Here is a 167,600-nt window from a genome sequence, read left to right as displayed (position 1 = left end):
GTTGGTCGAGGGCGGTGTTGACGCCCTTGACGTAGGTGGCGTGGTGTTTGTCGTGGTGGAGTTCCATGATCGTGCCGGAGATGTGGGGTTCCAGCGCGGCGTAGTCATAGGGAAGATCAGGAAGCTCATAAGCAGGCACAGCGCATTCCTTTCGCAGGTTCAACGAACTCGGTTCGTCATATTACGCTGGCCCGTTCGGGCCCGATCAAGGGCCAAGGGCGCGCGGCGCGCCGCCCGGTTCACCGCCGGCACAGGTTGGTGCAGCACACTGGCTTCATGATCTCGGCCATGTCGCTGCGTGGGTTGCGCAAGAACTTCGGCCAGAAGCGGGCCGTCGACGATCTCAATCTCGAGGTACGGCAGGGCTGCCTGTTCGGGCTGGTCGGGCCGAACGGCGCCGGCAAGACGACGACGCTCTCGATGGCGACCGGACTGCTCCGGCCCGACGCCGGTACGGCCTCCGTGCTCGACCACGACGTGTGGTCCGACCCGGTCCGGGCCAAGGAACTGATGGGGGTGCTGCCGGACGGGCTGCGGCTGTTCGACCGGCTCAGCGGCGGCGAACTGCTCCGCTACGTCGGGCTGATCCGCCGGGTGCCGCTGCCCGACATCGAGGCCCGCAGCGCGGAGCTGCTCAGTGCGCTCGGACTGGCCGACGACCGCGACACCCTGGTGGTCGAGTACTCCGCCGGGATGACCAAGAAGATCGGCCTCGCCTGCGCCCTGATCCACGCGCCGCGGCTGTTGATCTTGGACGAGCCCTTCGAAGCGGTCGATCCGGTGTCCGGTGAGACGATCCGGTCGATCCTGCGCGACTTCGTCCGCGGCGGCGGCACGGTGGTGCTGTCCAGCCACGTGATGGAACTGGTGGAGAGCCTCTGCGACGAGCTGGCCGTGGTGGCGCAGGGCCGGGTGCTCGCCGCCGGGACCCTGGACGACGTCCGGGCCGGATCCACGCTGCAGCAGCGATTCCTCGAACTCGTCGGGTTCCAGGCCGGCGCGGAGGGAGGGCTGGCGTGGTTGCAATCGTCGTCCGACTCAAACTGACCCTGCTGAAGAACAGCCTGCGGCGCAGCCTCTGGCGCACCATCGGCTTGATCATCGGCGGCCTGTACGGACTCGGGGTGGTGGCCGCGGCGATCTTCGGCATCGTGGCCCTCCGCCTCTGGGCGCCGGCCGACATCGCCGCGGACGTCCTGGTGCTCGCCTTCGCCCTGCTGACCGGCGGCTGGCTGTTCTTCTCGTTGCTGGTCTTCGGCGTGGACGAGACCGTCGACCCGGCCAAGTTCGCCCTGCTGCCGGTGCGAGCCAGGGAACTGCAGCCGGGCCTGCTGGTCGCCGGGCTGATCGGGATCCCCGGCATCGCCACCGCCCTGATCGCGCTGGCCATGATCATCGGCTACACCCGGGACCCGGTCTCGACCCTGGCGGCCGTGGTCGTGGTGCCGTTCGGCGTCGCCAGCTGCTTCCTGCTGGCCCGGACCGCGACCACCGTGTTCGCCCGGGTGCTGTCGTCGCGCCGGTTCCGGGATCTCGCCTTCGTGCTGCTGGCCGTCTTCGGTGCCGGCACCGCGGTGCTGGGCAACCTGTCCGGCGGGCTGGCCGGGGCCGGCCTTGATCAACTGCGGACCGTGCTGGGCGACAGCGCCGAGGTGGCCGGCTGGCTTCCGGTGGGCTGGCTCTGGTCGGTGCCGGCGGAGCTCGGCCGTGGCGGTTACGCCGTCGCGGTGATCAAACTGGTGCTGGGCCTGGCCATGATCATCGGGCTCTGGCTGGTCTGGCGGCACTTCCTGGCGCAACGGCTGGTGGAACCGATCGAGGGCGGCGGCGAGGCGCGCAAGGTGAAGCAGGGCCGGCTGGTCGAACGGCTCTATCCGGCGACCCCGGCCGGCGGGGTCGGCTTCCGTACCCTGATCTACTGGCGCCGCGATCCCCGTTACATCGCCGGGATCGCCGGCTTCCTGATCCTGCCGCTGGCCCTGATCGCGACCCAGATCGCGAACCCGAGCGCCGGCGGCCTGACCTCGCCGATCATCGCGTTCGCGCCGGTGCTGCTCGGCCTGTTCGTCTCGGTCAGCGTGGCCCAGGACCTCTCCTACGACGGCTCGGCGATCTGGCTGCACATCAGCACCGGCCTGTCCGGCGCCGACGACCGGGCCGGCCGGGTCTATTCGGGCCTCACCCTGCTCGGCCCGCTGCTGATCGTGGTCACGGTGATCTCGCTGGCGATCAGCGGGCAGTGGCACCTGACCACGCAGATCCTGGCGCTGGTCGTCGGGCTGACCTTGATCGGGTTCGGCGTCGGTTCGTTCGTCGGCGCGTTGTGGCAGTGGCCGGCGCCGCCGCCCGGCAGCAGCCCGTTCCAGAAGGGCAACAACGGCGGGCTGCCGGGGCTGCTGTCGTTCCTCGTCTCGTCCGGCCTCACGGTCGGGCTCGGGCTGCCGTTGATCGCCCTGGTGATCGGCTCGTTCTGGGTCGGCTGGCTGGCCGCGGTCGCCCTGGTCGTCGGCATCGTCGGCGGGCTCGTCGTGCTCCGGTACGGGATCCGGCTCGGCGGCCGGACCCTGGAGCGTCGCTGGCCCGAGGTGATGGCGGCGGTCAGCGAGCGGGCCGGGTGACCGCGAAGACGCGGAACCCCTTCGCGCTGGCCATCCGGTCGCACCGGTAGCCCTGCTCGACCAGCCAGCGCTGCAGCGAGTCGGCGCCGAGGTTCTTGCCGACCACCAGCCGGGCCACGCCGTCCGGCGCCAGCCGGGGCAGCCAGGTCGACAGCAGCGCGTGTACGGCCTCCTTGCCGATCCGGATCGGCGGATTGGACCACAGCTCGTCGTACCGGACGGACGGGTCCGCCTGGTCCGGCCGCAGGGTGGTGACCCGGTCGGCTACGCCGTGCTCGGCCGCGTTGTCCCGGCACAGCCGCAGCGCCCGGTCGTTGCTGTCCACCGCGTCGATCCTGGCCTCCGGCACCGCGAGCGCCAGGGCGATCGCGATCGGGCCCCAGCCGCAGCCGAGATCGAGCAGCCGGCGGGCCCCGGTCGGCGGCTCGCAGGTCCGCAGCAGCAGTGCCGTCGCATGATCGAGTCCGTCGGTGGAGAACACGCCGTTCGCCGTGCTGAAGCTCAGCTCCCGGTCGCCGATCCGGGCCGTGATCCGGCGCCGCTTCTCCGGCGTGGCCGGCTCCCGTTCGAAATAATGATCTTGGGTCATGGCAGAGACCTGGTGTTCCGCGCCTCGGTGACCCGATCTGCGAGTTGATCATCGGGCGGGTAGTGCACCTGTTCCAGGGTCAGCCCTTGGGCCGGCATCACCTGGACCGAGGAGTCCCGTACCGGAGTGTCCGCGATCCCTTGCAGCCAAGCAAGATCACGCCGTCCGGTGCCCACCGCGACGACCGCGCCGACCAGCGAGCGGACCATCGAGTGACAGAAGGCGTCGGCCCGCACGGTGAGCTCGATCAGGCCGTCCTCGTGACGCCGTCCGGAGAAGTCGAGCAGGGTCCGGATCGTCGTGGCTCCCTCGCGCCGGCGGCAGAAGGCGCCGAAGTCGCGCAGCCCGAGCAGGGTGGCGGCCGCGGCGTTGAGCCGGTCCAGGTCGATCGGCTCGCGGACGTGCGCGACGACGTCCCGGATCAGCGGATCGGGCCGGATCGGCCCGTCGACGAGCCGATAGCTGTAGCGCCGCCAGTCCGCCGCGAACCGGGCGTCGAAGCCCGGCGGCGCCGGCCGGACCGTACGGACGACAAGATCATCGGGCAGCGCCCGGTTGAGTCGGCGGAGCAGCGTCGAGCCGTCGCCGGCGACCTCGGCCGCAAGATCGACATGGACCACCTGACCGCGGGCGTGCACGCCGGCGTCGGTCCGGCCGGCGCAGACCACCCGGGCCGGTTCGGGCAACCGCAGCACGGCCGCGATCCAGCGTTCCAGCTCGCCCTGCACCGTCCGCAGGCCGGGCTGGTCAGCCCAGCCGGCGAAGCCCGCGCCGTGGTAGGCGAGGTCGAGCCGAAGCCGTACCGGATCGGGGTCGGACATGATCAACGACGGCGGTAGGAGAGGTCGAAGATGTGCCGGCCGGCGGCGATCCCGCGCTCCTCGAACCGGGTCATCGGCCGCTGCACCCAGCGCGGAGCCCAACCCTCGCGGAACTCGTTGACGAACCGCGGATGATCATCGAGGACCTCCCGCATCTGCCCGGCGTAGTCCTCCCAGTCGGTGGCCAGCCGCCAGACCCCGTGCCGCTTCATCCGGCTGGCGACCAGGTCGGCGAACGGCCGGCTGACCAGCCGCCGCTTGTGGTGCTTCTTCTTCGGCCACGGATCGGGGAAGAAGGTCCACAGCCGGTCGATCGAATCGGGCGGCAGCAGCCGGCGGAGACCCTCCGCGGCATCCGTCTCGGCAACCCGCAGATTCTCGATCCCGGCCTCGGCGATCTTGCCGAGGATCGAGCCGACCGACGGGGTGTACACCTCGAAGGCGAGCACGTTCGCCTCCGGCCGGGCAGTGGCCATCGGGACCAGCGATTCGCCCATTCCGGGCCCGATCTCGATGATCAACGGAGCCTCGCGGCCGAACAGTTTGACGAGGTCGAGCGGCGGCTCGGCCTCCGGATTCTCCGGCACCGGAGGCGGGGGTACGTCGATCACCCAGCGCTCCCGATACCGGTCCAGATTCCGCTGCTGGGCCACGGTGATTCGTCCCCCGCGGCGGACGAAGGACACGATCCCGCGACGAACCGTCCCTGAGCGCTGGCCTACCATGATCACGCAATGTACCAACCGCTCAGTAGATCGGCAGGGGAGGAGCTCCATGGCGCCGAAGGCCGTTTTCGCGATGAACCCGGGGCTGGAGCGACGGTTTTTCGACACTGAACGACTGGGTCGGCTGACCGAACTGCTCGACCTGGACCCCGACCTGGTGATCCGCGACTGGCAGGACGCGCCGGCGGACGTCGACCTTGCGATCACCGGCTGGGGCGCGCCCGCCCTGAACACTGCCGCGCTGGAGCGGTTGCCGCGGCTGCGCGGCGTGATCCACGCGGCCGGCTCGGTCCGGTCGATGCTCCCCGACGAGGCCTGGCAACGCGACCTGCAGGTGTCCAGCGCGGCCCACGCCAATGCCGTGCCGGTCGCCGAGTTCACCCTGGCCGCGATCCTGTTCGCCGGCAAGGATGTGATCGGGATCTCGCGGGCGTACACCGCCGATCAGGTGCGGACCGAGCGCGGCCCGGAGATCGGCAACTTCGGCCGGACCGTCGGGATCGTCGGCGCCTCGCTGGTCGGGGCGCGGGTGATCGAGTTGCTGCGGCCCTTCGAGCTGAACGTTCTGGTGTACGACCCGTACCTGAGCGCCGAGCGGGCCGAGGCCCTCGGCGCGACCAAGATCGACGAGCTGGTCGAGCTGGCCCGGCGCAGTGACGTGTTCAGCCTGCACGCGCCGTCCATTCCGGCGACCGCCAACATGATCTCCGCCGAGGTGCTGGCCGCCTTGCCGGACGGCGCGACCCTGATCAACACCGCGCGGCCCTCGATCATCGAGACCACCGCCCTGGAAGCGGAACTCGTCTCCGGGCGGTTGCGCGCCATGCTCGACGTCAGCGATCCGGAGCCGCTGCCGGCCGGTCATGTGCTGTACGGGCTGCCGAATGTGTTCCTGACTCCGCACCTGGCGGGGTCGGCAGGGAATGAGCTCGGCCGGATGGGGGCCTCTGCTGTGGCCGAGGTGGAGCGGTTCGTGGCTGGCGCGCCCTTGGAGCACGCGGTGACAGCTGCTGACTTGGCTCGCGTCGCCTGAGGGGCTCTTTGGTCTCGCCCTTTGGCTGGGGTGGGCTTGGTCTTGTGTTGGGCTGGGGTGGGCTTGGACTCGCGGCGCGGTTCGGGGGTCTGTGCGCGGACAACCATCCGCCCGCGGTGATCTGGGTTGCGCTGCCGCTGTTTGGGTGTCGCGGGCTCCCGCCAGGCCCGTCCACGTCCGCGCACAGACCCCCGAACCGCGCCGCTTCCTTGGGCCGAGCACCCTGGTGGGGTGGACCTGAGCCGAGCGTTGGAGTGGTGTTCTGGCGGGTGGTGACCGGGCGCTGAGGTGGTGCCGAGGGTGGGCGTCAGCGCAACGCGCCCTGAGCTTGTCGAAGGGCCAGCCCAGCCCCTACTCACTGCCGACAACCGGAGTGAATTTCGGCCGGTCAGTTACGGCGGAAATCCACTTCGGTCGTTGCGTCTCGCGCGGCCGCCGACAAATCCCGTGCTTCGGGGCGGACCCAGCATCTAGGGTGACCGCATGGGACACGTCGAGTTGGCACGCGTGTCGTATCACCTCCCGGATGGGCGGGTGCTGCTCGACGAGATCTCGTTCCGGGTCGGGGACGGTGCCGTGGTTGCGCTGGTCGGGCCGAACGGGGCCGGTAAGACGACGCTGATGCGGATCATCACCGGGGATCTTGCTCCGACGTCGGGGACGGTGACGCGGAGCGGGACGCTCGGTGTGATGCGGCAGTTCATCGGGAGCATTCGCGATGCGAGTACGGTGCGCGACCTGTTGTTCTCGCTGACCGGGGATCGGCTGCGGGCCGCGGTGGCGGAGGTGGACCGGCTCGAACTGGCGCTGATGGACGACGACTCCGAGGCCGTACAGCTGGAATATGCGCAGGCCTTGTCCGACTACGGCGACGCGGGCGGTTACGAGGCCGAGGTGATGTTCGACGCCTGCTGCACGTCGGCGCTCGGCGTCCCGTACGACCGGGCCCGGTGGCGCGAGGTCAGGACCTTGTCGGGTGGCGAGCAGAAGCGGCTCGCCCTGGAGGCCCTGCTGCGCGGCTCGGACGACGTGCTGATGCTCGACGAGCCGGACAACTATCTCGACGTGCCGGGCAAACGGTGGCTCGAAGATCAACTTCGGAACAGCCAGAAGACGATCTTGCTGATCAGTCACGACCGGGAGCTGCTGGCCCAGGCGGCGACGGCGATCGCCGCGGTCGAGTTGGGCGCGGCCGGGAACACGCTCTGGGTGCATCCGGGCGGCTTCGGGACCTTCGCCGAGGCGCGGCAGGCCAGGTTCGACCGGCTCGAGGAGCTGCGCCGGCGCTGGGACGAAGATCATCAGAAGCTGAAGGACCTGGTCCAGCTGTACAAGATCAAGGCCGCGTACAACTCCGACATGGCGGCCCGCTACCAGGCGGCGAAGACGCGGCTGGCCAAGTTCGAGGAGGCCGGGCCGCCGGAGGCGATCCCGCTGACCCAGCACGTCAACATGCGGCTGCGTGGTGGGCGTACCGGCAAGCGGGCGGTGATCGTCGAGAACCTCGAGCTGACCGGGCTGATGAAGCCGTTCGACCACGAGATCTGGTACGGGGACCGGGTCGCCGTGCTCGGCTCCAACGGGTCCGGCAAGTCGCACTTCCTGCGCCTGCTAGCCCTGGGCGGCAGCGATCCCGACATCGAGCACCGTCCGGTCGCGTCGCTGGACATCGCGTCGGTGGCGCACACCGGCAAGGCCCGGCTCGGCGCGCGGGTGCGGCCCGGCTGGTTCGCCCAGACCCATCACCATCCCGAGTACCTCGGCCGGACCCTGCTCGAGATCCTGCACCGCGGCGATGATCATCGCGCCGGGATGGGGCAGGAGGAGGCGGCGCGGAAGCTGGACCGCTACGAGCTGGCCCGGTCGGCCGAGCAGCGGTTCGAGACCCTGTCGGGCGGACAGCAGGCCCGGTTCCAGATCCTGATCTTGGAACTGTCCGGGGCCACCCTGCTGCTGCTGGACGAGCCGACCGACAACCTGGACATCTCGTCGGCTGAGGCCCTGGAGCACGGTCTCGAGGTGTTCGACGGTACGGTGATCGCGGTCACCCACGATCGATGGTTCGCTCGGGCGTTCGACCGGTTCCTGATCTTCGGTGCCGACGGAAGCGTGTACGAGTCCGACCAGCCGGTCTGGGACGAAGGACGGGTCGCCCGAGCGCGGTGACGCGGGAAGGGAGATCCGATGCAACTCGACGACATCACCCGGTTGGCCTGGGAGGTCCGCCACTACGGCGCCGTCGGTGACGGGATCGTCGACGACACGGCGGCCCTGCAACTGGCGATCGACCGGTCCAACGCGGGCGGCGGCGGCCGGGTCCTGGTGTCGGCCGGCACGTACCGCTGCGGAACGATCGAACTGCGGACGAACGTCGAGCTGCACCTGGCGCCCGGCAGCCGGCTGATCGCCGATCCCGAACACGCGGCGGACCTGGTCGTGATGCGCGGCCAGCACAACGTCGCGATCACCGGATCCGGCCTGATCGACGGCGGCGACGCGGCGCGGGCCGCCGTGGTGATCACGGACTGCGACGATGTCGATCTTCGCGGGCCGACCCTGGCCGGCGGGCTCGCCGACGGCATCGGCGTCGAGATCGCCGGGTCCCGCGGCGTCACGATCGACGGGTGCCGGCTCCGGGTCGCCGGAACCGGCCTGGAGTTGCGCGCCGGCTCCGAGGCCGGTGAGTGTCGCGACCTGATCATCGCCAACAGCCATCTCGGGTCGTCCCGGGTCGCGATCCGGGTCGGTGGCCCGGTGCGCCGGAGCGTGTTCAACGGACTGGTGATCGGCAACTGCGGCGTCGGGGTCGAGTTCGGCGCCGGGCCGGCCGAGCAGCTGCGGTTCGCGGAGTTGATCATCGGCGCTGACGTACCGCTGCTGTGGACCGGTGACGCTCCGAACGGTTCGATCACCTTCGCCGGGCTGTCCGTCGCGGGTCGGTGATCCTGCGATGAATCCGACGGCTCCGTTGGCCTTCCAGCTTGACGTGAGCTCCATGCTCCTCGACTATCACCTGGCCGGCCTGTCGGCCGAGGACCTGACCTGGGCGCCGGCCCCGACGCACTGGACGATGCACCAGGGCGAGTCGGGAACCTGGGAGCCGGACTGGGCCGACGTCGAGCCCGACCCGGTACCCGTGCCGAACGTCGCCTGGGTCAGCTGGCATCTGATCTGGTGGTGGTCCTGCACCCTCGCCGACGTCCGCGGACAGTCGGCGCCCGGCCGTACCGAACTCGGCTGGCAACCCGACCCGGACTGGATCCGGTCCAAGCTCGCCGAGCTCCGTACCGCCTGGTCGGCGGTGCTGACCGACCTCACCGAAGCCGACCTCGCCGAACCGAGCGCCTTCCCCTGGCCCGCCGACGCCGGCCGTACCCGCCTTGATCAACTCGCCTGGGTCACCGTCGAACACACGAAGAACGTCGCCGAACTCGGCCAGCTGATGATGCTCCGCCGAGCCGGCGGCGACGTCCGAGCCGGGATCCGGTAGCTGTGGCGCACCTGGGTCGCGCAGGCTGACGTCGCGCGGCTGGCCCGAGCCATCCAAGGCATGGTCGCCTACGTGATTAACAACGGTTCGCGCCGGGGATCATGATCGACTGACCCGAGCCGCCGATTCCGGGTACCGAGCGTGGCTCAAGATCAGCAACGGCGGCGGGACCCGCCAGGCCGCGACGATCCTGTGCACGGCGGGAACCGGCTACCTCTCCGACCTCGCGCCCGTCGAGGTGTTCGAGGTCGGCCCACCAGGCCGATCCCGCGTCGTCACCCTTGGCCTCCCATCAGCCCTCCGGTACGTCGTGGAGTCGTCCGATCCCGCCCCCGCCACGGCAGTTCGCGCTCGTAGTCGCAGGCGGCCACGGCAGGAATGCCAGCCTCCCACAGCGCCGTGATGATCCCCGAGACGAGGCCGACCACGGCCGCTCGGTCGGCGCGCTCCTCGGCCTCGATCTCGAGGATGTGAGCCAGCTGCGAAACGACTCCGCAGCGCCCGCGTCAGGGTTGCGCCGGACTTCGACCTCGGCGACGGGGCAGGGTCATGAGCTTGTCCTGGAACCGCCCGTCCAGTGCGTGCTGCAACAGCGCGGTCGTCGGACCCGAGTCCGCCCGGATGAAGATCTTGCAGAAGTCGCGGTCCACGTCAGTCATGCTGTCAGGGGCCGAACCAGCGCAGGTCGTAACCCGCCGGGATGTCCCGAGTCCTGTGGTAGGCGAGGAACAGCTCGGCGGCTTCGTCGGCCTCGAACACTTCGGTGGGGTAGACGTACAGCGTCAACTCGCCGTGATGAGAGGTGATGGGAACGGACGGTTCGCCCTGCTTCGGGCCGGGGTGGCCGATGGTGAACAGCTTCTGGACCCGTCGATGACCTTGCTGATCTCGCAGGTCATCGCGTCGGCCGACCCGGCGCATTGGAGATAACTCCGACCCATTTCCTCGATCTCGGAGCGGGTGAGGCCCTCCGGCCACTTCGGCGTCGGCAGATGCATGAGGTTCAGCGAGAAATTGTCGATGCCGTTCAGGACGGCAAGCGGAGATCGGAATTCGTCGAGGTCGCCGTCGGATCCGATATAGGACTCCAGGTCACCGCTGTACGTCAGAACCTGAGACGTGATCATTGATCCGTTGCACTCCCCACATACTGCGCAGTTGGTGTCATGCGTCGAAGTCAAGTTCGAGGAACTGATTCCAGTCGTCAGCCAGGCGGACCATGATCGACTCGCTCGGACCTTCCCAGCTTCCGTCGTCTTCCGCCTTGTCGAAGTCTGCCCACCAGACGGACGCGTAGCCATCGCCCTGAACTTTGATGGTCAGACATCCACCGCTTGATCCCTGACTGACGACCAGATACGCGGCCGGCACAACCTGCATCCGGCCGAACTTTCCGATGCGGGGCATCCACTCGATACCGTCCAACTCAGAAATCAGGCCAGGCCCCGCCGTCCGGGTATCACCGTATCCTCCGGCACCAGCCCTCCGTCGGTGGCCTTGAGCCAAGAGCGGTACGGCTCCGGCGATCTCAACCCGAGCGTCTTCTCAGCCGAAGCGATCTGCTCCTCGGAAACGGTTTCGCGCGGCTCGATGTCAAGCACGATGATCTCCTTCCCGAGCATCCCTGACCCGGATCACTCCGCGCCGGACAGACCCTGCTGGCGTCGCCAAATAGTCGAGGACCATCCTGGCTTCCGGCCGGTCGATCGATTCCAGGACTGGGGCGGCGAGCTCTTCGTGGCCTCGGTTCAGCAGCACGGAGGCACAGCTATAGCGAACCCAGTCGGCTTCGCCCACCTCAAGCAAAGGGGTCAGCAGCTCGACGAGCCGGCCGCGAGCGTTCCAGCGGTCGGCGATCTCGACGGCGGTGTCGATCAGCCGGTTGGTGCGCACCGCTTGGGGATCGTCCGGCGCGGGTTCATCGACCAACTGAAAGGGCCGCCGAATCTCGTCGCGGTCACGTCGCACAGCGCCGTCCTCAACGTGCACTCGTGAAAGCCTGTCACTCCTCGAGATCAAGCGCAAGGAGACCGCGCCTGCATCGAGTGGACGCAAATGGCGCGAGATTCCGACTCAAGCTGCCCTTTCCGTCCACTCGGCGAAGAATCACCCGGGGGTATCGCCGGCGTGGTGGATCCGGCCGGGTGAGGTCAGGCAATCGAAGCCTAGTGAACGGAACGGAAGATGTGCCCCCATGTCATCGCCGCACGCCTGATCGCGGCGGCTCCGCCATCGCGATATCGAGCGCCACATGATCTCTCGGGATGATGTTGGTTCCCGCCTGCAATCGGAGCATGATAAAGCGCTCCGCTGGCTCGAATTGGAGATCAAGCCACTTCCACCGGTTCCTGGGATCGGAGTGTTCTGATGGGACTTCAGCGCCGTTGGTCGTCTCCAGCCAACTGCGGTGGGGCTCGGGTAACTCGAGGCCCAGCGCGGACGCAACCTCGGCGATCTGCGACTCCGGCGCTGCTTGACGTGCATCAGCCGTAATCATTATTTCGATCTTGCAGGTATATTGAGGCCCTGATCCCTCACTGGTAAGGATGCGGGTCCTGGTGACTGTTCCCCATGACTCGACGTCATTTTGGTCCCTGGATTGTGTCGCCGTCGCCAGAAGATCAGCTATTTCGCGGCGTCACTCCTTGAAGTCAAGGGACAGGAACTCATTCCAGATGCCGAGGACCTCAGCTTTGTCCAGATCGGCCCACCATACGGAGCCGATGTCGTCGTGCATAGACTTGACGGCGATAGAGCCACCGTCTCCGATGTTCAGGACCAAGTAGTCTCTCGGGATTACGTGCATTCCCTCAAATGGCCTGATGATCGGCAGGCGCTCGACCGGCTCGAGCTCAAGGAAAAGGCCGTTCCCATCTGTGCCGGGAACTGTTGCGCCCTGGCTTATGCTGGCGCCGTTCGGCGTCAGGAGCCAGTTCCGATAGCCGTCCGCTATTCTGAAGCCGAGTTCGGCTTCTGCGGTCGCAATCTGCTCCTGGGTCGCTGGGTCAAGTGCCTGGTATTCCAGCGCCATCATTTCCTCCCGCGGTCCTGGACTCGGTCCTTCTGATTCCACCCCAATGACCGACAGTTGCGTGCAGATCGTCGGGCAAGAGAAGTATGGTCTTACGATCCTCGTTATGGTGCCACACTGTTCCTTCCGGCTGCACCTCGAAGCCAGCGAGTTGGTTGGCCCGCTTCCGGTCCGACTTGCGGCCCTTGAATCCATCCTCGAGGACAACCGTGGCGAGGGCGTAGCGCTCGAACTGTGGGAATCCTTCGTGGGAAAACGGGGCGCCGTCAGGGTCCGGTCCATCGCAGGTCGTAACCCGCCGGGATGTCCCGAGTCCTGTCCTGTCGTAGGCGAGGAACAGTTCGGCAGCGTCGTCGGCCTCGAACACTTCGGTGGGGTAGATATACAGCGTCAACTCGCCGTGGTGATAGGTCCTCCGGCCACTTCGGCGTCGGCACAGCGAACTCAGTCGGCTTCGCCCACCTCAAGCGATCTGCTCCTCGAAACGGTTCCTCGCGGCTCGATGTCAAGCACGATGGCGATTTTGACGGCACTGTTGATCAGCTGGTGGTGCGTTCGGCATCGGGGTCGTCCGGCGCGGGGCTCACCGACCAGTTGAAAGAGTCGTCGAGTCTCCTCGCAGTCAATCTGAATTGCCTTTGCGCTCATTGTGCGTACTCTCGCGCTGCAGTTCCCGCGGAGTTCCGTTGAGTGTGTCGGACATCCTGTCCCGGTGCCCGTGGGCGAGAGATTCATACACCTCTCGCCTAATCGAGGAAATGCAGATCTGGCGCGTGTCGGCGGGCACCTGGTCTACGAACCAGTGTGCGAACTTGGCAGTCGGACACGTACTCGGCATCCCTGCACCTCTCCACGGCTCGATGATTGTTTGGGCCGGCGAATGGCAAGTTGCCGAAGCGTCGAGCCGCTCCGATCACCTATCGGCCGTGTAGGGTTCGATATCGCAGTTGTCAACTGCAGCAGTCTGCAAGACTTGGAGGGCTCGCTCGGATACGACAAGCTGTCCTTTGGATGTTACTCCGAGATCATCTTGTCCGGCGATTCCTGTGACTCGAAGCCATTGAAATCGGGGGATCTCTTTTCCCTCGTGCTCCTCCTGCGCTTCAGGGGTCAGTGACACTTCGGCTTCGTCCAACTCAAAGCGACCCAGGCCTGAGGTTGCAAGGCTGCTGGCGAGGTTCTGGGTGACGATGTAGCAGGGATAGGACTCCAACAACTCGTCGCCGAGCCACCCATAGTCGATTTCATAGTGCAGTTGTTCTACCCGAGGTGGATGGACAGATGTATCCATGATGGTGTTGTCGCCGAGCCCGCCAGCAACCTCGGGTTCGAGGATGAAGTAGTCCATGATCATTTCCACCTTACCTGCGGGTCGAAGTGGCTACCGTACTTCTCGTCCAGTTTCGTGGCATAGTCGAGCAATTGCTGCTGAGTAGCTTCCGGATTGTCACGGTAGAAGCGGTTCCAATCCTTCCGTAGACCGCTGAGGTGCACCTTGTTGTTGACGTCGCCCTTCGGGATGCCGCGCAGGTTCTCCAGGGAGTGCATCTGATTCGGCGTGATGCCGGCACTTGGGTACTTGCGCATGGCTTGCTGCTCGACGGCATGGTGCACGACCACCGAGTCGGCGATGTCCGGGTGTGCTTCGCGGAAAGTCTGGCGGTAGTTAGTGTTCTCGGCCGATCCGAATTTGGCAGGTGGAACGGTCCGCCGAAGGGATTCAGCGGCGGATGCGTTCGATGCCGCTCCTGATGGTTCCCCCGCTGGCCCTACCTCCGGAGAAGGTAGCCGGATCGAGTTCTGGGACATCCGGCGGCGTTGTGCTGTTCGGATGTCCTGTTCCGAGGCGTCGGGGTCGTTGAGGATCTCGTCGGGGGTGGGGCCGACGGGGCCGCCGGGTGCGGCCTTGGGGCGGAGGCCCTGTTCGGTGTTCAGCTCGGAGTTGCGTTTGCCGAGCTTCCCGGCGGATCCCTTGCTGGTCGCTTCCTCGTCGTCGCCTCGGCCTCGGCGGCGCAGGAGTCCCTGGCCGCGTTCGACGAGCTGCTGGGTGCCGGTGCCGATGGCGCTCAGGCCGGCGCCGCCGGAGAGGGCGCCGCCCCAGGCCATGGCGCCCTTGACGGTCATGGGGGAGGGCATGCCTGCCTTGTGGAAGGCGAAGTGCAGGGCGATGGCGGCCATCACCGGGGCCAGTCCGCCGAGGATCAGGGTCATGTCCGAGTTCGGTCCGGTGAAGCCCTTGATCACGTTCAAGATCACGTTGGTGAGCAGCGTGATCAGGCTCAGGATGAAGATCGCGAAGGCGGCGGTGAGGGAGAGGCCGACGTACACCTTGACGAACTGGATCATCCGGTTGTTGTCGGCGTTCGGGAGCAGGCAGATGATCGCGACGAAGATCGCCGACAACAGCATGAACGCAGCGACGGCCTTGACGATCATGATGGTCACGCCGATGGTGCCGAACACGGCGGCCACGCCGAGGGCCGACAGGACGTAGCCGATCAGGGCGGAGTTGCTGGCGCCCTGGTTGGTGCCGTGCAGGGCGGAGATGAAGTCGTAGATCGAGTGCGGCATGTCGCCGGCGACCTTCTTGAGTTCGCCGTCCCCGTCGCCCCAGTCGAAGATCGAGGCGACCGAGTCGCCCTCGGTGTTGAAGAACGCGAAGCAGGCCTTGTCGAAGTCCTCCGACTTGCCCTCCTCGGCCTGCGCCCGCTCGTCCTCGTCCTTCAGCAGCCAGCTCTGCCCGCGCGGGGTGTGCCAGCCGGTCGGTGCCTTCAAATTGGCCAGCTTGTCGCCGCTCGGTACGCACGAGGCCCAGGCGATCCAGGCCTTGTCCTGCTCCACCCGGTTCAGCGGCCGCCAGGCCGGCGCGCGGGGGTTGACGACGAGCTCGCTCGGGTTGTCCGAGGCCAACCGCAGCACGGCGGTACGGGTAGCGGCCGACCGGTGCTGCGCGTCGTCCTGGCCTTCGGTCGGGAAGGCTTCCAGGCCGGCCGGGATCCCGGCGTTGGCGTCGAGCATCCGGCAGGCGACCCGGTTCTGGCCGTTCAGGTTGTCGCGGCCGAACTGCCCGACCGACCAGGCCCGGTAGCCGGAGAGCTGCCACAGGTTCGACACCGTCTGGGCCGGGATCGACTTCGCCTTGATCACGGCGCCCTTGGCGAGCGCGGACGACTCGTACCCCCGCTTCAGGGCGTCGACGTAGTCGCCGCAGCTCAGCTCGTCCTGGTCGACCCCGACGGTGCCGTACGCGGACGGGCCTTCCAGGGCCGCGGCCGGGGCGGCGGCGATCTCGGTGATCGCCTCGTCGATCATGGTCGCGAACCAGCCCGGGGATCCCTGGCCCGGTTTGTAGCGGCCGGAGGCGTCCTTCGTGCTGCTGCCGGCGCCGACGACCATGATCACCAGGATCGCGACGATGATCATCTTCACGACCAGGCGCATGAGCCAGCCCGGATCCTGTTTCAGCCCGCGGATCAGCAGACCGATCGCGGCGAGCCCGACGATGCCCGCCAGCAGCGGCGACTGCAGGACGGCGTCGCCGAAGCGGGCGACCGTCTGGTCGATGGTCAGGCCGATCGACTGCAGCGGGCAGAACTCGGTCGACCAGGTGACGAACTTCGTGGTCACCGAGTAGAAGAAGTCGCCGACGGCGAAGGCGCCGCCCTGGAACTCGCGCTGGAACGGTGCGAAGTCGAACGGACCGCCGCCGCCGGACCGGATGTGCATCTTCTGGGTCGCCCCGGACCACCGTTCGACCGGCAGGTACTGGTAGTCGGCCGTCCCGTCTGTCGCGCAGACGCTCTGGATCGGTGCCTCGGGGTCGTCCGGCAGAGCCCAGGCCGGAGCCGCGCTCGACAGCATTACCACTGCGAGCGCCGCCAGAAGTGCGCCCAGGTAGCGACTCCACCGCAGGCTGACTGCCGCCCTCACCCCACCTCCCAACGTCCCCGCAACCATAGAACCAGACGCTCCCCAGGGCCGCCAGACCGTGCCCAGTACGGTCGAACCATGGCAGAGGACGGACTGATCGGCCGCAGGGCCGTGGTGACCGGCGGCGGTACGGGAATCGGGGCGGCCGTGGCGCACCGCCTGGCCGCCGAGGGCGCCGACGTGACCATCGTCGGCCGGCGGGCCGAGGTGCTGACCGAGGCGGCGGACCGGATCAACGCAGACGTGGGCTCCGAGCGGGTGTTCACCGCGTCGGCGGACCTGGCCGATCCGGACCAGGTGGCCGTCGTGGCCGAGGAGCTCGGCACCGGCGCGACCATCGACGTCCTGGTGCTCAACGCCGGCGGCGGCGCGACCTACGGCGACTCGACGAGCCTGCACGGGGTCGCCGACGCCTGGCGGACCATCTTCGACCTGAACGTGCTCACCTCGGTGCTGCTCACCGAGGCGCTGCGGGATCGGCTGACCCGTCCCGGCGCCCGGATCATCGCGATGAGCTCGATCGCCGGGCTCCGCGGTCCGGGGGCGTACGGCGCCGCGAAGGGAGCCGTGAACGCCTGGGTGATGGGCCTGGCCACCGAACTCGCGGCGGACCGGATCACCGTGAACGCGATCGCCCCGGGCTTCGTCCCGGAGACGGAGTTCTGGGCCGGCCGGCTGACCGAGCAGGTCGTCTCGTCCCGCCTGGCCCAGATCCCGCTCGGCCGTCCCGGCACGCCCGATGAGGTGGCCGCGACGGTGAGCTATCTGGCCGGCCCGGGCGGCGGCTGGACCACCGGCCAGATCATCCAGGTCAACGGCGGAGCGTTGCAGGGCCGCGGCTGACCCGTCCGCGCCCCCGCGCGTGATTGAGTGATGCCGTGTTGGAACGGGAGCGGCACCGCGAGGTGATGCGGTTACTCAGGCTGCATGGCGTGGTCCGGCTCACCGACCTGATGACACGGTTGGGCTGCTCGGAGTCGACGGCGCGGCGGGATCTGGCCGTGCTGGAGGGGCTGGGCCAGCTGCGCCGGGTCCACGGCGGCGCGACCACGGTGGAGGAGAGGCAGCCGAACGGGCCGATCGTCGACGAGTTGCGTACGGTCGCGTTGGGGCTGCGGACCAGCCGCGGGCACGGGCCCGGCAGCACCGGCACCGTCGGGCTGCTGATCCCGCAGCGCGGCTACTACTGGGCCAAGGTGCTCGCCGGGGCGCAGCGGGCGGCGGAGCTGGCCGGGCTGCGGCTGGTGCTGGGTGAGGCTCCGGATCCGCAACTGGAGGAGGCCGTACGCGTCCGTACCCTCCTGCAGATCGAGGTGGACGCCCTGCTCGTCGCGCCCAACCTGCACCGGCTCGGTGACAACCGGGTGCTGGAGTCGCTGCAGGGCGTCGAGCAGCCGGTGGTCCTGCTGGAGCGCAGCGTTCCGGAGGCGTTCTCGACCCGCGCCGTCGACTCGGTGGTTTCCGATCATGTTCATGGCGGACGGCTGGCCGGGCAGCATCTGCTCGACCGGAACCATCGCCACCTCGCGATGCTCGGCTGGCCGGCCTCGCCCACCTTCGAACCGGCGCTGGCCGGGCTGCGCGCGGTCGCGGCCGACGCCGGGGCGACGCTGGTCGAGCACCGGCTGCCCTGGCTCGGCCGGATCGACCATCCTGATCATCCGGGCCTGGTCGACGAGGCCCTGGCCGCGCTGCGGGCGCAGGGGGTCACCGCGGTGGTCTGTCAGCCCGACGAGGCGGCGCTGTACCTGCTCGAGGCGGCGCGGGCCACCGGCGTGCGGATCCCGGACGACCTGGCGGTGATCACGTACGACGACGAATTGGCGAGCGAGGAGCTGCCGCTGACCGCAGTCGCCCCGGCCAAGGAGGATCTCGGCTTCACGGCGGTGATGTTGTGCCTGCGCCGGATCGCCCGGCTCGGCCCCTCGCCGCACGCGACCCAGCAGATCGAACTTCATCCCCGGCTGGTGGTCCGATCGTCCGCGTGACGGTTTTTGACCGGTTTCGGTCCGGTCATTGGTCGGCGGCGTCGGGCCGGTGCAGGCTCGCCTCACCAGTGCCGTCTCCACGGCAGAAACTCGGAGGAATCGATGATGAAGTCCTCGCCCGCCGCGACGCTGCGCTCGAACCGGGTCGCGACCGCGGTGTTGTGCCTGATGATCTCGGTCATGTTGATCTTGTCGGCGGCCCCGTACGCGGCTGCGGACACCCAGTCCGGCCAGCGGCCGGTGATCTTCACGACCGAGGCGGAGATCGAGCGGGCGATCCGCCGGGTCGCCGAACGCCAGGAACCCTTCTACGGTTCGTGGTTGAAGACGAAGGCGGTGGCCGACGCGGCGCTGACGAAGACGTACGTGCCGGAGCAGTCGTACCACCACGAGACCTACTTCGGGAAGGCCCGGCCGCAGGCGCAGGACGCCCGGAGCCTCGCGCTGGCCGCCCGGATCACCGGCGACGCCCGCTACGCCGACAAAGCCCGGGAGATCCTCCGGCTCTGGGCCCGGGACGCGATCGACGGGGAGTATCCGGGCTGGGGCAGCCCGCACCAGATGGGCCTGGTGATCGGCCGGGTGATCCCGATCTTCGGCGACACGTACGCGATGCTGTGGAGCCAGCTGCCGGCCGCGGAGCGGACCCTGATGGAGCAGTGGTTCCGGAAGATGGCCGAAGCGACCATGATCAGCCGGAACATCTTCCGGTACGAGACGCACACCTGCGATTACGGCACCTGTCGCTATCGCGGTGAGCCCGGGACCTACCTGGGCGGGAACTACTTCAGCAACCACCTGTCTGCGCACAACCTGGGGCTGCTGGCCATCGGGGCGATGCTCCGCGACAGCGCGATGATCCAGGAGCAGCTGGACTCGGGGAAGAACGACAAAGATCTCCGGGAGTTGATCAACGGCGCGATCGTGATGCCCGATGATCTTGGTGGCGGCGTGGCGAACGGCGATCTCTACAAGGGGGATCCCACCTACACCGCGGGCGCGCCGATGCCGGAGCCGGGTGAGATCTGGGACCGGAGCCGGACCACCCAGGGACACGGGCTGCACTACACCTTCCTGCACCTGCAACTGCTCGTCCTGCAGGCCGACATCGCCAAGAACAACGGATCCCGCGACTGGTTCACCTACGTCGGTCCGCGCGGGGAGAACCTCGAACTGCCGTTCAAGCTCTACGACGACTTCCTGATGACGGCGGACCCGGGTGCCCGGACCGGCTACTACGTCGCCAGCAACATCGACTACAACCTGGTGACGCTGTACGAACTCGCCCACCGCGAGTACCGCAGGAACCGGGACGCGCGGCAGGTCCTCGAGTCCTTCGACCGGGCCCGGTTCATCAATGATCACCAGACCTTCGGCTGGACCCTGCCGCTGACCGACGGGCTGGACGACCTGGCCGTGTCCGAGCATCTCTATCCCGCGTCCGGGAAGTCGAGCTGGACGTTCGACCAGGACGGCGACTTCGAGGCCGTGACCGTACGGAAGGCGCCGGCCACCGTGGCCGGCGGCGCGCTGAACCTGACCGTGAACCAGGACGACCCCGGCGTAGTGACCCCGGACCTGCTCGGGCTCCCGACCGCCGACTACGGGCAGGTCGAGGTACGGATGCGGAACCAGACCGCGGACACGCAACTGGTGATCTACTTCAGCACCGACGACGATCCCGTCATCGACGGCGTCAAGCGGGCCACGATCACCGTGACCGCGAACGACGCCGAGTACCAGACGTATCTGATCGATCTGAAGCAGAACCCCAAGTGGACCGGCCGGATCCGGCAGCTCCGGATCGACCCGGTCCAGGGCACCTCGACCGGCACCGTGTCGATCGACTCGATCAAGGTGGTCGGCTGATCAGTCGCCGGCCCGCTCATGATCAACTCCGGTCGGTCGCCGGGTCTCGGCCAGGGAACGCAGCGTCGCGGCGGTCCGGTCGTCGGCCGGATAGTAGGACTCGACGGAGATCTCGTCGAGGGTGATGTCCTGGGGCGTGCCGAACGTCGTGATCGTCGAGAACAGCTGCAGCTCGTGACCGGCGTACCGGATGATCATCGGGATGACGACGTCGAACTCGGCCGCTGGGAGGTCCTCCGCCGCGGACTCGGCGAAGAACTCCTGGTAAAGCGCCTCGATGGCCGGGTCGCCGGTGCGGGCCAGCTGCCGGGACAGCCGGGACCGGAAGAACGCCCGAACCTCCGGGAAGTTGACGATCCGCGACCGCAGCTCACCAGGGGTGAGGGCGAGCCGCACCATGTTGGCCGGGGCAGCCGCCGACGGGTCGACCGCGGCCGCGAGGACGGCGGCCGCGGTCTCGTTGGTCGTCACGATGTTCCAGTGCCGGTCGAAGACGATCGCCGGATAGGGCTCGTGGGCCGTCAGCACCCGCGTCACGGCGTCCCGCGCGGCCGCCAGCGCGGGCCCCGCCAGCGGGCGCTGGCGATAGCGCGGCGCGTAGCCGGCGGCGACCAGGAGGCGGTTGCGGTCGCGGAGCGGCACCTCGAGCTCGGCCGCCAGCCGCAGCACCATGTCGGCGCTCGGATTCGACCGGCCGGTCTCGACGAGACTCACGTGCCGCGCGGAGACGTCGGCCGCGAGAGCAAGATCGAGTTGGCTGAGCCCGCGACGGTGCCGCCACTCCCGCAGCAGCCAACCGACCGTCTGCGTCATCCGCGCGCCGGTACGGATCCGAGCGTCGCCAGCGGATTCGGGTCATCGTCGCCGAGCGGCTGGACGACCTCCCAGTGCTCGGCGACCAGCTCGCCGGCGAACCGGAAGACGTCGGCGACTGCGATCACGTCGCCGCCGGGCAGCCAACGGCGGGAGAACATGGTCACGTAGTCCCCCTCGGCGACCAGCTGTTGGATGTCGATCTTCATCTCCCGCAACGGAAAGTCGCGGAAGTTGTCCAGCCAGGCCGCCCGGGACGTCGTGGCCACCTGAGGGTTGTGGTCGACGAAGTCGGCCCGGAGCAGCGGTTCGACGGCGGCCAGGTTTCCCTTGCCGATCAGCTCCGTCATCGCGGTCATCACGATCTGCTTCTTCTCGCTCATGTCGCCGAGTGTGTCAGCGGCGCCGGGAGTCGTCCATGAACCGGGATTTCATGATCATCAGGTGCCGGTCTGCAGCCAGGTGAGCGGGGACAGGTCGAGGGCGGCGTCGGCGACGCGGGCGGCGAGGGGGTGCGCAGCGAGCGGCGCGACGTGTCGATCCAGTTCTGCACGTTCTGATGCCCGGCGTGCCGGTATTCGACGGCCTGGATCAGGCATTCGAGCTTGTCGGCGTCCCGGGCGCAGATCGCCTCCCGGGTCTCGGCCGCCTCGTATTCGATCGCCGCGTCCAAGATCGACTTCGACAACCTGTCCGGGATCGCCGCGAGTTGATCACGGGTGATCTGCTCGTGGTCCGGCATCGCCGCGAGGTACTTCCGGGTCCCGGACGCCGACCTGCCACCAGCCGGCCCGGCGCAGCCGCTTCAACACTCCGAGCTCGTACGCGAAGCTCGCCACCGCCGCAGCCGGGTCGTTGATCATGGTCCTCCGTCGCTCGCACACCTGTCTCGTCACGATATCCGCGACCGCGGCCGGATCGCCTGCCGGTATCGTCGTGCCGTGGTGATGGGGGCGAAGCAGCTTGAAGTCGGCCGGGGCTACCTCACGTTCGGTCACGTCAACCCATGACACCGACCGACCTGGGCGAGGCCCAGGAGCTGTCGGCGGAGGAGCGCCCGTCACCGCTTCGCCGCTGGACGATCAGGGTGCTCGTCGTCCTGGTGGCGTTGGCGCTCGTCATGATCGTTCCGGGCCCGGTCTTCCGGGCCGTCCATGCCGACGCCGCGCGGAAGCTCGTCGACCAGGTCGCGACCGGGCGCCCGGAATTGCTCGCCAAACAGGACGAGTTCCGATCTCCGTTGGCGGACCTGGGCGCCCCGGTTCGTTCGTGGACGCAGGTCTCCTGCTGGCTCTCGCCGCGCTACAGCGATGGTGACGGTGAGCAGGACGTGGTGATGTTCTACTGGCAGCGGTGCTCGCTGCTGGCGTACGAGATCTACCCATCGCCGTCGGGCGCCAGCGGCGCGGAAGACGTTGCCGACCTCCTCGGCGGGGACACCGCGGGGTCACCCAGCTGCTCGGAGATCCTCCACGACGTCCTGACGCCCGACTACGGTGCCGGCCGACCCGCCGAGTACGGGACGGCGCTGTGGTGGGTGAACCCCGACGGAGACCCACCGGCCGAACACCCGGACAGCTGCGCGGTTCCCACCCCCGACGACCCGGCAGCCGCGCGGGTGACCCCGGGCGTCGGCGGACCGATGGCGGCGGAGACCTACGTGGTCTACCGGGTCAGTTCACCGGAGAGCTCCGTCGATGTGGGCTGCGAGCGCCGGCTGCCTTGGGTGCTCAGCTGTGCGGGAGAGCCCCCGGGCTTTCCGGTGCTCTGAGCGAACGTGGTCAGGTGGCCGGCCCGGACGGCCAGGAGGTACGGACGTGGCGCACCACCAGGACGACGATCACGGCCAGGGCCGCGGCGGCGGTGATCACGCCGAGGATGACGGCGACCGCGAGCGCGGCGCCGGCGGTGTCGGCGATCAGGCCGATCATGGCGCCGACCAGGACGGCGATGATCACGCTGACCAGGAGGGCGATGCTGGACAGGTACTGGATGGCGGGGATCCGGGTCCGCCGGCCGCCGTACGTCTGCATGAGGCCGGCCAGGTCCTCCCGGTGCCCGGTGACGAAGTACGGCTCGAGTTCCGGGGCGATGTCGAGGTAGCCGCGGCGCAGCCGGTTCATCCCGGCGACCAGCCCGACGTCGACGGCGTCCAGTTGCACCAGCCGGACCACCGTGGCGATGCCGATGATCACCAGCAGCGGGATGATCAGCAGGGCGAAGACGCGGAAGCCGGTGCCGAAGTCGGTGCTGTCCGCGACCAGGGCGATCGCCACGACCGCGGCCGACACCACGGTCATGAACCAGCTGGCCCGGCTGAAGCTCTCGTTCCAGGACAGCCCGCGGGTGGCGAGCAGGCTCCAGTGTTCGGTGGACAGCAGCTGGGCCCGCACGCCGGGCGGGACCGGCTCCGGCAGCTCGGTGTCGGGGGTGGCGTCGGGCAAGGCGTCCTCCTCGGCTGCGCCGGCCCGAGGTGGCTCAGGCCGGGGTGGGGGTGACGGGCTCCATCCTGCCAGCGTCGGCCGCCGCTGTCGCCCGATGCGACCGGCAGTCCGGCCGGGTGCCGCGGGCGTACCGGATGGTCAGCAGGCACAGGCCGAGACCCCAGACCGCGAAGCTGCCGTACACCACGACGTACGCCCAGCCGGCGATCTCCGCGTCCCCGATCTGCCGCAGCCCCAGCGCCGCGGGGATCAGTCCGGTGATCGCTCCGATCACTCCGACCGGGACCAGCATGAACGAGCCGACCGTGCCGACGAAGATCAACGCGAGCCGGATCAGGCGCCGGCGCAGCCGCAGTCCCATCAGCACCGAGGCGATGATCGACAGCCCGGTCAGCAGCGCGGTGTCGCCGAAACCCGGTGAGCCGAAGGACACGCTGTCGAACCCGTGCCCGGGCAGCCCGATCTTGAAGCCGAGTCCCCAGGCCAGCTTGAGCAGTCCGTACGGCAGCGCGCCGGCGACGGCCATGGCGGCCAGCGCCGGCACCCAGCGCGAACGGACCGGCGGTACGACAGCCTCGACCCGGCCGCAGGACGGGCAGACCCCGCGCAGCGCGCGCCAGCGGCCGAGCAGCCACGCCCCGCCGAGGAAGGCGGCCGTGGCGGTGATCAGGTGCGTGATCATGGTCAACACGGGCGGATCGATGACGAACGGGCCGCTCACCTGAGTGACCAGGCCGATCGTCATGATGATCAACATCAGGGCGGTGTGCGGGATCGCGGCGGCGCTCCCGGCGGCCATGATCAGCAGGGCGGCCAGGGCGGTGATCAACAGCACCGGCCGGGTCCGGTCCCGGATCAGGATGATCGCCACCGCAGCGGCAGCCGCCCCCAGTGCGGCGATCGGTCGCGGCGCGAGCGGCATCCCCGGCGCGGTCTCGCCGAGGCCGGTGATGATCAGGACCAGGAAGCCTGCGGCCGAGAGGGCACAGCCGGCGGCGGCGCTGCGGGCGAGGCCGATCCGGGCGGGCAGTGAGCGTTCCATGCCCCCAGCCTCGCCCGGACCCGTCGCGGCCGGATTCCCCCGCGGGGGTGATCGGCCCGGTCCGGCGGGTGAAGGCTCAGCCGGTGAAGTCTCCGTCGCCCAGGGGCACCGGCGCCGGCCGCTCCACCCGGGACTGGATCTCGACCCGCTGCCCCGACTGCGCCGAGGCCAGCAGGGACTCCATCACCTCGAGCACGTGGAACGCGAGCTTGCCACCGGCCCGGGGCTCGGTGCCGGCGGGCGTGGCGACCAGGTCGGCGAGACCGTACCCGCGGCTGGCGTTGCGGTAGCCGGCCGAGACGTCGAGCGTCCGCCAGCCCTTGTCGGCAAGGCCGTGCAGCTCCACGTCGCCGTCGAACCGGTTCGGATCCGGTACGTTCAGCGACCCCAGCTCGCCGTGCACCTCGATCCGCGCGGCGTGGCTGGCCACCGAGTCGAAGCTCATCACCAGCGTCGAGAGGGCGCCGGAGGAATGCGTCAGCACGCCCGTCACGTGCGAGTCGACGGACACCCCGATCGTCTCGCCGGCCCGCGGCCCGCTCCCGATCACTCGGCTGTCCCGGGTCCGGCTGCCGGCCCCGATCACCGACTCGACGTCGCCGAGCAGCGTGACCAGCGAGCTCAGGTAGTACGGACCCATGTCCAGCAGCGGACCGCCGCCCGGCTGGTAGTAGAAGTCCGGGTTCGGGTGCCAGCGCTCGTGACCCGGCGTCACCATGGTCGCGGTCGCGGCGATCGGTGCCCCGATCAGGCCGGAGTCGATCGCGGCCCGAGCGGTCTGGGTGCCGGTGCCGAGCACGGTGTCCGGGGCGCTGCCGACCCGTACCCCGGCGGCGTCGGCGGCGGCCAGCACCCGGCGGGCCTCCTCGACCGTCGCGGTCAGCGGCTTCTCGCCGTACACGCTCTTGCCGGCGGCGATCGCGGCCTCGGCGATCTCGACGTGTGCGGCCGGGATGGTCAGGTTGAGCACCAGGTCGACCTCGGGCGCCGCGAGCAGCTCGTCGACGCCCATCGGACGGGCTCCCGGGTAGGCGGTGGCAGCGGCCTTGGCCCGTTCCGGATCAAGATCGGCAACGGCGACCAGCTCGAGATTCCGCAACCGGGGCAGGGTTCCGAGATAGGCGCCGCTGATCGCGCCGCAGCCGATCAGGCCGACCCGCGCCCTTCCGCCGGCGCTCATCGGGACGCCCACAGCAGGCCGCGCTCGACGATCGTCTTCACCGACGGATTCTGCAGCACGTCGACGCTGTGCCCGGGCGTCGCGACGAAGATCTTGCCCTCGCCCCAGGTCCGGGTCCAGATCGCCGGCGAGGTCACCTCGCGGTTCCACGGGTCGCCGTCGCGGACCTTCTGCGTCGTGGTGGCCAGCACGTCGACGTAGTCGTCCGACAGCACCCAGTACTGCTCGGTGACCAGTTCGAAGTCCTCGATCCCGGCCACGATCGGGTGGGTCGCGGCCTCGGGCCGGATGTTGATCACGTACGGCACGAAGTTGTTGGCCGGATCGCCCGGCACGTGCTCGGCGGCGGGCTTGCCGGGATGGCAGGCGAACTGGCCGCCGACCAGGTGCAGGTAGTCGCTGCTGTTGCGGTACGAGTCCGCGATGCCGCCGTGCCAGCCGGCGAACCCGGTGCCGGCCGCGATCGCGCCGCGCAGCCCCGCGAGCTGATCATGTTCGATCGTGCTCATCGTCATGCACTGCATGATCAGATCGACGCTCGCGAGGTAGTCGGTGTCGGCGTAGATCGCCGGCGAGTCCTCGACCCGGACCGCGAAGCCGTTGTCGACCAGATGCGGAATGAAGAGGTCGGTCGCCTGAACCGGCGCATGCCCGTCCCAGCCGCCTCGGACCACCAGCGCGGTCCGTTTCCCTGTCGTAGTCATCGTCCCCCTTCACCTCCAAAGCTTCGTACTGCAGCCTGAATCCTTTCAGACCGTACCCCGTGGTGGCAGCGCAGGTCCGGCTCACGGGACGGGTCCCGTCGGCCCAGGTCGCGAAGGTCCCTCGCTGTGGCCGTTCCGGCCCTTTTCGGGGCCGTACCGCCCACCTGGAGGGACTTTCGCGACAACGCGACGCGAGAATGACCGGGTCGCCGCGAGTCAGGAGGAGCCCTTGTTCACGAAGTCGCTGGGAACCGACGCCGAGCTGAGCCCGCTGGAGCCGTGGCAGGCCGAGGAGTTGCTGGCCCACCTGGACCGGGGCCGGGAATTCATCGGCCGCTACATCGGGCTCGCCCACGCCGTCCACGACCTCGAGTCGGCCCGCTCCTTCCTCCGTTCGTACGCCGACAAGGCCCGCGACGACGCCGGGCGGATCTACGGCATCCGGGTCGACGGGACCCTGGTCGGCGGGGTGCTGTTCCGGGTGATGGACGTCCAGCAGGGAACGGCCGAGGCGGGCTGCTGGCTGGAGCCGTCGGCGGTCGGCCGCGGCCTGGTCACCCGGGCGTCCCGGATGATCATCGACTGGGCGATCAGGGAACGCGGCATCCACCGGGTGGAGTGGATGGCCGCCACCGGCAACACGGCCAGCATCGCGGTCGCCCAGCGGCTCGGCATGGTGCGCGAGGGCGTACTGCGGCAGGTCTATCGGCATCCGGACGGCGAGCGGCTCGACCTGGAGGTCTGGTCGGTGCTGGCTCCGGAATGGCTCAGTCGCGGGTCGGCCGACCGGTGAGCGCGGCGGCCAGGTCGAACAGGGTCTGGTCGGCGGTGTGGATCGCGGCTCCGTCGGCGTCGGTGAGCCAGCGGAGTTCGCCCAGCACGCCCAGCCGGGCGAAGGGCAGCAGCAGATCCTCGTCGGCCGCCTCGAGCGGTCCGCCGGCCTCGAGGTAGTCACGCCAGACCCGGCCTGGATCCACGTCGAGGTCGGTGTAGGCGAGGTTGGCGACCTCCCAGACCAGGGGATCGACGCGGAGGTCGTCGGTGTCGATGATCGCGACCAGGCTGTCCTCGAGGTAGAGCTGGTTGCGCGGATTCAGGTCGCCGTGGATCGGTGCCCGAGCGGCGAGCCGGCCGGACCGGGTCCAGTCGTCCAGCTGTCGATCAAGCTCCTCGATCGCCCGGTCGATCACGGTCACCGGTCCGAGGATCTCGGCACCGCTGCCGAACCGGTCGATCACCGCCGGACGGGCCACGGTCCAGTCGGGCCAGCGCGGCTGTTCGTCGATCGAGGTGAAGCCCGGCCGTTGGGCGAGGTCGAGCCCGAGGGATACGCGGTGCATCGCGGCGACCACCGGGATCAGTTCCCGGGTCCGGTCGGGGCTGGCCATCGAGAGGCCGGAGAAGCCTTCCACGTAAGGGAAGAGCGTCAGCACCCGACCGTCGACGACCGGCACGTCCTGGTGTTCGGCCGCGACCACCACCGGAACGGCCTCGGCCCAGGCCCGGACCACCGGGAGTTCGTACGCCACCTGCTCGGGAGTCCGCTCGGACCGCCCGACCCGGAGCACCCGATCATGATCGGAACACTCGATCTTCCAGGACTGGTTGAGCAGGCCCTCGGCCAGCAGCCCGACCTGCGTCGCGGGCAGGCCCCGATCCTCGGTACAGAAGGCGAAGACCTGGTCCGCGGTCAGCCAGAGATCCTGCCAGCCCCAGTCGGGGCCGTCGTAGTACTGCGTGCCGTCGGCCGAGAGTTCCGCGCGACGGGGGTGCTCGGTCAGCGCTGCCCGATCGGCACGAACTCGCGGGTCCGGTGCCCGGTGTAGATCTGCTTCGGCCGGGCGATCTTCTGCTCCGGATCGGTGATCAACTCCGACCACTGGGCCAGCCAGCCCGAGGTGCGCGGGATCGCGAACAGCACGGTGAACATCTCCGGCGGGAACTGCAGTGCCTCGTAGATCAGCCCCGAGTAGAAGTCGACGTTGGGGTAGAGCTTGCGGGAGACGAAGTACTCGTCCTCCAGCGCGATCTTCTCCAGCTCGCGGGCGATCTTGAGCAGCGGGTTGACCCCGGTCACCTCGAAGACGTCGTCGCAGGCCTTCTTGATGATCTTGGCCCGCGGGTCGTAGTTCTTGTAGACCCGGTGGCCGAAGCCCATCAGCCGTTCCTTGCCGGCCTTCACACCCTCGATGAAGCCGGGGATGTTGTCGGTGGAGCCGATCCGGCGCAGCATCCGCAGCACCGCCTCGTTGGCGCCGCCGTGCAGCGGGCCGTACAGCGCGGCGATGCCGGCGGCGACGGCGGAGTAGGGGTCGACCTCGGTCGAACCGACTGCACGCACCGCGTTGGCGGAGGCGTTCTGCTCGTGATCGGCGTGCAGGATGAACAGCACCTCGAGGGCCTGGACCAGTCGCGGGTCCGCCTTGTACTCCGGCTCGCTCATCTTGAACAGCATGGCCAGGAAGTTCGCCGTATAGGAGAGGCCGTTGTCCGGGTAGATGTACGGCTTGCCCTGCTGGTGCCGGAACGCGAACGCACCGAGGGTCGGCATCTTGGCGATCATCCGGGTGATCTGCAGCTGCCGGTTCTCGGCGTCGTCGATCTGGACGGCCTCGGGGTAGAACGTGGACAGCGCGCTCACGCCGGCCATCAGCATCGCCATCGGATGCGCGTCGTAGCGGAAGCCCTGGATGAACTGCTTCAGGTTCTCGTGCACGAACGTGTGGTACGTGACCTCGTGCGTCCATTCGGCCAGCTGATCGGTCGTCGGCAACTCACCGTTCAGCAGCAGGTAGGCCACCTCGAGGTAGGTCGAGGACTCGGCCAGCTGCTCGATCGGGTAGCCGCGGTATTCCAGGATGCCGGCCTCACCGTCGATGTAGGTGATGGCGCTGCGGCAGGAAGAAGTGTTGACGAATCCGGGGTCGTACGTCGCCAGTCCGGGCTGTCCGTCGACGGCGATCTGTTTCAGGTCGGCGGCGCGGATGGTGCCGTCCGTGATCTCCAGCTCATAATCCTTGCCGGTGCGGTTGTCCCGTACGGTGAGCGACTCGGTCATGGCGACAACCTACGCGGGCGTAGCGGCGAGTGGCCAGCGGGGGATGGCGATGTGCGCTGGCTCACGCAGCAGTCTACGGGCCACCGAAATCGGCCGTTTTGACCGGCATCCGAGGGGCCGGTAACCTTGACCGCTGTTGCGCCAATGCGCACTCACTTCCTTGCATCATGCACCGTCCGGGAGTCCGGGGGTGCCCGCAGGGGATCCTTCAGCAGCAACACCAGAGAGAGATTGGCAGGGCGAGGAGTGTCCACGTACAGTCCCAAACCGGGTGAGGTCACCCGTGAATGGCACGTCATCGACGCCGATGACCTCGTGCTGGGCAAGCTCGCCGTGACTGCGGCCACGCTGCTCCGGGGTAAGCACAAGTCGACGTTTGCGCCGCATGTCGACGGAGGTGACTTCGTCGTGGTCGTGAACGCGTCGAAGATCGCGCTCACCGGCAACAAGCGCGAGGACAAGATCAGCTACCGGCATTCCGGCCGGCCCGGTGGGCTCAAGTCCATCGCGTACGGAAAGCTGCTCGACACCGACCCGCGCAAGGCGGTGGAGCAGGCCGTCTGGGGCATGTTGCCGAAGAATCGGCTGTCCCGGAAGCTGATCAAGAAGCTCAAGGTCTACTCGGGTCCGGAGCATCCGCACACGGCCCAGAAGCCGCAGCCGTTCCAGATCACCAAGATCAGCCAGTAAAGACAGGAAGCTCTTCGACCGTGTCCGAAACAGTGACCGAGAACCTGGACGACGAGGTTCGCCCGTTTACCGAGGGCGACCGCGAGATCGCCTACCGCTCCGAGGCCAACCCGCAGGCCACCGGCCCGACCAGCCGTCCGGCCGTCGTGGCCGCCGCTGCGGCGACCGGTCGCCGCAAGGAGGCCATCGCCCGGATCCGGATCGTCCCGGGCACCGGCACCTGGAAGATCAACGGGCGCACCCTTGAGGAGTACTTCCCCAACAAGGTGCACCAGCAGATCGCGTCGGAGCCGTTCGGCACCGCCGGGGTCGAGGGCTCCTACGACGTGATCGCCCGGGTCCACGGTGGCGGCATCACCGGACAGGCCGGCGCGGTTCGCCTCGGCATTGCCCGCTCGCTGAACGCCGTCGACGCCGAGGCCAGCCGGTCCGCGCTGAAGAAGGCCGGCATGCTGACCCGGGACGCCCGGATCAAGGAACGCAAGAAGGCCGGCCTGAAGAAGGCCCGTAAGGCTCCTCAGTACAGCAAGCGCTGACGTCGTCCTCGCGATGGGGCGACTGTTCGGGACCGATGGAGTCCGTGGCCGGGCCAACGAGTTGCTGACCGCCGAACTGGCGCTCGACCTCTCGGTGGCCGCGGCCCATGTTCTCGCGGAGAGCGGTGCCTTTGGTGGGCACCGCCCGTCCGCGGTCGTGGGCCGCGATCCGCGGGCGTCCGGGGAGTTCCTCGAAGCTGCGGTGGTGGCCGGTCTGGCCAGCGCCGGGGTCAACGTGCACCGACTCGGCGTCCTGCCGACGCCCGGTGTGGCGTACCTGACCCGATCCACCAAGGCCGACTTCGGCGTCATGCTGTCGGCCAGTCACAACCCGATGCCGGACAACGGCATCAAGTTCTTCGCGCGCGGCGGCGAGAAGTTGGACGACGCCGTCGAGGATCTGATCGAGGCCAGGCTGCGGGCGCCGTGGCCGCGACCGACCGGGGCCGATGTCGGCCGGGTCTGGAACGACACCGCGCTGACCGATTCGTACGTCCGGCACCTGGTCCGGACCGTCGCACCGACCAGGTTCGACGGCATCACCGTGGTGCTCGACTGTGCCAACGGCGCCGCCCACCGGGCCGGGCCGGAGGCCTTCGAGGCGCTCGGCGCGAAGGTGATCCGGCTGCACTCCGAGCCGGACGGCATCAACATCAACGAGGCCTGCGGCTCCACCCATCCGGAGGACCTGCAGGCCGCCGTGATCGAGCACGGCGCCGATCTCGGGCTGGCCGTCGACGGTGACGCCGACCGCTGTCTGGCCGTGGATGCCGCGGGCGAGGTCGTCGACGGCGACCAGATCCTGGCCGTCCTCGCGGTGGCGCTCTCCGAACAGGGCCGCCTGGTCGGCAACACCCTGGTCGCGACCGTGATGAGCAATCTCGGTCTGGTCCAGGCCATGCACTCGGCCGACATCGCGGTGCAGCAGACCAAGGTCGGCGACCGCTACGTGCTGGAGGCGATGAAGGCCGGCGGGTACGTCCTCGGCGGCGAACAGTCCGGGCACGTGGTGCTGTCCGAGCACGCGACGACCGGCGACGGCATCCTGACCGGCCTGCACCTGGTCCGCCGGATGGCCACCTCCGGCCAGCCGCTGGCCAAGCTGGCCTCGGTGATGACCCGACTGCCCCAGGTCCTGATCAACGTCCCCGGCGTGGACAAGACCCGCGCCAACTCCGACCCGATCCTGACCCGGGCCGTCGCCGACGCCACCGCCGAGCTCGGCACCACCGGCCGCGTCCTGCTCCGCCCCTCCGGCACCGAGTCCCTGGTCCGCGTGATGGTCGAAGCCGAGACCGCCGACCGCGCCACCGCCGTGGCCGAACACCTGGCCTCCGTGGTCCGCACCACCCTGACCCTCACCTGAGCCTCCCCCAAGCCCGCTGACCGGGCACAAAAGCAGGCGTCCTGACGGCGTGTCGCTGCGGAAGTGCCCAGTCGCTGCACGCCCCGGCACCCCGTGGTTCGGTCAGGCTGCGATCCCGTAGAGCTTCCGGAACTCGGCGGCGGCACCGGCGGCGAGCCAGTCGTCGTAGGTCTTCAGGCCGGGATGGATCGCACGCAGGGCGGGGAGGTCGGCGTTCCAGCCGGCGAACGAGCCGGTCCGGGACAGTGCGGCGATGTCCAGCCGGACCGCGGGATCCGGCTCGGTCGGCGGATCCAGATCGGGGACGATGCCGGTGGCCGCGCTGAGCTTGGTCCGGAAGTCGGCCTTGGTCAGCTCGTCGCCGGCGAGCTCGTACACCTGGCCGAGGTGCCGGCCCGGATCGGCGAACATCAGAGCCGCGAAGGCGCCGATGTCGTCGACGGCGATGACCTGGATCCGTACGCCCTCCGGCGGGAGCCGCAGCACGCTGCGGTCGCTGCGGATTCCGTACCCGGGATGCAGGTGGTTCTCCATGAACATCACCGGCCGCAGCACGGTGGCCGGTACGCCGAGCTCGGCGATCCGCTGCTCGATCTCCAGCTTGGACTGCCAGCCGGTACCGGCCGCGTTCAGGTCGACCCCGGCGACCGAGGTGTAGACCAGTTGATCAACGCCGGCCGCCGCCGCGGCTTCGGCGACGTCGGTGCCCATCCGTACCTCCGCCTCGATGGGCTCACCCGGACGGGTCGCCGGCTGGATGCTGAAGGCGCCCGCGGTTCCGGCCATCGCGGCGTCCAGTGACGCCCGGTCGGTCAGGTCGCCGCGCACCAGCTCGGCGCCGAGCTTGGCCAGGGCGGTGGCCTGGTCGGCGCTCGGATCGCGGACCAGGGCCCGGACCCGGCGCCCGGCGGCGAGCAGGTGGCGGGCGGTCGCGCCGCCCTGCTGTCCGGTGGCTCCGGTGACCAGGATCGGTCGGCCGTCGTTCATGATCAAGATCTCCCTCGAGTCGGCTTGGTAGAGTCGTAGCGGAGCAGTGCTCCGATACCGATTCAGCGTAACGGAGCAGTGCTCCGGTATCAAGAAGGGAGTGCCCGATGCCCGACCCCGCCCTCCGGGCCAACGCGCGCCGGAACCGCGAGCGGCTGCTCGCCGCGGCCGAGGAAGTGGTGACCGAACGGGGTACCAGCGCGTCGCTGCGGGACATCGCCCGGCGCGCCGAGGTCGGGATCGGCACCCTCTACCGGCACTTCCCGACCCGCGAGGCGCTGCTCGAGGCGTTGATGCAGGAACGGTTCGAACGGCTACAGGCCCGGGCCGACGAACTCCTCGGCGAGCCGCCCTACCGGGCGGTCGTGACCTGGTTGCGCGACCTCGCGGCCGCGTCGGCGACGGTCCACGGCCTGCCGGACGCGGTCCTGTCTGCGCTGCGGGACCGGGACTCGGCCCTGCACGCCGCCTGCGACGGGATGCGGACGGCCGGCGCCCGGCTGCTGGAGCGCGCCCAGTCGGCCGGCGCGATCCGGGCCGACCTCACGCCGAGCGACCTGCTCGCCCTCACCGCCGGGCTCGCCTGGGCCAGCGACTACGCCGAGGACAAGGAGGCTCGCTTGGAGCGCCTGTTCGCCGTCATGGAGACCGGCCTCGCGAGCTGATCTTGTCCGGCCGGCTGTCGCGGGGTCAGTCGGCCGGGTTGGTGAGGCCGTAGGCGAGTTCGATGCCGGTCGGGGTTCCGGTCTCGTCGGTGATCCCGAGCTGGCGGAGCAGGCCGAGGTTCAGGTCGAGATCGCGGCGCTCGACCTCTTCGACCAGGGCGATCGCAGCCGGGTGCATGGCGCCCTCGGCCGGGTCGGAGCCGTCGAAGGTCCAGCTGGCGACGATCTCCTCACGCGCGGGCAGGGTGCCGACCTCGACCCGGTGGCCGGGCACGGCGAAGCCGGGATCCGGCTCGCGGGCCACCGGCCAGCTCAGCACGAGCTGGACCTGCTCCGGGTTCCGGGCGGAGCGGATGGTCGACCAGAAGTCGCCGGTCGGCTGGTTCCCGGCGGCGGCCAGGGCCTGCCAGAGGGCGCCGAACGCCTGGTTCGCCGGCTCGTCGTCGTTCCACTCCCGGGCGTCGTCGTCGGCACTCATCTCCACCAGCACGCCCGCGTACGGCTGCGGTGGCGCGGACCGGTGCTCGACGGCGACCTCCGTGTCGAGGTCGGTCAGCACCCGCCGGGCCTGCTCGGCGGCCAGGTCCTCGGCCCGCCGCGCCGCCGCGACCCGCTCCCGATGGTGGTCCAGCAGCTCGGCCGCCCGGTCCGGTGCCGCGGTGGCCACCTCGGCCAGCGGCACGCCGGCGTCCCGCAGCGCCTTGATCATGATCGCGTCCCGGAGCTGCCCGGCGGCGTAGCGCCGGTAGCCCGAGGGGGAGGGTCAATCGTCAGTGCGGCAGGGCATGATGCTGGATATGACAACGCCAGAGAGCGCGACCGGGTCCCATCGTCAGGATCTGGTGCAGCGCTACTTCGAGGGATTCCGCCGCAGTGATCATGAGGCGATCCTGGCCCTGCTCACCGACGACGTGATCTGGGACCTGCCCGGATTCCGCCACCTGCAAGGGAAAGCGGCGTTCGACGGCGAGATCGAGAACGAGGCCTTCAGCGGCAGTCCGACCTTGATCGTCGACCGGCTGATCGAAGGCGCCGACGCGGTGGTCGCGCTGGGCACCGGGCAGGGCACGTTCGTCGACGGCCGGGTGCACCGGTTCGCGTTCAATGACGTCTTCACCTTCGCGGGCGACAAGATCAGCCGGGTCGAGTCCTACCTGGTTCCGCTGGCCGCCGCATGAACGAGCCCGACCGGGCCGACCTGCTGCACTACCTGCAGGCTCAGCGCGACAGCGTCGTGGCGATCGTGGACGGGCTCGACGACGCCGCGCTGAACCGGACGGTGGTGCCGAGCGGCTGGACGCCGGCGTCCATGATCATGCACCTGACCGGTGCCGAGCGCTACTGGTGTCACGGCCTGCTCGCGGGCGCGGAGGTCGGGCCGGACCCGGTCGGGATCGGCCCGGTGCAGGCCTATCGCGAGCAGTGGGTGCGGTCGGACCGGGTGCTGGCCGGGCTGGCGCTGACCGACCGGCCGCGCGGTCCGGTGCCGCCCGAGCACGTACCGCTCTCTGATTCGGTACGGACCGTGCTGCTGCACCTGATCGAGGAGACCGCACGGCACGCCGGGCATCTCGACGTGGCCCGCGAACTGATCGACGGCGCCACCGGCCTCGGTCCCCGCTGACCGGCACCGGTTGCGCCCAAAGGGGTCAGCGCGGGAACGGTAACGGGGTCTGGACGCCGAAGATCATCACGAGGAGGGCGCTGATCAGCAGCATGATCACGGAGATGATCAGCGAGAACAGCACCACCCCGAACGCGGCGAAGAAGCCGAACTTGATGGCGGTGCCGGCACCGATGATCACCTTGGTCTCGGACGGCTGCTGATACGGGTTGCTCATGCCTTCGTACGCTAGCGGTCCGGGATCAGACTTTCCGGATTCGTACCCACTTCACTCGGTGGTCGGAATCCTTGCGCAGGATTGCCGTCGCGCGGCCCCGGGTCGGGCGGATGTTGGTCCACAGGTTCGGCCCGTTGATCGAGTCCCAGATCCGGCCGGCCTCCGCGACCGCCTCCTCCTCGGTGAGCCGGCCGTATTTGGTGAAGTACGAGCGCGGGTCCTGGAACGCGGTGTCGCGGAGGGACAGGAAGCGCTGGATGTACCAGTCCCGGACGTCGACCGGGTCGGCGTCGACGTACACGGAGAAGTCGAAGAAGTCGCTCACCGCGAGACCGGTGGTGCCGTCGGCGCGGACGCGGGCCGGCTGCAGCACGTTGAGGCCTTCGATGATCATGATGTCCGGCCGCCGGACCACGGCCTGCTCATCCGGCACGATGTCGTACGACAGGTGTGAGTAGACCGGCGCGGTGACCTCCTCCTTGCCGGACTTCACGTCGATCACGAACCGGAGCAGCGCCCGGCGGTCGTACGACTCGGGGAAGCCCTTCCGGTGCATCAGGCCGCGGCGTTCCAGCTCGGCGTTCGGCAGCAGGAAGCCGTCGGTGGTGATCAGGGTGACCCGCGGATGCTCCGGCCAGCCGGCCAGCAACTCGCGGAGCAGCCGGGCCATCGTCGACTTGCCGACCGCGACCGACCCGGCGACCCCGATCACGAACGGCGTCCGATCCACCGAGAGCCGGAGGAACTCGTTGGTCGAGCGATACAGGTTGCCGGTGTGCCGGACGTACTCGCTGAGCAGTCTGGTCAGCGGCAGGTAGACCTCACTGACATCGATCAGCCGAGTCGGGTCGCGCAGGCCGCGCAGCTTCTCCAGGGTCGCTGCATCGAGGGTGAGTGGCGTGGACGCCGCCAACTCAGCCCAATCGGCCCGGTCGCGCTCCACATAGGGGCCGAGGCCGTTGCCGTTGCCGTTTCCGGTGAACCGCTGAACCACAAGGAAGCATTCTGCCGAATCGGCGCCGTCGGTACGAAACCAGGATCATCCGCGGGCCAGGGTGACGACGCCGTTGACCAGGCCGAAGAGGAGGATCGTCACCCCCATCAGTGGTCCGACCCACCGGCTGGTCGGGTGTTCCTGCCCCTTGATCCGGTACGCCAGCCAGGCCAGCCCGGCGACCTGGACCAGGCCGAGCAGCACCAGCCCCCAGCCGCCGAAGATCCAGGCCAGGCTGAGGAAGTGCAGCGCCACCACGACCGCCACCCACCAGGCCATCCAGCGGCGCGCGCCCAACCGGGCGAACACCAGGCAGCCGATCCCGGCCGCCGCCACCTCGATGCCGACGACGATCCCGAAGCGCATCCGGCCCGTCTCGTTCAGCGCCGTCGGATCGCCCCAGTGCAAGCCGGTGTAGACGCCGAAGCCGGCGGCCAGCAGGACGCCGAGCACCGAGCCGGCGATCAGCAGCGGCTTGGTCCGCGGCGGCGGCGCCTCCTGGGCCCAGCCGAACCAGACCATCGCCATCAGCCCGAACCAGGCCGACGTGAACGCGGAGTCCCGCAGCATTTCCAGCATGCCGTTTCCCCTTACGTGGAGCGGCCCGAATTCTTCCACTGACCGGCGGACGGAGCATCACCGCGCAAGGGTTCGGAGTCCACTAGCCTGTCGGGCATGTGTGGAATCGTCGGATACGTCGGAACCAAGCCCGCCGGCTCGGTCGTGGTCGAGGGACTGCGACGGCTCGAATATCGCGGGTACGACTCCGCCGGGGTAGCCGTGGTGGACGAGGGGGACACCCGGACGCTCCGCTGTGTCAAGAAGGCCGGCAAGATCGCCAACCTGGACAAGGAACTCGCCGATCAGCCGCTGCCGCTGACCGGCCAGGGCATCGGGCACACCCGGTGGGCGACCCACGGCGCACCGAACGACACCAACGCGCACCCGCACCTGTCCGCCGACGGCCGGGTCGCCGTGGTGCACAACGGCATCATCGAGAACTTCGCGGCGCTGCGGGCCGAACTGGTCGCCGCCGGGATCCCGCTCAGCTCCGACACCGACACCGAGACCGTCGCCCACCTGATCGGCCGGCTGCTGAACGAGGGGGTCGACCTGGCCACCGCGATGCGCCGGGTCTGCGTCCGGCTGGACGGCGCGTTCACGCTGGTCGCCGTCGACCGGGACACCCCGGACCTGGTGGTCGGCGCCCGCCGCAACTCGCCGCTGGTGGTCGGCGTCGGGGAGGGCGAGAACTTCCTCGCCTCAGACGTGGCCGCCTTCATCGAGCACACCCGGGACGCGATCGAGCTGGGCCAGGACCAGGTCGTCCAGATCACGTCGGCCGGGGTGACGGTGACCGACTTCGAGGGCCGGCCGGCCGACGTGCGGCCGTACCACGTCGACTGGGACCTGACCGCCGCCCAGAAGGACGGCTACGACTGGTTCATGCGCAAGGAGATCTACGAGCAGCCGGACGCGGTCGCGAACACGCTGCTCGGCCGGCACTCCAAGGAGGGCAAGCTGGTCCTGGACGAGCTGCGGATGTCCGAGGACGACCTGCGCAAGATCGACAAGATCATCATCATCGCCTGCGGTACGGCGTTCTATGCGGGCCTGGTCGCGAAGTACGCGATCGAGCACTGGACCCGGCTGCCCTGCGAGGTCGAGCTGGCCCACGAGTTCCGCTACCGGGACCCGATCGTCGGGCCGAACACGCTGGTCGTCTGCATCTCGCAGTCCGGTGAGACGGCCGACTCGCTGATGGCGGTCCGGCACGCCCGGGAGCAGAAGGCGCGGGTGCTGGCGATCTGCAACACCAACGGCTCCACCATCCCGCGGGAGTCCGACGCGGTGATCTACACCCATGCCGGGCCCGAGATCGGGGTCGCGTCGACCAAGGGCTTCATGACCCAGCTGGTTGCCTGCTACGTGCTGGGGCTCTACCTGGCCCAGGTGCGCGGCACCAAGTTCGACGACGAGATCGCCGCCACCGTGGCCGAGCTGCAGGGGATGCCGGCCGCGATCCAGTCCGTACTGGACGACATCGAACCGGTGATCAAGCTCGCCGAGGAGTTCGCCGACGAGCCGTCGGTGCTGTTCCTCGGCCGGCACGTCGGCTACCCGGTCGCCCTCGAGGGTGCGCTGAAGCTCAAGGAGCTCGCGTACATCCATGCCGAGGGCTTCGCGGCCGGCGAGCTGAAGCACGGCCCGATCGCCCTGATCGATGATCAACTTCCGGTGTTCGTGGTGGTGCCGCCGCGCGGCCGTGATCAACTGCACGACAAGGTGGTCTCCAACATCCAGGAGATCCGGGCCCGCGGCGCGCGGACCATCGTGCTCGCCGAGTTCGATGACGAGGCCGTCGAGCCATACGCGGATCTCATGATCAAACTCCCCAAGGTGTCCACCCTGCTGCAACCGATGCTCGCCGTGGTGCCGCTGCAGGTGTTCGCCTGCGAGCTGGCCACCCGGAAGGGTCACGACGTCGACCAGCCGCGCAACCTGGCCAAGTCGGTCACGGTCGAGTGAAACCACCCCACGACGTTCTTCTCCTCCGCTGCGCTCCCCCGAACAACGCCGCGGGGACCCCGGGATGATCATCGGGGTCGGGATCGACGTCTGCGACGTGTCCCGGTTTGCCGAGACGATCGAGCGCCGGCCGGGCTTGATCCATCGGCTGTTCACGCCGGCCGAGGCGAAGAAGTCGACCGCCTCGCTGGCCGCGCGGTTCGCCGCCAAGGAGGCGCTGGCCAAGGCGCTCGGTGCACCGAGCGGCATGATCTGGACCGATGCCGAGGTGATCACCGACGCCGAGGGGCGACCGTCCTTCAAGATCATCGGTACGGTCGCCGCCCGGGCCGAACAGCTCGGTGTCGGCACCATCCACCTCTCCATCTCGCACGACGCCGGGATCGCCTCGGCCATGGTCGTCTGCGAGGGCTGACCGGGCCCGGATCCCGTCAGCCGGCGGTCACGGTTCCCGCATGACCTGGAAGGTGGCACGCTCTCGCCAGCTGATGGCGGCGACCGCCCTGGACACCTCGGATCTGGCCTCGTGGCACCACGTGATCGGGATCCGCGGCCAGTAGCCCTGCCCGGCGGCGTCGACCAGCAGCAGCCGGATCGGAATCTCCGCTCGGGCCGGGCAGACCTCGTGCCAGCCGGATTGTCCGTCGTCCGGCAGGGACAGCGCCTGCGACAGGTCGTCCGACGGTGTGCCGACGAGTTCCTCGACCGTGTAGCCGAGCCGTCCGTCCTTGCGAGTCTCCGGCCCGTCGACCACGCACCGGATCACCTGGGTCGGCACGAAGTCCGCCGGAGGCAGTCCGCCGGCGTACTGGTCGTCCGGCACCTGCGGGTGGATCAGCCCGTCGCCGTCGCGCGGACACTCGCCCTTCACCAGCGGCGCCGGCGTCGGTGCCGGCCGTGGGCTCCAGCCGGTGTCCGTGCCACAGCCGTACGTGATCATGAGGAGCGCCACCAACCAGCATCCCCGCAGCCGTCGAGCCATGCCTCGACGGTAGATCTCCGGCGAGCCTGCCGGGGTGTCCCGGTCAGGATCGCTGCTTGATCGTGAACTTCGCCGTGACCCGCCAGGGCAAGGCCTCGATCGCGCGGCGGACCTCCGCCAGCGGCCGGTGGCACGGCGTGACCGGGATGCGTGGCCGGTACCCGCGCCCGGTCGCGTCGACCAGCAGGAGGTGGAGCGTCGGCTCCAGGTTCTCCGGGCAGCCGAAGTCGGCCCGCTCGGGCACCTCGTCGGGGAGGGCGAGCGCCGTCAGCAGCTCGGGGGTGACCGCGGCGGACGACTCGGTGACGTCGATGAGCTCGTACCCGTTCTGGTGTCGGCCCGGGCTGACGGTGCAGCGGACCACGGTGTCCGGGCGGAAGCCCTCGGGCGGCAACGAGCCGAGGTACGGATCGCCCTCATCAATGGGCCTCATCGGTTCGATCCCGTCGCGCGGACAGCGGCCGTCGACGAGCGGACGCTGGATCGGTACCGGCCGCGGCTCGGGCCGGGGCGGCACGGTGCAGCCGGCGATCGACAGGATGATGATCAACAGCACCCACCACAGCGACGTCCGGGCCATGGATCGAGCGTAGATACGCCGCGCCTCAGGGCCCCGGTTCGTGATCCGATCGAGTCGCACTCGTCACCTGCACGTCGGCACGGTCGAGCCGATTAGGCTCCCTGCTGTGGTGATGACCGACCGGCTCGGGGCGCTGAGCGAGGGCCGGCTCCAGGACGGGCTGGACCGGTTCGGGCTCGGCCGGCTGCTGCGCGCCGAGGTTGCGGCGACCGGCAACTTCGGGCAGAACGTCTTCCTCGACACCGATCGCGGCCGGTACGTGCTCCGCGGCAACCCGCTGACCCCGGGACAGTTCGCCCAGGAGTCCTTCTTCGCCCGCGTCTTTCATGATCATGGTGCGGTGCCGGCACCGTGGCCGTACCACCACGAATCGTCGGCCGATCTGTTCGGCTGGCCGTACGTGATCATGGGCAGGCTGGCCGGGTGGCAGGTCGCGGACGAGCAGGTCTATGCCGCGCTGCCGCCCGCCGGGCGGACCGAACTGGCGCGATCCCTGGGTGCGACGGCGGCCATGATCAGCGCGGTGACCGGCGAGCTCGCCGGTCACTGGAACCCGGAGACCGGTGCGGTCGAGCCGCTCGAACCGGACTGGGCGGGCTGGGTCACCGCGACCGTGCTGGAGACCCTGGACCGGGCGCTCGCCGTCAGTGCCGAGGACCGGGCCTGGGTGGTCGCGCTCCTCGACGACGCCGCCGACGCGCTGGCCGAGCCCTTCGCTCCCGTACTGCTGCACGGCGACTACAGCCGGCAGAACGTGACGGCCGCTCCCGTCGACGGCTGCTGGACCGTCACCGGGATCTATGACCTCGCCAGCGCCCACTACGGCCATCCGGACGAGGAGCTGACCCGCCAGTTCTGTTCCTATCTTGATCATGAACCCGGCTTGGCCCTGCCGTTCCTGGAGGCCGGGCTGTCGGGCCGGCCGAGTTTCGATCGCCGGCGGTTCCGGGTCCTGGTGGTGTTGGAACGGATCATGATCTGGGAGTGGGCGAAGCGGGCCGGCGCGGGCTGGTGGCCGCGGCAGCTTCCCTTCCGGCCCTGGCTCGAGCGCTATCTCGACGCCGTGCCCGAAGGGCGTTGAGCCCGGCCGACGACCGATGGTTGCCATGTACTCATATGTATATGTATAGTTCTGCGTATGCCGAACAAGACGATCTATGTCTCCGACAGCGACCAGGAGCTCTTCGCCCGGGCTCAGGAGCTGGCCGGAGGCAGCCTGTCCCAGGCGATCACGACCGCCCTCCGGAGGTATGTCGAGCTGGAGGAAGGCAAGCTGGAGGGCTTCGAGGAGATCGTCGTCAAGGTCGGCCTCGGCGTCGGCCGTAAGGTTCGGTTCTCCGGGCAGTTGCTGGCCGAATGGATGGACAGCACGGCGACGTCGGTGGCGACGATCAAGGTCTACCGGAGCCGTACCGGCAAGTTCGTGGTGCACACCGAACGGTCGCCGGAATGGAAGGACCAGTCCGAGAACGCCGAGAAATGGACCCAGGGCTGGCGGGCCTGGATCGGCAACCTGAGCGCCAACCAGAGCTGGAGCTTCACCGAGGGCGAATCGACCCTCGACGTGGTCGACACCGTCGAGGAACTGAAATCCAAGATCCCGGCCAAGCTGTACGACCTCGTGTCGTCGGCCCAAGATCATCCGCTGATCGAAGACCTGGACATCTGACCTAGGTCCACCCAGCCACACCACTCCACCGAGGGAACTGAGTCCGATCAAGGACGGGGCGCCCTCCGGTCTTCCGAGCCTGCCCACCTCGCACCCACACCTTGAAAGGCAGAGCCATGCCCACAGCCATCGAAGCCGTCGGCCTCCGCCGCAGCTATGGCGACCTGACCGTGCTCGAAGGAGTCGACCTCACCGTCGCCACCGGCACGATCTTCGCCCTGCTCGGCCCCAACGGCGCTGGCAAGACGACCACCGTCAACATCCTGTCCACCTTGATCACGCCGGACGAGGGCCGGGCCCGGGTCGCCGGGCACGACCTGGCCACCGAACCCGACGCGGTCCGTGCCGCGATCGGCGTCACCGGCCAGTTCTCCGCGGTCGACGGGCTGCTCACCGGGGCCGAGAACCTGCGGCTGATGGCCAGGCTGCACCACCTGGACCGGGCCGAGAGCGAGACGACGGTGGCCCGGCTGCTGGAGCAGTTCGATTTGGTCGATGCGGCCAAGAAGGCGGCCGTGACCTACTCCGGCGGCATGCGGCGCCGGCTCGACCTGGCGATGACCCTGGTCGGCAATCCCAAGATCATCTTCCTGGACGAACCGACCACCGGTCTCGACCCGCGCAGCCGGCGGACCATGTGGCAGATCATCCGGGAGCTGGTCGCCGGCGGCGTGACGATCTTCCTGACCACCCAGTACCTGGAGGAGGCCGACGAGTTGGCCGACCGGATCGCCGTCCTTGATCACGGCCGGCTGATCGCCGAGGGTACGGCGGCCGAGCTGAAGGGCCGGATCGCCGGCGGGCACCTGCTGCTCCGGTTCGGCGACGCCGAGGCGCTCGGCGCGGCAACGGTGGCGCTGGAGGGGTCGGTGCCGAATCTGGAGGCCCTCACCCTGCAGGTGCCCAGCGACGGCGGCGTCGGTTCGCTGCGCACGGTGCTGGACCGGCTGGACCGGTCCGGGGTGGAGATCGCCGAGCTCTCCGTACACACGCCTGATCTTGATGACGTCTTCCTGGCCCTCACCGGGCAGCCCAAAGAGTCCATGATCACGACCGAGAAGGAATCAGTCCGATGAGTACGCTCACGTACGCGGCCGCCGACACGATGGCGATGGCCCGCCGCAAGCTCCTGCACATCGTCCGCTATCCGAGCATGACCCTGCTGCTGATCGGGATGCCGATCATCTTCATGCTGCTCTTCGTGTACGTCTTCGGCGGCACCCTCGGGGCCGGCATCGGCGGCAGCCGCGGCGACTACCTCAACTATGTGGTGCCCGGGATCCTCGTGATGGGGGTCGCGGCCAGTGCCCAGGGGGTCGCGGTGTCCGCCGCGATGGACATGACCGAGGGGATCATCGCCCGGTTCCGGACGATGGCGATCTTCCGTCCGTCGGTGCTCGCCTCGCACGTGATCGGCGGCGTCGTCCAGACGTTGTTGATCTCCGCGGTGGTGATCGGCGTCGCCCTGCTGATCGGCTTCCGGTCGCCGGCCGGGCCGCTCCAGTGGCTCGGCGTGATCGGTGTGATCACCATGATCGGCTTCGCGCTGACCTGGCTCTGCGTCGCCCTCGGCCTGGCCGCGAAGACGGTCGAGTCGGCCAGCAACACGCCGATGCCGCTGACCCTGCTTCCCTTCCTGGGCAGCGGATTCGTGCCGACCGAATCGATGCCGGTCGGGCTCCGCTGGTTCGCCGAGTACCAGCCGTTCACGCCGATCATGGAGACCCTGCGCGGCCTGCTCTTCGGAACCCCGATCGGGTACAGCTGGATCCTGGCCATCGGCTGGTGCCTGGTGATCTCGGTCGGCGGCTTCCTCTGGTCCCGGCACCTGTACCGCCGCGACCCCAGCCGCTGACGGATCGGGTCAGGCCGGCAGGAACAGGTCGAGCAGGCGGCGGCAGCGGGGCGGGTCCTCGGTGAGGCCGTGCCTCAGACCCCAGAAGAGGTAGTCGGCGGCGCGGAAGATCACCCAGCAGCGGGCCCGCTCCGGCCGCAGCTCCGCCACCTCGACCACGGTCCGAAGATGATCATGCACCGCCTGGTCGGTCATCTCGTCCAGCCGGCTCCACAGGATCCGGGCGAGGTCGTACTCGATGTCGCCGCGGATCAGCAGCGGATCGACCACCAGCCAGGGCTCCCGCTCGCCGGCCAGCACCTGGTCGTAGTGCAGGTCGCCGTTCACCGCCCGGTCCTCGCCGGGCTCGGTGATCAACCGGTCGGTCGCCTCCCGGACGCCGTCGAGCAGGCGGTCCGGGAACGGCCGGCCGAGGTCCGCCCACTCCCGGCCGAACCGCTCGGCCCCGTTGCGCAGCCAGGAGTCCGTCGTCGGTACGTCCTCGGGCGGGTCGACCGCCAGCCGCCGCATCACCCCGGCGATAATCGGCACCGCCTCCGCCAGCGGCAGCGCGGACAGCGAACGCGCGCCGTCCAATCGCTCCAGCAGCATCGCCCCGGCGGCCGGATCCGTCTCGTGCAACAGGACCGTGCCGCGACCGGCCCAGAACTCCAGCGCCGCGACCTGCGCCGGCAGCTCCTGATCATCGGGCGGGTTCAGCCGGAGGGCGTACGGCCGCCCGTCCCGCCGGACCGGCAGCACCAGCGCGTTCGAGCCGTGCCGGGCCGGCCCGTCGACGGTGAGCCGCAGTCGATCGCAGGTCTCGGTGATCAACTCCGGCAGCCGGTCCAGCCAGGCGGTGCCGTCGTGCCACCACCGCGGCATGGCGCGAAAGCTCTCCGGAATCTCCACCATGGGCGACCACTCTAGGAGAACCCTCCGGGCAGTCCTGAGTGAATATCCGCCGCGAGGAACCGGCGACCACTCACTCCGCATCGCACGGGCCGTCCTAACCTGGGCCGCATGGAACAGCGCGCCTATTCGACGGCCACGGTCCGCGAGGTGGAGCAGGTCGAGATCGACCGCAGCGGTTCTGCGCTGATGCTTCGGGCCTCGGCCGGAGTCGCGGCAGTCGTCCGGCGGGAGTTGGCCATGACCCGGGGTCGGGTCTACGGGGCACAGGTGTTGATCTTGGTCGGTGGTGGCAACAACGGCGGCGACGCCCTGTACGCCGGTGCGATGCTGGCCCGCCGCGGTGCCCGGGTGCTGGCCGTCCGCTGCCTCGGCACGCCCCATTCCGGCGGCCTGGCCGCGTTCGAGCAGGCCGGCGGACGGCTGGTCGCGCTGCCGGAGGTCCCGGACCAGCCCTGGGATCTCGCGATCGACGGGATCCTCGGCATCGGCGGCCGGCCGGGGCTGCCGGCGCCGGTGGCCGAACTGGCCGGAAGCCTGGCCGGGAAGGGGATTCCGGTGATCGCGGTCGATCTGCCGTCGGGCGTCGACAGCGACTCCGGGGCCGTCGGTGATCACTGGATCCGGGCCCGCCGGACGGTGACCTTCGGCGCCCGCAAGCCGTGTCACCTGGTCGAGCCCGGCCGGTCGGCCACCGGTGAGTTGACCATGATCGACATCGGCCTCGACTTCGCCGCGGCCCGGCCCGAGCTGATCGCGCTCGACGTCGCCGGACTGGCCGCCCTGTGGCCGTACCCGGGACGACACGTCGACAAGTACGCGCGCGGGGTGGTCGGCCTGGACACCGGCTCGGACAGCTATCCGGGCGCCGGACTGCTGTCGACGCTCGGCGCCGTGTACTCGGGCGCCGGGATGGTCCGGTTCCTCGGCGCCGATCACCCGACGTCGCTGGTCGGCGCTGAACTCCCGAACGTCGTGTTCGCCCCGGGCCGGGTGCAGGCGCACGTGTTCGGTTCCGGCTGGGGCGACCGGCCGGACGGTGCGCGATTGATCAAGGACGCGCTGGACGCCGGCACCCCAGCCGTGGTCGACGCGGACGGGCTGCGCCTGCTGCCGGACCGGCTGCCGTCGAGCTGGCTGCTCACGCCGCACGCCGGCGAACTGGCCCGGCTGCTGGGCTGGGAACGGTCGGCGGTCGAGGCGGCACCGATCCGGGCGGTCCGGGCCGGCGCCGAGCAGACCGGCGCGACGGTGCTGCTCAAGGGCGCCACCCAACTCGTCGCCTCGCCCGACACGGCACCGGTCTGGGTCGCCCTGCCCGGACCCTCCTGGACCGCGCAGGCCGGCTCCGGCGATGTGCTGGCCGGGATCTGCGGCACCCTGCTCGCGGCCGGGCAGCCCGCGTTCCGGGCCGGCCAGCTGGCCGCCTCGCTGCAGGCCTACGCCGCGACCCGGCACCCGGGGCCCCGGCCGCCGCAGGACCTGGCCCGGCTGCTTCCGGAGACGATCGCCCAGCTGGCCGAGACGGCACGCATCGGGACCGGACGGTCCGACTGACCCGCCCACGGCTGCGGTAGAAAGGACCTCGTGGATCATCAGACCGCGAGCGCCGAGATCGATCTCGCCGCGATCCGGCGCAATGTCGGCACGCTGCGGGACCTGGTCGCGCCGGCGGCCGTGATGGTCGTGGTCAAGGCGGACGGGTACGGGCACGGCATGGTGCGGGCCGCCGAGGCCGCCCGAGCGGCGGGCGCCGACTGGCTCGGGGCGGCGATCCCGGACGAGGCCCTCGGGCTGCGCGCGGCGGGCGACACCGGCCGGGTGCTCTGCTGGCTGTACGGGCCCGACGAGGACCTGACCCCGCTGGTCGCCGCCGACGTCGACGTGTCGATCCAGTCCGTCGACCAGCTGGCCCGAGTGGCCGCGGCCGCGGAGAGCACCGGCCACCTCGCGCGGGTCCATCTCAAGATCGACACCGGCCTGACCCGGAACGGCTGCGACGCCGCCGACTGGCCCGCGCTCTGCGCCGCGGCCCGCACGACCCAGGAACGGGGCGGGGTCGAGGTGGTCGCGGTCTGGTCCCACCTGGCCGCCGCCGACGAGCCCGGCCATCCCTCGGTCCCGCTCCAGCAGCAGGCCTTCGACGCCGCGTACCAGCAGGCGCGCGCGGCCGGCCTCGACCCGCAGCGGCACCTGGCCAACTCGGCCGGCGCGATGATCCTGCCGGACGCCCGCTTCGACCTAGTCCGGATCGGCATCGCCGCGTACGGCATCGAACCGGCCCCCGGCCTGGCGAAGCTGGCCGGCATCACGCTCACACCGGCGATGACGCTGCGGGCCCAGCTGGCGAACGTGCACGCGATCGGACCCGGCGTCTCGATCTCGTACGGCTGCCGCTGGACCTCCACCGAGGACACCGTGGTCGGCCTGGTGCCGCTCGGCTACGGCGACGGCGTGCCACGGCACGGCACCAACCGGATCGAGGTCGAGGTGGCCGGCCGCCGGGCGCCGAACCGGGGCACGGTCTGCATGGACCAGTTCGTCGTCGATCTCGGACCCGACGGCGGCAAGCTCGGCGACGAGGCGGTCCTGTTCGGGCCCGGCACGGCCGGCGAACCGACCGCCGAGGACTGGGCCGATTGGTGCGGCACGATCGCGTACGAGATCGTCACGCGGATCGGCGCCCGGGTGCCGCGGCGCTACCGGAACGGTACGGACTGATGGCCAAGCCACGCCCGCAACCGACGCCTCGCCCGCGCCCGACGCCGCGCCGGCCACCGACACCGAGCGCCGACCCGGCCCGCCGCGCGGCGACCCCGCCGGCCCGGTCGGGGATCGGGGTCGGCGAGGGCCTCGGGCTGCTGGCCGGATTCGCCGCCCTGGCCGCCGGTGGGATCGCGGCCGGCCTGGAACTGGAACGCCGGTTCGTCAGCAAGCGGATCCACCGCCGCTCCGACCGCGCCGACGAGGAATTCTTCGGGCTGCGGTCCGACGGCCCGATCCTCACCACGGCCGACGGGGTGCTGCTGCACACCGAGATCGACGAGCCGGACACGGACGACCCGGACCGGCCGACGCTGGTCTTCGTCCACGGCTACGCCCTGAGCCTGGACTGCTGGCACTTCCAGCGGAAGTACTTCCGCGGCCGCTACCGGCAGATCTTCTACGACCAGCGCTCGCACGGCCGGTCCGGCCGGTCCGACCCGGAACGCTGCCGGATCCCGCAGCTCGCCGATGATCTTGCCGCCGTGCTCGACGAACTGGCCGGCGACCGCCCGGTGATCTTGATCGGCCACTCGATGGGCGGCATGACGATCATGCACCTGGCCCAGACCCGGCCGGAGTGGTTCGGCAGCCGGGTCCGCGGGGTGGCGCTGTTCGCCACGTCGGCGGGGGAGATGGCTGATCATTCGCCGATCCGAGCCCTGCCGGGCCGGGCCTTCTCCCGGATCGCGCAGCCGCTGATGGCGACACTGAACCGGATCCCGGAGCTGGTCGAGAAGGGGCGGCAGGCGGGCTCCGACATCGGCTACGTGGTGACCCGCCGGATGGCCTTCGGCTCGGCCGATCCGCCGGTCGCCTGGATCGAGTTCGTCAGCGAGATGCTCGGCCGGACCCCGCTCGAGGTTGTCGCCGATTTCTATCCGGCGTTCGCCGAACTCGACGAGTACGAGGCGCTCCGGGTGCTCCGGGGGATTCCGACCGCGGTCGTCGGCGGACTGGACGACGTGATCACGCCGATCGAGCACACCGACAAGATCATCGCGCTGCTCCCGGACGCCGAGTCGCACCGGCTGGAGCGCTGCGGCCATCTCGGCATCATCGACCGGCACAGCGAGATCAACCCGGTCCTGGACCGGCTGATCGCGCGGGCCCAGCAGGAGCCGGTGATCGATCAGGGGCGGGCTCTTGATCAGGATCGGGCCGGTGATCAGGAACCGGGACGCTGAGCCGCACCGCCCCGTGCGGCCGACCGGATGAGCGCGGCCGAGGACCGGCGGGCCGGATTGCTCCGCAGCGTCGGCCGGACCGGTACCGCCCGGTTGGCCGAGCTGGCCGACGAGTTCGGCGTCTCGAGCGCGACGATCCGGCGCGACGTCGAGGAACTCCGCCGGCGCGGCCGGCTGCTCCGCCGGCACGGTTCGGTCGAACTGGTGCCGCGCTCGGGCGGTCGTCGGGCGCCGCGGGCGGCCACGATCGGGATGATGCACTCCGACAACCGCTACCTGGCCCTGATCGCGCAGGCCGCCCGGCGCGAGGCGGAACGCCGTGATCACCGGTTCCTGATCGAGCCGGTGGAGACCCAGGCCGAGGCGGACCGGGCGGCCCGCCGGTTGATCAAGGCCGGCTGTCTCGGGCTGATCTACGCGCCGCAGTGGCGCAGCGAGGCCGAGCTGGCCGAACCGACGCCCTGGCTGGACCGGCTGACGGTGCCGGTGGTGCTCGGCGGCCGGGACGTCGATCCCGAACATCCGCTGTTCCGGCTCGACTCGGTGATCGCCGACCACGCGCACGGGATGCGGCTCGGCCTTGATCATCTTCAGCAGCTGGGCCACCGCAGGGTGGTGGCGACGATCCACGACGAGTCGCCGCCCGGCCGGCTGCTCCGGCGCTACTTCGTCGATCAGCTCGACCGGCGCGGGATGCCGCAGTTGCTGCCGCCGATGCTGACCCCGCCGCGGCCCAGCCCGGCGGCGCTGGCCCCGATCGTCGAGTCCGTGATCAAGGTCCGCGCCTCGGCGATCGTCGTGCACACAGATTCCACCGCGCAGGCCCTGGTGCCGCTGCTCCGGAAGGCCGGCGCGCGGGTGCCGGAGGACGTGTCGGTGCTGGCGTACGACGACATCGTGACGCCGGGCCCCGATCTCGCCCTGACCTCGATCTCGCCGCCGAAGCACGAGCTAGGCATCGAGGCCGTCTCGCTGCTGCTGCGCCGGCACCGGGTCCGCAGTGCCGGGCTCGACCCGCCACCGGTAGCTCACGTACGGCTGCTGCCGGTCCTGGTGGTCCGGACCTCGACCGGCCCCGCTGCCCGTACTCGCTGAGCGATTTGAGCGATTCGGCTCCCGCCGCCCGGCTCGGCGTCCTTAGCGTCGGTGCGTGGTGATCACCCGATTCATGATCACCGGTTCGATCCGACGGCGAGGAGGCCGCAGATGACACCCGCACCCGAGATCACCCGGCGCATGCTGCTCGGCGGCGCGGCCGGACTGGCCACGGCATCGCTGGCCGGTTGCGGCGGCAGCGGTGACGCCCCGGACACGGCGTCCGGCCCGGTCACGTTGCCGGTCAACCAGCCCTACGCCGGCGCCGTACCCGACCTGAAGGGCACCGCCGCCGGCATCCCGGACGGCTACCTCGGCTATCCGGCCGACCCGGCGGCCTCGGTGTCGGCGCCGCCCGGGGCCGGTGGTCCGGTGGTCGCGCTGCTGAGCAGCTACGCGGTCACGCCGACGACGGCCCCGGCGAACACGTACCTGGCCGGGCTCAACACCAAGCTCAACGCCGAACTGCAGCTGCAGGTGGTGCCGGCGCCCGACTACGAGGCGAAACTCGCGACGACGGTCAGCGGCAACGAACTGCCGGATCTGCTGGAGATGCTGCCGACCCAGCCCCAGCTGCCGCAGCTGCTCAAGGCCGTTGCGGCAGACCTGACCGGCCACCTGTCCGGCGAGTCGATCAAGGACTACCCGAACCTCGCCACGTTCGCGCCGGACATGTGGCGGACGACGATCTTCGACGGCCGGATCTACGGGCTGCCGGTGCCGCGGCCGATCCAGTCCGGGGTGCCGTTCATCCGGACCGACCTGTTCCAGCAACGCGGGCTGAACCCCGATCCCGGGAGCTGGGAGGAGTTTCGTGAGCTCTGTGCGGCGTTCACCGCGCCCAAGGAGTCCCGGTACGCGCTCAGCCTGCCGCCGATGGCGTACCTCAACGGGGCGCTCGGCGGGATCAACGAGTGGGGCGAGGTGGACGGCGGCCTGGTCCGCTGGCAGGAGACCGAGCAGTACCGGCAGGCGCTGAGCTGGGCGGCCGAGCTGGCCAAGGCCGGCTATCTGCATCCGGACGCGTTCGCCGCCAACGCCACCGTGCTCGGCAAACAGCGGCTGGTCGGCGGCCAGATCGGGATCCATCCGGACGGCTACTCGGCCTGGGGATCGCTGGCGCGGTTCCTGCCCGAGGGCCGGCAGGAGGTGATCGGCGGGCTCACCGTCCGCGGCTTCGCGGGCGCGACGCCGACGTACGCCATCGGGGCCGGGTCGACCAACTTCACCATCCTGACCAAGGCCGACGACGACCGGATCGTGGAACTGCTCAAGATCATGAACTTCCTCGCGGCACCGTTCGGATCGGCGGAATTCCTCTATCGCAAGTACGGCAACGCCGGTGATCAGCACACCGTCGAGGGCGACAACCCGGTGCTGACCCGACGCGGCACCGACGAGATCACGCCGGTCACCGAGGCGCTCGACTATCACCTTGCGGACGGTGTCAAGGTCGCCTACGAAGGGTCGCTGACCAAGATCACCAAGGCCAAGTACGACTTCGCGCGGCAGGCCGAGCCGGGCTATCGGCGCAGCGCCGTGATCGGGCTGTACTCGGAGACGCAGGCCCGCACCGGCAACACGTTCGGCAAGACCCTGACCGACCTGCAGAACGGCGTGATCACCGGACGGAAGACGCTCGATGATCTTGCCGACGCTCTGCGTACCTGGAACTCCGGCGACGGCCAGAAGATCAAGGCCGAGTTCGCCGCGGCCCGGGACGCCCAGTAGTTCATGATCACGATGAGAGGGAATCTTCGCGCATGCCCCGGTATCGCCACGACCTGACCGAGTTCGTCGACTTCCTGCGGGGGTGGCTGGTCGGCTACAACCTGGGCGAGCCGGGCCGCTACACCCGGCACCTCCGCCGGGAGGGGTACGACAGCGGCGCCCCGGACGCCTACGGCTGCGCCGACGCGGCGAACCTGCTGGCCATGATCGGCGAGCTGCCGTACGACGCCGAGGAACGGGCCGCCTGGGTGGCCGGCCTGCAGAGCTTCCAGAAGCCGGACGGCGAGTTCGTCGACGGCAGCCATTCGCGCTACCACACCACAGCGCACGTGACGGCGGCGCTGGAACTGTTCGACGCCCGGCCGCGCCACCGGCTCGCGTTCCTGGCCGAGCTGGCCGACCATGATCGACTTCGCCGGTTCCTGGACGGGCTGGACTGGGACCGGCCCTGGCCGGCCTCCCACGACGCGGCCGGCGCGGCCTCGGCGCTGGCGATCACGGGCGAGGTCGGGCCGGACTGGTTCGACGCCTACTTCGACTGGTTCGACGCCGAGGTCGACCCGGCGACCGGACTCTGGCGGCGCGGCCGGATGCTGCCGGCCGACGAGTGGCCCGGGTTCTTCTCGAACCTGGGCGGCTCGTTCCACTACCACTTCGTCTACGACTACCTGCGCCAGCCGTGGCCGGCCGTGGACCGGCTGATCGACAGCTGTCTGATCTTGTTGCACGAGTCGGCCGGCCGGTTCGCGCTGGACACGGTGGGCTTCGCCGAGATCGATCTGATCTTCTGCCTGAGCCGGGCCCGGCGGCAGACCGCGCACCGGTTCGACGAGGTGGGCGCCGCGCTGGACCTGCTGGTGGAACGGGTCGTCGCGTTGCTGAACGATCAGTCCTACCGGGAGTCGGCCGCGTTCGACGACGTCCACTCGACCTTCGGCGCCGTCTGCGCCCTGGCCGAGTTGCAGCGGGCCGTGCCCGGGTCGATCCGGACGCCGGTGCCGCTGCGCCTGGTGCTGGACCGGCGGCCGTTCATCTGACCGCCGTCCATGATCAGGAACCGGGCCGGTAGTAGGCGCCGACCAGGCCGCTGAGCTCACGCCAGCCGAGGCTGCGATAGAGCTCCCGACCGTCGGTCGTCGCCGACAGCACTGCGGTCCGCGCCCCGCTGTCGTACGCGAGCCGCTGCAGTTCGCCCATCACCAGCCGGCCGAGGCCACGGCGACGATGCGCCTCCTCGGTGACGATGATGTCCGGGACCGCGTAGGGCAGGACCAGGCCGCACTGGCCCGAGGCGGCGAGCTCACCGGACCCGTCGAGCACCCGTACCATGATCAACTCCGGCTCCGCCGACACCTCGATCCGGTAGCCGTCAGGCACCGAGGGAGCGTCGGCCGGCCCGAGTTCGCGGGTCATGAACCAACCGGGGTCGGCCTCGACCCAACCGGAACCGAACCGCGGCAGCCAGACCGCCGGATCGCCGGCGAACTTCACGCACGCGGCCTCCGGCACCGGACCGGCCACGATCTCGGCCAGCCGCTCCGGATCCGGCCCGGTGAGCACCCAGCGACACGACTCGAAGTCGGTGTCCCGCTGGATGAACCAGCCCCCGTCGACCGGCTCCGCGAGCGGCGGCCGCCGCGACTTGATCCACCCGGTCACCCAGGCCTCGACGAACCACATGCGCCGGACCCTAACCCCGCCCGCCGACACCACCGAGTGTGAGGTCCCGACCCGCTGAAAACGATGCCAACCGGGCGTTTCCTCACACTCGACGCATCGATGGGGGCTCCACGGCCTTCGCCGATTCGTGGCGAGGCGGGTCTGGTTGCTAGAGTGAAGGCCTCCCCGGGACGATTTCCGCTCCTGGGCCATGCGTCCGCCGAGCGCGGACCACCGGTTCTCTCTTCTTCGCACCCGTGTGGGTCGATCGATCGTGTGAGCGAACCGAGCGATCGCCCGCCTATGGGCAGAGAAGTGAGCAGCATCAAGATGTCGAGCACTGCCGCGGGTTCCCGCGCGCGCCCGAAGTCAACCAAGAACCCCAAGTCCAAGAAGGACCGCTGGACCGCCAAGGAGCGGGCCGACCGCGGCCGGCGGCCGAGCCGCCGCCCGGAGCAGGGATTCCGCAGCGAGCGGACCCGGGACGACCGGCCCAGCACCGACGAGCGGTACAGCCGCGACGACAACACCCGCCCGGATCGCTACCGGGACGACCGCAAGAGCACGGACCGCTCCCGCGACGACCGCTCCCAGGGCAGCTGGTCCCGGGAAGATCGCAGCGACCGCTTCGGGAACAGCCGTTCCCGTGACGATCGTCCCCGCGACGACCGCGGCCGCCGGGACGACCGGTCCGGTGGCGGGTTCCGTCGCGACGACCGCTCCGGCGGCGACCGGTTCCGTACCGACGACCGTCCCCGCAACGACCGCCCCCGCAACGACTGGGGCCGCGATGACCGTCCCCGCAACGACCGGGGCCGCGATGACCGTCCCCGCAACGACCGGGGCCGCGACGACCGTCGCCCCTTCGACCGTCAGCGCGACGAACGCCCCCGCGACAACCGGTACGGCGACGACCGCGCCCGTGATGATCGCTCCCGTAACGACCGTCCCCGGAACGACCGCTTCGGTGACGACCGTCCCCGGAGCGACCGCTTCGGCGATGACCGCCGCCGGGACGACCGGCCGCGTGGCGACCGTCCCCGCGACGATCGCTTCCGGGACAGCCGGCCGCGCCGCGACGACGCCCCGGGTGACCGCTTCGGCAACACCCGCGGTCCGCGTCACGACCGCTTCGGCGACCGGGACCGCCCGGCTCGCCCCGCAGCGGACGAGGCCGATCAGGACCTGATGACCTGGTCCGGTCCCGAGGAGACGGCCGAGGCCGACGCCAGCGGTTCGGGCTTCGCCGACTTCGGGCTTCCGGAGCCGCTGCTCGGCGTTCTGGCCGGCAACGGGATCAAGGACCCGTTCCCGATCCAGGCCGCGACCATTCCCGACGCGCTGGCCGGCCGGGACGTGCTCGGCCGCGCCCAGACCGGCTCCGGCAAGACGCTCGGCTTCGGCCTGCCGCTGCTGGCCCGCCTCGCCGGCAAGTCCTCGCGGCTGCCCCGCGGCCTGATCCTGGTCCCGACCCGTGAGCTCGCGCTGCAGGTCGCGGACGCGGTCGCGCCGCTGGCCAAGGCGGTCGGGCTCTCGGTCACGCTGATCGCCGGCGGCATGCCGTACGGACCTCAGCGGCGCGCCTTCGAGCAGGGCGTCGACGTCGTCGTCGCCACGCCGGGACGCCTGATCGACCTGCTCGACCAGTCCATCTGCGACCTCAGCGCGATCGAGGTCACGGTCCTCGACGAGGCCGACCACATGGCCGACCTGGGCTTCCTGCCCGCGGTGACCACGCTGCTCGACACGGTGCCGGCGGGCGGCCAGCGGCTGCTCTTCTCCGCCACCCTGGACTCGGGCATCAACCGGCTGGTCCGCACCTACCTGTCCGATCCGGTCACCCACCAGGTCGACTCCGACCGGGCCAGCGTTTCGACGATGAGCCATCACGTCGTGCACGTGCAGCCGAAGGACAAGACGGTGCTCACCGCGGAACTCGCGGCTCGCGACGGCCGTACGGTGATCTTCGTCCGGACCCAGCGGGCGGCCGACCGGATCGCCGGTCAGCTGCGCGAGGCCGGCGTGACCGCCGGTGCGTTGCACGGCGGCCTCACCCAGGGCGCCCGGACCCGGATCCTGGCCGCGTTCAAGGAGGGCCGGATCCCCGCGCTGGTGGCGACCGATGTCGCCGCCCGCGGCATCCACGTCGACGACGTCGGCCTGGTGCTCCAGGTCGATCCGCCGAACGGGCCGAAGGAATACCTGCACCGGGCCGGGCGGACCGCCCGCGCCGGTGGTAGCGGCGTCGTGGTCACCCTGGCCCTGCCGCACCAGCGCCGCGAGCTGGACCGGCTGACCCGGCAGGCCGGCGTCACGGCCACGCCGGTGATCGGCGAGTCCGGCGACCCGGGTCTGGCCGACGCGACCGGCGCCCGCAGCCCGTCCGGCGAGGCGATCAGCGACGCCGACTACCAGCGCCTGATCAGCCCGCCGAAGCCGCCGCGCGGCTCGGGCCGTTCGGGTCCGCGACCGTTCCGTGGCCGCCAGGGATCCGGGGGCCGCAAGGGCTTCGGGGACCGTCGGGGGTCCGGGGATCGGCGCCGCCCGCGCCGGGACGATTCGGCCGCACTACGATGACCGCTGGTGAACGCATCCGTACCTGAACTCGAGCTCCGGCTGGCCGATCCCGAGGACGCCGCCGGAATGGTCGAGGTCATCCACGCCGCCTTCGGGGCCCGGCCTCCGCTGGACCCGCCGTCGACGGCGATCGACGAGACGCCGGCCACGGTCGCTGAGACCCTGGGCCGCGGTGTCGGCGTGTACGCCACCGTGGCCCAGAAGCCGGCCGGCGTGATCTTGATCGGCGGTAGCGCCGGGCACCGAGCCAGCCTGCAGCGGGTCTCGGTGCATCCGGCGTTCCAGCGCCACGGCGTCGCGTCGGCCATGGTGCGCGCGGCCGAGGAACTGGCTGCGGCCGAAGGCCATACCGAGGTGGAGCTGTTCGCCCGCGCCGAGTTCCCGGAACTGATCGAGTTCTGGCAGCACCGCGGCTACCGGGTCGACCGGGAGGCGCCGCACGGCGTCTACCTGGTCAAGCTGCTGCCGGTCGTGATCATGGTTCCCGACGCGGACGCCATGCACGCGCTCGGCCGCCGGCTGGCCGAACTGCTGGAGCCCGGCGACGTGATCATCGCCACCGGCGAACTGGGCGCCGGCAAGACCACGCTGACCCAGGGCATCGGCCAGGGCCTGGACAGCCAGGGGCCGATCATCTCGCCGACGTTCGTGATCTCCCGGATCCATCCGTCCGGCTCCGGCCGGCCCGACCTGGTCCACGTCGACGCGTACCGGATCGGTGGCGAGGACGAGCTCGATGATCTTGATCTCGACTCCCGGGTGGCCGAGTCGGTCACCCTGGTCGAATGGGGCGAGGGCCTGGCCGAGCGGCTGTCCACCGACCGGCTGGAGATCGGCATCCACCGGCCGCCCGGCACCGACACCCGAACCGTTGTGCTGCGCGGCGTCGGGCCGCGCTGGGACGCAGCCGACCTGACGGCGCTGCGGGAAGGGGCGACCGATGCCCACTGACGCGTACGTCCTTGGGCTCGACACCTCGACCGTCGCGACGGTCGGCCTGGCCCGCGGCGGTACGGTGCTCGGCCGGGCCACCGCGCCGGACCGGATGCGGCACGCCGAACAACTGATCGTCCTGGTCGACCAGGTCTGCGCCGAAGCAGGGATCGACCTGCGGGACAAGACACTGGACCGGCGGCTCGTGGTCGGCGTCGGTCCCGGCCCGTTCACCGGGCTGCGGGTCGGCATCGTCACCGCTCGTACGCTCGGGCTGACGCTGGGCGTCGACGTCCGCGGCGTCTGCAGCCTGGACGTGCTCGCCGCCCAGGCCGTCGCCGCGGCCGCACCGGCCGGCGAGTTCGTGATCGCCACCGACGCGCGGCGCCGCGAGGTCTACTGGGCCCGCTACGACGCCGCGGGCCGGCGGCTGGCCGGACCGGACGTCGGGTCGCCCGACAGCGTGCCCGACCTGCCCTGCTACGGCCCGGCGACCGCGGTCTATCCGGAGCGGCTGACCGGTGCCGGACCGGAGTTGATCTTGGACGGCGGGGCCGTGGCCGCGGCCGGTCCCGAACTGCCCGACGTCGGCCTGGAACCCTTGTATCTCAGGCGTCCCGACGCGGTTGAGCCGTCCCGGCCGAAGTCGGTACTGGCGACCAACCGGAGGCGCTCGTGATGATCACGATCACCGCCGCCACGCCGGCCGACCTGTCCGCGATCATGGACCTGGAGCGGGCCGGCTTCGACGCCGACGAGCAGTGGAGCGAGACCGGCTGGCGGGACGAGCTGACCGGTGACGGCCGGACCGTGCTGGTCGCCGCCGACGGTGAGCGGAAACTGCTCGGCGTGATCACGCTGCGGACGACCGGTGAGGTGGCCGACCTGCACCGGATCGTGGTCGTCGATGATCATCGCCGGCAGGGGCTCGGCCGCAGGCTGCTGGAGGCCGGCCTGGCCGCGGTCCGTACCCTTGGGGTACGGGCGGTGCTGGCCGAGGTCCGTTTCGACAACGAGGCGGCGATCGAGCTGTACCAGCGCAACGGCTTCGAGCAGCTCGGCGCTCGGACCGACTACTACGGCCCCGGCCGGCACGCGTTGATCTTGAAGCGGTACGACCTCGACCTAGAGCCTGGAGCGGCGACATGAGCGGCCCGTTGATCTTGGGCATCGAGACCTCCTGCGACGAGACCGGGGTCGGGATCGTGCGCGGCCACGACCTGCTGGCCAACGAGGTCGCGTCGAGCGTGGAGGAGCACGTACGGTTCGGCGGCGTGGTGCCGGAGGTGGCCAGCCGGGCCCACCTGGAGGCCATGCTGCCGACCCTGGAACGGGCCTGTGCCACCGCCGACATCGACCTCACCGAGGTGGACGCGATCGCGGTCACCGCCGGGCCCGGCCTGGTCGGCGCACTGGTCGTCGGCCTGTCGTCGGCGAAGGCGCTGGCGTACGCGCTGAACAAGCCGCTCTACGGCGTCAACCACCTGGCCGGCCACGTCGCCGTCGATCTTCTCGATCATGGTGCGCTGCCCAGCCCGTGCGCGGCGCTGCTGGTGTCCGGCGGCCACACCTCGCTGCTCACCGTCGAGGACATGGCCAGCAAGATCACCGAGCTCGGCTCGACCATCGACGACGCGGCGGGGGAGGCGTACGACAAGGTGGCCCGGCTGATCGGGCTGCCGTACCCCGGCGGGCCGCACATCGACCGCGCGGCGGCGGACGGCGATCCGACCGCGATCGCCTTCCCGCGTGGGCTCAGCACCTCCCGCGACCTGATCAAGCACCGGTTCGATTTCTCCTTCTCCGGCCTGAAGACCGCGGTCGCCCGCTGGGTCGAGGAGCGCCGGCTGGATGGCCGGGACGTACCGGTCGCCGACGTCGCTGCGAGCTTCCAGGAGGCGGTCTGCGACGTGCTGTCGGCGAAGGCGATGGACGCCTGCCGGGCGACCGGCGCCACCGACCTGCTGATCGGCGGCGGAGTCGCGGCCAACGGCCGGCTGCGGGCGCTGCTCGCCGAGCGGGCCGCCGAGAACAAGATCACGTTACGTACCCCGCGGCCTGCCCTGTGCACCGACAACGGCGCGATGATCGCCGCGCTCGGTGCCGAGGTGGTGAGCCGCGGACTGCGGCCGTCCGGGTTCGATCTCGGTGCCGACCCCGGTCTTCCGGTGTCGACGATCGTCGTCTGATCATGGACGCGGCGACGGCGACGGCGCTGACCACCATCGAGGGCGCTGCCGCGATCGAACTGGCGATGGAGCAGGACGACCCGGACAGTCTGGCGGCCGCGACCACCCTGCGGCGGGAGTTCCGGCCGGAGCTGGCCGCGGCGGCACTGACCCAGGCCGCGTTGTGGCGAGCCGCCCGGCCGAAGCTGGGCGAGCTGCTGGATCTGCTGCCCGGCGGGCTGTTGCTGTCGCCGGACGGGTTGCAGCAGGCGTCCCGGGTCGACGTGTCCGGGCACCATGCCGACCGGTTCACGGCGGCCGGTTCGCTGCGCGTGTTCGATCTCGGCTGCGGCATCGGGGCGGACGCGATCGCCTTCCTGCTGGCCGGGATCTCGGTCGTCGCGGTGGAACGGGATCCGGCCACGGCGATCCTGGCCCGGCACAATCTTGATCTTGCCCGCCGGGTCGCCGATGCCGACGACCTGACCGCCGAAGTGATCATCGCCGACGTCACCGAGGGTGCCGTCCGGCCCGGTCCGGAGGACGGGGTGTTCCTCGACCCGGCCCGCCGCAACGCCGGCCGGAGGGTCTGGAATCCGGACGACTTCAGCCCGCCGTGGGACTTCGCCGCCGAACTGCTGCGAAGGCCCGGACCGACCGGGATCAAGCTCGGCCCCGGCCTGCCGCACGACCGGATCGACGACTCGGTCGAGGCCGAGTGGCTGAGCTCCGGCGGCGAGACGGTCGAACTCGCCCTGTGGAGCGGCCCTGGGGTCGCCCCCGGCCGCTGGTCGGCCCTGATCCTGCCGGAGACCCGGATCGTCCGCGGGCCGGTGCAGCTGCCGGTGTCCGGCCCGCTCCGGTACGTCTACGAACCCATCGGCGCCGTGATCAGGTCCCGGGCGATCGGCACCGTCGGCGCGATGCTCGACGCGTCCCTGCTCGATCCGCAGGGCGCTTACCTGACCTCGGACGAACTCGTCGTCACCCCGACCGCGGCCGCCTTCGAGGTGATCAAGGAACTCCCGTACACCGAGAAGGTGCTCCGGGCCTGGGTCCGCGACAACGGCATCGGCACCCTGGAGATCAAACAGCGCGGGATCAGCCTCGACCCCGCACTGCTCCGGCTCCGCCTGAAGCCCCGCGGCCCGGCCTCCGCCACCCTCCTGATCACCCGAACCCCCTCCGGCGCCCGAGCCCTGCACGTCCGCCGAGTCTGACCCGCCTCCCGCACCCCGTCCGGCACCCGGCACCCGGACTCCGCACCCGGCACCCGGCACCCGGACTCCGCACCCGGCACCCGGCACCCGGACTCCGCACCCCGCACCCGGCACCCGGCACCCGGACTCCGCACCCCGCACCCGGCACCCGGACTCCGCACCCCGCACCGGCACCCCCGCACCCCGCTCCGGCACCCCGCACCCCGGCCCCGCCCGCATCCCGCACCCCCGGCCCCGCTCTCACTTCGCGCCCTGGCCCCGCACGCCGCACCCCCGGCCCCCGCGCCCCCGCCGTCACCCGCGACCGCTCCTCGCGTCCGCGACTGTTGCATCGGTCGCGGCTGGGAGAAGTAGTCGCGGCTGCGGGTCAGCACGGGTGTCCGTGGGTGGCGTTGGGGACTGGTGGTGGGTCGCGGCGGCCGCTATCGTCTCTGCCACGTGGCAGACCCTAGGGAGATGATCATGGATCGACGTCGATCATGGAAGCGGGCCTGGTTCGCCGGGCTCTTGGCGGTAGTCGGGCTGCTGCTCGGGCCGGCGGTGCCGTCCGGAGCCGGGACGCTGGACCCGCCCGAGCCGGTGTTCGCCGAGACGGTGGCGGCCGACCCGGGCGTGATCTTCGCCGACGGCGAGTACTACGCCTTCACCACCGGCGCCGGGGCGCCGTTCCTCAAGGCCCCGAGTCCCGCCGGGCCGTGGCAGGTCATGGGGCCCGCGCTGACCGGGACCGGCGGCTGGGCGCTGGATGCGCCGATCTGGGCCCCGGATGCGGTGCACGTCGGCGGTGACCGGTACGTGCTCTACTACTCGGCCCGGGTCGACGGCCTGGCCGCGAATCAGCGCTGCATCGGCGTTGCGGTCTCCGAGGTGGGACCGGCCGGCCCGTACCAGCCGACCGACCGGCCGGTCAGCTGCCCGGCCGGCGCGATCCGACACGACAACGGCGAGTTGATCAACGCCAGTGATCAACCGCCGACGCCCAACCCCGGCGACGGGCTGATCGACGCGGCGCCGATCCTGACCGAGGACGGCCGCAGATTCGTGCTGTACAAGACACAGCGGCCGAATCCGCTCACCACGCTGCGGATCGTCGAGGTGAACGCGGACTGGACCACGGCGATCGCGCCGAGCGTCGAACTGCAGCGGTACCAGGGTCAGATCGAGAATCCCGCGATGGTGCAGCGGGGCGGCAAGTTCGTCCTGTTCGCGTCGAAGTTCAACTACCTCAGCTGTGACTACGCGACCGTCTGGTGGCGCTCCAACTCGCCGACCGCCGGCTTCACCGCAGGACCCGAACGGAGCCTGCTGACCACGAAGAAGACCGGCGTCTGCGGTCCCGGCGGGGCCGACCCGACGCCGACCGCGACCCCCGGCGAGTGGCGGCTGGTGCTGCACGGCTGGGTCTGCCCGGCCCTCTCCACCACCGCGTGCGCCGACGTGTTCCCGCTGCCGGCGGACAAGAAGCGGGTGCTCTATGCGACCACCCTCGGCTGGGGCGACGACGGTGCGACCCCGGAGGTCAAGAGCTTCCTCGACCCGGCATGATCATCGGCCGTCCCGGGTGGTCCGTCCGCTGATCACCGGGCCCACCCGGGCCGGAAGTTGATCATCGACCGCGGCGGCCGCAGAGGCGAGGCCGGGCCAAGCGCCCGGTCTCGCCGTTCGGCGTGATCATCGTCCCGGCTTGTTGTCGCGCTGACCTGGGGATACCCTGGCCCGGTAGCGGATCGGCGCGTGTGCGCACGCCGAGGTGGAGGAGGTGAGGACGATGAGTCCTGGTCAAAGTACCCAGCTCCGTCCTCAGACCGCCTCGGATCCGGCCACCACATCGGGCGATTGATCATCTCGCCACGATGCTGGGAGTTCGGGTCTGCCGACGCAGCGGGAGTTCCCGATGTCGATCCTTCGGCTTTTCCGGGTTTCCAAGACCCTCACACACCATGACGGCGCACTGATGCCCGACGACCTCGAACCGACGACCGACCGGCGCGGCGGCGTCGTCGACAACGCGATCTACGTGAACGGCGTCCGGACCAGCAGTCCGGCCAGCCTCGACGAGACGTACGAACTCCTCCGGGAGCGCCGCGGCCTGGCCTGGATCGGCCTGTACCGGCCGACCGACGAGGAGATCCACTCGGTCGCGAACGAGTTCGGTCTGCACGATCTTGCGGTCGAAGACGCGATCACCGCCCACCAGCGGCCGAAGCTGGAACGCTACGGACACACGCTGTTCGCCGTGTTGCGGCCGGCCCGCTACCTGGATGACGTGGAGCGGGTCGAGTTCGGCGAGCTGCACGTGTTCATCGGTCCCGAGTTCGTGGTCACCGTGCGGCACGCGGAGTCGCCGAACCTCGCTCACGTACGGCGTCGGCTGGAGGAGCACCCGGAGCTGCTGTGCCGCGGGCCGGAGGCGATCCTGTACGCGATCTTGGACCAGGTGGTCGACGAGTACGAGCCCGTCGTGGCCGGCCTGGAGAACGACATCGACGAGATCGAAGATCAACTTTTCAACACCGGCGACGAGACGGTGTCCCGGCGGATCTACGAACTCTCCCGCGAGGTGATGGAGTTCCAGCGCGCCACCCGCCCCCTGCTGGGCATCCTGAACGCGCTGGAACGCGGCTTCGAGAAGTATCGCGTCGACGTCGAACTGCAGCGCAACCTGCGCGACGTCCAAGATCACGTGATCAGGATCGTCGAGCGCGCGGACGCCTACCGGGCCCTGCTGCAGAACGCGCTGACCGTGCACGCGACCCTGGTCGGGCAGCGACAGAACGCCGAGATGCAGCATCTGACCGAGTCCAGCCTGGCGCAGAACGAAGAGGTCAAGAAGATCTCCGCCTGGGCTGCGATCCTGTTCGCGCCCACGCTCGTCGGCACCATCTACGGGATGAACTTCGACTACCTGCCGGGATCGGACTGGATCTTCGGCTTCCCGGTCGCGATCCTCGCCACCCTGGCCACGGCGATCGTGCTCTACCTCGTCTTCAAACGCCGCCGCTGGCTCTGACCGGAGCCGCGATTGGTACGGATTCGGCACCGTGGATTGGATCGGGCGGGCAGGCCGTTTCGCTCCTAGATTCGAACCCGTGAAGACGCGATACCTGCACAGCGCAGACACCAGACTCGAAGTGAGCGCCCTCTGCCTGGGCGTCATGTTCCTCGGCGTCCGGGAGGACGAACGAACCTCGTACGAGATCCTGGACCGGTTCTACGAACAGGGCGGCCGGTTCTTCGACACCTCGAACAACTACGGCGGCTGGACGGAGGACACTCTCGGCACCCGTTCCGGCGACAGCGAACGGCTGCTGGGCCGGTGGATCGCCAGCCGGAAGGTGGCCGACGAGGTGGTCGTGTCCACCAAGTGCGGCGCCGGCAAGCGCGACCCGGGCCGCCCGCTGTCGATCGAACCGCCGACCAACTACGAAGGCCTCGGCCCGGAGGTCGTCCGAACCCAGCTGACCGGGAGCCTGCAGCGGCTCGGCCTGGACCGGGTCGGGGTCTACCTCGGCCACGTCGACGACCGGGACCGGGACATCACCGAGATCGCCGACACCTTCTCCGCCCTGGTGGACGAGGGCCTGGTCGCAATCCCCGGCCTGTCCAACACGGCGACCTGGCGACTGGCCGTCGCTCGCCAGCACAGCCGCGCCGCAGGTCGGGCCGGGTTCGGCGCCTGGCAACAGAAGCACTCGGTCTACTGGCCGACCCCCGGCACGGACGAGGCGACCGTGATCACCCCGGAGGCGGTCGATTACGCCGCCGACCAGCCGGACCTGACCATCCTGAGCTACTCGCCCCAACAGGGCGGCCAGCTGGTCCGGCCCTGGATGCCGATCTACGAGCCCTACGACCATCCGGACAGCGAGCGCCGGCTGCGGCTGGCGCACCGGATCGCCCACGAGCTGGGCGCGACCGCGAACCAGGTCGTGCTGGCCTGGCACCTGGCCGGAGTCCGGAGCACGCTGCACTACGTACCCGGCAGCAGCCAGGACGCGAAGGCCGACCTGCCGGCCCGGCGGGCCGCAATGATCCCGGTGTTCAGCGCCAGTTCCGTGGCCCAGCTGGACGAGGCGCTCGGCGCCGTCGACCTGAAGCTCGGCGACGAACACCTGGCCGCGCTGGACACGCCCTGATCCCGACCGGCCGGCGCGGCTATCCTTTCGGCCGGAGGTGGGGCCGTGTCGCCGCTCAATGTGCTGCTGGTCGTGCTGTACGTCGCGGCCGGCGTCGCCGCGGCGTGGGAGGCCCGCCGGAAGGGCTACCACGACCTGATCTTCACCGTGCTCGGCGTGCTGCTCGGCCCGATCCTGTTGTTGATCATGCTGTTCCTGCCGCCCCGCCCGCTCAAGATCGGCCAGGCGGTCCGGCCGGCGGCGCCGATCGCGCTCGAGGACGGGCGCCGGATTCGGACCAATCACGTGACCGTGGTCCGGGCGGTCAAGGAGGTCGACGGCGAGCTGGTCTGCCTGATCACCTCGCCCGAAGGGTCCCGGCACTGGGTCGCCCAGGAGGCCCTCTCCCGGGTCGGCGGCTCGCCGAAGCGCTGACCGTACGGCCCGCTGGCACTCACTGAGGGGGAGTGCTAATCTCGGGTTGGCACTCTCCAACCGAGTGTGCCAACTCGACCGGGACGGCACCGCGACGACGCCTCGGCTGAGCTATCCCATGCACATACATTTCACCTGTGAAAGGGGTTTGAACGTGGCAGTCACGATCAAGCCGCTCGAGGACCGCATCCTCATCGAGCCGCTCGAGGCCGAGCAGACCACGGCGTCCGGGCTGGTCATCCCGGACACCGCCAAGGAGAAGCCGCAGGAAGGCAAGGTCGTCTCCACCGGACCGGGCCGGATCGACGACAACGGCAACCGGGTTCCGCTGGACGTCGCCGAGGGCGACGTCGTGATCTTCAGCAAGTACGGCGGCACCGAGGTCAAGTACGACGGCAAGGACCTCCTGCTGCTCAACGCGCGGGACATCCTCGCCGTCGTCACCAAGTGATCTGAGGGGACCCATCAATGCCTAAGATCCTTCAATTTGACGAGGACGCCCGCCGCTCTCTCGAGCGCGGCGTCGACATCCTCGCCAATACCGTGAAGGTGACGCTCGGCCCCAAGGGACGCTACGTCGTCCTGGACAAGAAGTGGGGCGCTCCGACGATCACCAACGACGGCGTCACCGTGGCTCGCGATGTCGAGCTCGAGGACCCGTACGAGAATCTCGGTGCTCAGCTGGCCAAGGAAGTGGCGACGAAGACCAACGACGTCGCCGGTGACGGCACCACCACGGCCACCGTGCTGGCGCAGGCCCTGGTCCACGAGGGCCTCAAGGCCGTCGCGTCGGGTGCCAACCCGATCGGCCTCAAGCGTGGGATCGACGCCGCCGTGTCCGCCGTGGCGGAGCGTCTCCGGGAGAACTCCCGTGAGGTGCAGACCACTCAGGACATGGCCCACGTCGCGACCATCTCGGCCCGGGACCCGCAGATCGGCGAGCTGATCGCCGAGGCGTTCGACAAGGTCGGCAAGGACGGTGTGATCACCGTCGACGAGTCGCAGACTCTGGGCACCGAGCTCGAGTTCACCGAGGGCATGCAGTTCGACAAGGGCTACCTGTCCCAGTACTTCGTCACCGACGCGGAGCGGATGGAGGCGGTTCTCGACGATCCGTACATCCTGATCCACTCCGGCAAGATCAGCTCGATGAACGAGCTCCTTCCCCTTCTGGAGAAGGTCATCGGTGCCTCCGGCACCCTGTTCATCGTGGCCGAGGACGTCGAGGGCGAGGCGCTGTCCACCCTGGTCGTGAACAAGATCAAGGGCACCTTCACCTCGGCCGCCGTCAAGGCTCCGGCCTTCGGTGACCGGCGCAAGGCCATGCTCGAGGACATCGCGACCCTGACCGGCGGTCAGGTCGTCACCCCGGACGTCGGCCTCAAGCTGGACCAGGCCGGCCTCGAGGTGCTCGGTCGGGCCCGTCGCGTGGTGATCAGCAAGGACAACACCACGATCGTCGACGGCGCCGGCTCGAGCGACGAGGTCCAGGCCCGGGTGAAGCAGTTGCAGGCCGAGATCGAGCGCACCGATTCCGACTGGGATCGGGAGAAGCTGCAGGAGCGGGTGGCCAAGCTGGCCGGCGGCGTCTGCGTGATCAAGGTCGGCGCTGCCACCGAGGTCGAGCTCAAGGAGAAGAAGCACCGGATCGAGGACGCCGTGTCCGCGACCCGGGCCGCGATCGAGGAGGGCATCGTCGCCGGCGGCGGCTCCGCTCTCGTCCACGCGGCGCAGGCTCTCGAGGGCGGTCTGGACCTGACCGGTGACGAGAAGGTCGGTGTCTCGATCGTCAAGAAGTCGCTGATCGAGCCGCTGCGCTGGATCGCCGAGAACGGTGGCGAGCAGGGCTACGTCATCGCGTACAAGGTCGCCGAGCTGCCCGTCGGGCAGGGCTACAACGCCGCGACCGGCGAGTACGGCGACCTGGTGGGCACCGGCGTGATCGACCCGGTCAAGGTGACCCGGTCCGCGCTGGCGAACGCCGCGTCGATCGCCTCGCTGCTGCTCACCACGGAGACGCTCATCGTGGACAAGCCGGAGGAAGAGGACGCACCGGCTGCTGCCGGGCACTCCCACTGACCTTCGGTCACACAGCAGGACACAAAGGGCCTCGGGCCCTCCCCGACGATCACGTCCGGGAGGCCCCCGAGGCCCTTTCCCTTCCCCACCCCCACCCCCTCGCCGACTCGGCACAAACGCAGCCGTTTCTGCGGCGTGTCGCTGCGCAGGTGCCGAGTCGGGGGAGGGCGCGGTCCGCGGGGCGACGGCAGAATTCGCAATCTTGGGGCTCGGTCGCGCCCCGTAGGTAGGTCGCCCGGCGTGGACGGATGGCGGGCGCCGATGGTCCGATCCCGGCCGGGAATCCGCGGTCAGTCTCCGGCGGCCCGCGCCAACTCCAGGTCGGCAGCGTTCGCCAGCGCCTCGGCCAGGCTCTCCCTCTGCTCGCCGGTGAGCTCCGCGGCCGCGACTTCCGCCAGCAGTGCGCCGGCCCGCGCCCGGTCGTCGAGCCGCAACGCGAGCTCGGCGCGGTAGACCAGCGCCTCCACCAGGTCGGTGACCGGCGCCGCCTCGCGGTGTCTGGTCAGCGTGCCGTCCAGGATCCGGGCGGCCTGCCGGAGATCGCCCTTGGAGTCGCCCAGGACGACCGCGTTCGCCAGGGTCTTCGCGAGCTGGCCGGCCGGTTCGGCGGTGCCGTCCTGCGCCGGGAGAGTGTTGTGGAAGATCCGGATCCAGTTGCCGCCGGGGTCGACGATCGAGAAGCCGGAGGCGTTGCCGACGTTCTTCCGCTTGCGTGGTCTGGTCATCCGCGGAAGGCCGGAGACCAGCACCTTGCCGTGGGTCGCGCGCATGCCGGCGGCGAAGGCCTCGTAGAGCGCCATGGTGTCCTCGACCAGGACCACGCAGGACCCGTACGAAGTCTCCGGGTCGAAGCCGTCCAGCCCGAAGAACTGCAGCTGGAGGTCCTCGCGCTGGAGGCCGACGCACGGGTACGGCTTCGCCTGCCGGTAGGTGCGCTCGAAGCCGAGCATCCGGTAGAAGTCCTCGATCTCGTCGATGGAGCGGCAGGGCAGCAGGGGGATAGCGATCTCGCCGGCCATGGCTTCTTCCTCACGCGTACGGAGTCATAACTCTGTACAGCGTACGGCAAAAAGCGCCGGGCTGGGTGTCGTAGCGCTGTGAGACCGTGGAGCGGTGGATGAAGCCGTCGAGTGGCTGCTGGGATCGGACGAGCCCGGCATCCGCCTTCAGGCACGGCGCGACCTGCTCGACCAGCCAGGGTCCGAGTCGCCCGCCGACATCCTGGCTGGCCCGAAAGTGGCTGCGCTGCTGGAGGGCCAGCGGCCGGACGGGAGCTTCGCCAAGCGCGTCACGATCCGCCGGTATGCCGGCACCTCCAGGTCGCCCGAGGACCTGATCGGGGTCGACCACGTCGACCTGACGCCGGACGTCGGCGGGACGATGTGGCGGACGCTGTCGCTGACCGAGCTCGCCGTACCGCCCGATCCCCGGGTTCTCGCGTCGGCCGACTTCCTGCTCGACGCCACCGTGCCGGCCAAGCCGTCGCGCGTCGTCGACGGGCTGGCCCGGGTCTACGGCTTCGGGCCGGGCGGGGTGCTCCTGATCGCCTCCCGGCTCGGGCTCGCGAGCGATCCGCGCACCGCGACGATCGCAGAACGGCTGATCGAGTGGCAGTGGCCCGACGGCGGATGGAACTGCCACGTCAAGGCCTCCGGGCGGCGGTCGTCGTTCCACCAGTCGCTGCTGCCCGCTCGTGGCCTGAGGGAGTACGCCATCGCCACCAAGGACCCGGCGGCGGCGAAGGCGGCGGACCGGGCGGCCGAGCTGTTCCTGCAGCACCAGGTCTACTTCAGTACCGGGACCGGGGTACCGAGCCGGAGCCGCCCCAATCCGCGGCCGGCCGGTGCGATCATCGATCAGCGCTGGACCAAGCTCGGCTATCCGTCGTACTGGCATTACGACGTGCTGGCCGCGTTGACCTTCCTGGCGATCGACCGCAGCGTCACCGACTCCCGCGCCGACCCCGCCCTGAGCCTGCTCGAGCGCAAGCGCCGTCCCGACGGGCGCTGGGCCGCGGACCGGCAGTGGTGGGTGCCCAAGGGGCACCGGTTCGAACACCAGGTGGAGGTCGTCGACTGGGGCGTCGCCGGGGTGCCCAGTGAGATGATCACGCTCCACGCGCTGCGCATCCTGCGGGCGGCCGGGCGATGGCGGCCGTGACGGGGCGCGCCGCAGTAGGCTGCCGCCGTGATCGAGGAGCGGGTACGGCGCAGCGCCCGGGTGCTGCTGGTCGACCCCGCGGAGCGGATCCTGCTCTTCTCGGTCACCGACGACGGCGCGACCCGCTGGTTCGCACCCGGCGGCGGGCTGGTCGACGGCGAGACGTACGCCGAGGCGGCGGCCCGCGAGCTGTGGGAGGAGACCGGGCTGACGGTCGACCCGGCCGAACTCGGCGCGGAGGTGTGGCACGGCCGCCCCTGGGAGTCGGTCCGGGAGGGCATCCCGTACCGGAACTTCCAGCACTACTTCCTGCTCCGGGTGCCGGCCTTCGAGATCGACACGTCGAGGTTCGAGGCGCTGGAGCGGGCCGCGATCGACGGACATCGGTGGTGGACCGTCCCGCAGCTCCGGTCCACCACCGACTGTCTCCGCCCGGCCGGGCTGCCCGACCTGCTCGGCGACCTGCTGAGCCAGGGGGCGCCGGCCGAGCCGGTACTCGTCTCCGGCTAAGTAGGAGGGTGGTGTCAAACGCTGGCGGCAGCGTTTGACACCACCCTCCTAGACCCGCTCGAGCTCCGGGGTGGGCTCGGGATCCGGCTCGGCCACCGCGACCGTGCGCCGCGGCAGCAGGGCGATCACCAGGCCGGCCGCCGCCACCGCGACGGCCAGGAACAGCCCGGGCCGGAACTGGGCCAGCATCTCCTCCGCCGAGCGTGCTGCCGGGGCAGCCGCTCCGTGTCCGCCGCCCACCACCAGGGCGGTCGTCACGGCCAGCACCAGCGCCGCGCCGACCTGGGTGCTGGTCTGCAGCAGCCCGGCGGCCAGACCCTGCTCGGAGTCCTTGATCCCCGAGGTCGCCTGCACGCTGATCGACGGGAAGCCGAGCGCGAAGCCGACGCCGAGCAGGATCACCGACGGCAGGATGTCGACCAGGTAGTTCGGGCTGGTGCCGACCCGCAGGAACAGCACGTAGCCCAGGGCCAGTGCGCCCAACCCGACCATGATCAACTTCCGGCTGCCGACCCGGTTGATCAACCGGTCCGCGAACGGTGCCGTGAACGCCACCAACAGCCCGGCGGGCAGCAGGGCGAGCGCCATCGACAACGGTTGCCAGCCGAGCACCGACTGCAGGTAGAGGGTGACGATGAACTGGAAACTCAGGTACGACCCGAACAGGGCCACGATGCTCAGATTGGCCCGGGCGACCCAGCCCTGACGCAGGATGCCGAACCTGATCAACGGGTGCCGGACCCTGGTCTCGATCACGCCGAAGGCGACCAGGATTGCTGCAGCCAGGGCGAATCCGCCGATGGTGCGCGGCGCCGTCCAGCCGACGTCGGGTGCCGAGACGAGGGTATAGACCAAGATCAACATTCCGGCGGGAAGGGTGATCGCTCCGGCAAGATCATGGCCACCGCCCGGCTCCGGCCGATCCTTCGGTACGAAGATCGCGCCCATGATCACCGCGATCAGGGCGAACGGAACCGAGAACAGGAAGGTCCAGCGCCAGCTGACGGTCGTCATCAGACCGCCGACGATCAGGCCCAGCGAATAGCCGGAGGCGCCGAAGGTGGAGAAGATCGAAATCGCCTTGTTGCGGGCCGGGCCCTCGGCGAAGTTGGTGGTGATGATCGAGAAGCCGGTCGGCGCGGTGAACGCGGCGGCCACGCCCTTGACGAAGCGCATCCCGATCACCAGCAGCGGATCGGAGACCAGGCCGCCGATCAGCGACGCCAGGGCGAACACGGCCAGGGCGATCAGGAAGATCCGGCGCCGGCCGAGCAGGTCGGCCAGCCGGCCGCCGAGCAGCAGCAGGCTGCCGTACCCGAGCACGTAGCCCGAGACGATCCACTGCAGGGCCGCCGTGTCGAGTCCGAGTTCCTGGCCGATCGAGGGGAGTGCGACGCCGACCATCGAGACGTCCAGCCCGTCCAGGGCCAGCACGACGCTGACCACCAGAAGGAGGATCCAGCGGCTGCGGGGCCACCGGGCGGGTTCCGCGGCGACGGCCGCGGAGGAAGCAGATGAAGTCACGATTCGAGAAGATATATGCGTAAGCATCCAATGCGCAAGCATCTTATGAAGTTGCATGTTATTCCGTTGCGTGGTAGGAATGGGGTTCATGAACGGTGCGGTTGCCGACACGGGGTTGGTCGAGCGTTGGCGCGAGTTGCAGGGCACCTATCTGCGGACATCGATGGCGATCGACCGCGCGCTGACCGCCGAGTACGGCATCGGGCTGAGCGAGTTCGAGGTACTGGACCTGGTGTGGGAGGCGCAGGACCCGAACCAGCCGTGCCGGATGAAGGACCTCAGCCAGCTCACCTCGATGACCCAGAGCGCGTTGTCGCGCGTGGTCGACCGGCTCTACAAGGCCGGGCTGGTGGATCGAATGACCTGTGATGACGACCGGCGGGCGCTGCTGGTCGGTCTGACAGTGGCGGGAAAGAAGCTCCACACCAAGGCGGTCGTGTCACATCGTAGTCTGCTCGCCGAGTATCTGGGCTGACCGGGTCAGTCGGCCGCGGCCCAGAAGTCGATCATGAACTCGGCGGCCTGCCGGGCGGTCGAGGTCACCCGTTCGCGGATCGTCGCGCCGGAGCCCGAGATCTGCCCGACCACCCACCCTCGTTGATCACCGCGACGGCGGAGCGCGCTCAGCGTCGCCGGGTCGAGGGAGGCGTGCCGGCGGTCGTCGGCGAGCACCAGGACGGCCGCCCGGTCGGCACCGGAGCGAGCGACGGCGCGGGCGATCTGTGGCTGGAGCCCGCCCTGGTTCTTGATCATCGTGACGGCCTCCGCGGGCCGGTGCCGGCGGATCAGTTCCCGGACCGCGAGCTCGGCGGCGCGGGCGGCCTGCCCGGAGTCCGTCACCAGGACGACCGCCGCATGATCCTCCGGTACGGACCCGGCGAGCGACCCGAGCCGTCGGCGCAGGGACGGGGTCAGCGCCCGGCGCAGCGCGGCGGCCGGAAGTCGTCGCCGGACCACGGCTGCCGTGTCGTCGTTCACCGGGACCCGGCGGGCGAACGTGTTCAGGTCGGCCAGCCGGCGCCCGGCGGCGTCGCCGAGCAGCCGGCCCACCGCCTCGGCGTCGACGTCGTCCAGACTCGATCCCGGGTAGTCCTGCGCCAGCGCCCGGTCGAGCAGGTCGAGGTCGGCGGACTCGGCGATCGGATCGAGCGCCTCGGTGAACAGGTAGAGGGCCAGCCGGTCGTCGGGGCGGTCCGGATCGAGCCCGCTCCGGAGCACGGACAGCCGCCGGTGGAAGGCGGCGATCGAGGCGAGCCAGTCCGGGCGCCGGGCGGTGAGGCCGGTCCAGGCGGCGGCGAGCCGGCGCCGGTCGGGCTCCTCGAGTACGGCGAGCCACCGGTGCTGGGCCGACCGGCGCCAGGCGAGATCGTCGGTCAGCCCGTCCAGGTCGGGCGTGGCCGGGTCGGTCCGGGAACGGAGCGGTTGCAGCCGGGCCTGGTCCTGCTCCGTGCCCGGGCGGTGGAGGCCGTCGTCGGCCAGGGCGCCGAAGTGTCCCAGGGCCATGATCACCGCTTCGACCTCGGTGGTGGCGAGGGCGCCGAGCTCGCGTACCGCACGGTCGACCAAGGCGGCGAACACCGACCGGTGGACGGTGTCGGCGGCGTCGGCGAAGATCGCCTCGGCCGCCGCCGAATGCCAGCGCCGGCCCGCCAGCAGCTGGTACGCCGCGGCGGCCGATTCGGGTAGCTGGCGGAGTTCCGCCTCCTCGAGCCGGGCCAGATCATCCGGGTCGGCGAACAGGGTCCGCAGCTCGACCCGTACCGCATCGTCGACGACCGGCGCGACCGAGGCGAGGACAGGATCGACGGCCAGCACCCGGCCGATCACGGCCCGCCGGGCGGCGACCTGCGGCCGCAGCGCGTCCAGGCCGGTGATCGCGGGCGGATCCCCGTACTTGATCATGGTGCGGACGGCCTGCTCGACGGACACTCCGTCCAGGGCCAGCTCGGCGACCAGGTCGATCGCCGGCCGGGAGGTCACGGCGTGCCGGCCTGGCTGGCCGCGCGATAGTTGATCATGATCCCGGTGCGGTGCCGGACCAGCTGGTGCCGGGCGGCCAGGCCCTCCAGGGCGAACTCGACGGCTCCGGCCGCGAGCCCCGGCGTCTCGGCACCGTCGTTGACCCCGAGCTGCTTGAGCAGCTGGGAGAACCGCGGCACCGTACCGAGTTGATCAAGAAGGTCCCGGGAGCCGGTGTCCGGCCCCGACTCGATGCTCACCCCGGCGTCGATCCGGGCCCCGATGATCGTCAGGTCGGCGTCGGTGAGCCGGGCCCGGCAGGTCTGCGCGATGGCGTCGTCCAGCAGTTCGTCCAGCAGGGACCGCTCCTGCTCCAGATCGCCGTCCGGGGCGTGCAACCGGAGGCTCGCGCCGGTCAGCAGGGTGGCCAGGTCCGAGGGCCGGGCGATGGCGTCCTCCTGGCACAGCGAGGCCCGGCGGGCCGCCGAACCGCCGAGCAACTCCAGGGCGGCGAGGCCGAACCGGACACTGCCGGCGTGCTCCGGGTCGAGGGCCGTACTGGCGCGGACCGCCCGGGCGAACCGGGCCACGATCTCCACCAGGTAGTCGGGGATCCGCGGAATGAAGAGGTTGGAGTCGAGCGGACCGATCACCGCCCGCCGGCGCAGCACCTCGACCTCGTCCTCGAGGGTGGGCGGATAGTGGGTGGTCACCGCGCCCGCGAACCGGTCCCGCAGCGGGGCGATCAGCCGGCCGTCCTCCTGGTAGTCGATCCTGTCCATGGTCGCCACGACGAGGACGTCCAGCGGCAGTCGGCTCGCGTCCGCGGCCACGGCGAGCTCGCGGTCGGACAGGACGCCGGTCAGGGTGGACTGCACCCGCGGTGCCAGTGCACCAAGATCATCGATGATGATCACGCCACGGTTCATCGCGGCCAGCAGCCCGTGGCCGGCCGCCGGATCATGATCACCGAGAAGGTCGGTGATCGTGGTCGCCGCCGTGGCGCGCAGTTCGGCCAGCCGGGAGTCCCGGTTGACCCAGTCGACCGGGGTGTCGTCGCCGTGCTCGGCGATCAGCTCCCTGGCCCACCGGCTCTGCGGATTCATCGGGTGTTCGTGCAGGACGCTGCCCTCGATCACCGGCGCCCACACGTCGAGCAGTTCGCGCAGGCCGCGCACCAGGGTCGACTTCCCCTGGCCCCGGTCGCCGATCACGATCACGTCGTGCAGCGCGAACAGCGAGCGTTCCAGCTCCGGCAGCACGGTCGTCTCGAAGCCGATCAGATCGGGAACGGTGGGCCGCCCCATGCTGAGCTTCGCGACCAGGTTGTGCCGGATCTCGGTCTTGACGCTGTGGTACCGGTAGCCGGCGCCACGCAGTGCGCCGAGCGTCGTCCGGCCCGGTGGGGCGTCAGGGCCGCCCGGCGTGCCGTACTCGTCGAATCCCCCGGACATGTCCATGCCGCTGCAGGTTACCCGTCGGAGCCTTCCGGGGCGACGGCCGAGGCCGTCCGGCCGCCGAGCGGGGCCCGCCGGACCAGGACCTTGCGGTGCGTGATCAACCACCGTCCGTCGATCCGGCGCAGGTCGTCCAGGTAGGTGACGGTGCCCAGGCTGCCGTCGGTGTTCACCCCGAGACCCTTGGACCGGGCCGTCGCCTCGTCGCCGTCGATCGAGTCGATGACGATGTTGGTCACCAGGTGGGCGAGCGGGTTCCCGGCGCCCAGGGCGAGCGAGGCCTCGATGATCGCCGGCAGTCCCTCGAGGATGCCGCCGCCGAGGTCGGAGACGTCGTAGCTCACGTCCTCGGTGAACAGTTCGCCGAGCCGTTCCAGCTCGCCGTCGTCGACGAGGTGCCCGTGCCGGGCGATCACCGTCGTGATCGCCAGTTGATCTTCGGTCGTCGTCATGGCTCCTCCGTCGGTGCGGAACTGATCATGGCCTCAATCCTGTGGGGCCTCGGTTGACCGGCGACGTCCCTGAGTGAGGTTGGTGATGCCGAGAGTGCCGACGGCGACGAGCCCGGCCAGGACGGCGCCGGCGATCCGCCCGGTGACGCGTTCGTGGCACTCTGCGCCGATCAGCAGCGCGGTCTCGCCCGGGACATCCTGCCGGCGCGCTTCCCGGGAGGCGTCGTCCTCGTTGAAGAGCAACGGCACGCCGCAGGAGAGGTCGACGCGATTCACGTCGGAGGAGTAGATCGGCGGAATGATCAACAGGAGCAGTCCGATCAGGACCGCGGCCAGGACGACGAATCCGGCCCAGTTTCCTCGCGCGCTGCCCACCGCCGGAGGCTAGCAGTTCCCGCCCGGCGGGAGCCGGAATGGACAGCCCGTTGTGCCCCGGCCTCTCAATGCGCACAATTACTGCTACACCAAATCTGGTTTCTGGTCGTGTCCAAAGGAGGGTCCATGGCCATCGAGGTTGTCGGACGGCGTAGCTTTCTGGGCGGCTCACTCGCCGCGGGTGCCGGGGTGATCGGATCGGGCCTCGCGGCGCCGACCCGGGCCCTGGCGGCGCCGGGACAGGAATATCTGGGCACCCCGATCACCGGGGTCACCACGGCGGGAATGGGCTTCACCCAGGACGGTCGCGGGCGGCCGCTGGCGGTCATGATCGCCGGCGGAACCCCGTCGATCTTCAGCGTCGTGGACGCGGTCAGCGGCGAGTTGATCAAGTCCGAACCCGTGTCGTCGGTCAAGCAGGCGTGGACGTACAAGACGGCGCCGGACGGCCGGGTCTACATCGGCACCCAGTCCAGCGGGCAGGCGCTCCGATTCGACCCGGACGATCGCACGCTCACGGTGATCAAGGACCGGCCGTTCGGCCAGACCCACTTCTGGGCCACCACGATCACGGCCGACGGCCGGGTCCACTTCGGCACCTATCCGGACGGACGGGTGATCACCTACGACCCGGCGACCGACGCGTGGATCGACCAGGGCCAGGTCCTCCCCGGCGCCCAGTACGTCCGCAGCCTCGGCACCGACGGCACGATGCTGTACGCCGGCACCGGGGCCGTGGCCCGGGTGGTCCGGGTCGATCCGGCCACCGGACAGACCGCCGAGATCGCGCTGCCGGACGACGTCGCCGGCGAGTCCTTCGTGTACGACCTCGACGTGGCCGAGCACCTGCTGTTCGCCCGGATGAGCCCGTCCTCGGTGCTGCTGGTGTACGACCTGATCCGGGATCGCTGGGTGGACCGGATCGCCGACGTGGTCGGGCTGCACGTCTCGTCGGCCGCCGACCTGATGACCGCGGACGGGCGGCGCCGGGTCGCCTTCTACTCGCCGACCGGCGGGCCGGTGACCGGCTACGACCTGGACTCCGGCGAGCGGCATCCGACCGCGCTGACGACGACGTACGCCAATCGGGACTGGGCCTGGCTGCAGCTGCCCGGCCTGCCCCGGCAGACCCTGATGACCGGCAACAGCCTGGGTGATCTTGCCGCCTTCAACCCGATCACGCACGAGGTCCGGACGCTGGCCAGTCGGGCCGAGGGGACGCCGTACATCATCCGTTCGCTGGGCACCGGCCCGGCCGGCGACGTCTTCGCCGGCGGCTATCTGACCCCGCGCGGCGTGGCCCGGGTCGACCCGGAGACCGGTGCGACGACCCAGCTGGCCTGGGGTGCGCAGGTCGAGGGGATGACGGCGCACGGCACGGACCTGGTGCTCGGCGTCTATCCGCACGGCAAGCTCTATCGCTACGACACCACGCAGCCCTGGTCGTCCGGCGTCAATCCCGGTGCCCCGGTCGACCTCGGGTCGGCGCAGGACCGGCCGGTCGCGCTGACGCCGGCCGGCGAGCTGACCGCCGTCGGCTCGGTTCCGGAGTACGGCCAGCTCGGCGGCGCCCTGTCGCTCTACGACCGGGCCAGCGGTGCCGTCGACGTCTATCGCGACGTGGTGCCGGCGCAGTCCGTCGTGACGCTGATCCACCGGGACGGCGTGATCTACGGCGGTACGGCGATCTGGGGCGGCCTCGGCATCGCGCCGACCGCGACCGACGCGGTCCTGTTCGGCTTCGACCTGGCGACCCGGAAGGTGATCTTCTCGACGGTCCCGGTGCCGGGCGAGACGAGCATCGGCGGCCTCGCCTTCGACGACACCGGCGCGCTCTGGGGCACGGCGACCAACACCCTGTTCCGGTACGACCTCGGGACCGGCTCGGTGACCCAGCGGAAGACGTACTTCCAAGCCGATCCCACGGTCGAGTACTACACCGGGCACGGCCTGTTCTGGCACCAGGGCCGGCTGGTCGGCAGCACAGCCGGCACGATCTTCACCGTCGACCCGGCCACCCTCGACCTGACCACGATCGCGACGAACATGACCAATCTGGCGATCGACCGGCTCGGCAACCTCTACTACTCCAAGCGCGGCACGGGAGAACTCTACCGCTGGACCAGCGCCTGACCGGAGCTCAGTCGGGCAGGATCTTCAGGTTCGCCATGTCGACCACGGCGCGGTAGCCGATCGCCTCGTAGATCTTGTTCGAGATCGGATTGGCCTGGTCGGTGAACAGGCACATCCGGGTCCCCTCGGCGAGCCCGCGGGCGGTCAGCTCGGCGACCACGTGGGAGGCGATGCCGCGGCCGCGGTGCGACTTCGGGGTGTAGACCGGGCCGATCCGGCTCACCCCGAAGGCGGGCGGGTTGACGCCGGTCAGGTGCGCGGGCTCGCCGTCAGAGTCGAGGAACAGCCAGAACCGGCGGCCGGCGAGGATGCGCTGGCGGACCGCCTCCGGGTCGCGGGTGTTCCCGGGCTCGGGCTCCCGGCCGCCCTGCTCATCGGCGTCGCGGCCGAAGGCTTCGCACCACTCCACGACCAGGTCGTCATCGGCGGGCCCGGTCGGGCGCAAGGTCCCCGGCGGCACCTTCGGCGGGATCACCTCACGGCACTCGAACAGCCGGGAGTGCATGGCCACCGCCACGGTCCCGCCGCGAAGTCGTACGGTCTCGTCGGCGATGACCCGCGCCGCCGGCAGAGCACCGTTGCAGCCGCCCGGATGCTCGCCGCGCTCCAGCAGCGTCGTCACCAGCAGGAGGGCCGCCTCGTCCGGCATCGGCAGGACGAACATCGGGTGCGGCGGGTTCGGCATCGTACGCATGGCGGCGCCGATCACGTCCGCGCCGTCGGTCACCGTGGCCCACCAGAAGGGCCGGTCGGTCGGCTTCGGCACGCCGGCCGCCCGCTCCCGGACGATCCGCTGGCTGTTGGTGGCGATCACGCTGCCGACCACCGGATCCGCCGTGAGCACCGGCCCGGCGACGGCCAGGAACTCGGCCGGGTCGTCGTAGAACTGCACGTCCATAGCCGCCGACCCTAGGCCCGCAGACGTCGCCGCCCCAGTGATTTTCGTCCCGCCCTGGAAGCTCGGCGAGCGTGGCCGCGTTCCGCCCCGGCGCCCAACCCGCCGCCGACTGGGCACCTCTGCAGCGACACGCCGCCAGAACGCCTGCTTTTGTGCCCGGTCGGCGGGGTGGGGGTGGGTGCGGGCGAGGGGGTTAGAGGCGGAAGACGGTGGTGGGGATGGTGGTGACCAGGTCGTGGGCGATGGTGTGGGCCTCGGCCAGGTCCAGCTGGTGGGTGGCGACGAGCTCGGCCAGGTGGACGGCGTCGGTGCGGCGGGACATGTCGTGCCGGGCCGGGATGGACAGGAAGGCGCGGGTGTCGTCGATGAAGCCGGAAGTCTTGTAGAAGCCGGCGCTGTCGGTGACCGCGGCGCGGTAGCGGCCGATCGCGGCCGGGGTGTCCAGGAACCACCAGGGGGCGCCGGCGTACACGCTCGGATAGAAGCCGGCCAGCGGGGCGATCTCCCGGGAGAACGTGGTCTCGTCGACCGTGAACAACACCAGCCGGAAGTTCGGGTCGGTGCCGAAGTCGTTCAGGATCCGGCGCAGCGGCTCGGTGTAGCCGCCGACCGCGGGAAGATCATGACCGGCGTCGGTCCCGTAGCGGGCCAGCGACGGGGCGTGGTGGCTGCGGTGCACGCCCGGGTGCAGCTGCATCACCAGACCGTCGTCGACCGACATGGCGGCCAGCTGGTAGGTCAGGTTGCGCCGGTACGCGACGCCGTCGGCCGGGCTCGCCGTGCCGGCCAGACCGGCGGCGTGGATCCGCTCCGCCTCGGCGTCGGGCAGCGGGGTGCCCCAGGCGTCGAACGGGCCGTTGTCGGTGGCGGTGCCGCCGTTCTCGATGAAGTAGCGGCGGCGGGCCCGGAGGGCATCGATCAGTCCGCGGTACGAGTCCGTCGCCGACCCGGCGGCCTCGGCGAGCCGGGCCAGCCGGTCCGGCCAGCCGACGACGCTCGGGTCGAGGTAGCCGTCGGGCCGGAAGGTGGGCAGCACCCGGCCGGTGAACGTCGGGTCGGCGGCCAGCGCCCGGTGCGCGGCAAGATCATCGGCCGGGTCGTCGGTCGTCGCCAGGACTTTGATCTTGAACCGGTCGAACAGGGTGCGGGGCCGGAACGCGTCGCTCTGCAACAGCTCGGAAAGCTCGTCGTACAAGCGATCCGCGGACTCCTCGCTGGGCCGTACGTTGACGCCGAGGATCTCCGCCAGCTGCGACTCCAGCCAGTAGCGGACCGGCGTGCCGGCGAAGACGTACCAGTTCCGGCAGAGCAGCCGCCAGATCTCCCGGCCGTCCGGCCTCGGCCCGGTCCCGTCGGCTCCCCGACCAAGATCAGCAAGGGTCACCCCGGTGGCGTGCAGCAGGCGCAGCACGTAGTGATCGGGAGTGATCAACAACTCCGCCGGGTCGCCGAACGGGGCGTTGTCCAGCAGCAGAGCCGGATCGACGTGCCCGTGCGGCGAATAGATCGGCGCGTCGGCCACGGGCTCGTACAGCTCCCGGGCCAGGGCACGGATCGCGGGATCGGCGGGGAACAGCCGGTCCGGGTCCAGTTGCAGTAGCTGCGCGGCGGTCTCGGTCACACGAGGTCCTTGTCTCTTGGGCTTTCGGCAACAGCGGCAGGCACGGGGGCCGGTCCGGAGGAGGACCGGATGGTCAGGTGGGTGGGCACCAGGGTCAGGCTGCGCCGCGACTGGGCCCGGCCGACCAGCCCCGGATTGATCTGGGACAGCAGCATCGTGGTCGCCACCTGGCCGACCCGCTCGATCGGCGCCGTGCAGGTGGTCAGCGGCGGGTGGCAGAACGAGGCGCCGAAGATGTCGTCGCAGCCGACGATGCTCAGCTGGCCGGGCACGTCGATGCCCCGGCCGCGGCAGCGTTCCAGCATCCCGATCGCGATCAGGTCGTTGAAGACGATGCAGGCGGTCGCCTCGGCATTCAGTACGGCCTCGACGGCCGGGCCGCCCGACGTCATGGTCGGCGCGAACGGTCCGAGCCGGACGATCTCGAGCCCGGGCCGGGCCGAGAGCTCCTCGGACAGGGTCTTCCAGCGCAGCCCGTTGGAGAAGGAGTTGACCGGTCCGCCGAGGTACGCCAGCCGCCGATGTCCCAACGCCAGCAGGTGATCCAGCGCCTGCCGCAGGGCGGTCGGGGTGTCGATCACGACCGTCGGCACGGTGCCCGCGTTGCGGTTGATCGTGACCATCGGCCGGGTCCGGTGGGTCGCGATGATCTGCTCGTCGGTCAGCCGGGAGGCGGTCAGGATGACGCCGTCGGTCGCCGTCCGCAGCCGGTCCAGCGCCTCGGCCTCGACCTCGGCCGACTCCTCGGTGTCCACCAGCAGCTGCGTGTAGCCGGCCGCCTTCAGCTGATGCTGGGTGCCCCGGATCAGGTCGAAGTAGAACGGGTTCGTGATGTCGGGGACGAGCAGCGCGACGGTCCGGGTCCGGCCCGAGGACAGCGCCCGGGCCTGGGTGCTCGGCACGTAGTTGAGTTCGGCCGCGATCTTCTCGATCCGCTCCCGGGTGCGCGCGTTGACCCGGCCCGGGTTGTTCAACGCCCGGGAGACCGTGGACGCGGCCACGCCCGCCGCGGCGGCCACGTCGCCGATCGTGGCCGGTCGGTCAGCCCCGCCTGCTTCTGACAACGCCTCGATCCTCCTCGATCTGCTCGATCTCGGTGATGACCCCCGCAGCACTGCGCTCCGCTCGGTCCGCGGACACCACGGCACTGCGGTGGACCTGCACTGGCAGAAAAGCACACTCGGCAACCGGTGACAAACGATTGCCATGACTTGCCAGCGCGGTACCGGTTCGAGTGGCGATGGAAGGTGGCCCAGAGACCTGCGGCGGCGCAGTGATTCCGGGGAGCTGCGTCCCGTGGTTGCCGGGAATCCCGTTTCGACCCGGCAACCACGGGTTCCACCGATCGGTGGATCTCCCGGTCGGGCGCGAACGCAGGAAGCGCGCCCATCCGAGCTGGGTACGGTGACCCGGGCCACCGAAGCTCGGCCGAGAGGCAGGTCCCGGAGCGTGGAATCCCCCGATTTTCACCCTCGGTGGGTCCTGCTTTTCACGACGCTACGACCCGTCATTTCACACACCAGCCGTCGTGCGGTGTGAAATCCTCGGCGGAACCGAACGGGCGATGCAGCGCTGGAGGTTCCGATGGAGAGGACGGCCTTCGCGGATCGATTACGTGCCGCGATCACCGCGAGAGAGGTGACGCTCGCGTCCTTGCATGAGCGGCTGGCGGCGCGTGGCAACACGGTGTCGATCGCGACCCTGAGTTCTTGGCGGTCGGGCAGTCGGCATCCCGAAGGGGCTGCGTCACGGGCGGCGATCGCCGATCTCGAGGAGTTGCTCGGCCTCGAGCCGGGAGCGTTGACGGACCTGATCGGGCCGGCTCGGCGGACCGGCCCGGTCGCCGCCCCGCTGGTTCCGCCGAGCGCCGCCGAGGTCGCCGGAGCAGCCGAGGAGACCTTCGCCCGGCTGGCGGCCGGCAACCTGTCCAACCTGCGCTCGTTGATCATCCACATCGCCGTGGATGTCGATCAGCGCGGCGAACAGCGCCGGGTCACGGAGCGGCGCGTGCTGCAGGCCGTCTCCGGCCGGGTCACGGCCATTCCGCACCTGGTGGTGGCCGGGACGGTCCAGTTCCGGCCGCTGCGCTTCCGGGCCCTCAGCGGGTGCCGGTTGACGCACACGTACGCCCATCCCGGCGGTCGGGTGTTCGGTGCCGCCTTCGACCTGGACCGAAGCATCGTGACGGGCGAAACCGCCGTCGTCGACTTCGCCGTCGACGTGCCGGCCGGCTTCGCCGAGAAGAACGAGTTCGTGATGACTCTGGTGCGTCCGCTCCGCGAGTTCCTCCTGTGGATGAGATTCGATCCGGCCCGAACGCCGGTCTGGTACGAGAAGTTCGCCGTCGTCGACGGGAAGGAGTCCAGCCGGCGCGTGACAGCCGCGGAACTCGACCAGCCGATTACCTCGATCCACGTGATGGAGAACGGCTTCGGTCCCGGAACGATCGGGTTGCGCTGGGGCTTCGCCGCGCAGCGGCGGACGGCATCGGTCGATCCCCGGGGTCGTCCCGGCTGATCATGATTCGGCGGAAACGGCCTCGGCGCGGACCGGTCGCGATGGGGTCGGCGCCCGCGATTGGGGTCGGCGGGCGCAGGGCACTAGCATGACTAGCCTTACTGCGCGCGAAAGGTGTCTCGTGTCCCAGCCTCCCGGTGATCTGACGGCGGCCGGCGTTCCGAATCCGTTCAATACGCTCGGCCTGACCTTCGACGATGTGCTGCTGCAGCCCGGCCTCAGTGACGTGAATCCGTCCGAAGCCGATACGACCTCGCGGGTGTCCCGCCGGATCTCGATCAAGTTGCCGTTGCTGTCGTCGCCGATGGACACGGTCACCGAGTCGCGGATGGCGGTCGCGATCGCCCGGCAGGGTGGCCTCGGCGTCATCCACCGCAACCTGTCCATCGAGGAGCAGGCGCACCAGGTCGACGTGGTGAAACGCTCCGAGGCCGGCATGGTCGACGAGCCGATCACCATCTCGCCGGACGCCACGATCGGCGAGGCCGACGCGATGTGCGGCCGCTACCACATCTCCGGCGTCCCGGTCGTCGACGCCGACCTGAAGCTGCTCGGCATCGTCACCAACCGGGACATGCGGTTCGAGACCGACCCGACCCGGCTGGTCGGCGAGGTGATGACCAAGATGCCGCTGGTCACCGGCCATGTCGGGATCAAGGGCGACGAGGCGATGAAGCTGCTCGCCCAGAACAAGATCGAGAAGCTGCCGCTGGTCGACGACCAGGGCCGGCTGCGCGGCCTGATCACGCTGAAGGACTTCGTCAAGTCCGACCAGTTCCCGAACGCGTCCAAGGATGACCAGGGCCGGCTCCGGGTGGCCGCCGCGGTCGGCTTCTACGGCGACGCCTGGAAGCGGGCCATGGCGCTGATCGAAGAGGGCGTCGACCTGCTGATCGTCGACACCGCGCACGGGCACTCGCACGGCGTGATCGACATGGTGCGCCGGCTGAAGGCGGAGCGGGCCGCCGCCGGCGTCGACATCGTCGGCGGCAACGTCGCCTCCTACGAGGGGGCCAAGGCGCTGGTCGAGGCCGGGGCGGACGGGGTCAAGGTCGGCGTCGGGCCGGGCTCGATCTGCACCACCCGGGTCGTCTCCGGCGTCGGCGTGCCGCAGGTCAGCGCGATCTACAACGCCTCCCGGGCCTGCAAGCCGGCCGGGGTTCCGGTGATCGGCGACGGCGGCCTGCAGTACTCGGGCGACATCGCCAAGGCGCTCGTCGCCGGTGCCGACACGGTGATGCTCGGCTCGCTGCTGGCCGGTTGCGACGAGAGCCCGGGCGAGTTGATCTTCGTGAATGGCAAGCAGTACAAGGCGTATCGCGGGATGGGGTCGCTCGGCGCGATGGCCAGCCGCGGTCGCCGGACGCCGTCGTACTCCCGGGACCGGTACTTCCAGACCGATGCCGACTCCGATGATCATCTGATCGCCGAGGGCATCGAGGGACAGGTCCCGTATCGCGGCCCGCTGGCCGCGGTGGCCTACCAGCTGGTCGGCGGACTGCGGCAGTCGATGTGGTACGTCGGCGCGATGACGGTGCCCGAGCTGCAGCAGCGCGGCACGTTCGTCCGGATCACCTCGGCCGGGTTGCGCGAGTCGCACCCGCACGACATCCAGATGACCGTCGAGGCGCCGAACTACTCCGGCAAGTAACGCTGCGGCCGTACAGATTCGAGGAGTTCCATGATCGACATCGGTCGGAGCAAGCGCGCCGAACAGGCGTACGCGTTCGACGACATCGCCATCGTCCCGTCCCGGCGGACCCGGGGTGAGGAAGAGGTCTCGCTGTCCTGGCGGATCGACGCGTACACGTTCGACCACCCGCTGATCGCGGCCCCGATGGATTCGATCATGTCGCCCGCGACGGCGATCGCGGTCGGCCGGCTCGGCGGTCTCGGGGTGCTCAATCTGGAAGGCCTCTGGACCCGGTACGAGGATCCGGAGCCGCTGCTCGAGGAGATCGCGTCGATCACCGACCCGATCGAGGCGACCCGGCGGATGCAGCAGATCTACTCGGCCGAGATCAACCAGGAGTTGATCTTGAAGCGGGTGGCCGAGATCAAGGAGGCCGGGGTCCCGGCCGCCGGTGCGCTGTCGCCGCAGAACACCGCCGAGTACGCCAAGGCCGTGGTCGAGTCCGGCGTCGACTACTTCGTCATCCGCGGCACCACGGTCTCGGCCGAGCACGTGTCCAGCTCGCGGCAGCCGCTGAACCTGAAGCAGTTCATCTACGAGCTCGACGTGCCGGTGATCGTCGGCGGCTGCGCCACCTACCACTCCGCGCTGCACCTGATGCGGACCGGTGCGGCGGGGGTGCTGGTCGGCTTCGGCGGCGGCGCCGCGTACACCACCCGGTCGGTGCTCGGCGTGGCCGTGCCGATGGCGTCGGCGACCTCGGACGTCGCCGCGGCCCGGCGGGACTACCTGGACGAGTCCGGCGGCCGCTACGTGCACGTGATCGCCGACGGCTCGGTCGGCCGGTCCGGCGACATCGCGAAGGCGATCGCCTGCGGTGCCGACGCGGTGATGGTCGGCTCGCCGCTGGCCAAGGCCGAGGAGGCGCCCGGCCGCGGGTTCCACTGGGGCCCGGAGGCCTGGCACGCCGAGCTGCCCCGCGGCGAGCGGGCGAAGTTCGACACCGTCGGCACGCTGGAGCAGATTCTGCGCGGACCGTCCACGGTGCCGGACGGGACGATGAACCTGGTCGGCGCGCTGCGCCGCGCCATGGCCACCACCGGCTACACCGACCTGAAGGAGTTCCAGCGGGTCGAGGTCGTGCTCGGCTAAGGCTCGATGGACGGACGGCTGAACGTCGACCAGCGGGCTGCGGCGCTGGTCGAACTGCCCAGGACGCGGTACGACCTCGTCGTCGTCGGTGGCGGGGTGCTCGGCGCCGGGATCGCGCTGGACGCGACCACGCGCGGCCTGCGGGTGGCGCTGATCGAGGCGGCCGACTGGGCCGGCGGCGCCTCCGGCAGGACCGGCAAGATCATGGCCGGCCGGCCCCGGACCCGGACCGAGGACCTGCGCGCGATCCCCGTCCTGCGGCGGGAACGGACCCGGCTGCTGGACCGGCTGGCGCCGCACCTGGTCCGCCGGGTGCCGATGCTGCAGCCGGTCGCCTCGCCCTGGGACCGGGTCGCCATCGCCGCCGAGCTGATCGCCCAGGACGCCCCGGTGCCGCGCACCGGCCGGGCCGGTCTGCTGCCCGCGCATCGGCAACTGCCACGGCGGTCGGTACGCCGGATCGCGCCGGCGCTGCGGCCGGAGTTGATCACCGGCGGGGTGCAGTACTTCGAGGCCGAGTGCGACGACGCCCGGTTCGTCCTGGCGCTGGTCCGCACCGCCGAGCTGTACGGCACCACGCTGGCCCATCACTGCTCGGCGCTGGAGTTGATCACCGGCGACGGTGACGGCGTCGTGACCGGCGTCCGGGTCCGGGACGACCTGGCCGCCGAGGAGTTCGTGATCAATGCGGCCACGGTGGTGGTCGCGGCCGGAGCGAACACGCCGGACCTGGTCGGCGACCGGATCTCGCTGCCCCGGATCGACCGGCAGCGCCGGGCCTACCTGGTGCTGCCGCGGGACCGGATCCGCGCCTCCACCGGGATCGTCCTCGATGATCAAGGAATCTCGCTGGTGCCCTGGGGCCGGCACTGGATCGTCGGGCCGTCCCGGTCGCCGGTCGGCGACGGGCCGATCCGGCCGTTCGATGATCATGACCGGCGACTGATCCTGGACGCCGTGAACCCGCAGCTGGCCCGCCCGCTCGGCCCGTCCGACATCGAGTCCGGTTATGCCGGCAGTCATCCGGTGATCACCGACGCTGCGGGTCATGATCGCGACCGCTGGATCGGTACGGCTCCCGGCCTGGTCACGGCGGTGACCGCCGAGGCCGCCGGCTACCGGGACCTGGCGGCCCGGGCCGTCGACGCGGCCGGCGGCCTGATCGGCGGGCTGGTGCCGAAGGCGATCACCGACCGGGTGCCGCTGCTCGGCGCGGACGGCTACTTCGCCCGCTGGAACCAACGGCACCTGCTGGCCCGCCGGGCCGGGCTGCACGTCGCCCGGGTGGAGCACCTGCTCCGCCGGCACGGCGCCGCGCTGGACCCGGTGCTGGAGTTGATCATGGACCACCCGGAGCTGGGCCGGCCGCTGCCCGGGGCCGAGGACTACCTGGCCGCCGAGGTCGTACACGCCGTGACCCACGAGGGCGCGGTCACCGTCGACGACGTCCTCTACCGCCGGACCGGCATCGCGTACGAGACGGTCGACGGCGGCCGCGCCGCCACATCCGCGATCGCCGATCTGATGTCGCGCTGGGCGGCCGGCACACCGAACACCCCCTGAGGTCGACCGATCCCCTCCCGTACGTCGAGTGTTGACTTGAGGACCTCGATCGGCGACATTTCAGGTCCCTAACCTCACAGTCGATGATCATCCCCGTCGGCGACGGGATCGGGAGGTGTGGTCGGGTGACGCGGTGGTACGGGGGATGGTCGGGTCCGGCGGTGATCGCCGAGTTCGGCGGGGGTACGGGGCGGTGATCGGGTTCGGTTGAGATTCACCAGGTCCAACTCAGCCGCCGATTCCCGACCACGGACTCAACCCTCGAATTCGTACTCAACCCGGCCATCACCCCGTACCGCCGCTCACCCAGCCACTGACCCCGATGCAGAGCCGGGGCTCAACTCGACCGGTGGATCCAGGCTCAGGGAGCGTTGTGGCTTCCCAGCCCCGACTTGTCGACCGGGCTGGGCGACTCTTCACGCGCCGTTCAGGGCGTGGCCGCGCACCGGCGCGGCAAGTGATCATCTTGCGTTGATCGATTGGGAGGGTGGCGAGCACCCGGGGGATCGGCAGTCGACGGACGTTCCTGACCGTGACCGGGGCGGCGGCCGCCCTGGCCCTGACCGGCAACCTGCCGGAGATCGAGCCGGCCCGTGCCGCCGCGCCGAACACGGCGCGGCCGCGGGACCCGTTCACCCTCGGCGTCGCCTCCGGCGATCCGCTGCCGGACGCGGTGGTGATCTGGACCCGGCTGGCGACCGAGCCGCTGGAGCGGTTCGGCGGGATGGACTATCGGCCGGTCCCGGTCCAGTGGCAGGTCGCCGAGGACGAGCGGTTCAGCCGGATCGTGCGGGAGGGCGTCGCCGAGGCGAGGCCGGAGGCGAGCCACACGGTGCACGTCGACGTCCGCGGGCTGCGGCCGTGGCGGGAGTACTGGTACAGGTTCCGCGCGCACGGCCAGCTGAGCCCGGTCGGCCGGACCAAGACCGCGCCCGCGCCGGACGCGGCGGTGCCCGAGCTGTCGATGGCCTTCGCGTCCTGTCAGGCCTGGTGGGAGGGCTGGTACACGGCGCACGCCGACCTGGCCGACCGGCGGCACGACCTGGTCGTCTTCCTCGGCGACTACATCTACGAGTTCGGCATCGACCGCGGCGTCCGGCCGCATTCCGGCGAGGACTACGTCACCCGGGAGACCGTCACGCTGGACGAGTACCGCAACCGCTACGCCTCGTACCGGATGGATCCGGACCTGCAGGCGGCGCACGCGTCGGCGCCGTGGATCGTCACGATGGACGACCACGAGGTGGTCAACAACTGGGCCGACGAGGCCCACCCGAGTGCCCCGCCGGCCGAGTTCCTGGTCCGCCGGGCCAACGCGTTCCGGGCCTACTGGGAGCACATGCCGCTGCGGGCGGCGCAGCAGCCGAAGGGCCCGGACCTGCAGCTCTACCGCCGATTCCGGTACGGGAAGCTGGCCGAGTTCAGCGTCCTGGACACCCGGCAGTACCGCTCCGACCAGGCCTACGGCGACGGCTCGAAGCCGCCCGGACCGGAGACCGCGGACCCGACCCGGACGCTCACCGGCGACACCCAGGAGAAGTGGCTGCTCGACGGCTGGGCCGCATCGGGCTCGGCCTGGAACGTGCTGGCCCAGCAGAACGCGCTGGCCCGACTGGACGTCCAGGACGGCTCGGACATCGTGGTGCCGATGGACACCTGGGACGGCTACGAGGCCTCCCGCAGCCGAGTTCTCGGCGGCGCCCACCAGCGCAAGGTGCGCAACCTGGTCTCGATCGGCGGCGACCTGCACCGCAGCGTCGCCTCCGACCTCCGGCTCGACTTCGACGATCCCGATTCGCCGGCGGTCGGCACCGAGTTCGTCGGCACCTCGATCAGCTCCGGGCTGGACGGGATGGACCTCGATCCGGGCGGCGCGACCCTGCTCCAGGAGAACCCGCACATCAAGTACTGCAACTTCCAGCGCGGGTACGTCAGCTGCAGCATCACCCCGGAACGCTGGATCAGCGACTTCCGCGTGGTCGACAAGGTCACCGTGCCGAACGGCACCGTCAGCACCAGGGCCAGGCTGCTGGTCGAGGACGGCCGCCCCGAGATCCAGACCCTGTGAGGCGATCATGATCAAGATCTCCCGGCCGGGCCCGACCCGGCAATCGGCCGCACGCCGGACCGCCGCCGTCCTCCTCGCGACCGCCGCGCTGACCGCGCTGGGCGTACCAGCGACGGCCGAACCGCCAGCCGCGGCGTCGGCCGGAACCACGGTCCAGGTCTCCACGACGCCGGAGCGGCTCGAGGTGGTCGGCCTGCCCTGCCTGCCCGGCGAGCTCGCCCTGACCATGATCAACACCGGGACGGAGAGCCGGTACGCCGACCTGTTCCTCGACCCGACCGGGCCGCTGCAGCTGTCCCGGGAGATCTTCTCGACCTGGCTGCCGGCCGCCGACCCGGACCAGCCGGTGTCCGCGCCGGTGGAGGTACGGGTGCCCCGGGACGCCGAGCCCGGCGACTACCCGATCACGCTGCGGCTGGACCGGACCAGGCTCGACGTACCGGTGCGGGTGCAGCCCGTACCGGCCAAGGATCCGGGCAGCAACGTCGCCCTCGGTGAGCAGGCCACCGCGTCCTCGACGCACGGCAACTTCGAGCTCTGCGGCGCGGTCGACGGCGACGCCGACTCCGAGCACTGGGACACCCTCACCGGCTGGAACGACGGCACCCGGGCCGCGTTCCCGGACACCTACGACGTCGCGCTGGCCGAGCCGACCATGATCAACAAGGTCGAGCTGGCCACCCTGGACTCAGCCCACTACCCGGCGAAGTCCGCCGGCCTCAGGGACTGGGACGTCCAGGTCCGCAGCGGCGACGGCGACTGGCAGACCGTCGCCGAGGTCCGCGGCAATGAGGCCGGCCGCGTCACGAGCACGTTCGACCCGGTCCGCGCCGACGCCGTCCGGATCCTCTGCCTGGCCGGCAACGACAACACGTACTCCCGGATCGTCGAGCTCGAGGTCTACGGCGGCTGACCGGCGACCGGTCCACGGAATCGACCGGCCACCGGACCAGGCGCGCGGCCGGGCACCCGAATAACGTCGAGGCATGCACGTATTCCTCGCCGGAGCGACCGGCGCCGTCGGCCGCCGCATCGTCGGCTTGTTGATCAAGGAAGGGCATCGGGTCACCGGCACCACCCGGCGTCCGGAGAAGGCGGAGTTCCTCCGGGCCCTGGGCGCGGAGCCGGTGGTCGTCGACGCGTACGACCGGGAGCGGTTGCACGAGGCCGTCGCGGCGGCCCGGCCCGACCTGATCATGAACCAGCTGACCGACCTCGTCGTGTACGACGTCGCGGCGAACGCGAAGCTGCGCCGGGAGGGCACCCGGAACCTGGTCGACGCGGCACGGGCGGCCGGGGTTCGCCGGTTCGTGCACCAGAGCCTCGGCTGGATCTACGCGCCCGGTGACGGCCCGGCCGAGGAGGACGAGCCGCTCGACCTCGACGGCGACGCGGCCCGGCGATCCCTGGTCGGGAGCGTGGCGGAGGCCGAGCAGGCTGCCCGCGAGGTGCCCGAGACCGTCGTGCTCCGGTACGGACTCTTCTACGGCCCGGACACCTGGTACGCCCCGGACGGGCTGAAGGCCGCCGAGGCACGGGCCGGCACCCTCGTCGCGAGCCGCGAGATGATCAACTTCCTGCACGTCGACGACGCTGCCGAGGCCGCGGTGCTGTCGCTGGACTGGCCGAGCGGCGCGGTCAATGTGACCGACGACGAGCCGGCGCCGGGCACGGAATGGCTGCCCGCGTTCTGCCGGGCCGTCGGCGCACCCGACCCGGAGATCTCGACCGCGGAACCGGCCGACTGGGCCCGTCGCGGCGTAGCGAACCGCAAGGCCAAGGGGCTGGGCTGGGCGCCGGAGCACCGGTCCTGGCGGGACGGGTTCAGCGCGTTCTGAGCACCGGGCCGAGCCGCTCCAGGGCCCGCCGCCAGGCGTGGTCCGGCGGGGTCGCGTAGCCGATCAGCACCCCGGCTGCGGGCCGATCGGGGGCGAGCCAGTGCGCGGGAGCGTTGAGCCCGTACAGCAGCATCCCGGCCTCGGCCGCCCGGTCGACCGTCGCTCGCTCGGTGGCCAGGTCGGGCAGCGGCAGCAGCGCGTGCAGGCCCGCGTCCAGTCCGCGCAGCGGGGCGTCCACGGCGCCGGCCAGCTCGGCCCGGCGCCGCTGGTAGGTCCGCCGGGCTCGCCGTACCCGACGGTCGTAGTCGCCTCGCTCGATCAGGTCGGCCAGGGTCAGTTGATCGATCGCCGGCACCGCGGCGCCGAGGTCCTCGGCGGTCTCCCGGGCGGCCTCGGCCAGCGCCGGCGGCAGCACCAGCCAGCCGATCCGCAGCGCCGGCGCGAGCGCCTTGCTCGCCGTACCGGCATAGATCACCCGCTCCGGCTCGGCCGCCTGCAGGGCCGCGCTCGGCGCCCGGTCGTAGCGGAACTCGCCGTCGTAGTCGTCCTCGATCAGGTACGTCCTCGCGGACCGGGCCCAGTCCACGAACGCCGCCCGGCGGTCCGGTGCCAGCGCGACGCCGTACGGATGCTGGTGCGACGGTGTCAGCAACGCGGCTCCGGTTCCACCCACGAGCCCGGCCGGGTCGGCTCCATGATCATCGACGGTCAGTGCCGCGAGCCGGAGCCCGCCGGCCGCGAGCAGCCGGCGATGCCTGGCCAGGCAAGGATTCTCGGTCGCGATCAGCCCGATCCCGAGCCGAGCGAACGTGCGCGCCAAGATCGCCAACCCGTGCGTGAAACCGGCCGTGATCATGATCAACTCCGGCTCGGTGCGGACGCCACGGGTTCGGGCCAGGTAGCCGGCCAGGGCGCGGCGGAGCTCGGCCAGCCCGGCCGGATCGGGTACGTCGAGCGCCGTCGCCTCGACCGCGGAGAGCACTCGCCGGACGCCGGCCGCCCAGACCGTCCGCGGGAAGGAGCCGAGGTCGGGCCGGCCCGGCCGAAGATCGATCATGCTCGGCTCGCGGCCCGGCTCGACGTCCGCTGTCGCTGTCGCCTGGGCGACCCGAGTCCCGGATCCGGGCTGCCCGACCAGCCACCCCTCGGCGATCAACTGCTCGAACGCCTCCACCACCGTCCCGCGGGACACGCCGAGCTCCGCCGCCAGGCTGCGCGTCCCCGGCAACAGGGTCCCGGGCGCCAACCGGCCCTCCCGGACCGCACCGCGCAACGCGTCCCGCAACGCCCGCCCGACCCCCGGCCCGCCCCGGACGTCGAGCAACAGATCAAGATCATTGAGTCCCATCGCCCGCCAAGTCTGCTCCATCCGGTGAACCGGACCGGGATTCGGGCCGCCTGCACCAGGATTCGGGACATGAGCGGGCCGGCTCCTTCCGTACGGTCACCCGATGATCAACCTGGAGCCATGGCATCCGGATCGAGTGACCGTCCTCTGCAGTACGTCGAGTTCGGCCAGGGCCGCCGCAGCGAGGACTCCGCCACTCCGGTGCGCGGGTGCGGCAGGTGAACCGGGCGTCGTTGATCAGGAGGATCGCCGCCGGCCTCGGGCTGCTGGCCGCCGCCCTGGCGCTCCCGGCCGCGGTGCTCGGCGTGGGCGCGGTCGGGTTCGAGCGCTACCGGTACGCCCCGCCGGAGCAGCCGCACTCGGTCGCGGCCGATCCACCCGCCCACATCGCCGGCCGGCCGACCGCGGTGGTGGTGATCGGCAACGGCGGCGCCAACGCGGCCGACGTGCTCGCCCCGTACGAGGTGCTGGCCGCGACCGGCGCGTTCAACCTCTACCTCGTCGCACCCGAGCGCCGCCCGGTCACCCTGCTCGGCGGGCTGGACGTGCTGCCCGACCTGGGCTTCGCCGAACTGGCCGAGCGGCTCGGCGGCGCGGCGCCGGACGTGACCGTGGTGCCCGAGATGCCGAACGACCGGAGCACCGACGTCCCCGTGGTCGACTGGCTCCGCGACACCGCGTCCCGCGGTCTGGTGCTCGGGGTGTGCTCCGGGGCGCGGCTGGTCGCCGACGCCGGCCTGCTCACCGGTCGCGAGGCCACGTCGCACTGGTACCGGCTGAACGAGATCGCGCCCGGCCATCCCGAGGTGAACTGGCGGCGCGGCATCCGCTACGTCGACACCGGCGACGTGATCACCACCGGCGGACTGCTGTCCTCGGTCGACGGTGCGCTGCGGGTGGTCGAGCGGCTGGTGTCGGAGTCGGCTGCGGCCGACGCCGCCCGGGCGGTGCACTGGCCGTACTACTCGCCGGGCGGCGCGGCGGAGATCCCGATCTCGGAGATCACCTGGCCGGAACGCCTGCTGCACCTGGTCAACCTCGGCTACCGGTCCCAGACGACCACCGTCGGCGTCATGATCACCGAAGGGGTCGGCGAGCTCGAGCTGGCCGCCGCGTTCGGCCCGTACGCCGAGGTCCGCTCGGCCCGCACGCTGGCGATCGGCCCCGATACCGTACGAACGAAGCACGGGCTGACCGTCCTGCCCCGGGCCGGGCTGGACCAGGTCGGGTCGACCGGGCTCGTGCTGGTGCCCGGCGGCAGGCCGTCGGCCGAGCTCGAAACGGCGGCCGGGACCGCGGGCGTGCCGGTCCGCTCCCTGCCCGGCGACGGGCGGTTCGTGTTCGACCCGGCGCTGGAGACGCTGGCCGCGACCAGCGACGTGCCGACGGCACGCTGGGCGGCCAAGATCTTCGAGTACGCGCCCGCGGACCTGCAGCTGTCCGGGCCGGCGTTCCCGTGGTCGGGCGTGCTGCCGCCGCTGGTGCTGGCCGCCGCCGGACTGCTCGCCTCAGCCGGCGGGTTCGTGCTGCTCCGGCGCCGCCGTGCCCGCTGAGCCGAACATGGCCCGGAACGCGCTCGGGCTCACCTCGTAGCGCGCCACGAACGCCTGCCGCAGCGTCTCGATCGAACTGAAGCCGCAGCGCCGGGCGATGCCGCCCAGCGGCAGGTCGGTGGTGGCCAGCAGCCGGGTCGCGATCTCCAGTCGGATCCGCCGGACCACCGCGGCCGGGGACTCGTTCTGGTGCTCCCGGAACAGCCGGGTCAACTGCCGCGGGCTGACGTTGGCCACCGCGGCCAGCGCCGCAACGCTCAGGTCGCCACTCGGGTCGGCGACGATGCGGTCGATCACTGTGCGGAGCACCGCGTGATCAGGCCGCGGGGTCGCGGTGAAGACGCTCAGCTGGGCCTGGTGGCCGGGGCGGTGCAGGTAGGTCACCATCCCGCCAGCCACCCAGCGGGCCAGTTCCGCACCATGATCATCTTCGATCAGCGCCAGGGTCAGGTCGAGCGACGCGGTGACTCCGCCCGACGTGGCGATCCGGCCCTGTCGGACGTAGACCGGTTCGGTGTCGACCCGGACCGCGGGATAGCGCCGGGTCAGATCGTCGGCGTAGTACCAGTGCGTGGTCACCCGGAGCCCGTCCAGCAACCCCGCCTCGGCCAGCACGAACGCTCCCGTACACACCGAGACGACCCGGCGCGCGCCGACGGCCAGCCGCCGCACCTCCATGATCAGCCGGCGGTCCCGCAGTGCGTCGAGGTGGCCCCAGCCGCCCGAGATGATCATGGTGTCCGGCGGCTCGACGACCTCCTCGAGTCGGGTGTCGACGCTCAGCGCCAGGCCGCCGGCGGTGGCGATCGCGGTCCCGTCGACGCTGCCGACCAGGACCCGGTAGCCGGGGTCGGCGCCGAGCCTGGTCGCCCATTGGAGGGCCGAGGTGACGCAGGCGATGTCGACCAGTTCCGCGCCGTCGTACCCGATCATGAGCACGGTCCGGGGCTTCGCCGTCGACACCGCACGCGCTCCTCGCGGCGCTGTCTCCTCCCACACGGCAACCATTGTGCCGGGCAGGTCGCCGTCAGGTGAGGTCGATCAGGGCGAGGTCGCGATTGATCGCGGTCCAGCCGGTGGCGCCGCGGCCGGACGGGATGATCCGCGGCACGGTGTACCAGTTGGTGCCGATCCCGGTGTAGAGCACCTCCGCCTCGGTCAGCCCGGGGCCGATCCGGTACAGGTTGTCGCCGAAGTTCGCTCCCACGTACACCTTGCCGCCGGTCACGGTGATCACTCCGTAGCCGCTCAGCTTGCCCTGCGCGATCACGGTCCGCTTGGCGAGGTCGTACGCGATCCAGGTGGCGGAGGCCCGCTTGTACGAGACGTACAGGATCCCGTTCAGCACGGCGATGCTCTGGATGCTGGGCATGCCCGGCAGCGGCGCGAACCGTTCGACCACCTTCTTGGTCTTCAGGTCGAAGACGGCCACCTCGCTGGTCGGCTCGGTCGGCGTGATGCCGCCGCCACCCCAGGTGTCGCCCGCGATGTAGGCGAGGTCGCCGTCCAGGGCGATCGAGGTGAGGCCCTGGTTCTTCAGGATGTCCAGCCGCACCTCGAACTCGCCGGAAACCGGATCGAGCAGGGTCAGCCCGCCCTGCAGGGAACCGGTCGGCGGCGCGCTCGCGATCAAGATCGTTTCCGACGTCGGGTACCGGACCACGGACCAGGGTCGTTGCTGTCCGTTCAGGATCCGGCCGTAGCTCCTGATCTTGCCGGTGTCCGGACGGAGGAAGATCAACTCGCTGCTCGGATAGAGCGCCGCGATCACTCCGTTGCGCCAGGGAATCATGTCTTTCGGCTCGCCGGCGACGTGGTGCCGCGAACTGGTCCGCCGAAGCGGGTCGTGCACGGTGATCGCGAAGGTGCCGCCGGTGGCTACCGTGCCGTCCGGCCCGAGGCAGAGCGACTGCAGCAGCTCCGGTCCGGCCGCCTCGGGGTGCTCGACCAGGTCGCTGGTCGGCTGCTCGCCACTGTCGGGGTCGAAGACGAAGATCCGGCCGCTGCCGCAGGCACCGAGGATCCGCCCGTCGGCCAGTACCTCGACGCCTCGGTTCTCGTCTCCGTCCGGTCCCTGGCCGATCACTTCCATCGCGTCGCCGGAACGTCGCAGGATGTGCCCGGTCCGGCGGCCCAGCGCGACGACCGCGCCGTCGGCGTCGAAGGTGATGGCGTCGATCAGGTACTCATCGGGTGCGGGCAGATCGACGAACCCGGAGCCGTCGGACTCGATCTCGATCACGCCGTTGCTGACTCCTGCGTAGACCTTGCCGTTGCGTACCTCCAGAGCGGCCAATCCGGTGGTCAGCGCGGTGTCGCTGGGCATGATGTCGACCTTCGCCCCGCTGGCCCGGTCGATCCGGATCACGTGTGAAGGGATGGTGCCGACGTAGACGTAGCGCTCGTCCGCGGCGAGCAAGCGGGCGAATCCGGCGTCCGGCGCCACCTTGCCGAGGTTGGTCAATTTGCGGGTCGCGGGGTCGAGCGACCAGACCTCGGCACGGGGCGAGGTGCCGAAGTAGAGCGTGCCGTCGGGCGCCACGGCGGTCTGCCAGACGATGGTCCCGACCGGGCCGATCGTGCCGAGGGTGGTGGCGGTCCCGGTCGCGGGGTCGTACTCGATCACGTCGCCGAACGAGTAGGTGCCGACGTAGAGCTTGCCGCCGGACAGCCCCGAGGCCCAGCCGCCGTCGCCGCGCTCCAGTCCGACCACCTTCGTCACGGCGAGGGACGGAATGTCGAACGTGATCACCTTCGGCGGAGTCTGGCTCCGACTGACGAACCAGGCTGTGGTCCCGTCGGTGGCGAAGCCGACGATGGCGGCGCTGAGAGCGGCCGTCCCGTACAGCTTCGGAGGTTGTGCCGCCAGTGCGGGGAGCTGCCCGGCACCGGCCAGTGTCGTGCCCGCGAGGGCTGCCAGGCCACTGGTCTTGAGAAGCTGACGTCGGTCCATTGGCTTACGCTAGGGCGGCGCCGAAGGTTTGGGCAAGGCCCAAACTATCTTTTCGGTCAACCGCTATGCGCGGATGGGCTTCCTCGGGTACGGACTACGCTGACCCGGGTGACCGATCAGGTGATGACCGAACTCCACCGGCTGCGGGACAGTATCGACAACATGGACGCAGCGCTGGTTCATCTGCTGGCCGAGCGGTTCAAGATCACGCAGCGGGTGGGGGAGTTGAAGGCGCAGTACGGGCTCCCGCCGGCCGATCCGGCTCGCGAGGCACAACAGATCAGCCGGCTTCGTGATCTTGCAGCCGAGGCCAAGCTGGATCCGGAGTTCGCCGAGAAGTTCCTCAACTTCATCGTGGCCGAGGTGGTCCGGCACCACCAGGCGATCGCGGAGCACCACGCGGCCTCCTGAGCCGCGCGACTGCGTGAACGATCACTCGGCCGCCAGTAGGCTGGCCGCATGAGCGACCGGCGCCGGCCGACCCTGCACGACGTGGCCGCGCGCGCCGGGGTCTCCCACCAGACCGTCTCGCGCTATCTGCGTTCCGATCCGACCGTCGGGCCGGAGCCGGTGCAGCGGATCCGGGCCGCGATCGACGAACTCGGCTACCGGCCGAATCTGATGGCGCGGGCGATGCGGACCCGCAACACCGGCGTCGTCGCGATCATCCTGCCCGGCTGGACCGGACCGGAGCGGACCGTGGCCGCCGCCAGCGACGAGGCACACCGGCTCGGCTACCGGGTCGAGGTGGTGATCGGCGTCAACGAGAAGCCGGAGTCGCTGAGCACGCTCGCGGCCGAGTTGCTGGCCAGCGGCCAGGTCGACGGTGTCCTCTCGGTGACCCCGTTGGCCGTCGACCCGCGCAGCGGGGGAGTGATCGTCCAGACCGAGGAGTTCGACGACCGGCTGCGCGCCGTCGAGGCGGTGGCCGCCGATCTCGCCACCATGGAGGAGATCGTCCGGCGGCTGTACGAGCTCGGCCACCGGCACCTGTTCCACGTCGCCGGCCCGCAGGACTGGCGCTCCGCCCAGCTGCGCCGCACCGGCTACCGGAACGCCTGCGAGCGGCTCGGCATCACCTCGCACGGCGAGTACGAAGGCCCCTGGGACCCCGAGACCGGCGTCCGCGCGATCACCTCACTGCCCGACGACACCCCGGTCACCGCCGTCGTCGCGGCGAGTGATCATCTTGGCGTCGGCGTGCTGCACGCCGCCTTCCGGCGCGGCTGGCGGGTCCCCGAGGATCTGAGCGTGACCGGCTGGGACGACCTCACCCTGGTCCGCTACGGCACCCCGGCCCTGTCCACCGTCCGGGTCGACCGCGAGACCTCCGGCCGGCACGGCATGCGCCGCCTGATCGCCGCCCTCCGCAACGAGCCCGAACCCGATCCGCCGGCTGCCGCTCCCACCGAGATCATCTTCCGCGATACCACCACCCCGCCCCGGTAGTTCGTCTGTTGTCGCCAAAGCTCCACAACTCAGCCGCTGGAGGCGATATAGCGCTCCAGCGCGCGAGTTGAGGAGTTCTCGCGACAGCCCCCGAATTGCGTTGGCGGGCGCGGCAGGCCTCGCGTAGGTTGCCGCCGTGGACGAGCGCGTGGATCGACTGTTGCGGCGCAACGGCTGGACGCCGGGCGCCGTGCTGGGTGCCGGGATGGAAGGCACCGTGGTCGAACTGAGCGACGACGAGGTCGCGAAGATCTGGCACGGCCGGTCCCGTGATGATCTTGATGCCCTGGTGCGCTTCGGCTCGGCGCTGCGCCGGGTGTCGGCGCCGTTCGTCGTGCCCAGCGTGCTGGACCTGATCGAGGACGGTGAGTTGATCATCACCGTCGAACGCCGGGTGCACGGCCGCCCGCTGCGACTGGACCGTGATCCTGCGCCGCCGGTCGTCACCCCGGACGGCGTGCGCCTGATGGGGGATGTCCTGGCCGGGCTGGCGCAGATCGCCGGCACGGCCGACCTGGCGGCGCTGCCGATCCTCCCCGGTGATCAGCCGCTGACCTGGCCGGCACCCTTCGGCACCGCCCTCGCCGAGCTGGTCGAACGTCGGTTCCGGGCCGCGCCGGACCTGCTGCGCCGCGACGTCGATCAGGCCGACGACCTCGTGAGCGCCCTGGTCGCCGGACTCGAGGCGCTGCCCGCCGACGAACCGCCGGTCCTGATCCACGGCGACCTGATCCCGGCCAATGTGCAGGTCCATCAGGGCGAGGTCAGCGGCGTGCTGGACTTCGGGTTCCTGACGACGGTCGGCGACCCGCAGTTCGAGGCGGCCGTCGCAGCGAGCATCTTCGACATGTACGGGCCCGACGCCCGCACCTCCGAAACGATCTTGACCCAGGCGTTCCTCGACCGGTTCGATCATGATCCGGCCCGCTACGACCTGTACCGCGCGGCCTATGCCGTGATCACCAACGCGTACTTCGGCCAGGGTGAGACCGACGGCCACTTCCGGTGGTGTGCCGAGCTGCTGCGACGGCCGGAGGTACGGGCCGCCGTCCTGAACTGACCCTAGTCGGGCTGTGTCAGGTCAGGACGAGGGCGGCCAGGTGCCAGAAACGGTCCGGTTCGCTGTCGAAGGTCAGGTCGGCGGTACGGCCGGTGGGGCCGCCGTCGAGCTCGGCGTGCAGCCAGGTGAAGGTGCCGCCCTTGAGGTCGGTCGACACCGCGAGCAGACGGTCGCCCTCGGTGATGATCGTCGGCGGCACGTCGGGCCCGCCGTCGCCGACCAGCGCGGCCAGCCGGACCGGCCCGGCGGGCAGCCGGACGCGCAGCGTCTTGGCCGGGTAGTCGCCGCAGAAGTCGCGGCGCAGGGCGTCCCAGCGGCCGGCCCGGTCCCGGCCCTGCGGGGCACCGCCGACCCAGCCGAAGCCCCGGGTCTCGTCCCAGCTCGTGTTCGGCGCGAGGCGGACGTAGCCTGGCACCAAGGGGCTGTCAGCCGTGCCGACGTCGAGGGCGAGGTGGCACTGCTCCGGATCGGGCGTGATCACGAAGGTCTGGTGCCGGGCGCCGAGCCCGGTCAGCGCGGGATCGAGGTCGACGACGAGGTCGGCCAGGTCGGCGATCAGCGGCGGCGTCACCGGAAGCTCCACCGCCGCCGTCTGACCGGAGCCGATCTCGGCGGTCACCCGGCCGGTCTGCCAGTCGCCGTCGACCGGGTGCACGCCCGCGGTGATCGACAGCGCCTCCCGGGTGGCGTTCGTGATCATGACCGGCAGCGGGTTCGGCCGGCCGCCGAAGAGTAGCCTCCCGTTCGGGTACGCCAACTGCAGCCAGCCGGTCCCGGTGGACAGGATTCGCGACCGGTCGAAGAAGTAGCCGACGATGCTGTCCCGCCACCGCTCAGCCTCGACGAGGTGATCATCGAAGGTGGCAGCGATGTCGCGATGCCGGTCCCGGTCGACCAAGCCGGCCAGCCCTGCCCAGTCCTTCCGGAACCCCGAAACCCGTTGTGCACCGTCGAAGTGGCTGTCGTACACGTGCTGGATCATGGTCTTCCCGGACTGCAGCCGGTGGGTGTAGGGCACCCAGTGCAGGAACAGCAGCAGCTCGTCCGGGCATTGATCAAGATCTTCGTAGAGCCGCCGCCAGTGCTCGGCGTAGAGGCCGGGATAGCCGGTCCCCGTCGCCAGTGTCCGGTCGAAGCCGGTGCCCTCGGCGGTGGTGTGGTGGGACAGGTTCTGGGTCGAGATCGGGTCCGGCGCGAAGTGCGCCCCCAGCGGGTACGTCAGGTAGCCCATCCCGAGCGGTGAGGTGTAGCCCTCGTACGTCTGCCAGGACCGGAGCATGATCGACTTCAGGGTCGTCGTGACCTGGCGATTCCGGCCGAAGGTGAGCTCGATCCACTCGGTGACGATCTCGTCGGCGGACAGCCGCGGATTCCAGGCCAGTCGGGCATAGCCGTGGGTGTTGGCCGCGCCCAGCTGGTAGCCGGTCCAGTCCCGGTCGTCGCCGAAGTTGATCACTCCGGCGAGACCGACGTTGTGCTGGCCGTACGCGGTGCCGGTGACGATGTCGGCCACCGTCGGCCCGGCGCCGGTCCCGGTGTGGGTGTCGAAGCCCAAGATCGTCTTCCACTCCGGCACCAGGTAGCACAGGTGGGTGGAGTGCCCGGTGTATTCCTGGGTGATCTGCAGTTCGATCACCTGGTTGGTCTGCGGCAGCCCGCCGAACAGCGGGTTGACCGGCTCCCGGACCTGGAAGTCGATCGGACCGTTCTTGGTCTGCACGGCAGCGTTCTCGACGAAGTCGCCGTCCAGTGGGTGGAAGACCTGGTACTGGTATTCGGCCCAGTCGTCGAAACCCTCGTGGACGAAGGAACGCCAGACCAGCCGGCCGTCGTGCGGGGCGAGCCGCTCGGCCAGCATGTTGGCACCCTCGGCATGGGTCCGGCCGTAGTCGAGCGGCCCGGGCTGGCCCTCGGAGTTCGCCTTGACCAGGAAGCCGCCGAAGTCCGGGATCAGCCGATAGAGCTCGTCGATCTTGGTCTGCCACCACTGCTGCACCCGGCTGTCCAGCGGATCGGCGACGGTGATCGGGCCCGGGTCGCCCTTGGTCAGCGCGATCGGGCTGGCGTAGTTCGCCGAGATCCACAGCCGGATGCCCCAGGCCCGGAACACGCCGGCCAGGGCCGCCAGGCCGGGCAGCCGTTCGCTGCGCAGGAACTCGGCGCTGGCGTTGACGTTGTTGATCACCGTGTGGTTGACCCCGACCGAGGCGAGCGCCCGGGCGTAGTCGGTATAGCGCTCCCGGAGTTCGGGCAGCTCGTCCCAGACGAAGATCGACTTCCCCGCATAGCCGCGCTCGACACTGCGGTTGAGGTTGTCCCAGTGGTTGATCATCCGCAGCGGGGCCGCCGGCCGGTCGGACTGCTCCAACCGGTCCAGCGGCCGGTGCCGCTGCAGGTGCTGCAGGAACCGGAACGCGCCGTAGAGCACGCCACGTTCGCCGGCCGAGGTGATCATGAACCGGTCCGGCCCGGACTTCCGGGTGATCAGTAAACCCTCCGGACCCAACCGGTCCAGGCCGGCGTCGACGGTCACCACGACGGCGCCGGGCCCGGCCTGGTCCCGGACCGGCACGGTGCGGCCGAGCAGCCCGGACAGGCCGCGGGCCAGCTCGGCACCGGCCGACCGCAGCACGGCATGATCACCGAGCACCACGACATGATCGAGCGCCGCCCGGTAGCGGCCCAGCAGGTCGGCGTCGTCGACCTGCCGGTAGCGCAGCCACAGGTCATAGCCGTCCTCCGGCACGGCGGCATGGGCAGGTTCGGCGCCGGTCAGCAGTCCGGCGGCCAGGGCTCCGGCCGCGCCGCCGGCCAGCAGGGTACGTCGCGTGATCATGGTCCGATCCCTCTCAGGACTCGTAGGTCCGGACGTAGTCGAAGGTCGCCGTGCTGCCGGTGCCGCCCATCGACACCAGCCCGAGCTTCAGCGGCGCCGCGTCGGCCGGCAGGTGCCAGAAGCTGCCCCACTGCCAGCGCTTCCCGTCCAGGCTGGTCGCCGCCTGGAACAGGTGCTCGCCGGTGTCGGGTTGCCTGGTGTGGCGCAGCCGGAGCCACATCGTGTCGGCGCTCGGGCCGAGCTGGATCGCCTCCGGCCACGGGCTGTCGTCGGCGCCGGGCCAGAGCACCGCCTGCCGCCCGGAGCCGATCTTGGTCGGGGCGAGCTGCAGCGACGACGTACGGGAGGACCAGGCGATCAGGCCGGCCCGGGCGTTGCCGGTGCTGCCCCGGAACGGCAGTGTCAGCTTCGCCTCGACCAGGTAGTCGCCGTCGGGCGCATCGCGCAGCAGCACCGTCGCCGCCGGCCCCTTCTCCTCGCTGAGATCGAGCGGCTGGGTGTCCCAGACCAGCCGGCCGTCCTCGACCCGGCCCTGGTCGGCGGCGGCGGTCCACTGCCAGCTCGGGTCGAGCGGCCCCTCGAACTCGTCGCTGTACGAGGTCAGCGGCCGGCCCGGCCGCGGATCGGGAACCTTCTCGGTCACCGGCCGGTACAGCGGGGCGATCCCGATGTTGTCCGCCTGCGCCGTGCCGCCCGAGGTCGCGACCCCGACCGGCGCGGCCCCGGTCAACGCGTCTTCGAGCCGTACCGAAACCTCGGCCAGCGGGTTGTCGCCGAGCGCCGGCGCGACCTGGACGGTGGCCCGGCCGGCCCGGACCTCGACGCTGACCGAGTTCCAGGTGTCGTACCGGAATCCCTGGTGCAGTGGGGATTCCGAGACCTGGACGACCTGGCCGCCGACCCGCTGCTCGACCCGCAGCGCACCCCGCGCCGGATCCAGCCAAGCGACCGCGTAGCTCCGGTCGGACTGGTGGCCGAAGATCAATCCGGCCCTGCCGGGCTGCCCGGCCACGGTCCGCAGATCGGCCTCGGCCCGGAAGTCGGCCGGCCCGGACTGCTCGGTGATCAACTTCGCCGTCCGGTCGGTCGGCGCGGGCTGGACGTACCCGCCGCTGGACGGATCCTCGCCGAGCGACCAGGTCCCGCCGATCGCCCGCCAGTCGTCGAGATCACCGGCTTCGGTGAACAGGCTGCCCGCGGTCCAGCCGGTCGCCGGCGCCGGTTGCGGGGTGTCGGAGGTCCAGCGACCGGCCCGTACCGTCGGCCAGCCGCCGATCCAGTCCAGCCGGTCCATCGACTGCGGCCGGCCGCCCCAGGGCAGCTCGAACCGGAAGTCGGAGTTGACCAGGTTCCACTGCTGGCCTGACCGGTCGACGGTGACCGCGTTGTGCCCGGTCGCCGACAGCAGGTTGCCGTTGAACGAGTTCACGATCGTGCCGCCCGGCTGCTCGGCGGTGAGGGCGATGCCGTTCTCGTCGACGAACGGCCCGGTCGGGGAGGTGGACCGACCGGCCAGCACCGGATAGCCACCGCCGCCGACATTGCCCATGCAGCAGCCGTAGCCCGAGTAGAACAGGTAGTAGAAGCCGTCCCGCTTGGTCACCCAGGCCGCCTCGCCGCGATCACCGGCGACGATCTGGCGGGACTCGCCGACCGTGCTCCGGCCGTCCGCGGACAGCCGGACGACGTGCATCCCGCCGCGCCGGAATGAACCGTAGTAGAGGTACTTGGTGCCGTCGTCGTCGATGAACATCATCGGGTCGATCTCCATCACCTCGCTGTCGGCGACGAAGTTGACCACCGGGCGTCCGATGTCGGTCCACGGGCCGGCCGGGGTCGGCGCGGTGGCCAGCCCGATCGCGGCATCCAGGGCGGTCGAGCCGGGAGCCGAGTAATACATGCGGTATTCGCCGTCGACGTAGCGCACGTCCGGCGCCCAGTAGCCCTTGTTCGGCCAGCCCGCCCAGACCGGATGGTTGGCATCGCTGAACGTGTCGCCGAGGAACTCCCAGTGCACCAGGTCGTACGAGCGCACCATCGGCATCAGGTGCCCCGGCCCACCGTTCTCCGAGTTCTCGTGGGTCATGATCGTGTTCGTCGCGTACGCGTACCAGGCGCCGTCCTTGGCCCGGATCAGGCCGACGTCGGAGAACGCCTGGGCGACGTCGGCCATCAGCGGGTTGGTGTAGCGGGCGGCCGGTTCGTCCGGTGCGGCGCCGGCGGGCGGCGAGCCGGCCAGCGCGGTGATCAACACCAGCACCAGCGCGGCGACGATCGAACGGGTCGACAGGGTCCGAGCCATGAACCTGCTCCTCATCGAGTCAGTTGCGGCGGATTAACGATCACCCAGACAGTAAGTGATCGTTAATTCAGGTGACAAGGGTTTGCCGCCGTTGCCGGTTCCTGGTCGGTCAGGCCGCTCGAGGCGAAGGTACGGGCTCGCTCCGCAACTGGGCGGCCAGCGTGGCCCGGCCGCGGGACAGCCGGGCCTTGATCGTTCCCTCCGGCGCCCCGACCTCGCGGGCCACCTCGGCGACCGAAAGATCACAAAGATGGTGCAGCACGATCGCCCGCCGCTGCTCGGCCGGGAGCCCGGCGAGCGCGCGGGCCAGGGCGATGCCGTTCACGTCCGGTTCGGCCGGGGTACGGTCCGGCTGCTTGGCCCGGTCCGGCGGCTGCAGGGCCCGCTTCGCCCGGCGCCAGCGGCTGACCGCGAGCCGGTACGCGACCGTACGCACCCAGGCCTCCGGCGCCAGGTCGGGATCGAGGCTGAGCCGCTTGTCCCAGGCCCGGACGAACGCCTCCTGGACGCAGTCCTGGGCCTCGGCGAAGTTTCCGCACATGGCATAGACCTGGCCGACCAATCGGCCGAACGACGTTGTATAGAAGGCGTCGAACGTTTCAGGATCCATGACCTTCCCCCGCGATTGACAGGCGTCCGGTGCCGAGCGGGTGACGAGCGCTGGGGGCTTCGCGGCGCGCCTGAGGCTCCATGTCTACGGCAAGCCCGCATTCGGGATGCACGTCGAATGCATTTCCGGCGGCATCGGTACGGGGCTGGCAATATGCGAGCCATGGCTGATCTTGACGTGCTCACGGTGCCGGACCCGGTCGCCTGGCGGGACTGGCTCGATCGCCATCACACCGACACCGCGGGCGTCTGGCTGGTGCTGGCCAAGAAGGGCGTCACCGACCCCACCTCGGTGACGTACGAGCTCGCGCTGCTGGAGGCGCTCTGCTACGGCTGGATCGACGGCCACACCAAGAGCCGGGACGCGGCCACCTACCTGCAGCGCTACACGCCGCGGCGACCGAAGAGCCCGTGGTCGCTCAGCAACACGGAGCGGGTGCGGATCCTGACCGAGGAGGGCCGGCTGCGGCCGGCCGGACTGGCCGAGGTCGAACGGGCACAGGCGGACGGGCGCTGGGAGATGGCGCTCGCCGGGGCGCCGGAGCTCTCCGTACCGGAGGATCTGAGGGCCGCGCTGGCCGCTCAGCCGAGGGCCGCCGAGATGTTCTCGATCTTGACCAAGGAGAACCGGTTCGCCGTGCTGCACCGGCTGGAGCAGGCCGGCGCCGACCGCGCCGAGCGGCTCGCGGAGTTCACCGCGATGCTCGGCCGCGGCGAGACCTGCTATCCGCAGCGGCGCCGGCTCAAGGGAAGTTGATCATTCCCATTCGATGGTGCCCGGCGGCTTGCTGGTGATGTCCAGCACGACCCGGTTCACCTCGGCCACCTCGTTGGTGATCCGGGTGCTGATCTTCTCCAGCAGTTCGTACGGCAGCCGGCTCCAGTCGGCCGTCATCGCGTCCTCGCTGCTGACCGGGCGGAGCACGATCGGGTGCCCGTACGAGCGGCCGTCGCCCTGCACCCCGACCGAGCGGACATCGGCCAGCAGCACCACCGGGAACTGCCAGATGTCGCCGTCCAGGCCGGCCGCGGTGGTCTCCTCGCGGGTGATCAGATCGGCCTGGCGGAGCAGGTCGAGCCGTTCCCGAGTGACCTCGCCGACGATCCGGATCGCCAGCCCGGGGCCGGGGAACGGGTGCCGCCAGACCATCGCGTGCGGCAGGCCGAGCTGCTCGCCGACCTTGCGTACCTCGTCCTTGAACAGGGTCCGCAGCGGCTCGATCAGCCGGAACTGAAGATCATCCGGCAGTCCGCCGACGTTGTGGTGGCTCTTGATGTTGGCCGCGCCCTCGCCGCCGCCGGACTCGACGACGTCGGGGTAGAGCGTGCCCTGGACCAGGAACTCGACGGTGTGCCCGGAATCCGACTCGGCGCTCGCCACGACCTCTCGCGCCGACGCCTCGAAGCACCGGATGTATTCCCGGCCGATGATCTTGCGCTTCGTCTCCGGATCGGTGACGCCGGCCAGCTCGGACAGGAATTGATCTTGGGCGTCGACGACCTTGAGGTCGGTCTTGGTGTGCGCCACGAAGTCGCGCTCCACCTGCTCGACCTCGCCGGCCCGGAGCAGCCCGCCGTCGACGAAGACGCAGGTGAGTTGATCACCGATGGCGCGCTGCACCAGCGCCGCCGCGACCATCGAGTCGACGCCGCCGGACAGCGCGCAGAGCACCTGCTTGTCGCCGACCTCGGACCGGATCCGCTCCACCTGCTCCTCGACGATGTTGGCCATCGTCCAGGTCGGCCGGCAGCCGGCGATGTCGATCAGGAACCGCTCCAGCACCCGCTGGCCGTGCTCGCTGTGCAGCACCTCCGGGTGCCACTGCACGCCGGCCAGCCGACGGTCCGGGTTCTCGAACGCGGCCACCGTCGCGCGCGGCGAGGTGGCGTTGACCAGGAACCCCTCCGGTGCCGCGGTCACCTCGTCCCCGTGCGACATCCAGGAGCTCAGCTCGTTCGGCAGTCCCTCCAGCAGCACCCCCGGTGCCGTGACGGTGACCGGGGTGCGGCCGTACTCCCGCATGCCGGTGTGCGCGACCGTACCGCCGAGGGCCTGGGCCATCGCCATGAAGCCGTAGCAGATGCCGAACACGGGCGTCCCGTTGGTCAGCATCGCGGGGTCGAGCCCGGGCGCGCCCGGCGCGTAGACCGAGGCCGGCCCGCCGGACAGGATGATCGCCTTCGGGCCGCGGGCCGTGATCTCCTCCACCGACGCCGTGTGCGGCATGATCTCGGAATAGACGCCGGCCTCGCGGACCCGGCGCGCGATGAGCTGGGCGTACTGGGCGCCGTAATCGACGACGATCACCAGATCATGATCAAACGGGGTCATAGGGTTCGGTGCCTTCTCAGACGTCAACAGTGGGGGAAGCCGGAAGTCTATCCATCCCCCTTCCCTCCTAAAACCTGGCAGCATGCAGGCATGGACGCTGATGTGATCGTGGTCGGCGCCGGCCTGTCCGGCCTGGTCGCGACGGCAGAGCTCGCCGAGGCGGGAAAGTCGGTACTGCTGCTCGACGCGGAGCCGATCCAGTCCCTCGGCGGCCAGGCGCACTGGTCGTTCGGCGGGCTGTTCCTGATCGACACCCCGGAGCAACGCCGGCTCGGCGTCAAGGACTGCGAGGAACTCGCGCTGGCCGACTGGTACGGCTCGGCCGGCTTCGACCGGGAAGAGGACTACTGGCCGCGGAAGTGGGCCGAGTCCTTCGTCCACTTCGCCTCCGGTGACGCCCGCAGCTGGCTGCACGGGCTGGGCGTGCGCTGGTTCCCGCTGGTGCAGTGGGCCGAGCGCGGCGGCTACACGACGCCCGGGCACGGCAACTCGGTGCCGCGCTTCCACGTCACCTGGGGCACCGGCCCCGGGCTGGTCGAGCCGTTCGCGAACCAGGTGCTGGCCTCGCCGCGGGTACGGCTGCGGAACCGGCACCGGGTCACCGGGCTGGAGGTCGGCGCCGACGGGGTGACCGTGACCGGCGCCGTGCTGACCCCGTCCGATGCGCCGCGCGGAGTCCGTACCGAACGGACGGAGGTCGGCGAGGTCGCCTTCTCGGCGCAGGCCGTGGTGATCGCGGCCGGCGGCATCGGCGGCAACCTCGACCTGGTCCGCAAGAACTGGCCGCGGGCCTGGGGCGACCCGCCGAAGAACATGATCATCGGCGTCCCCGACTACGTCGACGGCTCGATGCTCGAAGTGGCCGAGGCGGCCGGCGCCCGGGTGATCAACCCGGACCGGATGTGGCACTACCCGGAGGGCATCGTCAACCACTCGCCGGTCTGGACCAAGCACGGCATCCGGATCCTGCCCGGCCCCTCGTCGCTCTGGCTTGACCCCGAAGGACGCCGGCTGCCCGCACCGCTGTTCCCCGGCTTCGACGCTCTCGGCGCCCTGCGCGCGATCACCGCCGGCGGCCACGACTACTCCTGGTTCGTCACCGACGTGGAGACCGTCGGCAAGGAGTTCGCGCTGTCCGGCTCCGAGCAGAACGCCGACCTGACCGGCAAGAACCTGCGGCTGCTGGCCGGCCGGGTCGCGCCCGGCCCGACGCCCGAGGTGCGCGCGTTCCTTGATCACGGCGTCGACTTCCTGACCGCCCAGACCGTCGCCGAGCTGGCCGCCAAGATGAACCAGCTGACCCCGGAGAACCGGATCGATCCGGAAGGATTGCGCCAGACGATCGAGCTGCGCGACCTCCAGGTCGGCAGCGGCCTCGGCAAGGACCCGCAGATCACGGCCATCGCGGCCGCCCGGCAGTTCGTCGTCGACAAGCTGATGCGGGTGGTCCCGCCGCACACCCTGCTGGACCGGAAACACCCCGGCCGCGCCGGCACCGGCGGCCCCCTGGTCGCGGTCCGCCTGCACGTCCTGACCCGGAAGACCCTCGGCGGACTGGAGACCGACCTCGACGGCCGGGTCCTCGTCCCGGGCGGCGACGTCCTGCCCGGCGTCTACGCGGTGGGCGAGGCCGCCGGCTTCGGTGGTGGCGGCATGCACGGCTACCGAGCCCTGGAGGGTACGTTCCTCGGCGGCTGCCTGTTCAGCGGCCGCACCGTAGGCCGCTCCCTCGCCGGCGCCCTCGCCTGAGGTTGGGCATCGTCGAGTGTGAGGCTTCGGCCCCTGCAGCGGCCTGATTCGGGTACGTACCCTCACACTCGACGCCTTCGGCTCTTTGACCCCGCGTCAGCTGCGGCGGCAGTCCCGGTTCCGCCGGCTGGCCCGCGGTGTGTACGCGAACGGGTCGGGCGAGCCGACCTTGATCGAACGCGCCGCCGCGGTCCTGGTGTTGCCCGCCGACGCCGTGATCACCGGAGTGACGGCGCTCTGGCTGCACGGGTTCGAGGCCGGTTCGGCGGAGCCGATCCGGGTCGCGACCAAAACCACGGGCCAGACCGTCCGGCGCGGGATCCGGCTGAGCCGGGTCAGCCGATTGCCGGACTCCCGGCGCCGGGTCGCGACGCCTCCCGCGGCCTGGCTCGCCGCCTGCACGGACCTCGACCTGGTCGATGCCGTCGCGGCGGCCGACTGGCTGGTCCGGCTGGGCCGCGCCACGCCCGCTGAACTCGCCGCATCGGCGGCGCGAGCGTCCGGCCGCGGCTGCCGGCTGGCCCGGCGCGCCGCAAGCCTGGCGCGATCCGGAGTCGACTCGCCGACGGAGTCCGAGCTCCGGCTCCTGCTCGTCCTGGCCGGCCTGCCGGAGCCTCGCTGCAACCCCAGGATCGGCACCGCCGAGGCGCCGATCGGTCGGATGGACCTCGTGTTCGAGGAGTACAAGACGATCGTCGAGTACGACGGCGATCAGCACCGGACCGACCCGCTGCAATGGAGCCGCGACATCGCCCGCCACGAGGCGGCCGTGGGCAGTCGGCAGCCCCTCTTCGAAAGACGTCGAGTGTGAGGTTGCGTACCCGAAATCTGCTCCGATCCGGGTCGCAAACTCACACTCGATGAAACGAAAGCCCGGGCGGCGCGGTTGCGCGGCCCGGGCTGACGGGGTGGTGCTAGTTGGAGCTGGAGCTGCTCGAGTCCGAGCTGGAGCTGCCCGAATCGGAGGAGCCGGAGTCGCTCGTGCCGGAGTCGGACGAGCTCGACTCGGTGGTGCTGGTCTCCGAAGCCGTATCGGCGGAGCCCGAGTCGTAGGAGCTCGTCGTGGACGAGTCTGTGTCGCCGGCGTCCGGGGTGGAGTCGAAGCTCGACTCGCCGAAGCTGGAACCGGAGTCCTGGGTCGAGTCCGCGGCCTTGGGCTCGCCGGGTTCCGGGGCGGGCGGGAAGGGCTCCGGCGCCGGGGGAGTCGGCTCCGGGGTCGGCGTCGGCTCGGGGGTCGGGGTCGGCTCAGGGGCCGGAGTGGGCTCCGGCGCGGGCGGGAACGGCTCCGGCTGCGGGAACGGTTCCGGCTGCGGCGTCGGCTCCGGCGTCGGGAACGGACCGGGCTGGGCGCTCTGCGGCGCCTGCTGCTGCGACTGCTCCCACGGAGCGCCCGAGTTGCCCCAGACCGGGTCGGCGCTCTGCTGCTGCGGCTGCTGGTACGGCGCGTACGACTGCGGCTGCTCACCCGGCTGCGGGCCGTTCACCGACTGCTGCCCGCCGGGCGTGGTGTTCTCCGGCAGAGCCAGCGCCATCACGATGTAGACGATCACGCCGACGCCGCCGCCGGTGACCAGGCTGAGCACGACCCAGAGCACCCGGACGAGAGTCACGTCCATGTTCAGGTACTCGGCCAGCCCGCCGCAGACACCGGCCAACACCTTGTTCGAACCGCTGCGCATCAACCGCTTCTGCGGTGGCGGGTACGGATTGCTCATTCCGATCTCCTTATTGTCCGGTCGTTGGCCATAGGTCTATTCCCTGCCCCGCGAGAGGGCAAGACCGAGCACGCCGACCACTACCAAGGTCAACGGTCCGGCCACCCGCAGTACGCCCCATTCGATCTTTCCCGCGATTGCCGTCCACAGAGCGAAGACGGCGATCGTGCTCAACAGAAGTCCCGCGATCATCGAAACGACATCGCGCTTCATCGCGTCACCTCCAGATAACCTTGGTCGAGTTTCAGGTCCAGCGTCAACGTGGGCGCCTTCGGATCCGTTGCCACCGGCACCTCGTCGGCCAGGTCGCTGCCCGACTGCTCGCGCCGATCGAGGACGAGAACGCTCCCGTTGTCCACCCGGTAACGGATGTTCAGGTTCACGCCTTCGGGTACGTGCACCCGCAGCGTGCCGACGTCCACGTTCGCGGCGACCGTCGTGTTCTTGGTCAGCTCCACCTGGCTGAGGTCGAGCTCGAGCCAGCCGAAGTCCTTGAGGATCGGCTCGGTCGGCAGGTCGGCCGGCGTCGAGTACACCCGGACGTCGCGGGCCATGTCCTGCATCTGCTGCGCGGAGCCGGCCACCGAGACCCCGCCCAGCACGAGCGCGAGCACGATGCCGATCGGCAGGATGCCGCGGGCCCGGCCGAGCCAGGTCGCGGCGACCAGGGTGATGCCGACGATCAGCAGGGCCGCGGCGACGTAGATCGTGGCCGTGATCGGTGCCCCCAACGCGTCGGCGGTGCCGAGGCCGGCCAGCACCAGCCCGAGCACGATCAGCCCGATCAGCCGCAGCCGGCGGGCCGACGGACGGTCGGCGGGCCGGGCCGGGGCGACCGGCACCGGCAGCGCCGGCTCGGGGTGGTAGAGCCCGATCGGGTCGGGATTGCTGAAGTACGCGGCCCGGGCCTGCGCGTCGGCGGCCGTCGGATCCGGCTGCGACCGCGACCACGGCGGCTGCTGGAAGTCGGCGGAGGTCGTGGGCCGGGTCGGGCCGGTCGGCTCGGTGTGCCGGGCCGCGCCGGGATCGGCGGCCGGCCGGGCGTGGCCGGCGGAGGTCGGCTGCCCGGACGCCTCGGCGACCCGGCGCCGCCAGGCCTCGGCGGCCTGGGCGAACGGGCTGTCCGCGGTCGGGGTCTGCCCGGACCCGTCGGCCGGGTTCGGCCGGGTCTGGTCCTGGGCTTGCGCGTTCTGGTCGTACGGGTTCTGGTCGTACGGGTTCTGGGCGTACGGGTTCTGCGCGTACGGGTTCTGGGGGTACGAGCTCTGGCCGAAGGGCGGCTGCGGGGTCTGCCCGACCGACGGCGGGGCCGGCTCGTCCGTCGCGGAGGTACGGCCGTCGTTGCGGCGGCCGCGGTGATAGCCGAAGTACCAGATGCCGGCCAGGATCAGGGCCGGGCCGAGGCCGAACGGGAGCAGCGAGCCGAACACGCTGATCGAGATCACGCAGGCGATCGCCACGATCGCGATCCACAGCTCGCGGGGCACCTTCCGGACCCGCGGGCCGAACAGGTCCTCGAGCTTGGAACGCTCCGAGTCCTGCTCCGGGATGAACAGCCAGCCGGCCAGGTAGAGCACCAGCCCGACGCCGCCGCTGAGCGCGAGCAGGACGCCGCCGATCCGGACCAGCAACGGGTCGATGCCCCAGTGCGCGGCGATGCCGCCGCACAGCCCGGTCAGCTTGCGGTCAGCCGAGCTGCGCCGGATCGTCCAGATCGAACCCATGGGGCCATCCTTCCCGGCCTTCGCGTTCGTACCATCCGGGAGCACCCCCAATTCGGCCTGGCTGCCCCCAATCGTGCTCGCCCGATGAGGGTCCGCGGGGTTTAATGGCGGCAGACGGCCCCGAAGGCGCCGCCGGTGCCCTGACGATGCTATCCGGGCAGCGCGGCGGGCGACAGGACCGAGACCGATGGCCAAGGAGCCCATGTCTGCGACCGAACCGCGATCGATGCCCGGCCCGGGCGCCTCCGACGCGGACCGCCCCGGGGCCGGTCGCCCCCTGCCCTCCGAAGCCGCCGCGGCCGATCAGCCCGGCGACGCCGAGCAGCCTGCGGATCTCGACCAGCCTGCGGATCTCGACCGGCCCGCGGATCTCGACCGGCCCGCGGGCCTCGACCAGCCTGCGCTTCCCGTACCTCCCGCTCCGGCACCTCACGCCCCGTCGCTCCCGGCGCCCGTTCCGCCCAAGCCCGCTGCCGTACCGCAGGCCGAGCCCGAGGAACGGCCGCGGGCGACCCGGCTGGCCGGCACGGCGATGCTCGGCGGCGTCTGCGCCGGCCTGGCCCGGCACCTCGGCTGGCCGGTGATGGTGCTCCGGGTCGGCTTCGTCGTCCTGATGTGCATCCAGTTCGTCGGCGTCGTGATCTACGGCCTGCTCTGGCTGCTGCTCCCGCCGGAACCGATCCGCGCCGCGCCCGGCCTGGAGTCGGCGTCCCGGAGCGGCATGCGCGACTCGGCCGAACAGGTCCGCCGGTTCGACTGGGGCGCCATGTTCGCGCTGGTCGCCCTCGGGGTCGGCCTGCTCTGGATGATCCAGATCAGCGGCCTCGGGATGGCGCAGCAGATCTTCTGGCCGGTGCTGTTCGCCTGCGCCGGCGTCGCGCTGGTCTGGCGGCAGGCCGACGTCGCGCGGCAGCGGCAGGCGCTGGCCGAACTCGCCCACCGGCCGCGAACCGCCCGTTCGGTGGCCCGGGACCGCTCGCTGACCACGGTCTCGCTGATCCTCGGGCTGGCCCTGGTCGGGATCGCGTTCGCGCTGGTACTGGTCCAGCAGGGCACCTTCGAGCAGCTGCCGAACGTCGCCGCGATGACCATGCTCGCCCTCGCGGCGCTGGCGATCGTGCTGGCTCCCTGGCTGCACAAGTCGCGGGCGGAACTGAACGAGGCCCGGGCGGAGAAGGTACGGGCGGAGACGCGGGCCGACATGGCGGCCCACCTGCACGACTCGGTGCTGCAGACGCTGGCCCTGATCCAGCGCCAGGCCGACGACCCGAAGGTGGTGCAGCGGCTGGCCCGGCGCCAGGAACGGGAACTGCGCGGTTGGCTGTACGACGACGAGACCGAGCAGGTGACCTTCAAGGCCGCGCTGGCGGCCGCGGCCGCCGACGTCGAGGACGACCGCGGCACCCCGATCGAACTGGTCACCGTCGGCGACAGCCACCCCAGCGAGGCGGTCCAGGCGATCGTCGCGGCGGCCCGGGAGGCGATGGTCAACGCGGCCAAGCACTCCGGTGCGGACAAGATCGACGTCTACGCCGAGGTCTTCGACGACGAGCTCGAGGTGTTCGTCCGGGACCGCGGTCAGGGATTCGATCCGGACGGCGTGGGGGCCGACCGGATGGGCGTCCGGCGCAGCATCATCGACCGGATGGAACGCCACGGCGGCAGCGCCCAGATTCGCAGCGAACCCGGCGACGGCACCGAGGTCCGGCTCAAGATCGACAACCACTCATGACCACCGAAGGATGACGATGACCCAACCACCGAACCCGTCCCCGACGCCGCGACCCGGCCAGCCCGGATCGCCTTCCGTACCAGGATCGGCGGCCCAGCCAGGCCCCGCCGGTCAGCCGGGCCCGGCCGGCCAGCAGGCACCGGCCCGGCGCCGGGTGGTCGTCGTCGATGATCATGCGATGTTCCGGACCGGGGTGAAGGCCGAGATCGGCCGCGCGGTCGAGGTGGTCGGTGAGGCCGCCGACGCCGACACGGCGATCAAGGTCGTGCTGGCCACCCAGCCCGACGTCGTGCTGCTCGACGTCCACCTGCCCGGCGGCGGCGGGATCGAGGTGCTCCGGAAGGTGCACGAGAAGAACCCGGAGCAGAAGTTCCTCGCCCTGTCGGTGTCCGACGCCGCCGAGGACGTGATCGGCGTGATCCGCGCCGGCGCCCGCGGGTACGTCACCAAGTCGATCGCCGGCAACGAACTGATCGACGCGATCCGCCGGGTGGCCGAGGGCGACGCGGTCTTCTCGCCGCGGCTGGCCGGGTTCGTGCTGGACGCGTTCTCCGGTGCGATCGACATCGCGAGCGTCGACGAGGACCTGGACCGGCTCTCCCAGCGCGAGCGCGAGGTGCTCCGGCTGATCGCGCGCGGCTATGCGTACAAGGAGGTCGCGAAGGAACTGTTCATCTCGATCAAGACCGTCGAGACCCATGTCAGCAGCGTGCTGCGCAAGCTGCAGCTGTCCAACCGGCACCAGCTGACCCGCTGGGCCACCGACCGTCGCCTGGTCTGAAGATTTCCGCCGGACGGATGTAGAAACCCGGTGGCGGGCTCCGTTCCCCAGGTGTCAGCAGAGAGACACCAACTGGAGGAGCCACCATGAACGCCACCGAGATCGCCGAAGTCCTGAACCACCCGTACAGCCAGGAACTGCTGAGCCGGGACATCACCCGGCTGGCCTACGTGGCCAAGGACGGCACGCCGCGGAACATCCCGATCGGGTTCACCTGGAACGGGACCGAGATGGTCGTCTGCAGCCCCAAGAACGCCCCGAAGCTGCACTCGCTGCGGCGCAACCCGGCGGTCGCCTTCACCATCGACACGGAGGTCCACCCGCCGAAGATCCTGCTGCTCCGCGGCAACGCGGAACTGGATCCGACCGACGACATTCCGCAGGAGTACCTGAAGGTCGCCACCAGCTATCAGATGACGCCGGAGCAGCGGGTCGAGTGGGAAGCCGGCGTCCGGTCGCTCTATGCCGACGGCATGGTCCGGATCGTCGTCAGGCCGACCTGGGCGAAGTTGATCGACTTCGAGACGACGCTGCCGACCCCGGTCGCGGAACTGATCGAGCGGCAGGCCGCCCGGGCCGCGCAGTCGTGACCGCCGGACACAGCAGACCCGGCCGGCGGCTGCCGGCCGGGTCCGAATCCCGCGGTGGTGGGAAGGTCAGCTGCGGGCCGACTTGCGGCCCTTGATCACGCCGTAGATCGCCAGCACGACCAGGCTGCCGGCCAGCGCGAGCAGCCAGGTCCAGAGCGAGAAGAACCCGCTGATCCCGCGGTTGAAGATCAGATCGCCGAGGAACCCGCCGACGACCGCCCCGACCACGCCGACGACCAGCGTGCTGATCCAGCCGCCGTTGACCCGGCCGGGCAGGATCGCCTTGGCCAGCGTGCCCATGACCAGACCGACGATGAGGTACGAAAGGATGCCCATGGCCGCGACGCTACCGGCGCGGCGGCGGCCGCCCCAGGCCTCGGAGCCGAAATCAGGGGAGCCCGAAGTCCGAACCAGGGAAGACCAGTACGCCCCCGGGAGCAGCCCGCGAAGTTCTTCGCCCCACCTGCGTTCCTCCGGTCCACGGCGGGCGGACCCCGGATAGGCTCGAAACATGCAGCTCGCCCACCAGATCTTGCTCTTGATCACGTTGTTGGGCTTCGCTGCGACCTGCGGAGGGCTGCTCGGGCAGCTCCGCTCCCGTGATCCCGAGGTCACCGGCGGCATGCTGATCGGTGGCTGGGTGCAGCTGATCGGCTGGATCGGGCTGTCGACCTGGCAGCTGGTCGGGCTGGCTCCGTACCCCGAACCGTCGACCCGGTACGTGCAGCCGATCGCCGTCGCGGTGATCATGATCCTGCAGTTGATCTTGCTGGCGAAGAATCGGAAGTTCACCTCGATCCCGCGCGGACTGTGGGGAATTCTCCTCATCATGTCGCTCGCGGAATCGGCGATCGCGGTGATCTGGCAGTAAGGTCTGCGACAGGATGCGCCTCTCAGCCCGAGTCGATTACGCCCTCCGCGCCGCCGCCGAACTCGCCGCCGCGGGGGAGCCCCGTACCGTCGATCAACTGGCCGCTGCCCAGCAGATCCCCGCCAAATACCTGGAGAGCATCCTCGGCGAACTGCGCCGGGGTGGCCTGCTGCGCAGCCAGCGCGGTCCGGACGGCGGCTACCGGCTGGCCCGGCCGGCCGGCGAGATCAGCATCGCCGACGTGATCCGGGCCCTGGACGGGGAACTGGCCAACATCCGCGGCAGCCGGCCGGAGCACCTGGAGTACGTCGGCGCCGCGATCACCCTGCAGAAGGTGTGGATCGCCCTGCGTGCCTCGGAGCGGTCGATCCTGGAGCAGGTCACCCTGGACCACGTCGCGAAGTCCAAGCTGCCGCGCAACGTCGCCAACCTCGCCGACAACCCCGACGCCTGGGTCTGATCCGGCCCGGCCGGCAAGCCCGGGGCGCGCCGCGAACCACCGGCGATTCGGTGCTGCGTTCCCGGGCCGGTAGACTGAAGGCTCTTCAACTCGTCGAGTTCCTGCCGCGGGTTGATCGCGCGTCGTAGCACTGCACCAGGGGACCTGGGCATCTGCTCCGTGCGTAGTCCGCCGGACTTAGCCGGCCGGATTGTCGGCGGGACGTCTCACAGATGGTGTAACCCTTTTGACTTCCTTTACCGAACTGGGCGTGCCTGCACGCCTGGCCACCGTGCTCACCGAGCTCGGTTTCGACACCCCCACGCCCATTCAGCAGGCGACGCTGCCCGACGCGTTCGCCGGGCGGGACCTGCTCGGCCGCGGCCGGACCGGGTCGGGCAAGACGCTGGCCTTCCTGCTGCCGCTGGTCGGGCGGCTGTCCGGCGGCAACCGGACCCGGCCCCGCTCCGGCGCGCCGCGGGCCATGATCCTGGCGCCCACCCGAGAGCTCGTCGCCCAGATCGACGCCGCCCTGCAGCCGCTGGCAAAGGCGGCCGGGCTCACCTCGCGTACGGTCTTCGGCGGCGTCGGCCAGGGCGCGCAGGTCGCGGCGATCCGCCGCGGCACCGACATCCTGGTCGCCTGCCCGGGCCGGCTCGAGGACCTGATCGAGCAGGGCCACTGCTCGCTGTCCGACGTCGAGATCTCCGTACTGGACGAGGCCGATCACATGGCCGACCTCGGGTTCCTGCCGGCCGTCCGGCGGCTCCTCGCCGGCACCCCGGCCGGTGGTCAGCGGATGCTCTTCTCGGCGACCCTCGACCGTGCCGTCGACGCCCTGGTCCGGCAGTTCCTGGTCGATCCGCGGGTGCATCAGGCCGACTCGGCGCAGTCGCCGGTGAGCACGATGACGCACCACGTCCTCCAGGTCACCCGGGACAACCGGCTGCCGATCTTGATCGACCTGACCAGCGCGCCGGGCCGGACGGTCGTCTTCACCCGGACCAAGCACGGCGCCAAGGGGCTTGCCCGCAAGCTCAACCGGAGCGGCGTACCGGCCGTCGAGCTGCACGGCAACCTGAACCAGAACGCGCGAACCCGGAACCTGGAAGCCTTCCACAGTGGACGGGCGACCACCCTGGTGGCGACCGACATCGCCGCCCGCGGCATCCATGTTGATCATGTGGCGCTGGTGATCCACGCCGATCCGCCGGTCGATCCCAAGGCCTACCTGCACCGTTCCGGACGTACCGCCCGGGCCGGCAACTCCGGCGCCGTGATCACGCTCGCGACGCCGGACCAGACCCAAGAGGTACGGCAGCTGACCCGCTCGGCCGGCATCACGCCGACGACGACCAAGATCACCTCGGACCGGCATGCGGTGCTCACCGAGCTCGCGCCCGGGCCGCGGGTGCTCAGCAAGCCGGTCGAGTTCGAGGCTCCGGCCGAGAACCAGCCGGCCGCCCGGTCCGCGGACGAACGGCAGCGCGGCGGGCGCCCGGCCAACGGCGGCGGCGGTCGCCGGCGCGGCGCGGGTCGTGGTCGTGGCCGCGGCACTGGCAACAGCGGCGGCAACGGCAACAGCAACGGGAACAGCAGCCGGAACAGCAACGGCAACGGGACGGCGGCGACGGCGGAGCGGGCGACCAAGACGGCGTCCCGTTCCTCCTCGGGCGGCCGGAACCGGCGTCGCCGCCCGTCCACGGCGTCCTCGAGCCCGGCCTCCTCGAGCCCGGCGGCGTCGAGCCCGGCGGCATCGCCGACCCACAGCGCGGCCGCGTTCAGCGCCCGGCGGCGCTGACCCGGCCGACCGAGCCTCGGCTCCGGGATCCCGGCTCGTCGGACGGGCCGGGATCCCTGCAAGCTAACGATTTCGCCGGATTCGGCCCGCCGTCGGTGCGCCGAACCTACAGTTCTCGACATGGAGTACCTGAGCGCCCCTGCGGGGTTGCGCGCCCAGTCTCCCGGTCCGAGCCGGGGCTGGCTCGCCGTCATGATCAGTTGTGGTGTGTTGATCATGGTGGCCCAGTTCGGCCTGGCCGTCGTCGGGGTGACCCGGTTGGTCGCCCCGGAACAGGTGACTCCGGCTCCGGCTTCGGACACGTACCGGCTCAGTGACAAGGCGGGCCGGGTCTCGGTCGAACTGCCGAAGAGCTGGTGGGAGGCGACGGCGTACAACGCGGGCCAGGTGGTCAGCGACGACGACGGCGACTGGGTCGTTCCCGACCTCGAGGCCTCCGGCGACTCGCCGCGCTGGCTGTCGGTCTGGGTCGACCGGCCGTGGGACCAGGACAGCGCGCTGGCCCGGCAGCACGAGACCTTCGTGGCCGAAGGCTGCCCCGAGGAGTCCTGCTTCGCCGATGCGAAGACGGAGGTCACGATCGACGGGCATCGCGGGCTGCGTCAGCTGGCCCACTTCGACGACGGCACCTCGCCGTCATGACCACGCTGGACGGCGGGCGCTGGATGATCTTCGTGACCGCCGACGGCGTGGAGACCACGGCCGGCGCGACCGAGTTGATCACCATCTCCGACTCGATCCGGCTGGTCGGCTGATGAGTACGCCGGCCGATCGGCTCGCCAGGCCGCGGCGCCGTTGGGGCCGGCTGGTGATGGGGATCGGTGCCTGCGCGGTGCTCGTCGGCGTGATCGTCATGATCATCGTCGTGGCCAGCGGCCAGTCCAACCGGCTGCTCGCGTCCCGCTCCGGCACCCCCGAGAAGTTCCACCTCGTCGATCCGACCGGGCAGGTCTCGGTCCAGTTGCCGACGACGTGGTGGGACGCGACCGGCCTGGGCGCCGGCGAATCCTTCAGCGACGACACCGGCGACTGGCTCACCGCCGCACTCTCGGCAGCGAGCGATCCGCCGCGCAAGCTCGCGGTGTGGCTGGACGATGCGCCGAGCAGCGGCGACGGGCTGACCGAGCCGCACGCGGAGTTCCTCGCCGCCACCTGCTCCGCCGCCAACAGCTGCACGGCGGGCGCCGTCGACGCCGTCGCGGCCGGCGGTCGGCTCGGGTTGCGCCAGACGCTCCGCTTCGGCGACGGTCACGTCGGAATGATCACGACCGTCGCCACCGGTCAGCAGATGATCTTCGTCCTGGCCGAGGGGCCGGAGACGGCGGCGGCGGAGCTGCTCATGATCACCGACTCGGTCCAGCTCCGCTGACCGCGGTTCAGATCAGCGGCCGGAACGGCGACAGGACGGCTTCGGAGAACTTGACCATCAGGTTGCGCCGGTTCCACGACTCGAGGGTCAGCTCGATCGTGTTGGACGAGTCGATCGAGAAGATCTCCTCCATCTGCCGGGCCACTCCCGGGTCGAACACCTCGAGGTTGATCTCGTAGTTGCCGAGCAGGCTGAGCCGGTCGATGTTGGCGGTGCCGATGGTGGACCACTGCCCGTCGATGGTCGCGGTCTTCGCGTGCACCATCGCGCCCTGGTAGAGGAACAGCCGGACGCCCGCGCTGAGCAGCTGGTTGTAGAAGCCGCGGGACAGCCAGTCGGCGACGATGTGGTTCGACTCCTTGGGCACGATGATCCGGACGTCCACGCCGCGCCGGGCCGCCCGGGTCAGCGCGGCCAGCATGTCCTCGTCCGGGATCAGGTACGCGTGGGTCAGGTAGACGTGGTGCGAGGCACGGTCGATCGCCTCCAGGTACATCCCGCGGATCGGGTACACCAGGTTGCGCGGGATGTTGCGGTGGATCCGGATCGTCGGCGTCCAGATCGGCGCCCCGGAGTCCGGCAGCGCCGGCCGGCGGCGGTTGGCGAACAGGTTCCAGTAGTCGATGAACGCGTTCTGCACGTCCCAGACCATGTCGCCGGTGAGCCGGGCGTGGGTGTCGCGCCAGTCCGTGGCGTACAGCGAACCGATGTTGTAGCCGCCCAGGAACGCGGCCTTGTCGTCGACGACGAGCAGCTTGCGGTGGTCCCGGCCGGAGTTGCGGATGATCCGCAGCGGGCTCGCCACCAGCGGGTGCCGGCGCACGTGCAGGTGGGTCGGGAAGCTGAAGAAGCGGCGCGGGACGACCAGGTTGGCGAACTCGTCGAACACGATGTAGACCTCGACGCCGCGGTCGGCCGCGTCGAACAGGGCCTGCTTGAACGCCTGCCCGACGGCGTCGGACTTCCAGATGAAGGTCTCGAAGAAGACCCGCTCCTTGGCCTGCCGGATCGCGTCGAGCATGTCGGCGTACAGGTCCTCGCCGTACGTGTACACCGTGACCTCGGAACCGCCCACGGTGACCGAACGCGGTGGCAGCCGGGGGAACACGGCCGGCGCCCGCTTGCGCTTCCGCCACACGTCGACGATCCGCAGCCCGATCAAGGTCACGCCCTGGATCGCGGCGATCACCAACAGGATCCGCCTGATGATGGTGCCGATCCGCAGCCGACCGATCTTCATGAGGACAGAGTAGTGGGGCGTCCCGACAGGTGGTCCGGGTCGGTCACCGGGCACGGGGAGGGAGCGGGATTCCCCGGGCCACGCCCCCTTTCCGTGGATTGTCGGTGGACGGCATTAGTGTGGTGGCGTCATGAACTCCTCGAACTCGGCAGCAGCAGCGGACACCCGGATCGATGTCGTCGCGTCCGCGGCGGAGGAGGTGGCGCGCGCGATGGGCGACGTCCAGGACGATCTGTTCGGCGCGGTCGCCGAACCCCGGCCGAAGCGAAAGCCGAAGTTCGACGTGGAGGCGTTGCTGGACGGGCTGAATCCGCCGCAGCGCCAGGCCGTGTTGCACGACGGCGGACCGGTGGTCGTGGTGGCCGGGGCCGGCTCGGGCAAGACCCGGGTGCTGACCCGCCGGATCGCTTACCTGGTGGGCGAACGCAAGGTCCATCCGGGCTCGATCCTGGCGATCACCTTCACCAACAAGGCGGCGGCCGAGATGCGGCACCGGGTGATGGACCTGGTCGGCAACCGGGCCAAGCTGATGTGGGTCTCCACCTTCCACTCGGCCTGTGTCCGGATCCTCCGTGCCGAGATCAGCCGGTTCGGCATGAACCGTACGTTCTCGATCTACGACGACGCCGACTCGAAGCGGCTGATGCAGCTGGTGGCCCGCGATCTTGATCTTGATCCGAAGCGGTTCGGGGTCCGGACGATCATGAACTGGGTCTCCAACTGCAAGAACGACCTGGTCGATCACGACAGTTCCGGTGCCCGGGCCAACGGCCCCGACGAGGAGCGGTTCGTCGAGGCGTACAAGGAGTATCAGCGGCGCCTGGTCGCCGCGAACGCGCTCGACTTCGACGACTTGATCATGACCACGGTGCACCTGTTCCAGGCCTTCCCGGAGGTACGGGAACAGTACCGGCGGCGGTTCCGGCACGTGATGGTGGACGAGTATCAGGACACCAACCACGCGCAGTACGCCTTGATCAGGGAGCTCTGCGGTTCTGAACTGGCCGCTCAGGACGGGCGGCCGGAGCAGCGGGAGGCGGACCCGCCGGAGCTCATGGTGGTGGGCGACTCCGACCAGTCGATCTATGCGTTCCGCGGCGCGACGATCCGCAACATCCTCGACTTCGAGTCCGACTTCGCCGGCGCCAGCACGATCGTGCTCGACCAGAACTACCGGTCCACCCAGACCGTGCTCAACGCGGCCAACGCGGTGATCACCAAGAACGAGGGCCGGCCGGACAAGCGGCTCTGGACCGACGCCGGCGACGGCGACCTGATCGTCGGGTACGTGGCGGACTCCGAGCACGACGAGGCCCAGTTCGTGGCCGGCGAGATCGACAAGCTGAGCGACGACGGCAAGAGCCGGTACGCGGACTGCGCGGTGTTCTACCGGACCAATGCCCAGTCCCGTCCGTTCGAAGAGGTGTTCATCCGGGTCGGGCTGCCGTACAAGGTGGTCGGCGGGGTCCGGTTCTACGAGCGGCGCGAGGTGCGCGACGCGATCGCGTACCTGCGGGCGATCAACAACCGCGACGACGACGTGTCGGTGCGCCGGATCCTCAACGTGCCGCGGCGCGGGATCGGCGACCGGGCCGAGGGCGCGGTCGAGGAACTGGCCCGGGAGAAGCGGATCAGCTTCGGCGAGGCGCTGCGCCGGATCGACGAGATCACCGGGCTGGCCACCCGGTCGGCGAAGCAGCTGCGCCTGTTCGTCGACTTCCTCGACGCGCACGAGAAGATGGTGGCCGACGGCCTGCCGGCCGACCAGATCCTGACCAGCGTGCTGACCGAGTCGGGCTACCTGGCCGAGCTGCAGGGCTCGACCGACCCGCAGGACGAGACCCGGATGGAGAACCTGGTCGAGCTGGTCGCGGTGGCCCGCGAGTTCGTCGCCGGGACCGTGGGTGTCGAGGCCGAGCTGGACGCCGCCGCGCTGCCGACGGCGCTGCCGGACGACTTCGACCTCGCCGCCGAGCTCGACCTCGCCGGCGGCGCGCCGGAGCCGGACCCGTCGCTGGGCGCCTTCCTGGAACGGGTCGCGCTGGTCGCCGACTCCGACCAGATCCCCAGCAACGACGCCGACGACGCCGGCGTGGTCACCCTGATGACGCTGCACACGGCGAAGGGCCTGGAGTTCGACACGGTGTTCCTGACCGGGCTGGAGGACGGGGTGTTCCCGCACCAGCGGTCGCTGACCGACAACGTCGAGCTGTCCGAGGAACGCCGGCTGGCGTACGTCGGGCTGACCCGGGCCCGGAAGCGGCTCTATCTGAGCCGGGCCGCCGTCCGCGCCGCCTGGGGTGCGCCGCAGCACAACCCGCCGAGCCGGTTCCTCGGCGACATCCCGGACCGGCTGGTCGACTGGCGGCGGACCGAGAGCGCCCTGACCTCCTGGCGGAACAGCTCCGCGACCTCCTCCCGGCAGGCGTCGGGGCGCCAGTCCTGGAACTCGCAGCAGAGCCGGCCGCGGCCCACCGAACGGGAGATTCCGTCGCTGGCCCCGGGCGACAAGGTGCTGCACCCGACCTTCGGGCTGGGCAAGGTCGTCGCCACCTCGGGTGCGGACGACAACGCCAAGGCCGATGTGGACTTCGGGTCGGCGGGTCTGAAGCGACTGGCTCTGAAGTACGCGCCGCTGCAGAAGCTTTGAGGGGTCGGCGCGGCGGGGCTGGGGAGGTCTGTGCGCGGACAACCATCCGCCCGCGATGGTCTGGGTGCCGCTGCCGCAGTACTGCGATGCGGGCTCCCGCCAGGCCCATCCACGTCCGCGCACAGACCTCCCCAGCCCCGCCGCGCCTGGTCCGCCTTCCCGGGTGGGGGCGGGTCACAGCCGAGCGTTGATCGGGTTCGTGTAAGGCCCGGTTACCGTGCGGGTTTCTTGATCGCGGGGGGTCGTTCCCTGAGCCTGTCGAAGGGGTAGGCCGGGTGCACCCACGTGGGTCGCGGCCGTGGGCGCGGGTGGTCAGTCGATGCGGAGGTCGCGGACTACCTGGTTGAGCTGGGTTGTCAGGTCGGTGTTGCCGATCGGGACGGCGCCGAAGAACATGCCCCAGTTGTCGCCGTCGGGGACGACGATGAAGATCACCTTGTCGCCGGGGAAGGGGAGGCCGGGCTTGTCGACGGTGATGTCGGCCTCGATCAGCCAGCCCTGCTGGCCCGAGATGGTGATCGCTTCGCTGCGCAGGTTCTTCCGGGTCGGGCTGTACGGCTGGTACATGTCCGTGGTGATGCCGCACTGCATGATCAACTCCGCGATCGCCTTCGGCTTGCCGGGGAAGTCGGAACCGAGCAGGCGGCCGACGGCGAGCTGGGCGATCCAGCCGGGGTCGTTGTTCATCTGGAGGTACTGCTGCGTGACGTCGTAGGCGAAGCTCAGCCGGGGCTCGGGCTCGGCCGGCAGGAAGTTGCCGGCGACCGGGAAGGACAGGTTGCCGCCGTGCACCCGGCCGTCCTCCGGATGGATCTCGCGCCGGTTGGGGTCACCGACCGGGCACGGCCGCGTGTCGCCGGGAGTCGGGGTCGGGGTCGACGGTTCGTCGGTCGGCTCCGAGTCGTCCCAGCCGCTGACGGAGGAGGACGGGATGCTGCGGTCGGTGAACGGTGAGCCCGCGGTGGTGGTGCGGAAGATCATGACCGCGGCGATCACGATCACCACGACGAGCACCAGCGCCGCGACGATCAGATAGACCGCGCGCGAGCCGCCGGGCTGCTTCCCGCCGGAGCCGCCGGCGCCGCCGGGTCCGGGACCGCCGGCACCCGGTCCCGGCTGCCGCGGGTCGGTCGAGGTCTCGGCCGACCAGGAGTCGCCGTCCCAGTAGCGGTAGGCGCCGGGCTGCCCGCCCGGATCCGGATACCAACCGGGAACCGACATGATCAGCTCACCGCCAGCGAGTTCGTGGCCGCGTCCAGCTCGGCGATCAGGTCGTCCCGCTCCATCGGCACGGCGTGGAAGTAGTACGCCCTCGGGTCGGAATCGACGACGATGATCCGGATCAGCGAACCCTTGGTCTTCAGCTGCGGATGGGAGAACGTGAGCAGCGCCTCCAGCCGGGTCGCCGGCGTGCTCCCGATCTTGATCGAGGTCGTCTCGTTCTTCGCGACCGTGACCTCGACGCTGGTGTAGAAGTCGCTGGTGACCAGGCACTGCAGCAGCCGCGAGGTGGCCTCGTCGCCCTTCGGGTCGTCCTCGAAGGTGAGCACCCCGACCTGGGCCGAGGCCTCCCAGCCCAGCTCCTCCCGCATCCGCTGGGTCTGCACCTGCGCATCCCGGCTGTACGGGAAGCGGCGGGTCGCGACGGGCGACTGCCAGCTGACCGGCAGCCGCTTGAAGGTCAGCGGGCCGCCGTGCACCAGGTCGTCCCGCGGCGGGTCGGGCAGCTGGTTCTGCGCGTACTGGTCACAGGCCACCGGACGCGCGCTCGGGGTCCCGCTCGGTTCGGCGGACGACGGCTCCTCGGTCGGGCTGGAGTCGTCCCAGCCGCTGACCGACGAGCTGGGCAGGTCGAGATCGGTGAAGGCGCCGCTGGTCTGCCGGGCCAGCACCACGACGCCGGTCACGATGATCAACATCACGATGACGCCGCCGGTGATCATGGTCGCCAGCCGGCCGCGCCGGGGGCCGCCGGCCTTTCGTACGTTCGCCGTCCAGGCCCGCCCGTCGTAGTAGCGGAGCCGGCCCGGCGTGCCGTCCGGATCCGGATACCAGCCCGGTTGCGGCCCGGTCCCCGGCGGCCCGACGCTCATCGGGTGGATTCCAGGGCCGGGTGCTCCTCCCGCCAGCCGTTGGTGATCGGCAGCCGACGGTCCCGGCCGAACGCCTTGAACGAGATCTTGGTGCCCGGCGGGTACTGCCGGCGCTTGTACTCGGCCCGGTCGACCATCCGCATCACCCGGTCCACCAGATCGGCGTCGTACCCGGCCGCGATGATCTCGGCCCGGCCCTGATCGCCCTCGACGTACTCGGCGATGATCTTGTCCAGCACCTCGTACGGCGGCAGGGTGTCGGTGTCCTTCTGGCCCGGCCGCAGCTCCGCGCTCGGCTCCTTGGTGATCGAGTTCTCCGGGATCGGCGGCTGCTCGCCGCGCGCCACGGCATGATCATTGCGCCACTTCGCGAGCCGCCAGACCCAGGTCTTCGGCACGTCCTTGATCGGCGCGAACCCGCCCACCGCGTCGCCGTAGATCGTGCTGTAGCCGACCGCGAGTTCGCTCTTGTTGCCGCAGGCCAGGACGATCGACGGGTTGTGCTGGTTGGACTCGGCCATCCAGATCACGGCCCGGATCCGCGCCTGCAGGTTCTCCGCCGCCACGCCGTCGATGTCGATCAAGGAATGGAACGCGTCCACCGCCGCCGCGATCGGCACCGTCGTGAAGTTGGCGCCGAGCCGCTGGGCGAGGTCGGCGGCATCGGTCTTGGAGTGCTCCGAGGAGTACGCGCTCGGGTTGGAGATCCCGTACACGTTCTTCGCGCCGATCGCGTCGCTGGCGATCGCCCCGACCAGGGTGGAGTCGATCCCGCCGGACATCCCGAGGTACACCCGCTCGATGCCGTTCTTGCCGCAGTAGTCGCGCAACCCGAGCACCAGGGCCGAGTAGACCTCCTCCTCGGCCGACAGCCGCGGGTACTGCGGTGCCTCGACCGGCGTCGTCGGCGCCGGGTAGGCGTCCGTGACGTGGTGCCGGCTGATGATCAACTTCTCGGCGCTGGAGACGGTCGGCCCGTTCGCCGACCGGGAGTCGGGAAGATCAAGATCGGCCAGCACCAGGTCCTCGACGAACTGCGGCCCGCGGACGATCAACGTACCGTCGGCGCCGGAGATCATCGAGTCGCCGTCGAAGACCAGTTCGTCCTGGCCGCCGATCAGGTTGACGTACGCCAGCGCGCAGCCCGCCTCCCGCGCCCGGCGCGACACCAGCTCGCCGCGGGTGTCGTCCTTGTCCCGCTCGTACGGGCTCGCGTTGATCACCGCCAGCAGCCCGGCCCCGGCCTCCGCGGCCGCCGCCACCGGACCGCCGTCCTGCCACAGGTCCTCGCAGATCGCCACCGCGACATCGACCCCGCCGATCGTCAACACGGCCAGCTCGTGGCCCGGCTTGAAGTAGCGGAACTCGTCGAACACCCCATAGTTCGGCAGATGGTGCTTGGCGTACCGCGCCACCACCTCGCCCCGGTGCAGCACCGCCGCCACGTTCTGCGGATGCCCCTTCTTGGGATGCTCCGGCTCGTCGGTCCGGTCCAGATACCCGACCACGACCACGAGCTCGCCGAGCCCCTCCTCGGCCAGGCGGGCGGCGAGCCTCGGGACGCTCTGCCGGGACTCCTCGATGAAGGCCTGCCGCAGAGCCAGGTCCTCCACCGGGTAGCCAGTCAGCGCCGTCTCCGGGAACAGGACGAGCTGCGCCTCTTGGTCCGCCGCACGGCGGGACCAAGCGAGGATCTTCTCGGCGTTGCCGGTGATGTCGCCGACCGTGACATTGAGTTGGGCCAGGGCGATGCGCAGGTTTGCCACGATGCTGAGCCTAATCGCGAGGGTGGTTCTCGAATGTTTCGGGATCATCCCGCTGGGCGGTACGGAGGTTTTTTGGGGTCATCCCGCTTGCGCGGTACTGGAGGGGGTTCGGGGGTCATCCCGCTGCGCGGTACGGAGGTCTGTGCGCGGGCAACCATCCGCCCGCGATGGTCTGGGTGCCGCTGCCGCAGTACTGCGATGCGGGCTCCCGCCAGGCCCATCCACGCCCGCGCACAGACCTCCGTACCGCACAGCTCCCGGGGTTCGCGTCCTGGCCGTTGGTTTGGTTGCAAGCCGAGCGCTGATCACACCTTGCCGACTGCCCGACCGTGCGCTGCGCAGGTCCGACGGTGGTGGCGGGTCGTCTTGCGGGCGGTGTTGGCGGTGAATTGCGGGAGCGGCACGCGAGTCGTGCAAGCAAAACCCCTCGAGACCATCCCAAGCGCTTTGTGTGGCGTGCGGAGGTGATCAGGGTTCGCGGCTCTGGTCCGTTCTTTTCAGGTGAACCAACGAGCGATGGGGTCTTGGGGGTCTGTGCGCGGACGTGGATGGGCCTGGCGGGAGCCCGCATCGCAGTACTGCGGCAGCGGCACCCAGACCATCGCGGGCGGATGGTTGTCCGCGCACAGACCCCCAAGACCCCATCGCGGCAGCCACCCAATTTCCTAGTTAGTGCGGGTTGTAACGCGTCTGTTACATCACGACAGGCAGACTCAGGCTATGGACAAGCAGACCGAGTTCGTACTTCGTGCGATCGAGGAGCGGGATGTCCGGTTCGTCCGGATGTGGTTCACCGATGTGCTCGGTTTTCTCAAGTCGGTCGCGATCGCCCCGGCCGAGTTGGAGGGGGCGTTCAGCGAGGGGATCGGGTTCGACGGCTCGGCGATCGAGGGGTTCGCCCGGGTGTACGAGTCCGACATGGTGGCGCGGCCGGATCCGTCGACGTTCCAGATCCTGCCCTGGCGGGACGCCAACCCGGCGACGGCGCGGATGTTCTGCGACATCACGATGCCGGACGGGTCGCCGTCGTACGCCGATCCGCGGTACGTGCTCAAGCGGGCCCTGCAGCGCGCGGCCGATCTCGGGTTCACGTTCTACACCCACCCCGAGGTGGAGTTCTTCCTGTTCAACGACCCGCTGCCGGCGGACCGGCCGCCGGTCCCGGTCGACCAGTCCGGCTACTTCGATCACACCCCGCAGAGCACCGGCAGCGACTTCCGGCGCCGGGCGATCACGATGCTCGAGCAGATGGGGATCTCGGTCGAGTTCTCCCATCACGAGGGCGGCCCGGGGCAGCAGGAGATCGATCTTCGGTACGCCGACGCGCTCTCCACGGCCGACAACCTGATGACGTTCCGCGTGGTGGTCAAGGAGGTGGCGCTGTCCCAGGGCATCCACGCCTCCTTCATGCCGAAGCCGTTCACCGAGCATCCCGGCTCCGGCATGCACACCCACGTGTCGCTGTTCGAGGGCGACAACAACGCCTTCTACGACGCCAGCGCCGAGTACCACCTGTCCAAGGTGGCCCGGCACTTCATCGCCGGGCTGCTCCGGCACGCCAGCGAGATCACCGCGGTGACGAACCAGTGGGTGAACTCGTACAAGCGGCTGGCCGGCGGCGGCGAGGCGCCGAACTACATCTGCTGGGGCCGCAACAACCGGTCGGCGCTGGTCCGGGTCCCGATGTACAAGCCGAACAAGGGCGCGTCGGCCCGGGTCGAGCTGCGGTCGCTCGACTCGGCCTGCAACCCGTACCTGGCCTTCGCGCTGACCCTGGCCGCGGGGCTGGCCGGCATTGAGGGCGAGTACCCGCTGCCGGAGGGCGCGGAGGACGACGTCTGGTCGCTGACCGAGCGGGAACGGCAGGCGCTCGGGATCGAGCCGCTGCCGCGCAACCTGGACGAGGCCATCCGGGCGATGGAGAACTCCGAACTGGTCGCCGACACCCTCGGTGAGCACGTGTTCGACTTCTTCCTGCGCAACAAGCGGGCCGAGTTCGAGGAGTACCGGCGCCAGGTGACGCCGATCGAACTTCAGCGGCTGCTGCCGGTGCTCTGATCTTGCTTCGTCTCATGGGGGTCCTCGGATGTTGATCAACGATGTCGTCGTCACGCCGATCGCGTTCCGCGACCCGCCCCTGCTGAACTCGTGGGGCGTCCACGAACCGCTGGCGCTGCGCTGCATCGTCCAGGTGGTGCTGGCCGACGGCACCGTCGGGCTCGGCGAGTGCACCGGCGGTACCACCCGGACCGAGGAACTGCTCAAGGTCCGAGAGGCGGTGATCGGCTGCGATGTCTTCGCCACCGGCGAGATCGAGCGCCGGATCGACGCGGTGCTCGGTGATCGTCCCGGCATCGGCGGCGGCTTCATCGGGATGCCGTCCCGGGCGGCCCGGGCGGTGTTCTCGCCGATCGAGGTGGCCTGCCTGGACGCGCAGGGCAAGCTGCTCGGGGTCCGGGTCTGCGACCTGCTCGGCGGGCCGGTCCGGGACTCCGTGCCGTACAGCGCGTACCTGTTCTACAAGTGGGCCGAGCATCCTGATCTTGACGGCAGTGGAGTGATCACCGACGACTGGGGTCCGGCCCTGGATCCGGCCGGAGTGGTGGCCCAGGCCAAGCTCATGATCGACCGGTACGGGTTCGAGTCGATCAAGCTCAAGGCCGGGGTGTTCCCGCCGGAGCAGGAGATCGCGGCGATCAAGGCGCTGGCCGAGGCGTTCCCGGGGATGCCGTTGCGGATCGACCCGAACGGCGCCTGGACGGTGCCGACGTCGATCATGGTCGGCGAGGCGCTGGCCGAGGAGCTCGAGTATCTCGAGGATCCGACGCTCGGCCAGGACGGGATGGCCGAGGTGGCGAAGCAGGTGTCGATGCCGCTGGCCACGAACATGTGCGTGATCGGCTTCGAGGACGTCCCGGGTTCGGTCGCGAAGGGTTCGGTCGGGGTGGTGCTCTCCGATCACCACGTCTGGGGCGGGCTGCGGCACAGCCTCGAGCTGGCGGCGATCTGCGAGACGTTCGGGCTCGGCATCTCGATGCACTCCAACTCGCACCTGGGCATCTCGCTGGCCGCGATGACCCATCTCGGCGCGGCGATCCGCAACCTCGGCTACGCCTGCGACACGCACTACCCGTGGAACAGCGACGCCGACGTGATCAAGAACGGGCCGTTGCAGTTCGCCGACGGCGCGCTGGCGATTCCGGAGGGGCCGGGCCTCGGTGTCGAGCTCGACCCGGACGCGCTCGCCGCGCGGCACGAGGATTTCCTTGCCTCCGGGCGAACCAAGCGGGACGACACGTCCTACCTGCGCCGCGTACAGCCGGACTACGACCCGACGCTGCCGCGGTTCTGAGCCAAGGTGTCGGCTCGGGGTCAGGTCAGTGCGGGTCAGCTGAGTACGGGAAGCGCCGGACTCAGGTCGGCCCGCTGCCCGGACGCGCTGACCCGCCCGCCGGCCAACGCCTCGGCCCAGGCCAGCCTCCCGGTGGCCAACCGGAGGAAGGTGACCGGGTCGGTCTCGACGACGTTCGGCGGAGTGCCGCGGGTGTGGGTCGGCCCCGGCTCGCCGATCCCGCACTGCACCGCCGCGTACGGCGGCACCCGCACCTCGATCGACCGGCCCGGCTGCTGGGCGGCCAGAATCCCTGCCAGGGTACGGGTGCAGACCGCGACCGCCGGCTTGACCGAGGCGATCGGAGGCCGGTCCGGGAACGACCGGGAAAGATCATCGGCGTGCACGACCAGGTCGACGATCCGGGTCGCGACGAACTCGCTGGTGCGGCCCGGGCCGCGCGGCGTCATGATCACCTTCGGCAGCACGGTGCCGGGCTGCAGCGCCGCCGCGGCTTCGTCGATGGCCGTGCCGAGCCGGCGGACCAGCTCGGGCCCCGGATGGTCGCCGGTCAGCTGTTCGGTCCAGTTCATGATCATCGCCACGTCGCGCCGGTACCGCCGGACCAGTTCGTGCACAGGTACGGCCGGCTGCCGGGACGGCTGGCGCAGTGCCTCGGTGAGCCGGCTCAGGACGCCGACCAGATGCCCCGTCAAGGTCCGTACATCCCAGGCGTCGAGCACCGTCGGGTTGTCGAAGTCCGCTGCGGAGAGCTCGGACAGCCAGTCCCGGATGATCCGGGCCTGGTCCAGCATGTGCTGCTCTGGTTGGGTTTTCGGGCCGGCCACGGCGGTGACGTTAGCATCAGTCGCGTTCCGGCCACGGCGCGCGGCGTCCCCGGGATCGGCGGTGCCTGCGGGTTATAGTGCGCTGGGCGACGGGGACTTGATGGGTCGGCAGGTGTAGAGAGTGAAGTTGACGGTCTTAGGTGGCAGCGGGGCATGGCCCACTGCCACCGCGGGCTGCAGCGGCTACCTGGTCCGGCACGAGGACACCACGATCCTGATCGACCCGGGCTACGCGATCTTCCCCCGGCTGCTCGAGGAGTGCCGCGCCGGCGACATCGACGCCGTCTTGATCAGCCACGCGCATCCCGATCACTGCGCGGACCTGAACCCGTTGCTGCGGGCCCGGGTGCTCGGCGACGAACGGCCGCCGGTGCTGCCGGTGTACGCGCCGGAGGGCGCCCTGCAGCGCATTCTTGATCTTGATCCGGTACGGGTCGTCCGGCGCGGCGTCGAACTGAACGCGCTGGCCGACGGCGGCTCGGTCCGGATCGGTCCGATCCGGGTCCGGGCCCGGACGCTGCCGCACCACGCCACCAACCTCGGCTACCGGCTGGAGGCGGACGGCGACGTGCTGGCGTACACGGGGGACAGCGGCGACTGCGCCGCCCGGATCGAACTGGCCCGGGACGCCGACGTCTACCTGGCCGAGGCGACCTATGTCGACCAGGTGCCGGGCGGCGACGCGCCGTACCTCTGCACGGTGCGGCAGGTGGCCCGGCAGGCCTCGATCGCCCGGCCGCAGCTGACCGTGCTGACCCACCTGTGGCCGACCGCGTCCGCCGATCATGCGCTGGCGACCGCCCGGGCCGAGGGCCTGGAGAGCGTCCAGATGGCCCGGCCGGGCCTGACCGTCGACCTGGCCCGGATCGGGGTCGCCTCGCTGCCGCGCCGGGCCGCCGGCGAGCAGGTGCCGCCGGACGCGATCACCGCCCTGCCACGCCGGGCCCGCCGCATCTGATCAGGCCAGGAACGGCTTGATCATCGGCAGCACCAGCTCCGGGTCGGAGACGACCCGCATGTGGGGGGTGCCGGGCAGGATGGCCAGTTGCGCGTTCGGCAGCGTCTGCTTCATCTCGACCGCGTGCTCCAGCCGGATGAAGTCGGTGTCGCCGATGATGATCAACACCGGCATCGTGAGCCGGCCGAGCTGCTCGGCCGTCCACGGCTCGAAGTCGTGCACGGCCGGCTGGATCCGTTCCAGGAAAGGGAAGAAGTCGTCGGGGTTGGGGGCGACCTCGTCGTAGGCGGTCTTCATCGCGGCGAAGTCGGCCTCGGTCGGCAGCCGCGGCGAGTCCTGCTCGGGCGCGGTGATCTCCGGGTAGTAGGCGTCGGGACGGAAGTGCGTCGCCGCCAGCACGACCCGCCGGACCCGGTCCGGGGCCAGCACGGCGACCTCGGTCGCGGTCAGCCCGCCCAGGCTGTAGCCGAGCAGGTCGGCCTGGTCGAGACCGAGGTGGTCCAGCAGCGCGATCACGTCCTCGGCGCACTGCCGGATCGAGAACGGCCGGTCGGCCGCCGCGGCGGTGTGGCCGTGTCCCTGCAGCTCGACGCCGATCACCTTCCGGTCGGCGGTCAGCCCCGGCAGCAGCGGGTCGAAGCTCAGGTGGAAGGTCAGCACGCCGCCGTGCAGCATGATCAGCGGCGGGCCGTCGTGCTCCGCGCCGTGGATCTCGTAGTAGAGCTCGATGCCGTTGACCGAGGCGTAACTGCCGTGCGTCATGGGGTGCCTTCCGTTCCGCGGTTCTGTGTTCGACGGTATCGACTCCGCTCGCCGCCGGAACTCATCGCCCGCGCCGATAGCGGCGCCATAACGCCGCGATAGCGGGCCCTGTGATCGTGGCACCGATCGGGGCGACCGGCGCCCCGGTGGACAGGAGGACAGAACCAGATGCGCACGTTGATCGGTCGGATCGTCGCTGGGGGAGCGGCGTTGGTCGCGATCCCGGCCCTGGCCATGGTGACGGCCGTGCCGAGCCAGGCAGAGACGAGGGGCTCGAACGAGACCGTACGGCACGGCAACTACAAGGCCGTCTTCCACCACACGGGGAGCAAGGGCGAGACGCTGGAGGTGTTCGACTCTTCATCCGGAGACGGCGACGCCGCCGCGGCCTACGTGAAGTTCTACCTCAAGCGGCCCTGGCCGCCGGTCGGTTCGCCGGTCAAGGACACGGACAAGCTGGTGGTGACCACGGGCTACGACCGCTTCAATCTGCGCGACGGCGACTCGGGATCGTACGACGTCGGCGAGGGCACCCCGGTGGAGATCATGGTGTGCCGTGGCGTCAAGGAGATCCCGGGCGACAACTGCTCGCCGTGGGAGTGGGCGACGGCCTGACTCCGTCCGGCTCGTGCCATAGCGGGACCATAACGCCGCTATAGCGGCCCGTGTGACGGTGGATCCGGCCGGGCGACCGACGCTCGGTGCGACAGGAAGGCAGAACAACATGCGCAAGCTGATCGGCCGGATCGCCGCGGGGGGAGCGGCGCTGGTCGCGATCCCCGCCCTGGCCATGGTGACGGCCCTGCCGAGCCACGCGGACGAGGATCCGGGGACCAACGCCACCGCCCGGCACGGCGCCTACAAGGCCGTCTTCAAGCACGCCGGGCCGGAGGGCGAGACGCTGCAGGTCTACGACAACGCCTCCGACGGCGACGCCGCGGTGGCCTACGTCAAGTTCTACGGCGGAGCGCCCGAGGGCCACAAGCCGCCGCTCGTGGACGAGGACCGGTTCGTGGTCACCGACGGCTACGCGAACCTCAACCTTCGGTCCGGCGACTCGGGGCAGTACGACGTTCCGGAGGAACGCGGGGTCAAGATCATGATCTGCCGGGGCTACAAGAGCCTGCCGGGCGACAACTGCTCGCCCTGGGCCTCCGGGCTCTCCTGACCGGCGGCGCCCGGCCGGACCGCCCGTCCCGGGCCAGTAGGGTCGGGGTGTGGCACGGATCGAAACGCGCGAGGGGGCGCTCGCGCGGCGGGGCTTCACCGCCGCCGAGTCGGCGGTCAGGATTCTCGGCGGCTGGGACGAGCGGTACGCGCCGCTGCTGGAGCTGATCTCCGGCGCCGCGGACCCGGACCACGCCCTGGCCGCGCTGGACCGGTTGCGGGACGCCGATCCGCAGGTGCTGGACCGGTTGATCGAGCGGCCGGAACCGGCCCGCCGGCTGATCGCGGTGGTCGGTGCCAGCGCCACCCTGGCCAACGACCTGGTCGCCCACCCGGACCGGTTCGACCGGCTGGGCGGCCCGGCCGGCCGGGTGCCGGCGGCGGAGTTGCGCGCGGAGCTGCTGACCGCGGTCGGCGCCGACCCGGCCGCAACGGTGCCGGTCGCCACCGACCTGACGGGTGACCTGCTGCGGACGGCGTACCGGACCGCGGTGCTGCGGATCGCGGCCCGCGACCTGACCGCCGACGACCCGACCGCGGTGGTCGACGACATCGCCGGTGAGCTGGCCGACCTGGCCGACGCGACCCTCGAGGGCGCCCTCGCCGTGGCCCGGGCCAAGGTCGGCCCGGACGCCCTGCTGTGCCGGATCGCGGTGATCGCGCTCGGCAAGTGCGGTGCCCAGGAACTCAACTACGTCAGCGATGTGGACGTCCTGTACGTCGCCGAGCCGGCCCTGGACGACGCCGGCGAACCCATGATCAGCACCGACCGGGCGATCATGATCGCGACCCAGCTGGCGTCCGAGCTGAGCCGGATCTGCTCCGCGCACACCGCGGCCGGGACGATCTGGCCGGTGGACGCGGCGCTGCGGCCGGAGGGCAAGGCCGGCCAGCTGGTCCGGTCGCTGACCAGTCATCGCGGCTACTACGAGAAGTGGGCCAAGACCTGGGAGTTCCAGGCCATGCTCAAGGCCCGGCCGAGCGCCGGCGACCTGGCGTTGGGGCAGGAGTTCGTCGACCTGGTCACGCCGTTGGTCTGGCGGGCCGGTGAGCGGCAGAACTTCATCGCCGACACCCAGGCGATGCGACGCCGGGTGGTCGACCTGATCCCGGCCCGGGACGCCGAACGGGAGCTGAAGCTCGGCGAGGGCGGGCTGCGCGACGTCGAGTTCTCGGTCCAGTTGCTGCAACTGGTGCACGGCCGTGCCGACGAGCGGCTGCGTACCCGGGCGACGCTGCCGTCGCTGCAGGCGCTGATCGACAACGGGTACGTGGGCCGCGAGGACGGCCGCCGGCTGGACGAGGCGTACCGCTTCCTGCGCGCGCTGGAACACCGGATCCAGCTCTACCGGCTGCGCCGCACCCATGTGCTGCCGCAGGCCGACGACGACCTGCGCCGGCTCGGCCGCTCGCTCGGCTATGCCGACCCGGTCGCGACGCTGCTCAGCACCTGGCGCTCGTACAGCCGGCAGGTGCGGCGGCTGCACCAGCGGATCTTCTACTCGCCGCTGCTGGACGCCGTGGCGCGGATCCCGTCCTCGGCGCTCCGGCTGACCACTGACGCGGCCGTCGACCGGCTCCGGGCGCTCGGCTATGCGGACCCGGACGCGGCGCTGCGGCACATCGCGGCGCTCAGTCAGGGCGTCTCCCGGTCGGCCGAGATCCAGCGCCAGCTGCTGCCGGCGATGCTGGGCTGGTTCGCCGAGGGACCCAATCCCGATCATGGTCTGCTCGCGTTCCGGCAGGTGTCGGAGGCACTCGGCTCCACCCCGTGGTATCTGCGGGCGCTGCGCGACGAGGGCCTGATGGCGGAACGGCTGGCGCGGATCCTCGCCTCCAGCCGGTACGCGGTGCAGCTGCTCACCCGGTCGCCGCAGACGGTACAGATGCTGGCCGACGACACCGCCCTGACGCCACGCCCCGGCGATGATCTTCGGGCCGAGATGCGCGCCGCCGCCGGCCGGCACGAGACGCCGCGGTCCGCCGTCGAGGCGATCCGGGCGATCCGCCGGCGGGAGCTGTTCCGGATCGCGGCCGGCGACCTGCTCGGGGTGAACGACGTCGAGACGGTCGGCGAGGCGCTGACCGGGCTGGCCGCGGCGACGATCGACGTCGCCCTCGCGGTGGCCCGGAATTCGATCACCGGGGAGGTTCCGGAGATCGCCCTGATCGCGATGGGGCGTTGGGGTGGCCGGGAGCTCTCGTACGCCTCGGACGCGGACACCATGTTCGTCATGGCGGACAGCGCCGACCCCGGTGCGACCGACCGGGCGGTCGCCGTGATCAGTGCGCTGCGGGACCTGCTGGCCAAGCCGGGCGTCGATCCGTCCTTGATCATCGACGCCGCGCTGCGTCCGGAGGGCAAGCAGGGCCCCTTGATCAGATCCCTGTCGGCCTACCAGAAGTACTACCGGCAGTGGTCGTCGACCTGGGAGCTGCAGGCCCTGATCCGGGCCGACGCGCTGGCCGGTGATCATGAACTCGGGCAGGCCCTGCTGGCCGAGATCGATCTTCGTCGCTGGCCGGCGGACGGGCTGACCGACGCCCAGCTGCTGGAGATCCGGCGGCTCAAGGCGCGGGTCGAGTCGGAGCGGCTGCCGCGCGGCGCGGACCCGGCCAAGCACACCAAGCTCGGCCCGGGCGGGCTGGCCGACGTCGAGTGGACCGTACAGCTGATCCAGCTCCAGCACGCCGGTACCGAGCCGTCACTGCGGACCGCCCGTACCCTGGCCGCGCTGGAAGCCGCCGAGCGGGCCGGGCTGATCCTGGCCGACGACGCGGACGCACTGCGGCAGGCCTGGCTCTTCGCCAGTCAGGTCCGCAACCAGCTGATGCTGCTCCGCGGCCGCGGCTCCGACTCGCTGCCCTCCGACACCCGGGAACTGGCCGCCCTGGCCACCCTGATGGGGTACGGCCGCAACGAGTCGTCCCACCTCGAAGCCGAATACCGCCGGCTCACCCGGCGAGCCCGCGCCGTCGTCGACCGCCTGTTCTGGAACTCCACCCCCTGACCAACGCCGACCGGGCACAAAAGCAGCCCTTCTGACGGCGTGTTGCTGCGCTTGTGCCCAGTCGGTGAGGGCCGGAGTGGCGGAGGGAAGGCGGCGACCGACCCGGGCACGGCGAGAGAATCCCGGGGCTAGCGGATGCCGTCGGCGTCGATCGTGATCTTGGCCTGGTTGGCGCCGGCGGGGCAGTCGGGGCCGTTCGGGTGGGTGACGGCGGCCATCACGGTGGCCTTGCTCTCCGGCTGCGGCTTCGTTCCCTTGATCACGATGGCGGTGACGTCGATCGGTCCGGACGGGAGGCCTTCGATCTGGGCGAAGCCGACCAGGGTCCCGTTCGGTACGGCGCTCGCGGAGCAGGTCGAGTCCGGGTCGTCGCCGTCGCAGCCCTGATCGACCGTGTCGGTGCCGGGCTGCAGCTCGACCTCGGCGTCCCTGCACGGATCGCCCTTCCAGCAGACCTCCAGCCGGAGCCCGTCGACGCCCGTCGCGGCGGCCTTGTCGATGGTCACGCCGACCCCCGGGACACTGCCGATCGCCGTGCAGGCCTTCGGCTCCATCGCCGTGCAGCCGACCAGGGCGACCGCGGCGAGGATCAGCCCGGAGATCCCGACTGCGCTGCGCATTGGCCCACCCTAAGCGAACTGTCAGCGCCTGTCCGTTCGCGGAGCGGGGCGGGGCGGGGGATCTGAAGGGGGTCGTCCCCCTCACCCAACACTGCCAGACTGGCCGGCATGCCGTTGCCGATTGAGGACTACGCGTTGATCGGGGACTGCCGGACGGCCGCGCTGGTGGGCCGGGACGGCAGCATCGACTGGCTGTGCCTGCCGCGGTTCGACTCGCCGTCCGTGTTCGCCGCGCTGCTCGGCACGCCGGAGCACGGACGCTGGCAGATCGCGCCGACCGGGCCGGCCGAGGTGCAGCGGCGCTACCGGGGCGACACGTTCGTGCTGGAGACGACGTTCGAGACGGAGTCCGGGGTGGCCCGGCTGACCGACCTGATGCCGGTCGGATCCCCGTACCCACAGGTGATCCGGCGGGTCGAAGGCGTCTCCGGCAGCGTCGAGCTGGCCCAGGACCTGGCCTTCCGGTTCGGCTACGCCGAGGCACTGCCCTGGGTCCGGCGCGCCGCCGGCGGGCTGCTCGCCGCGGCCGGTCCGGACGCACTGCTGCTCCGCGGCGACCCGCTGCCGGTCGCGCACGGGCATCGGCATCGCGGCGAGTTCCGGGTCGGCGCCGGGGACCGGTACGACTTCACGCTGGCCTGGCATCCCTCGTACGAGCAACCGCCGGAGCCGGTCGACGTCGACGCCGAGCTGGCCCGGACCGAGCACTGGTGGACCTCCTGGGCCGACCGGTCCGACTGCGGCGCCGACCCGCACCAGCACTATCTGGCCCCGGTACAGCGCTCGCTGCTGGTGCTGCGCGCCCTGACCCATGTCGAGACCGGCGGGATCGTCGCGGCCGCGACCACGTCCCTGCCCGAGGCGTTCGGCGGGCCGCGGAACTGGGACTACCGCTTCAGCTGGCTGCGCGATGCCGCGCTCACCCTGGAAGCCCTGCTGGCCCACGGCTATTCGGCCGAGGCGGTGGCCTGGCGGGACTGGCTGCTGCGCGCCGTCGCCGGCGATCCGGAGGACATCCAGATCATGTACGGGCTCGCCGGCGAGCGGGACCTGCCGGAGCGGGAGCTGCCCTGGCTGCCCGGCTACGCCGGGTCGGTGCCGGTCCGGGTCGGCAACGGCGCCGTTGATCAATATCAGGCCGACGTGATCGGCGAGGTGATGGTCGCCCTGGATCTCAGCCTGCGCAGCGGCATCCCGCATCCGGGTCACGCCTGGCCGCTGCAGCGGGCACTGCTGGACCGGGCCCGGGCCACCCTCGGCCGGCCGGACTCGGGGATCTGGGAGATCCGCGGTGCGCCGCGACGGTTCACCCACTCGGCGGTGATGACCTGGGCCGCCTTCGACCGCGGCGTACGGGCCGTCGAAGATCACGGGCTGACCGGCCCGGTGGCGGAGTGGCGCCGGATCCGGGACGAGCTGCGGGCCGAGATCGAACGGGACGGAGTCGATCATGAACGGGGCTGCTTCACCCAGTACTACGGCGGTCGCGGCGTCGACGCGGCCCTCCTGCAACTGCCCCAGGTCGGGTTCTGCGCGCCGGACGATCCCCGGATGCTGGCGACGGTGGCCGCGATCGAGGCGGAGTTGATCAACGACGGCCTGGTCCACCGGTACCGGACCGAGGAGGGGGTCGACGGCCTGCCGCCGGGCGAGTACCCGTTCCTGGCCTGCTCCTTCTGGCTGGTCGAGCAGTACGCGCGGACCGGCCGGGCGAAGGACGCCCAGGCCCTGATGGACCGGCTGCTCTCGTTCGCCAATGATCTTGGTCTGCTCAGCGAGGAGTACGACCCGGACGGCCGGCGCCAGGCCGGCAACACGCCACAGGCCCTGTCCCACCTGGCCCTGGTCCGGGCCGCCGACGCGATCACCGGACACCATCCGCCGGTCCGTTGATCATGAATCGCGGCTGCTCCTTGTAAGGTGCTGATCATGATGGCGACGTTCAAGGACCTCTGCATCGACGCACGTGACCCGGCCCGGCTGCAGTCCTTCTGGGCTTCGGCCCTCGGCCTGCGGCCGGAGTCTCGTGGTACGAACAATCTGCTGCTGACCGGTGATCGTCCGGAACGTACCGTCTGGGTCAACGAGGTGCCGGAACCGCACTCGGTGAAGAACCGGGTCCACTTCGACGTCAACACGTCATCGATCGAGGAGTTGGTCGAGCGCGGCGCCCGGGTCCTTGATCAGAGTCACCCGTGGACGATCATGGTCGATCCGGAGGGCAACGAGTTCGACGCCTTCGTCCGCGAGCCCGACCAGCTGGACGGCTACCGGCTCCACGAGCTGGCGATCGACGGCACCGACCCGCTGGCGATCTGCACCTGGTGGGGCGATCGGTTCGGCTTGCAGCCGCAGCAGGAAGCCGATCAGCCGGTGTGGGCGATCGAGGGCGGCGGCCTGCCCTGTCCGATGGTGTTCGCCGAGGTGCCCGAGCCGAAGACCGTGAAGAATCGGGTGCACTGGGACGTCGTCGGCGTCACCCAGGAGTTCCTCGACGCCGGCGCCCGGCTGCTCCGTCCGGCCGACCGCGAGATCGCCTGGGACGTGCTGGCCGACCCGGAGGGCAACGAGTTCTGCGTCTTCCGTCCCTGATCGGCTCAGCGGCCGAGCTTGGCCCGTTCGATCGTCACGCCCAGCGCGGGTGCGCCGTCCTCCGGCGTCCCCTCGGCGCCCGGGTCGATCCCGCCGGCGGCGATCTTGTCCAACACTGCGAGACCCTGCTCGGTGACCCGGCCGAACACCGTGTAGTCCGGACGCAGCCGGGAATCGGAGTAGACCAGGAAGAACTGGCTGCCGTTCGTGTCCGGGCCGGCGTTCGCCATGGCCAGCGTGCCGCGCCGGTAGTTGCGCCGGTCCGGTGTTCCGGGCCACGGGTCGAGCGCCTGCGCGGAGTCCAACTCGTCGGCGAAGCTGTAGCCGGGATCGCCCCAGCCGGTGCCGAGCGGGTCGCCGCACTGCAGCACCGACAGCGCGGCCGGCGGCGTCCGGTACGCGGTCAGCCGATGGCAGGAGGTGCCGTCGAAGTACTTCTGATGCAGCAGGAACAGGAACGACTGCACCGTGCAGGGCGCCAGGCTCCGGTCGAGCTCCAGCCGGACGTCGCCGTGCTCGGTCCGCAGGGTGACCCGCATCGTCCCGCGATCGGGGGTGCGCCGCGGATCCGGCGGCAACCCGACCCAGGTCGAGTAGGTCTGGTCCGCCAGCTGCGCGAAGCCGCAGGCGCCCTGGGTCGGTTCGGCCCCGGGTGGTGGCTGTGGCTCGGCCTGCGCCGGCGGGGCGATCGCACTCACTGCGGCGACCATGATCATGACAACGAGACCCCGCAGAAACCTCCGCATGGCGCCCTCCCTTGGACGTCGGTGAATTCCCGCAGTGTACGCAGGCTTTCGCCGGTCAGGCGAGGGCGGCGATCCCGCGGGCGAGCAGGTCGGCAAGATCATCGGGATAGACCGGATCGGTCGTGCCGGCCAGGTCGGCGGCGGAGAACCAGGCGTGGGAGTCGATCGTGGCGTGTTCGATCTCGTCCTGGCCGGCGAACGTGATCGGCTCCGGGGCGACCCGGACGGCGTAGTAGGTCTGCTGCTGCAGGTAGCGGACCGAGTCGAACCAGAACTCGATGGTCGCCTCGGCGAGCGGGCCGACCAGCCGGTCCGGGGTGACGGTCAGGCCGACCTCCTCGGCCAGTTCGCGGGCGCCGGCGAGGACCGGGGTCTCGCCGGGTTCGAGGCCGCCGCCCACGGTGAACCAGTACGGCTCCGCGGGCCGGGCCGGGTCGAAGCCGTGCAGCAGCAGCACCCGGTCGTCGCCGTCGATCGGCAGCACCCGGACCGCGGTGCGCCGCTGGGTCGGGACGTCGGTCATCGGGTGATCATCGCCTTCCGGTACGCCACCAGGGTCGCCTCGGCCGACGCGTCCCAGCTGAACCCGCGGGCATGATCGATGCCGGCCCGGCCGAGCCGTACCGCGCGGTCATGATCATCGAGCAGCGACCCGAGCGCGGCGGCCCAGTCCTCCGGCCCGTGCCCGGCCACCAGGATGCCGGTCCGGCCGTCCGCCACGGCATGCCGCAGCCCGCCGACCTCGGCGGCGACCACCGGCCGGGTGCAGGCCTGCGCCTCCAGCGCGACCAGGCCGAACGACTCGTTGTGCGACGGTACGGCGACGATGTCACTGGCGCAGTACCAGCGATACAGCTCGAGCCGTTCCGAGTGCGGCCGGAACTCCACCACTGCGCCGACCTGCAGGGAATCCGCCAGGCCGGGCAGCGTGTCGGCCCAGTCCCGGTCGGGGCCGGACGGGCTGCCGATGATGATCAACTTCAGCCGGTCCCGACGGCCCGGCTGCTGCTTGATCAACTCGGCGACGGCCCGGATCAGCACGTCCGGCGCCTTGAGCGGCTGGATCCGGCCGACGAACAAGATCACCTCGGCGGCCGCGTCGATGTCGAGCAGGGCTCGGGACTCGCGCTGCGAACACGGATGGAACACGTCGAGATCGACGCCGGGTGGCACGATCGTGATCCGGTCCGGGTCGGCGCCGTAGTGATCACGAAGCTCGGCCGACTCCTCGTCGGTGTTCGCGGTCAGTCCCTCGGCGGTCTTGACGATCAGGGCTTCGCCGTCGGCCCGCGGCTCCGGTTCGGCCTGTTGATCGTCTGCCAGGGCGGCGTTCTTGACCCGCGCCATCGTGTGCATGGTGTGCACCAGCGGAGGGCGTACCGGAGCGTGGTGTTGATCTTGGTCGAGCCGCAGCGCGGCCAGGCCGGACAGCCAGTAGTGGGAGTGGATCAGGTCGAAGCCGGCGGCGAGCGGCCGCAGCGAGGCGGCGAACTCGTCGACCAGCCCGGGCAGCTGCTCCTTGGCGACCGGGGCCGGCGGACCGGCGGCGAGGTGGCGGACCGTCACCCGCTCGGCCAGCGGCACCAGCTCGGGCGTCGCCGGGTCGGACCGCCGGGTCATGATCTCGACCTCGACGCCCTGCCGGCCGAGCGCGGTCGCCAGCTCGGCGACGTAGACGTTGAGGCCACCGGCGTCGCCGACTCCGGGCGTCGCCAGGGGAGAGGTGTGCAGCGAGATCATCGCCACCCGGTCCGGCGTCGGGCTGCTCCTCGGCACCTCACCAGGCTAACGGTGTCAGTGGTATCGCCCACACTGGGGACCAGCAGGTGAGCCAGGGGCGGCGAGCTTGTCGGGAAGGAGTGGGCGATGATCAGCAAACTGCGGCCGGTGCCGGGACAGTTCCGCGCGTTGTGCTGTGTCTGCGGAGAGGTGCGCCGGTTCAGCGCACGCTACGCCGGCGGCGGCCGGATCGACGACCTCGGGCTGCCCGACGAGCGGTGCACCATCGACCTGAAGTGCGAGGTGTGCCGACGGCGGACCCGGCATGCCTTCCTGCTCGACTTCTTCACCCGGCCCGACGAGGCGGAGCGCCTGAACCCGCGGGTGCCGCCGCGCGGCTACGACCCGGTCCAGGAGGCGGCGGAGCGCTGGCCGGACTGGAACTTCACCGAGACCCCGCTGCCCGACGGGATCATCGAGATCATCGACCTGGACCGCCGCGAGGCCTACTTCGACCGGGCCGGCTGGTCCGGCGACGCGGTCCTCGGCCTGGCCCATGTGCTGGCCCACCTCGACCTCGGCCACCACGAGCTGTACGACGAGGGCTTCGACGCCGAGGAGCTGGAGGACGAGGCGGAGCAGACGGCCCGGGAACGGCTGGCCGGCCCGCCGAGCCGGCGACCCCGGGGCGACGACCGATGATCAGGGACGGCCCGCCACCAGCAGGTAGCAGGCCGGCAGCGCGTCCGCCGCCGGCCCGAGGCCGTCGTACAGCTCCGGCTGCGCGTACTCCTCGAGCGAGCGGATGACCAGTCCGGCTCCGAGCAGCGCGGTCACCACCCGGCCGAGGGACCAGACGAAGCTGGTGTGATCGGGCAGCGGCTCGGTGCGGCCCCAGGTCACCCGCGGTGCCTTGCGCGGATCGTGGTAGCCGGGGCGATGCGGGTCCAGGTAGTCGCTGGTCACGGCGAGCTGTCCGGTGCCGCGGACCGTGAGAACCTCCCAGAGCGGATGATGCTCGCTGATCACCAGCCGGCCGCCGGGCACCAGCCGCTCGGCGACCGTGGCCGCCCACGGTTCGAGCTCGGGCACCCAGCAGAGTCCGCCGCCGGAGATCAGGACCAGGTCGAAGCCGGTCAGCGCCGGGTCGAGCGCCGTCAGGTCGCCCTCGCGCAGGTCGACCCGCAGCCCGAGTTCGGCCGCCTTGGCCCGCCCGGTGGCCAGGTGGGTCGGCGAGATGTCCACGCCGACCACCTCGGCGGCCCCGAGCCGGGCCAGGCTGAGGTCCTCGTCGCCGACCGAGCAGGCCAGATGCAGGGTCCGCTGTCCGGTGACGTCGCCGATCGCGGCCAGCTCCCGGTCCTCCAGCGCGCAGCCGCCGGCGCGGAAGAACTCGACCGGCTCGCCGGTCCGGCCCGCTGCGATGGCCTCCCAGTAGGCACGGTTCCGGCTGGTGATCTCGGCGGTCTCCATCCGGCGACCGTAGGCGTACCGGCGCCGTCCCGCCAGCCGATTTCGTGCTGTCAGGGGCGGTGTCAGGCGGATGTCAGGCGGGTGGCAGGCGACCCGCCGACGCTGGTCCCATCAGCAGCACCGATGGAGGAGAAGGAATCATGACCACGTTCAGCACCCCCAGCCCGATCAAGGCCGTCGTCGAGGTCGCCGGCGCCCACGTGATGATCAACGCGACCGACCGCACCGACACCGCGGTCCGGGTCGTGCCGGTCGACCCGGCCAACCCGAAGCATGCCCAGGTGGCGGCCCGGACCACGGTCGAGTTCTCCGCCGGTGAGCTGGCCGTGAAGACCCGGAAGCCGGGCGGCCGGGACGGGTCGGTGGTCATCACGATCGACCTGCCGGCCGGTTCGAGCCTGGCCTACAGCGAGGCGTACGCCAGCCTGCAGACCCGCGGCCCGCTCGGCAGCACCGAGGTCAATCTCTCCTCCGGACGGGTCCAGCTGGACCGGATCGACGACCTCCGGGCCAGCCTGGCCGCCGGCGAACTCGAGGTCGGCCGGATCGCCGGCCGGGCCACGATCCAGGGCGGTTCGGCCTCAGTCAAGATCGGCGAGGCCGGCGGTGCCGTGAAGCTGATCGGCTCCTCGGGCAAGGTCTGGATCGGTGCGGCGGCCGGCGACCTCGACCTCACCAACAGCAGCGGCGGCTTCGAGATCGGCCGGGCCGAGGCCAGCGTGACCGCGCTGGTGGGCGGCGACGCGGTGATCAAGATCGGCCGGATGAGTCAGGGCCACGCGTTCCTGACGAACGCCTCGGGCAACATCGAGGTCGGCGTCGGGACCGGCGCCGAGGTCCGGCTGGAACGGGCCGAGAGCATGTACGGAACCGTACGGAACTCGATCAGCACCGCGTTCGGCACCGCTGGGGCCGACCTGGTCACGGTCGACGCCCGGAGCCGGCGCGGCGACATCGTCATCCGGCGGGCGGGCTGAGCGTGGCGTCGGCCAGCTCGGACCAGTCCGCCAGCGTCCCCTCCCGCGTCACCTCGGCGAACCGCGCGTCGCCGAGGTGGCGCCGTACCGTCTCCTTGATCCGGGCCGCGTCCGACCGGGACCGGTCCGACGAGCCGCGGACGGTGTCGGCCGCCGCGAGCAACCGGGCCGCCTGTTCGTGCTGGCCGAGCCGAAGCGCCAGGTCCGCGACCCCCACCAGCATCCGGCCGATCTGCGGTGGCCCACCCGCCTCGACCGCCGCCTGCCGCGCCGCCGCCCGATGCTGCCGCGACTCCTCGACGTCCTCGGCCAGGTAGCCGAGCAGGTCCTGCATCTGCAGCCGGATGTTCGGCCCGTGGGCGGCATCACCGAGCAGCGCGGTGGCGATCTCGAGCTGCCGGCGGCCCTCGGCGGCGTCGCCGTCCAGCCGGGCCAGCTCGGCCTTCGCCTGGGCGAGCCCGACCAGGGCGTACGGCCAGGTCACTCCCTTCGCGCTCCGCTCCGCGACGGCGAGCGCCGCGGCCGACGCGGCAGTGTCACCGGCCAGCCGGTACAGCACGGCCTGCTGGGTGCGCACTTCGATGACGTCCTCGACGGCGCCGATCTCGGCGAGCGGCACGACGGCCTGATCGAGGCGGGCGGTGGCGGCGGCGAAGTCGCCGCGCCGGGCCAGCAGGGATGCCAGTTCGGACAGGGTCAGGTAGGTCCCGAATCGTTCGCCCAGCTTCTGGAAGTCGGCCAGCGCCTGTTCCAGCCAGGCCTCCTCCTGAGGCCAGTCCTGACCGCGGACGGAGCGCATCTTGGCGCCCTGCCAGCGGCCCATCGCCCGTACCCAGGGGTCCTTGCTGTTCAGCAACGACTCGAACGCGGCCGGTGCTTCCTCCGGCGCGTCGAGCAACCGCATCAGCGGATTCGCGAAATCGAGCAGCGGGTGGACCCCGGCGGCCTGCTGGCTGACACCGTAGCCCTTACGGATCCACTCCTCGCCGATCTGCTCGTCGCCCGGCCCGGAGGTCACGAACAACACGACCATGCCGTACGCCAGCGCGCGGGTGACATCGGGCACGTCACCCGGCAGCGAGGCCGCGGCGATCAGCAGGTCCAGGCCTTCGCCGCGTCGACCGCCGAGCCACCAGTACCAACCGGTGGCGGCGGCCAGCCGCATCGCCGCCGCCGCATCACCGGCCGCGATCACGCCGCGCAGGGCGGCGCTGAGGTTCTCGTGGTCGGCCCGGAGGATAGCGAGCCACTCGAGCTGTTCGGCCCGGCGCAGGTGCGGTTCGGCGGTTTCGGCGAGCTCGGTGAAGTACGTGAGGTGGGCCAGCCGGGTCGCGTCGGTCTCGCCGGCCTCGTCCAGCCGGTCGCGCGCGTACTCCCGGATCGTGGTGAGCATCCGGTAGCGCGTCGCGTCGCCGCCCGCGGTGACCAGCAGCGACTTCTCGGCCAGGGAGGTCAGCAGTTCGAGCACGGCATCGGCCTCGACGGCCCCGCCGTCGCAGACTTGCTCGGCGGCCTCAAGGGTCGCGCCGCCGGAGAAGATCGAGAGCCGGCGGAGCACCGTACGCTCGGCCTCGCTGAGCAGCTCCCAGCTCCAGTCGACGACGGCCCGCAGGGTCCGGTGCCGAGGCAGCGCGGTCCGGCTGCCGCCGGTGAGCAGCCGGAACCGGTCGTCCAGCCGGTTGGCCAGCTGGACCAGGGACATCGTGCGCAGCCGGGCCGCGGCCAGCTCGATGGCCAGCGGCATCCCGTCCAGCGCACGGCAGATCCGGACCATCGTCGCCAGGGCGTGCTCGTCGACCTCGAGGTCCGGCCGGACCGCTCCGGCCCGGTCCCGCAGCAGCCGGACGGCCGGCGCCTCGGCGATCGTGCGTGGGTCGGCATCGGCGGGCATGGACAGCGGTTCGACCGACCACAGGGCCTCGCCGGTGATGCCGAGCGGCTCCCGGCTGGTGGCCAGGATCCGCAGCCGCCGGCATTCGCCGAGCAGGCGTTCGGCGAGCGCCGCGACCGGTTCGATCACGTGCTCGCAGTTGTCCAGGATCAGCAGCATCTCGCGCTCCCGGAGTGCGGTGACGAGGCCCTCCACCGGGTCCGTCGTCGTCGCCGTACCGGCCAGGGCGTCGCGCAGGCCGAGTGCGGCGAGCGCGGTCTGTGCCACGTCGCCGTCCGTACCGAGCGGGGCGAACTCGACCAGCCAGACGCCGTCCGGGAGGTCGCCGACCAGGTCCCGTGCGGCTTCCGAGGCCAGCCGGGTCTTGCCCGAGCCGCCGGGTCCGATCAGCGTCGTCAGCCGGTGCTTCGTGATCATGGAACGGACGGCGGCCAGGTCCGGCTCGCGGCCGACGAAGGTGCTCAGTTCGGCCCTGACGTTGGTCTTCCGGGTCTCCACCGGCCGGGTCAGCTCGCCGCGCAGCAGGGCGACGTGGAGGGCGGAGAGTTCGGCCGACGGGTCGGCGCCGAGCGTGTCGGCCAGGGCCTCCCGGGTGCGTTCGTACGCGAGCAGGGCCTCGGAGTCGCGACCGGCGGCGACCAGGGCCCGGATCAGGGCGGCGGTCAGCCGCTCCCGCAGCGGATCGGCGGCGACGGCCTCGGTCAGTTCCGGGATCAGTTCGGCGCCGTGGCCGGCCGCGACCTCCGCGACGTAGCGTTCCTCCGTCGCCGAGCGGTGCAGCCCTTCGAGCCTGGTCACGGCGGCGTCGAAGGCCTCGCTGTCCTCCAGCCCGACGTCCTGCATCGGCCCGCCGCGCCACAGTCCGAGCGCCTCCCGCAACAACCGGACCCGCTCCGAACCGTCCTGCTGGCGGGCCCGCACCAACAGCCGCTCGAACCGTACGGCGTCCACGATCTCCGGATCGACGACCAGCCGGTAGCCGCCGGCCTGGCCCTCGATCGCACCACCGGGCAGCACCTTGCGGAGCCGGGAAGCCAAGCGCTGCAAGGCATTCGAGGCGTCGGCCGGCGGTTCCTCGCCCCAGATCCAGTCGATCAAGGTGGCCTTGCCGACGACCCGGCCCGGTTCGAGCGCGAGGGCGATCAGCAGGCCGCGCAGCCGGGCGCCCGGGACGTCAGCGACCGTACCGTCGTCCGCGCGCACCTCGAAGGGGCCCAACATGCCGATCTGCACCGGCCGATCCTCCCACGTCCGGCCGACGTCAGAAGTCCGCGGGCAGCCCGCCGTGCCGCAGCCGCAGGATGTCGTCGGTGGAACGGAGCGTCGTGATCACGGACGGCAACGGTGCGGCGTGCAGCCGCGGGTCGTCGCGCTCACCCAGTTCCGGCCGCACCGGCCAGGCCAGCCGCTCGCCGGTCAGCGAGAACTGGGCGTCGATCCCGTTGGTGTTGCCGCGCGGATCCTGCCGGTGCCAGGCTCCGTCGAGCTTGATCGCGACCAGCCCGTGCACGACGTGGCTGCTGCCGTCGTCGGACAGCCGCTGGTAACAGAGCGCGGTCGGGACACCCTGGCCGCGGAGCAACGCGGCCAGCAGGTGCGACTTTGCGTAGCAGAGTCCGACGCCGTGGGCGAGGGTCTCCGACGCGGTCACGGAGACCCTCGGATCGCCGGCGTCGAAGGAATGCGCGACCTCGTCGCGGACGAACTCGAACGCGGCCCGGGCGAACGCGTGATCATCCGGGTGCCCGGCGCGCAGCTCGGCGCCGAGGCCGGCGACGCGCGGATGATCACCGTCGATCACGGCGTCCAGGCCGAGATAGTCCACCGCGGGATCAGCGTTCAAGATCATTCGTCGAGCGTAACTGCCGAATATCGGCTGACCAGGGTGCCTTCCGGCAGGCAAGATGGGCCGGGTGTACTTGACCCTGACCACCACCCACCGGCCCGCGACGGACCTCGGTTTCCTGCTGCACAAGCACCCGGAGCGGGTGCAGCGGTTCGAGCAGTCGTTCGGTACGGCCACGGTGTTCTACCCGGAGGCGTCGGAGGAACGGTGCACGGCCGCGCTGCTGTTGGAGATCGACTCGGTCCGGCTGGCCCGCACGGTCGGCCGGGGCACCCCGGACTTCAGCCTGGCCCAGTACGTCAACGATCGTTCCTACGCGGCCTCGTCGCTGCTCGGCGCCGCGCTGGCGGACGTGTTCAGCACGGCCCGCGGCGGCCGGTGCCGGTCGCGGCAGGAGCTCGCCGACTCGGCGATCCCGCTGGTGATCACGATCCCGGCGCTGCCCTGCCGGGGCGGCCCGGGGATCGCGTTGCGGATCTTCGAGCCGCTCGGCTGGCAGGTCACGGCCGAGGCGATTCCGCTGGACGAGGAGTTCGAGGACTGGGGCGACTCGCGCTACGTCCGGCTGACCCTGACGGGGACGCTGCGGCTGGCCGACGCGCTGAGCCAGTTGTACGTCCTGCTGCCCGTCCTCGACGAGTCCAAGCACTACTGGCAGGGGCCGGACGAGGTCGACAAGCTGCTCCGCTCCGGGGCCGGCTGGCTGGCCTCGCACCCGGACCGGACCTTGATCACCCGGCGCTATCTCGGCCGGCGCAGTGCGCTGACCCGGACCGCCCTGGCCCGGCTGGCCGAGCTGGACGACGACCCTGAGGCGACGCTGGAACCGGAGGTCGAGGAGGAGGTGGCGGAGCCGGAGGAACGGCGCCGACCGCTGAACCAGCAGCGCCACGACGCGGTGCTCGCGGTGCTGCGCGACCTCGGTGCGACGTCGGTGATCGACTGCGGCTGCGGCAGCGGTCAGTTCCTGACGAAGTTGATCAAGGAGCGGTCGCTGACCAGGATCGCCGGAACGGACGTGTCGGTCCGGGCGCTGGAGCTGGCCCGGCGGCGACTCCGGCTGGACCGGCTGTCCGAACGGGAGGCCGCCCGGATCGACCTGTTCCAGGGCGCGCTGACGTACACCGACGAGCGGTTGGCCGGCTATGACGCCGCCGTCCTGATGGAGGTGATCGAGCACCTCGACCTGCCGCGCCTCGGCGCTCTGGAGCGGGTCGTCTTCGGCGACGCCAGGCCGGCCGCGGTTCTGGTCAGCACCCCTAACTCCGAGTACAACCCCCACTACCAAGGACTTTCCGGCATGCGCCATCCCGATCACCGGTTCGAATGGACCCGGGCCGAGTTCGCGGCCTGGGCACACCGGGTCGCCGATGATCACGGCTACTCCGTCGCGGTGTCCGGGATCGGCGAGCCGGACGAGGAACTCGGCGCCCCGACTCAGCTGGCGGTGTTCCGCCGTGGCTGATTCCATGATCGACTCCCGGACCGTGATCAACGTCCCGGCGATGGGCCTGGTGCTGCTGGTCGGAGTCTCCGGCAGCGGCAAGTCGACCTTCGCGCGCGCCCACTTCAAGCCGACCGAGGTGATCTCGAGCGACTTCTGCCGCGGCCTGGTGTCCGACGACGAGACCGATCAGACGGCGACCGCGGACGCGTTCGACGTGCTGCACTACATCGTCGGCACCCGGCTGCGTCGCGGGCTGCTCACCGTCGTCGACGCGACCAGCGTCCAGCCCGCCGCCCGGGCTTCCTTGATCACCCTGGCCAAGGAGCACGACGTGCTGGTCGACGCGATCGTCCTCGACGTCGGGGAGGCGGTGGCGGTCGCCCGGAACCAGAGCCGGACCGACCGGGTCTTCGGGGACCGGGTGATCACCCGGCAGCAGCGCGATCTCGACCGGTCGTTGCGCCGGATCCGCAAGGAGGGTTTCCGCCGGGTGCACGTGCTGCACGACACCGCCGAGGCCGACGCGGCCACCGTGGTCCGGGAACGCTCGTGGAACGACCGCCGTGATCTTGCCGGCCCGTTCGACATCATCGGCGACGTGCATGGCTGCGCCGGCGAGCTCCGTACCCTGTTGACGGAGTTGGGCTGGCAGCTGGTCCTCGATGATCAGGGCCGGGCCGTCGACGCTCACCACCCGGACGGCCGGATGGCCTTGTTCGTCGGCGATCTGGTCGATCGCGGCCCGGACACGCCGGGCGTGCTGCGGCTGGTGATGGGCATGATCAACTCCGGCCGCGCCCTCTGCGTCTGCGGCAACCACGAGGCGAAGCTGATCCGGGCGCTGCGCGGGGCGAAGGTGCAGGTCCGGCACGGGCTGGCCGAGTCCCTGGCCCAGTTGGAGACGGAACCGGAGGAGTTCCGGGCCGACGTGCTCACCTTCCTGGACGGCCTGATCTCCCACTACGTGCTGGATGACGGCCGCCTGGTCGTCGCGCACGCCGGGCTGAAGGAGTCCTACCACGGCAGGTCGTCCGGCCGGGTGCGGTCGTTCGCGCTGTACGGCGACACCACCGGCGAGACCGACGAGTACGGGTTGCCGGTCCGCTACCCGTGGGCCCGGGAATACCGCGGCTCCGCCATGGTCGTGTACGGCCACACGCCGACCCCGGAGCCGGAGTGGGTCAACAACACGATCTGCCTGGACACCGGCGTCGTCTTCGGCGGCAACCTGACGGCGCTGCGCTACCCGGAGCGGGAACTGGTCGCGGTGCCGGCCGAGCAGCAGTGGTACGAGCCCGCGCGGCCGTTGATCAAGGTCGTGGACCGGGAGCCGGCGGCGCTCCGGCTGGACGATGTCCAGGGCACCCGGTGGCTGGAGACCGACCAGGCCGGCAAGATCAAGATCGGCGAGGAGCACGCCGCCGCGGCGCTGGAGGTGATGAGCCGGTTCGCGGTGGACCCGCGCTGGCTGATCTATCTGCCGCCGACCATGGCACCCGCGGCGACCGCCAAGCTGGACGGCTTCCTGGAGCACCCGGAGACCGCGTTCGACGAGTTCGCGGCGGCCGGGGTCACCGAGGTGGTCTGCGAGGAGAAGCACATGGGCTCGCGGGCGATCGCGGTGATCGCGCGCGACGCCGAGACCGCCGAGCGCCGGTTCGGGGTGACCGACGGCAGCACCGGGGTCGTCTACACCCGGACCGGGCGGCCGTTCTTCGCCGAGGTCGGCGAACTGGTGGACCGGATCCGGACCGCGGTGCGCCCGCTGTTCGACGAACTCGGCACCGACTGGCTGGCCCTGGACGGCGAACTGCTGCCCTGGTCGGCGAAGGCGTTGCCGCTGATCCAAGATCAGTATGCGGCGGTCGGTGCGGCGGCCGGCGCCTCGTTGCCCGAGGTGGCCGCCGGACTCGACGCGGCCGTGCGCCGTGGCCTGGACGTGGCGGAACTGGTCGATCGGACGGCACGGCGCCGGGCGAACGCGGAGGCCTATCGGAGGGCGTACCGCAGCTATGTGGCGCCGACGTCGGGTCTGACCGGCGTCACGTACGCGCCGTTCCAGATCCTCGCCGCAGAAGGAAAAGCGCTGGCTGTGACGGAGTCGCACCGGTGGCACCTGGACCGGCTGGGCCGGGTCGCGGGGGAGTTGATCACGCCGACCCGGCACCGCTTCGTCGACCTCGGATCGGCCGAGCAGCGCGCCGAGGCGACCCGGTGGTGGCTCGAGCTGACCGAGGCGGGCGGCGAAGGCCTGGTGATCAAGCCCGTGGTGCCGCAGCGCGGTGCGCAGCCCGGACTGAAGGTGCGCGGGCGGGAGTACCTGCGGATCATCTACGGCCCGGACTACACCGACGCCCTGGACCTGCTGCGCAACCGTGGCCTGGGCCGGAAGCGGAGCCTGGCGTCCCGGGAGCACGGACTCGGCGTCGACGCGTTGATCAGGTTCGTGGCCGGCGAGCCGCTCTGGCGGGTGCACCAACTCGTCTTCGCGGTGCTCGCGCTGGAATCCGAGCCGGTCGATCCGCGGCTGTGACCGTCTATCCTGAGCCGATGCTTCGGGTCCTCACCTTCAACATCCGGGCCGGTCACGACCTGGCCAACCGCCTCGACCTGGGCCGGACGGCGGACGTGATCGCCGCCGCCCGCCCCGACGTGGTCGGCCTGCAGGAGGTGGACCGCCACTTCGATCCGCGCAGTGATCACCGGGACCAGACCGCCGACCTGGCCGAGCGGCTGGGTTGGACGGGCGTCTTCGCGCCGGCGCTCGACCTGGACCCGGAACCGGGTCATGATCAACGTCGGCAGTACGGCGACGCGATCCTCACCCCGCACCCCATGATCGACAACGCCACGTACCGGCTGGAGAACCTGCCGTCCGACGATCCCGACCTGGAGGAACGCTCCGCGGTCCGGGCGGCACTGGAGATCGGCGGCCGGACCGTCGAGGTGTACGTGACGCACCTTGATCACGTGTCCGCCGAGCAGCGGGCCCACCAGGCCCAGCAGGTCCGGGACCTGGTGACCGGCGACGGTCCGGTGATCGTGATGGGCGACCTCAACGCCGGACCGGAGGAGGCGTCGGTGCGGACGATCGCCGAAGGTCTGGAGGACGCGGCAGCGAGCCTGAACGGGTATCTGACCTATCCCAGCGACGTGCCCGAGCTCCGCCTGGACCACGTCTTCGTCCGCGGCCTGCACCCGGTCGATGCCGCCGTGCTCGACGTACGCGCCTCGGACCATCGCCCCCTGCTGGTGGACCTCGCCTGGCCGAGCTGAAGGGCCGGATCCACTCAGCCCAGCAACGCGCCGCGCTTGCGGTGAATACGGAGCTGATCAAGCTCTACTGGCAGATCGGCCGGGACATCCTCGATCGCCAGTCCGAGCAGGGCTGGGGAGCCAAGGTCATCGACCGGCTCTCGCGCGACCTGCGCGAAGCGTTCCCGGAAATGAAGGGCTTCTCGCCCCGAAACCTCAAGTACATGCGCTCGTTCGCCCAGGCCTGGCCCGACGAAGGATTTGTGCAGCAGCCTGTTGCACAAATCCCCTGGGGCCACAACATCGTCCTTCTCGACAAGTTCAAGGACCGCTCCACCCGGCTCGCGTACGCGGCAGCGGTCCTCGAGCACGGCTGGTCCCGCAACGTGCTGGTCATGCAGGTCGAGGTCCGCGCCGTCGAGCGCCAGGGCAAGGCTGTCACCAACTTCGAACGGACGCTCCCGGCCATGAAGTCAGACCTGGCGCGTGAGGTGCTCAAGGACCCGTACAAGCTCGACTTCCTTGGTCTCGGCGACGATGCTCAGGAACGGGCCATCGAGCAGGCGATCGTCGACCACGTGACCGAGTTCCTGCTCGAACTCGGCGCAGGGTTCGCCTATGTCGGCCGGCAGATCCACCTCGAGGTGGGCGGGGAGGCCTTCTTCCTCGACCTCCTCTTCTACCACCTCCACCTGCGCTGCTACGTCGCGATCGAGATCAAGGCCGGCAAGTTCAAGCCGGAGCACATGGGCCAACTCGGCTTTTATATGACCGTCATCGACGCCGACGTGAAGCACGAGTCGGACGGACCGAAGATCGGACTGCTGCTGTGCAAGACGAAGAACGAGGTTGTCGCCGAGTACGCGCTGAGGGACACGTCGCGGCCGCTGGGAATCGCCGAGTACCGGCTGATCGAGAGCCTGCCCGAGCCGCTGCAGACCAACCTGCCCACGGTCGAACAGCTCGAACGCGAGCTCCAGCAGGGTGGCGTGATGCAGGATGGGGCGGATGACGATTGAGGAACCCCGCTCGGCCGCGCAGCGGCGCGAAGATACCTTGCGCCGGCTAGAACACGATGTCGATCTCTGGGTGGCCACGGCGGAGTCGGGCACCGGAGCGCCGGCGCTGGTGCCGCTGTCGTTCCGCTGGGACGGCGAGACGATCATGATCGCCACGGTCGCGAGCAGTCCGACCGCGCGCAACCTCGTCGCCGGTGGCGCGGCACGGCTGGCGTTGGGTGCGACCCGCGACGTGATCATGATCGACTGCACGGTCGCGGAGACGGTGCCGACAGCGGAGATCCCGGCCGACGTCGGCGACGCGTTCGCGGCGAAGGCCGGCTTCGACCCGCGACAGGACACCGACCCCTATCTCTACTTCAGCCTCCGCCCGCATCGGGTCCAGGCTTGGCGGGAGGCGAACGAACTGTCCGGCCGAACCCTGATGATCAAGGGTCGCTGGCGCTGACCTCCGGGCCGGCGTCCACGCGACATCATGGAGCGATGACGATCTCCGAACCCTTGCCGGTCACGGCTGCCGAGGCGGCCGAGACTGCGTACTGGTCACGGCTGTACGGCCGCTGGGAGAGCATGGACCTGGCGGGTGTCGTGCAGTTCATGGCTGGGTTCAGGTCGCCGTGGTGGGTGGTCGGAGGGTACTGACGCCAGGTCGCGGCGGTCAGTGGACGAACAGGTTCATCGCCGATCACTCCGCTCCGCTCGAGGCGGTGACCTGGGTTGCCGCCGACAAGGTCCGGTACCTGAATCCGGAGATCGTGCTTCTGTTCAAGGCGCGGAAGCGGCGCAGGAAGGATGACCGAGACTTCGAGGTGGCGTGGCCACTGCTGGCCCGGGAGAAGCAGGACTGGCTGCGCGAGATGATCCGTCGCAGCGACTCCCATCACCCCTGGCTTGTCGATTCGAATCAAACGAAATAGACTTCACTTGTTTCGAACTTAGGGGGACTGCCGTGACGACGCAGACGCTGGAGCAAGAGACGTACCTGCCTGAGCCCGGCGACAACGCCGCGCGGGTCCTCAGCTTCATCAAGGCGCACCAGCGCCTCCGTGGAGAGACCCCGACGCCGCAGTACTTCCTTTCGGGCGAGGGAGAGGACGACCAAGTCCAGATGCCCGAGGCCTTCCATCGAGTCCTGCTCCAGGTGCTCGAAGCGATGGTTGCCGGCAAGGCGGTCACGGTTGCTCCACAGAACAAGCTCCTCACGACGCAGCAGGCCGCCGACCTCCTCGGCCTCAGCCGGCCAACGGTCGTGAAGCTGATCGACCAGGGTGAGTTGCCTGCCGACAAGCCTGGTCGGCGGCGTCGATTGGTCAAGCTCGACGATGTGCTGGTGCTGAGGGCCAAGCGTCGTGAAGAGCAATACCGCGCCATCATGGCGACGAGTGACGCGCTCGGCGACGAGGAGTCGATCGAGGACGTCGAGAATCGATTGCGGCGCATCCGTGCCAAGGCAGCGGAAAGGCGTCGAAAGTCGTCTACCTCTTGAGAGGATGACGACGTGTTCGCAGCCATCCTGGACAGCTGCGTCCTGTGGCCCAGCGTGCAGCGGGACTTCCTCCTCTCCTTGGCAGCAGAGAACCTCTACCGTCCGCTGTGGAGCGAGGCGATCCTCATTGAGGTCGAGATCAATGAGGAGGAGAAGCGGCTGGAACGCGGGGAACCGAAGAAGGACGCTCGGGACGCTGCACAGCACTTGATGGACCAGATGGCAGGGCATTTCGATGACGCCATAGTCGGTGGCTGGGAGCACCTCGAGGGGACGTTCGGACTTCCCGATCCCGACGACGAACATGTCGTGGCGGCCGCAGTCGTGGGCGGTGCTGGTGCCATCGTCACCGTCAACCTCAAGGACTTCCCGTCGACCCTGGTTCCACCGCAGATCCAGGTGATCCACGTTCGCGATTTCGCTGCCGATACGGCCGACATCAACCCTCGGCTGGCTGCGCGAGCGTTCGTCGAGATGTCTCATCGGCGAACGCTCCCGCCGACCCTGTCGGCCCATGAGTTGCTGGACCTTTGCGTTGAGCGTTACGAGATGGTGGAAGTCGAGCAGCTGGTGCGACCGTTCATTGATGCAGCCGAGCGCGCTGGGACCGGTTGCTGATGGTCCATCCGGTTTGGCGACTCGGGTCCGCCCCGCGCCTGCCGCGCAACTCCTTCAGCGACCTTCGGTAGGCAGACCGAACCGGGCGACCAGGTGCCAGAGCTTCTTGAGGTCCTGCGGCTCGTAGGCGCCCGAGCGGGCCGCGTTGCCGATCTCGCGGGCCGTGAGTTGATCATGGTCGGCGATGGCGGGACCGAGGACCAACGGCTCCGGCCCGCGGAAGGCGGGATGGCGGAGCAGCTCCTCCACCGTGAGGATCCGGCCGCCGGTCCACTCGATCACCGGGTGGGCCAGCCGTGCCGCGTGTTCCACCTCGGTGCCGCGGAACGACGGGTCCAGCACGATCGCCTCGACGTCGCGGTCGAGCAGGACCGGGCCGTGCACGTGCGCCTCGAGGTAGCTGTCGAGCAGTCCGCCTTCGCTGCTCTCGGACCGGTCCGTGTGCGGGCGGGCGTGGAACGCGTCGGCCGCGGCGGCAAGATCACAGCGGGCCGCGGTGCCGTACCCGGTCGGGTCGAGGGCCGAGTCGGGGAAGCAGAAGGTCGTGCGGTCGAGCACCGACTCGGCGAGCCGCAGGTGGCAGGACCCGAACCGGACCGCGCCGCCGACGTCGGCCCGGCGATGGTTCAGGGCGCCGTACCGCGGCCGCAGCTCGGGCGGTGCGTCGTCGTACGCACCGCCGAAGCTGCGCTGCTCCCACCGCCACCGATCGCCGCCGGGGAAGGCGGTCAGCCCGCCGTTGCTGATCTTGGTCTCGAACTGCGAGCGATAGACCTGCTCGTCGGCGAGCGCCTCGATCACCGTCCGGCCGCCGACCAGGCGGTCCGGATGGAAGTTCAGCGTGACCCGAAGCGTCCGGTCCAGTGGGCCACCACGGCTGATCGCCGCGACATGATCAAGAGCGGCGCGGATCCGACGGTCCGTCTGCTCAGTAGGCACGGGCCGCGATCGCCAGCAGGTCGGGCTCGGCGGCCGGGTCGTCGGTGTCGGGTACGCGGCCGTCGGGATGGATCAGGCAGCGCACCGTGACGCCCTGCGCGGCCAGCTCGTCCTCGCCGGTCTCGCCGACCAGCCGCCACGGGATCCGGGCCCACCCCGACCGGGCCGCCTCGATGGCGTCGCCGACCGACGCGACCTCGACCGTCCGGTCGTCCCGGAACCGTTCGGCTTCGGCCAGCAGTCGATCATGATCATCGGCGAGAGCCCGTACGGTCTCGGTCACCACGTCGGTCACCGGGCAGGGCGTCTTGCTGCCGAGGATGCGGCGGACCAGCGTCACCCGGCCGTCGGCGAGCTCACGCGGCCCCACCTCGACCCGCACCGGGATCCCCTTCAGTTCATGATCGACAGCCCGGCGCCCGTACGGCAGGTCGGTCCGGTCGTCCAGTTCGGCCCGGACCCCGGCGGCGGTCAGCGCGTCGAACAGCTCCGCGGCCGTCGCCGCGGGCGAACCGTCGCCGTCCTTGACCACCGTGATCATCGCCTGGGTCGGCGCGACCCGGGGCGGGACCCGGAGCCCGTCGTCGTCGCCGTGACACATGATCATGCCGCCGAGCATCCGGGTCGACGAACCCCAGGACGTGGTCCAGGCGAGTCGGCTGCGCTGCTCGGCGTCGGTGAAGGTGATCTCGAAGGCCTGGGAGAAGTTCTGGCCGAACTCGTGGCTGGTGCCCAACTGCAGCGCCTTGCCGTCGCCCATCATCCCTTCCACGGTCATCGTGTTGACGGCGCCGGCGAACCGCTCCCGGCGGGTCTTGCGCCCGGGGATGACCGGGATCGCGAGTTCGGTGCGCAGGAAGTCGGCGTAGGCCTCGTGCAGGATCCGCCGTGCGTAGTCGCGCGCCTCGGCCTCACTGGTGTGGGCCGTGTGCCCTTCCTGCCAAAGGAATTCGGTGGTGCGCAGGAACAGCCGCGAGCGCAGCTCCCAGCGCACCACGTTGGCCCACTGGTTCAGCAACAGGGGAAGATCACGATGCGAGTTGATCCACTTCGCCATGAACTCGCCGACCATGGTCTCGCTGGTCGGCCGGACGATGATCGGCTCCTCGAGCTGTTTGCCGCCGGCATGCGTGACGACGGCCAGCTCCGGCGAGAAGCCCTCGACGTGATCGGCCTCCCGGCTCAGGTACGACTCCGGGATGAACAACGGGAAGTACGCGTTCCGCGCTCCGGCAGCCTTGATCCGGGCATCCATCGCCGCCTGCATCCGTTCCCAGATCGCATAACCCCACGGTCGGATCACCATCGTGCCCCGGACCGGCCCGTTCTCGGCGAGCTCGGCCTTGGCGATGACGTCCTGGTACCACTGCGGGAAGTCCTGCTCCCGTGGGGTCAATACGGTTCTGGCCATCGGCCGAGCCTAATCAGGGTTCGCGGCGGCGTCCTCCGAATTACCATCGGCCGATGGAGTTGATCTATCTGTACGGGCCGCCCGCGGTCGGCAAGCTGACCGTGGCGAACGAGCTGGCGCGGCGGACCGGCATCCGGGTCTTCCACAACCACCTGAGCATCGACTGCATCCGGCCGGTGTTCGACTTCGGTACGGAGCCGTTCTGGCGCCAGGTGCACGCGATCCGGGAGAACGTCCTGGCCGAGGCGGCCCGCTCCGGTACGAACTTGATCTTCACGACGGTCTACGCGGGACCGGCGTCGGAGTCGCAGACCAGCCGCCGGTTCGATGCGGTGCGACGCAACGGTGGCCGGGTCCGGCCGGTCCGCCTGGTCTGTGACCGGTCGATCACCGAGTCCCGCGTGACCGACCTGCGCCGCAGCGAACTGGGCAAGCTCGCCACCGTGGACGGACTGCGGCGGGCCTGGGAGAAGGAGGATCTGGCGGCCGTCATCCCGGACGTGGAGACCCTGACCCTGGACACCTCGGTCCTGGATCCCGCGGCCGCGGCCGGCAAGATCATCGAGACGTTCCGGCTGCCGGTCGACGTCACTGCTCCTTGATCAGGATCCGGCGGACAGGTGCTCCCGGAACGCCTCGAGGGTGGCCCGCGCGCCGGCCGACGGCGCCGGCCGGGTGCGCCAGACGACCCCGAGCCGCGAGGTCGCATGCCTGGAATTGATCTTCAATCGGACCAGGTCGGTCGGCAGATCGGCCCGGGAACTGGTCAGGATGGCGACCCCCAGCCCGCGGGCCGCGAGCGCCCGGGCCGTGGTGGGCAGGGTGACTTCCCAGCTGACCGGAGCCGGTAGCCCCTCGGCCCGCATCATGGCGTCGTACGAGCTGCGCATGCCGGTGCCCGGCGCCAGCCCGACGACCGGCTGGTCGAGCAGGTCGGCCGGCGTGATCCTGGACCGTCCGGCCCAGGGATGCTCGGTGCCGACGGCGGCGATCACCCGTTCCTCGAGGGCGACCCAGGAGCCGAGACCCTCCCTCGGCCGGTCCACCCAGGAGGCGACGGCGAGATCGAGCCGGCCCGCCGCGACGTCCTCCTGGAGCTCGATCGACTTGCCCTCGCGGAGGGACAGTTCCAGCCCGGGATGGGTCCGGTGTACCTGCTGCAGCGCATCGAGGAACGCCGGCCAGCCGAGCCCGGCGACCGCGCCGATGCTCACCGTGCCGCGGACCAGCCCGTTCAGATCGTCGGCGACGGTACGGACCCGGTCGAGCTCGGTCAACGCCCGCCGCAGTTGATCAAGGACCGGTTCGCCGGCCTGTGTCACCCGGACCCCGCGGGCCGACCGGTCGAACAAGGTCAGGCCGAGTTCGCGCTCGAGCAGGGCGACCTGGGCGCTGACCCCGGACTGGCTGACGTGCAGAAGATTCGCCGCGGCCGTGAACGAGTGTTCGTCGGCGACCGCGAGCGCGTACCGGAGCTGATGCACTTCCATCAGTTCTGATGATACTGATCATCAGAAGTATCTGTTGGACCGATAGTGGTTCGGCGCCGAGGATGGAACCCATGAGAAGCACCGCGAACCGCCGGCTGGTCGGCGCCCTTCAGGTCGGCACCGCCACGGTCGAGGGCGTGGTGCTGTCCACGATCGTGTTGCAGGTCGCGCTCGAACTCGACCTGGCCGCCCCACTGATCGGACTGATCCTGGCGCTCGGGGCCGCCAGTTCCCTGATCCTCGCCGTGCCGCTCGGCGACCTGGCCGACCGGCTCGGGCTGAGCCGCGCCGCCGCCCTGTTCGCCGGGATCGCGGCGGTGGCAGTCGCCGGTTATGCCATCACCGATTCGGCGGCCGGGTTCGCGGTCGCGGCCATCGCCTTCGGGATCGCCCAGTCCACCTCGGCGGCGGCCCGCCAGGCGCTCGCCGTGGACGGCGCGGCCGCGGCCGACCGGCTCACCATCCGCGCCACCATGAACCTGTTGCTCAACGCCGGCATCGGGCTGGGTACGGTGCTCGGCGCCGTACTCGCCGCGTCCGGACTCGGTCCGACCACCCGGATCGCGTACGGGGTCGGTGCGGTGATCATGGTGCTGACCGCGGCCGGTGCCCTCGCCCTGCGCCGTCCGGTGCGGCCGGTCCGGCGAAGCGGTTGGGTCGGCACCCTGATCGCCCTGCGCGACCGCCGATTCGCGGCCGCCACCGGGTTCGCGGCCGCGATCCAGCTGACCATGCCGGTGCTGTCGGTGATCTTGCCGATCTGGGTGCTTCAGCAGACCGCGGCCCCGATCTGGCTGTCCGGCGTGGCGCTCGGGCTGAACACCCTGTTGGTGATCATCGGCCAGCGGCCGTATGCGGCTCGGGTGCGGACGCACCGGGCCACGGTGCGGACCGCCCTGATCGCGGCCGGCGGTCTCGGCGTCGCCGGCGCCCTGCTCGCCGTCTCCGGGGCGGTACGGTCTCCGCTGGCGGTGGTGGTCCTGATCTTGGCCGGCATCGTCGCCCTCACGGTCGGGGAGGTGTGCGGCGGCATCGCGACCTGGCGGGTCGCCCTTGATCACGTACCGGACGGGGCCGAGGGTCGCTACCAGGCGGCGTTCTCGATGTCGACCAGCGCCGCCCGGATCGTCGGGCCCGCCGTCGCCCTCCCGCTGGTGATCATGCTCGGCCCGGCCGGCTGGTTGATCTTGACCGCGGTGATGGCTGCAGCGTGCCTCGGCATCGCGGCCCTCGCCCAGGCGCCGATCACCCGGTCGGCCACTCCTCGCGGAGCAGTGCGTAGCTGAGGCCGTCGTACCAGGTGCCGTCCCGGTGCAGCGCCGTCGCGCGGCTGTATTCCTCGCGGCGCATCCCGAGGCGTTCCATCAACCGCCACGATGCCGTGTTGTCGGCGAAGCAGCCCGCGTGGACCCGCCGCAGCCGGAGCGCGTCGAAGCACAGGCCGACCACGGCGCGTACGGCCTCGGTGGCATAACCCCGTCCGCCGTGGCCGGGGTGGAACATCCAGCCGAGCTCCGCCTCGAGGCCCTTGGCCTGCGCCGCGACGTCGGTCTGCGCCCAGCCGTCCCGCGGCATGATCATGATGTGGCCGATGATCACCGCATCGAGGAGCACCATGACGTGCGTCGTGGCGCTCCCTTCGTCCTCCATCGCCGCGCGCAGCTCGTCCGCGGTCTTCGGGGCCCAGCCGAGCCAGTGCTGGACCGGCGGCAGCTGCTCGTACTCCCACAGGGCGTCGAGATCGTCCGGTGCGTACGGACGCAGCTCCAGGCGTTCGGTCCGGACCGGCCATTCGATCGAGGTCACCGCGGCAGGGTAACCCGGCCGGGCCGTGCGGAAATCCGGTGGAGTCGGGTCGGAGTGGTCTGTGACCATCGTGTGGTGATGATCGTGCGGCTGAACGACGCGGCAGTCGCGGCCTTCGAAAGGGCCGGCCTGCCGCCGGTCTCGCCTGCGCTCGAGCTGGTTCCGGAGCTGCGCAAGATCATCGCCGCCGGGTTGGTTCGGCACGGCGGCGCCCTGTTGTTCCCGCACAGTTGGGTGGTCAAGAAGAAGTACCAGCTCAAGATCGATCCGAGTCATCGGACCGGCCATCCGGACTTCACCGGTTGGGAGTGCGAACTGAACAGTTTTCATCTCGACGACGTGGTGCCCGTCCGCGTGGACGTGTCACCGGATGACGAACCCTTGATCAGCGAGCCCGATCAGCTGCTGATGCTGCGTCAGGGGCTGAAGTTCGCCCACGAGGTCGTGCAGCTGGCTCGTGCGCTGGATGCTCCGGTCCGCTGCCTGGTCAGCGTCGCCCGCGACAGCGGAACGTTCCGGTTCCACCGGGTGCGTCCGGGAGAGACCTGGGCCATGGCCGATCTCGACACGTACACGTTCGGAGCACCGAAGTTGATCGAGGTCGACAGCGGTCCGCACGATCTCATCTGTGATCACGGTTCGCCGACGACCGTCGGGGAGTCCATCGACGAGACCCGCGCCTCCCTGAGCTCGTACGGGAACTGTCGTCAGCGTCGACGGCGCAGAAGCTGATCAGGTCCGCGCGGGCGTGGGTGGGAAGACCTCGGTGAGCAGCTCCGCGACCCCGAGTCCGCAGTCGAGTCCGGCGATCCGGCCGCCCGCCTGGCGGACCCAGCCCTTCACCTCGTCGTTGGCGTTCGCGACGGTCGCCGACGCGAAGCCATGCCGGCCGTCCAGCATCGGCTGATCGTTGTAACCGTCGCCGAAGGCCAGCACCTCGTCGTGCCGGAGCCCGAGCTGTCCAGCCAGCGCGGCGAGGGACGTGCCCTTGTCCCGCGCCGCGTCGTAGATGTGCACGATCGTGCCGTTGGAGTTGCAGGCCAGGGTGCTGCCGGCGAGCTGCGGCTGCAGCCACTCGGCCAGCGCCTGGGCGCGCTCGGGCGTCTCGACGGAGATCGCCCAGATACCCCGGCGGTGACCGGTCTCCGGGTCGGAGATCCTGCTGTTCCAATTCCGCTGCCGAGTCTGCTCCTCGAGCCGCCGGCACCAGCCCTCGGCGATCGGCTCCAGCTCGGTCCAGCTCGACCGCACCTCCGTGTTCCACGGCTCGAGCGCCCGCAGTACCGGCCCGGCGTCGACGAGGTGCACCCACCGTTCGTCACCGATCAGGGCCGTGAAGTGCTGCACCAGGTCGTGATCGGTCAGCAGGTCCAGCTGGAAGTCGATCGAGCGCCCGGAGTTGATCACGCAGTGCACGCCGCGCGCAGCCAGCCCGGCGATCGCCTCGGCACACTCGGGGGCGATGCCGTTGCGGTCGTAGATCGTCCCGTCCAGGTCGAAGGCGACGAGTCTGATGGTCACGGAGTTCCTCCCGGGCCCGAGCCCAGTCGTTGCAGCGACTCTGTCGAAGCCTCGTCCGCGGCGAGATAGAGCAGCAGGTGTTGCGGCTCGTCGATGAACAGATCGAGCGTCTCGTACGTCAGCCGCAGCAACCCGGCGGTCGGGTGATTCAGCTGGACGTAGCCGTGCCGGTCCGGCATCACCAGCGGCGTCGCGATCCGGTCGGCGAACTCCGCGCCGGCGACCCGCGACATCTCTTCGATCAACGGCTCCGTCTCGTCGCAGGTGTCGAGCCGGAGTTGGGTCGCCACCCGATCGGCGACCGAGTCCCAGTCCGGGAAGGCGGACCGGGCGCGCGGATCGGTGAAGACGTACCGGCTCAGATTGCCCGGCGGGTCGAGCATCCCGATGGGACCGAAGAGCAGCCGGCCGACCCGGGTCGCCGCGATGACGTCGCCAACCCTGTTGATCACGAGCCCGGGGGCTGGGTCCAGGCGACTGAGCACGACGCCGAGCCGCGCCTGGACCGTTCCGTCGGGGCCGTCGGGGCCGATCGCCACAGCAACTCCTTGTCCTCGCCGAGCCTGGACTGTTCGGGATTCCAGGACTGATTCTAGGAGACATAGGACGTCTCGCGCTGTTGAGGCGAGCCTGCCTAAAGATGCGGGTACGGACATCAGGGCGCGGGCTACGCTCCGAGGCATGACCGAGCTTGCGGCAACGTTCCAGCAGGAGGCCGTGGCGGAGGCGTATCGGCATCGACCGCCGTACCCGGATGAGGTGTTCGACCGGCTCGTCGGGTTGATCGTCGACGAGCCGCGGCGGGTGCTCGACATCGGCGCCGGCGAGGGCGCGATCGCGCGGCCGCTCGCGCCGCGGGTCGAACAGGTCGTCGCGATCGACGTCTCGGCACCGATGGTTGCGGCAGGCCGGCAGCGCCCCGGCGGTGATCACCCGAACCTCGCCTGGCAGGTCAGCCCGATCGAGACCGCGGACCTCGACGGTCCGTACGCCCTGGTGACGGCCGGCGCGGCCTTGCACTGGATGCCGTGGCAGGAGACGTTCGCGCGGATCCTGCCGCACCTGACGCCGAACGCGCAGCTCGTCGTGATGGGGCACGGACCGATCGACCAGCCATGGTCGGCCGACATCCTTCCGATCATCCAGCGGCACTCGCGCAAGCAGGACTTCGACCCGGAATACTGCCTGGTCGGGGCGATCCAGGATCGCGGCCTGCTCGATCTCGCCGGTACGGTCCGGACGGCGCCGATCACGTACCGGCAATCGGTGGGCGACTACATCGAGCAGTTCCATTCGACCTCCAGCCTGGCCCGCGGCCTGATGGCGCCGGGGGAGGCCGCCGACTTCGACGCGGCCGTTGCGGAGGCGGTCAGCCCGTACGCGAACGACGGCTGGCTGGACCTGACGATCCAGGCCGAACTCAGCTGGGGCCGGCCGACCCTCGCCCACCGAGCAGACGGGGCAGGGTGAACCCGAGCAGCAGCATCGGGATCGCCATCGCGGCCACCGCAATGGTGAGCGGAAGCCCCACCGACAGGCCGGCGATCAGGCCGTAGGTGAGCAAGGCGGCGCACTCCCTTCCGAGCCCGGCCACCGAGGTCACCGTGGCACGAGCTTGGCCGGTGATCGCGTGCTGCAGCCGGATCTGCGCGCACACCGTGACATAGGTGATCGCGGTCAGGGCCGCCGCCAAGCCGACGAAGCCGACCGGGTGCATGATCAACGCGCCCGCGGCAAGCGCGACTGCACCGACGATCAGGGCGACTGCCGGGACGAACAGTCGGGTCGTCGACCAGCGCCCGGCAGCCCAGCTCGCCGCCGCGATCATGACACCCTGGGCAGCCAACAAGATCGGTATCACCACGGTCGGTACCCCGTGACCCCGCAACAGCAGCGGCACGTATTCGTCGATGGCGCCGAGGTTCAGGCACACCAAAACGATCAACACGGCGAACACGGCCCGGTTCCGCCGCGCCTCCGTCAGCCCGTCCCTCAGCGTGTGCAGGTAACCGCGAACGCCACCGTCGACGGCCCGGCTCCGCGGCTGCTCCGGAAGGGTCCAGGACACCACGGCGACGGCCACGCAGACAGCTGCGCTGACCCAGCCGACCAGCGGATACCCGCCCACAACCAGCAGGGGAGCGGCGGCGAGAGTCGCCACCACATTGGCCAGCGGGCTGATCGTCCCCGCGGTCCCGATCAACCGGCCGTACGACTTCTCATGGCCGGTCGCGGCCAACTCGTCGTACACCAACGCCTGAAAGGTGCCCGATCGCAGCGCGCTCGAGACACCCCACAACACGAACCCGATCGCGAAGATCGGATACGACGGCACCGTGACCAACGACGCGCAGCCGACCGCTCGGATCAGGCCCGCGATGATCAACAGGCGACGCCGCGAGACCCGGTCGGCCAGGGCGCCGGAAGGCACCTCCAGCGCAAAGGCCACGGCCGACCAGATGAGCAACAGGGACGAGATCTGTGCGGCCGACAATCCACTGTCGGCGAAGATCAGCGCGTAGACCGGGAAGAGCGGGAGGGCCTCGCCAAGAGCCGACAGCGTGTAGACCTTGATCCTCAAGCCTCAGGGTGGCATCGTCCGATCGTATTCCGTGGAGCCTCCGCAGTCAGCGGAATATCCCTGGACGAGGACTGCCGGCGGACGATCCCTACTTCACGTGGGTAGCCCCTGGGCCATCGCCCGGCTGATCTTGTGGATCCGTGCTCGGCCGCTGTCACAAATCTGCAATGCAACCCCTTCGCCAAGCCGATTTCGGCCGGCGGGCTCAGACGGTCGTCGCAACAACGGTCTTGGAGGTTGTTGTGGTGGTCGATGCTGGGTTGCGGGCGCGGGTGTTGGAGTTGGTGGCGGCGGGTGAGTCGTGCACGGAGGCGGCGCGTCAGGTCGGGGCTAATGCCCGGAGTGTGGTTCGGTGGGCGAATCTGGCCGGCATGGAATTGCA

The 167,600-nt window shown here is 70.5% G+C and carries 165 protein-coding genes and 1 pseudogene; 92 read left to right on the top strand and 74 right to left on the bottom strand.

Translation table 11 applies throughout. From position 1 onward, the window contains the following. A pseudogene (locus ACFQU4_RS32845) lies at nt 1-139 on the bottom strand (superoxide dismutase); the annotation flags it as partial. A 137-nt stretch (nt 140-276) separates the two neighbouring features. Here ACFQU4_RS32845 and ACFQU4_RS32840 point away from each other — a divergent pair. Together ACFQU4_RS32840 and ACFQU4_RS32835 are read left to right on the top strand one after the other, a co-directional pair. Then, nucleotides 277-1,047: an ABC transporter ATP-binding protein gene (locus tag ACFQU4_RS32840; RefSeq protein ID WP_377500350.1), complete on the top strand. Its 771-nt coding sequence runs from the start codon at nt 277-279 to the stop codon at nt 1,045-1,047. Continuing rightward, nucleotides 1,017-2,618: a hypothetical protein gene (locus tag ACFQU4_RS32835; protein ID WP_377500348.1), complete on the top strand. Its 1,602-nt coding sequence runs from the start codon at nt 1,017-1,019 to the stop codon at nt 2,616-2,618. Before ACFQU4_RS32840 ends, ACFQU4_RS32835 begins: the two co-directional genes overlap by 31 nt. Here ACFQU4_RS32835 and ACFQU4_RS32830 read toward each other — a convergent pair. From ACFQU4_RS32830 to trmB, 3 genes are read right to left on the bottom strand one after another with little or no spacing between them, the layout of a single operon-like run. After that, nucleotides 2,599-3,207: a class I SAM-dependent methyltransferase gene (locus ACFQU4_RS32830; RefSeq protein ID WP_377500346.1), complete on the bottom strand. Its 609-nt coding sequence runs from the start codon at nt 3,205-3,207 to the stop codon at nt 2,599-2,601. The genes ACFQU4_RS32835 and ACFQU4_RS32830 overlap by 20 nt on opposite strands. After that, nucleotides 3,204-4,028, bottom strand: a complete 825-nt coding sequence (truA, locus tag ACFQU4_RS32825) for a tRNA pseudouridine(38-40) synthase TruA (protein WP_377500344.1) — start codon at nt 4,026-4,028, stop codon at nt 3,204-3,206. Before truA ends, ACFQU4_RS32830 begins: the two co-directional genes overlap by 4 nt. 2 nt (nt 4,029-4,030) lie before the next feature. Further along, nucleotides 4,031-4,753 carry a tRNA (guanosine(46)-N7)-methyltransferase TrmB gene (gene trmB / locus ACFQU4_RS32820; protein WP_377500356.1) on the bottom strand — a complete coding sequence of 241 codons (723 nt, stop codon included), beginning with the start codon at nt 4,751-4,753 and terminating at the stop codon, nt 4,031-4,033. Between the two features lie 49 nt (nt 4,754-4,802). Between trmB and ACFQU4_RS32815 the strand changes: the two genes are divergently transcribed. The 4 genes from ACFQU4_RS32815 to ACFQU4_RS32800 all read left to right on the top strand — a co-directional run bounded on the left by ACFQU4_RS32815 (nt 4,803) and on the right by ACFQU4_RS32800 (nt 9,276). Then, on the top strand, nt 4,803-5,786 hold the full coding sequence (locus ACFQU4_RS32815; protein WP_377500342.1) for a hydroxyacid dehydrogenase: 984 nt from the start codon (nt 4,803-4,805) through the stop codon (nt 5,784-5,786). 483 nt (nt 5,787-6,269) lie between these two features. Continuing rightward, nucleotides 6,270-7,952 (top strand): ABC-F family ATP-binding cassette domain-containing protein, encoded by a 1,683-nt coding sequence (locus ACFQU4_RS32810; protein WP_377500340.1) that lies wholly within the window; start codon nt 6,270-6,272, stop codon nt 7,950-7,952. An 18-nt stretch (nt 7,953-7,970) separates the two neighbouring features. Beyond that, complete coding sequence (locus ACFQU4_RS32805; RefSeq protein WP_377500338.1) at nt 7,971-8,729, top strand: glycosyl hydrolase family 28-related protein; 759 nt, start codon at nt 7,971-7,973, stop codon at nt 8,727-8,729. Nucleotides 8,730-8,772: 43 nt separating this feature from the next. Next, entirely contained in the window at nt 8,773-9,276 is a 504-nt protein-coding gene (locus ACFQU4_RS32800) for a DinB family protein (protein ID WP_377500336.1), read from the top strand. 506 nt (nt 9,277-9,782) lie between these two features. On the opposite strand, the gene ACFQU4_RS32795 is transcribed toward ACFQU4_RS32800, so the two are convergent. The 10 genes from ACFQU4_RS32795 to ACFQU4_RS32750 all read right to left on the bottom strand — a co-directional run bounded on the left by ACFQU4_RS32795 (nt 9,783) and on the right by ACFQU4_RS32750 (nt 16,237). Further along, on the bottom strand, nt 9,783-9,935 hold the full coding sequence (locus ACFQU4_RS32795; RefSeq protein WP_377500334.1) for a hypothetical protein: 153 nt from the start codon (nt 9,933-9,935) through the stop codon (nt 9,783-9,785). A gap of 4 nt (nt 9,936-9,939) precedes the next feature. Beyond that, nucleotides 9,940-10,062 (bottom strand): hypothetical protein, encoded by a 123-nt coding sequence (locus ACFQU4_RS32790; RefSeq protein WP_377500332.1) that lies wholly within the window; start codon nt 10,060-10,062, stop codon nt 9,940-9,942. Then, nucleotides 10,059-10,403, bottom strand: coding sequence for a hypothetical protein (locus ACFQU4_RS32785; protein WP_377500330.1), 345 nt, complete (start codon nt 10,401-10,403; stop codon nt 10,059-10,061). Before ACFQU4_RS32785 ends, ACFQU4_RS32790 begins: the two co-directional genes overlap by 4 nt. A 37-nt stretch (nt 10,404-10,440) precedes the next feature. Next, on the bottom strand, nt 10,441-10,701 hold the full coding sequence (locus ACFQU4_RS32780) for a hypothetical protein (protein WP_377500328.1): 261 nt from the start codon (nt 10,699-10,701) through the stop codon (nt 10,441-10,443). A gap of 8 nt (nt 10,702-10,709) precedes the next feature. Then, nucleotides 10,710-10,877: an SMI1/KNR4 family protein gene (locus tag ACFQU4_RS32775; RefSeq protein ID WP_377500326.1), complete on the bottom strand. Its 168-nt coding sequence runs from the start codon at nt 10,875-10,877 to the stop codon at nt 10,710-10,712. Further along, nucleotides 10,870-11,265: a hypothetical protein gene (locus ACFQU4_RS32770; protein ID WP_377500325.1), complete on the bottom strand. Its 396-nt coding sequence runs from the start codon at nt 11,263-11,265 to the stop codon at nt 10,870-10,872. The genes ACFQU4_RS32775 and ACFQU4_RS32770 overlap by 8 nt, the downstream gene beginning before the upstream one ends. A 649-nt stretch (nt 11,266-11,914) precedes the next feature. Beyond that, the gene (locus ACFQU4_RS32765; protein WP_377500324.1) at nt 11,915-12,307 is read right to left on the bottom strand and encodes an SMI1/KNR4 family protein; all 393 of its coding nucleotides are present in this window, start codon (nt 12,305-12,307) and stop codon (nt 11,915-11,917) included. Beyond that, nucleotides 12,282-12,674: an HNH endonuclease gene (locus tag ACFQU4_RS32760; RefSeq protein WP_377500354.1), complete on the bottom strand. Its 393-nt coding sequence runs from the start codon at nt 12,672-12,674 to the stop codon at nt 12,282-12,284. The genes ACFQU4_RS32765 and ACFQU4_RS32760 overlap by 26 nt, the downstream gene beginning before the upstream one ends. A 546-nt stretch (nt 12,675-13,220) precedes the next feature. After that, the gene (locus ACFQU4_RS32755; RefSeq protein ID WP_377500323.1) at nt 13,221-13,661 is read right to left on the bottom strand and encodes a hypothetical protein; all 441 of its coding nucleotides are present in this window, start codon (nt 13,659-13,661) and stop codon (nt 13,221-13,223) included. Beyond that, complete coding sequence (locus ACFQU4_RS32750; RefSeq protein ID WP_377500321.1) at nt 13,658-16,237, bottom strand: hypothetical protein; 2,580 nt, start codon at nt 16,235-16,237, stop codon at nt 13,658-13,660. Before ACFQU4_RS32750 ends, ACFQU4_RS32755 begins: the two co-directional genes overlap by 4 nt. A gap of 78 nt (nt 16,238-16,315) precedes the next feature. Here ACFQU4_RS32750 and ACFQU4_RS32745 point away from each other — a divergent pair, with 78 nt between their 5' ends. From ACFQU4_RS32745 to ACFQU4_RS32735, 3 genes are all read left to right on the top strand, one after another. Further along, on the top strand, nt 16,316-17,080 hold the full coding sequence (locus ACFQU4_RS32745; protein WP_377500319.1) for an SDR family NAD(P)-dependent oxidoreductase: 765 nt from the start codon (nt 16,316-16,318) through the stop codon (nt 17,078-17,080). A 35-nt stretch (nt 17,081-17,115) separates the two neighbouring features. Continuing rightward, entirely contained in the window at nt 17,116-18,225 is a 1,110-nt protein-coding gene (locus ACFQU4_RS32740) for a substrate-binding domain-containing protein (RefSeq protein WP_377500317.1), read from the top strand. Nucleotides 18,226-18,327: 102 nt separating this feature from the next. Continuing rightward, on the top strand, nt 18,328-20,094 hold the full coding sequence (locus ACFQU4_RS32735; RefSeq protein WP_377500315.1) for an alginate lyase family protein: 1,767 nt from the start codon (nt 18,328-18,330) through the stop codon (nt 20,092-20,094). Here ACFQU4_RS32735 and ACFQU4_RS32730 read toward each other — a convergent pair whose 3' ends face one another. The 4 genes from ACFQU4_RS32730 to ACFQU4_RS32715 are packed head-to-tail and all read right to left on the bottom strand — an operon-like array spanning nt 20,095 to nt 21,770. Then, nucleotides 20,095-20,907, bottom strand: a complete 813-nt coding sequence (locus ACFQU4_RS32730) for a helix-turn-helix domain-containing protein (RefSeq protein ID WP_377500313.1) — start codon at nt 20,905-20,907, stop codon at nt 20,095-20,097. Next, a complete protein-coding gene (locus ACFQU4_RS32725) occupies nt 20,904-21,290 on the bottom strand; it encodes a nuclear transport factor 2 family protein (protein WP_377500311.1) in 387 nt (128 codons plus the stop codon). The genes ACFQU4_RS32730 and ACFQU4_RS32725 overlap by 4 nt, the downstream gene beginning before the upstream one ends. After that, complete coding sequence (locus tag ACFQU4_RS32720) at nt 21,287-21,649, bottom strand: HD domain-containing protein (RefSeq protein WP_377500309.1); 363 nt, start codon at nt 21,647-21,649, stop codon at nt 21,287-21,289. The genes ACFQU4_RS32725 and ACFQU4_RS32720 overlap by 4 nt, the downstream gene beginning before the upstream one ends. Then, a complete protein-coding gene (locus ACFQU4_RS32715) occupies nt 21,621-21,770 on the bottom strand; it encodes a hypothetical protein (RefSeq protein WP_377500307.1) in 150 nt (49 codons plus the stop codon). The genes ACFQU4_RS32720 and ACFQU4_RS32715 overlap by 29 nt, the downstream gene beginning before the upstream one ends. Nucleotides 21,771-21,913: 143 nt before the next feature. Between ACFQU4_RS32715 and ACFQU4_RS32710 the strand changes: the two genes are divergently transcribed. Continuing rightward, nucleotides 21,914-22,678: a hypothetical protein gene (locus tag ACFQU4_RS32710; RefSeq protein ID WP_377500305.1), complete on the top strand. Its 765-nt coding sequence runs from the start codon at nt 21,914-21,916 to the stop codon at nt 22,676-22,678. Nucleotides 22,679-22,688: 10 nt separating this feature from the next. On the opposite strand, the gene ACFQU4_RS32705 is transcribed toward ACFQU4_RS32710, so the two are convergent. The 4 genes from ACFQU4_RS32705 to ACFQU4_RS32690 form a co-directional block, all read right to left on the bottom strand. Then, the gene (locus ACFQU4_RS32705) at nt 22,689-23,351 is read right to left on the bottom strand and encodes a hypothetical protein (protein WP_377500303.1); all 663 of its coding nucleotides are present in this window, start codon (nt 23,349-23,351) and stop codon (nt 22,689-22,691) included. A 34-nt stretch (nt 23,352-23,385) separates the two neighbouring features. Next, nucleotides 23,386-24,393 carry a hypothetical protein gene (locus tag ACFQU4_RS32700; RefSeq protein ID WP_377500301.1) on the bottom strand — a complete coding sequence of 336 codons (1,008 nt, stop codon included), beginning with the start codon at nt 24,391-24,393 and terminating at the stop codon, nt 23,386-23,388. A gap of 76 nt (nt 24,394-24,469) precedes the next feature. Continuing rightward, a complete protein-coding gene (locus tag ACFQU4_RS32695; RefSeq protein WP_377500299.1) occupies nt 24,470-25,573 on the bottom strand; it encodes a Gfo/Idh/MocA family protein in 1,104 nt (367 codons plus the stop codon). After that, nucleotides 25,570-26,277, bottom strand: coding sequence for a ThuA domain-containing protein (locus tag ACFQU4_RS32690; protein ID WP_377500297.1), 708 nt, complete (start codon nt 26,275-26,277; stop codon nt 25,570-25,572). The genes ACFQU4_RS32695 and ACFQU4_RS32690 overlap by 4 nt, the downstream gene beginning before the upstream one ends. A gap of 229 nt (nt 26,278-26,506) precedes the next feature. Here ACFQU4_RS32690 and ACFQU4_RS32685 point away from each other — a divergent pair, with 229 nt between their 5' ends. Continuing rightward, entirely contained in the window at nt 26,507-27,070 is a 564-nt protein-coding gene (locus ACFQU4_RS32685) for a GNAT family N-acetyltransferase (RefSeq protein ID WP_377500295.1), read from the top strand. On the opposite strand, the gene ACFQU4_RS32680 is transcribed toward ACFQU4_RS32685, so the two are convergent. Together ACFQU4_RS32680 and ACFQU4_RS32675 are read right to left on the bottom strand one after the other, a co-directional pair. Beyond that, nucleotides 27,045-28,157: a phosphotransferase gene (locus ACFQU4_RS32680; RefSeq protein WP_377500293.1), complete on the bottom strand. Its 1,113-nt coding sequence runs from the start codon at nt 28,155-28,157 to the stop codon at nt 27,045-27,047. The genes ACFQU4_RS32685 and ACFQU4_RS32680 overlap by 26 nt on opposite strands. After that, a complete protein-coding gene (locus tag ACFQU4_RS32675) occupies nt 28,055-29,335 on the bottom strand; it encodes a citrate synthase (RefSeq protein WP_377500291.1) in 1,281 nt (426 codons plus the stop codon). The genes ACFQU4_RS32680 and ACFQU4_RS32675 overlap by 103 nt, the downstream gene beginning before the upstream one ends. 246 nt (nt 29,336-29,581) lie before the next feature. Here ACFQU4_RS32675 and rplM point away from each other — a divergent pair, with 246 nt between their 5' ends. From rplM to glmM, 3 genes are read left to right on the top strand one after another with little or no spacing between them, the layout of a single operon-like run. Beyond that, complete coding sequence (rplM, locus tag ACFQU4_RS32670; RefSeq protein ID WP_377500289.1) at nt 29,582-30,025, top strand: 50S ribosomal protein L13; 444 nt, start codon at nt 29,582-29,584, stop codon at nt 30,023-30,025. A 20-nt stretch (nt 30,026-30,045) separates the two neighbouring features. Beyond that, nucleotides 30,046-30,561, top strand: coding sequence for a 30S ribosomal protein S9 (rpsI, locus tag ACFQU4_RS32665; RefSeq protein ID WP_377500287.1), 516 nt, complete (start codon nt 30,046-30,048; stop codon nt 30,559-30,561). A gap of 13 nt (nt 30,562-30,574) precedes the next feature. Beyond that, nucleotides 30,575-31,927 (top strand): phosphoglucosamine mutase, encoded by a 1,353-nt coding sequence (gene glmM / locus ACFQU4_RS32660; protein WP_377500285.1) that lies wholly within the window; start codon nt 30,575-30,577, stop codon nt 31,925-31,927. A gap of 102 nt (nt 31,928-32,029) precedes the next feature. Here glmM and ACFQU4_RS32655 read toward each other — a convergent pair whose 3' ends face one another. Next, nucleotides 32,030-32,914, bottom strand: coding sequence for an NmrA/HSCARG family protein (locus ACFQU4_RS32655; RefSeq protein ID WP_377500283.1), 885 nt, complete (start codon nt 32,912-32,914; stop codon nt 32,030-32,032). Between the two features lie 107 nt (nt 32,915-33,021). Between ACFQU4_RS32655 and ACFQU4_RS32650 the strand changes: the two genes are divergently transcribed. Then, on the top strand, nt 33,022-33,579 hold the full coding sequence (locus ACFQU4_RS32650; RefSeq protein ID WP_377500281.1) for a TetR/AcrR family transcriptional regulator: 558 nt from the start codon (nt 33,022-33,024) through the stop codon (nt 33,577-33,579). Nucleotides 33,580-33,604: 25 nt separating this feature from the next. Here the strand turns inward: ACFQU4_RS32650 and ACFQU4_RS32645 are convergent, their stop codons facing one another. Then, a complete protein-coding gene (locus ACFQU4_RS32645; RefSeq protein WP_377500279.1) occupies nt 33,605-34,288 on the bottom strand; it encodes a hypothetical protein in 684 nt (227 codons plus the stop codon). Between the two features lie 88 nt (nt 34,289-34,376). Between ACFQU4_RS32645 and ACFQU4_RS32640 the strand changes: the two genes are divergently transcribed. Together ACFQU4_RS32640 and ACFQU4_RS32635 are read left to right on the top strand one after the other, a co-directional pair. Next, the gene (locus ACFQU4_RS32640) at nt 34,377-34,757 is read left to right on the top strand and encodes a nuclear transport factor 2 family protein (protein WP_377500277.1); all 381 of its coding nucleotides are present in this window, start codon (nt 34,377-34,379) and stop codon (nt 34,755-34,757) included. Continuing rightward, nucleotides 34,754-35,203, top strand: coding sequence for a DinB family protein (locus tag ACFQU4_RS32635; RefSeq protein WP_377500275.1), 450 nt, complete (start codon nt 34,754-34,756; stop codon nt 35,201-35,203). The genes ACFQU4_RS32640 and ACFQU4_RS32635 overlap by 4 nt, the downstream gene beginning before the upstream one ends. A gap of 25 nt (nt 35,204-35,228) precedes the next feature. Here the strand turns inward: ACFQU4_RS32635 and ACFQU4_RS32630 are convergent, their stop codons facing one another. Genes ACFQU4_RS32630 through ACFQU4_RS32620 form a run of 3 tightly spaced genes read right to left on the bottom strand, consistent with a single transcriptional unit; the run spans nt 35,229 to nt 36,993 of the window. Then, nucleotides 35,229-35,420, bottom strand: coding sequence for a hypothetical protein (locus ACFQU4_RS32630; protein WP_377500273.1), 192 nt, complete (start codon nt 35,418-35,420; stop codon nt 35,229-35,231). A 25-nt stretch (nt 35,421-35,445) separates the two neighbouring features. Continuing rightward, nucleotides 35,446-36,414, bottom strand: coding sequence for a type I pantothenate kinase (gene coaA, locus ACFQU4_RS32625; RefSeq protein ID WP_377500271.1), 969 nt, complete (start codon nt 36,412-36,414; stop codon nt 35,446-35,448). A gap of 45 nt (nt 36,415-36,459) precedes the next feature. Beyond that, entirely contained in the window at nt 36,460-36,993 is a 534-nt protein-coding gene (locus ACFQU4_RS32620) for a hypothetical protein (RefSeq protein ID WP_377500269.1), read from the bottom strand. 96 nt (nt 36,994-37,089) lie between these two features. Here ACFQU4_RS32620 and glmS point away from each other — a divergent pair, with 96 nt between their 5' ends. Beyond that, nucleotides 37,090-38,943, top strand: a complete 1,854-nt coding sequence (glmS, locus tag ACFQU4_RS32615; RefSeq protein WP_377500267.1) for a glutamine--fructose-6-phosphate transaminase (isomerizing) — start codon at nt 37,090-37,092, stop codon at nt 38,941-38,943. Between the two features lie 64 nt (nt 38,944-39,007). Beyond that, the gene (locus tag ACFQU4_RS32610; RefSeq protein ID WP_377500265.1) at nt 39,008-39,358 is read left to right on the top strand and encodes a holo-ACP synthase; all 351 of its coding nucleotides are present in this window, start codon (nt 39,008-39,010) and stop codon (nt 39,356-39,358) included. A 27-nt stretch (nt 39,359-39,385) separates the two neighbouring features. Here the strand turns inward: ACFQU4_RS32610 and ACFQU4_RS32605 are convergent, their stop codons facing one another. Together ACFQU4_RS32605 and ACFQU4_RS32600 are read right to left on the bottom strand one after the other, a co-directional pair. Next, the gene (locus ACFQU4_RS32605) at nt 39,386-39,925 is read right to left on the bottom strand and encodes a hypothetical protein (protein WP_377500263.1); all 540 of its coding nucleotides are present in this window, start codon (nt 39,923-39,925) and stop codon (nt 39,386-39,388) included. A gap of 43 nt (nt 39,926-39,968) precedes the next feature. Next, nucleotides 39,969-40,505: a hypothetical protein gene (locus ACFQU4_RS32600; protein WP_377500261.1), complete on the bottom strand. Its 537-nt coding sequence runs from the start codon at nt 40,503-40,505 to the stop codon at nt 39,969-39,971. Nucleotides 40,506-40,617: 112 nt separating this feature from the next. Here ACFQU4_RS32600 and ACFQU4_RS32595 point away from each other — a divergent pair, with 112 nt between their 5' ends. The 4 genes from ACFQU4_RS32595 (at nt 40,618) to ACFQU4_RS32580 (ending at nt 44,029) form a co-directional block, all read left to right on the top strand. Then, entirely contained in the window at nt 40,618-41,586 is a 969-nt protein-coding gene (locus ACFQU4_RS32595) for a phosphotransferase family protein (protein ID WP_377500352.1), read from the top strand. Between the two features lie 57 nt (nt 41,587-41,643). Further along, the gene (locus ACFQU4_RS32590; RefSeq protein WP_377500259.1) at nt 41,644-42,174 is read left to right on the top strand and encodes an EXLDI protein; all 531 of its coding nucleotides are present in this window, start codon (nt 41,644-41,646) and stop codon (nt 42,172-42,174) included. Nucleotides 42,175-42,290: 116 nt separating this feature from the next. Continuing rightward, complete coding sequence (locus tag ACFQU4_RS32585; RefSeq protein WP_377500257.1) at nt 42,291-43,250, top strand: ATP-binding cassette domain-containing protein; 960 nt, start codon at nt 42,291-42,293, stop codon at nt 43,248-43,250. Continuing rightward, entirely contained in the window at nt 43,247-44,029 is a 783-nt protein-coding gene (locus ACFQU4_RS32580; protein WP_377500255.1) for an ABC transporter permease, read from the top strand. Before ACFQU4_RS32585 ends, ACFQU4_RS32580 begins: the two co-directional genes overlap by 4 nt. 9 nt (nt 44,030-44,038) lie before the next feature. On the opposite strand, the gene ACFQU4_RS32575 is transcribed toward ACFQU4_RS32580, so the two are convergent. Continuing rightward, nucleotides 44,039-44,923 carry an aminoglycoside phosphotransferase family protein gene (locus tag ACFQU4_RS32575; protein WP_377500253.1) on the bottom strand — a complete coding sequence of 295 codons (885 nt, stop codon included), beginning with the start codon at nt 44,921-44,923 and terminating at the stop codon, nt 44,039-44,041. Between the two features lie 108 nt (nt 44,924-45,031). On the opposite strand from ACFQU4_RS32575, the gene ACFQU4_RS32570 reads away from it, so the two are divergent. From ACFQU4_RS32570 to ACFQU4_RS32545, 6 genes are all read left to right on the top strand, one after another. Next, a complete protein-coding gene (locus tag ACFQU4_RS32570) occupies nt 45,032-46,477 on the top strand; it encodes a bifunctional ADP-dependent NAD(P)H-hydrate dehydratase/NAD(P)H-hydrate epimerase (protein WP_377500251.1) in 1,446 nt (481 codons plus the stop codon). Nucleotides 46,478-46,507: 30 nt separating this feature from the next. Then, a complete protein-coding gene (alr, locus tag ACFQU4_RS32565) occupies nt 46,508-47,641 on the top strand; it encodes an alanine racemase (protein ID WP_377500249.1) in 1,134 nt (377 codons plus the stop codon). Beyond that, entirely contained in the window at nt 47,641-48,870 is a 1,230-nt protein-coding gene (locus tag ACFQU4_RS32560; protein ID WP_377500247.1) for an alpha/beta fold hydrolase, read from the top strand. Before alr ends, ACFQU4_RS32560 begins: the two co-directional genes overlap by 1 nt. 27 nt (nt 48,871-48,897) lie before the next feature. Further along, on the top strand, nt 48,898-49,965 hold the full coding sequence (locus ACFQU4_RS32555) for a substrate-binding domain-containing protein (RefSeq protein WP_377500245.1): 1,068 nt from the start codon (nt 48,898-48,900) through the stop codon (nt 49,963-49,965). Nucleotides 49,966-50,076: 111 nt separating this feature from the next. Continuing rightward, a complete protein-coding gene (locus ACFQU4_RS32550; protein WP_377500243.1) occupies nt 50,077-51,696 on the top strand; it encodes an extracellular solute-binding protein in 1,620 nt (539 codons plus the stop codon). A gap of 32 nt (nt 51,697-51,728) precedes the next feature. Beyond that, nucleotides 51,729-52,733: a hypothetical protein gene (locus tag ACFQU4_RS32545; RefSeq protein ID WP_377500241.1), complete on the top strand. Its 1,005-nt coding sequence runs from the start codon at nt 51,729-51,731 to the stop codon at nt 52,731-52,733. A 13-nt stretch (nt 52,734-52,746) separates the two neighbouring features. On the opposite strand, the gene ACFQU4_RS32540 is transcribed toward ACFQU4_RS32545, so the two are convergent. Both ACFQU4_RS32540 and ACFQU4_RS32535 read right to left on the bottom strand, forming a co-directional pair. Continuing rightward, on the bottom strand, nt 52,747-53,376 hold the full coding sequence (locus ACFQU4_RS32540; protein ID WP_377500239.1) for a GNAT family N-acetyltransferase: 630 nt from the start codon (nt 53,374-53,376) through the stop codon (nt 52,747-52,749). Between the two features lie 348 nt (nt 53,377-53,724). Continuing rightward, nucleotides 53,725-54,480 (bottom strand): hypothetical protein, encoded by a 756-nt coding sequence (locus ACFQU4_RS32535; RefSeq protein ID WP_377500237.1) that lies wholly within the window; start codon nt 54,478-54,480, stop codon nt 53,725-53,727. 63 nt (nt 54,481-54,543) lie between these two features. On the opposite strand from ACFQU4_RS32535, the gene ACFQU4_RS32530 reads away from it, so the two are divergent. The 12 genes from ACFQU4_RS32530 (at nt 54,544) to groL (ending at nt 66,882) form a co-directional block, all read left to right on the top strand. Beyond that, nucleotides 54,544-55,932, top strand: coding sequence for a DEAD/DEAH box helicase (locus ACFQU4_RS32530; RefSeq protein WP_377500235.1), 1,389 nt, complete (start codon nt 54,544-54,546; stop codon nt 55,930-55,932). A 6-nt stretch (nt 55,933-55,938) separates the two neighbouring features. Continuing rightward, nucleotides 55,939-56,883 carry a tRNA (adenosine(37)-N6)-threonylcarbamoyltransferase complex ATPase subunit type 1 TsaE gene (gene tsaE, locus ACFQU4_RS32525; protein WP_377500233.1) on the top strand — a complete coding sequence of 315 codons (945 nt, stop codon included), beginning with the start codon at nt 55,939-55,941 and terminating at the stop codon, nt 56,881-56,883. Continuing rightward, on the top strand, nt 56,873-57,544 hold the full coding sequence (gene tsaB, locus ACFQU4_RS32520; RefSeq protein WP_377500231.1) for a tRNA (adenosine(37)-N6)-threonylcarbamoyltransferase complex dimerization subunit type 1 TsaB: 672 nt from the start codon (nt 56,873-56,875) through the stop codon (nt 57,542-57,544). Before tsaE ends, tsaB begins: the two co-directional genes overlap by 11 nt. Further along, nucleotides 57,544-58,014: a GNAT family N-acetyltransferase gene (locus ACFQU4_RS32515; RefSeq protein WP_377500229.1), complete on the top strand. Its 471-nt coding sequence runs from the start codon at nt 57,544-57,546 to the stop codon at nt 58,012-58,014. The genes tsaB and ACFQU4_RS32515 overlap by 1 nt, the downstream gene beginning before the upstream one ends. Further along, the gene (gene tsaD, locus ACFQU4_RS32510) at nt 58,011-59,054 is read left to right on the top strand and encodes a tRNA (adenosine(37)-N6)-threonylcarbamoyltransferase complex transferase subunit TsaD (RefSeq protein ID WP_377500227.1); all 1,044 of its coding nucleotides are present in this window, start codon (nt 58,011-58,013) and stop codon (nt 59,052-59,054) included. Before ACFQU4_RS32515 ends, tsaD begins: the two co-directional genes overlap by 4 nt. 2 nt (nt 59,055-59,056) lie before the next feature. Further along, nucleotides 59,057-60,253 carry a class I SAM-dependent methyltransferase gene (locus ACFQU4_RS32505; protein ID WP_377500225.1) on the top strand — a complete coding sequence of 399 codons (1,197 nt, stop codon included), beginning with the start codon at nt 59,057-59,059 and terminating at the stop codon, nt 60,251-60,253. 456 nt (nt 60,254-60,709) lie between these two features. Further along, a complete protein-coding gene (locus ACFQU4_RS32500; protein WP_377500223.1) occupies nt 60,710-61,798 on the top strand; it encodes a family 43 glycosylhydrolase in 1,089 nt (362 codons plus the stop codon). Nucleotides 61,799-62,207: 409 nt separating this feature from the next. Beyond that, the gene (locus tag ACFQU4_RS32495; protein WP_377500221.1) at nt 62,208-63,263 is read left to right on the top strand and encodes a magnesium and cobalt transport protein CorA; all 1,056 of its coding nucleotides are present in this window, start codon (nt 62,208-62,210) and stop codon (nt 63,261-63,263) included. 79 nt (nt 63,264-63,342) lie between these two features. Continuing rightward, entirely contained in the window at nt 63,343-64,389 is a 1,047-nt protein-coding gene (locus ACFQU4_RS32490; protein ID WP_377500219.1) for an aldo/keto reductase, read from the top strand. Between the two features lie 45 nt (nt 64,390-64,434). Next, entirely contained in the window at nt 64,435-64,803 is a 369-nt protein-coding gene (locus ACFQU4_RS32485) for a hypothetical protein (protein ID WP_377500217.1), read from the top strand. Nucleotides 64,804-64,957: 154 nt separating this feature from the next. Then, a complete protein-coding gene (groES, locus tag ACFQU4_RS32480; protein ID WP_377500215.1) occupies nt 64,958-65,254 on the top strand; it encodes a co-chaperone GroES in 297 nt (98 codons plus the stop codon). A gap of 17 nt (nt 65,255-65,271) precedes the next feature. After that, entirely contained in the window at nt 65,272-66,882 is a 1,611-nt protein-coding gene (gene groL, locus ACFQU4_RS32475; protein ID WP_377500213.1) for a chaperonin GroEL, read from the top strand. Between the two features lie 290 nt (nt 66,883-67,172). Here groL and ACFQU4_RS32470 read toward each other — a convergent pair whose 3' ends face one another. Then, the gene (locus ACFQU4_RS32470; protein ID WP_377500211.1) at nt 67,173-67,901 is read right to left on the bottom strand and encodes a VOC family protein; all 729 of its coding nucleotides are present in this window, start codon (nt 67,899-67,901) and stop codon (nt 67,173-67,175) included. A gap of 94 nt (nt 67,902-67,995) precedes the next feature. On the opposite strand from ACFQU4_RS32470, the gene ACFQU4_RS32465 reads away from it, so the two are divergent. Further along, nucleotides 67,996-69,042: a hypothetical protein gene (locus ACFQU4_RS32465; RefSeq protein WP_377500209.1), complete on the top strand. Its 1,047-nt coding sequence runs from the start codon at nt 67,996-67,998 to the stop codon at nt 69,040-69,042. 27 nt (nt 69,043-69,069) lie between these two features. Beyond that, complete coding sequence (locus ACFQU4_RS32460; protein ID WP_377500207.1) at nt 69,070-69,552, top strand: NUDIX hydrolase; 483 nt, start codon at nt 69,070-69,072, stop codon at nt 69,550-69,552. 48 nt (nt 69,553-69,600) lie between these two features. On the opposite strand, the gene ACFQU4_RS32455 is transcribed toward ACFQU4_RS32460, so the two are convergent. Beyond that, nucleotides 69,601-71,076 (bottom strand): MFS transporter, encoded by a 1,476-nt coding sequence (locus ACFQU4_RS32455; RefSeq protein WP_377500205.1) that lies wholly within the window; start codon nt 71,074-71,076, stop codon nt 69,601-69,603. Between the two features lie 79 nt (nt 71,077-71,155). On the opposite strand from ACFQU4_RS32455, the gene ACFQU4_RS32450 reads away from it, so the two are divergent. Continuing rightward, the gene (locus tag ACFQU4_RS32450) at nt 71,156-71,551 is read left to right on the top strand and encodes a MarR family winged helix-turn-helix transcriptional regulator (RefSeq protein ID WP_377500203.1); all 396 of its coding nucleotides are present in this window, start codon (nt 71,156-71,158) and stop codon (nt 71,549-71,551) included. 5 nt (nt 71,552-71,556) lie between these two features. Here the strand turns inward: ACFQU4_RS32450 and ACFQU4_RS32445 are convergent, their stop codons facing one another. The 4 genes from ACFQU4_RS32445 to ACFQU4_RS32430 are packed head-to-tail and all read right to left on the bottom strand — an operon-like array spanning nt 71,557 to nt 75,319. Beyond that, the gene (locus ACFQU4_RS32445) at nt 71,557-73,056 is read right to left on the bottom strand and encodes a hypothetical protein (protein WP_377500201.1); all 1,500 of its coding nucleotides are present in this window, start codon (nt 73,054-73,056) and stop codon (nt 71,557-71,559) included. After that, nucleotides 73,053-74,495 (bottom strand): AAA family ATPase, encoded by a 1,443-nt coding sequence (locus ACFQU4_RS32440; RefSeq protein ID WP_377500199.1) that lies wholly within the window; start codon nt 74,493-74,495, stop codon nt 73,053-73,055. Before ACFQU4_RS32440 ends, ACFQU4_RS32445 begins: the two co-directional genes overlap by 4 nt. 11 nt (nt 74,496-74,506) lie before the next feature. Beyond that, on the bottom strand, nt 74,507-74,944 hold the full coding sequence (locus tag ACFQU4_RS32435) for a nuclear transport factor 2 family protein (protein ID WP_377500197.1): 438 nt from the start codon (nt 74,942-74,944) through the stop codon (nt 74,507-74,509). 33 nt (nt 74,945-74,977) lie between these two features. Continuing rightward, on the bottom strand, nt 74,978-75,319 hold the full coding sequence (locus tag ACFQU4_RS32430; RefSeq protein WP_377500195.1) for a hypothetical protein: 342 nt from the start codon (nt 75,317-75,319) through the stop codon (nt 74,978-74,980). Nucleotides 75,320-75,445: 126 nt separating this feature from the next. On the opposite strand from ACFQU4_RS32430, the gene ACFQU4_RS32425 reads away from it, so the two are divergent. Then, nucleotides 75,446-77,452 carry a hypothetical protein gene (locus ACFQU4_RS32425; protein WP_377500193.1) on the top strand — a complete coding sequence of 669 codons (2,007 nt, stop codon included), beginning with the start codon at nt 75,446-75,448 and terminating at the stop codon, nt 77,450-77,452. A gap of 7 nt (nt 77,453-77,459) precedes the next feature. Here ACFQU4_RS32425 and ACFQU4_RS32420 read toward each other — a convergent pair whose 3' ends face one another. The 3 genes from ACFQU4_RS32420 to ACFQU4_RS32410 form a co-directional block, all read right to left on the bottom strand. Then, nucleotides 77,460-78,350: a GNAT family N-acetyltransferase gene (locus ACFQU4_RS32420; RefSeq protein ID WP_377500191.1), complete on the bottom strand. Its 891-nt coding sequence runs from the start codon at nt 78,348-78,350 to the stop codon at nt 77,460-77,462. Nucleotides 78,351-78,543: 193 nt separating this feature from the next. Beyond that, nucleotides 78,544-79,971 carry a glucuronate isomerase gene (gene uxaC, locus ACFQU4_RS32415; protein WP_377500189.1) on the bottom strand — a complete coding sequence of 476 codons (1,428 nt, stop codon included), beginning with the start codon at nt 79,969-79,971 and terminating at the stop codon, nt 78,544-78,546. Further along, complete coding sequence (locus ACFQU4_RS32410; RefSeq protein WP_377500187.1) at nt 79,968-81,035, bottom strand: LacI family DNA-binding transcriptional regulator; 1,068 nt, start codon at nt 81,033-81,035, stop codon at nt 79,968-79,970. Before ACFQU4_RS32410 ends, uxaC begins: the two co-directional genes overlap by 4 nt. A 520-nt stretch (nt 81,036-81,555) precedes the next feature. Between ACFQU4_RS32410 and ACFQU4_RS32405 the strand changes: the two genes are divergently transcribed. The 7 genes from ACFQU4_RS32405 (at nt 81,556) to ACFQU4_RS32375 (ending at nt 90,742) form a co-directional block, all read left to right on the top strand. Further along, complete coding sequence (locus ACFQU4_RS32405) at nt 81,556-82,488, top strand: hypothetical protein (protein ID WP_377500185.1); 933 nt, start codon at nt 81,556-81,558, stop codon at nt 82,486-82,488. An 88-nt stretch (nt 82,489-82,576) separates the two neighbouring features. Further along, entirely contained in the window at nt 82,577-84,139 is a 1,563-nt protein-coding gene (gene guaB, locus ACFQU4_RS32400; RefSeq protein WP_377500183.1) for an IMP dehydrogenase, read from the top strand. Between the two features lie 30 nt (nt 84,140-84,169). After that, on the top strand, nt 84,170-85,273 hold the full coding sequence (locus tag ACFQU4_RS32395) for a GuaB3 family IMP dehydrogenase-related protein (protein WP_377500181.1): 1,104 nt from the start codon (nt 84,170-84,172) through the stop codon (nt 85,271-85,273). Between the two features lie 6 nt (nt 85,274-85,279). Then, a complete protein-coding gene (locus ACFQU4_RS32390) occupies nt 85,280-86,836 on the top strand; it encodes an FAD-dependent oxidoreductase (RefSeq protein WP_377500179.1) in 1,557 nt (518 codons plus the stop codon). A 487-nt stretch (nt 86,837-87,323) separates the two neighbouring features. Then, nucleotides 87,324-88,904 carry an alkaline phosphatase D family protein gene (locus ACFQU4_RS32385; protein WP_377500177.1) on the top strand — a complete coding sequence of 527 codons (1,581 nt, stop codon included), beginning with the start codon at nt 87,324-87,326 and terminating at the stop codon, nt 88,902-88,904. 7 nt (nt 88,905-88,911) lie between these two features. Beyond that, nucleotides 88,912-89,817, top strand: coding sequence for a hypothetical protein (locus tag ACFQU4_RS32380; RefSeq protein ID WP_377500175.1), 906 nt, complete (start codon nt 88,912-88,914; stop codon nt 89,815-89,817). A gap of 73 nt (nt 89,818-89,890) precedes the next feature. Further along, a complete protein-coding gene (locus ACFQU4_RS32375; protein WP_377500173.1) occupies nt 89,891-90,742 on the top strand; it encodes an NAD-dependent epimerase/dehydratase family protein in 852 nt (283 codons plus the stop codon). Here the strand turns inward: ACFQU4_RS32375 and ACFQU4_RS32370 are convergent. After that, a complete protein-coding gene (locus tag ACFQU4_RS32370; RefSeq protein ID WP_377500171.1) occupies nt 90,729-92,111 on the bottom strand; it encodes a PLP-dependent aminotransferase family protein in 1,383 nt (460 codons plus the stop codon). The genes ACFQU4_RS32375 and ACFQU4_RS32370 overlap by 14 nt on opposite strands. 197 nt (nt 92,112-92,308) lie before the next feature. Between ACFQU4_RS32370 and ACFQU4_RS32365 the strand changes: the two genes are divergently transcribed. After that, the gene (locus ACFQU4_RS32365) at nt 92,309-93,643 is read left to right on the top strand and encodes a DJ-1/PfpI family protein (RefSeq protein WP_377500168.1); all 1,335 of its coding nucleotides are present in this window, start codon (nt 92,309-92,311) and stop codon (nt 93,641-93,643) included. On the opposite strand, the gene ACFQU4_RS32360 is transcribed toward ACFQU4_RS32365, so the two are convergent. Both ACFQU4_RS32360 and ACFQU4_RS32355 read right to left on the bottom strand, forming a co-directional pair. Beyond that, the gene (locus ACFQU4_RS32360) at nt 93,599-94,606 is read right to left on the bottom strand and encodes a GlxA family transcriptional regulator (RefSeq protein ID WP_377500166.1); all 1,008 of its coding nucleotides are present in this window, start codon (nt 94,604-94,606) and stop codon (nt 93,599-93,601) included. The two genes, ACFQU4_RS32365 and ACFQU4_RS32360, sit on opposite strands and share 45 nt — an antisense overlap. Before the next feature lie 64 nt (nt 94,607-94,670). After that, a complete protein-coding gene (locus ACFQU4_RS32355; RefSeq protein WP_377500164.1) occupies nt 94,671-96,596 on the bottom strand; it encodes a hypothetical protein in 1,926 nt (641 codons plus the stop codon). Nucleotides 96,597-96,704: 108 nt separating this feature from the next. Between ACFQU4_RS32355 and ACFQU4_RS32350 the strand changes: the two genes are divergently transcribed. From ACFQU4_RS32350 to ACFQU4_RS32340, 3 genes are all read left to right on the top strand, one after another. Then, nucleotides 96,705-97,007, top strand: coding sequence for a chorismate mutase (locus tag ACFQU4_RS32350; protein WP_377500162.1), 303 nt, complete (start codon nt 96,705-96,707; stop codon nt 97,005-97,007). 48 nt (nt 97,008-97,055) lie between these two features. Then, nucleotides 97,056-98,045, top strand: a complete 990-nt coding sequence (locus tag ACFQU4_RS32345; protein ID WP_377500160.1) for a LacI family DNA-binding transcriptional regulator — start codon at nt 97,056-97,058, stop codon at nt 98,043-98,045. A 136-nt stretch (nt 98,046-98,181) separates the two neighbouring features. Continuing rightward, nucleotides 98,182-99,105: an aminoglycoside phosphotransferase family protein gene (locus ACFQU4_RS32340; protein ID WP_377500158.1), complete on the top strand. Its 924-nt coding sequence runs from the start codon at nt 98,182-98,184 to the stop codon at nt 99,103-99,105. A 16-nt stretch (nt 99,106-99,121) separates the two neighbouring features. On the opposite strand, the gene ACFQU4_RS32335 is transcribed toward ACFQU4_RS32340, so the two are convergent. The 3 genes from ACFQU4_RS32335 to ACFQU4_RS32325 all read right to left on the bottom strand — a co-directional run bounded on the left by ACFQU4_RS32335 (nt 99,122) and on the right by ACFQU4_RS32325 (nt 104,853). Further along, complete coding sequence (locus ACFQU4_RS32335; RefSeq protein ID WP_377500156.1) at nt 99,122-101,941, bottom strand: alpha-glucuronidase family glycosyl hydrolase; 2,820 nt, start codon at nt 101,939-101,941, stop codon at nt 99,122-99,124. A gap of 13 nt (nt 101,942-101,954) precedes the next feature. Further along, nucleotides 101,955-104,243 (bottom strand): family 43 glycosylhydrolase, encoded by a 2,289-nt coding sequence (locus ACFQU4_RS32330; protein WP_377500154.1) that lies wholly within the window; start codon nt 104,241-104,243, stop codon nt 101,955-101,957. A 109-nt stretch (nt 104,244-104,352) separates the two neighbouring features. Continuing rightward, nucleotides 104,353-104,853: an RNA polymerase sigma factor gene (locus ACFQU4_RS32325; protein ID WP_377500152.1), complete on the bottom strand. Its 501-nt coding sequence runs from the start codon at nt 104,851-104,853 to the stop codon at nt 104,353-104,355. Nucleotides 104,854-105,015: 162 nt separating this feature from the next. On the opposite strand from ACFQU4_RS32325, the gene ACFQU4_RS32320 reads away from it, so the two are divergent. Further along, nucleotides 105,016-105,609: a YdeI family protein gene (locus tag ACFQU4_RS32320; RefSeq protein WP_377500150.1), complete on the top strand. Its 594-nt coding sequence runs from the start codon at nt 105,016-105,018 to the stop codon at nt 105,607-105,609. Here ACFQU4_RS32320 and guaA read toward each other — a convergent pair whose 3' ends face one another. Further along, nucleotides 105,610-107,184 carry a glutamine-hydrolyzing GMP synthase gene (gene guaA, locus ACFQU4_RS32315; protein WP_377500148.1) on the bottom strand — a complete coding sequence of 525 codons (1,575 nt, stop codon included), beginning with the start codon at nt 107,182-107,184 and terminating at the stop codon, nt 105,610-105,612. Between the two features lie 90 nt (nt 107,185-107,274). Here guaA and ACFQU4_RS32310 point away from each other — a divergent pair, with 90 nt between their 5' ends. Both ACFQU4_RS32310 and ACFQU4_RS32305 read left to right on the top strand, forming a co-directional pair. Beyond that, nucleotides 107,275-108,933 carry an FAD-binding dehydrogenase gene (locus ACFQU4_RS32310; RefSeq protein ID WP_377500146.1) on the top strand — a complete coding sequence of 553 codons (1,659 nt, stop codon included), beginning with the start codon at nt 107,275-107,277 and terminating at the stop codon, nt 108,931-108,933. 85 nt (nt 108,934-109,018) lie between these two features. Then, a complete protein-coding gene (locus ACFQU4_RS32305; RefSeq protein WP_377500144.1) occupies nt 109,019-109,744 on the top strand; it encodes a hypothetical protein in 726 nt (241 codons plus the stop codon). 103 nt (nt 109,745-109,847) lie between these two features. Here ACFQU4_RS32305 and ACFQU4_RS32300 read toward each other — a convergent pair whose 3' ends face one another. The 3 genes from ACFQU4_RS32300 to ACFQU4_RS32290 are packed head-to-tail and all read right to left on the bottom strand — an operon-like array spanning nt 109,848 to nt 112,372. Beyond that, complete coding sequence (locus ACFQU4_RS32300; RefSeq protein WP_377500142.1) at nt 109,848-110,648, bottom strand: PspC domain-containing protein; 801 nt, start codon at nt 110,646-110,648, stop codon at nt 109,848-109,850. A 36-nt stretch (nt 110,649-110,684) separates the two neighbouring features. Then, nucleotides 110,685-110,861 (bottom strand): hypothetical protein, encoded by a 177-nt coding sequence (locus tag ACFQU4_RS32295; RefSeq protein ID WP_377500140.1) that lies wholly within the window; start codon nt 110,859-110,861, stop codon nt 110,685-110,687. Then, complete coding sequence (locus tag ACFQU4_RS32290; protein ID WP_377500138.1) at nt 110,858-112,372, bottom strand: PspC domain-containing protein; 1,515 nt, start codon at nt 112,370-112,372, stop codon at nt 110,858-110,860. Before ACFQU4_RS32290 ends, ACFQU4_RS32295 begins: the two co-directional genes overlap by 4 nt. Before the next feature lie 202 nt (nt 112,373-112,574). On the opposite strand from ACFQU4_RS32290, the gene ACFQU4_RS32285 reads away from it, so the two are divergent. The 3 genes from ACFQU4_RS32285 to ACFQU4_RS32275 all read left to right on the top strand — a co-directional run bounded on the left by ACFQU4_RS32285 (nt 112,575) and on the right by ACFQU4_RS32275 (nt 115,475). Continuing rightward, nucleotides 112,575-114,104, top strand: coding sequence for a PspC domain-containing protein (locus ACFQU4_RS32285; protein ID WP_377500136.1), 1,530 nt, complete (start codon nt 112,575-112,577; stop codon nt 114,102-114,104). Between the two features lie 16 nt (nt 114,105-114,120). Beyond that, a complete protein-coding gene (locus ACFQU4_RS32280) occupies nt 114,121-114,885 on the top strand; it encodes a response regulator (RefSeq protein WP_377500134.1) in 765 nt (254 codons plus the stop codon). An 86-nt stretch (nt 114,886-114,971) separates the two neighbouring features. Continuing rightward, complete coding sequence (locus ACFQU4_RS32275; RefSeq protein WP_377500132.1) at nt 114,972-115,475, top strand: pyridoxamine 5'-phosphate oxidase family protein; 504 nt, start codon at nt 114,972-114,974, stop codon at nt 115,473-115,475. A 66-nt stretch (nt 115,476-115,541) separates the two neighbouring features. Here the strand turns inward: ACFQU4_RS32275 and ACFQU4_RS32270 are convergent, their stop codons facing one another. Then, nucleotides 115,542-115,811, bottom strand: a complete 270-nt coding sequence (locus tag ACFQU4_RS32270) for a GlsB/YeaQ/YmgE family stress response membrane protein (RefSeq protein ID WP_377500130.1) — start codon at nt 115,809-115,811, stop codon at nt 115,542-115,544. Nucleotides 115,812-115,986: 175 nt separating this feature from the next. On the opposite strand from ACFQU4_RS32270, the gene ACFQU4_RS32265 reads away from it, so the two are divergent. The 5 genes from ACFQU4_RS32265 to ACFQU4_RS32245 all read left to right on the top strand — a co-directional run bounded on the left by ACFQU4_RS32265 (nt 115,987) and on the right by ACFQU4_RS32245 (nt 119,955). Further along, the gene (locus ACFQU4_RS32265; protein WP_377500128.1) at nt 115,987-116,346 is read left to right on the top strand and encodes a hypothetical protein; all 360 of its coding nucleotides are present in this window, start codon (nt 115,987-115,989) and stop codon (nt 116,344-116,346) included. A gap of 13 nt (nt 116,347-116,359) precedes the next feature. Next, entirely contained in the window at nt 116,360-116,806 is a 447-nt protein-coding gene (locus ACFQU4_RS32260; protein WP_377500126.1) for an RrF2 family transcriptional regulator, read from the top strand. 250 nt (nt 116,807-117,056) lie between these two features. Beyond that, nucleotides 117,057-118,586 carry a DEAD/DEAH box helicase gene (locus ACFQU4_RS32255; RefSeq protein WP_377500124.1) on the top strand — a complete coding sequence of 510 codons (1,530 nt, stop codon included), beginning with the start codon at nt 117,057-117,059 and terminating at the stop codon, nt 118,584-118,586. 120 nt (nt 118,587-118,706) lie between these two features. Beyond that, entirely contained in the window at nt 118,707-119,228 is a 522-nt protein-coding gene (locus ACFQU4_RS32250) for a hypothetical protein (RefSeq protein WP_377500122.1), read from the top strand. A gap of 112 nt (nt 119,229-119,340) precedes the next feature. Continuing rightward, nucleotides 119,341-119,955: a hypothetical protein gene (locus ACFQU4_RS32245; RefSeq protein ID WP_377500120.1), complete on the top strand. Its 615-nt coding sequence runs from the start codon at nt 119,341-119,343 to the stop codon at nt 119,953-119,955. A gap of 7 nt (nt 119,956-119,962) precedes the next feature. Here the strand turns inward: ACFQU4_RS32245 and ACFQU4_RS32240 are convergent, their stop codons facing one another. Further along, nucleotides 119,963-121,195 carry a phosphatidylserine/phosphatidylglycerophosphate/cardiolipin synthase family protein gene (locus ACFQU4_RS32240; protein ID WP_377500118.1) on the bottom strand — a complete coding sequence of 411 codons (1,233 nt, stop codon included), beginning with the start codon at nt 121,193-121,195 and terminating at the stop codon, nt 119,963-119,965. A 130-nt stretch (nt 121,196-121,325) separates the two neighbouring features. Here ACFQU4_RS32240 and pcrA point away from each other — a divergent pair, with 130 nt between their 5' ends. Beyond that, nucleotides 121,326-123,845, top strand: a complete 2,520-nt coding sequence (gene pcrA, locus ACFQU4_RS32235; protein WP_377500117.1) for a DNA helicase PcrA — start codon at nt 121,326-121,328, stop codon at nt 123,843-123,845. 312 nt (nt 123,846-124,157) lie between these two features. On the opposite strand, the gene ACFQU4_RS32230 is transcribed toward pcrA, so the two are convergent. The 3 genes from ACFQU4_RS32230 to ACFQU4_RS32220 are packed head-to-tail and all read right to left on the bottom strand — an operon-like array spanning nt 124,158 to nt 127,704. Then, on the bottom strand, nt 124,158-125,066 hold the full coding sequence (locus tag ACFQU4_RS32230) for a DUF2510 domain-containing protein (protein WP_377500115.1): 909 nt from the start codon (nt 125,064-125,066) through the stop codon (nt 124,158-124,160). Between the two features lie 2 nt (nt 125,067-125,068). Then, on the bottom strand, nt 125,069-125,938 hold the full coding sequence (locus ACFQU4_RS32225; protein WP_377500113.1) for a DUF2510 domain-containing protein: 870 nt from the start codon (nt 125,936-125,938) through the stop codon (nt 125,069-125,071). Continuing rightward, nucleotides 125,935-127,704 (bottom strand): NAD+ synthase, encoded by a 1,770-nt coding sequence (locus tag ACFQU4_RS32220; protein ID WP_377500111.1) that lies wholly within the window; start codon nt 127,702-127,704, stop codon nt 125,935-125,937. Before ACFQU4_RS32220 ends, ACFQU4_RS32225 begins: the two co-directional genes overlap by 4 nt. A 720-nt stretch (nt 127,705-128,424) precedes the next feature. On the opposite strand from ACFQU4_RS32220, the gene ACFQU4_RS32215 reads away from it, so the two are divergent. Further along, entirely contained in the window at nt 128,425-129,762 is a 1,338-nt protein-coding gene (locus ACFQU4_RS32215) for a glutamine synthetase family protein (protein WP_377500109.1), read from the top strand. Between the two features lie 28 nt (nt 129,763-129,790). Next, the gene (locus ACFQU4_RS32210; protein ID WP_377500107.1) at nt 129,791-131,056 is read left to right on the top strand and encodes a glucarate dehydratase family protein; all 1,266 of its coding nucleotides are present in this window, start codon (nt 129,791-129,793) and stop codon (nt 131,054-131,056) included. Nucleotides 131,057-131,091: 35 nt separating this feature from the next. On the opposite strand, the gene ACFQU4_RS32205 is transcribed toward ACFQU4_RS32210, so the two are convergent. Beyond that, nucleotides 131,092-131,883 carry a sterol carrier family protein gene (locus ACFQU4_RS32205; protein ID WP_377500105.1) on the bottom strand — a complete coding sequence of 264 codons (792 nt, stop codon included), beginning with the start codon at nt 131,881-131,883 and terminating at the stop codon, nt 131,092-131,094. A 121-nt stretch (nt 131,884-132,004) separates the two neighbouring features. On the opposite strand from ACFQU4_RS32205, the gene ACFQU4_RS32200 reads away from it, so the two are divergent. Continuing rightward, nucleotides 132,005-132,841, top strand: coding sequence for an MBL fold metallo-hydrolase (locus ACFQU4_RS32200; protein ID WP_377500103.1), 837 nt, complete (start codon nt 132,005-132,007; stop codon nt 132,839-132,841). Here ACFQU4_RS32200 and ACFQU4_RS32195 read toward each other — a convergent pair whose 3' ends face one another. Beyond that, nucleotides 132,842-133,603 (bottom strand): alpha/beta fold hydrolase, encoded by a 762-nt coding sequence (locus tag ACFQU4_RS32195; RefSeq protein WP_377500101.1) that lies wholly within the window; start codon nt 133,601-133,603, stop codon nt 132,842-132,844. 168 nt (nt 133,604-133,771) lie between these two features. Here ACFQU4_RS32195 and ACFQU4_RS32190 point away from each other — a divergent pair, with 168 nt between their 5' ends. From ACFQU4_RS32190 to ACFQU4_RS32180, 3 genes are all read left to right on the top strand, one after another. Further along, a complete protein-coding gene (locus tag ACFQU4_RS32190; protein WP_377500099.1) occupies nt 133,772-134,218 on the top strand; it encodes a hypothetical protein in 447 nt (148 codons plus the stop codon). Nucleotides 134,219-134,327: 109 nt separating this feature from the next. Then, on the top strand, nt 134,328-134,771 hold the full coding sequence (locus tag ACFQU4_RS32185; RefSeq protein WP_377500097.1) for a hypothetical protein: 444 nt from the start codon (nt 134,328-134,330) through the stop codon (nt 134,769-134,771). A 49-nt stretch (nt 134,772-134,820) separates the two neighbouring features. Continuing rightward, nucleotides 134,821-137,781, top strand: coding sequence for a bifunctional [glutamine synthetase] adenylyltransferase/[glutamine synthetase]-adenylyl-L-tyrosine phosphorylase (locus tag ACFQU4_RS32180; RefSeq protein ID WP_377500095.1), 2,961 nt, complete (start codon nt 134,821-134,823; stop codon nt 137,779-137,781). 128 nt (nt 137,782-137,909) lie between these two features. Here the strand turns inward: ACFQU4_RS32180 and ACFQU4_RS32175 are convergent, their stop codons facing one another. After that, nucleotides 137,910-138,401, bottom strand: coding sequence for a hypothetical protein (locus ACFQU4_RS32175; RefSeq protein ID WP_377500093.1), 492 nt, complete (start codon nt 138,399-138,401; stop codon nt 137,910-137,912). Nucleotides 138,402-138,509: 108 nt separating this feature from the next. Here ACFQU4_RS32175 and ACFQU4_RS32170 point away from each other — a divergent pair, with 108 nt between their 5' ends. Together ACFQU4_RS32170 and ACFQU4_RS32165 are read left to right on the top strand one after the other, a co-directional pair. Next, on the top strand, nt 138,510-140,294 hold the full coding sequence (locus ACFQU4_RS32170; protein WP_377500091.1) for a glycoside hydrolase family 15 protein: 1,785 nt from the start codon (nt 138,510-138,512) through the stop codon (nt 140,292-140,294). Between the two features lie 36 nt (nt 140,295-140,330). Continuing rightward, complete coding sequence (locus ACFQU4_RS32165; RefSeq protein ID WP_377500089.1) at nt 140,331-140,993, top strand: VOC family protein; 663 nt, start codon at nt 140,331-140,333, stop codon at nt 140,991-140,993. Nucleotides 140,994-140,998: 5 nt separating this feature from the next. Here ACFQU4_RS32165 and ACFQU4_RS32160 read toward each other — a convergent pair whose 3' ends face one another. Genes ACFQU4_RS32160 through mshA form a run of 3 tightly spaced genes read right to left on the bottom strand, consistent with a single transcriptional unit; the run spans nt 140,999 to nt 143,515 of the window. Continuing rightward, nucleotides 140,999-141,739 carry a peptidylprolyl isomerase gene (locus tag ACFQU4_RS32160; RefSeq protein ID WP_377500087.1) on the bottom strand — a complete coding sequence of 247 codons (741 nt, stop codon included), beginning with the start codon at nt 141,737-141,739 and terminating at the stop codon, nt 140,999-141,001. 55 nt (nt 141,740-141,794) lie between these two features. Further along, entirely contained in the window at nt 141,795-142,262 is a 468-nt protein-coding gene (locus ACFQU4_RS32155; RefSeq protein WP_377500085.1) for an NUDIX hydrolase, read from the bottom strand. After that, on the bottom strand, nt 142,259-143,515 hold the full coding sequence (mshA, locus tag ACFQU4_RS32150) for a D-inositol-3-phosphate glycosyltransferase (protein WP_377500083.1): 1,257 nt from the start codon (nt 143,513-143,515) through the stop codon (nt 142,259-142,261). The genes ACFQU4_RS32155 and mshA overlap by 4 nt, the downstream gene beginning before the upstream one ends. Nucleotides 143,516-143,605: 90 nt before the next feature. On the opposite strand from mshA, the gene ACFQU4_RS32145 reads away from it, so the two are divergent. Then, a complete protein-coding gene (locus ACFQU4_RS32145; RefSeq protein WP_377500081.1) occupies nt 143,606-144,160 on the top strand; it encodes a hypothetical protein in 555 nt (184 codons plus the stop codon). Here ACFQU4_RS32145 and ACFQU4_RS32140 read toward each other — a convergent pair whose 3' ends face one another. After that, complete coding sequence (locus ACFQU4_RS32140; RefSeq protein WP_377500079.1) at nt 144,161-144,931, bottom strand: class I SAM-dependent methyltransferase; 771 nt, start codon at nt 144,929-144,931, stop codon at nt 144,161-144,163. A 140-nt stretch (nt 144,932-145,071) separates the two neighbouring features. Between ACFQU4_RS32140 and ACFQU4_RS32135 the strand changes: the two genes are divergently transcribed. Further along, a complete protein-coding gene (locus tag ACFQU4_RS32135) occupies nt 145,072-145,908 on the top strand; it encodes a DUF4097 family beta strand repeat-containing protein (protein WP_377500077.1) in 837 nt (278 codons plus the stop codon). On the opposite strand, the gene ACFQU4_RS32130 is transcribed toward ACFQU4_RS32135, so the two are convergent. Continuing rightward, on the bottom strand, nt 145,889-149,032 hold the full coding sequence (locus ACFQU4_RS32130; protein ID WP_377500075.1) for a BTAD domain-containing putative transcriptional regulator: 3,144 nt from the start codon (nt 149,030-149,032) through the stop codon (nt 145,889-145,891). The two genes, ACFQU4_RS32135 and ACFQU4_RS32130, sit on opposite strands and share 20 nt — an antisense overlap. Before the next feature lie 28 nt (nt 149,033-149,060). After that, complete coding sequence (locus tag ACFQU4_RS32125) at nt 149,061-149,648, bottom strand: transglutaminase family protein (RefSeq protein WP_377500073.1); 588 nt, start codon at nt 149,646-149,648, stop codon at nt 149,061-149,063. Between the two features lie 55 nt (nt 149,649-149,703). Between ACFQU4_RS32125 and ACFQU4_RS32120 the strand changes: the two genes are divergently transcribed. From ACFQU4_RS32120 to ACFQU4_RS32080, 9 genes are all read left to right on the top strand, one after another. Continuing rightward, the gene (locus ACFQU4_RS32120; protein ID WP_377500071.1) at nt 149,704-151,110 is read left to right on the top strand and encodes a 3' terminal RNA ribose 2'-O-methyltransferase Hen1; all 1,407 of its coding nucleotides are present in this window, start codon (nt 149,704-149,706) and stop codon (nt 151,108-151,110) included. Further along, on the top strand, nt 151,103-153,625 hold the full coding sequence (locus ACFQU4_RS32115) for a polynucleotide kinase-phosphatase (RefSeq protein WP_377500069.1): 2,523 nt from the start codon (nt 151,103-151,105) through the stop codon (nt 153,623-153,625). The genes ACFQU4_RS32120 and ACFQU4_RS32115 overlap by 8 nt, the downstream gene beginning before the upstream one ends. A 17-nt stretch (nt 153,626-153,642) precedes the next feature. Beyond that, nucleotides 153,643-154,368 carry an endonuclease/exonuclease/phosphatase family protein gene (locus tag ACFQU4_RS32110; RefSeq protein ID WP_377500067.1) on the top strand — a complete coding sequence of 242 codons (726 nt, stop codon included), beginning with the start codon at nt 153,643-153,645 and terminating at the stop codon, nt 154,366-154,368. Nucleotides 154,369-154,409: 41 nt separating this feature from the next. After that, on the top strand, nt 154,410-155,366 hold the full coding sequence (locus ACFQU4_RS32105) for a YhcG family protein (protein ID WP_377500065.1): 957 nt from the start codon (nt 154,410-154,412) through the stop codon (nt 155,364-155,366). Further along, entirely contained in the window at nt 155,356-155,814 is a 459-nt protein-coding gene (locus ACFQU4_RS32100; protein ID WP_377500063.1) for a pyridoxamine 5'-phosphate oxidase family protein, read from the top strand. The genes ACFQU4_RS32105 and ACFQU4_RS32100 overlap by 11 nt, the downstream gene beginning before the upstream one ends. A 35-nt stretch (nt 155,815-155,849) precedes the next feature. Next, complete coding sequence (locus ACFQU4_RS32095; RefSeq protein WP_377500061.1) at nt 155,850-156,008, top strand: hypothetical protein; 159 nt, start codon at nt 155,850-155,852, stop codon at nt 156,006-156,008. Nucleotides 156,009-156,073: 65 nt separating this feature from the next. After that, complete coding sequence (locus ACFQU4_RS32090) at nt 156,074-156,283, top strand: hypothetical protein (RefSeq protein ID WP_377500059.1); 210 nt, start codon at nt 156,074-156,076, stop codon at nt 156,281-156,283. 32 nt (nt 156,284-156,315) lie between these two features. After that, nucleotides 156,316-156,852 carry a helix-turn-helix domain-containing protein gene (locus tag ACFQU4_RS32085; protein WP_377500056.1) on the top strand — a complete coding sequence of 179 codons (537 nt, stop codon included), beginning with the start codon at nt 156,316-156,318 and terminating at the stop codon, nt 156,850-156,852. Between the two features lie 12 nt (nt 156,853-156,864). Beyond that, the gene (locus ACFQU4_RS32080) at nt 156,865-157,470 is read left to right on the top strand and encodes a PIN domain-containing protein (protein ID WP_377500054.1); all 606 of its coding nucleotides are present in this window, start codon (nt 156,865-156,867) and stop codon (nt 157,468-157,470) included. A gap of 54 nt (nt 157,471-157,524) precedes the next feature. On the opposite strand, the gene ACFQU4_RS32075 is transcribed toward ACFQU4_RS32080, so the two are convergent. Then, complete coding sequence (locus ACFQU4_RS32075) at nt 157,525-158,409, bottom strand: DUF3626 domain-containing protein (protein ID WP_377500051.1); 885 nt, start codon at nt 158,407-158,409, stop codon at nt 157,525-157,527. Next, a complete protein-coding gene (gene proS / locus ACFQU4_RS32070; protein ID WP_377500049.1) occupies nt 158,399-159,820 on the bottom strand; it encodes a proline--tRNA ligase in 1,422 nt (473 codons plus the stop codon). Before proS ends, ACFQU4_RS32075 begins: the two co-directional genes overlap by 11 nt. 53 nt (nt 159,821-159,873) lie before the next feature. Between proS and ACFQU4_RS32065 the strand changes: the two genes are divergently transcribed. Continuing rightward, nucleotides 159,874-160,422 (top strand): hypothetical protein, encoded by a 549-nt coding sequence (locus tag ACFQU4_RS32065; protein WP_377500047.1) that lies wholly within the window; start codon nt 159,874-159,876, stop codon nt 160,420-160,422. On the opposite strand, the gene ACFQU4_RS32060 is transcribed toward ACFQU4_RS32065, so the two are convergent. After that, nucleotides 160,423-161,310, bottom strand: a complete 888-nt coding sequence (locus ACFQU4_RS32060; protein ID WP_377500044.1) for a LysR family transcriptional regulator — start codon at nt 161,308-161,310, stop codon at nt 160,423-160,425. 71 nt (nt 161,311-161,381) lie between these two features. Here ACFQU4_RS32060 and ACFQU4_RS32055 point away from each other — a divergent pair, with 71 nt between their 5' ends. Next, complete coding sequence (locus tag ACFQU4_RS32055; RefSeq protein ID WP_377500041.1) at nt 161,382-162,596, top strand: MFS transporter; 1,215 nt, start codon at nt 161,382-161,384, stop codon at nt 162,594-162,596. Here ACFQU4_RS32055 and ACFQU4_RS32050 read toward each other — a convergent pair. Continuing rightward, entirely contained in the window at nt 162,556-163,116 is a 561-nt protein-coding gene (locus ACFQU4_RS32050) for a GNAT family N-acetyltransferase (RefSeq protein WP_377500038.1), read from the bottom strand. The genes ACFQU4_RS32055 and ACFQU4_RS32050 overlap by 41 nt on opposite strands. Before the next feature lie 78 nt (nt 163,117-163,194). Between ACFQU4_RS32050 and ACFQU4_RS32045 the strand changes: the two genes are divergently transcribed. After that, entirely contained in the window at nt 163,195-163,848 is a 654-nt protein-coding gene (locus ACFQU4_RS32045) for a hypothetical protein (RefSeq protein ID WP_377500036.1), read from the top strand. Here ACFQU4_RS32045 and ACFQU4_RS32040 read toward each other — a convergent pair whose 3' ends face one another. Next, the gene (locus ACFQU4_RS32040) at nt 163,849-164,637 is read right to left on the bottom strand and encodes an HAD family hydrolase (protein WP_377500034.1); all 789 of its coding nucleotides are present in this window, start codon (nt 164,635-164,637) and stop codon (nt 163,849-163,851) included. Next, nucleotides 164,634-165,176 carry a hypothetical protein gene (locus tag ACFQU4_RS32035; protein WP_377500032.1) on the bottom strand — a complete coding sequence of 181 codons (543 nt, stop codon included), beginning with the start codon at nt 165,174-165,176 and terminating at the stop codon, nt 164,634-164,636. Before ACFQU4_RS32035 ends, ACFQU4_RS32040 begins: the two co-directional genes overlap by 4 nt. A 142-nt stretch (nt 165,177-165,318) precedes the next feature. On the opposite strand from ACFQU4_RS32035, the gene ACFQU4_RS32030 reads away from it, so the two are divergent. Then, nucleotides 165,319-166,107, top strand: a complete 789-nt coding sequence (locus ACFQU4_RS32030) for a class I SAM-dependent methyltransferase (RefSeq protein ID WP_377500030.1) — start codon at nt 165,319-165,321, stop codon at nt 166,105-166,107. Here the strand turns inward: ACFQU4_RS32030 and ACFQU4_RS32025 are convergent. After that, entirely contained in the window at nt 166,058-167,218 is a 1,161-nt protein-coding gene (locus tag ACFQU4_RS32025) for an MFS transporter (protein WP_377500028.1), read from the bottom strand. The genes ACFQU4_RS32030 and ACFQU4_RS32025 overlap by 50 nt on opposite strands. Before the next feature lie 167 nt (nt 167,219-167,385). Here ACFQU4_RS32025 and ACFQU4_RS32020 point away from each other — a divergent pair. After that, nucleotides 167,386-167,600, top strand: a 215-nt coding sequence (locus ACFQU4_RS32020; protein ID WP_377500026.1) for a helix-turn-helix domain-containing protein, incomplete at its 3' end; no start/stop codon positions are given.

Source organism: Microlunatus sp. GCM10028923, from assembly GCF_042666975.1.
Lineage (GTDB): Bacteria > Actinomycetota > Actinomycetes > Propionibacteriales > Propionibacteriaceae > Microlunatus.
The sequence above is the reverse complement of the archived record's forward strand: the minus strand, read 5'-3'. Positions and strand labels throughout refer to the sequence as shown.

Bases quoted from the DNA above. Each gene is read 5' to 3' on its own strand.
- ACFQU4_RS32555 (WP_377500245.1), top strand. From the start codon at position 48,898: ATGAGCGCGGCCGAGGACCGGCGGGCCGGATTGCTCCGCAGCGTCGGC.
- ACFQU4_RS32785 (WP_377500330.1), bottom strand. From the start codon at position 10,403: ATGATCACGTCTCAGGTTCTGACGTACAGCGGTGACCTGGAGTCCTAT.
- ACFQU4_RS32395 (WP_377500181.1), top strand. From the start codon at position 84,170: ATGATCGACATCGGTCGGAGCAAGCGCGCCGAACAGGCGTACGCGTTC.
- ACFQU4_RS32470 (WP_377500211.1), bottom strand. From the start codon at position 67,901: ATGGCCGGCGAGATCGCTATCCCCCTGCTGCCCTGCCGCTCCATCGAC.
- ACFQU4_RS32570 (WP_377500251.1), top strand. From the start codon at position 45,032: ATGGAACAGCGCGCCTATTCGACGGCCACGGTCCGCGAGGTGGAGCAG.
- ACFQU4_RS32425 (WP_377500193.1), top strand. From the start codon at position 75,446: ATGGCCATCGAGGTTGTCGGACGGCGTAGCTTTCTGGGCGGCTCACTC.
- ACFQU4_RS32175 (WP_377500093.1), bottom strand. From the start codon at position 138,401: ATGCGCAGCGCAGTCGGGATCTCCGGGCTGATCCTCGCCGCGGTCGCC.
- ACFQU4_RS32630 (WP_377500273.1), bottom strand. From the start codon at position 35,420: ATGAGCAACCCGTATCAGCAGCCGTCCGAGACCAAGGTGATCATCGGT.
- ACFQU4_RS32675 (WP_377500291.1), bottom strand. From the start codon at position 29,335: ATGACCGAGTCGCTCACCGTACGGGACAACCGCACCGGCAAGGATTAT.
- ACFQU4_RS32055 (WP_377500041.1), top strand. From the start codon at position 161,382: ATGAGAAGCACCGCGAACCGCCGGCTGGTCGGCGCCCTTCAGGTCGGC.
- ACFQU4_RS32620 (WP_377500269.1), bottom strand. From the start codon at position 36,993: ATGCTGGAAATGCTGCGGGACTCCGCGTTCACGTCGGCCTGGTTCGGG.
- proS (WP_377500049.1), bottom strand. From the start codon at position 159,820: ATGGCCAGAACCGTATTGACCCCACGGGAGCAGGACTTCCCGCAGTGG.
- ACFQU4_RS32650 (WP_377500281.1), top strand. From the start codon at position 33,022: ATGCCCGACCCCGCCCTCCGGGCCAACGCGCGCCGGAACCGCGAGCGG.
- ACFQU4_RS32355 (WP_377500164.1), bottom strand. From the start codon at position 96,596: ATGGACCGACGTCAGCTTCTCAAGACCAGTGGCCTGGCAGCCCTCGCG.
- ACFQU4_RS32210 (WP_377500107.1), top strand. From the start codon at position 129,791: ATGTTGATCAACGATGTCGTCGTCACGCCGATCGCGTTCCGCGACCCG.
- ACFQU4_RS32045 (WP_377500036.1), top strand. From the start codon at position 163,195: ATGATCGTGCGGCTGAACGACGCGGCAGTCGCGGCCTTCGAAAGGGCC.
- ACFQU4_RS32640 (WP_377500277.1), top strand. From the start codon at position 34,377: ATGACAACGCCAGAGAGCGCGACCGGGTCCCATCGTCAGGATCTGGTG.
- pcrA (WP_377500117.1), top strand. From the start codon at position 121,326: ATGAACTCCTCGAACTCGGCAGCAGCAGCGGACACCCGGATCGATGTC.
- ACFQU4_RS32345 (WP_377500160.1), top strand. From the start codon at position 97,056: ATGAGCGACCGGCGCCGGCCGACCCTGCACGACGTGGCCGCGCGCGCC.
- ACFQU4_RS32645 (WP_377500279.1), bottom strand. From the start codon at position 34,288: ATGATCAAGGCGCTGCGGGACGCCGGCGTGCCGCTGGCCGAGGTGGCC.
- groL (WP_377500213.1), top strand. From the start codon at position 65,272: ATGCCTAAGATCCTTCAATTTGACGAGGACGCCCGCCGCTCTCTCGAG.
- trmB (WP_377500356.1), bottom strand. From the start codon at position 4,753: ATGGTAGGCCAGCGCTCAGGGACGGTTCGTCGCGGGATCGTGTCCTTC.
- ACFQU4_RS32030 (WP_377500030.1), top strand. From the start codon at position 165,319: ATGACCGAGCTTGCGGCAACGTTCCAGCAGGAGGCCGTGGCGGAGGCG.
- ACFQU4_RS32300 (WP_377500142.1), bottom strand. From the start codon at position 110,648: ATGAGCAATCCGTACCCGCCACCGCAGAAGCGGTTGATGCGCAGCGGT.
- tsaB (WP_377500231.1), top strand. From the start codon at position 56,873: ATGCCCACTGACGCGTACGTCCTTGGGCTCGACACCTCGACCGTCGCG.
- ACFQU4_RS32440 (WP_377500199.1), bottom strand. From the start codon at position 74,495: ATGGACATGTCCGGGGGATTCGACGAGTACGGCACGCCGGGCGGCCCT.
- ACFQU4_RS32100 (WP_377500063.1), top strand. From the start codon at position 155,356: ATGACGATTGAGGAACCCCGCTCGGCCGCGCAGCGGCGCGAAGATACC.
- ACFQU4_RS32530 (WP_377500235.1), top strand. From the start codon at position 54,544: ATGACCTGGTCCGGTCCCGAGGAGACGGCCGAGGCCGACGCCAGCGGT.
- ACFQU4_RS32500 (WP_377500223.1), top strand. From the start codon at position 60,710: ATGATCATGGATCGACGTCGATCATGGAAGCGGGCCTGGTTCGCCGGG.
- ACFQU4_RS32155 (WP_377500085.1), bottom strand. From the start codon at position 142,262: ATGACCGACGTCCCGACCCAGCGGCGCACCGCGGTCCGGGTGCTGCCG.
- ACFQU4_RS32275 (WP_377500132.1), top strand. From the start codon at position 114,972: ATGAACGCCACCGAGATCGCCGAAGTCCTGAACCACCCGTACAGCCAG.
- ACFQU4_RS32230 (WP_377500115.1), bottom strand. From the start codon at position 125,066: ATGTCGGTTCCCGGTTGGTATCCGGATCCGGGCGGGCAGCCCGGCGCC.
- ACFQU4_RS32290 (WP_377500138.1), bottom strand. From the start codon at position 112,372: ATGGGTTCGATCTGGACGATCCGGCGCAGCTCGGCTGACCGCAAGCTG.
- ACFQU4_RS32285 (WP_377500136.1), top strand. From the start codon at position 112,575: ATGTCTGCGACCGAACCGCGATCGATGCCCGGCCCGGGCGCCTCCGAC.
- ACFQU4_RS32755 (WP_377500323.1), bottom strand. From the start codon at position 13,661: ATGATCATGGACTACTTCATCCTCGAACCCGAGGTTGCTGGCGGGCTC.
- ACFQU4_RS32560 (WP_377500247.1), top strand. From the start codon at position 47,641: ATGGCCAAGCCACGCCCGCAACCGACGCCTCGCCCGCGCCCGACGCCG.
- ACFQU4_RS32135 (WP_377500077.1), top strand. From the start codon at position 145,072: ATGACCACGTTCAGCACCCCCAGCCCGATCAAGGCCGTCGTCGAGGTC.
- ACFQU4_RS32110 (WP_377500067.1), top strand. From the start codon at position 153,643: ATGCTTCGGGTCCTCACCTTCAACATCCGGGCCGGTCACGACCTGGCC.
- glmS (WP_377500267.1), top strand. From the start codon at position 37,090: ATGTGTGGAATCGTCGGATACGTCGGAACCAAGCCCGCCGGCTCGGTC.
- ACFQU4_RS32600 (WP_377500261.1), bottom strand. From the start codon at position 40,505: ATGGCCCGGACGTCGCTGTGGTGGGTGCTGTTGATCATCATCCTGTCG.
- ACFQU4_RS32765 (WP_377500324.1), bottom strand. From the start codon at position 12,307: ATGGCGCTGGAATACCAGGCACTTGACCCAGCGACCCAGGAGCAGATT.
- ACFQU4_RS32840 (WP_377500350.1), top strand. From the start codon at position 277: ATGATCTCGGCCATGTCGCTGCGTGGGTTGCGCAAGAACTTCGGCCAG.
- ACFQU4_RS32215 (WP_377500109.1), top strand. From the start codon at position 128,425: ATGGACAAGCAGACCGAGTTCGTACTTCGTGCGATCGAGGAGCGGGAT.
- ACFQU4_RS32335 (WP_377500156.1), bottom strand. From the start codon at position 101,941: ATGATCACGCGACGTACCCTGCTGGCCGGCGGCGCGGCCGGAGCCCTG.
- ACFQU4_RS32325 (WP_377500152.1), bottom strand. From the start codon at position 104,853: ATGGATCCTGAAACGTTCGACGCCTTCTATACAACGTCGTTCGGCCGA.
- ACFQU4_RS32270 (WP_377500130.1), bottom strand. From the start codon at position 115,811: ATGGGCATCCTTTCGTACCTCATCGTCGGTCTGGTCATGGGCACGCTG.
- ACFQU4_RS32695 (WP_377500299.1), bottom strand. From the start codon at position 25,573: ATGAGCGCCGGCGGAAGGGCGCGGGTCGGCCTGATCGGCTGCGGCGCG.
- ACFQU4_RS32580 (WP_377500255.1), top strand. From the start codon at position 43,247: ATGAGTACGCTCACGTACGCGGCCGCCGACACGATGGCGATGGCCCGC.
- ACFQU4_RS32160 (WP_377500087.1), bottom strand. From the start codon at position 141,739: ATGCGGAGGTTTCTGCGGGGTCTCGTTGTCATGATCATGGTCGCCGCA.
- ACFQU4_RS32120 (WP_377500071.1), top strand. From the start codon at position 149,704: ATGGGCCGGGTGTACTTGACCCTGACCACCACCCACCGGCCCGCGACG.
- ACFQU4_RS32575 (WP_377500253.1), bottom strand. From the start codon at position 44,923: ATGGTGGAGATTCCGGAGAGCTTTCGCGCCATGCCGCGGTGGTGGCAC.
- ACFQU4_RS32610 (WP_377500265.1), top strand. From the start codon at position 39,008: ATGATCATCGGGGTCGGGATCGACGTCTGCGACGTGTCCCGGTTTGCC.
- glmM (WP_377500285.1), top strand. From the start codon at position 30,575: ATGGGGCGACTGTTCGGGACCGATGGAGTCCGTGGCCGGGCCAACGAG.
- ACFQU4_RS32595 (WP_377500352.1), top strand. From the start codon at position 40,618: ATGACCGACCGGCTCGGGGCGCTGAGCGAGGGCCGGCTCCAGGACGGG.
- ACFQU4_RS32725 (WP_377500311.1), bottom strand. From the start codon at position 21,290: ATGAGCGAGAAGAAGCAGATCGTGATGACCGCGATGACGGAGCTGATC.
- ACFQU4_RS32260 (WP_377500126.1), top strand. From the start codon at position 116,360: ATGCGCCTCTCAGCCCGAGTCGATTACGCCCTCCGCGCCGCCGCCGAA.
- ACFQU4_RS32295 (WP_377500140.1), bottom strand. From the start codon at position 110,861: ATGAAGCGCGATGTCGTTTCGATGATCGCGGGACTTCTGTTGAGCACG.
- ACFQU4_RS32635 (WP_377500275.1), top strand. From the start codon at position 34,754: ATGAACGAGCCCGACCGGGCCGACCTGCTGCACTACCTGCAGGCTCAG.
- ACFQU4_RS32320 (WP_377500150.1), top strand. From the start codon at position 105,016: ATGGCTGATCTTGACGTGCTCACGGTGCCGGACCCGGTCGCCTGGCGG.
- ACFQU4_RS32405 (WP_377500185.1), top strand. From the start codon at position 81,556: ATGGAGAGGACGGCCTTCGCGGATCGATTACGTGCCGCGATCACCGCG.
- ACFQU4_RS32655 (WP_377500283.1), bottom strand. From the start codon at position 32,914: ATGAACGACGGCCGACCGATCCTGGTCACCGGAGCCACCGGACAGCAG.
- tsaD (WP_377500227.1), top strand. From the start codon at position 58,011: ATGAGCGGCCCGTTGATCTTGGGCATCGAGACCTCCTGCGACGAGACC.
- ACFQU4_RS32590 (WP_377500259.1), top strand. From the start codon at position 41,644: ATGCCGAACAAGACGATCTATGTCTCCGACAGCGACCAGGAGCTCTTC.
- ACFQU4_RS32170 (WP_377500091.1), top strand. From the start codon at position 138,510: ATGCCGTTGCCGATTGAGGACTACGCGTTGATCGGGGACTGCCGGACG.
- ACFQU4_RS32265 (WP_377500128.1), top strand. From the start codon at position 115,987: ATGCAGCTCGCCCACCAGATCTTGCTCTTGATCACGTTGTTGGGCTTC.
- ACFQU4_RS32125 (WP_377500073.1), bottom strand. From the start codon at position 149,648: ATGATCTTGAACGCTGATCCCGCGGTGGACTATCTCGGCCTGGACGCC.
- ACFQU4_RS32310 (WP_377500146.1), top strand. From the start codon at position 107,275: ATGGACGCTGATGTGATCGTGGTCGGCGCCGGCCTGTCCGGCCTGGTC.
- ACFQU4_RS32145 (WP_377500081.1), top strand. From the start codon at position 143,606: ATGATCAGCAAACTGCGGCCGGTGCCGGGACAGTTCCGCGCGTTGTGC.
- ACFQU4_RS32140 (WP_377500079.1), bottom strand. From the start codon at position 144,931: ATGGAGACCGCCGAGATCACCAGCCGGAACCGTGCCTACTGGGAGGCC.
- guaA (WP_377500148.1), bottom strand. From the start codon at position 107,184: ATGACCCCGTTTGATCATGATCTGGTGATCGTCGTCGATTACGGCGCC.
- ACFQU4_RS32185 (WP_377500097.1), top strand. From the start codon at position 134,328: ATGCGCAAGCTGATCGGCCGGATCGCCGCGGGGGGAGCGGCGCTGGTC.
- guaB (WP_377500183.1), top strand. From the start codon at position 82,577: ATGACTAGCCTTACTGCGCGCGAAAGGTGTCTCGTGTCCCAGCCTCCC.
- ACFQU4_RS32165 (WP_377500089.1), top strand. From the start codon at position 140,331: ATGATGGCGACGTTCAAGGACCTCTGCATCGACGCACGTGACCCGGCC.
- ACFQU4_RS32250 (WP_377500122.1), top strand. From the start codon at position 118,707: ATGGAGTACCTGAGCGCCCCTGCGGGGTTGCGCGCCCAGTCTCCCGGT.
- ACFQU4_RS32370 (WP_377500171.1), bottom strand. From the start codon at position 92,111: ATGGAGCAGACTTGGCGGGCGATGGGACTCAATGATCTTGATCTGTTG.
- ACFQU4_RS32690 (WP_377500297.1), bottom strand. From the start codon at position 26,277: ATGACTACGACAGGGAAACGGACCGCGCTGGTGGTCCGAGGCGGCTGG.
- ACFQU4_RS32585 (WP_377500257.1), top strand. From the start codon at position 42,291: ATGCCCACAGCCATCGAAGCCGTCGGCCTCCGCCGCAGCTATGGCGAC.
- ACFQU4_RS32420 (WP_377500191.1), bottom strand. From the start codon at position 78,350: ATGGACGTGCAGTTCTACGACGACCCGGCCGAGTTCCTGGCCGTCGCC.
- truA (WP_377500344.1), bottom strand. From the start codon at position 4,028: ATGTCCGACCCCGATCCGGTACGGCTTCGGCTCGACCTCGCCTACCAC.
- ACFQU4_RS32450 (WP_377500203.1), top strand. From the start codon at position 71,156: ATGGGGTTCATGAACGGTGCGGTTGCCGACACGGGGTTGGTCGAGCGT.
- ACFQU4_RS32720 (WP_377500309.1), bottom strand. From the start codon at position 21,649: ATGCCGGACCACGAGCAGATCACCCGTGATCAACTCGCGGCGATCCCG.
- ACFQU4_RS32605 (WP_377500263.1), bottom strand. From the start codon at position 39,925: ATGGCTCGACGGCTGCGGGGATGCTGGTTGGTGGCGCTCCTCATGATC.
- ACFQU4_RS32545 (WP_377500241.1), top strand. From the start codon at position 51,729: ATGCCCCGGTATCGCCACGACCTGACCGAGTTCGTCGACTTCCTGCGG.
- ACFQU4_RS32815 (WP_377500342.1), top strand. From the start codon at position 4,803: ATGGCGCCGAAGGCCGTTTTCGCGATGAACCCGGGGCTGGAGCGACGG.
- ACFQU4_RS32700 (WP_377500301.1), bottom strand. From the start codon at position 24,393: ATGGAACGCTCACTGCCCGCCCGGATCGGCCTCGCCCGCAGCGCCGCC.
- ACFQU4_RS32240 (WP_377500118.1), bottom strand. From the start codon at position 121,195: ATGAAGATCGGTCGGCTGCGGATCGGCACCATCATCAGGCGGATCCTG.
- ACFQU4_RS32375 (WP_377500173.1), top strand. From the start codon at position 89,891: ATGCACGTATTCCTCGCCGGAGCGACCGGCGCCGTCGGCCGCCGCATC.
- ACFQU4_RS32060 (WP_377500044.1), bottom strand. From the start codon at position 161,310: ATGGAAGTGCATCAGCTCCGGTACGCGCTCGCGGTCGCCGACGAACAC.
- ACFQU4_RS32190 (WP_377500099.1), top strand. From the start codon at position 133,772: ATGCGCACGTTGATCGGTCGGATCGTCGCTGGGGGAGCGGCGTTGGTC.
- ACFQU4_RS32795 (WP_377500334.1), bottom strand. From the start codon at position 9,935: ATGACTGACGTGGACCGCGACTTCTGCAAGATCTTCATCCGGGCGGAC.
- ACFQU4_RS32830 (WP_377500346.1), bottom strand. From the start codon at position 3,207: ATGACCCAAGATCATTATTTCGAACGGGAGCCGGCCACGCCGGAGAAG.
- ACFQU4_RS32515 (WP_377500229.1), top strand. From the start codon at position 57,544: ATGATCACGATCACCGCCGCCACGCCGGCCGACCTGTCCGCGATCATG.
- ACFQU4_RS32730 (WP_377500313.1), bottom strand. From the start codon at position 20,907: ATGACGCAGACGGTCGGTTGGCTGCTGCGGGAGTGGCGGCACCGTCGC.
- ACFQU4_RS32225 (WP_377500113.1), bottom strand. From the start codon at position 125,938: ATGAGCGTCGGGCCGCCGGGGACCGGGCCGCAACCGGGCTGGTATCCG.
- ACFQU4_RS32735 (WP_377500315.1), top strand. From the start codon at position 18,328: ATGATGAAGTCCTCGCCCGCCGCGACGCTGCGCTCGAACCGGGTCGCG.
- ACFQU4_RS32710 (WP_377500305.1), top strand. From the start codon at position 21,914: ATGACACCGACCGACCTGGGCGAGGCCCAGGAGCTGTCGGCGGAGGAG.
- ACFQU4_RS32095 (WP_377500061.1), top strand. From the start codon at position 155,850: ATGACGATCTCCGAACCCTTGCCGGTCACGGCTGCCGAGGCGGCCGAG.
- ACFQU4_RS32550 (WP_377500243.1), top strand. From the start codon at position 50,077: ATGACACCCGCACCCGAGATCACCCGGCGCATGCTGCTCGGCGGCGCG.
- ACFQU4_RS32280 (WP_377500134.1), top strand. From the start codon at position 114,121: ATGACCCAACCACCGAACCCGTCCCCGACGCCGCGACCCGGCCAGCCC.
- ACFQU4_RS32745 (WP_377500319.1), top strand. From the start codon at position 16,316: ATGGCAGAGGACGGACTGATCGGCCGCAGGGCCGTGGTGACCGGCGGC.
- ACFQU4_RS32810 (WP_377500340.1), top strand. From the start codon at position 6,270: ATGGGACACGTCGAGTTGGCACGCGTGTCGTATCACCTCCCGGATGGG.
- ACFQU4_RS32390 (WP_377500179.1), top strand. From the start codon at position 85,280: ATGGACGGACGGCTGAACGTCGACCAGCGGGCTGCGGCGCTGGTCGAA.
- ACFQU4_RS32195 (WP_377500101.1), bottom strand. From the start codon at position 133,603: ATGACGCACGGCAGTTACGCCTCGGTCAACGGCATCGAGCTCTACTAC.
- ACFQU4_RS32715 (WP_377500307.1), bottom strand. From the start codon at position 21,770: ATGATCAACGACCCGGCTGCGGCGGTGGCGAGCTTCGCGTACGAGCTC.
- ACFQU4_RS32380 (WP_377500175.1), top strand. From the start codon at position 88,912: ATGATCAAGATCTCCCGGCCGGGCCCGACCCGGCAATCGGCCGCACGC.
- ACFQU4_RS32805 (WP_377500338.1), top strand. From the start codon at position 7,971: ATGCAACTCGACGACATCACCCGGTTGGCCTGGGAGGTCCGCCACTAC.
- ACFQU4_RS32540 (WP_377500239.1), bottom strand. From the start codon at position 53,376: ATGTGGTTCGTCGAGGCCTGGGTGACCGGGTGGATCAAGTCGCGGCGG.
- ACFQU4_RS32495 (WP_377500221.1), top strand. From the start codon at position 62,208: ATGCCCGACGACCTCGAACCGACGACCGACCGGCGCGGCGGCGTCGTC.
- ACFQU4_RS32065 (WP_377500047.1), top strand. From the start codon at position 159,874: ATGGAGTTGATCTATCTGTACGGGCCGCCCGCGGTCGGCAAGCTGACC.
- ACFQU4_RS32330 (WP_377500154.1), bottom strand. From the start codon at position 104,243: ATGGCTCGGACCCTGTCGACCCGTTCGATCGTCGCCGCGCTGGTGCTG.
- ACFQU4_RS32435 (WP_377500197.1), bottom strand. From the start codon at position 74,944: ATGACGACGACCGAAGATCAACTGGCGATCACGACGGTGATCGCCCGG.
- ACFQU4_RS32245 (WP_377500120.1), top strand. From the start codon at position 119,341: ATGAGTACGCCGGCCGATCGGCTCGCCAGGCCGCGGCGCCGTTGGGGC.
- ACFQU4_RS32505 (WP_377500225.1), top strand. From the start codon at position 59,057: ATGGACGCGGCGACGGCGACGGCGCTGACCACCATCGAGGGCGCTGCC.